Source organism: Aliiroseovarius sp. D2-2 (assembly GCF_055809455.1).
The window spans coordinates 341,755-572,440 of the sequence record NZ_CM147913.1 but is presented as its reverse complement, the minus strand read 5'-3'; the positions used below and the strand labels follow the sequence as shown (position 1 = coordinate 572,440).

Genomic DNA, 230,686 nt, shown 5'->3' with positions numbered 1-230,686 from the left:
CCCAGCGCGGTCAGCGTCTTGCGCTGCTCATCCGCCGGAATGTCCATACCGACCAGAGACTGCACACGGTCGGTGTCCAGCTTGTAGGCGCGGCTTACGTCCGGCACGTCGCCGGCGGTCACAACCTCCGATGCCTCGCCACCGCAGAGATCAAGGATCATCTGGGTCGCAGCCTCAATTGCGGGCGCGTTATAGGCCGGATCGATGCCGCGTTCGTTGCGATAGCGCGCGTCCGAGTTGATCTTCAGCGCGCGGCCTGTTTTGGCGATCTGGATCGTGTCCCAGAACGCGGCCTCAAGGAAGACATTGGTGGTCTCTTCCGTGCAGCCTGTGGGCAAACCGCCCATGATGCCCGCGATGCTCTCGACGCCTTCGCTGTCCGAGATCACGACCATGCCGGGCTCGAACGTGTATTCCTTTTCGTCCAGACCGATCAGGGTCTCGCCCCCTTTGGCGCGATGCACGCGCAGGTTGCCCTTGACCTTGTCGGCATCAAACACGTGCAGCGGGCGGTTCATGTCGTAGGTGAAGAAGTTGGTGATATCGACCAGCGCGGAAATGGGCCGCAAGCCCACAGCCTTCAAACGCGCCTGCAACCACGCGGGGGAGGGTCCGTTCTTCACACCTTTGATCAGACGGCCCATGAAGACGGGCGCATCGTCGCGCGTGTCGTCATCAATGGTCACGTTGATCGGGCTGGGGCCGTTGCCCTGAACCTTGTGGGCTTTTAGAGGCTTCAGCGTGCCAAGACCACGGGCGGCCAAGTCACGCGCAATACCGCGCACGCCCAGCGCATCGGGGCGGTTCGGCGTGATCGCGATCTCGATCACCGGGTCCACCTTGGTCGGATCATTGGCGGCGAGCCAGTCGACGAAACGCTCGCCCACTTCGCCCGAAGGCAGTTCAATGATGCCGTCATGCTCGTCCGACAGCTCCAGCTCGCGCTCGGACGCCATCATGCCGTGGCTTTCGACGCCGCGGATTTTGCCAACCGAGAGCGTCACGTCGATGCCCGGCACATAGTCGCCGGGCTTGGCGAGGACCACAGTGATGCCTTCACGCGCATTGGGCGCACCGCAAACGATCTGCTTTTCGCCCTCGTTGGTGTCGACTGTGCAGACACGCAGACGGTCGGCGTCGGGGTGTTTTTCGGCCGATTTCACCTTGGCGATGGTGAAGGCGCCCAGACGGTCCATGGGGCTGAAGATATCCTCAACCTCGAGCCCCAGATCGGTGCAAGCCTCGGCGATGTCTTCGACGCTCGCGTCGGTGTCGAGGTGGTCTTTCAGCCAGGAGATGGTGAATTTCATAGTTTTTCCTCTGGAGACGTTACGAGAGGTGTCTCAAAACTCGGTTTTAGCTCAGTTGTCGCAAACGTATCTTTTCGCATCTCGGTTAGCACATTGAGTGCATTGGCATAGGTTTGCTTAACTGCTTCTCGCCTGAAGTCGGAAAAATCTGGGTGCGCAAATGCATCAACCAAATTCTCAATCAACAAGCCACATTCACTGACCACTGCATCAGGTGCAGTAGTATAAAGTTCGAAATACCTCTTACGAAGCTGAAGGATCGCTTTTCTTGCTTCTTCAGGTTCATCGAATGTTAGATGGAAGATCACATCTTCTATATCTGAGGCGAACCTGCGGTAAATGACCCTGCGTTCCAGACGAAGTTCGTTCTTCCGATCAAGTTGTTTCTGCCAACGATACACCAGTGCACCACCGATCAAACCAATGACGGGTACAATTAGTGCAATCCAGTTGGCGATACTCACCTACTCAGCCCCCCACGCATGGTCGGCACGTCGAGCGAGCTGAAGCCATAGTGGCGCAGCCAGCGCAGGTCTGAATCAAAGAACGCACGCAGGTCGGGGATGCCGTATTTCAGCATGGCCAGACGGTCGATGCCCAGACCGAAGGCAAAGCCTTGCCATTCGTCCGGGTTCACGCCCGCCGATTTCAGCACGTGCGGGTGCACCATGCCAGAGCCCAAGATTTCCATCCAGTCGTCGCCCTCGCCCAGCCTCAAAGTGCCGCCTTCCCATGAACAGCGAATGTCGACTTCAGCCGACGGTTCGGTGAAGGGGAAGTGCGAGGCGCGGAAGCGCAGTTCGATTTCGTCGATTTCAAAGAAGGCGCGGCAGAATTCTTCCAGCGTCCATTTCAGGTTCGCCATCGAGATGTCTTTGTCGATCGCCAGCCCCTCGACCTGATGGAACATCGGGGTGTGGGTCTGGTCGTAATCTGATCGATAGACGCGGCCCGGTGCGATCACGCGGATCGGCGCGCCGGTCTTCTCCATCGCGCGGATTTGCACGGGCGAGGTGTGGGTGCGCAGCACGTGCGGCGGGCGGTCGTCGCTGTCGTCGCGGTGCATATAGAACGTGTCGAATTCCTGCCGCGCGGGGTGGTGCGGCGGGATGTTCAGGGCGTCGAAGTTGTACCAATCGCTTTCAACCTGCGGACCTTCCGCGACCGAGAAACCCATGTCGCCGAAGATGGCCGAGATCTCCTCGGTCACTTGGCTGATCGGATGAATGGTGCCTTGGCGCGCAGGGCGGCCCGGCAGGGTGACGTCCAGCCATTCGGTGCGCAGACGTTCGTCCAGCGCGGCATCAGCCAGCCCGGATTTCTTGGCCGCGATGGCCGAGTTAATCTCGTCCTTCAGGGCGTTCAGCGCAGGCCCGGCAACTTGGCGTTCCTCGGGCGTCATTTTGCCCAGCTCGCGCATCTTCAGGGCCACTTCGCCCTTTTTGCCGACCGCTTGCAAGCGGATATCTTCCAGTGCTGCTTCGTCAGCAGCCCCACCGATTGCGTCCAGATATTTTGTTCTGAGCTCGTCCATCTCGGTCCCTTTACTTCGCACCGTTTCCAGCTAGCGAATACAGGGCAAAATGGCAAGCGGGCGCAGGGTGTCAGAGGGCGTTCAATTCGTGAAGGCGGCTTTCAAGAAACGCTGCTTGTTCGGGTGCTTGGGACAGGGCAATGGCCGCGCGATAGCTAACGGCAGCCTCTTCATGGCGCCCTAAGCGGGCCAAAAGATCCGCGCGACACGCGTGAAACGGCTGATACCGGGCGAGTTTGTCTTCGTCTTCGATGGATGCCAGCAGTTGCAAACCAGCTTCGGGGCTGTCCGCATAAGACAAGGCCACGGCTTGATTGATCCGAAGGATGGGATTGGGGTGGCGTTGGTAGAGCACGTCATACAGCGCCACGATCTGCGCCCAATCGGTGTCCGTGAAAGTTGCGGCTTCCGCATGCACCGCACTGATCGCGGCTTGAAGCGCATATGGCCCAGCCGGTCCTTGGGTCAACGCGGATTTGGTCAGTGCAAGCCCTTCGGCGATCCGCCCGCGATCCCAACGCGCGCGGTTCTGGGCGTCCAGCGGTACAAAGCTTCCGTCCTCGCCCCGCCGTGTCAGGCGGCGACTGTCAGACAGCAACATGAGGGCAAGCAACCCTTTTGCCTCGGCATGGTCGGGAAGAAGCGTGGTCAGGATACGGCCAAGCCGGATGGCTTCCTGAACCAGTTCTTCGCGCATAAGCTGCCCAGACGAGGCGTGGCAGCCTTCGGTAAAGATCAGATAGATCACCCGCAGCACAGCATCGGTACGTTCGTGCAGGTCGTCAGGTTCAGGCAGTTTGAACGCGATCCCCGCATCGGCGAGTTTCTTTTTAGCGCGGGTCAAGCGGGCAGCCATGGCGTCTGTTTTGTCCAGAAACGCATTGGCAATCTCGGCGGTGGTCAACCCGCCCAGCGCCCGCAATGTCAGAGCCACGCGGGACTTTTCTTCAAGCGCCGGGTGGCAGCAGGTGTAAATCAACTCTAGTCGGTGGTCAGGGATTACCATGTCGCGATCATCCGGGTCGTCGCGGTGCTGTTCCAGCCGCAAAGCCAGCTCATCCGAGGTCCGTTTGGCGGTTTCGCCCCGACGTAGCCGGTCCAGTGCTTTGCGGCGGGCCACAGTGATCAGCCAAGCATCTGGGTTGCGCGGCGCGCCTTTGCGCGGCCAAACTTCTAACGCCGAGACAACCGCATCCTGCAAGCTGTCTTCGGCCAGTGCGTAGTTGCCAGTTGTGGACACCAGCGATGAAAGAATGCGCCCCCAATCTTCGCGGATCAATCGCGTGATAAGCGTTTGGGCTTCGATCGGAGGCAACATTGTCAGTCGAAGATCATCACGGGGCGTACTTCAACTCGACCGTATTTGGCGTCCGGGATTTTGGCCGCATAGTGCAGCGCCTCATCCAGATCTTTGCAGTCCAGAATGTAGTACCCACCAAGCTGTTCCTTGGTTTCCGCAAAGGGTCCGTCGACCAGTTCGGTCTTGCCATCGCGTACGGATACGGTGGTCGAAGTCGCAATAGGCTCAAGCGCATTGCCCCCTACCATCTTGCCAGCATCCTCAACTTCTTTTGTGAAATCCACATAGGACTGCATGTAGGGACCGAAATCATCCGTTCCCGGCTGCGGGCCATTGTCTTCGGCATTATAAATCAAACACATGTATTGCATTGGTTTTCCTTTCATCTGTTGGGAAAGGTCTATGCCTTTCTGTGTACCAGACGTTTGGGAATGGGCAAAATCGACATCTGATTGCCAAATTAGTTTACGCCAATGCCCAATCAGCTGATTTTCTTTTTGGATAGAACCAGAAACGTCATCATTCCCAGCGGCGGAATGGACTTTTTCTGATCGACCTCCAGCGAGGGTTCGCCAAGCACTGTTTCAATCTCAAAATCTGAGTGCCAACCAATCACATTGGCAAGAGGTGCCGTAACTTTTTCGATCGCAGCCAATACACCTTCTGTGCGTGCGAAATGGTTGGTGATGACCACTTTTCCACCGGGTTTAAGCACGCGTGCAATCTCGGACATGACCTGTTCCGGGTCGGGGACGACAGACAGAACATGCATGGCGGCGACTGTATCGAAGCTTCCGTCCGGAAAATCGAGCGCGCGCGCATCCATCTGCCGAAGGGATGTCACGTGATCCAAACCCAAACGTTGCACCTTGCTTTGCGCTTTGGCCAACATCTCGTCGCTGAAATCTATGCCTGTGACCTGCAATTCGGATTTATAGTGCTGTAGCGAAAGCCCAGTGCCGACGCCAACTTCAAGCACGGATCCAGTTAGGCTGTTGATAAATTCAACTGCGCAGCGCCTGCCGGCATTGGTAATGCTGCCAAAGGTTTTGTCATAAATAGGTGCCCAACGGGCGTAGGAGGATCGAACAGCTTCGATTTCCAACTTACTTCTCCTTCTAATGCTTTGGATTGCGTTTGGCCGACCAATTACCAAATAAACTCCACAGAACCATTCCAATGTAACCAACACATAACACGACCAAAGTGATCCATGCGTAGGTCAAAACTGCTGCCCCGATGAAGGCAAAGCCAACTAGGGCGAACTTAACATTGCCGCGCGGCACGCGGACCGACTTAAGGGACCAAGTCGGAACGCGGCTGATCATCAACATGCCAACTATGACGGTATTAATGCAGATGAGAAGATCCGGCAGTATCGCCGTATCCGTGAACGCAAACGAAACGGACATCGGCAACAACACCAGCATCCCCGCAGCGGGTGAGGGCACGCCAACAAAGAATGCATCTGGGGTGTTTTCGTCATCGGCTTCCGTTTTACTGCTCACGTTAAACCGGGCCAACCGCATGACGCAGCAAACTGCATAGACCAACACCGAAATCCAAGCGGCGCGCATGTCCTGCAAGGCCCAGAAATAAATGATCAACGGAGGTGCGACGCCAAAATTCAGGAAATCTGCAAGCGAATCCAGTTCAGCGCCCATCTTGCTGTCACTTCTCAGCAAGCGCGCTATGCGGCCGTCGAAGAAGTCCAGAACACAGGCGGCAACGATCAATTGAACTGCCAGCACATAGTTGCCCTGAACTCCAAACCGAATTGCTGAAAGGCCGGCACAAATGGCTGCAACGGTCAGCATGTTCGGGATCAGCTGAACAAGCGCAAAATCGGTGATCGTCTTGTCAGAAGAGGGGGTCATATTACAGCCTGTCTATCCATCATGTGCGGTAGGCAGCTCTGCGATGATCGTTTCGCCAGCCACCATGGTTTGACCTATGCTGACAAGCGGCGGCACCTCTGGGGGCAGGTAAACATCTAACCGAGATCCAAACCGGATCAGGCCGAACCGCTCGCCCGTTTGCATTTTTGCACCGGGTTTGATGAAGCAAACAATGCGACGGGCAACCAAACCAGCGATCTGAACGACTGCTATTTCTTGTCCATCGGGCAATTGAATACGCAGGCTGTTGCGTTCGTTATCCACACTGGCTTTGTCCAGCGACGCGCTTACGAATTTGCCTGGGCGATACGCAATTGCTGTGACCTCGCCTGTGATCGGCGTGCGATTAACGTGGCAATTGAAAACGCTCATAAACACGCTGACGCGGGTAAGCGGTGTATCCGCCATGCCAAGCTCTTTTGGAGGAACGGCTGGCTCGATCAGAGACACGATCCCATCAGCCGGGCTGACGATGAGCCCCGGACGGGTTGGAGTTGCGCGTTTCGGGTCACGGAAAAAGTAGTAGCACCAGATTGTGAGCCCCACACCGATCCATCCCAAAAAGGGCAAGATCAGAAATAGAACGAACGTAATCGCAGCAAAAATCGCGACAAACTTTATGCCTTCGCGGTGCATCGGCTTAATGAACGTACCAAGTAAGTGCATCTTCACCTTCCCTCGCGGCAATTAAGAGCCACTCTCAATAAGGTGGTTGAGACAGAGTGCAAGGGCAATCTCTGAAACTGGTAGCTATCCGCGTCGTCATAGGCGGGTCTTATAGGCCATCTTGCCAAACCTCTTTCTGAACAGAAGAGGAAACGCCAAACAAAAAAGCCGCAAGGTTTCCCCTGCGGCTTTCGAATACTTGCTGTTGCCAGGCTTACGCAGCCAGAGCAGCCTGCGCTTTTTCAACGATCGCGCCGAATGCGGCAGGCTCGTGAACGGCCAGATCGGCCAGAACCTTACGGTCCACTTCAACACCAGCCAGGTTCAGGCCGTTGATGAAGCGCGAGTATGTCAGGCTTTCGTCATGAGAACGAACCGCAGCGTTGATACGCTGGATCCACAGCGCACGGAACTGACGCTTGCGGTTCTTGCGGTCGCGGGTTGCATATTGGTTTGCCTTGTCGACGGCTTGACGCGCTACCTTGAAGGTATTCTTGCGGCGGCCATAATAGCCTTTAGCGGCCTTGACGACTTTTTTGTGACGGGCGTGGGTTGTGGTTCCACCTTTAACGCGGGACATATCAGTATCTCCTCTTAGCGGTCGTAGGGCATGTAGCCCTTGACGATCTTAGCGTCGGGGGCGGACAGAGCGGCTGTACCGCGTGCGTTGCGGATGAATTTCTTCGTCCGTTTGATCATTCCGTGCTGTTTACCAGCCTGGGCTCCCATGACCTTACCGGTCGCGGTAACCTTAAAGCGCTTCTTGGCGCTTGATTTGGTCTTCATCTTGGGCATTTTCGTCTCCAATCAAAGGTTACGTTTATGCACGGTGGGCATGCCACATTAGCCCACACGCACATGAAGTTGGCCGTATAGGGCCAGAATGCGCGACTCGCAAGCGTTTTTTGCCTTCTGAAATCAGTGCTGACTAGGCCTGAAAATATGCCATCCAGCGTGTAACGACGGTGTCGACGAGATGAGGAATGGATTCGATACTGTAAGCGTTCGGTTTGGCCCCTACAGCGATGGCGAGCAATCCGCCTCCGATCAGAAGCATAATCGCAGGAACACGGGGTGCGTCACCCCTGCTTAGCGCACCGAAAATAGCGGGCACCGACAGCACCAGAATTATCAGCCCGACAACAAAAAAGGTGTCATAAGTCACGATTTCGCCTCCACCAAAAGTACCAACTTGATACTCAGTGCATCAAGTATAGCTCATTTAGTTCACGTTGCGTAGATCAGACTTTCATCACACGGTGCTACACGCAGAATGTTTGTTGTGCCGGGCACGTTGAAGGGCACACCCGCCGTCACAACGATCTGGTCGGTCTCTTCGGCAATACCCGAGCTTCTGGCCGCACGGGCGGCAGACACCACGGCGGCCTTGAACCGCTCAACCACAGAGGCCGTAACAAAACAGTTGGTGCCCCAGGACAGGCAAAGACGACGTGCGGTGCCGCGCAATGGCGTCAGCGCGATGATTGGAACTCGCGGGCGTTCGCGCGCCGTCAAAAGGGCCGTGGTTCCGGATTGCGTAAAGCAGCAAATCGCCTTGATGTCCGTGGTTTCTGCAATCTCGCGCGCGGCCGCTACAATCGCATCATTAATGCCACTGCGTGTTGCCACACGAGATGCTTCGACTTGCTCGTGATAAGTGGCGTCATTTTCGACTTCGATGGCCACCGCATTCATCGTGGTAACCGCCTCTACCGGATATTGCCCCGCAGCGCTTTCCGCGGACAGCATAACGGCGTCAGTTCCATCATAGATCGCGTTTGCAACGTCAGAAACCTCGGCCCGCGTCGGCATTGGGCTTTCAATCATGCTTTCCAGCATCTGTGTTGCGACGATCACTGGCTTGCCTGCTCTGCGGCAGGAATTGATCAGGCGCTTCTGGATCGGTGGGACTGCGTGAACGGGCAGTTCAACACCAAGATCCCCTCGCGCAACCATGATACCGTCCGAGACTTTCAGAATCTCATCAAAGGCATCTACGGCCGCAGGTTTTTCGATTTTTGAAAGAACCGCCGCCCGGCCCTGCGCCAGCTCGCGCGCTTCTTCAACATCTTCGGCCCTTTGAACAAAACTTAGCGCAAGCCAATCCACACCAAGTTGACAGGCAAACTCAAGATCCGCGCGGTCCTTGTCCGAAAGCGCCGCCAGCGGCAACACAACATCAGGGACGTTCACACCCTTTCGGTCTGAAATGGTTCCGCCCACTTCGACCAAACACTCGGCGAAATCTGGCCCGCATTCTTTCACGCGCAACCGCAGTTTTCCGTCGTTGACCAACAAGGTAGATCCAGCTTCCAGCGCTGCAAAAATCTCGGGGTGCGGTAGGCAGACACGATGACCTTCGCCGGGAGTTTCATCCAGATCAAAGCGGAAGTCCTGACCTTCTTCGATATCAGCTGCGCCAGCTGCAAAAACACCACAGCGCAATTTAGGACCCTGAAGATCCGCCAAAATCGCGATTGGGCGATCCAGATCTTTTTCCACCTGCCGAACCAGAGCATGACGTGTGCGCTGTTCATCATGGGTGCCGTGGGACATATTCATCCGAAATACATCTGCGCCAGCCTCGAACAGCGCTCTGATCATATCATAGTCGTTCGACGAGGGTCCAAGGGTTGCGACGATCTTGACATTACGATGGCGTCTCACGGCGCACCTCTCTTTCATTTGGTCTTACGTGGGGTCGGATGACCTATGCAGCAAAATGTTAGCGCTGACAACTGGCGCTTGCCTTCAACCTCCCTTAAAGGAGAACTGAAACAGAAAAACAACGCCAAGATGACATACACACCTTTTCACATTTATGGCCAAGACAGGCCCGCACGCTGGTTGATCACATGCGATCATGCCGCCAACACTGTTCCTTCTTGCGTAGGCGACGGTGATCTGGGCATTGCGCCCGATGATATGAACCGACACATCGCCTATGACGTTGGCGCTGCTGCAGTCACCACTCATTTAGCCGAGCTGCTGGATGCCCCCGCGATCCTGACCAACTTCTCGCGTTTGGTGATCGATCCGAACCGTGGTGAAGACGACCCTACATTGCTGATGCGCCTTTATGACGGGACAATCATCCCGGCAAACCGGTACGCCGACAAAGCGGAAAAGGCGCGCCGACTAAACGCTTTCCACCGCCCCTACCACGATGCGCTTGCCGAACTTGCGGCCCGCCAGGAGAATACCGTGATCGTTGCGATGCATTCCTATACGCCGCAACTGAATGGTCGCGACCCGCGCCCGTGGCACATCGCGATCCTGCACGAAAAAGACAGCCGCATCGCGACGCCGTTGATCGAACGGCTTGAGCAAGAAGCCGACCTGTGTGTTGGCGAGAACGAGCCTTATGGCGGCCATTTGGATGGCGATTCAATCGACCGTCACGCCGTCGTGCAGAAACGCCCGAACGTTCTGATCGAAATCCGCAATGACCTGATCGAGACCGAAGACCAACAGCGCGAATGGGCGGAACGACTGGCCCCAATTCTGACCGAAGTACTGGCAAAAAGCGGGCTCTAAAGGCGCCGTTTGGGCAGTGTTTCCACAGCGCCCGTTCCTTGCCTCACGGGGCGTTGATCCCCATATATATAGTAGGTTTCAATGAAAGGAGACCCGCTATGACCATTGATCAACTGACAACGTTCTTTGGCTGGATGTCTGTATTAAATATCGTGTTTCTGCTTGTGGCCACCATTGGGATAGTTGTCCTACGCCCCGTGGCCATCAAATTGCATTCGTCGCTGTTTCCGCTCAGCGAAGACGCACTGAACAGCGCGTATTTCAACTATCTTGCCAACTTGAAGATACTGACCCTTGTTTTCTGCGTGGCCCCATGGATTGCGTTGAAATTGATGTAACTCGTATCGCGCCCGGTTGACCTTGCCGGGCGCAACCGTTCCAATGCGCCAAACCGCCATTCAACCGGAGCCCATCATGGATGACCAAACCCGTATCGAGATCGAAGCCGCCGCCTTTCGCCGTTTGCAAAAGCACCTGATGGAAGACCGCACTGATGCTCAGAACATCGACATGATGAACCTTGCGGGTTTTTGCCGAAACTGCCTGTCGCGTTGGTATCAGGAAGCCGCCAACGAACGGGGCATTGAAATGACCAAAGACGAAGGCCGCGAGGCGTTCTATGGCATGACCATGGCCGAATGGAAGGCGAACCATCAGACCGACGCCAGCCCGGAAAAGCAGGCAGAGTTCGAGGTGGCATTTAAAGAGAACGTGACAGACAAGCCGTAAGCGTTCCGAATGCTCAAAGATAGTCGAGGTTGAAACAAAGTGGCCGATTCCGAGATGCGTTTGCCGCTCTGGCTAAAGGCAGAGTTGAAGCAGATCATGGCATCGCTTGTCGATGAAGACTACGAAGGTCTGGTCGCGCAGACGAAGGGCATTCGTCTTCCTGCCGATGAAATGAGGCGTGCCATCTCCGAGTACGGGAGGCGCTTAGTCCTTCCTCCGGAAAATCATTATTCAAGCTCTACTTTTGGAGAAATTATAGTTGGCGAACTGTCATTCTGGGTAGATCTCCCTTTTTACACTGAGGAAGAAGGAAGGTCCGATCTCGAAGTGCGTCTTACGATTTATGAGCGGCGCGGCCCCAATGGTCGGTGCCTTTTCGAAATAGACGGCATTCTCGTTCCATAGCGATCCTTACAACGAGTTCTTAGACCTTCCACACCAGTTTCGTCGCATCGATAATGGCAGAACCCTCGGTTAAAAAAACCAACCCGCAATAGCTCTATCGCCTTTCTTCCCTCCAAGTGGTATGCTGCACCGCAGAAAAAGCATTTGGAGGCTTATCTCATGGGCGGTCGGATCATCTGTGTGGCGCAACAAAAGGGTGGCGCGGGCAAAACAACGCTCGTGTCCAACTTGGCAATCGCATTTTTGGCCGAGGGGAAAAGCGTGGCCCTTTTGGACACGGACCCCCAAGGCAGCCTTGGTAAGTGGCTGGATATTCGCGAAGAAATGCTGGGCGAGGATGAAAACCTCCGGTTCTCGACGGCGACCGCCTATGGGATTTCGCGTGCCATACGGGGTCTCGCCAAAGAGGCCGACGTCATTCTGATCGACACGCCCCCGAAAGCCGACAGCGATGTGCGCTGGGTCCTCGGTGAGTCGGACCTGGTGCTGGTCCCCGTCTCCGCCAGCAAGGCCGATGTCTGGGCAACCAATGATATTCTGGACTTGGCGGATCGGGCTGGGAAACCAACGAATGTTGTCATGAACCGCACACGCAACGGTACGCGCGTTGGTGAACAAGTGGCCGAGTCGGTAGCCGAGCTTGGGGCAAACCCGTTGCAGTCATCATTGTCGAACAGGGTGATCTATGCCGAAGCACTGGGACGCGGTCTGGGTGTGATTGAGGCAAAAAGAAGTGGTCCCGCTGCAGACGAAGTGCGTGCGCTCGCTGGCGAAGTGGCTACTGTTCTGAAACTGGAATACAATCCCTCGCGTCAACTGGCTTAAGGCCGCGAATTTTCAATAAAAAAGGGGCCGCATGCGCACCTTCTGCTTATTGGTGTAAGCACTACATCAGGGCATAAAGTGAACGCCGGCTTGGCCTCAAGCTCGTGAAGATGACGTCGATTACGCCACAGCAGACGCCGCAAGCAAGGATCGTGAATAATCGTGCTTGGCTGTGCCGTGTCGCAGGTCGTCGGTCTCCATAACCTCAACAATCTCTCCGTCTTTCATGACGGCAAGCCGGTCGCACATGTGTCCGATCACGGGCAAATCATGCGAAACCATCAAGTAGGTCAATTTATGCTCGTCGCGCAGGTCGGTCAGCAGGTTCAGGATTTCGGCCTGCACAGATACGTCCAGTGCCGAGGTCGGTTCATCCAGAAGCAAGATATCCGGCTCGCCTGCCAGCGCGCGCGCTACGGCCACCCTCTGCCGCTGCCCACCCGATATTTGGTGAGGATAACGAAAGCGGAACTTGCTTCCCAGCCCCACGTCATCCAGCAGTCTGACGACCCGTGCGTCGATGTCTTTGAAGCCATGAAGGTGAAGCGTTTCGCTGAGGACTTGATCCACCGTGTGTCGCGGGTGAAGCGAGGCATAGGGATCTTGAAAAACCATCTGCACGGTTTTGTAGAATGCGCGGTCCCGCGTTGCGCCCTCCAACCGCGTGCCTTCCACGGTGATTTCACCAGACCATGTGGGGGCCAATCCGGTGATCGCCCGAAGGATGGTCGATTTCCCCGACCCGCTTTCGCCAACCAGGCCAAAGCTTTCACCAATGCCCACGTCAAAACTGGCGGCTTTGACCGCATCCACGCGGTCGCGATCAATCCCAAACCAAACGTTCAGGTCCTTGATGGTCAAAGCAGTCATCAGCTTCCCCCCACGCTTTCACTTTCGGCCCAAGCGTCATCGCGCTTAAGGACTTCAAGGTGCTTCTTCGGCTGGTCCAATCGCGGCAATGAGTTCAAAAGCCCTTGGGTATAGGGGTGCTTTGCTTCGTGCAGCTTATCTGCGTCACAGACCTCGACGATGCGACCTGCATACATGATTAGAACGCGGTCACAGAACTCGGACACAAGGTTCAAATCGTGGCTGATAAAGATCAGGCCCATGCCTCGCTCTTTCACCAGCCCGTCCATGATATCCAACACTTGTCGTTGAACCGAAACATCCAATGCCGAGGTCGGCTCATCTGCAATCAAAATCTGCGGGTCCGGGATCAACATCATCGCAATCATGATGCGCTGCCCCATGCCGCCCGACATCTCGTGCGGGTAAGCGCGCATGACGCGCTCGGGATCACGGATCGACACGGCTTCCAACATGGCGATGGCTTTTGCGCGGGCCTGTGCCTTCGATGTGTTGTTGTGCAGCAGATAGGCTTCCATGATCTGATCGCCGATGGTCATCACAGGATTCAACGAAAACTTCGGATCCTGCATGACCATGGATATCTTCTGACCACGTACTTTGCGCATTTCGGGTTCAGACAGGTCCAAAAGGTTTTGCCCTTCAAGGCGGATGGCGTCCGCCTCGACCATTCCGGGCTTTCGGATCAGGCGCAGGATGGCGCGGCCCGTCATCGACTTTCCTGATCCACTTTCCCCGACGATGCCCAGCCGTTCGCGTTCCAATTTGAAGGACACACCGCGCACTGCATCAAAGATGCCCTGACGAGTTGGGAACCGCACCCAAAGGTTTTCGACTTCAAGCAAGCTCATTGACTTCCATCCTTCGGATCAAGCACATCGCGGAGCCCATCCCCCAAGAGGTTGAAGGCTAAAGACACAGTAAAGATGGCAAGCCCCGGCACGGTCGCGACCCACCAGTGATCAAGAATGAAACGGCGACCTTCTGAAATCATCGCGCCCCATTCCGGGCTGGGGGGTTGAGCGCCAAGTCCAAGGAAGCCCAAGCCTGCGGCCGCAAGAATGATCCCCGCCATGTCCAGCGTGACCCGCACGATCAGGGACGAGATGCACAAGGGCCAGATGTGTTTTGTGATGATGCGCAAGGCACCTGCGCCTTGCAGGCGTATCGCGCTGATATAGTCTGCAGATCGGATCGTCAGCGTTTCCGCCCGTGCAATCCTTGCATAAGGCGGCCATGCTGTAAGTGAGATCGCCAGTACAGCATTCTCGATCCCAGCACCAAGCGCTGCGACAAAGGCCAGAGCCAAGACAAGGCGCGGGAAGGCCAGAAAGATGTCGGTGATGCGCATTAAGATCGTATCGGTCCAACCGCCCACATATCCGGCGACTGTGCCCACCAACAGCCCCGCAACGGGCGCGATCAGCGCCACAAGCGCCACGATGTAAAGCGTAATGCGTGATCCATAGATTAGACGGCTAAGGATATCGCGGCCCAGGCTGTCCGTGCCCAGAAGGTGACCGTCTGAGCCCAGTGGCTGCAATCGGTTGCTAAGGCTTTGTTCAAACGGATCATGCGGGGACAGGAACGGGGCCAGTAAAGCCACCAGCAAAAGCACCAGCAAGATGCCCAGCCCAAACATGGCCATTGAGTTCGCCCTGAGTGTCAGCCACCCCTGATACAGGTTTGCCAACCGTGCATGACGGCGCGACGTCGGCGCGTCAGTTACAAGCCATTCGCGCCAGCTTTGATGTTGAGAAGTCACGTCGCTCATTTCGACCTCGGATCAAATATACGATACAGAAGGTCGGACAGGATATTGAGGCAGATAAAGATCAGCCCAACTACAACTGTGCCACCCAAAACGGCGTTCATATCAGCGCTAAGAAGCGCGGTGGTAATGTAGCTGCCGATACCCGGCCACGAGAAGATGATCTCGGTCAGAACGGACCCTTCCAGTAGGTTGGCATAGCTCAGCGCAATGACGGTGATCAGCTGCACGCGGATATTCTTAAACGCATGGCGCCAGATCACGGCACGCTCGGACAGTCCTTTGACCCGAGCCGTGGTGACATACTCCGCCGACAGCTGTTCCAGCATGAAGGATCGGGTCATCCGGCTGATGTACGCCAGCGAGTAATAGCCGAGCAAAGCAGCGGGAAGCACGATATGCGAAAAGGCGTTTCGGAACACCGACCATTCGCCTGCAATGGCGCTGTCCAGCAAGATCATCCCTGTGCGCGTCGGCACGATATCTTGATAGAAGATGTCCAGCCGTCCGGGCCCTCCGACCCAGCCAAGCACGCCGTAGAAGACCAAAAGTCCCATCAGGCCAAGCCAGAAGATCGGCATGGAGTAGCCAACCAACGCCACAACCCGCGCGATCTGGTCGATCCAAGACCCGCGATTGACGGCAGCAACAACGCCCAGCGGCACACCAAGCACGATGCCAATGATGACGCCAAGTGAGGCAAGTTCCATCGTTGCCGGGAAGACCCGCGCGATGTCTTCAGACACAGGCCGGGCGTTCAACAGTGACATTCCGAAGTCACCGTGCACTACGTCCCAGAGGTAGTAAAAGAATTGAACAATCAAAGGCTTGTCCAGGCCAAGCTGTTCGTAAACAGCGTCATATGTGGATTGCGACGCGCGTTCGCCGACGATTGCCAGAACCGGATCAATTGGCATGACCCGCCCGATCACAAACGTCACGAACAACAGCCCAAGCATCGTCACTGCGATTGACCCAAGCGTCAGGAGAGTCCCCTTGATCCAGGGGTAGAGAGGCGCACGGCGGCGCCTCTCTTCGTTGGTATCACTAACCGCCATTTATTTGGTGATCGGCCAGTAGGAAACTGCAGTGGTCGCACCACCCAGATTCACGTTCTGAACATTGTCGCGCATCGCAGCCTGTTCGATCTTCTGGAACATCACAGCAAACGGTGACATATCGCGGAATTCAGACTGAATGTCGCTATACATCTGCTGACGCATATCGCGATCGTTTTCGACAACAGCGGCGGCAACCTTGTCGGTCAACCCGCCCGTGTCCCAGCCATTACGCCATGCCAGAAGTCCAGTGGCATTCGCTTCGTCCGAGTTGTCGGGATTATACGCAAACGTGCCTGCATTGGTGTGCGGGTCAGGATAGTCCGGGCCCCAAGCGCCAATATAGACGTCCAGATTGCGTGAACGATATTCACCCAGGATTTGCTTTGCAGTCCCCACGGTGATGTTCAGCTTGATCCCAACCTGTGCCAGAGCGTTCTGGTAAGTCTGAGCAATCTCGATCCGCTCTTGTGCTTCACGCACACCTGCGGTCAGTTCAAGACCCTCAGGCACACCAGCTTCAGCCAGAAGAGCCTTTGCTTTCTCGACATTCAGGCTGAATGGATTTTCATCCACAGCGCCCAGGAAAGTACGCGGCAGGAAGTTCTGGTGGATGGTGTATTGACCATTCAGGAAGCTGTTTTGCATCCCCTCGTAGTCCACCAGATACTTCATCGCCTGACGAACTTGCGGCTTTGAAAGCTCAGGATGTTTTTGATTGAACGACAGATACATCAAACGGCCACGCAGTTCGTCATGGATGACCACGCCGTCCGCGTCGCGCGCACCAGCAACGTCTTCTGGGTTCAGGTTACGAGCCATATCGATGTCACCACGTTCAAGCAATAGGCGCTGCGAGGCGCTTTCCTGCACATGGCGTACGATCACACGCTCCATCGTCGGCGCACCCAAATAGAAGTCCGGGTTCGACTGAAGCGTTACGCTTTCATTTGGCTTCCAGCTGACCAGTTTGTAGGCACCGGAACCGGCTGAATTGGTTTTCAGCCACGTGTTGCCCATGTCTCCGTCAGCTTCGTTTTCCATGACGGTTTTCATGTCGACGATGCCACCAATCGTGGAGGTCAGGCAGTTCAACACAAACGACGTCGCATAGGGCTGATCGGTTTTGATGGTGACGGTGTTGCCGTCAGCAACAATGGTTTCACCGATGTTCTCAGCCGTAAAACCGAACTGGGTCAGGATAAAGGACGGTGTTTTGTCCAAAACCACTGCGCGGCGCAGCGAAAACTCGACATCTGCAGCGGTCACTGGATTGCCGGAATGGAACATCAGACCCTCACGGATCGTGAACGTGATCATCGTTCCGTCATCAGACACCGTCCAGCTTTCCGCGATCTCGGGCTGATAGCCAGCATCCAGATTGGCCGGATCAAAGTTGACCAGCTTTTGATAGATGTTGCGGCTGACGTCCGATCCAGCAAATTCGAAGCTTTCAGCCGGATCCAAGGTGGTGATATCGTCAATCCGGTTTGCAATCACCAGCATATTGGCCGGCGTTTCAGCAAATGCCGCCGGCACCGAAGTGACGGCCAGGGCAAGCCCAATGGCTGCACCGGACATAAATCGTGTTAGGGAGTTCATTGAATAACCTCTCTGTTAACGTTGGATCTGGTCCGCATTGCCGTCATGACCCCCAGGTCAGTTCCAGCACACGTAACCAGTTTTCGTGGCACAGTTTTTTGATGAGTTCCTCACCAAACCCGTGCTCTCTCATTGCCTGTCTGAGTTTTGGAAGGGCCGACACTTCGGTCAACTCCTTCGGTACGACTGCTCCGTCGTAATCAGAGCCAAGTCCGACCCTGTCTTCTCCTAAAATACCAATCAGATGATCCAGATGGCTAAGCATCTGCGTGATCGGTACATCAGCTAGCATTTTGCCGTCTTTTCGCAAAAATGCCACTGCAAAGTTCAACCCAACCATGCCGTCGCTTTCCGCAATCGCGCGCAACTGGTCGTCGGTCAGGTTACGTGAATGTGGTGTGATCGCGTGCGCATTAGAATGCGTCGCGACCAATGGCGCCTCGGAATGGCGTACCACATCCCAGAAACCAGCTTCATTCAGATGCGAAGAATCCACCATGATCTTCAGCATGTTGCACCGCTTGATCAATGCAAGACCGTGGTCGGTTAACCCAGCGCCTATGTCCGGGGACGACGGGAACCGAAACGGCACACCGTTTCCATAGATGGTGGGGCGGCTCCAGACCGGACCAATGGAGCGCAAGCCAGCTGCATGAAGAACGTCAAGCATGTGCAGATCGGCATCAATCGCTTCAGCACCTTCCATATGCATGATCGCCGCCATCTTTCCTTCGGCAAAGGCTGCGCGCATATCTGCCACGCTGCGGCAAATCTTCAACGCGTCTAGACGCTCAAGCTCCAATAAAATGGCGATCTGAGACGTCACAACGGGCAGTGCATCGCTGCATTCTATCGCCTCGGGCAACTCCAGATCGTAGCTGTCTTTGGTCATCTCTTGGATCTTTCAGATCCAGATCCGTGGGGGACGGTACGAAGACCGCAAAGAACCCGCCGCCAAATCCACCGATCTTACTTCTGGGCAAATCAATTGCTCCGCTTCGCCCTTCAACAAACGAGGTTGCCTGCCCCATCCCGCCTGCGCGGTAGAGTTTCAGCAAGACATCATTGTGACCATCAAAGACCAATGGAGCTGCAGCAGACACGATTTTTTCTCCCAAGTTGAGGTAACTGTAGCAAAGAATATGGTATTGTCTTATGAAATAGCTATGCGTTTTTATCATACTCCTATTCGTGGAATACCTACTTATGAGTAAGTCAAAAACCCATCATTCAATCTCGGAATACAACGCTTTACGGGCTGTTATGCTGGCTGGTACGACAACCGGAGCAGCCCGCCAGCTTGGGATATCTCAATCAGCCATCAGCCGTTCGATCGCGAACCTTGAAGGCAAGCTTGGGCAAGTATTGTTTGATCGGGAATCAGGGCGACTGGCCCCTACACAGGCTGCCGTCCGTCTAAATCGAAGGCTTGATCCGCTTTTCGAAGCGCTCAGTCGCATTGATGGGCCGACAGAGCCAATACGCGAGAATCTACGTCTCATCGCACCACCAACCTATGCGCACCGTTTTCTGATCTCTTCGATCAGCAGTTTTCTGAAAATGAACCCGGAGTTTCATGTCAACTTTGAGGTCAACACTTCCGAAGAGGTCACCCGCGGAGTCATCGAGGATCGATTTGACCTGGGCGTGATCGGTGTCGAAATTAAGCGGGCCGAGTTGCAGCTTCTGCCATACCGAAAGTCATCAGCCGTGTGCGTGCTGTCGCCTGATCATCCACTGGCAACGCGGAAAGAAATCCTGCCCGAGGATCTGCATGGCGAAGACATGGTTGCCCTGTCCTATCGACACGAGCGTCGTGGACAACTGGAACGTCTTTTGCATCAAGCCCGCGCCGAGCCGAATGTCGTGGCCGAGGTTTCCACCTCTTTCGCAGCGGCAGATATGGCGAAGGAAAAGCTGGGACTGGCTGTGATCAACCCATTCCCGCTTTATCATTATCGTGCAGATGACCTTGCGTTTGTCCCATTCCGATCGCCCATCCGGTATCACAGCTATTTTGTGACATCGAGCACCCGCCCCATTCCACGGACTGCGCGAGTTTTCATGAGACACCTGCGCCTACACACGCCCAACGACCCATTCTCGCAGAAAGCGTAGGGTTTCTTACGACACCGTGCCACATGGGTCTTGCGCATAGGTGACAGAGTTTCACCGGCGACCGTACGACTTCAAAGCAAACCTGAAATCCAGATCCATAACGGCCATAAGAAAGTGGTATTATTCTCCGCCTCTTAGGTCGACGCTGTGAAATACCTTCTATTTCTTCTCAAACACGATAATCGCTTCGCCGATGTGAACACCGTAGCGCGATACGTAAGCGCGATTCAGCACCCGATCATCATTAAGCAACCACATCCAATCGTCAAAATCGACGCGCATCGTTCCCTTTCGAACTGGCAAATCGATGCGATAGGTCCAGTTGAACGTATCCCCGTTTTCACGACCCGTCGCTGTTCCCAAGACACCGGGTGCCGTCCCTGTCCAAGTGTCCTTACCGGTCTTTTCAAGCGTCCAGATACGTTGTTCTGTTTCACCGTCATCATAGGTGAAATCTTCGACCAGCGTCAGAAAGCGACCGTCCCATGTTCCCGAGATTTGGACATTGAACCGTCGTTGGACTGTACCAAATCGGTCTTGAAACTGACCATGAGCGACGGTGTTGCCCTCAAAGAATTCCTCAAGGTTAAACGAACGCTTGGAAAGAACTTCGTCATCCAGATCCGGGGTCCCGAAGCAGGCAGACAGCGTGAGCATTGCCAATAGAGCGAGTGTCATTTTCATGGGTCTGTTTCCTCTGTTCGTGGCTCGATTAAACGAGCGGTTTGGCGATGGTCAAATTCTGAAGCTGTGTCTTTATAAAGCGTGTCCCGGCTGACCCGCGTGTCTTCGCAAAACGAAGCCAAGGGCCAACGCCGCAATTCCGAAAGCAGACAGCACTATGGCCGGCCAGTTTTCGGTTGGAAGATTTGCGGCGATCACCCCGGAAAGAGCCCACATGATTGCTGCTGGATAAGCCCACTCAGCTGGCCTGCGCGACTGGACTGAAAGAGCAACCAGCAAGACGATTACCAGCATGAACAATGCCGCTGTTTGGGCGGTCAGAACCCCGTATCCGCTTATGACAACGCCCGCGCCGACCCCGGTCGCTGCCGTCAACCAGCCAGCATAAAGCGCCACTGGACGGACTTGCCAGACGCGGGCATCGTCCCCAGCACGCAGCATTGCGACGATTGCAAATACGGCCATTGCTAAGATCATGATCGTTGCCAAGATCGGCGCAACGTTCGCCGCAGCGATCCAGAAAATACCAAGGCCAAGGCTTACCAACAACGGCAAACGCATCTTCTGCCATTGGCGGTCACGCGGTGCGTTGAACCACCCCCAAAGCGCGCCTGCGATCAGCCAGATGTAGATCACGCCCCAAATGCTGAAGGCCCAGCCTGCGGGTTGAACCGGCCAGAAGTCCAAAACCACTGGAAATTGTTCTGGCCTGTATCCTGCAAAGTCGCGGGTCAGAAATGGGGACAGCATGAAGGCCACCGTTGCAAACACAACTGCGATCGCGAGTATGGGAATGTTTCTTGTCATGCCGCCAGATCCTTCTTGTTTGGGTGAACCGCGGTTACTGCTGCGCAGCATGGTCTGGGCGCATCGTGGCAATCAGTTCAGCGACCTTGATGCCGAACTTACGCATCTCGGATTTGTTCATGATCACGCCATTCTCAGTCAGGTAAAGCCAGTCGGTAACAGACAGTGTGTGGCCCCCTGCCTCTTCGGGAAGCACGATTTTATATTCCATCTTGATGGTTGACCCCGAGACTGTGCCACGCGCCTCACCGATTAGGTCGTCGGCCGTGGCAGTGAATGTGTTGCCTTCACCCAGTTTCAAGAACCATTTGCGGCTTTGCTGTTTGCCGTTGGAATAGGTGAACTCCTCGCTCAGCGTTCCGGTATCACCGTCCCATTCACCAACCATTTTGGCGACGAAGCTGTTGGTCATTTTGCCCGTCGGTCCATAGATCAGCCCTTCGGACAGGATCGGGCCGGACAAGTGCGTTTTCAGCACGAAGGCGGGATTGGTGCTTGCGTAATCCTCGGGGCTTTGCGCGCGGAAGCTTAGAAGCAGGGATTTGGCAACCATCGCTAAAAGTACCAGCAAGGGAAGGATGGTAAGAAGTTTCATGTGGTTCGACCCTCAGAGGGGAGCGCAAGGACAAGGGCCATTGCGCCAAGTTTCAGGATGCAGGGAATAACAGCGTAAGAGACGTTCAAAGTGGTCAGTGCATGGGCACTGTTGGGCGCGCCGGGCGCGAACCCGCTTCGCTCAAGCAAGGGCAGGACAAGGAAGGCGGCCAGCGCAAGGCCGAGCTTGCCAGCGAAAGACCAGATACCAAAAGCCAGCGACGGCTCAAGCCCCGCCCGGTTAAGCGCGACCGAGAACATGGCGGGCAGGATCACCATATCTGCGCCCAGCGCCGCCCCCGAAGCGATGCAAACCATCGCAAAGCCAACTAGGTTTCCGGGCGCCAGAAACGCCGCGCCGGCAAAGCCGAGGATGGCAAGCGGCATGGCAATCAGAAGGGTCAGTTTTGGCCCAAAACGATGGCTTGTCCGTGTCCAGATTGGAAGGCTCAGGCCAGCGCTCAAGAAAAACAGGATCAGTAAGGGGCCGGCTTGGCCCGGCAATTGCAGTCGGTCTTCGACGAAGAACAGAAACAGGGTGGACGTGATGGCGACAGGCAAGCTGTTGACCAATGCCAGCACCAAAAGTCGCATCGCGCCGGATTGGCTGAGACCAGAAAGCGACAAGGGTTCGCCCGGGATCGGTTGACGCTGCCAGATAGGGAATGAGATGGCGGCACAGGCCACTGCAAGCGCGCCCAGAAACAGCCCAAACGCCGGATAACCCTGCGCGCTTGCGCCCATTGCCACAAAGATCGTCGGCACGATGGACGCGACCACGACACCGGTGAGCATCCCCCCTTCGCGGAAGGCGGCCATGGTCATCAAATCGCGCGGCGCTGGAGATGCCGCAAGTGTCGCACTGCGGGCGTAAAGCAGGATCATGCCCAGGCTGTAGGACGAGAATAGCAGTACAAGGATTGCGATGATCTGGGCGACAACGTTCGGACCGGAGTTCAGCGCAAACAGCAAAGGAAAGCCGATTGCCAACCCAAGGGCCGCCGTGATCGCGAAAGTGCTTTGTGCCCGTGGCCAGCGGTCGATCGCCCAACCGATCAGCGGATCCTGCACAAGATCAACAAGCCGGATCACCAAAAGAATGGTGCCAACAGCGCCCAATCCAATTCCCAAATTCAACGACGCGAAACGGGGCAGATGGATGTAAAGCGGAATGCCCGCCGCAGCCAGCATCAAAGCATAGAGACTGACGCGCGGGTACAGCATCACTCGCCTTTCAGTTTGCGGGTAAAGGATTTCGAACGGGTGTTCTCGCCCAGAAAAATGCCCATGAAACGGGACTTAATTTTTGGGTGCGAGAGCGTACAGGTGGGTTTGCCATTCAGCCAGAATGCAATCTTGTTCTGCCCCTTTGACACCGCCGTATAGCGATCACCTTTGCGCACATCGTCAAAGCAGGTGCTCAGCTGATCACGGACCGGTAAATCCGACCCCAAGCGCGCAAGCTCGCGCATTGTGCTTTCAACCAGATCAAACTCTGTAAGGTTGCGCATGTATTGCAGTTCAAGCCCAAAATCCTTGCTCCAATCCAAAGGTGCGCCGGATTGGGTAAACAGCCGCGCTTTGTAGAGCGGGAACCCCACGAACCGGAACGTCGCAGCGCCTCGCAGCTCGGCATCTGGCAACACGGCCTCAACCGTATTCGCCTGCGCGCTGATTGGTGTCAAAAGCAACCAGAGAAGGGCGATGCATCTACGCATGGGCGAGCTCCACTTGGACCACATTGGTGTGACCCACGGCGAAAGATGCCGCGCAAATCTCAAGGTAATACTGCCAATTGCGAAAGAAACCCTCGTTGTATCCCATCTCGGCAATCCGGCGTTTCTGGGCGCTCAGGCGTTCGGCCCAGATCCGGCAGGTTTGGGCATAGTCCCGACCAAAATCGAAGCTGTCGCGCACTGCAAAACCGGCGGCGTTGGCTTGGCTCGCGATCACGCTGTCGGACAACAGCATGCCGCCGGGAAAGACATATTGGCGGATGTAGTCGGACGACGTCTTGTAGGTTTCAAAGAAACTGTCTTTGACGGTGATTGCCTGCAACAGCACGCGCCCACCTTCGGCAAGATTGCGTTTTAGTGTCTGGAAGTAGCTGGGCCAGTAGCGCGCGCCGACGGCCTCGATCATCTCGATCGAGACGATGTTGTCATATTGCCCGTTGATGTCGCGATAGTCCCGCAGCTGAATGTCAGCGCGCCCGTCAAGGCGGCATTCCGCATAGCTGTGCTGATTGCGCGAGATCGTGACGCCTGTCACATCCCGGCCTTCCTGACTGGCATGTTCTGCGAAGCCACCCCAGCCGCACCCAATCTCCAAGACCCGGACACCGTCTCCAAGCCGCGACAAGGCGCGGTCATTCTTACGGGTCTGCGCACGCGCCAGATCAGTGTCACCATCATCAAATAGACCGGACGAGTAGGTCATACCGTCATCCAGCCAGAGCGCGTAGAATTCGTTTCCAACGTCATAATGGGACCGGATGTTCTTGCGTGATCCACGGCGCGAGTTCGCGCGCATCACCGTATCAACCAATCGAAACTTCGCCTTGTGAAACGGGCTGGCCTGATCATAGGCACCAAGGTGGTCACGGTTGTTCATCGCCAAGGCCATCAGGCCTTCAACGGACGGTGTGTCCCACATCCCTTGCACATAGGTTTCCCCCAGCCCGACCTGCCCATGTGCTGCCATGGCTGACACAGCCGCCCAATCACGAATGACCATTTCCGCTTCGGGACCAGACGTTCCGAAGTGATAGCGTTCACCCTCGGGCGTGCGCAGGGTCAGTTGACCGTCACGCAGACGCTCGCATGTCGATAGGAAGTTCGACTTCAGGGCTTTGTTCGTGAAACGCATAATCCATTCCTTTGAATTGGTGACTGTTGGTAAGCTTGCGGACGATGCGCATTGCGCTGGCGATGCCATCTTCGTGGAAACCGTGCCGGTTCCATGCACCGGCGAACCACGTGTGGTTTTGCCCCTGCATCTGACGGATAACCTGCTGGGCCTTCAGGGCAGCTTTGTCGAACACCGGATGTTGAAACTGCACCTCGTCATAGATCGCATCCGTAGGGATGGGCTTAGAGGGGTTCAAAGTGACGAAAAGCGGATCGCTTTCAGGGATGGCCTGAAGCTTGTTCATCCAATAGGTGACGCCGATGTCACCGTCTTGCGACCGATAGGACCAACTTGACCAAGCGGCCTTGCGACGCGGCATCTGCCCGGTGTCGCAATGAAGCACAGCCTTGTTGGGCTGATAGCGGATGTTTCCAAGGGCAGCGGCCTCAGCTTCGGTGGCGTTTTCGCCAAGGATCTTCAAAGTTTGATCAGAATGGCATGCAAGGATCAGCTCGTCGAACGTAGCCAGTTCCGCGTCGCCGGTATGGATGTGAACGCCAAAATCGTCGCGCTGCACATGCTTAACAGGAGTGCTCGTGCGAATATCACATCCACGCGCGACCAAAGCAGCCTCTAGCCTGCGGACATATTCGATGCTGCCGCCTTTGACGGTCCACCACTGGTGCTCGCCTGCACCTGCCAAAAGCGCGTGGTTGCGAAAGAACTGCACCAGCGATTTCGCCGGGAACTGGTCCACTTCAGCGACGGGCGTCGACCAGATCGCGCCACACATCGGCATCAAATAGTTGTCGCGAAACCACTTCCCCAATCCCAGCTCGTCCACCAGCTCGCCGATGTTTTTGTCGTCGTCTTTGGCAGCGGCCTCGGCGTGTTTTCCAAACCGAACGATATCGGCGATCATCTTTATGAATTGCGGGCGCAGCAGGTTGCCTTTTTGCGCCGTAATGGCGCCTAGGGTGTTCAGGCCATATTCCAGTTGGCCGTCATTGATGCTGGCACCAAAGCTCATTTCGCTTTTGATCACCGGCACGTCGAGGTCGCGAAACAGCCGTGTCAGGTAAGGATAGGTGACATAGTTGAAAACGATAAAGCCCGTATCGACCGGTTGGTCGCCGTTCTTGCCTGCCATCACCGTGCGCGCATGCCCGCCCAAACGCGGAGCAGCTTCGAACAGGGTGACATCGTGAAAGGGTGCCAAATAATACGCGGCAGAAAGGCCCGAAATGCCGCCGCCAACAATGGCGATCCGTTTGCGGGGGCCTTGGGTTTGATCGTACATGCTGTCCTCGCCTCAGGGGTGGTATGAGTGGATTACGTAAGGCCTTGGCATCTGGATCATTTTTGTTTGGAAAAACTTTCCACTAAAGTGATCCAAACACCCATCGCGCGCGTAGAAACCATATGATGCTGGAACATATTCAGGCCCAAACCCACCACGCGCGCCGTGGCGCGCTGAAAAATGCGTTCACCTATGGCGTGGATTATGTGCTGACCGACCTTGGCCCGGTTAATCCGCGCCTGATTTCTCGCAATCGTTTCAACCTCTGGTCCGTTTGGGATCACCGACATGGTGGCGTGCGCGACGACGGTCGCGGTGTGGAATGGTTTCGATCCATTCTGGAAGAACGCGGGCTGTCGACGGAAAACGCACAGCTTCTACTGCTTACACAACCCAGCTTCTTATGGTTCCACTTCAACCCGGTCAGTTTCTGGATTGCCCTTGTGGACGGCACACCACGTGCCTTTGTGGCCGAGGTCAACAGCACCTTTGGACAGCGACATTGCTATTTCTGTGCGCGTGACGGGTTCGCGCCGATCCGGAAAGGCGACACTTTGGTTGCTCAGAAGCTTATGCATGTCTCGCCCTTCCAGAAGATCGAAGGTCACTACGCGTTTAATTTCGGCATGACTGACGACGCGATCGACATTCGCATTTCATTCAAGAACGGCGATCACGGCGTATTGGCGACGCTATCCGGCGACCGCCGCCCCGCAACCAGTGGGTCACTGGCATGGGCTGCGATCCGCAGACCGATGGGCGCGGCCAGAGTTCTGGCGTTGATCCATTGGCAGGCCGTGATCCTTTACTTCAAACGCGCACCATTTCTGAAGAAACAGCGCCCACCGGAACAGCTTGTCAGCGATGGGCAGGATCTGCGCGGTGCCGAAGAATGACGCATTTTCCAGGCAAAACCTATTGGCTCATCGGGGCCAGTGAAGGCTTGGGGCGCGCTCTTGCGCAACGTCTGGATGAAGAAGGCGCGCACGTGATCCTGTCCGCGCGCAATGCTGAGAGGCTCGAGCAACTCTATGGCGCGTTAAAGAATGCCCAGGTGGTGCCGTTAGACGTCACCGACACCGATGCTGTTCGTACCGCCGCCGCTTCTATCGGCCCGTTGGATGGCGTGATCTACAACGCTGGCGCCTATGAGCCCATGCGCGCAACCGAATGGGACAGCAAAGCCGCACTTAGGATGAGCGACGTCAATTTCACCGGCGCGCTGCGCGTGCTGGGCGAAGTTGTGCCGGGCTTTGTTAAAAATGGGCAGGGAGATATCACGCTGGTTGGTTCTCTGGCCGGATATCGCGGACTGCCCGCTGCAATCGGATATGGAGCCAGCAAAGCTGCACTTGTCAGTTTGGCCGAGACCATGCGCTTTGACCTCAAAGGAACCGGCGTGACAGTGCGTCTGGTCAATCCCGGTTTCATCAAGACCCGCCTTACCGAGAAGAACAGCTTTCGCATGCCGATGCTTATGACGCCCGAGGCCGCTGCGGAACGTGTGCTATCAGCGATGAAGAAACGCCGGTTCCGAACAGATTTCCCGGCACCCTTTTCATGGGCAATGCGCTGCTTAGAGTATTTGCCAGACATCCTCGTCTATCGCGGCAAATAAGAGCCACATCTGTACTCCGACCGCATCCAATTCACCTTCCAGAACAAAAAAAGGCCGACGCACCTGAGACTAAATGCGTCGACCCTTGGGGGAATTGCCCCGGCTTTGGGGCCGAAGCGGGGGGATTAGTGACAGGCAGGGCGTGTGCCGGGTAGAAGCACTTTGTCGATCACATGGATCACGCCGTTATCGGCTTTGATGTCCGCAATCACTACGTTCGCCATCTCGCCGGTACCATCAGCGATCATCACGCCATCAGAACCCGCCGTGATACACAGACGTTCGCTGGCAAGGATCGGCTTGAAGTAGTTTGAGCCTGCGGGGATCATGCCAGCCATCAGCTTGCGATCATCCACATGGTAAAGCAGCACATTGGTCAGCTGACCTTTGTTTTCCGGTTTCAGCAGCGTTTCAACTGTGCCTTCTGGCAGAGCAGCAAAGGCATCGTTGACAGGGGCGTACACTGTGAACGGACCCGGACCCGACAAGGTCTCGGCCAGTCCAGCGGCCGTCACAGCGGCGACAAGGGTCGAGAAGCGGTCATCAGCAGCGGCGATTTCAACGATGTTGTCAGCGTGGGCGGCGACTGCGGAAAGGCTAAGTGCGGCAGCGGCGAAGGCGGTTTTGAATTTCGATTTCATTGTAGGAACTCCATGTCGGTGAGCGGGCGTCGCCCGGTTTTATTTCGTGTTCGTATAAGGGTTACGCAGCAGCACTTTCGTTGGATGACTTCCTCACGAATTCGTGATCTAACCACTTGATAATAAAAAATAAACCACCGGAAATCCGATGGTTTATCTAAGTATTACGATGCGGAGAATATCAGATCCGGAACAGCGGCTGTAGTAGCCTCGGCATCAGCGCACTGAAGCGTAATCGCGCGTCCGTTGCAGCAAGACAGATACATGCGTCACCCGGATCAGCCACCGGCGTATGTTCCAGCGTTTCATCGGCAATCTCAATATCGCCCACGCCGAAACGGCCGGTTTCATCGCTAAAGCTGCCTTGCAAGACAAGCGTCATCTCTAACCCGTTGTGGCTGTGATCCGGAACGGCTTGGCCCGACGGGATGTAGAGAAGCCTGACCGAGCCATGCGCGTCGGCCGTAAGGATATCCTGCCGAACGCCCATGCCCAGTTTCTTCCACTTGGGCGCGCGGCCTTGCATGACTTCCATAACCGGTCCCGGATAGATACCATTCCGATCGTAGACCGGTTCGGGCGTAAACGGGGCGTCCAGTTGTGCAAGGATGCTGTCCTTAAGCGAAGACGACACTGCAACAGCATTGGTATCTTCCAATACGGCCCCACCGACAGCCTGATGCGCCTCAAGCGCCACGCGGCACTGCGCACACAGCGACACATGGCTGGCAACGGCAATTGCAAACGCATGCGGAAGCGTGCCTGCTGCATAAGCCGCCAACATGGCGTCGGGGATGTGATGGTTTATGGCACTCATTGTTTGAGGTCCTTCAACTCGTGTCTCAAACGTTCCAGCCCCAGCCGGATACGTGACTTAATGGTTCCGAGTGGTAGTCCTGTCTGGGCGCTGATCTCTTGATGTGTCAGCTCGCCCAAATAGGCTTTCTCGATGATCTCTCGCTGTTCTGGCTTCAGATTGGCGAGGGCTTGTTTCAGCTGTCCGGCCTCTTGTTCAAGGCCAAGTATCTGGCTGGCGTCCGGTTCCATGCTCGGCTCTTCTTTTAGCTCTTCCGGCATCGGCCGGTTTTCCTTGCGCACGATATCGATCTGGCGATTGCGGGCGATCTGATAAATCCAGGCAGAGACCTGCGCGCGGTGCGGATCGAACATGGATGCTTTGCGCCAGATGGTCAGCATCACGTCCTGAACAATCTCTTCAGCCTGATGGGCTGACGCCCCTGAACGAATAATGAAACCCTTCAGGCGCGGTGCAAAATGGTCGAACAAAGCAGCAAATGCGGTGCGATCACGGTTGTCCCGAACGGCCAGCATCCACTTGGTCTGTTGTGAATAATCGGTTTTGCTTTGCGACACAGGCTCTCTTTCGTGGCAAGGCATCACGCGGACGCTTTTTGCGCTGCTCGGGTTATCTAAGGTCTGTGTCAACATATCTTAGTTACGCAGACCTGTGAAATTTGGATCACAATTTCACGGTAAGCTTTCACGAATTTCTCGTAAATACTTAATTCAGGGTGCTTTTTTGCCTGCGGGGTTTTGATCTAGTAATACATTCGCCAGCCCGTAAGACTTGGATGCGACACGCTTGACAAACATCGGGCGATGTCCATCGTTTCCGAGAGCACAATAAAGCATCGAAGCTTTGACCGCGCGTTAGATGCAATGGCGATCAGATTCCGCCGCCAACCTGCGCACTGCACTTGAGGAGCAATAAACAGTGACGAAACCGCAAGCGGACTTCGATCTGATTGTTGCGGGCGCTGGCATGGTGGGCATGTCAGCTGCGCTTTATGCCCAGATGGATGGGTTGAAGGTCGCTGTTTGCGATCCGAATCCACCGGGATCGGGAACAACCTACGGGTCCGCCTGCACCATCGCCACCTATGCCTGCATTCCGGTCAACAGCCCGTCGATATTTGCATCTCTGCCTCAACTGCTGACCAGCAAAGACAGCCCGTTAAGCTTTAACCTTCTGCATGGACTAAAGAACCCGCGTTGGATGCTGTCATTTCTGAACAACTGCCGCGCCTCGAGGGTTCGACATATCTCCGAAGCCTTAGGGCAGTTCTTGTCCTATGCAGATGCCGGCCTTGATCCCCTGATATCCGCGGCCGGTGCCGATGACCTTATCGTCAATAATGACTGTCTTTATGTCTGGTCGACCCGCGCCGGGTACGAAGGTGCACGTGAAAGCAATGCCATGCGCCGCGAACAGGGCGTAGATTTTGACGAGCTTTCCCCAGACGCAGTTCGTGCGATGGAGCCCAACCTGAAACAGCCCATCTATCGCGGGCTGCATTTCAAGGGCGCGCGTCATCTGACCAACCCGCAAGAGCTTGTGGCCCGCATGATGCGCCGGTTCGAAGCATTGGGTGGCACGTATCTTCCCACGAGACTCGACCGCTGCAAACCGGATGAGAGTGGTGTGACGGCATGGCTGAGTGATGGAACTGAGCTACGTGGTCGATACTTCACGCTCACCGCAGGCGCGCGGTCCCGGCAGATAAAAGGCACCGGTGCGGAGCCGTTGCCACTGGGAACTGAACGTGGCTATCACATCCTATATCGAGATCACGCAGAGCTTGTGTCTCGGCCCGTTGGCTGGGCCGAAGCCGGGTTCTATGCCACCCCAATGGCGCAAGGATTGCGCATTGCTGGTACGGTCGAGATCAATGAAATCGACGCGCCCTTCAACCACGGCCGCATTGATTACCTGACACGAAAATCCCATGAAATGTTTGGCGATCTACACTCACCCGATGACACGTGGTTAGGGCATCGGCCAACCCTGCCAGATGCGCTGCCAGTGATCGGTGCCTCCCCGTCATCAAAGCGAATGATATACGCATTTGGCCACCAACATATCGGCCTAACGCTTGGCGGGGTGACTGGGAAGATCGTGACAGATCTGGTTCAGAAAAGAACGCCACACTGTGACATCGACAGTTTTACGCCACAGAGATTCATGTGACGCGGTCCAAAGAAACCAACAGGTTGATTTTTCTTATGACAGCAGTCAGGTCATAGGCATGCGTGCGATTTACTTGATCTCATTGGTGGCGGTTACGCTTTTAGCTGCAGGGCTTCACTGGGCTTCGTTTAGCTACTTCAAATCGCAGGAAATCGCGAAAGCGGAAGCTCGATTGTCGCTTTATCGCAGCACCCTTGAAAGCGAACTGCGCCACTTTGCTCACCTGCCGTTTCTTTTGTCTCTTGATCCTATGGTGGTCAGCGCGCTTTCTGATGGATCCGTCAGCGCCTTGGACAAAAGGCTGGCACGTTTCGCACATAGCGCGGGTCTCGATGCGATTTACTTGATGAACAGCGACGGGCTGACCATTGCTGCGTCAAATGCGCAAAGTCCACGAAGCTTCAAAGGCCAGAACTACTCTTATCGGCCATACTTCCAGGCCGCCCAAAGGGGCGAGCTGGGCGAGTTCTACGGGATCGGCGCGACAACAGGAATTCCGGGGTATTTTTATGCGATGGCTGTGCGCCAGCCGCAGTCGGATGCCACAGGGGTTGTAGCAATTAAGATCGATTTGTCACGGCTGCAAGAAGACTGGCAGGCCTCGGGCGAGAAGATCATATTGGCCAATGCAGACGGGGTGGTTCTGTTGGCGTCAGAGCCGAGCTGGCGTTACAAAACGCTCGCTCGGCTTACGGCGCCTCAGCGCGACAACATCATGCAATCACGCCAGTTCGGGGCCGAACAGCTTGCTTCTTTGGACTGGTCGCCAAGCATTCTGCGGCAAACTGCCAGAATTGGCGAAGAAGACCTTCTGTATCTGAGCACTGCTGATTTGCCAAATGGCTGGTCGCTGCATTTCTTTGTTCCAGATGATCCGGCTGCAACGCGGGCCTGGCTTGCGACAGGAACCTTCTTAGCGCTTGTTTTGTTGGGCTTTAGTGCTTGGCAAGTCAGTCGCCTGCGCCGGGTGCGAACGGCGCTTTTCGCATCAGAGCGCGAAGAGGCGGAGCTGCGTTTGGCCAACGAGCGTTTGGCCGTAGAGATTGACGAACGACGTGCAGCAGAGCGGACATTGCAAAAGACTCAGACCGAACTGGAGCGCGCAGGCCGGCTTGCAGCGCTCGGGCAGCTTGCCTCGTCCGTCACGCATGAACTGGGTCAGCCCATTGCAGCCATGCGAAACCAGCTTGCGGCATCGGAAATGACCGAGGGACCAACAACCCTGAACGAAAAGATGCAGGGCTTGGTCGCACGAATGGAAAGCATCACGCGGCAATTGAAATTCTTCTCTCGCAAGGGTCGCGACAGTTTTGAGGTGTTTGACCTGAAGGATGCAGCGCAAGACGCCCTAACCTTGTTAGAATCGAGCATTCAGGCCCGCGATGCTTGGATTGATGTGCAGGCGCCAGAGCACGCGTTGACGCTTTGCGCCAACAAGTTGCGCATCGAGCAGGTGATGACGAATATCGTGCGCAATGCGCTCGATGCAGTGGAAGAACAGGACGAAAAGATCGTTACGATCACGATGGGCGACACGCCGGATACTGTCTGGTTCAAGGTTGCGGATACCGGGCACGGACTGGGGGATCATTCCCTTGACGACCTACGCGAGCCCTTTACGACGACACGCGAAAGCGGCGAAGGTATGGGATTGGGGCTAACAATCTCGGCAGGGATTGTGTCTGATCACAACGGGTCAATCACCGCGAAAGACCGGCCCGATGGCGGCGCAACGTTCTGCGTAAACCTTCCCAAGAACGAGGCAGAGACATGACCAGTTTCCGAGTGTTGATCATTGATGATGACAGGTTGATGCGGAATTCTTTGGTCGATCTGATCGAAGCTTCGGGCTGGATCGCCAAACCCTTGGCCCGTGCCACGGATGCGGCCAGATGGATTGCGCAGTTTCAGCCAGATGTCATTCTGTCTGATGTACGCATGCCGGGCATGACGGGGCTGGATCTATTGAAAAGCCTCGACACGGCCCCCCCTATTGTTCTGATATCTGCCCATGGCGACATCCCGACCGCCGTCGAGGCGATGAACCATGGTGCCTACAGCTTTGTTGAAAAACCCTATGACCCAAAGCGATTGCTGCTAATCCTGTCGCATGCGGCGGAGCAGTTTCAAATGCGCCAAAGCAACGCGCGTCTCAAAGAACGCTTGCATCAGCTGTCTGGATTGGACCGCGTGCTTTTGGGTCAAACGCCCGAGATGCGGCGGCTACGGGATGCGATTGCGATGGTTGCCCTAAGCAATACATCCGTATTGGTTCAGGGCGAGACAGGCACAGGAAAAGACCTTGTCGCAAGGGCCATCCATGATTTGTCATCGCGATGTGATGCTCCGTTCATCGCGATTAATGCGGCGCAGATCAGTGCCGAGAACTTACCGAAACTGGCCCGCAGCGCTGCGGGTGGCACTTTGTTTCTGGACGAAATCTGTGCCTGTCCCCCAGATCTTCAACCGGTGCTTCTAAGACTGGCGGATGCAGGAGAGATTCTGGATGCCGCACAAGGCACCCCAGAGAAACTAGACCTACGCATTATCGCAGCCACAAACGAAGACCCGGAAGAAGCGGTTGGCCAAGGGCGCTTGCGGCAAGATCTTATGTTTCGGTTGAACGGTTTTGCCCTGCATCTTCCCCCACTTCGGGCGCGGCCCGACGATGTCGCTTTGTTGGCTGTTCGTTTCCTTCATGATTTCGCCTCGCTGTACGAGGTTCCAACACCTGATTTGACGGATGCGGATACATCGGCACTGATCGCGCACAATTGGCCCGGCAATGTGCGCGAGCTGCGACAGGTGGCTGAACGGTGCGTGATGATGGCCAAGCAGGGTCTTGGGACAATGCGGGAAGCGCTTTCAGGGGCAGCGCTTGATCCGGCGGATCGTCCCGGATTGCGCGAAGCCGTTGCGGCGTTCGAGCGTCAGATGATCAGCAAAGCCATCCAACAGCACGCTGGCCGTATGGATGATACCGCCACAGAATTGGGCATTGGGCGGCGCACCTTGAACGAAAAAATCGTCAAACTGGGTCTCGATAAAGACGCGCTTTTATAGCTCTGCGGAAATCCGCAGGGCTGCCGCTTATGCCCCGGCACTTTTCTTCATACGCTTTTGTCTTCAGATGCTGTTTACTCGCTCCATAATGAATTCTGGGAGGAAATCAGACATGAAGAAGTATCTGAACGGAGCCGTTGTCGCCACCATTGCTGCAACCTTTGCAGGTCAGGCGCTGGCCACAGAATGGAACGTTTCCCTTTGGGGCAAACGCCGCGCATTCACAGAGCACGTCGAAAAGCTGGCCGAACTGGTGTCAGAAAAGACAGGGGGCGATTTCACGCTGAACCTGTCTTATGGCGGCCTTAGCAAGAACCGTGAAAATCTGGACGGAATCTCGATCGGCGCATTTGAGATGGCACAATTCTGCGCGGGTTATCACCGCGACAAAAACCCATCGATCACTGTACTTGAACTGCCCTTCTTGGGCGTAAGCTCGCTTGAGCAAGAGGTGGCCCTGTCGATGGCGGTCTATCAACACCCCGCCACCATTGCCGATCTTGCACGTTGGAATGCGACGCCGCTGATGCCATCGCCCTTGCCGCAGTACAATATCGTTGGCGGCGGTGACGCTCCTGCATCGCTGGGTGATTTCGCTGGGTTAAGCGTTCGGGCCACCGGCGGCATCGGCAAAGCGATGGAAACCGTCGGGGCTGTACCGACGTCAATGTCCGCATCAGAAGTCCGTCAGGCCATGGACAGCGGTGTTGTAAAAGCTGTGGCTTTCGCGCCCCATGCCCACATGTCCTATGGGACCATCGAGAATGCGACCTGGTGGACGGCGAACCTGAACCCCGGCACGGTGAACTGCCCGGTTGTGGTCAACACAGATGCGTTGGCTGATCTAAGCGACGAACATCGCAACGCCCTTTTGGGGTCGATTGACGAGTTTATGGATCACTACCTGGCCAACTACAATGGCGCGACAATGGATGCTTGGGGCCCTGCCCTTGAAGAACGCGGCATCGAGGTTGTTACGTTCTCGGACGGTGAAATCGCAGCCTTCAAAGAAGCCGCCGCAGCCCCCGCAGCCGCGGCTTGGATTGAACAGAACACTGCTGCAGGCCTGCCTGCACAGGAACTGTATGATCTTGTCACCGGCATGATCGCAGACGGTCAATAATCTGCAGATCCCTTAAGCCCGCGCCGGACTTGGCGCGGGCTTATTCCTTTCTTCAACACACGAGGCATCCATGGCGACTGCATCTCTTGTGCTGTCTGACAACAGCATCCTCAGCAAAACTGATCGTGCTTTTCTGCGTATCGAACGCGCCTTTTGTTTGATCAGCGGGCTGGCTGTTTTTTCGCTGATGATCCTTGCCGTGGTTTCGGTTGGTGGGCGCAACGCGCTGAATGCACCATTGCCGGGCTATGTCGACTGGATTGAACAAGCCATGCCACTGATTGCCTTCATGGGGGTATCATTCGTGATGCGTGAAGGTGGGCATATCCGCATGGACATGGTCGTGGGCCGGTTAAAAGGGCGCACGCTGTTTACCGTTGAGTTGATCACGACATTGGCCGTTTTAGCTTTGATGATTTTGATGCTCTGGGGGTCTTGGGCGCATTTCCAACGCAGTTTTGATTTCGCCGCCCCTATGTGGAGCCGAGACAGCTCGATGGACATTGCATTGCCAATCTGGCCCGCCAAGCTGATGGCCCCCTTGGCATTCGGCATTCTGTGTGTGCGGTTGTGCCTTCAAGTTTGGGCCTATCTTCACGCCATTCTGACCGGGAACCCCATCGCAATCCCCTTACCAGCTGATGCCGCCACGCAGGCGCAGATGGAAGCCAACCAACTTGAAGAGCAGAACTGATGGAACCTATCGACATTGGACTTTGGGTCACCGGTGGCCTTTTGGTGCTGGTCTTCCTTGGGATGCGCGTGGCTTTTGCGGCGGCTCTTGCTGGGATGATTGGGCTTATCTGGATCTTCTGGGCCAAGAAGGACTATGGGCTGGATGATTTCGGATGGGCGTTGGGCGTTGCCGTCAAAACCGCAGGTCAGGTGCCGCACTCCAAGGTTTCCAGTCAGGCCCTGTCCCTGATCCCGACCTTCATCCTAATCGGATACCTTGCCTATTACGCCGGCCTTACCAAAGCACTGTTCGAAGCCGCGAAACGCTGGATAGCATGGGTGCCCGGGGGGCTTGCCGTGTCGACGGTTTTTGCAACGGCCGGATTCGCGGCTGTTTCGGGTGCATCGGTCGCTACTTCGGCAGTATTTGCACGCATCGCCATCCCTGAAATGCTCAAGATCGGATACGATAAGAAATTCGCCGCTGGTGTCGTGGCAGCAGGTGGCACGTTAGCCTCCCTGATTCCTCCATCTGCAATCCTTGTGATTTACGCCATCATCGTCGAACAGGATGTCGGCAAATTGCTTCTGGCAGGATTTATCCCCGGAGCGTTTTCGGCACTGATTTACGCTCTGCTGATCATAGGGATGGCGCTTACGATTAAAGGGTTTGGCCCACCAGTGACCGGGTATACTTGGAAAGAGCGCTTGGTCTCGCTTCCACCTGCCTTGCCCATTGTTTTCGTGGTCATCACAATCATCTGCTTTGTCTACAACCCGTTCGGAGGCGAGGCATGGGGTACGCCGACCGAAGGCGGCGCAATCGGGGCTTTCGTTGTCTTCCTAATCGCGCTCTACCACGGCATGCGCTGGACGCAGCTGAAAGAAGCCCTGTTGGAAACCGCCAAGCTGAGCGTCATGATTTTCACCATCATCTGGGGCGTTCTGGTCTACGTGCGCTTTTTGGGATTTGCGGATCTGCCCAGCGCATTCTCGGATTGGATCACGTCGCTGACCATGTCCCCCATGCTGATCCTTGTCTGCATCTTGCTGGCCTATGCGGTGCTTGGGATGTTCATGGATGCCATCGGAATGCTGCTGCTGACACTTCCCGTTGTTTATCCGGCTGTGATGGCCCTGAATGGTGGTGAGTTTGTCAGCGCCGCGGACAGCACATTTGGCATGTCTGGACCAATGTGTGCGATCTGGTTTGGCATCCTTGTCGTGAAGATGGCCGAATTCTGTCTGATCACCCCACCCATCGGCCTGAATTGCTTTGTGGTTGCAGGTGTAAGGGACGATCTAAGCGTGCAAGATGTGTTCAAGGGCGTGACGCCTTTCTTCATCGCAGACGCCATTACAATCGCGCTTTTGGTAGCGTTCCCGGCCATCGTACTTTGGCTGCCCAGCCTGGCGTGACTTAACCAAATATAAACCCGCCACGCGGCACAGGACCGCGTGGCGGGTTATAGATCAAACTGACTCTTTGCCCTAGAACATAGACGCCTCAGGAAGAAGTGCGTCGGGCAGGTTTTGGTAACATACGGGCCGCAGGAAGCGACGGATCGACAAGGTGCCGACGGATGTCGCCCCGAAGTTGGTGGAGGCCGGATAGGGCCCGCCATGGACCATGGTGTCACTGACCTCGACCCCGGTTGGGTAACCGTTGGTCAGGATACGCCCTGCCTTACGCTCCAACACGGGCATCAGAGTTTTGGCGTCTGCGATGTCTTCATCATCCATGAACATCGTGCAGGTCAGTTGCCCCTGAAGACTGCGGGCGACCTCTTGCATCTGCGCAAGGTCATCGGCCAGAACAATTAGTCCCAGCGGGCCAAAGACCTCTTCCCCTAGTGCTTCATTGGCCAGCCAATCCGACGCTGTGGTCTGATAGAGATAAGGCGTGGCGTTACGCATGTCGCACATTGATGTCAGAAGTTCCTGCACACCCGGGGCGCCTGCAACACGGGATTGCCCGTCGCGATAGGCGGACGCGATCCCATCGGTCAGCATGGTTTGGGCACCCGTGGCTTCAAGCGCGGCAGTGGCTGCTTTCGTGAAGGCTTCGGCCTGATCCTTGCGGATCATCACAATGCCGGGATTGGTGCAAAATTGCCCTGCCCCCATGGTCAGCGACCCGGCCCAACCCGCACCAATCTCTGCCCCACGCGACGTTGCCGCATTCGACAGGATGAACATCGGGTTGACCGAACCAAGCTCTCCAAAGAAAGGGATGGGTTCGGGACGCTGCGCACACAGATCAAACAAAGCACGCCCGCCACCAAGGGATCCGGTGAACCCGACCGCCTTGATCAACGGGTGCTGCACAAGCGCTTGGCCCACGTCACGTTTACCGCCCTGAACCAGCGAGAAGACGCCGGGATGCAGGTTGCAACTGGCAATGGCAGCATGGATCGCCTCGGCCACGATTTCAGCCGTGCCGGGGTGAGCCGAGTGGCCTTTGACAACAACCGGGCAACCTGCGGCAAGCGCGGCGGCTGTGTCGCCCCCGGCAGTGGAAAAGGCCAACGGGAAGTTTGAGGCGCCGAAGACGGCCACAGGGCCAATCGGACGTTGGATCATCTTCAGGTCTGGCCGTGGTAGAGGCGCGCGATCTGGCAAAGCGTCGTCGTGACGGCGATCAAGGTAATCACCCGCCAGAATATGCGACGCAAACAAGCGCAACTGGCCGGTTGTGCGCCCGCGTTCGCCCTGCAAGCGGGCTTCGGGCAAGCCGGATTCCTGTGTGCCGATCTCGGTGATGGCGTCGGCGCGGGCTTCGATTTCGTCTGCGATGGCATTCAGAAACGCAGCGCGGTCTTCGCGGCTGGAATAGCCAAAGGACCAAAACGCGTCCTCGGCGGCCTGTACGGCGGCATCTACATGTGCCGGGGTGCCTACCGAAAACGGGCGGGCGGGCCCATGTGCGGGTTCCGATGTGAAGCTTGCATCGCCTGCGACCCAAGCGCCCGCAATAAGGTGTTTTCCGTGAGTGGTGGTTGTCATGTCAGGGCATCCCAGTTGTTTACCAATTCGCAGGCTATATCAAAGGCGGTGCAGGTAGAACCCGCATCACCGCAGTCCTGCCCGACAACGTCGAAAACTTTGCTGTAAGCGAGTAAAGAGGGAGGACCGTCTTGCATTGCAGCGCCCTGTTAGAACGAACGAATACTTGCCCCTATCCGGGGCTATGACACACCAAAACTACTACATTTTAAGCCCAATCTTGCGCCCTTCGTAGAATGCGAATGGAGCCTGACGAGGAGCAACGCAATCGCCAACCTGATGAAACTCCAACCCTGCGTCGCGCAGATCGTCGGCCACCATCGTGAATGCATTGTTCGTCGTGGCGAACACCAGTGTATCTGCGGGCACAAGTTGGCTTTCGCCACTTAGCAACGACCTTACAGTGGCACCGTTTGCGCCCCAGCTGTCGATCACAGCTTCCGGATGAAAGCGTACCCCCAACCCTGTTAGGACTTGGCGGGCACGGTGATCTGCAGTGGTACGGGCCAGTTCTTTGCCCACCACCGCATCTGGCGTGACGATGGTTACGTCGTGTCCTTTTTCTGCAAGATGCCAAGCTGTGCCCACCCCCCGCCAATTGCCGCCTTCGTCCAAAAGCACCACGCGTATGCCTATCGGTACTTCACGACGCAGAACTTCTTCGACCGACGCGACATTTCCGTGTTCCAGCCCCGGCAGTTCCTTCATTTCAGGACAAAACCTTTGCCATCCTGTGTTCGCAGGTAAAGACCCAGTGGCAACCACCACCTGATCTGCAGCAAACGCTGATATGTCATCCGCATCCATGAAGTGATTAAGCCGCACATCGACACCCAGTTGATCAAGCTGCCGTTCGTACCAGTCCAGAAGCTCTAGCGATCTGGCCGCGACGGGGTTGCAGTCCAGCCAGTCGAAATTGCCCGCCGATGTGCGGCGCGGCCTCGCTGATGGTGACCGTATGACCACGTTCAGCCGCGACCCTGGCAGCTTCCAAACCAGCCGGTCCCGCCCCGATCACCAAAACCTTTTTCGGATGGGCCGAGGGCTCAAACGGTTCGCCGCCCCATTCCCATTCGCGGCCGGCTGATGGATTGATAAGGCACGAAATCCAATAGTCGCGGGACCGGCGCCCCCAACACATCTGATTGCACGAAATGCAGCCGCGAACATCTGCCTCACGATCCTCGCTCATCTTACGAGCCAGATGTGGATCCGCGATCTGACCACGCACGATCGACACCAGATCTGCCTGACCCGCCCGCAGCACGTCACGTGCATTGTCCGGCGTTCTGATCTGGCTTTCAGATTGTACGCGTGCTGTCTTGAGCTGTGCCTTGAGCTGAGTTGTGACGTCGACGCTCAGCTTCTCGCCATACACAAAACTGGGCATCACTTTATCAAATTCCAGATAGCTTCCAGACCCGCAGGTCACATAATCAAGCTGGCCCGTCGCATCATGCGCTTTTGCGATGTCCACAAGCTGCTCAACCGACAAGGCAACCGGTTCGCTGGGGGCTGTACTGACAGACAGGCCAATAATGAAATCCTCGCCACAGGCATCCCGAATGCCGTCTTGAATGCGCAATCCGAACCTAAGCCGGTTTTCCAGTGATCCCCCCCACCGGTCCGTCCGCGTGTTTGAGGTTGGCCGCCAGAATTGTTCGATCAGCGAATGGTACGCGGCCCAAATCTCGACCCCATCAAACCCTGCTTTCTGACAGCGTTCTGCTGCCCGAATGAAACCCGCGATGCATTCCTCGATCTCCGCGTCCGTTAAGGCATGACTGCCATCACTGTCATGGTAGCTGGGCTGCCCTGAGGGCGATACGTTTGGCGCATAGGACAGGTCCGCGTCGCCATGCTGCCCGATGTGATAAAGCTGCTGAAGGATGACCGCGCCTTCTGCTTTGCATACCTCGGTGAGGCGCCGAAAGCCGGGAATGACATCATCGTCATCAACCCGAAAATTTCCCCGAGTCAAAACGGCGGATTGGTCGATCGGCATAGGCTCGACCACAATCATGCCTGCGCCACCGCGTGCGCGTTCTAAATAGTAATTCAGATGCTGCTCTGCCGGCAGACCCAATCGGGACATGTTCGTCGTGTGTGCACCAAATACGATGCGATTGCGCAAGGTGCGGTGGCGTAACACCAACGGCTCTAGCACGGGATCGTTCATCTTGGTCCTCCCAATCAGTCGCAGATCACGGGGGCTACCGATCAATGTGATCAGTTTCTGCGTGGTGGCTGAACTGTCAACGCATGATAAACGGGTCCGGGATTGGATCATCGCTGGTGCGCAGCCAGACGGTCTTGATCGTCGTGTAATCAAGCACGGCCTGAAGCCCGCCTTCGCGACCATGACCAGACAGACCATAGCCACCAAATGGTGCGATTGGACTGACTGCGCGGTAGGTGTTCACCCAGACAATACCCGAACGAATAGCTTTGATCATGCGATGCGCGCGCGTCAGGTTTTGCGTAAAGACACCGGCGGCCAAACCGAATTCTGTATCGTTGGCCATTTCGATGGCCTCTGCTTCACCCTCGAAGCTGAGGACGGATAGAACCGGCCCAAAGAATTCATTGGTTAGACAAGGGGCATCCGGTGCATCGGAACAGTCAAGAATTGTTGGCGGGAAATAAAACCCGTCACCTTCGATCGCGGCACCACCAGTCAGCAGCTTCGCACCAGCGTCCAACGACCGTGCAATCAGATCTTGTGCCGTTTCACGCTGACGCATCGTGCAAAGCGGCCCAACTTCAGTCGCCATGTCATTGGGCGTGCCGATCACAATTGCTTCGGCCTTCGCCTTCAGGCAGGCCAGAAATTCGTCTTTGATCGACGCTTGAACTAACAAGCGTGATCCGGCCACACAGCTTTGCCCAGTCGCGGCAAATATGCCCGACACCTGCGCATTTGCAGCACTGTCGATATCCGCATCGTCAAAGACGATGAAGGGGGATTTGCCGCCAAGCTCAAGTGACGTCGTGGCAAGGTTCTCTGCCGAGTTCCGTACGATATGGCGCGCAGTTTCCGCCCCACCTGTGAACGCCACATGATCAACAAGCGGATGGCGGGTCAGAGCGGCTCCGGCGTCGGGCCCACCCGTGATGACGTTCAAGACACCCCTGGGGAACCCAACTTGATCAAAGATCTTGGCAAACTCCAGCATAGGCGCAGGGCCATCTTCAGATGCTTTCAACACCACCGTGCAACCCGCCGCCAAGGCTGGCGCGATTTTTACAGCTGACAGAAATAACTGAGAGTTCCACGGCACGACCGCCGCAACGACGCCAACCGGTTCGCGCCGCAACCATACTTCCATATCCGGTTTGTCGATCGGCAGATGCGCGCCTTCGATCTTATCCGCCAGTCCCGCGAAATAGCGAAAATACTCGGCGACATAAGCGATCTGCGCACTGGTTTCCCGGATGATCTTGCCGGTGTCACGGGTTTCGATTTCGGCCAGCCGTCCAGCATTCTCGGCCACTAGCTCCGCAAGTGTCGAAAGCAGTTTGCCCCGCGCCGTTGCTGTCATTCCTGCCCATTCAGGAGAAAGGAACGCATCGCGCGCCGCATGGACAGCAGCATTCACATCATCTTCGTTTGCACTTGCCATCAGCGCCCAAGCCTGCCCAGTGGCCGGGTCAAGGCTTTCAAACTGCGTTGCGCCATTCGAAAACTGGCCGCCAATATAGTGCTGAAAGACCTGCATCTTACCCCCCATGCCCCTGCCCAAATGCTGGCATAACTTCATTGATAAACCGCTCAAGCGACGCCTTCTTGCGGTCAAAAGTCATAGAGCTGTCGATCCAGAACGAATACTCATCATACCCTAAAGCTTCGTATTTCTTTAGACGTTTGATGACCGTTTCTGGTGTGCCAATCACCAAATCACGTTCCATTGCCTCTGGCGAATAGAAGGGATGTGCGGCAATCTCGTCCTCAGAAAGTGGGTCGATTAAGCCTTGCGATATATCGCGCTTGTTCATGAACCAAGCACCGAAGTAGCAGTAAAACCGGTTCAGCTCCTCTGCGCCAAGCTTGGCGTCCTTATCGCTATCGGCAACATAGGTGTGCTGAAGAAGCATGATCTTTGGACGAGGCTGCTTCGAAAACTTTTCACAGGCATCGTTGAATTTCTGCATCAGGCTTTCCACCTCGGCCTCGCCGTTCCAAAGCGGGGTCACCTGCACGTTACATCCGTTCGAGACGGCAAATTCGTGACTGTTCGGATCGCGCGCAGCAATCCAGATCGGGGGTCCGTCTTCCTGCATCGGCTGCGGGGCTGATGTGGTGCTTGGGAACTGGAAGAACTCTCCACTATGGGCGTAGTCACCTTTCCAAAGCTGCTTCACAGCAGGAACCAATTCGCGCATCCGCTGTCCCGCTTCCCACGCGTCCATTCCTGGCATCAAGCGTTCATATTCGAACGAATACGCACCACGAGCGATCCCAATATCAAGGCGACCATTCGTAATAAGGTCGGTCATCGCCGCCTCACCCGCCAACCGGATTGGGTGCCAGAACGGAGCCACTACGGTTCCGGTCCCAAGGCGCACATTTTTTGTGTGATTTGCGACGTCGACAAGGTTCAGAAATGGGTTGGGTGCAATGGTGAAATTCATCCCATGATGTTCACCCGTCCAGATGGCATGCATGCCGCCCTCGTCAGCGATTTTGCAAAGCTCGATGAACTCATCATACAACTGCTTCTGATCTTGATCGGGCGATATGCGTTCCATATGCGCGAAAAGAGAGAACTTCATGTCTTACACCTCTGTTGTCAGCGGACGCACTTTGCCGCTTATCTGATTGCCATAATACACCCCGAAGTTTCCCATATGGTTTTCCCGCGCGAACCGATCCAACATCGTGCAGATCACCGGATCCGCAACGCTCATCAGAGTGGTTTCTCCAAGGTCGGTAAACTTACCCTTGGCACTGGCCGGTCCGCTGGCTTGGCAAAGGAACGAGATATGTTGCGTTTCGCGCGCTTCATCTTCGTAGACCGAATAGACAAATCCGGGCTCGGCCTCGACGCCGACATCCGAAATCAGACGCTTTAGCGTTCCAGTTGCACCGCCGCGGCCCAGTTTGCTTTCGGGAAGGGTCAGTCTTCCGTCCTCATTGCCCAATAACAGCACTTTGCCATCATATTCGATCAAAGCGGATATCATTAGGTCGGCGCTGTTCGTGACGGCCTCGGCCTCGGCGGCAGGGGTGACATAGGCCCCACGGGCGTATCCAAGGCCGGGGTGTGTTGTTGTATCAAAGGCCTCCACCTTACCGACTAGGATCAGGTGATCCCCGGCATCAACCCGATTGAACATCGAGCAGTCGAACCAAGCTGAAACACCCGAAAAGATGGGGGATCCATGTGGTCCAACTGTCCAATCAACCGTGGCAAAGCGGTCCTCAACCGGGCTTGCGAAAGTATTGGAAACCTTCATTTGATCTTCGGCCAACACATTAACTGCAAAGCCTTCGGCTTCGTTAAACGCAGCGAAGTTACGAGAACTGTTGGCAAGGCAAACCAGCACCAATGGCGGATCGAGCGAAACCGAGGTGAACGAATTCGCGGTAAAGCCAAGTGGCTGCCCAGACTTGTCATTCGTGGTCACAACCGTGACCCCGGTCATGAAAGTCCCAAAGGCATTGCGCAGGGCGCGCGGGTCGATCTCAGACATTTCGATCTCCTACGGTTGGGGCTTTGAGCCAATCGGACAAGGCATTGTTCACAAGCGCGGGTGCGGTCAAGTTTACCATATGCCTGTGCCCCTTGATCACCACTGACCGACCATTTTCAGCTTCTTTGGCCATGGCATTGGCCATTGCAGGGGTCGAATTCTGATCCCCATCACCCGTCAGCGCCAGCATGGGGCACGTGATATCGCCCATGCGATCTGCATAGGTCGCATCACCGCGTGCAAAGGCATTGTAGGCTGTCGCGTATCCATCCAGATCAACATCTGACAGCCACTTCGACACCTGAGCACGCGCGGCTTGGTCGTCCGCGCTTTGCCCAAACCAACGGGATAAGGGCGTTTCCAAATCAAACCCACCGCAACGGATTTCTTCAGTACGCGAGATTACTGCGGCACGCGCCTTATCAGAGCGGAGATAAACTCCGTTTAGCAATGCCACACGGGTCACGAGTTCAGGATGTGTTATCGCAAGTCCGCTTGCGATCAGCGCACCCATCGAATGCCCCGCAAGGGCAACCGGGCCGATGTCCAGCGCATGTAAGGTGGCCCTTAACCAGTCCACAAATTCGGGCAACTGCGCGTCTTTGGAAAGGGGATCGCTGCCGCCATGTCCGGGCATGTCTACTGCTACAACGTGATGCGTGCGCGACAGATGCTCGATCTGTGGGCTCCAAGCTGCGGATTGCATGCCGACGCCATGAACCAAAACCACAGGTTCGCCCGACCCTGCGGTCAGCGCCGTGACTTCACCGTAAGGCTTAGACAGCTGCAGGGTTGTCGACATCATGACCCAATTCCTTCAGATCCTCGATAGCGATCTCCGATCCGGTGATGAGGGCGCCCCCCGATTGACGCGCCCAGCGCGATGACGATCTCATCAGGTGCAGGGGCGTCGGCGATCTGCGTTTGGATGGTCAGGTAATGACTTCGACGCCCAGCATCATGTTTGTCCATCAAAGGAATTTGCAGCGACGCATTTGCCGGGCCGCGTGTGTTGGTGAAAGACAGATAGGATTTTGCGCCCACGGCCTCGCGGTAGGAGTTACCGAACTGCAACGTGTGGATCAGGGCCGAGCCGTGCTCAACTTCCCCGTTCACACCAACAATGGCCGACTTCCCATACCCTTCGACCTTGTCCCCGCCACCGGCGGCATCAAGGACCATACCTGTTAGCAACTGACCCAATCCCGGCGCACAATCAAGGATCGCAGGCTTTAGGTTTTCGACAAAGCCCTGCCCGGCCCACGGACTTCGGATCACAGCGATTGCGGCAATCATGGTCAGCGGCGTTTCTGCGGCTTTCCCACCTTCGATCAGATTGTTTTCTACGTGCAAAAGGGTTTTGCGGATTTCTGCGGGCATGATGCACCTCGTAGCGACTCAGTTGCCGTATCATGGTATACCATAATCTTGTATGTCAATAATTCCTTGCCCACGAACCGCGTGACTGGTATCCATCCGTCATGAACAAACCCGTACTTTCAAAGATATCTCAACCCCCCGCGACATTGCGCGATATGGTTCAAGACCGCATGCGGGATGCGATCATTGAGGGGCATTTCAAGCCCGGCGAACGACTGGTTGAACGTCCGCTTTGTGAACAATTGGGGGTCAGCCGCACCGTTATCCGCGAGACCATTCGCTATCTGGAAGCCGAAGGTCTGGTCGAAATACTTCCGGGTCGTGGTCCGATCGTCGCGGAAATGACGTGGGACGATGCCAAGCAGATTTACGAAATCCGACGCATGCTTGAAACAGCAGCAGCGCGCACCTGCGCCCTGCGCATCACGCCTGATCGCAAGAAAGCACTCAAGGCCGCCTTGCAGCAACTTGAACGGGCTTTCGATGATCCCGTTCCCGGAAGCCTTATTCGTGCCACTGCTGACTTCTACTCAGAGATTTTTGACGGCGCTGGGCAGCACATAGCCTGGACCATCGTACAGCGCCTGAATGGTCGGATCAGCAGATTGCGCATGCTGACACTGGCGACATCCGATCGCGCACAGCCCGGTTTAAAACACATGCAAGCGATTTGCGCGGCCATTGTCTCGGGCGATTCTGACGCAGCTGAAATAGCTGTGCAGAACCATTTGAATGACACCACAGCAATCGCCGAACGCCTTTTGGCCGAGGAAGATTTGTAACGATGCCCAAAGCTTACTGGATTGCCAATGTGACGGTTACCGATCCCGACGCCTATCAGGGATATCAGGCCGTCGCACCAGAAGCCTTTGCACGATTTGGTGCACGTTTTCTGGCACGCGGAGCAGCAGAAACGCTTGAGGGCACAGACTGGCAACGCCGTGTCATCATCGAATTCGACAGCATCGATACAGCGCGCGCTTGTTACCAATCTGAAGAATACCGGGCCGCCCGTGCCAAAAGGGCCGGAGCATGCGACGCAGACATCGCCCTTATCGAAGCATTGGAAGACTAAGGAGCTGCCAAATGGAGAAAACCAACCCAAACCTGTTTGAGGTCGGACTAGACCGCCGCAAATCCACACTTGGCGCGGAGTATGTCGACAAGAATCTGGAAGCCGCTGACGAGTTTAACCGTGGTTTTCAAGAAGCCATGACCGAGTGGTGTTGGGGGTTTGGCTGGGGGGATGATGCCCTTGATGCAAAGACACGTTCCCTGATGAACCTCAGCATGATCGGCGCGCTTGGCAAAATGCATGAATGGGAACTTCACTTGAACGGCGCCATCACCAACGGCTGCACAATGGAAGAAATCCGTGCGGCCATTCATGTGATCGCGATCTACTGTGGTGTCCCGCAAGGGGTGGAGTGTTTCCGCATCGCCCGCAAAGTGCTTGAGGAGCGCGGCTTGCTGTCAGAAAGCTCGGCGTAGCTACCTACGGCAAATCTCAAGGCAGGCACGAAGCCCGTGTTGTCCTGTTTCAAAGTAAAGACGCCCGCCATGCTGTTCGGCGACGGTGGCAACAATGGTCAGCCCCAGACCAAACCCGTCAATCGCACGTGTGTTATCCCCGCGCTTAAAGGGGGCAACAACCGCTTCGATGTCTTCGGCAGACATTCCCGATCCTTCATCCTCAACAACAATCGTGGCATGCTCTGGTGTCGCGGTTAGCTGGACCGAAGCACGTCGTCCGTATTTCAAAGCATTGTCGATCAGGTTCGAAATCGCTCGTTTCAACGATACTGGGCGCGCCATGACCAGAATACGTTGTTCATCCGGCAGCGCTGCCAAACCAGACGTTGTAGCAAAGACGGATCGCCCCCCTTCAACGCTGGGGTTTTGCGGCGACACAAGCGATACCGGGCGTTCCATGTCCTGATAGTCAGCCACCAACGCATCGACCAATGACGTGAACGACAGCTTGCGCGGTGTCTCTTCGTTCAGTTCCGCCCGCGTATATGTCAGCACGCTCTCGATCATCTCGGTCATACTGTCGATGTCAGCTTCAAGCTTTTCGCGCAGGTCCGTTTCCTTGATCAGGGCTGTGCGCAAGCGAAGACGCGTCGCGGGTGTGCCCAAATCATGGCTGACCCCAGACAGAACCATTGCGCGCTTGGACAGCTGCGCGCGTTCCTGTTCAAGGTGGGCATTCACCGCCAACACCGTCTGTCGCAGTTCGGCCGGACCATGAACTTCATAGCTGTCTGGACCACCAAGCCGTCCACGTTCCCGCAGCGCGTTGGCAAACCGGTCGAAATGCGCAGATGTGTCCAAAACCATGGTCGACAGAATAGCGACAGCAATCAACGTCAACAAAACAGCAGCAAGCCGCAGGTCAGACGGCGCGGCATCACAGCCCCAGATGGATTGCCCATCGATACGCACCCACGGCTGAACACCCATGCGGGCAAACAAAACCGGATCAGCGCAATAGGTCGCCAGAAGACGCGTTACATTTCCAAACTTCTCCGCTGCTGTTTGGCCTTCATTCGACACCAATTCGGACACGGCATACTGAAGCTTGCCCGAAACAATGCCGACATTTAGCGACGATCCTGAAACGGGGTCACGACCTGCTCCGATAATCGAGATGTTGGTTACAATTGCAGGCCTGGGAATACCTTGAACCCGGGAAAACTCACCTCGCGTTGCCAATACTGCCTCGTCGTTTGACAGCTTCGACACGTACACCCCAAGGGGCGGTTCTGCTCCGACGCGCAAGGATTCATACAGTGAAACACCGGTGACATAGCTTCGGGTCAGATGGTCTTGCCAAGCCTTGGTTGACGAAAACCAAAGCCAGCCTGCACCAAATGCAGCGGTAAAGCAGCCAAGGATCAACAACAGCCCAAGCGTTCGGATTTGCAACCCTCGGCTCATGCGCTGCCTTCTACATCTACATCTGTTGCGAAAACATACCCGATGCCGCGTTCAGTGCGCAAAAGCTCGGGCTGTTTCGGATCACTTTCAATCTTCCCGCGCAGCCGTCCGACCAGAACGTCGATGGCGCGACCGGACGCCTCTGCGCCCTGCCCCTCGCCGGTAACATCCAGTGACGTGGCGATCTCTTCCCGTGTCAAAGGGATATGCGGGTTGGCCAGAAAAACCTTCAGCAACGCCGTTTCCTTACGCGACAGAGCAACTTGAAATCCCTGGGGCGACGTCACTTCATCAAGTTTGGCGTCATATGTCCAACCTGCAAATCGAAACGTCGATACGCTTCGACGATACACCAACGACGCACTTCGCTTGGCGCGGGATAGAACTGCACGCACGCGTGCCAAAAGCAATTCCGGATTGAAGGGTTTCGCAATATAGTCGTCAGCCCCCACCTGATACCCTGCCATGCGGTGATGGTCTGCAGACAAAGCCGAGACAAGGATAATGGGTACATCTTGTTCGTCACGCAGGCGCGCGCAAATCTCGACACCGTTTTCATCGCCCAGCATCACATCAAGCAAGATCAGGTCGACCCGCCCGTTTGTTAACTGCTCCATGATCGCGCTTTCGCTATCGCAGGGAAGAGCGATGTAGCCGTTTTGGCGCAGATACTGGGTCATCATGCCCCGTGTATCTACGTCATCATCGACGACCAGAAGTCGTGGAATCGCCATGTCCGTATTCCTCCCTCGGGACCATGAAACCAAATTCACTGTCCGCTTGTCTGTAACAGCGTGCAACAAAATCAAGGCTTGCGTAACATCAAGTAACAAATTGGTCGAAATTCTACCCGCGAAACCCGTTATTGGCTGCAACAACCATTGCGCAAAGCAGGGTAAGATCGTCAGGCTTGGGACAGCGTCACCTGATGTTTGGTGACCAAAGGGAGGAAATTCTAATGAAAAAATCCGTATTTACGGCCGTTTCGGCTATTACACTGACCTGTGCTCTGCCGCTGATGGCCGAGCCGCAGGCAGAAGTTCTGCACTGGTGGACATCTGGCGGCGAAGCCAAGTCTGTTGCTGTGCTGCAGGGCGAGTTCGCCGACAATGGCGGAACTTGGACCGACATGCCTGTTGCTGGCGGTGGCGGTGACGCTGCGATGACCGCACTGCGTGCTCGCGTACTGTCTGGCAACGCACCGACAGCTGTTCAGCTGAAAGGCCCGGCCATTCAGGAATGGTACGAAGAAGGCGTTCTGGCTGACATCTCGGCAGTTGCACAAGCTGAAGGCTGGGCAGACGTTCTGCCGGCATCAATCGCTGGTCACATGATGTGCGAAGGCGCATGGTGTGCGGCTCCGGTCAACGTGCACCGCATCGACTGGATCTGGGGCAATGCTGACGTGCTCAGTGCCAACGGCATCGAAATGCCAACCACTTGGGACGAATTCAACGCCGCCGCTGACAAGCTGGCTGCTGCTGGCGTAACGCCGCTGGCACATGGTGGTCAGGCATGGCAGGATGCGACTGTGTTCGAAGCTGTCGCACTGGGCATGCTGGGCGCTGAAGGCTTTAAGAAAGCCTTTGTTGATCTAGACATGGACACGCTGAAGTCCGACAAAATGGTCGCTGTCTTTGACCAGATGCGAAAAATGCGCGGCTATGTCGACGACAACTTCTCGGGTCGTGACTGGAACCTTGCCACTGCAATGGTCATGAACGGCGAAGCCGCCTTCCAGATCATGGGTGACTGGGCCAAAGGTGAGTTCCTTGCCGCTGGCAAAGTGCCGGGCGAAGACTTCTTGTGTGCATCAGTGCCGGGCGATGGCTTCCTGTACAACGTTGACAGCTTTGCCATGTTCAATGTGGACGGTGACGACAAGAAAGCCGGACAAGAACTTCTGTCCAAGTTGATCGTCGGCAAAAACTTCCAGAAAGTGTTCAACCTGAACAAAGGTTCGATCCCTGCACGTGTTGACGTTGCTCTGGACGAATTTGACAGCTGCGCGCATCTGTCCTCCAAGGACATGAACGAAAGCTCGGAAAATGGCTCGCTTCTGCCTAGCTATGCCCACGGTATGGCGCTGCGTGGTGCTCAGTCGGGTGCAATCACCGATGTGGTGACCGCACACTTCAACTCGGACATGTCATCGGCTGATGCTGTGAACCAGTTGGCCAACGCTGTCGCCAACTCCATGTAAATCTCCCTGGCCTCGCGTCTGACCTTCAGGTGCGGGGCCTCCTTTTATTCAGGGGTCGTTACAATGACCGAATGGCTTGAACGTCATATCCCCAAGATGGTGCTGGCACCCTCTTTCATCGCCATCCTCGTTTTCGTTTACGGCTTCATTGCCTGGACAGCTTGGGTATCGCTGACCCGCTCGCGGCTTTTGCCAAAATACGAAGTTGAGGGACTCATCCAGTATGAGCGCCTGTTTGCATCGCCTCGGTTTGATACCGCGATGACGAACCTGTTCATCTTCGGCTCTTTGTTCATCGTGATCTCAATGGTTCTTGGCCTGCTGATCGCCATTCTGCTGGATCAAAAAATCCGCACTGAAGGCGTGTTGCGCACGATCTACCTTTACCCGATGGCGCTGTCGATGATCGTCACCGGTACCGCGTGGAAGTGGATCATGAACCCCGGACTGGGCATTGAAAAAATGGTCCGCGACTGGGGGTTTGAAAACTTCTCGTTCGATTGGGTGATTGACCCTGACATGGCGATCTACGCTGTTGTTATCGCAGGTGTCTGGCAGGCGTCAGGCTTTGTCATGGCGCTGTTCCTTGCCGGTCTACGCAGCGTAGACGGAGAGATCATCAAGGCCGCACAGGTCGATGGCATCCCCAGCTGGCGCATCTATTCCGCGATCATCATTCCGTCGATGGCCCCGATCTTCTTGTCAGCCTTCATCGTGCTGGCCCACCTCGCCATTAAAAGCTTCGACCTTGTCATCGCTTTGACCGGAGGCGGCCCCGGTTATGCCACCGACCTGCCCGCGACATACATGTACGCAATGGCGTTCTCACGCGGTGATATCGGACAAGCGGCAAGCTCTGCCATGGTGATGATGGCCGTCGTCTTCGCGATCATCGTTCCTTATCTTTACTCAGAACTAAGGGTGAAACATGACTGATATCTCGCTTTCCCCCGCCCACAGCCCATCGCGCAATTGGGGCCGTATCGCCCTGCGCTGGTTGCTGTTCACACTTCTTGGCATCTTTGCGCTGTTCTACCTGATGCCGCTTTTCGTGATGGTTACGACGTCGCTGAAAAGCCTTGAGGAAATTCGTACCGGAAGCCTTGTGGCGCTCCCACGCGAAGTCACTTTTGATGCATGGCGCACGGCTTGGTCCGGTGCCTGTACCGGCATCCAGTGTGAGGGTCTTCGCCCTTACTTCTGGAACTCGGTCATCCTTGCGATCCCAGCCGTTGCGATTTCATCCTTTCTTGGAGCGCTCAATGGTTACGTGATTGCGCAGTGGAAGTTCAAGGGTGCCAACCTGATCTTCTCGCTGATGCTGTTTGGTTGCTTCATCCCCTTCCAGGTGGTGCTGCTTCCGATGGCACGCATGCTGGGACTGATGGGCATCGCAGGTACCATTCCGGGGTTGATCTTTGTGCACGTGATTTACGGCATCGGGTTCACCACGCTGTTCTTCCGCAACTACTATGTGTCGATCCCGCAAGAGCTGGTGAAAGCCGCCAAAGTGGACGGTGCTGGGTTCTTCCGGATTTTCTGGTCGATCTTCCTGCCTCTGTCGCTTCCGATCATCGTTGTGACCGTCATTTGGCAGTTCACGCAGATCTGGAACGACTTCCTGTTCGGCGTGTCCTTCAGTCAGGCTGGGACGCAACCGGTCACCGTTGCACTGAACAATATCGTCAACTCAACCACTGGCGTGAAGGAATACAACGTGGACATGGCTGCAGCGATCATCGCCGCCCTTCCCACGCTCCTTGTCTATGTCGTCGCTGGCAAATACTTCATCCGCGGTCTGACCGCTGGATCCGTGAAAGGCTAAACCCATGGCTCCTATTCTGGATATCAAAAACCTCTACAAAAACTATGGGTCCGTCGAGAATCCTTAAAGACATCAACGTCGCGATTGAACCGGGGGATTTCCTGGTGCTGGTTGGACCCTCGGGTTGCGGTAAGTCCACACTGCTGAACTGCATCGCAGGGCTTGAGCCGATCACCGATGGCACGGTCGCCATTGGTGGGCGCGACATGACCCATGTCAGCCCCAAAGATCGCGACATCGCAATGGTGTTCCAGTCTTACGCGCTTTATCCGACCATGTCGGTGGCCAAGAACATCACCTTCGGCATGAAAGTGCGCGGTGTGGACGCGGCAACGCAGGAACAGAAGCTTCAGGAAGTGGCAGCGCAGTTGCAGATCGAACCGCTTTTGCAGCGTCGCCCCGGCCAACTTTCGGGCGGCCAGCGGCAACGAGTGGCCATGGGACGGGCGCTTGTTCGTGATCCCAAGCTGTTCCTGTTCGACGAACCCCTGTCCAACCTCGATGCGAAGTTGCGGGTTGAGATGCGGACCGAGATCAAGAAGCTGCACCAGAACCTGAACGCCACCATGGTCTATGTGACCCATGACCAGATCGAGGCGATGACCCTTGCCACCAAGATCGTCGTCCTGAAGGGCGGCGTGGTGCAGCAGATCGGTTCACCCGCCGAGATCTATAACCGCCCTGAGAACTTGTTCGTGGCGGACTTCATGGGAAGCCCGGCGATGAACTTGATCCCTGCACGGGCCATGGCCAACGGCAAAGGCACCAAGATCGAGATTGAACGCGCAGGTGCCGCCCCGTTGGTGCTGACAGATACACATGCCAAGAACTTGCCTGAAGACGTGATCTTGGGCCTGCGCCCTGAAGACATCGCCGAAGCGGGCTTCCGTGCAGGCGAAGACGTGCAGGAAGCCGATTGCATGGTCGAAATGGTCGAACCTGCGGGTGCTGATACCTATGTGGTGTCTCATCTAGGGGGCAAGCAAGTCACTGCCCGCTTGCACGCAGAAACCAGTGCCAAGTCGGGCGAAAACCTCTCCTTGGCGTTTGATCTTAGTAAGGTGTCATACTTCGCACCGGAAAGCGGTGAACGGCTGAACTAATCATATCGCGCCGGGATCAGGTCTTGTGCAACACACGACCAATCACCGGCGCGATCATGACGACCAGTACGATCCGAAGCACGTGATGCGTGACCACATAAGCAAGGTCAGAGCCGGCAATGATGGCGATCACCACCATCTCGGCCTGACCACCCGGCAGGAAGGCCAAAAGCGCGTCCAGCGAGGGCGCAAGCCCTAGCCCAGCCACCAATGCAAAGAACAAAAGCGATATGGTGCCAAGCAGCACTGAATAAGCGAGGCCTGCGAAGACACTTTCGCGGACCTCTCTTCGCGTGATCCGAACATATTTTACACCCACAGCGATGCCGATGAAAAACTGCGCAGCCTGAATGATCTCGGCAGGTGGTCGGGTATGGATCAAGCCCGTCAAAGACAGACCGGCAGTCAGGATCATCGGGCCTAATATGGATGCGCCGAACAGTCCTACCCGCTCAAAAAACTTCCAGCCAACAAGTCCGGCGATGATCATCAGCGCTATCTGAGTGGGCGCAATTTCGGTCATGGGCTGGCCTGGTGCAACATTCAGATCCAAGTTCCAAACCATCTGCATTGCAAAGGGCACACAGCTGACCAAAACAACAATTCGGGTCGCATGAATTAGCGACAGTGTCCGCGGATCGCCCCCAGCTTCTTCCCCAAAGATAAGCATATCCTGCAGCCCACCCGGCATCGCGCTGTACCAAGCGGTCACCGGATCAAGTTTGAAGACAAAACGCAGAAATGGATAACCAATCGCCGCAACAGTCGCGATGAACAACGGCACGATCAGCAAGGATTCAGCGATTTCTGGCATGCGCCACAAAAGCTCTGGCGTGATGGACGCGCCTACGGCAACGCCCAGAAATGTACGCATGAAAATGCCAAACTGCCCTGCCCCTTGAAGAGAGACCCCAGACAGCGCCGCAATCAGGCAGGCAAACATCGGACCCAGCAGGAACGGCAAAGGCAGCCCAAGGACATAGAACCCCAGACTGCCGATAGCCGCGATTAAAAATGTTAGAGCACGATCCATCTTAGGCTCGGGTATATGTGATTAATCCCCATCTGCGACACCCTTTGCACGAAGACGGGCGCGGCGCGCACGGAAACTGGGCAGGAAGACCAGAATGGCCGCGATGACCAGCAGGCCCAACGTCATAGGTCGTTCCCAAATAAACCCGATGCCATCATACAGCTGCATTGAGCGCGAGAAGTTGTCTTCCAGCATGCCGCCCAGAATGAACCCGATCAGAAGTGGCGCCAGCGGATAGTCTGCAAATCGCAGTGCAGTGGCCGCGACACCAAAGCCCACCAAAAGCAGCAATTCGGTTGCGTTGTTTTGGCCGATATAAGCCCCCATCAACGTGAAGAAGAGGATGAATGGGATAAGGTAATTCCGCGGGATCGACAGCACTTTGGCGATGTACGGGATCAGGGGTAGGTTCAGGACCAACAGAACCAGATTGCCGATGAACATCGACATGATAACAGCCCAGAAAATCTGCGGCTCATCAAGCATCAATCGTGGACCGGGCGTTACATTAAGCGCAATCAAAGCACCCAACAAAATCGCGGTCGTTCCCGAACCGGGAATGCCCAATGTCAAAAGCGGGACAAAAGACCCGGTGCAAGCCGCGTTGTTCGCGGTTTCAGGCGCCGCAAGCCCCTTGATCGAACCCTTGCCGAACTCTTCTTGCTCTTCCTTCGTGGCCAGGTTTCGTTCGACAGCGTAGCCCAAGAAGCTGGCAATCGTAGCGCCTGCGCCGGGCAGGACGCCAATGAAAAATCCTTGCAGCGATTGACGTCCGATCACTGGTGCAATGGCCTTTGCTTCGGCCCTTGTGATGCGAAGATCTTTGATCTCGCCATCTTGGCTGTCCTGCGTTGTTTTAGGTTTCAGCACCAGGAACAGTGCCTCGGGCAAAGCGAACATGGCCATCGCAAGAGTGATAAAACCAAAACCTGATTGAAGGTCCATGATCCCCATTGTGAAGCGCGGCATGTTGAACAATGCACCTTCACCCACGGTGGCCATGATCAATCCCAACAAGGTCATGATAAGGGCCTTGGCGACCTGTCCCGTACCCGCAAACGCAGCGATCGCCGACAGGCCAACAACCATCAGCGCGAAGTATTCAGCAGAATGGAACAACAGCGCGACCGAGGACAGGGCCGGTGCAAAAACCATGAGAAGAAGAGCACCGATACTACCCCCCGCGAAACTTGCAATTGCAGCAATGGTCAGGGCCTTCCCTGCCTTGCCCTGCTTCGCCATAGGATAGCCGTCAAAGCTTGATGCAACCGTTCCGGCGACCCCCGGTGCGTTCAAAAGAATGGACGAGGTCGACCCACCAAAAATGGCACCGTAGTAAACACCAGCCAACAAGATCAGTGCCGCCGATGGATCACCCATCGAGATTGCGATCGGGATCATGATTGCGATGATCGACATGGGACCAAGCCCCGGCAGCATCCCAATAAATGTGCCGATCAGACAACCGCCGATCACCATCAACAGGTTTTGAATGGAAAAGGCCGTTTGCAGGCCAATCAGAAGTCCTTCAAGCATGGGATCAGCCTCCTACAAAGCCGGGCAATGGGCGCAGGTAGATGCCCAGAACTTGCTGCACCAAATACCAAACGACCAGCGTGGCAAACAGCGCGACCGGGATCATGATGACCCATTTGCGTTCACCCAGAATGAACGATCCTAAGATCAGAAAAGCAGCGGTGGAAAAGATGAACCCAAGGGGGCGTAGGCAAAGCGCGTAAGCAACCATCAACGCCAAAAGCAGTAAGGCTTGCCCCAGCTTGTATTCGCCAAGCCGACGATAGTCGATTTCAGCCTCTTTCTGTTCAGACTTTTCAATCCCTGACAGGATGAACAAAGATGTCAAAAGGCCCAAAACGGAAAGAACCTTTGGGAAGGTGCTGGGCCAGATCGGGTTGCGTTTCATGAAGGGCGCAAGCGCTCCATCCATCGTGAACCAAGCGGCGTATCCATAAGCCAGGCATACTCCGACAAGTATCAGCGCGATCCAACGATCAAGTGCCATCATCCCCTCCGAATTCAGTAGAAATGTGGGCAGAGCGCGTGACGCTCTGCCCGATCAAGTAAGGCTTACAGGAAGCCCAGCTTTTTCATCAGATCACCAATGACCTGCTCTTGCTCTTCCAAGAAAGCTTTGAAGTCATCGCCCGAGTTGTGGATGTTGACCCAACCGTTGCGTCCGCGCACTTCTTCCCATTCCGGGGTGGCGTACATTTCAGCAAGGGCTTTTTGGTACATAGCCAATTTGTCTTCAGGCAGACCCGGTGCTGCGAAGAACCCGCGCCAGTTCACAAAGCTGGTATCAATGCCCTGTTCTTTCATGGTCATGGCATCAGCGGCAGCCGGCACACGTTCGTCCGACGTCACGCCGATGATCTTCACTTCGCCTGCATTCGCCAGATCAACCGCTTCCGAGAAACCGGTCGACAGGGCTGCAATCTCGCCCGACAGAAGGGCTGCCATTGCTTTGCCGCCCGCGTCATAGGGAATGTATTTCACGCCCAATGCATCCTTGCCTGCGGCTTCGAATGTCATGGCTGCAACCAAGTGGTCCATACCGCCGGGAACCGATCCGCCGCCGATCGCCGTGGCGCTGGGGTCAGCGTCATAGGCCGCCATAAGATCTTCCATCGAGTTGATGGGGCTGTCTTTGCCGACAACAATCGCAGCGTAGTCACCGATGGTGCCAGCAACCAGCGTCAGGTCGCGGAAGTTATGCGGGAACACACCGGTCAGCGAGCGGATCACGATGGGGGTCGAGTTCACCATCAATGTGCCGTGGTTGCTGTCAGCGTTTTCGATCAGAAAGCCGATAGCCTTGCCGCCACCGCCACCTGACATGTTCTCGTAAGATGCAGTGCCTGCGATACCAGCCTTCGTCAGCGCCTCGCCGGTGCCACGGGCCGTTCCATCCCAACCGCCACCAGCACCGCCGGGGATCAGAAAGTGAATGCTATCGACTACTTTGTGTCCGTCCGCCATCGCGGGTGATGCAAATGCCATCGCGGCCAAAGCGGTCGCCATAAGGGCACGGCGGCCCAGTGAAAATGTCGTCATGATTTCCTCCCAATTTGACAACTGTCCGAAAGGCGGCTCAGTTAACCGAGGTAACCACAACAACCTGACACGGACCTGTCACGGCTGTCGCGAAATGAACAAGACCCATGAAATTCCTTTTGATCGAAGACAACATAGAACTGGCAAACGCGGTCTGCGCCCGCATGCAAATTGACGGCCATGTCGTTGATCATGCTGCATGTTTTCAGGATGCAATTGCGTTTGCGGACACTGAAGACTATGACCTGATATTACTGGATATTATGCTGCCCGATGGTGATGGCCGTACCTTTCTGAAACACCACCGCGCCCGGCAGAAAGACACACCTGTGATTGTACTGACTGCCCGGTCGCAGGTGTCGGACAGAATCAGCATTCTGGATCTTGGGGCGGATGACTACGTGACGAAACCCTTCGATCATGAGGAGCTTCAGGCCCGTTGCCGTGCCGTTCTGCGTCGCAAAGCGGGCACGACGCAAAGCACCATTCAGCTGGGAAATGCAACGTTCGATCCTGTGGCAGGTAGTTTGGCGATTGATGGCAAGCCGATCACGCTGCGCAACCGTGAACTTCGATTGCTTGAGTTGTTGATCAATGCGCCGGGGCAAATCTTTCCCAAGCACAAATTGTTCGACCGGTTGTTTGCGTATGACGAAGACGTCTCGGAAAACGCGATCGAGGTTTATATTGGCCGACTGCGCAAACATTTAGAGACCTCGGATTCTGCGTATCACAACGCTGCGTGGATTAGGGTATCGGTTGGACCATGGTTGAGGGGGTCAACGTCACCGGATCGTTACGGAACCGCTTGGCGGTCAGCCTGATTGGCGGCGCGGCCGTTCTGACAATCCTATTGTTTGTCGTCGTTCGTGCATATGCCGCCCAGATCGCGCAACAGGGGCAAGATAGCATCCTTGCTGCCTCGGTCAGTTCCATTCTGGATGCGGCCATTTTGCGCGATGGGGCTGTTGAAGTTGACTTCCCCTACGCGTCATTTTCGATGCTCAGTACAGACGCTGACGACCGAGTTTTTTATGCGATATATCAGGATGATAAGCTCTTGTCCGGGTATGAGGACCTTCCACACATCACCGATGGCAACATGGCGCGAACCCTGCATCACACCGCGAGTTATGACGGCGTCGCAATCCGATCCGCTACGGATGCCCGGACATTGGTCGGGGCGAATACACGAACGGTCATTTCGGTCACGGTCGCCCAAACACAAGACGCCTTGCAGGTCACCCTCGCCGACATCTCGCGCAATGTGGCTTTGTACGGCACTGGGTTCTTTTTGCTGTCTGTCCTTCTGTCCTTCTGGGCAACGGCCACAACCATTAATCCACTTAAACGCCTGACAAGTTCTGTAACCAAGCGCGGCCCGAAAGATCTAAGCCCAGTTGCCAGCCCAGTCCCGATTGAAATGGCATCGCTGGTCGCATCGCTTAATCACTTGATGGGGCGGTTGGACACATCCCTACACCAGTCAGAAGATTTCATCGCAGAAGCCGCGCATCGTGTCCGCACCCCTTTGGCGACGGTCCGTTCACATGCCGAAGCGACGCTTCAACGTGTGGATCGGGATGAAAACCGAAAGGCCATGCGGGCGATGATCCGCGCCATTGACGAAAGTTCGCGCGCGGCTGGGCAGCTGTTGGATCACGCCATGACCACCTTCCGTGCTGATCATCTGGAACGCACAAGCATCGATCTGGTCGAACTTTCGAATGAGCTGGTTATGCGCCTGTCCCCTGTGGCTGAAATGAAGGATATCCATCTGAAGATATTTGCGGACGAGCCGGTGATTGTCGAAGGCGACAGTATCCTTTTGCAAAATGGCATCCGCAATTTGATCGACAATGCTTTGAAATACTCGCCAGCGGAAAGCGAAATTGCCATCCACGTCACATCAGCTCCACGACCGTCCATTCAAATCCGAGATCAGGGACCAGGCTTCCCATTGGAAGGGATCGAGGATTTGCTGACCCGCTTTTCACGCGGGGACAATGTGAAGGGCATTATCGGCTCGGGTCTTGGGTTGACCATCGCGCAAGACGTGGCCACCGCCCATGGCGGAAAGATCAGCTTGGAAAACCAACCCGGAGGCGGCGCATGCGTTACATTCTCGCTTTAATCCTGTTCCTCCTACCTTGTGTCGCGATGGCGCAGGAATGGGAAGACCAGCAGCTTTTCCAAGGGGAAATTCCTGCCGAAACACTGCGCGTTCTGTCCAGCACCGACACCGCCTTTTTTGCCCCGATCGTAGAGCAATTTCTGGCCCAAAATCCGGAGTGGTCAATTGAGTATCTGGTGACCTCAACCGCTCAGATCGACCAGCTTTTGCGTGAAACCCCCGACCGTTTCGACATCGTGATTTCCAGCGCCATGGACCTGCAATTGAAACTGGTGAATGACGGGTTTGCGCGTGCATTGCCCGGCATCACCCACCCGAATTGGGCGCAATGGCGCGGGCGCTTGTTTGCATTCACCACAGAGCCCGCGACCATCGTCGTCAACAAGGCCGCATTCGAAGGAAAACCAATACCCCAAACGCGGCAAGACTTAATTCTGGCGCTGCGGCAGGAGCCTGATCTTTTCCGGGGAAGAATTGGCACCTATGACGTACGTCAGTCCGGGCTTGGCTATCTTTTCGCCACACAAGATGCGCGGGCTTCGGAAACCTTCTGGCGCCTGACCGAGATCATGGGAAGCCTTGATGCCCAACTTTACTGCTGTTCTGGGGAAATGATCGACGACGTGGCCTCGGGCAAACTTCTTGTGGCTTACAATGTTCTGGGCAGCTACGCCGCGACACGCCAGTTGAACGACGATAGGTTCGAGATCATCCTGCCTTCAGATTTTCCGACCATGATGATGCGCACGGGGTTTGTGTCCAAACACACGCAGCACCCAGACGTGGCCGAGGCATTCATTCAAAACATGATCGACATTCAAACCAGCGACGCCGGTGCAGGTTCATCCCGCTTGCCGCCGCTCTACCAGACATCAGAGACCGCCAGCCCATCGGTTATTGTGCTTGAGCCAGCCTTGATGACCTACTTGGACAAGCTAAAGCGCCAGACCTTTGTAGAAGAATGGATGAATGCGGTAATTCAATAGGCCAAGAATGGGCTGAACCGCTTGCTCTGCCCTGTCAGTTCTGAATAATAGCGCTAACATTTTCCGGTTATGCCGAAAAACCGCAGTCACAAAGAGTGCCAAATGACAGATCAAAGCATCAGGGCACTTCGCCAATTCGCTAAGCAGATATTTCAGAAATCCGTCGAAACCGCGGATTCAGCGCTTGCGATGAAAAACGCGCTGTCTGACGCCCCTTTCCCGGCGCTCGCACTTGACGGGAAGTTCATTGTTATCGGCATCGGCAAAGCAGCCCCTGCCATGATGCGCGAAGCACTGGATCAAATCTCTGACCCAAACACCGCTCTTTGCATCACGCATTCGGAAAATACCGAGTCCGCCGGGGGTGCTGCCTTGATGTACGGTGCGCATCCCGTGCCAGACGAAACGAGTTTGTCTGCGGGTCAGGCGATTGCTGATCTTCTTGCCACGGCTGGCTCAGCTGACCGTGTCATTGCTCTGATTTCAGGTGGTGGTTCGGCGTTAATGGCTTTGCCGGCGACCGGCATCTCGATCTCTGACAAGGCAAAGGTCAGTGCACTACTGCTAGCCGCCGGGATCGACATCAATCAGATGAACCTTGTCCGCCAACAGTTAAGTGAACTGAAAGGCGGAGGCTTTCTGCGCTATGCCGACCCCGCTCCGGTCTCGGCCTACATACTGTCCGATGTAATTGGCGATGACCTTCGCGCGATTGCAAGCGGGCCAACAGTTTCCCCAATCGGAACCCGAAAAGATGCACGTGAGATTTGCGAGTTGGCTGGAATTTGGAGCGAGCTACCATCATCAGTGCAAGATCACCTGTCGCGGCCAGAAGCTGCCACTCAGCCCCCAGAACCCAGTGAAAACCACCTGATCGGTTCAAACCGCCAAAGCCTGCAAGCAGCCCAACAAGCCGCCGCAGCCTATGGTTCTGTTCATGTCGTTTCGGACCATCTGACTGGGGACGTTAAAACCGCCGCCACCCTTCTTCTTGACGCGGCCGAAGCCGTACCATCCGGTGCCGTCACAGCGCTGTTGGCTGGCGGCGAGACGACTGTGCAGCTTACCGGATCGGGGAAGGGCGGCCGCAATCAAGAGCTTGCGCTTCATGTGGCAATGGGTGCCGAGAAACGTGGACTACCGGGCGATTGGGTCTTCCTAAGCGGAGGCACGGACGGGCGCGATGGTCCGACAGACGCAGCGGGCGGAGTTGTTGACGCATCCAGCCTTCAAAGAATGAGAACCGCAGGGGTAAGCCCCACGGCGCTGTTAGATAACAATGACAGTTATTCCGCCCTTTCCGCATCCGATGATCTGTTGATGACTGGGGCCACAGGCACCAATGTTGCGGACATCCAGTGCTTTCTGATTTCAAAACCCTGACCCGATAGGACTCCTGATGATTTTTTGTTGTGGTGAAGCCTTGATCGATATGTTGCCAGCCAATATGGAAGGCGGAAAATCAGCCTTTGATCCGCATCCCGGCGGAGCAATATTTAACACCTCGATCGCCTTGGGTCGGCTGGGGATTCCGGTGGGTTTGGTCGCTGGAATCTCATCCGACATGTTCGGGCAGATGCTGCACGATGAAGTCAAGGCCAGCGGTGTCGACACAGGGTATCTTGCGCAGGTAGACCGCCCCACGACCTTGGCCTTTGTCCAACTTGTTGATGGCCACGCACGATATGCGTTTTATGATGAAAACACAGCGGGGCGTTTGCTGGCATCCGACGAGCTATCGCCATTACCGAAGGATGCACAGGCGATGTTCTTTGGGGGTATCTCGCTTGCCGCTGAGCCCTGCGCTGACACCTTTGCAAGTATGATAAAGGATGCTCCAACTGACTGTGTGGTCATGATGGATCCCAACATCCGTGCAGATTTCATAGAGAATGAAGTGACATATCGTGCGCGTCTGAAGCAGACGATGGCGCGGGCAGATATCGTCAAGCTTTCAGACGAGGATTTGGATTGGTTAGTTCAAAGCGATGCACCCTTTCCAAAGAAAGCAGCGCTGCTTCAAAAAGACGGCCCCGGCATCGTTGTTGTGACCAAGGGGTCCGAGGGTGCCGAAGCTTTCTTGCCAAATGGCCAGAGCGTCTGCGCACCCGCTGATAAGGCAAGCGTCGTGGATACGGTCGGCGCTGGGGACACGTTCAACGCAGGGCTTTTGGCACAGCTTTATAACGATGATCTGCTGACCCGATCGGCCCTTGCCAACATTACAGGCCCCCAATTGGAACGCGCCCTAATCATGGCCGCGAAAGTGGCCGCAATCACAGTGTCGCGCGCAGGGGCCAATCCCCCTTGGGCACACGAGCTGTAACGTTACCTAACCCTGACCCAGGAAATCCGTAATCTCAGCACCGACTTCTTGTCTTTGCGTATACATCAGAAGATGGCCAGCGGGATAAACATGCAGCTTTGAATTCGGCAGCATATTCGACAGAAGGATTTGATTAGCAATCGGGATCAGCCCATCGAATTGCCCAGCAATCACCAATGCGGGCTGCTTGAGGTTCCGCAACCACGGCAAGCTGGTCCAACTGCACATTGCGCGCACCTGCGCGAAGTAACCTTCGGGGCTGGGACGGATCGCGTGTTTCGAATACTCGCGGAAATCAGCCGGAGCGAAAAGGGCTTCGCCGCCATACATCAACGGGCCAATGAAGTTGCCATAGGCCTTGCTGGTGAAGCGCAGCGGGAACATGATCTCGGACAGGGCTATGGGTGTCCCCCACCAGCTGCCGACACCGCCAGCTGAACAGATTGCCAGCACCAGCTTGGACACACGATCGGGTACGGTATGGGCTATCTGCTGTGCAAGCGCACCCCCCCATGAAATACCGAGTATGTCGAACGCTTTGATGCCGATTTGATCCAGAACCCGTAGCGTGAATTCTGCATAATCCGGGATCGACGAGATATCGTCGATCATATGCGACCGGCCCGTTCCGGGCATGTCGATCGCAATCAGGCAGCGGTCGTTGGTTTCGTCCAGCAAGGGCAACAGCACCTCGATGGACTGGGCAAGGCCGTTGCACACCAGAAGCGGCGGCAGGTCCGAATTCACGACGCGGTGGAGGTAACGGATCTTCGCACCATCCACCTCGATCATATGAAACTCGGATTGGTCGATGGTGTCGATCACCTCTTGCACGCCCATTAACGCTCGCCCTCATGCACATACGTACCGGGCGCATCAGCCAAACGCTTGTACTTTCGGTTGCCCAAAGTTTTCGCAGGCGCGCCGCGCTCGGCTGGGTTATTTTTGTCCAGCCATTCCAACCAATGTGGCCACCAACTGCCATCGGTCAAATCGGCACTTTCATGCCAGCTTTCCGCACTAGAGCTGTCCTTGCCATCCGCCCAGAACTTACGACGAGTCTTGGCTGGGTGGTTGATCACCGTGCCGGACACATGGCCACCTGTGGTCAGTACGAATTCGGTCGGGCCGGATACAAGATCAGTCGCAGTGAACGATGTCTTCCACGGCACGATATGGTCGCCGTCCGCCGCTAGGAAATAGCACGGCACGTCAATGTTGCGCGTATCGACTGGTGTTCCGCAGATGGTCAGCGCGCCCGGCTCTTTCAGCTTGTTCGCCATGTACATTTCTTCGACAAAATAGCTGTACCATTTGGCAGGCAGGTTCTGCGTATCCGCATTCCAATAAAGCACATCAAAGGGCGCTGGTGATTTACCCATCAGGTAGTTCGAGACCACAAAGCCCCAGATGCTTTCGTTCACATGCAGCATTGCCATCGCATTTGCGATGTCGCGGCCCGGTGCGACCTTCTCGGACTTCAGACGTTGGTTATAAGCTTCAACTTGTGGTTCGTCGATGAACACCTTGATTTGCCCTGAATCTGAGAAATCGATCATCGTCGACAGGAAGGTCGCCGTCCCCAACTTGGATTTCAAGTCGTCTGGCATGACGGCCAATGCCGCAGTCAACATGGTTCCGCCGTTGCACCAACCCATGATGTCGACAGCGTCAGATTTCGAGACCTCGGTGGTCACGCGCAATGCCTCGAATATGCCGTCCGAAACATATTCATCCCAACCCAAATCGCCCATTTCAGGGCTCGGGTTTCGCCAAGCAACCAGGTAAACGCTCTGCCCTTGTTCAAGCAGATAGCGGATCATGGATTTCTTTTCGTTCAGATCAAAGATGTAGAACTTGTTCACACAGGGCGGCACGATCAGGATCGGCGCCTTGCGGGTCTTTGCGGCCATCGGTTTGTACTGGATCAGCTCGATCAGGTCATTGCGATAGATGACAGAGCCCGGTGTGGTGGCCAAGTTCTTGCCAACCTCGAACGCCTCTTCGTCAGTGGTGCTGATATAGCCCTTTTCCAGATCCGCCAGCATATTCTGGTAACCGTCAATCAGGCTTTGACCACCCGTTTCCTGCGCCAGTTTCTGGGCCTCGGGGTTGGTCGCAAGGAAGTTCGACGGCGACAAGTTATCCGCCGCGATCCGCGCATAAAAACTGAGCTTTTGCTGCTCGTGATCCGACAGGCCAGCCGTATCTGCCATGTCCACCATCGCCTTTGCTGTCAGCTCATAGGAATGGCGCAGCAGCGGGAAGAAGCCTTCGTTCCATGTATCGCCGCGAAAACGATTGTCTTTAGAGGGATCAATAGCCTCACCTGCTTTCACAGCGGTGGTCATCCAAAGCTTTGCCATATCCTGTTGATAGGACATCCAAGTTTCGGCCCAAACACCCATTGGGTTCGACCCTGGTTTCCCCATCTCTTCAAGCATCTTGAAAAAGTCTTTGGACATACTGAGCCCTTCCTGATTCCGGTCAATCGCGCTGCATTATCTGGCCGAAATGCTTCACGAGTTTTTCAACGCCGATCTTTAGGTCAGTTTTCAGCGGCTTCACGTGCTAAATTCAACTTTCCCTGAATTTTATCGTCTCTTTCGGGAACCATTGACGCCAGACCTTCGATCAAGCCCGAGATTTGGGCCGCCGGCACCTTATCTTCAATTTGGGACAGCATAAGGCCACCATAGACTTCCCACATCTGTGCCCGTAGGGCTTTGCCAGAATCTGTGATCCGCAATACTCGCCCGCGTCGGTCGCTGGGAGCTGGGCATTGCGTGACCAGCCCGCCATCGACCATACGCTTAATCGTGCGAGATAAGTTCGGTTGATCGAACAGGGATTGGCGCTCCAACTCGTTTTGGCGCATCCCTTCGATTTCACGCTCTAGCGCCCACAGAATATCATACCACGCAGCAGACGGTAACCGGGCGCGTTTCAGTTCAGCCTCGAAAGTCTGCGTGACCCTTTTGTGGGCAATGTTTAGCAGCACCCAAATCGCGGTGGTCTGTTCATTTGGCTTTTTGTCCATCTCACATTCCCGTTACCGGAGCGACTGCCGGCTTCCCCTACGCACTCACTTTAGATACATGCACATGCATCTATTAATTCATCCCTCGTTGCCATGCAACATGACAAAGGAGCCGACACAATGAAACCATTTCTAACCGCCGCCGCCTTCGGACTAGGCCTTGCTGCCGCAGGAACCGCCACCGCCGAGATCTATAAGTTTGACCCCGGCCACACCGAAATCCGCTTTTACTACAACCATGCTGGGCTGTCGGAACAGTCGGGCCAATGGAAAGTAATCGGCGGCGAAGTTGATTTCGACCCTGCAAATGTTGCAGCCACGAAAGTCACTGTGACAGTAGACCCGGCCAGCATCGACACTGGCGTCGGCCCGCTGGACGATCACCTGAAAAGCGCGGATTTCTTTGACGTTGAGAATTTCCCCGAGATCACGTTCACCTCAACCGGGGTCGAGCAGACATCGGACAGCATGATCACGCTGGTGGGTGATCTGACGATCAAGGACAACACCAAGCCAATCACCATGAACTTCACGCTGAACCATAACGGCCCGCACCCGCTGGGCGAATTCTTCGACTTTTACCAAGGCGATTGGATTGGCGTTCAGGGGACCGGTGACATGCTGCGTTCGGACTATGGTGTTGGTATGTTTGCACCTGTGACGTCAGACGAAGTGCGCCTGGAAATCTCGGCCGAGATGCGCGCTGGCGGCTGGGAATAAACCATGCGGTTGACGAACACGCCTGACAGTTGGGGGGCGCTCGCGCGCCTCCTGCACTGGGCGATTGCCGGGATCATTCTGTACTTGATAGGGCTGGGCGTCTGGATGACCCAGTTTGTCACGGATGCCTTGGTGCAGTTCCCGCTGGTGCAGACCCACAAAAGCTGGGGATTCGTCGTGTTCGCGCTGGCCTTGGTCCGCGTGGCTTGGCGTTTGCTGAACAGGGCGGCCCCCGCGCTGCCCGACCACATGCACCCACTGGAAAAGCTGGGCGCGAAACTGGGGCATCTGGGGCTTTATGCACTGATGTTCATCATGCCGCTGTCTGGGTGGTTGATGGCCTCGGCCTCGCCTCTGCAGGATCGGTTCGGCGTGAAGAACAAAGTGTTCAACTGGTTCGAGATGTACGACCCATTTGTGCCGGGCAGCGAAGCACTGGCGACCTTCTTCGCACAGGTGCATTTTTATTCCGCCCTTGCGCTTGGGGCCTTACTTGCAGGCCACGCAGCAGCGGCGCTTTGGCACCACGTCCACCACAAGGACGAGGTTTTAAGGCGCATGACCTGGGGCAAATGATCCCCGAGACATGAAAAGGCCCGGCGAATTGCCGGGCCTTTCCTTCTTCAAGCAGAAGAATGATCAGTTGCTATCATTCCCGATCGAGTTCGGATCGAATACATTTCCAAAACCGGAATTGTTTGACGATCCTTCAGCACCTTCATCCTCCGTTGCGCCATCTTCTTCGTTCTGCAGCGTGTTCGGTGCGAACACCCCGCCGAAGCCCGAGTTGTTCGACGGTTTAGGTGCCGTTTCGGCTGCCCCACCTTCAGCACCTTCTTTCGCTGCTTTCTCGGCTGCATCCTTGGCACGACGGTCACGCAGTTCTTGAATGCGCTTCTCGGTTTCAAGACGCTTTTGTTCCTGAATACCGGCGACGCATTGCGCAGGACTGTAGGTCATTGCCGAGGCGATCACAGATACCGTTCCGATCAGTAGCACGACCAGCGCGATGGCTGCTGGGTTGCGACTGATCAGGCCGGGGACCTCGATCTTGCCAGCCAACTCGCCCACTGTGGCATCCTTACGCGCATCTGCGATCATCGCTTTACGCTTGATGTTCGCCTCGTTCACTAATGCAAAGAACACTGTCAGCGCTACGATCATAAAGGCCAAGGCCGAGATCGCCGGAGTGATCCCGTAACGTACTTTCTGGGCCAGCTCGATCGTCAGCGTTGGATATTCACCAAAGGTGAAGGTGGTGGTGTTGTAGTTCTCGAACGAGGCGAGGAACGCCAACACACCTGCCGACAGGATCGCAGGCATCATGAAGGGCATCAGCACCTTGCGGAACGCTTGTGCGTGAGTTGCGCCAAGGTCCAACGCCGCCTCGGTCAACGCCATGTCATAGCGTTGAAGGCGCGCCACCAAGACCAGCATGCAGTAGCTGGCGATGAAGGTGGACTGACCGATGATGGTCAGGAACAACCCATTCGACAGGAAACTATCTGCACCCAGACCCAGCATCCGGTTGATCCGGTCCCAGAACACCAGCGTCGAGATACCAATCACAACGCCGGGGATCAGGATTGGGGCGATGATGATCGTGTAGTAGGTCGCCCGCAACTTCGGCCAGATCTGCGTAAGCATAAGTGCCCCTGCAAGACCCATCGAAACCGACATGACCACCGTTCCCATCCCAACAAGGACCGAGTTCTTGATCCCGTTTAGGATGCGTTCGTCCCGAAACAGCGCTCCGAACCACTCGAATGTCAGGCATTCCCACGGCGTTGCCCGCGGAAAGCTGGGCGAGTTGAACGCCGTGATCGACATGATCACGAGGGGGCCAAGCAGGTAGGCGAAGAAAATGCCCAGATAGATTCCAGATGGATACGCGAATGATTTTATCAGAGGTCATTTGCCGATATCCCCCATGTTCACTTTGAACACACGCATCAGAGCAAGCACCAGAAGGATACAGGTGACAAGCAGAACGATCGCGTAGGCCGCGCCTTGTGGCCAATCAGAGTTGTCGTTGAACTGCTGATAGATCAGCTGGGTAAACCAAAGCGATGATGGACCTCCTAGGTACTTGGGGTGCGGCCAGCGCACCGGCAGACAGCATGAACACCATCGTACAGCCCGAGCTGATGCCCGGTTTGGCGTATGGAATCACAACCCGCTTATGGATGCGCCACCATGGTGCACCAAGATCACGCGCAGCCTCGATCTGGTTGTGATCAAGGCTTTCGATCACGTTGTAGATCGGGAAGATCATCAGAAGGATATAGGCGTATCCCAGACCCGCATAGAGCGCGATATCATTGCGGATGAAGTCAAAGGGCGTGTCGAATATCCCAGACCCCACAAGCAGCGTGTTTATGACCCCGCTTTCACCAAAGATGATCCGAAGCGCAAAGGCGCGCAGGATTTCGTTGATCCAGTAAGGGATGATCAGCATCAGCGCAAAAACGCGGATGTGGTTGCCCTTTGTCTGGCCCAGATAGTAGGCAATTGGATAGCACAGGATCAGGTTAAACAGCGTCACAAAGACGGCCGCCACCAACGTACGGAAGAACACTTTCAGGTCCACCGCATTGTAATCCTGCGACCCGCCTTCGGGGCCAAAAATCAGGTACTTATAGTTCTCGAGTGTATAGATATCCTTCGGCCCACCAATTTCGGGTGGGGGAAGGTTAGGACGGAACGAGAAGTCGAGCATCGACAGCTGCGGAAGGATGATCAGGCCAACGGTCCAAAAAAGGACCAGACCCAACATCAGGGATCCCATCAGCGTGCCGTTCCGGTTGAAGAATTCCTTCAGGAAACTTGGCATCGCGTCTCTCCCTATTCCGCAGCCAATTCGCCGGCGGGGACGGCAACGGCGTTGTCGACCTCGTATTCCAGCGTCATGTCTTGGCCCGAGTGATCCTCGAACGACTGACCGTGGTTGGGGATTGCGACCTTCAGCTCTTTACCGCCGTCGCCTTCCATGAAGATGTTGAAGGTGTTGCCCTCGAATTCTTCGTGGTTGACCTTTGCAGTAACGAAGTGGTCGCCTTGCGTGCCGGTCGGGGCCAGCGAAAGTGCTTCGGGACGAATGAACATCATCGCCTCGTCACCTACCTTCATCGTCCCTTGATTGGCGGTCGAGATGCGTGACAGCAGATCACCCGAGCGGTTGGTTCGGATCAGAGCATGGCTGTCCTTGACCTCCAACACCTTGCCGCGAAAGACGTTGTTTTCGCCCACGAAGCTGGCTGCAAATGCGGTCGCCGGATCGTTATAGATGGTCTTGCCGTCTGCGATCTGGTCAATCACACCCGCGCGCATCACAGCGATATCGTCCGACATAGTCAGCGCTTCGCCTTGGTCGTGCGTGATGTAGATGAACGTAATGCCAACGCGCTTCTGAATCTCACGAAGCTCGGTGCGCATGTGCTGACGCAGTTTTAGGTCGAGCGCCGAAAGCGGTTCGTCCAAAAGAAGCACATCGGGTTCAGCGCAAAGCGCACGGGCAATTGCCACACGCTGACGTTGACCGCCTGATAATTCGCTTGGCAGCTTGTCGCCCTGATCAGACAGGGCAATCATATCCAAAAGCTCGTCCGCGCGTTTGCGACGCTCCTTGGCGGATGCACCCGCGATTTCCATCGAGAATGTGATGTTCTCCCAGACTTTCATCAGGGGAAACAGCGCAAGGTTCTGGAAGATCAGCGCAGTGGGGCGTTTGTTCGGCCCAATCCCGCGCATGTTGTTGCCACCGATCAGCACGTTGCCTTCGCTGGGCTCTAGAAAGCCCGACACAGCGCGCAGGATTGTGGTCTTGCCACACCCCGATGGTCCCAGGAACGAGAAGAAATCGCCCCCCTTGATGTGCACATTTGCGTCGCGCACCGCGACGAAATCTCCAAAGCGGATCCAGAGGTTCTCAAGATCTACGCCTACTCCGGCACTCATATGGTCTCTCCCCATGAACGGGCCGTTCACGCGCTGAGATCAGGCGTGCGACCGTGTTTCCAGACGTTTCAGTCAGGTTGGTGACGCGCCCCCGCCCAGTGACGGAGGCGCGCAATTTTCAAGTCGCTTAAGCGCTCTTGAATTTGTTTACGAACTCGGTGCGCACGTCCGCGTACCAAGGTGCTTCAGCAGGCCAAGGGTTTAGGTTGGCAAGGCTGTCACCTGGATAGGCTTCCGAGAAGTTCTTCTTGTAGGTGTCGCCCGAATGGGTGTCAGCACCCAGCACAGGAGAGTTATAGCCGTGGCTGTCAATCGCCACACCAGCAGGCTGCTGACGGTAGGCGTATTCGACGAAGGCATAGACTTGCTCTTCATTCGCGGCACCGATCGGCATCGACATACCATCAACCCATGCCATCGCGCCTTCGACGGGTGCTTGATAGTGCACCGGCTCGCCTGCGGATTTCAGGGCCAGCGGCGGGCCGTCCCATGTCTGGCCAACGACAACACCTTCGTTCAGAAGACCGTTCTTCTGGGTGTCGGCATCGTTCCAGATCAGCTTGATGCGCGACTTACGAGCGACACACCAATCAGTGATCTGACCCCAGACTTTACGCATGGTGTCTTCGTCGTTGTATGCAGCCCAGACAGAACCCGGCTCCATTTCGCCCGATGCTTCCATGTAAAGACCAGCACCCAGCATCATCGAGTGTGCACGGCCCATGGTTTTGCCAGCGTTTTCTTCGGACCAAACGTCGCCATAGCTGGGCGCATCGCCCGATGGCAGCCATTTGTCAGTGCGGTATGCGATACCTTCGGTACCCCAGATATGCGGCAGCCAGTGCGCACCGCTGTCACCGAAGTTCCATGCATCGGTACCGATTTTGGCCATTGCTGGGTTTACGGCGTCGATGTTCACTTTTGCCAAATCGAACGGCTTCAGAAGCTCAAGCGGCTCCCACTGCAGCGAACGGTTGTTGGTGGGCGAAACGATGTCAAAGCCCTGACCTTTGGTCGCTTTCATCTTGTTGATGATTTCTTCGTTCGACCCGATACCGGTGTAGTTCACCTTGATGCCAGTCTCGCCTTCGAAACCTGCAATGAACTCAGGTGGCAGGTAGTCCGACCACATCAGGATATTGAGTTCACCCGACGAAGCCAGTGCGTTCTTCACGTAAAGTGGTGTCGCCAATGCGGCCGCACCCATCGTGGTTGCGCCTTTCAGCACAGAACGACGACTGAACTTGTTCTCTGTTGTCATTGTATTCTCCCATTGGTTTTTAGTCTTTTTGTCTTGCGACAGTTTTTTTCATTATCTGGCCCATCAATAGCGCCAGTTCCACCGCTTGTTCGGTCCAGATTTAAATCCTCGCCAGATACGTCAACTTTTTAAGGCCGACTTTGGAGATGGATAATGAGCCTGAGTCGGATTATTCCCGTTTTGTAACAAGCTCATGAGCGTTCGGACAAAATCGCCCTCACGATGATAGGCATTCACGATTTCAGCCTGAACGACTCCTTGACCACCACGGAAGTGAACGACCTGAAAGGGGTTCGTGTCAACAACTTAAGCCAGTTAGAACTTGATTTCATGTTAGATCGAAAGGCCGATCATTGCGACGCCCCCTTTCATTCGGATGGCCGCCAACAAGCGGCGATGCTAACCCAAGCTTGCGGGGGCAGCACTTCACCCAGGAAAAGCAAAGCCCACAAGGAAACCAATGCCGGCACAAACCCACGCGCGAAAGGGAATATGATGCAAAGGTCTCCGTGCTTGTTGGCCTGACCCAGCCTATAAAAAGGCCATGTTTATCACTGTGTACGCGATCAGATATGGCCAGCTTTCAGCAGCGGGCAATGGCAACACGGCCATCATAACCAACACCGGGATCACAAGTTCCAGCACCACCAAACCCGGTGTGGATGTCCGATCACCTGCCATCTAACAATAGTGTTTCATGTCGCATGCAATAGCGCCTCCGACAGGATGATCAGGACGATGCCCGTGGTCATTGGCTCAAATCACATCTTCAAACAGTTGGCGTAAGTTTTCGCGTGTCAGCTCGACCGGGTTGCCGCCACAGCTGGGATCCTTGATCGCACCTTCGACAAGCGCATCCATCTGGTCTAACGACACGCCCATCTGAGACAGATTGCGCGGGATTTCGAAGCTGTCATTGAAGTCCTGTACGAACTTTTGGAAGCTTTTGAAGCCGCCCTCGATCCCCAGATAGCCTGCTGCACGGTCAAACCGATCCGCGATCTCACCCGCGTTGAACTCCAGTACTGCGGGCATACAGACCGCATTCGTAGTCCCGTGGTGAGTGTTGAAGATCGCGCCGACCGGATGCGACAGCGCATGGATGGCACCAAGCCCCTTCTGGAACGCGGTCGCGCCCATGGCGGCGGCAGACATCAAATGCGCCCGGGCTTCAAGATCAGTTCCATCTGCGTAGGCGCGCGGCAGATAGTCAATGACCAGCCGCATCCCTTCCAGCGCGATACCCTGTGACATCGGGTGATAATGTGGGCTGCTGAACGCCTCGACACAGTGGGCAAAGGCATCCAGCCCGGTGCCTGCTGTGATAAACTTGGGCATGCCCACAGTCAGCTCGGGATCAGCAATCACCACCGCAGGCAAAACCTTCGGGTGGAAGATGATCTTCTTCTCATGCGTGACTGAATTTGTGATGATCGACGCGCGTCCAACTTCGGATCCGGTGCCCGCTGTGGTTGGCACAGCGATGATGGGAGCGATCCCATCAGGATCCGCACGCGTCCACCAGTCGCCAACGTCTTCGAAATCCCAAATCGGACGGGTTTGCCCAGACATGAAGGCGACCATCTTACCAAGGTCCAAACCGGACCCACCACCGAAGGCGATCACGCCGTCATGCCCGCCTTCGTTAAAGGCTTCTACTCCGGCGGTCAGATTTAGCTCTGACGGGTTCGGATCAACCTCGCTGTATATCCCGCGACCCAAACCGGCGGCTTCCATGATGTCCAGCGTCGCCTTCGTGATCGGCAAATCGGCAAGGCCCTTGTCCGTCACAAGCAGCGGGCGTTTCATACCCGCTTGCGCACAAGCCTCGGGCAGTTCCTTGATGCGGCCAGCGCCGAACTTCATAGCGGTCGGGTAAGACCAGTTTCCAACAAGGTTCATGATGTCACCTTCTTCAAATGGTAGGATTTTGGGCGCGTTAGATTGTGGAAGCCGATGACAGACAAGCCACCCCCACGCCCAGTGTTTTTACAGCCAGTCCAGCACAAGCCGGGATCAAGATAGTCGGCACGGTTCATGAAAACTGTCCCCGTTTCGACCTGATCACCCACACGGGCGGCACGATCCACATCGCTGGTCCAGAGGCTAGCGGTCAAACCGAACTCGCTGTCATTCATCAGGGCAATGGCTTCTTCATCTGACGAGACCTTCATGATCCCAACAACCGGACCAAAGCTTTCGTCGCGCATCACGCGCATATCGTGGGTGACATTGGTCAGAATCTGAGGCGTCAGATATGCGCCGCCATTATCCTCGGCGAATGTGTCGATATGCGCCACAGCCCCATCAGCCATCGCCTCGGAAATCTGGGCGCGCACTTCGTCTGCAAACCGAACATTGGCCATGGGACCAAGTGTGGTTTCCGGATCCAAAGGATTGCCCAGCTTGTAGCCCTTCACGATCTCGACCGCCTTCGCGACGAAGTCGTCAAATAAGCTTTCATGGACGTATATCCGTTCGATCCCACAGCAGCATTGCCCAGCGTTGAACATTGCCCCGTCGATCAGAGTGTCGACCGCCGCCTCCAGATCGGCATCGTCCATGACATAGCCCGGATCTTTGCCGCCAAGTTCCGTCCCGACGCCAGTGAAGGTGCCTGCCGCTGCGCGCTCCATCGCCTGACCACCACCAACGGATCCGGTGAAATTCACAAAATCAAACGCGTTGCCCGCAATCAGATCATTGGTCACATCATGGGATAGGAACACGTTCTGGAACGCATCTGCGGGAACGCCCGCTGCGGCAAAAGCCGCCGCCATACGTTCGCCCACCAGCAGTGTCTGCGTTGCGTGTTTCAGTACAACTGCGTTCCCGGCAATCAGCGCAGGGGCGACAGTGTTGATGGCCGTCATGTAAGGATAGTTCCAAGGGGCAACCACAAACACCACACCATGCGGCACGCGTTTGATGTAGCGCTTGAACGTCGCGTCCTCACCCACTTCGATATCCGCAAGGCTGTCTGCTGCGATTGACGCCATGTGGCTGGCGCGTTCGTTGAACCCGCCAAATTCGCCGCCATAGCGCACCGGGCGACCCATCATATGAGCCAGCTCTGGCACAATTTCATCATTCATTGCGCCCACAGCAGCAACGCCCGCCATCACCAGATCAACGCGTTCCTGCAACGGACGCGCCGCCCAGTCTGCTTGCGCCGCCCGAGAACGCGCAACCACAGCCTGCGCGGCTTCCAACGACAGAACCTCACGCTCTGCAAAGACCGATCCATCAATCGGCGAGATACATTTCAACATCTGGCCCATGCCATGTCTCCATCTTCCAAGGGATCACGTCCCTATTTCTTTTCTCAGATATTCTGGGGAAAGCCCCGTTATGCCCGTTCAAACCCGCGCGCGATTTCCCAATCAGTCACAACGCGATCAAACTCTTCAATCTCGACTTCCGCAGCGCGCGTGTAGTGATCCACCACATCATCGCCCATCGCGGCCCGTAGCATCTTTGATCCGTGCAACGCATCACGCGCTTCACGTAGGTTGCCCGGTATCATGCCAGTTTCCCCCTGATAAACATCACCCGTTGACGGTGCCTGAAGCTCAAGCCCCTCTTCAATGCCAGCAATACCAGCCGCTAGCATTCCCGCTATGGCCAGATAGGGGTTCATGTCCGAGCCAGGGATGCGGCACTCAACGCGCACGGCTTTGGTGCCGTCTCCACACAGCCGGAAACCTGCTGTGCGGTTGTCCACGGACCAAATGATCCGCGTGGGCGCAAAGGTGCCTTTCATGAAGCGTTTGTAGCTGTTGATGTAGGGCGCCATGAACGCCGTATAGTCGGGCGCGTATTTCAACAGACCCGCCATGTAGTTCTTCATCAGGGCTGACATGCCCAGCGCATCGTCGGGGTCAAAGAACACGTTTGCACCGTCTTTCCACAGCGACTGATGCACGTGGCTAGAGGACCCAACTTTGTCCTGATGCCACTTGGGCAGGAAGGTCGCAGCATGACCTTGCTGCCACGCGATTTCCTTCACCGCATGTTTGGCAATCGAATGATACTCGGCATTGTCCATCGCCGGGGCGTATTTGATATTCAGTTCTTCCTGACCAGCCTCGGCTTCACCCTTCGAGTTCTCGATCGGAAGCCCAGCGTTCCACAGATGATTGCGGATCGGCCGCATCACGTGCTCTTCCTTGGTGGTCTGCAGGATGTGATAATCTTCGTTATAGCCCGAGATCGGAGTCAAATCGCGAAACCCGCCTTTGCTGATCTCGTCAAAGCTTTTCTCGAAAAGGAAAAACTCCAGCTCGGTCGCGGTCATAGCGTCAAAGCCCATCTCGGATAGACGCGCCACCTGACGTTTCAGAATCGCGCGGGGCGAATGGGGCACGTCTTCATGCGTGTGGTGATCCAGCACGTCACACAGAACCATGGCCGTGCCTTCAAGCCACGGCACCGGGCGCAGGGTCGCAAGGTCCGGCTTCATCACATAGTCGCCATACCCGTTTTCCCACGAAGTCGAGGCATAGCCTTCCGGCGTTCCCATCTCGAGATCAGTGGCCAAAAGATAGTTACAGCAATGCGTTTCTTCATAAGCGCCCGCCACAAAGTGACCTGCGTGAAACCGCTTACCCATCAATCGGCCCTGCATGTCGACCAGACATACCAAAACCGTATCAATGCTGCCCTGTGCCACTTGGGCCTTTAGATCATCGAATGTCATATCTGCCTCTTTCAAGAATGTGTGGGGCAAGGATGTCCCTGCCCCACAAAACACCATTAGCCATAGCGGTACGGGCGTCCAGCTTTCTGCATGTCGGAATTGTACTTGCGGAAGATTTCAACCACTTTCGCCTTGGTCGGGCTTTCGGCTGCGATCTCGTCCCAGAATTTGACGGCAGCTTCTTCGACCTGTGCCCATTCCTCGTCCGGGATGGTGGTCAGCTTCATTTTGTCGCCGTTGACGCGCAGGCTGGCTTCGCCACCCCAATACCACCACTGGCGATAATAATGGGACTGATCACAGCAAACACGGAACAGCGTTTGCAGATCTTCCGGCAGCTCGTTCCAGCGATCCAAATTGGTGAAGAACGACCCGGCCCATGCGCCCGAGATGTTGTTGGTCAGGAAGTAGTCAGTCACGTCAGCCCACCCAACGGTGTAGTCTTCCGTGATACCTGACCACGCGACGCCATCCAGTTCGCCGGTTTGCATGGCGACCTCGATATCTTCCCAAGGCAGCGTCACAGGAACGACGCCGAACTGGCTTAGGAAACGACCAGCTGTCGGGAAGGTGAACACGCGTTTGCCCTTCAGATCCTCAAGCGAATTGATCGGTTCCTTGGTGGCAAAGTGGCACGGGTCCCATGACCCGGCGCTGACATGTTTGATGCCTACGGCCGAGTATTCTTCGTCCCAAATTTCGTTCAGGCCATACTGGTTGAACAGCACAGGCACATCCAGAGAATAACGGGACGCGAAGGGGAAATAGCCGCCAAACACGGTGACATCGGTGGGCGACGCCATCGAGTCATCGTCCGACTGAACCGCGTCAATCGTGCCTTTCTGCATGGCGCGGAACAGCTCTCCGGTTGGGACAAGTTGATCGGCGTAGAACAGCTCAATCTGCATGCGGTCGCCTGCGATCTTGTTGAACATCTCGATCGCCGGATCGATTACGTGGGCCGCCAGCGCGGGGCCCGCATAGGTCTGCATCCGCCATTTGATCGTGCTTTGTGCAAGCGCGGGTGTCGCCAGTGGGGCGGCCGCCATGCCAACCCCGGCGGTAGTTAAGAACTTACGTCTTGTCGTCATTTCTTCTCTCCTAGTTGGTTGAATTTATTATTGTTATTTTCCGTACACATAATTGGGCAGCCAAAGAGCGATTTGGGGGAAGATCATGATGATTGCCAAAGCCAACACCATGATAAGGACGAATGGCACAATCGAACGATAGATATCCCCCAGCCCAATTTCTGGTGGTGCCATGGCCCTCATGAGAAACAGGTTATAGCCAAAGGGCGGCGTCATATACGCGATCTGGGTGGTGATGGTGTAGAGCACCCCATACCAGATCAGGTCGAAACCCAGCACTTTAACCAAGGGCACGTAAAGCGGTGCCACGATGACCAGCATCGCGGTGTCATCCAGAAACGTACCCATAATAATAAAGCTAAGCTGCATCAGGATCAAAATAACCCAGGGATCCAGCCCCAGCTGATCCGTAAACAGGTTGTCGATGGCCTTCACTGCACCCAGCCCATCGAACACGGCACCAAAGCCTAGTGCTGCCAAAATGATCCACATAAACATGCAAGAAATCAGCAGGGTCTGCTTGGTGCAGGTCTCGAATGTTTTCCAAGTCATGCGACGCTTGGCGACAGAGGCGAACAAAGCTGTCAGCGCACCAATGGCCGAGCTTTCGACCAAAGAGGTCCAGCCGTTTACGAAGGGGACCATCATCGCAGCGAAGATCGCCAACGGAAGAACTCCTGCCCCAAGCAAGCGGATCTTTTCGGCGCGCGACACTTCATGAGTATCTTTCATCGCAGGTCCTAGATGCGGTTGGAATTTACAGCGTAGCCAGATGTAGATGATAAAAAGCGTGGCCATCATCAATCCCGGCATCACACCAGCAAGCCACAGTTGGCCCACCGGTTGGCGTGCAATCATTGCGTACAGAACCAAGACGACCGACGGTGGCACAAGAATACCCAAACTGGACCCAGCCTGAATAACCCCCGTGACCATGATCTTGTCGTAGCCCCGACGTAAAAGTTCCGGCAGCGCAATCGTCGCGCCAATGGCCATGCCTGCGACGCTTAGCCCGTTCATGGCGGACACTAGAACCATCAGACCAATGGTGCCGATGGCAAGGCCACCGTCCACCGGGCCCATCCAAACATGGAACATGCGGTAAAGGTCATCCGCCAGGCGGCTCTCGCTAAGGACATAGCCCATGAAGATGAACATCGGCAGGGTCAGAAGCGGATACCATTTCATCAGCTTCATCGCGGCCGAGAACGGAATGTCCTGTCCGCCCACGCCCCATAGCGAAAGCGCAGCAATCGCGCCTACGGCTCCAATCGCTCCGAACACGCGCTGGCCTGTGAACAGCATCAGCATCATCGCTGCGAACATGAAAATGGCGATATATTCTTGGCTCATGCGCGTGTCACACCGATCTCGTTGCCCTTGATGCGGGCGATGTCTTTGAACAGTTCTGATATGGCCTGAAGCAGCATCAGGAAGAAGCCGACGACCATGATGGATTTGATGGGCCAGGCATAAGGTCGCCATGCGGTGGATGAACGTTCCAGCCGGCCAATTTCTTCACTTCCGGTGATTAATCCCCAGAAATAGGAAAACGGCGCGTCCCCCCAATACCCCAGAGAATAGGCGGTCGATCCGACGCCACCCCAGATCAATACACCCAGATAGATCAGCAGGAAGAACACCGTGAATGCGTCGAACCACGCCTTCTTGCGGTCATTCCAATTGTGATAAAACAGGTCCATCCGAACATTCGATCCCATCTGGAGCGAGTACGGACCACCCATGATGTAATATGTCACCATTGCGAACTGCGCCATTTCCAGCGTCCACATTGACGGCACGAAAAACGTCTTCGAGATCGAGGACCACAAGAGAATCCCCATCATCACGAACAAGCCCCACATCATCACACGACCGATGCGATAGTTGATGGCGTCGACGACATGCACATAGCCGGAAATGAAGCGTATCAACTGGCGCTCCCTTCACCCAAAGCAGCTTTCGCCGTGGCTATCCAACCCGCAAGTTTGCGCGCCATTTCTGTCTGCTGCTCGGGTGTTTCGATCAGGTCATTTCGCACCTCGATCATCACGTTGGGCAAGCCACGTGGAACAGCTTGGACATTTAGTGTGTGCGCAACCCCATCCACTGCCGCATAGGGCTCATTCAGCTGAACATTAAGCTCTAGATCTTGCAGGGACCGTCTTCATCATAGCGCGCGCCATACGGTCGTCATCGCCATGCAGAATGCCAACTTGCACCTCGCGTTTCTGACCGCGATAGGTTGGTGTAAAACTGTGCATGGTGACCATCAATCCAAGGCTGGGCTGGTGCTTGGTGATCTGATCGGAAAGCATTTCCGAGAATGGCTGATAGACATTGCGCACCCGCGCATCCCGATCTGCATCGGAAATACCCGTATTCGCTGGTATGTCGAAAATTTCACTGCGCTCGGGGATGGAATCCATAGCTTCGGGCGGGCGGTTGCAGTCATAAACAAGCCGCGAGATTCCACCGTAGACCAGAACAGCCGACATGCGATCAGCCATAGCTTGCGCGACGGGAAGAGCGCCGGGATCCCAAGCGATATGGCGTGTCAGCATTTCTTCGTCCAACCCTAGGTTTGCCAGATGAGCAGGCACATTGTTTGACGCGTGTTCGCACACGACGATCACTTTGGGCGCATCGCCCATCAGATCCACATGCACTGCTGGACCAAACTCAGAGATCAGCTTTCTCGATTCCATTTGTTAAAAGTTCCACAGCCTGCCTTGCTGTGTCAATATTTTTCCGTAACAATTCCAGCACCCTTGATTTATATGTAGGATTCTTGACAGAGTGGTGAAACTCAGAACAAAGGAAGTCCCCCGTGCGTGTCACCGACCAGCTTCTAAAACATCGCGATGACATGACCCCGTCCGAGCGCCAGCTTATGAATGTGCTGCTGGACGACTATCCCCTGTCCGGGCTCGGCAGCATCACCGAGCTTGCCAGCAAGGCCTCGGTTTCAACAACAACCGTTGCGCGCCTTTTGCAGAAAACCGGGTTTAACGGTTATCCACAGTTTCAAGCTGCTCTTCGGCGTGAGTTAAAAGAAATGATCTCGGACCCCGTGGCAAAACGGGATGTGTGGAAAACGGATCTGCCAGAAGAACACACGCTGAATCGGTATTCGCGGCAAGCGCTTGAGAACCAAAAACGCAGTTTGGACGAGGTGGATTCCAGAAGAGTTCGACGCCTTGTGCAAATTGCTTTGCGATCCAAACCGACGGATATTTATCACCGGGGGTCGGATTACGGGCACGCTTGCACAGTATCTGTATTTGCACCTTCAAATGATCCGCCCTGATGTGCGGCTTCTACCCTTCTCAGCGTCTTGGACGCACGAGCTTTTGGACATCCGAAAAGGAGATGTGTTGATCGCCTTGGACGTTCGCCGATACGAGAACACGACCCTTGTCATTGGCCAGCTTTGCCACGAACGCGAGGCAGAAATTGTGCTGTTTACAGACCAATGGCGATCCCCGATCCATCGACTGGCGCGCCATACCTTCAGCGCACGTATCGCTGCCCCATCTGCATGGGATTCCATGGCGGCCCTGTTGGTGCTTTTGGAATGCGTTGTGGCCGAGGTGCAGGAACGCCTTTGGGACGACGTGAAACAGCGCACCGATGCCTTGGAAGAGGCATTTGATCGCACAAAACTTTTCCGAAAGTTCGGACAAAGCGGTGGCGGAAGCTCTGGCTAAACTTGGTTAGCCTGCCATGTTCGGCAGACAGTATTTCACTCACTCATTTTCTAGTGTTGCCCATCCCAGCCCAATGCCAGCGTACGCATGGCGACCGTGTAGATTTTGAGAATGACCCGCATTGTGATAGAATAGCCCTTCAAGTCTTCTAAATTTAATTGCAAAATCTTATTTGGGCCGCGTGTGCGAATGTCCGAAACTGATACTAAATTTGTTGGTGAAATGGGGGTCCGTGCAGATTGGATTGATCTGCGGGATCAAGATTATGTGCCGAATTTGGCAATCCTGAAACGCTCTCTTTCCTTAGATCCGCATCTGCTGACGCTGCCTGATGAAGAAGGTTTACGTCACCCGACCTTTTCGGTTCGCAATCAAGGCAACTCAGGTCGGTGCGTAGGGTATGCTCTAGCAAATCTGATCGACATCCAACGGCATTTGCAACACGTCAATGGTGGCGACCCCAACGGAACCGCACCATCGCAAACCGAAGATATCACCAGCGCCGATATGCTTTATCGCATGGCTCATTTCCATGATCGGTATCCAGCTCTTGAGGCGATGAAGGCGGATGATCGGGAAGGCATTCTGACCCTGCGCTCTGCAATCAAAGGTTTCTATCACCATGGAGCTTGCCTTGACTGGCCCTTCGCTACCACACCGCCCGACGCCACAAGGTGGCAAAGCGATAGTTACCTGGGGGACGGGCCGGATATCGGCCGGCGTTTCACCAGCGTGGAACAAGCGCGCAATGCCCGCGACATTGGGTTGGGCGCTTACTTCCGGTTGGCGTCTGTCCTGAACCATTTCCACGCCGCCTTGAATGATGCGCAGGCCGTTTTGGTCAGTGCAAATGTGCATGATGGTTGGCTTCAGGCCGTTCCCAACAAAAACGGAGTGATCACTTGGCCACCGTCCAAGGGCAAAATGGGAACGCATGCTTTCGTTTTGACGGGGTATGACGAACACGGTTTTCACGTCTTGAATTCATGGGGGCCGGAATGGGGCGGCTATAAAGGGCAAGCCGGGATCGGGTTATGGAACTACGACGACTGGGCCCGCAATGTCATTGATGGCTGGGTGCTGCGCCTTGGGGTCCCAGCACCCGCAGCCTTTGGCGCATCGGTCGGAGAGAAAGGCAGCAAAGGCGTCGTTGGAAAGATCAGGTCAGGGTCCACACCATGTTTCGAACTGGTTGGACACTACATGCATCTGGATGACGGTTATCATGTTTCATCCGGATCCTATCCGTCCTTTAGTGATGGCTGGTCACGTACCCAGGAACATCTAGCACCCAAGCTCGACCCACAAGCTGACCCTTCTGACCCCGATAAGTACCGTGGTATTTTGTTGTGGATCCCCGGCAGTCTTGAGGGGATAAAGCCAGCTTTCTCTGCAGCTGTTGCGCGTAAGAATGCCATCAAGGCCTTGGGGCTTTACCCCTACACGATCTTTTGGTGCAACAGCTTCGTCGAGAAATCGCTAGAGGTACTAGAAAGCCTGTTCGACAGCTGCATGTCGCAAGCAGGTGAGACCGCAGAACATCTGGACGAACTGATTGAGAACCGCGTGCGCGGGGTCGGGCGCGCCTTCTGGCGTGATATCGAGATGAGCGCCATGCGCGCGCTCAAAGGCACGGGTGAGCTGCCTTTCGAGCGTCATCTTGACCGCAGCTATTCAGTCACGGGTGTCGTTGGGGATTTCCTGCACAGCTTGCTCGACCTGAAAGAAGAGACGGGGTGTGAGCTGCATATCGTAGCTGAAGGCGCTGGCGCATTAATGGTGCACGAAATGCTGTCTTTGCTCAAACCCGACATGCCTCCGCCTTTCTCTCAGCCTGGTGTCGACTTTCGCGAAACTTGGTTTGATACGATGCATCTGGCGCACCCGGCCATTGGATTGCCGCGCGCGCAGAATGTCCTGCTGCCAAGGATTGCCAAAATGAACGGCCCATTGGACGGCAAGCGACGGCGCAAGACAACGTCTCGCAAACCGGTTGTGCAGTCGCTGTTAACAGCTGCCGAAAAGGTCCCAGCGCGTATCTATGTTCCAACTGAAGATCTGGAAGAGCGGGTTTGCTTCGGCGGGTATGGCAAATCAGTGCTTCATTTGGTGTCGAATGCGTTCGAGGACCGGTACCCTCTTCCTCGTGGCACGGATGCCCCCGACGCGGGCGCCTATCTGAAGGCGCGGCCTTTCTTGGGCATGGCAAGCTTGGCAGAAAACGATGCGGCCGTATCCAGTGGGGCGGTTTTCCGGCTGAACCGAATTCTTGACCAGAAACATGATCTTGAGCGCATTCAGCAATCCACGCTGAACGACGATCAAACCATCACCAACAGTATTTTCGAGTGCATCAAAGGATTTCAGAAACGTGTGACCTGACAAAGGAGAAGACCAATGGCCAAAATCTCAGTTGAGCAATTGATGTCCAAACTGGCAGACCCTGACGTGACCGAAAAGGAGCTGGCGCAGTACTTTGTGCTGGATGACGATCAATCCGGTGCCTTTGACCCGCATTTCAAGCTGAACCCCTCCACGGTCAAAATCCCGCGTGGCGAAGACGCGGCCCAGCGAACAGCGGCCGCAATGAATTCGGCCAACTGGTTTGCGCGGCTTTCACGTAAAGGCAAGTTTCACGAAAAGATACGGCAGGGATATGACGGTCCAATCATCGTGTCCGAAGGTGACAGCTGGTTTCAGTTTCCATTGCTGCTGAAGGACACGATCGACCACCTGATGAAGCCCTATGCCATCTATTCTTTGGGGGCTGCGGGGGATCTTCTGAAGCGGATGGCGGATAAACGCGAATACATCAAATCCCTGCGTGAACAGAACGGTGAGATTCTGCTTCTGTCCGGGGGTGGCAATGACCTTGTGGCTGGCGGCGCGCTTGCCTCGCATCTAGAAGAATTTGACCCGGTCCTGAAGCCTGCTGACTATCTTTTGCCTTCGTTCCAAGCACTTTTGGACGACGCGTTGCGCCATTATGGCCGGATGTTCCGGGACGTAGAACAGCACTTCCCGCAGGTCAGCGTGCTTTGCCACGGTTACGACTACCCAGTGCCAAACAAGGACCGTTGGCTTGGCAAGCCGATGGAGGAGCGTGGCATCAACGACAAAGGTCTGCAAAAAGCCATCGCTGCCGAAATGATGGATCAGTTCAATCGGCGGCTAAGGCGTCTGGCCCGTTCGGTTCCCAACGCGACTTATATCGATTGCCGCGGTGTCGTTGGCGATGACCGCTGGCATGATGGCTTGCACCCGACAGATGAAGGCTACCGCGACGTTGCGAAGAAGTTCGAGGCCGAAATCAAGAAAGTCGCGGGACAGGATACCTCAGCCCCGGTGGTGGGTGGCCCCTTTGGCAGTGCCTCCGAAATTGCCAGCTCACTTTCTGCGCCGACTACAATAGCCGGGGGGGCTCCCAAAGGGCTCTCCTTGCACGTCGGTCTGAATACGGTTGATCCCAACCACTATGACGGCTGGGACGGCAAGCTGACCGCATGTGAAGCAGATGCGTTGGATATGGAGGCCTTAGCCCAAGCCGAGGGATTTGAAACCACGCAGCTTTTGACCACCGACGCGACCCGTCAAAACGTGGTGGACCGAGTCGAGCGTGCCGCGAAAGAGCTGAAGGCCGGTGACATGTTCCTGTTCACTGTGTCTGGCCATGGCGGGCGCGTGCCTGATTTCAATCAGGACGAAGACCATGATGGCGACGAGAAGATGGACGAGACCTTGTGTCTTTTCGACTTTCAGATTGCCGATGACGAGCTTTACATGCTCTGGACCAAATTCCGCGCGGGCGTGCGGGTTCTGCTTGTGCCCGACACCTGCCATTCAGGTTCGATGGCACGGTTCGGACCAACTGCTCCGGCGACATTGTTTGGCCGTCCCATGGCAGTGAATCCAAACGTGCGGGCGATGCCCTTGCACATCGAAGATCGTGTGTGGCGCGCAAATGAAGCGGCCTATCGCGAGGCGTCGAAATCCTACAGCGCCTTGAAAGAAAGCGTAATGACTGCGCCGCTTTCCAGTCCCATCCAAGCGTCAGTTCTGAACCTTGGCGCCTGCAAGGATACGCAGTTCGCCATGGACGGGCCCAGCAACGGTGCCTTCACCGGTGCGCTATTGAAAGTATGGGACAATGGCAACTTCAATGGCGACTACTATACGTTCCGTACGGCAATTGATGATGAGATCAACAGTGACAGCCAGAACCCTCAGTTGTTTGAGCCATTGTTGAAGGACCCACACTTCGTCACGGATCGACCCTTCACCTTGTTGCGTGGAGGCGATGGAGAAAGGGCTTCTCATACGGCACCCGGCTCACCAGCCAATGAAACAGGCGGCGGACAATCCCGTGTCAGTGCCGAAGACGAGGAAGGTGATGAGCTTGACCAAATCCCAGACAGTGACGTGCGCGCCATTTTGGATGCGAAGGCACGCGGTGCAGGGTTTCGCAACAGCACTGCTGCGCTACGCTGGTCAGATTATGCAGATTTCGATGCCTTTATTCGGTCGCTCGGACTAAGGAACTTCTCGACCGACGAGTTTCTTATCCTCGGCGGTGGGCACAGCACGCCCGGCGGTTCATGTCACGGCAAGAACCGATATCCGCCGCGCAACCTCTGGACCAATATCGCGAAGACCGCGCAGGCGATTGACCATTTGCGGGATCGCTTGGGAAAACCGATTGCCATCACCAACGCGTATCGGGGGCCCGCCTATAACAAATGTATCGGAGGGGCTAAGGCCAGCCAGCACATGGCGTTTCGGGCGCTGGATTTCAAAGTCTCAGGCATGGCCGCACCCGAGGTCGCGACAGCCCTTCGCTGGCTGCGTGACAAGGAAGGTTTCTTCAATGGCGGGATTGGGCGCTACAACAGCTTCACCCATATCGACACGCGCGGCACAAATGCCACGTGGCCGCCGGCGTTTCGCGACAGCCGGCTTCCGAACACGTCCCCGCTTTTGCCGCATGTTCCCGGCGCACCGCAAAAGCCAGATCGGCCTCAGACATCCCGCATCCCAGACGCGATACCCAATCTGGCCGACCGGATTGCGATGCTGATTTCCACCATTCTGGCCAAGCCCCGATCAGCACCGGGAAGTACCGCCCGGTCAGCTTTTGCAGAACCGACCATGCGATCCGGCGATGCGTTTGATCCGACTGCAACCATGGCCACATCGCAGCAAGCCCTTCAGTCCGCAGTGAACGCATCCAGCGTGATCTCGTTTGTCGAAAACCTCACGCCGCAACAGAAAGAAGATGTGCTTTTGTCCACGCTGTTTGCCCAGCGCGCCGCAGATGCTGCCTTTGACCCGGTGAAAGAGCGTGATGCGTGGTTTGCCAAATATATGGAACTGCTCAGCATACTTGGATGGAGCCGCGAAGCCGCCCCGTTCGAGGCAAGCCAAAAGATGAAAGGCAATGGCAGTTTTGATCAGGTGATTTTATCCACGCTTGCACAGGTCGCCACCGGCAATCAGTTCCGCATCGTGCAAAGTGCGATCGAGGCGCTGCGCGGGCTGACCCAAGATGATGGCAAGATAAAGCTGTTCGACTTCGAAACCTCGTCTTCGACCGGCGGCAACTTTCAGGTCGGCAGCGCCGAAGCCTCGGGTGAAATCATCAGCATGGCGCTGGGCGCATTCAACTTCACCTTCAAGGATCGCAAGCAGAACGTGTTGTTCGTGTCCTGGGGCAAGAACGAGCTCGACTACTGGTTATCTGCTCAGAAACTATCGCTCAGTCCCAGCATCTATACCGATGTACGCAGCATTGTCCGCGACAAGCTTGCCGACACGCGCAAGACGCTGATTGCCGATATTGAACTGGGTTGAACGGAGAACGCCATGACGCGCGCGAAGGATATATCTAAGCTGCAAATTGATCCTTTTTTTTTGCTGATCATGCTGCTTCCTGTGGTCGTCTTGATCGCCGCCGAGTATTTGCTTGGCACGTTTGGGGACACCACGGTCCATTTGGAAGGGCTTGAATTGAAGGCCCAATCCCGGCTGATCGAACTTAGCGCGCGTTACCGCTTTCTTGCATCGCTCTTCTTTTTCATCGGGGCGACCATATCCGTGACTGCCATTTTCACCTTTGAGCTTTTCTCGCGACATACGCGTCGATCGATCCTGACAACGCTTCTGGGCATCGTGGCTGTCATCGCGGTCTCACTAAGCTTTTCGACCTTTGAACCCGACTGGATGCCCGCCGGGTTTGATAGCCATACATTGCTTGGTGAGAACCTGTATTTTGAAGTGATGCTAAGCGCCAGTTTGCCGGGCTGTGAAGCAGGTGGAAGTCTGCCAGATAATTGCGACAAGCAAGGCGCTTTCTACGCAATGGAATACCTGCTGGACCGAGCGAATTTGTTTACCTCGCTGTCCGCTGGGGCGGTCATAGCGGGCATGGTCCTTGCGCTATCCCGACCTTCTGGGTTGGGGGCATCACCTCATCCAGACCTTGAAAAAGAAGCGGGGATTTTGAAATCCGCACAGGAAAGCACGCAACGCTATTTGTACTGCTCAGGAATGCTGCTGACCACCGGCATGGTGTTGATGATCTCCTGGATGGGATGGCCCGGCGATGCGATCTTGGACAAAGACATGCGAGAGGCGCATGAACAACTCGTCGGCTCTTTGTCGATCTATCGGGGCGTCACCTATTCCATTTTGATCTTGTCCTACTACCTTCCAGTCAGCCTCTTTCTGAAAGTGCGCATTGATGCCTTTCATGATGCTGTGAAAGCATCAGGCACGCCAGATCTTGCGGAAGATGTTGCTGGCTTCGACATCCAACGTATCGCGACTTTGGACGCGCTAAAGGCCATCATCGCAATCGTGTCTCCGATCCTGACAGGAGCAATCGGATCGTTCGGAAGCTTGTCTGGTTTTGGTGGATAAATGTACTGGCTTGGCGGCTAACTTCAGCAGCTGTGCTTTACCATTTTTTGTGGAACATCCGAGCCATAGATCTAACGAATAGAGAGTTTACGCGAGGTCGTCGTATTTCTTCTGGATTTTCGTATCCAAAATTCATTATGCTTTTTTTACCACTCGCGGACATCCGACTTTTTTTCAAATAATCATCTATGAATCAGGACATTTCAATCAATGGAACGCTCGCTCTTACGGTAAAGTTTCGTAAGGTCCCCGAAAGGGTTTCTGGCGCCTTTGTCCGCTTGAGCAAGAATTCAATCCATCTAAGAGAATGCGCTGTGTCCCGCACCCCTGCGGCACGGCAACACGATTCATATGGCGATCAACTGAAAGAAAGTGCCAAGCGCATGCTAAATGCGAGTCTGCGCGTCGATGTTTACTTCGATGCCCTTGGCTTAGAATCCGGTCGTTGCCCATGCGAATTCCGCGCAATAAATGGGCGCGACCGGACTGACGGTCTTTTCTGGTGATAAGTTGCGTTGTAAACTGCACGTCCCTCAACAGTTTCAGGCCTAATTCCTTATGAACATAGTCGACAGCCACACCGGCGGAGAGCCAACGCGGGTCATTCTGGATGGTGGCCCAAACCTTGGACATGGTCCTTTGTCGGAACGTGCGCAGCGCTTGGCCGAAGAACACGAAGATTTTTACTTGTCGGTCATGCTTGAACCGCGCGGACAGCCAGCCATGGTTGGCGCGTTGTTGGTCGAACCCGTGGATCAAAGCTGCGTGACAGGAGTGATTTATTTCGACGCGGGCGCTGTTATCGGGATGTGTGGTCACGGCACAATTGGGCTTGCCGTGACGCTTCATCATTTGGGGCGTATCGGACTTGGCCGACACCGCATTGAAACCCCTGTGGGGGTGGTCGAGGTTGATCTGTCCGACGCCAATACCGTGACGGTCACAAATATCGAAAGCCGCCGCGTTCAGGCAGGTGTCACGATTGATGTACCCGACCTTGGTCCGGTGACTGGCGATGTTGCTTATGGCGGCAACTGGTTTTTCATCCTTGATCCTGCGCCCCTTCCAGTCGATCCCGGAAGCATCCGCGCCCTGACGGATGCAGCCATTGCGATCCGCGAAACGGCGAATGCAAACAAGATAGGCGGCGAGAACGGAGAACCGATTGACCATGTGATCTTTCAGGACACATCACCAAATTCCGGCATGCACAGCCGCAACTTCGTGCTTTGCCCAGATGACGCCTATGACCGCTCCCCTTGCGGGACGGGAAGCTCGGCGCGATTGGCGTGCTTGATTGCAGACGGGCGGATTGAGTATGGGGAAGAGATTGCGCAGGAAAGCGTTATTGGTAGCCCGTACCGCCTGTCGTGCACCGCTGGTCCGAATGGTGGCGTGATCCCAACCATCACGGGTCAGGCCTATATAATGGCAGAAAGCCGATTGATTTTTGATGCGGACGATCCCTTCAAGAATGGTATCAGAACCTGAATGCCAACGCAGTTTTTGAAGGTCAAAGATGTCTGACGAAATCACAATCATTGGCGCTGGCATTGTTGGCATCAGCATCGGGCTTGAACTTGCGCGCCGCGGCCAGAAAGTGCGTGTGCTGGATCGCAAGGGCGTCGCAAGCGAGACGTCGCAAGGGAATGCAGGCGCATTCGCGTTTCAGGAAATTGTTCCCTTAGCCACGCCGGGTATCATGATGAAAGCGCCGAAGTGGTTGATGGACCCGTTGGGCCCACTTTCGATCCCGCCCGCCTATGCGCTTAAGATTGCGCCTTGGATGCTGCGGTTTTGGCGCTCCAGCTGGCCAGATCGCTACAAATCCTCAATGCTGGCACAAGCGGATCTGATGCACTTGTCTAAGGCTGCATTTGAGAGGCAAGTGGCTCAGATCAAGGGCGAACACCTGATCCTGCGGGATGGGCAACTGGCCCTTTACGAAAGCGAAAAAGAGTATCGTGACACGCTTCCCGGATGGAAGCGGCGGCAGGAACACGGGTTCAACGGAAACCACCTAACAAACCCCGACATGATCGCGGAATATCAACCGGGGTTGGACACGCGCTTTACCCACGCGGTTTTCACTCCGGATTGGTTGAATACGATCGATCCAAAGCTTTGGACGGAAACCCTTGCGCAGTCCTTTTGTGACCATGGGGGGCGAATTCAGGTCGCCTCGGTCAAAAAACTTTTGCCGTCTGAGGCTGGAATACGGATCGAAGCTTCAGATGGCGTGATCGAAACGTCAAGGCTGATCGTTGCGGCAGGCGCATGGTCACATCACCTTGCGCAGTACTTCGGTGATCGTATCCCGCTGGAGACCGAGCGTGGTTACAACACAACCTTACCACCCGGTGCGTTCGATCTGCGCACCCACCTAACCTTCAGCGGACACGGCTTTGTCGCATCGAAAATCGGGGGTGGCGTCAGGGTGGGTGGCGCAGTCGAACTTGGAGGCCTAAAGCGGCCACCCAATTTCAAGCGTGCTGAAATCCTGTTGCGGAAAGCGCAGGAGTTTTTACCCGGCTTACGGACGGAAGGCGGCACACAATGGATGGGATATCGCCCGTCATTGCCCGACAGTTTGCCGGTTATCGGAGCTTCCCCGAACGATCCGCGTGTAATATATGCATTCGGCCACGGACATCTTGGACTAACGCAATCCGCCGGCACGGCAGAACTGGTTGCTGATCTCGCGTTGGGGGCCTCGCCTTCTCTGCCGCTTGACCCGTTTTCGCCAAACCGTTTCTGAATGCGGGACCTGCGCTGCTATCGTTACAAAACGATCACGCAGGCGTGCTTCAAACGGTGCTTCCATTTTGCGCGCAACACCCCATATCCTGCTGGTAGCTGAAGGAGACCAACATGCGTTATCAAAAAACTCAAGATGCCATTGATCGTCTGACCCCGGAAGAATTTCGGGTCACCCAACAGGACGGCACGGAACGGGCATATTCGGGCAAGTATGATAAGCACTATGAACAGGGCATCTATGTCGATGTGGTAACAGGCGAGCCCCTGTTCGCCTCGGCATCCAAGTTTAATTCTGGCTGCGGTTGGCCTGCCTTTTCGACTCCAATTGAAACAGCACACGTGACAGAACATCGCGACAGCACATTTGGAATGGAACGGGTCGAAGTACGATCCAAACACGGTGACAGCCATTTGGGTCACGTCTTCCCGGATGGCCCGCGTGAGATGGGTGGCCTGCGATATTGCATTAATTCCGCCTCGTTGCGGTTTGTACCAAAAGACCGGATGGAGGCCGAAGGCTATGGCGACTATCTTGACCTTGTGGAGGAAAACACATGACTGAACGCGCAATTCTGGCCGGGGGCTGTTTCTGGGGCATGCAGGATTTGATCCGCAAGTTGCCTGGCGTGACGGATACGCGGGTTGGGTATACGGGCGGCGATGTTCCGAATGCCACCTATCGCAATCACGGCACCCATGCGGAAGGGATCGAGATCGTGTTTGAGCCCGATCAAATTAGCTATCGCAAGATCTTGGAGTTCTTCTTTCAAATCCACGATCCGAGCACGGCAAACCGTCAGGGCAATGATATGGGGACAAGCTATCGCTCCGGTATCTACTATCTGTCCGATACGCAAAAACAGACCGCTCTGGACACTATCGCGGATGTGGACGCCAGCGGGCTGTGGCCCGGCAAAGTCGTGACCGAATTGAAGCCCGCCGGAGATTTCTGGGAGGCTGAGACCGAGCATCAAGATTATCTGGAGCGCTTGCCAAATGGGTATACCTGCCACTTCGTCCGTCCCGATTGGGTTTTGCCCAAACGTGATGCGGCTGAATAGGCCATCAACCGTATGACCAAATCACAGCCCCAGTTCGACAACAGTTATGCCCGAGAGCTTGAGGGCTTCTATGTGTTGGTGCAAGGCGCGCAAGTGCCTGCACCACATGTCCTTCGTCTGAACCGCCCACTGGCGGATGAGCTTGGACTTGATCCCGATCACCTTTCGACGCCCGAAGGGGCGCAAGAACTGACCGGGATGCGGACACCTGACGGGGGCACCTCGATCGCGATGGCCTATGCTGGGCATCAATTTGGTGGGTTCTCTGCGCAACTTGGTGATGGGCGCGCATTGCTGATCGGTGAAGTGATTGACCGAAACGGTCACCGCCGGGACGTCCACCTGAAAGGGTCCGGCAAAACCCCATTTTCGCGCGGCGGGGATGGCAAAGCCGTGCTGGGGCCAGTGCTACGCGAATACCTTATGGGCGAAGCGATGCACGCCCTTGGCATTCCAACCACGCGGGCATTGGCTGCATCGACCACAGGGGAAACTGTGCTTCGTCAAGATGGCCCGGAACAAGGCGCTGTTTTGGCACGCGTGGCGTCTTCACATCTGCGGGTTGGCACGTTCCAATTTTTCGCATCGCGTGGGGATCACGCCCGTGTTCGCAAGCTGGCCGACTATGCCATTGCCCGCCACTATCCTAATGCGGCCGACGCAGACTCCCCCTACCTTGAGCTTTTCCGGCTAGTCCAGGAACGTCAGGCAAAGCTGATCGCACAATGGGTTCACGTTGGTTTTGTTCATGGCGTGATGAACACCGACAACATGACGATCTCGGGCGAAACAATCGACTATGGCCCTTGCGCCTTTGTCGATGCCTACAGCCCTGACGCGGTGTTTTCGTCAATTGACCGGCAAGGGCGCTATGCGTTCGGGAACCAGCCCAATCTGGCACATTGGAACTTGGCGCGGCTCGCCGAAACCTTGGTTGCTTTGGTGAACCCTGATGATCAAGAGGGTGCTATCAGCCAGCTGACCCAAGCGCTGGATGAGTTCCCCGATCTGTATCAACAATACTGGTTGGATGGGATGCGCCGGAAACTTGGACTTATGTCAGAACATGATGATGATCTTGATCTGGCGAACGATCTGCACAGTCTGATGCAGGCCAACGAAAGCGACTACACCCAGACTTTCCGCGCCCTGTCATCGGTCGCAATAGGCGAGACGTCAAAGCTGCAGGGAGTTCTGCCGACAACTGATAGCTCAGTTTCAGACTGGATTAGTCGATACCAACTTCGCTTGGCTAAGGATGAAGTCTCTGATCGAACGCGCACGCAGATGATGGACGACGTCAATCCAATCTACATCCCACGCAATCACAAAGTCGAAGAAGCCCTAAGCGCTGCTGCTAAGGGGGATATGGCCCCGTTTGATCGTTTGCTTGAGGTGCTAAGCGCGCCTTACGAACTACAACCGGACGCCGACGCCTATGCCTTGCCTGCCCCGGACGGGTTTGGGCCGTACACAACGTTCTGTGGTACTTAGATGGATTTGAGCCTCGGGATCGTCAACGGGAAATGACGACCCCGAGCACTTACATGGACGCTCCACTTCGTCCATGACTTATGCTTTGAACAACCCTCAACAACCACCCCCGGTTGAGACACTTGCAAAGCACAAACTAAAGCGTTTCGGTATAAACTTGAGGCACTTGATTGTGCCGAAACGCTTTGCATCCATACAGCGCGATCAAGAAGCTTCGGTCGCGGGAAAACGCGTCACGCTCCGGTGCAATTTCCGGTGACGTGACGAAGTGAAACGTAGTGTTTCCCCGCGACGAAGCATTCCAACCAATCCAAAGAAAATGAACCCGACCTGAATCAGGAAAGCACCCAGGTTGAACGCATCAATCAGACTGGCCAGCACAAGCACCGCTGCCACTATTTTGGACAGCGAATACCCAGCGCCATTGCCGCATGTGTACCCACATTGAACCATTGCGAACCCACCCACATAGATGGCTGATCCAATCACCCCTCCGGCCTGGAGAAGCCATGGGTATCCCGCAAAAATTTCGAGAATATCTGGCAACTTAAAAACCTCTTCATATCAATATAGATGAGATTAAGAGGTGGCCGGCCCGTCGTCATACCCAAGTTGGGGTAAAATGCATTAGCCCAGATGTTTTTCAGCCTCGTCCAGCACATCTTTCCAGTGGCGGAAGAACACAAGTTGCCCGGCATCGTCATAAAGACGGAAATCAATCCAGTCATAGTCCGCACGAAACTCGTCCAAAGTGGCAAGAGGCACCTGTGATCTTGTGCCCCGTTCATGAAGATGACTGGCAGTCGACCTTTCTGAGCTTGAACCCTAAAGGACCAATCGGTTTGCTGCTCTCCCATCACCATGCGCGAAAACGCCTCATGAGATGAGTGGTTATCAGTCAACGCAGTCTCTGACCCAGTGACCATAGCTTCGAAAACCTCAGGCGTTTCAAAGGTTTCTACATCCGCAGGATTGTTGCCATAGACAGCATGGATAAACCCGCGTTTGCCGATTTTTCGTGCAAGATAGAACCCGGCCTTCACCATAAAGGGCAACAGGTGTGGCGTATATCGCGCGCCCGCCAGGATGAAGCGGTGCCACTTCTCCATGCGCTCGTATTGCACGCGCTTGGTCATTGGCAGAACACCTGCGCAGGCAATGATCGCCGTCAGCTCTACCTCGTCATGTTCGGCCAATGAAAACGCATAATGGCTGTCTGAACCAAGCGAAATCACAGGGCAACGTTGAACGCCCTCAGCGCTTAGAATTTGAAGCGTGTCTCGGGTTGCGGCTTCGTCATAGTCGACTGATGCAGGCACCATGTCAGACTGTCCATATCCAGCACGAACCGGGACAATCACACGTATTCCACGGGCTTGGGCTTCTGCCTCGGCCGAAGCTGGCCACCGAACCAACCCATAGTCCAAGGGTAGGAACAGAACGGGCTTTCCTGCCGGATCCCCCAAGATCAGATAGTCCAACCGGCGCCCATCCGGCGTGATCAACGTCTGAAACGGGCGTTCTTCAAGCGTGGCATACCCACGGCTGACAATGCGCGGCCCCGGATTTGCTTTGATCGTCAGGTTTGACATGTCCATTACCGAAAGAGCCAAGCGCACCAGCTCGATCTGGCTTTTCGTTTCGGTCTTGGAAAGAATGGATTTGATCTGTGCGCGCACCGTATCAACTGAACGTCCGCGTTGTTCGGCAATCTCTTTGACCGAACAGCATTCGACCAAGCTTTGTACAACGCTTGCTTCTGCGCCCGTCAGATCAAAGGCACGTTTCAGAATGTCCTCAAACCCGTCCGGGCAACTGACTTCAGAGGACGCGGCAAGAACATATGCACCACGGTCCCCGACGTGGACCTCTTGCAAGCGCACGACGACAAAATGTCCTTTCTCGCGTGAACGCAAACGCAGGACGGCGGTGTTTTCGCTTTCATCGGTGACCAGTATGCGGGCGGCAACCCGGATGCTTTCCACATCCTCTGGGTTCACGCGCATCTTTGCGATGTCATCGCCCAGCACCAAGCCCAGCACCTGTTCGGCAGCGCCGTTCACCGCAGCGATCTTGCCCTTCTGATCCAACAGAAAGGCCGCAACTTTATCGAAAGGCGCAATGGCAGCATTCAATTGGTCTTGCGTGCTGGATTGGTCTAACCGATCCAGGAACGCGCCAGCACGGTCGAAATGGCTTGAAATCGTGTGATCGTCGAGCAGCCGAGGCGCGGATAAATCCACGCCTTCGCGTAGCGGTTTCAGGGCTGACTCCCAAAGATCCAGAAGCGTTTCATATCGTGATGGATCAAGTGCCACATCATAAAGACGCTCAATCGCTTCGTCGCGGGTTTTTCCTGTCAGGCCATCATCACCGCCCGACATTGGATGTGCGGGTTCAGTCATGGCAAAACAATCATCTATAGCGCAAAATAGCGCTGGGTTCGCATAAGACTATGTTAGCAACGGGTGAAGTGTCCGCCAAGGGTCGAAGCCTTACGGGATTCCCGACTGAAACAGCCCTTGACGCGTTAATTACACGCAAGTGATGAATGGCGTCGCGCCCTACAAACCATCACGAGAAATCAGCGCTGCGCCATCAATTGGGCGACGTCCAACATCCGGTGCGAAAAACCCCATTCGTTGTCATACCATCCAAACACCCTAAGCAAGCCGCCCTCTGACACGGAGGTTTCGGGGCCGGAAATCACAAGGCTTTCAGGCCGCATGCGCAGATCAGACGACACAAGGGGTTCATCTGTCCAGCCAAGGACTTGACCCGTGGCCCCCTTGTGCAGAAGGTCGCGTGCTTGGGCTTCACTGACCTCAGAGCTCAAGCGCACGGTCAGATCGATACAGGAAACCGAGGCTGTGGGCACACGGATTGCGCGGGCTTCGATCTTGCCTGCAAGCAGGGGCAAGACGTCCCCAACCAGCTTGTGGGCGCTGGTTGTTGTCGGCACCATCGACAGCGCCGCGGCACGGGACCGCGCTGCATTTGCGCGTGGCTTGTCCACAGTGGGTTGGCTGCCGGTATAGCAATGAACCGTCGTCATATGCCCACCAATCACGCCCAACTTGTCGTCCAGAAACTTCAACAAAGGAGCCAGCGCGTTGGTTGTGCACGATGCGTTCGACACGATCCGATGCCCCGCCAACTGATCTTCGTTTGCCCCCAGCACAACGGTCACATCCGCCTCGGACGACGGGCCAGATATCAGAACATTAAGGGCGCCAGCAGCAAGCCCACGCTCTGCGACCGCGCGTTTGCCGGCCATGCCCGTGCATTCCAGCACAACATCCACATCCGAAAGATCCATCGTGCTGATGTCGGAACGGTCGTAAAATGGAATTGACTGTCCATTGATCACAAGGACCTGATCACCAACCGAAACCTCACCCGGAAACGGGCCAAATACGCTGTCATACTTGAACAGGTAGGCACAGGTATCCAAGCTTTCGATATCGTTGATGAACGCAACTTCGAACGGGCCGAAGTCTGCGGCCAAGATGCGCAGGATCGACCGACCAATGCGGCCAAAACCGTTTAATCCAATGCGGATTTTCTGTGCCATGACGTGTCCTTCGCGCGCATATGTTACCCCCACAGAAGGGGATATGCGTGCTTGGTTCAAGGGTTAGTTTTGAGATTTTGATCAAATTTTGTGTGATCAGAGTTTCCCAAGCGGCATGTGTCGGTTCACGTCCTTATAAAGAAGGTACCGGAACGGACCGGGTCCGCCAGCATAACAAGCTTGCGGGCAAAAGGCGCGAAGCCACATGTAATCGCCTGCTTCAACCTCGACCCAATCTTGGTTCAATCGATAGACCGCCTTGCCTTCAAGAACATAAAGCCCGTGCTCCATCACATGGGTTTCGGCAAACGGGATGACCCCGCCGGGCTGGAACGTCACGATGTTCACATGCATATCGTGACGCAGGTCGGAAGGATCGACAAAACGCGTCGTGGCCCAAGCGCCATCTGTTCCGGGCATAGGGATCGGATCATGATCGACGTCACTGGTGACAAATGGCTCGGGCGCGTCCACCCCATCGACGGGTTGGTATGCTTTGCGGATCCAGTGAAAGCTCGCCGCTGCACCTGAGGTGTTCGTCAAAGTCCAAGGGCAACCAGCCGGTAGGAATGCGTAGCCGCCCGTGACCAACTTGTGTTCAATACCATCGATCGAAAGGGATACCTCCCCCTCGACCACGAACAACACGGCCTGGGCTTGCGGGTTATCTTCGGGTCGGGTGCTACCACCGCCCGGCGCGACCTCGGCAATATAATGTGAAAATGTTTCAGCGAACCCTGAAAGTGGGCGCGCCAACACCCAAAACCGCGCGTCAGACCAGTGCGGCAAAGCCGATGTCGTGATATCTGACAAAGTACCCTTAGGAATGACCGCATAGGCATCCGTGAATACAGCACGATCCGTTAGCAGCTGCGTTTGAGGGGGCAGCCCCCCCTCGGGTACGTAATAGGTCGGTTTCGTCATTCGGGCCTCCAGAGAACGCCCTATTCAATCGCAAGACGCTGGAACCTCCAAGCTATTTCGTGTCGAACCTATGACGATTGCTCACGTTTTCGTTTGGCGGATGGACGTTGGATGCAGATTTGGTCCAGATATCAACCGAACACCGCGACAGATCGGTGAAGGGAAAGGATTGCGTCATGTTAGACGCTTACGCACGCAAACTGATCGACCCGCCGTTGAACATGGCTGGACGTGGCTTGGCACGGGTTGGTGTTGGGGCCAACTCTGTCACGCTTGCTGGATTGATGGTTGGGATCGCTGCGGCCGTCGCAATTGCGATGGGGTATTTTACTTTGGGGTTGATCCTAATCCTTCTATCGCGCCTTGCCGACGGGCTGGACGGGGCCGTAGCACGAGCTTCGCAAAAGACCGCTTTCGGCGGCTACTTAGACATCGCGTCTGATTTCTTTTTCTACGGCGCAATCCCCTTCGGCTTTATCCTTTTTGACCCTTCCACCAATGGCATCGCAGGGGCGTTCTTGCTTCTTAGCTTTTACGTGAATGGGGCCAGCTTTTTGGGCTACGCCATCCTTGCCGCCAAAAAAGGGATGGAGACTCGCGCCCAAGGGGTGAAGTCGCTTTATTACTCAAACGGGCTGCTAGAGGGGACCGAAACCATCGTGTTTTTCGTCCTTCTCTGCCTTGCCCCCCGTTTCTTTATGCCGCTCGCGTGGGCCTTCGGCATTCTTTGCTTCGCCACTGCCATCCTGCGTGTCTACGGCGCGCATCAGGCATTTGGCCAACCCTCATCCGACCAACAGGAGACTGAATGAAACACCTTGCTTTTGCCGCCAGCTTGCTGGCAACGACCATGTTGCCGCTTGCCAGTGTCGCAGACCCCAACCCGTCCGATTGGGACGCTGTTTTAGAAGACGCTAAAGGCCAGACCGTTTATTGGAACGCTTGGGGCGGCTCACCCACCACCAATGCGTTCATCGAATGGGCAGGGGATCAGATCGAAACCCGCTACGGCGTGACGTTGGAGCACGTGAAACTGACTGACACGGCCGATGCCGTGACCCGCGTGCTGTCCGAAAAGCAGGCCGGTCAAGATGATGACGGCGCGATCGACATGATCTGGATTAACGGCGCCAACTTCGCCTCGATGAAAGAGGCTGGATTGCTGTTTGGTCCCTTCGCGGAACAACTGCCCAACTGGCAATACGTGGACGCCGAGGGCAAAACTGTGCGCACTGACTTCACGGTTCCCGTCGAAGGGTTTGAGGCACCATGGGCAATGGCGCAGGTCGTGTTCATGTATGACACGGCGGACATCCCCGCCCCGCTGCCATCGGCCGCCGCGATTCTTGAATGGTCCAAGGCCCATCCCGGCCGCTTCACCTATCCGCAGCCGCCAGATTTTCTGGGGAGCACCTTCCTGAAACAAATGCTGGTTGAACTGGCCGAGGATACCTCTGCCCTTGCAGCCCCTGTGTCGGATGACAGCTATGAGACCGTCACAGCACCTTTGTGGAACTTCCTTGAAGAGCTAACTCCCACGCTCTGGCGCGAAGGTCGTGCCTATCCGGCCAATGGCCCGCGTCAAATCCAGCTGATGAATGATGGTGAGGTCGATCTGGCGATCAGTTTCTCACCTTCCGAAGCGTCGACTGCCATCGCCAACTTTGAGCTGCCCGACACCGTGCGCACCTTCGTTTTGGACAAAGGCACCATCGGCAACGCCTCTTTCGTGGCGATCCCCTATAACTCGGGTTCGAAAGCCGGTGCGATGGTTCTGGCCGATTTCCTGATGTCGCCCGAGGCACAGGCAAATGCCCAAGACCCCAATGTGCTGGGCTATGGCACGGTTCTGAACATGGCTGCTCTGTCCGATGACGACCGCGCGCGCTTCGATGCGCTCGATCTTGGTATCGCGACCCTGACACCCGCCCAACTTGGCGCGGTGCAGGACGAACCGCATCCCAGCTGGATGACCCGCATCTCGGATGACTGGCAATCCCGCTACGGCGTTCAATAACAGACTTGCCCCGCGCATCATGTGCGGGGCAAATTCGTCCCTGATATGGTCCGTTTCCCTTCCCTCCCTCTGTTCCCGGCGCTGACAGTCCTTGTGCTGCTAGGGCCACTTGTTGCTGGGTTGTGGGGAACAATCCTGCCCGCATTTGGGCACCTGCCCGCCGCAGGACAATCCGGGGCCCATCTTGATGCATTCCGTACACTGTTTGACTGGCCCGGCATTGGTCCGGCGATCCGACTGTCGCTGGTCACAGGGATCTTGGCAGCGGTACTGTCGCTGGCGATCACGGCGCTGATCCTTGCAGGATGGGCCGGGACGCGCGGGTTTCGCCTTCTCGAACGCCTGCTGTCGCCCTTTCTGTCTGTCCCTCATGCCGCCGCAGCCTTCGGACTGGCTTTTTTGATCGCCCCATCCGGCTGGATTGCACGGCTGTTTTCACCATGGCTCACGGGGTGGGATCGACCGCCGGACCTTCTGATTCTGAACGACCCATGGGGGCTGTCCTTGGTCGCGGGCATGGTGATGAAAGAGGTGCCATTCCTCCTTCTCATGTCCATCGCAGCCCTAGGCCAGATCGACGGATCACGCCGCATGGCACTGAGCCAGAGCATGGGTTACGGTCGTATCTCGGCTTGGATGTTCGCGATCTTCCCGGCAGTTTATGCCCGCATCCGGCTACCGGTGCTGGTGGTGCTGACATGGTCCATGTCGGTGGTCGATGTAGCAGTGATCCTTGGACCATCCACACCCCCAACCCTATCCGTGCAAATCGTGCGTTGGATGTCGGACCCAGACATCGCGTTCCGCCTGCAAGCCGCTGCCGCTGCGTTGCTGCAACTGACGTTGGTGATAGGCGCGGTCGGTCTGTGGTTCCTTGGTGAAAAGCTGGTCGCCCGCCTGGCCTGTGGTCGGATCGAGGCTGGCCGTCGCGGCCACCATGACCTGCCCCTACGTGTCATCGGCTTCACCCTTGGCACCGCCACATCGCTTGCCCTGATCTTCGGGCTGCTGGGCCTAATCGTCTGGTCCTTTGCTGGCTTCTGGACTTTCCCCGACATTCTGCCCGACCAATTCACCATGCGCAGTTGGATGCGCTATCGCGCGGGCAGTTTGGACGCCCTTGGTGAAACCGCCCTGATCGCCGCCCTCGCCGTTGGAATCGGCATGCTTCTAACCGTCGGCTGTCTTGAAACCGAAGAACGCCGCGACCTGCGCCTGACCGGGCGTGGCATGTGGCTGATCTATCTGCCTCTGATCGTCCCGCAAACTGCCTTCCTACCGGGGCTTCAGACCCTGTTTCTGAATTTCGGGTTGGATATGGGCCGCGCGCCCGTCGCCTTCGCCCATCTGGTCTTTGTCCTACCTTATCTGCGCCTATCGCTTGAAGGTCCGTGGAAGGCTTGGGACCGCCGCCAAGCGACTGTTGCCGCCGCCCTTGGCGCGAGCCCAAACCGCGTTCTCTGGCGCATTCGTCTACCCATGCTGCTGGCGCCACTGCTGACCGCCATTGCAGTCGGCGTCGCAGTCTCAGTCGGGCAATACTTGCCCACGTTGCTGATCGGTGGCGGGCGGCTTGAGACGCTGACGACCGAGGCCGTCGCGCTCGCTTCTGGCGGGGACCGCCGTGCGATTGGGGTCTTCGGCCTGATGCAGACCGCCGCAGCACTGGTGCCCTTTGCGCTGGCCTTGGCACTGCCCGCCCTGATATGGCGCAATCGAAAGGGGCTAAGGCATGGCTGAAGGGCTGCATCTGGATAAGGTGGAAATCAAGCAATCAGGCGCGCGCCTGATTGCCATCGACACCCATGTCGCCCCCGGCGAAGTATTGACCATCATGGGCCCGTCAGGTGTGGGCAAATCCACGCTTTTGTCTGCGATCATTGGCACGCTGGCCGACAGTTTCGCGTGCTCTGGCCGTATCCGCTTGAACGGACGCGATCTGACGCCACTGCCGCCGGACGAACGCTGTGTCGGCATCCTGTTTCAAGACGCTCTTCTGTTTCCGCATTTAAATGTCGGTGCAAACCTTGCCTTCGGGCTGGCGCCCGGTGGCTCGCGATCCGAACGGCGGGGCAAAATCGACGCCGCCCTTGCAGAAGTTGGCCTGGAAGGCTTCGCTGACCGCGATCCGGCCACCCTTTCAGGCGGTCAGCGGGCACGGGTCGCTTTGATGCGCATGCTTCTGTCCGACCCTCACGCACTGCTGTTGGACGAACCATTTTCTGGTCTGGACGCAGAGCTTCGTGGGCAGGTTCGCCGATTGGTCTTTGACCACGCCAAAGCGCGGGCCTTGCCGGTGCTGCTTGTGACCCATGATCGGGAAGATGCCGAGGCTGCCGGTGGTCCGGTTATTACACTTGGTAAGGGCTAAAGGCGCACCAGCGCCCGGTTCTCTAACCGATACCCTGTGGGCGCGATCTCGGCGCGGAATTCCGGGTCATGGCTGACCAGCAGGATGGCTTGATCCAGCCCCTTCAGGATCTCGACCAGACGCGCATAATTGTCAGGATCCAGAGCATTGGTTGGCTCATCAAGGATCAGCACTTCAGGCTCCATTGCCAGCACCGTTGCAAGCGTCACCAGACGTTTCTCGCCCCCGGACAGCTTGTGGGTCACCCGGTCGCGCAGATGCATTAATCCAAGCCGCCCCAACACGTCATCCACGATGGCCAAGGCTTCATCCTTGGACTTGCCTAGGTTGAGCGGACCAAAGGCAACGTCCTCTGCCACTGTGGGGCAAAAAAGCTGATCATCCGCATCTTGAAACACAAAGCCGATGCGACGGCGCAGCTCGTGAAAATCTGCTTCTTCGGTGCGCGGTTTTCCGAACGCCATGATCACCCCTTGGGTCGGTACCAGCAGACCCATGATGATCTTCAAAAGCGTGGATTTGCCTGCGCCGTTTGGACCGACAAGCGACAGCCGATCGCCTGCCTCTAGCCGCATTGACGCGCCTTCAAGAACAGGGTCCAGCGTCGGGTAGGCAAAGTGGATGTCCGTCAGCTCAATAAGCGGCATAAGTAACCTCGGCCCAGACAAGGGCGGCCAGCGCGACGCTTAGCGCCACGGCGAACAGCAGGTCCGTGCGGGTCAGCCGGAACTCTTCCAGCAGAACGATGCGCCCCGAGAACCCCCGGCATTTCATAGCTGCCAAAATACGCTCGGACCGCTCGATCGCACGCACAAGCATCATCCCTACCAAATAGCCATAGCTGCGATAGGTGTGCCAATTGGTGCCGGGCCGAAACCCGCGCAATTTCATCGAGGTGCGAAGGCGCAAATACTCTTCCCTGAGGACGTCGATATAGCGGATGGTGAACATCATCAGATGCACCAGCCGTTCCGGTGTTTTCAGGGCGAAAAGCGCATGTCCCATGGTGACAGGCTCCATCGATCCGACCAGCGTCATAACAGCCAGAATGACGGCATTTGCAGTCAGCGCAATCTCGGTCGCGCGCCACAGACCTTCCCACGTGGCGTCAAAACCCCAAAGGGTGAAGATCGGCGTGCCCGGCATTGTGAAGGGCAAAAGCACCAGCGTGAAGATGATGAACCCGTCCATCATCGCCATGCGTTTCAGCGTCTTGTGGAACGGAAGGCCCGAGATCCCCAGAAGCCACATGGACAGAATAAGTGCACCGGAAAGCACGCGCAGATCGTCCAACGCAACGACAGTGATCGCATAGATCACGGTCATCACAATTCGCATCCGGGGATCAAGCGACGACACCGCCGCGCGAAGGGCCCCGAAGCCGGTTAGCGGCTTGTCGTCAGAGGTGAGGACATAAGTCACTTACCACCCTCCATTTTGCGTCGTGCGGCGATGTAGAAACCCAAGCCGAACAGGCCGACAATATAGCCGATCCCACCAAGAATGGACTGGAAGTTGGTTTCGGTTTTCAACGCGGTGATTTCCTGCCGGATCGGTCGCAGCTCGTTGCGAAGCATCGTTGCAATCTGCGCGCGGGTTTCATCCGACAACCCTGCAGACGCCGCAGGCATGGAGGAAGGGTCCCCAGCCAAAACCGACGCCCCGGCCGAAGCATCAGCCGCCGCCTGCCCCATCAACTGCGCCACTTCTGCACCCGGCATCGTTGCCTCAGCCACATGCCCCGCACCAAGGTCGGATCGGAAGATATGCGTGATCGGTTGGGTCGGCGTGTAGATGAAGAAACCATCTCCATCGGTCTTCGCTTCACCCAGCTTGTTGCCAGCTTCATCAAAGACCTCAACCAGTTTGTCGACAGCCATGGAACCGTCGGACATGCCGATCTCGCCTTCGATATCGCTACCTGATGGAAAGACGCTGGCGATGATGTTGTGAGCCAGTGCGGGCAAGGGGGCGATAAGCGCTGCGATCAGTATCAAAACACGGATCATGCCAAGCTCCCCTTCGCGCCTATGAACAGTTCTGGTTTCACGCGCCGCGCCAGATAGATGGCCGCGCCGGACAAAAGAGCCTCGATCACGATGACCGGGATGTGGGCAAGGAAGACAAGCTTGGCGGCGGGAATGAATTCATCGCCAGACAGTCCCAGCGAAAATGCGACGGCAAGCGTGGTCATCGCGATAGCAAAGCCGCCCCCAATGCCGCCCCAAATGGCGCCTTGCATCGGGGTTCCCCGCGCGACAAGACGTCCAAAGATCAGGCCAGCCAACACGGCAGGACCCGCGATATTGATCGCATTCACGCCCAACACGGTCAGTCCTCCGAAGCCGAAGAACACGGCCTGCAAAAGCAGCCCGACAAACAGCGCCGGGAACGCGGCCCAGCCAAGCACCAACCCCGCCAATCCGTTCAGGATCAGATGGACCGAGCTTGGGCCAATGGGCACGTGGATCAGCGACGCCACAAAGAAGCTGGCAGACAAGACGCCTGCCGCTGGAATACGTTCCAACGGCAGTTTGCGTAGGCCAATGGAGATACCACCCACGGCAAGCGCAGCACCGGCGATGAGCACGGGGTTAGACAGAGCGCCGTCTACGATATGCATGACGGCCCCCTCACTTCAGATCCTCAGCTCGAACCCAGATCACAGCGTCTTGGGACAGCTCTTTGCCTTCATGTTCCTTCGCGGGACCGGACCCAAGGGCCGCAAAGCCCCAATAGCCTGCCTTGGGGATGCCAAAGGTGAAGATCCCATTCTGGTCAGAGATGGCAACAATCGTGCCACCAGCCATAGGTTGGGCGGTCGGGTTCGTGGTCGAGAATGCCTTTAGATCAGGCTCGGCCGCCATGTATTCAATCTCAATCTCGGCCCCCGGAACGGGCTTGCCGTCGGACAGCACCACACCCGAAAACGTCGAACCAGTGACCACGTTGTATGGCTTGTTCAACGGCAGGATTTCCGTCGGTAGACCCACCGGCTGATCCCAATCCGTGGGCAGCGTGTTGCGGTTCAGGACGACCTTGGTGATCTGCTGGATGAAGATGTCCTCGCTTTCCTCATAGTAAGGCGCAGGCACCGTCACGACCACATAGTCGCCCGAGCGCTTAACGGGAACCGAAGCGGTATAAGCGGCGGCCTCGTTCGTAGCACCTTTGAAGGTCGCCGGTATAAGCCGATCCGACAGATCAACCTTTTCGCCGTTATGGACCATGAAGAATTCCACAGGCTGGCCCATGTCCATCACATGGCCGTTCTCAAACGGATGCCAGAAGACCAGCCCCATAGGCACGTCGCCGGGTCGGTCAATCAGCGTTTCTTCGGTGTAGTTCAATTGGAAATGCGCTGACGCTGCAGCGGGTAGGAAAGCGGCCAGAGTAGCGGCCAGTAGACAAGTTTTCATGTCGTCCTCTTTGGGTACACAGACGGATGCCTGCATTAAAGAAGGAACAACGGGGATAATGGCTCGGATGGTCTGGTGACCGCCGGGCCAGACGCTCACCCCGGCGTCCGGTTAGGTTGGGCTAATGCCCAGCGTCCGGCAGGTCTCCTGACTCGCGGGTCTTAGCTTGGCTGGCCTTCCCGGGCGTGGCCCAGTGGCATATTCAGCTTCGCTCGCCGCTCACAGTTGCGGGGGCAGTCACGGTTTTGGCGCCTAATGGCTACACCTCACCGTATTCCCTATTACTACCGCGGTGCTTCTGCACACACGGAACCGATCGCTAGATTTGAATGTCAGATGAGAAGGGTGCGAGTCAAGCAATTGCACCTGCGCAAATGGGTCGCAGACAGACGTCAGCACGTCGCGAATTTCGCCAACATGCTGAAATTGTAGCATTTAATTTCAAAAAAATTATCAGCTGCCGCGATAGGTCGAATACCCATAGGGGCTGAGCAGAAGCGGCACGTGATAATGCGCAGCCTCGGCCATACCGAAGCGCAAAGGCACTTGATCCAGAAACAAGGGCTCCGCCCCATTTTGTCCTGACGCGCGCAGATAGTCGCCCGCATGAAACACCAGCTCATATGTGCCAAGCTCGAACTCGCCCGCGGGCAATATTTGCTCATCCGTGCGGCCATCATCATTGGTTACAAGCGATCGCACCAAAGCACGCGTCTCGCCTTCGATCCGGTAAAGGTCGATCTGCAAGCCTTCGGCGGGGCATCCCTTTGCCGTATCCAGTACATGGGTGGTGAGATATCCAGACATTCGCGCCTCCGGTAAATTGTCGTTAGGCCAGTATGGAGTGGTGCAAAGGGTTGGGCTAGTGGTTTTTGGCGAGTGTGAAACAATAACCCTGAGAATTGCGAAGTCGGCTTTGCGGACTTTGTTGCCGTTCTCGCTTGAAGGATCAATGTCCGCTCAACTAACGGCCACACCCGCTGAAGACATTTGCTTCTCAGCGCTTTCCGTCGGTGCGGTTGAGAGAGTTCCGTCCTTCACAACAGTGACGCCATAGCCTCGGTTTCTGGCAGCCAGCGCTGTCTTTTGCACGCAGTAATTGAGGTCCAAACCGGCGAGATGCAGTTTGCCAACGTCAAGGCGCTCCAATAGGGTATCGAGTTCGCCGGTTTCAAACGCGTCCTGTACGCGCTTTACAATGACATGATCAGGGAGTGACAAGAATAGCTCTGCAAGTTCTGTCCCGTAACTGCCTTCGACTGCCTGCCCTTTCATGGTCAGGCGCGCCACTACCTTCGTGGAAGGGATCGACCATTCCTGACAGACGGCAATAACAGGATGGTTTTGGGCTCGCGCGGCTTCTACTTCCTCAAGGATCTTTGCTGCAGCAAACTCTTTTGCAGCATCCGAGTAAGGGCCGCGTTCCCAGAATACTGACTGTAGGTCAATCAACAGAAGAGCCGATCCAGTGCGGTCCGGTATCGTTTCTCCGGCACTTACCGAACCGATACGCCTTACTCCGTTGCCGAGCCAGATTAAGGGGAGGAGGATTGCAGCGCCCAAGACATAACCGAAAGTCATGCTCTTTCTCCTGCCTGGTTTTTCAAGCTGTCCACCACTGCACGGACGACTTCAAGCGCTGTAGAAATTTCTTCACTGCTTAGGCTCGCACCAACCTCCTCCATCAGCTTCATTTCCTTTGATAAAATCTCTTCGATGAGGGTTTGACCGTGATCGGTCAACGCTAGAAAAGGCGAGCGTTTGTGGCGTGGGTTTGCGCGTTGCTCAACGAAACCGGAAGCCAGCGTTTCGTTGCACATGACTTGGACGTATTGTCGTTTGATTTCGAGCCGTGCCGCGATTTCAGGGACGGTCTGCTCTCCGTATCTGTGCAGTATTTCCAATACCGCGCGCATCCGAACTGTAAGGGTGGTTCCGACCAAACCAGCTTCAACGCTGGCTTCTGCGGCCTGCATTAATGGGCGTGACATCCAAACGAGTCGATGAAGGTGTTCTGCTTTCATATTGTCAATATACTTGTCATATTGACAAGTGCAATGTCAATCTCTCACAGCAGCGGACATTGAAACAGACTGCAGCATCGGTTAGTAGGGCTCAATGCCGCCATTCATTGTTCATCCAACCTTCGCACAAGTTTCTGTTTGGCGAAACTCACCCTCATTCATCTGAGGGACCACGCCATCGGGTCCGATTTCGTCACAAGAACGCGTTTATCCTTTGCCCCCTAAACTGATTCCTCGTGACCCCTCTGTCCTTTCGCTTATAACTGTTAGAACCAAACAGGTCGCAAAGAGGTCAACGTGAGAAGATACACCCGTGATATGCGCGGCTACGGCCCCAATCCACCGCACCCGCAATGGCCGGGCAACGCCAAGGTCGCTGTTCAGTTTGTGCTGAACTACGAAGAAGGTGGCGAGAATTGCGTGCTGCATGGCGATGCTGCCTCCGAGGCGTTCTTGTCCGACATTCCCGGTGCCGCTCAGTGGCAGGGACAGCGCCATTGGAACATGGAATCGATTTACGAATACGGCGCACGGGCCGGGTTTTGGCGTCTGCATCGACTGTTTACCGGCGCGGGCATTCCGCTGACCATTTACGGCGTCGCAACCGCCCTTGCCCGCAGCCCCGATCAGGTGGCCGCGATGAAGTCCGCTGGATGGGAGATCGCCTCGCACGGCCTGAAGTGGGTCGAACACAAAGACATGGCCGAGGTGGACGAACGCGCCGCTATCGCCGAAGCCATCCGCCTGCACACCGAAGTCGTGGGCGAGCCTCCGCGTGGCTGGTACACCGGGCGCTGTTCCTCCAACACTGTGCGGCTGGTCACAGAACAGGGCGGCTTTGACTACATCTCGGACACCTATGACGACGACCTGCCCTATTGGGCCGAAATAGGATCACATGACCAGCTGATCATCCCCTACACACTCGAAGCCAACGACATGCGCTTCGCCACCGCCCCTGGTTGGGTCACAGGCGACGATTTCGGTCGTTACCTGATCGACGCATTCGATACACTTTACGCCGAAGGAGAGGCCGGACAGCCCGCGATGATGACTGTCGGGCTGCATTGCCGTCTTGTGGGACGTCCCGGCAAGATCGCAGGCCTTAAACGCTTCATAGAGCACGTACAGGCCCATGAAAGCGTTTGGTGTCCCCGCAGGGTCGAGGTGGCCCAGCATTGGGCCGCCACGCATCCCCCTGCCCGCTTTGAGCGCCCCAGCCAGATGGATCAGGCACGCTTCGTCGATCTGTACGGCAGCATCTTCGAACATTCGCCTTGGGTCGCTGAACGTGCCTTTGATCTGGAACTCGGTCCCGCCCACGACAGCGCGGCTGGCGTTCACAGCGCGCTTTGTCGTGCCTTCCGAAATGGGTCCGAGGGCGAGCGTCTGGACGTCCTGAAAGCGCACCCTGATCTTGCGGGCAAACTGGCCTCGGCCGGCAAACTGACGGCGGAAAGCACGTCAGAACAAGCCGGTGCTGGCCTTGATCTGCTAACCGATGAGGAACGCGCCGTCTTTACCCAGTTGAACACCGACTATGTGGCTCAACACGGTTTCCCCTTCATCATCGCGGTGCGGGACCACGACAAAGCATCAATCATGGCAGCCTTCCACCGCCGGATCGGCAACGACCGTGAGACTGAGTTTGCGGAAGCCTGCCGCCAGGTCGAACGCATCGCCGAGTTCCGCCTTGCGGACGTGTTGCCATGACCGAGATCACCGCTTCCCCGTTGACCGCCGAGGCCTTCGCGCCATTCGGTGATGTGCTTGAGCTGGCAGACCGTGAAAGCCTGACAATTAATGCCGGGATGTGCCAACGGCATCACGATCTGGCCCACTTGGAATTCGGTGAGGGTCGTGCTGGGATCAGCTTGTTTGATGGAAAGGCACGCGGCTTTCCCTATGCGCTGGATCTTGTTGAACGTCACCCGCTGGGATCACAGGCGTTCATTCCCATGAACGGCGTGCCCTTGCTGGTGACTGTTTGCCAAGACGAGGACGGGGTACCCGGTACCCCACAAGCCTTTGTAATGCGACCAGATCAGGCCATCAATCTGCACAAAGGCACTTGGCACGGGGTCTTGGCCCCCATTGCCGCACAAGGTCTTTATGCAGTGGTCGACCGGATCGGAGATGGAGCGAACCTTGAAGAGTTCTGCTTTGCCGAACCGGTCACCATTCATCCACCAGTGGCGTGATCAGTAGAAGGTTATATCGTCGACAAGACCCATTTTATTGGACACATCTTCGATGATCAGCTTGTCGCCTCCACCCAGATCAATGTGAACATCACCATTGGTAACCGTGGCTTTATTTCTCATCAGCTGCCAAACGCTCATGCCCGTTGGAACGTCGTCCTGATCAATGAAGATCCGGTCATTTTGATTGTCATTGAAATCCGTAATGCGATCAACGCCGTCATCATAGTAGAAACGATCATTGTCGTTTCCGCCGGTCAGCCGATCATTGCCTTGGCCTCCATACAAGCGATCAGAGCCGTTCCCGCCCATCAGCCGGTCATTGCCTTCATCACCATACAGCCGGTCCCAGCCTTGACGTCCGACTAGCGTGTCATCACCATCGTTGCCATAAAGCCTGTTGCCGATATTGTTGCCCTTGATCGAGTCGCTGGCAGAGCCGCCATAGACACCTTCGACGCTGAAAAAGGTATCACCATACGCGGCTCTATAACCTGTGTTCGCTAAAAGGTTCACTGTCACTGCGGTCGTTTCGACAGAATAGTCTGCATAGTCTGTTCCAGACCCGCCTTCCAGCCTGTCACGGCCATTCCCGCCTACCAAAGTGTCGTTGCCTGACCCGCCGATCAGTCTGTCATTGCCGTTGTTCCCAACCAGAGTGTTGTCGACCCAATTGCCGTATATAACGTCGTCGCCAGATCCGCCGTGCGCGTTTTCAATCGTGGTTCCAGCTGCCACAATCAGATTGCCCTTATAACCCAAGACATCTGATATCTTTTGCTGCCGCAGGTCGATCTTCTGACGGTATCCGCTACTGGAAAAATCAAATGTATCTTCACCACCGCTGTCAAAAACGGTCATCGCGACACCCACAGAGCTTCCGGCAAGCGATGTAAATTCCGATGCAGGCCCCTGAGCGTTCGAACCATAGCCCCAGACAGTGTTGCCATCGTTCACGTCAGTCGGCGTGCCATACAAACGTTGGATTGCCAAAATATCAGCCACCATTGGTGTAAGAACATAAGCCCCAGTAGCATTAATATATGGATTTCCAGTTTGGCTGAAGTAAGACATGACCGACATTTGCCAACTGTCATTGGTGTAATGCGCGTCTGCGTAAAAGTTGCCTGACCCATTATAGTCGCCAGCGTGTCCCAACCCCAACGCGTGCCCGATTTCATGCACATAGGTCTGATGGGAATAGCTGTGCAGGTCGTATTCATCGCCGGAATACCAGTTTGGATTAACATTTACCGTCGACTTGGTGATGGTTCCGCCACTTACGCTTGAACGGTTGAAAGCGCCAGCTTCATTATCCTTAAAAAGGATGTCTCCGCCGGTCCCGGCGATCTCGACAAAGTTAATTCCAGTCACGGCGCTCCAGGTTTCCAACGCCTTCTCAACGAACCATTCACCTGCCGCTTCTAGCCCAACAAGGGAATAGGTGAGCGTCCCACCGGCCGACACATCGAATTTTCGCGACGACCCACCCCAAAAACCGTGGGTCAGATAGTTGGCAACCTGGCTGGTAGAGTATGTTGGCAGAGACGCTGCGACCCCTCCAGCCCCGGCGCCAGCGCCAATAGAGCCGGTTTCACCATCGTCTACATGATATAAGTTACCGCATTTGACGCACATATTGACCTCTCAACAATAAGTTGTGTGTTTCAAAGCAAATATTAACTTTCATCACAAGTTCAAAGTTATGCATCAGCGACTTTGTGCGGGCAGCGCAACGCTTTGCCCACGCATTGGCGTTATATCGCTAGGTGTCGATCAACCATGCGCTGGACCATGGGTGCAAAATGCCAGTAATCAGGCGTCTCCATCCCTACGCGCTTGCCAGCTTCGTCCAGATAGCGAACGGCAATGATCTGTTTCAGGTTTGGGTTCTTTTCGAATGCGGCAACTTCCTCTGCGTTCATCGGACCGCCCTGAAGCTCTAAAGTGTGCACAGAGGCCGCGCTGAGACGGTCAAAGTATGACGGCTTGGTTGCACAAAGATAGCGTTTTGCCGCCACGTGATACCTCACACAATCTGTGATGACGCTTGGGAAGAACTGCTCCAACACCTCGGCACCGGCGTCTTCGTGATGACGGTCCTCAGTGTCGTCCGGGTGATATGTTCCGAACTCGGACGTGAAATGCCCGATGTCGTGCAAAAGGGCACCCACGATGATCTCTTTGCTTTGACCGTTCTGCTCGGCGATGGTGGCGCCTTGAAGCATGTGTTCGGCCATGGTCACATCTTCACCCAGGTATTCCTCATCACCACGACGGTCGAAAATACCTCCGATGAACGCGACGATATTGTCCGGGGTTAGCGCCTCGACTTTCGGCTTCATTCGGCGGCCTCCTGATTAAGCGACCGCGACAGGGCTGCGTAGGTAGAGCGCATCCCGTCCTTGTCAGAATAGCAGCCCTGAAGCCAGCGCGTGCCTTCACCGGAATACCCCTTGCGCGCATGCAGTACGCGTGTGTTGTCGACAACAAAGCCCTCTCCGGGCTCGAGCCGGAAGGTAACTTCCATCGCAGGGTCGTCGATGATCTCGCCCAAACGACGATAGGCGGCATAGTAGTCTGGCATTTGGTCAAAGGGCACGTCTGTCACTGCCGCCAAAGAGCGGTTGTTGAAACGTACGCCGATGATCTCGCCATCCGGGGCAAGTTCGATCATTGGGCGGCGTGATTGCAGACAGACACCTTCTTCACCGGCATATTCGAACCGCGCGCAGTGATCGGCAAGGATGTCGAACGCGGCTGGGTCTTCTTCGCGTAAGCAGCGCGCAGCGGCAAAGCCGTCCACGACCATATTCTCGCCGCCTGCGGCCGAGCTTTCCAAGCAATAGAGCACCTGAACCGAAGGCACCGGATCACGGTAGGGGTTGTCCGTATGCGCCTGAAGCCCAAGCCCCGTGAAGGCAAGGTTTGTTGGGTTCACCTCGGTCCGCACTTCGAAATGGCGGCCATAGTTGGTCTCACGCACATAACCAAACAGATCCACTACTTTGAATAGCGCACCATCCTCGACCGGTCCGTTCACGACCTTGCCGAACCCATAGCGCGTGACCTGCGCCAGCCACGCGGCGAGTGCGCTCGGATCGGTGGACAGCTGCGAGAAGTCTCCAAGCGGCACATGACCCATCAGACCAGAATCCCATGTCTCGACGCCTTCGCCAAGCCAACCGCGTTCCGATGGAACGGGGCGGTCATACGCGTTTTCGATCAGCCAGCTCGTATCATAGGTGATGGCCTTACCTTCCGGCGCGAAGTTAATGGTTATTTGGCCGCCACTGACTGAGGCGTTGGTCATATGCGTGTCGGCAGGCAGTTCGCCCAACGACAGTAAGCGTTGACCATTGCCAGACGCGCGGGTCTCGGGATCCCAGGAATTGTCGCGCAGCCACATGGCGTGAAAGCGAAATGTACCGTTGGGGGAAGTTAGGGTCAGAACCTGTCCCGATGGGTCGAGCTGGGTGGTAATCATGCGTGTGACTCCTGTGACGCGTTGATCCTGTGATGATTTTCCAGCCAAGCCGTGATAAGGACAACCAAGATAAATGACATCTGAGACACCGAAAAACTTATGGATAATCCTCTTTCAAATCTGCCATTGGACTGGGTTCACGCCTTCGAAGCCGCCGGACGGCTGGGCAGTTTTACCGCAGCCGCGAAAGAAACAGGGCTGACACAGGCTGCGATTAGCCAGCGGATTGGGCATTTGGAAACCCGACTGGGTGTCACCCTGTTTATCCGCAAGCCGCGCGGCGTTGTCTTATCGGTCGAGGGAGAGGCTTGGCTTCCCTATGTCTCAAACGCACTGGGAACGCTTCGGCATAGCTCAGAAGAGCTGTTTGGCATTCGGCGCAAACGGCTAACTATCTGGAGCAGCACATCCGTTCTTGAGCACTGGATCGCACCGCGTTTGCCAGATCTTACACTTGGGGCTGAAGTACAGCTTTCGTTTAAAACGGTACTGCTTGCATCAGAAGATGGGCCAAATCTGCACGGCGTTCGCTTACGTTATGGCAACGGTGATTGGAACAGCGTGTATCGCGCACGTCTTTTCGATGAATTTCTGACCCCGGTCGCTGCGCCTTCGCTTGTCGGCGGGATAGGCCATGATGACTGGCAAACCCTTCCACGCATCGGTCTGTCCGGACCACGCGCGGGCTGGCATGATTGGGCCGCTCTTACAGGTGATGCCCCAACCCCTATGCCCTACCTGCGTTTTGATACATTCACAGCCGCCCTTGCCGCTGCCAAGGCAGGTGCTGGTGTTCTTCTGGCATCGGTCCCGCTGATTGCGCCCGCAATCGATCAAGGGCAGTTAATTCGACTGTCCCCGACCGATCTTCCATCTGAGAATTCATACTGGATGGTCGCGGAACGGGGCGATGTTACAAAGCACCAATGGAATGGTCTGGTTTCTGCCCTATGTGCCTAAGTTGATCATATTCAACGGACGCATTTTCAACAGGTAGAACTACGACTTCTGCATTTTCTTGAGGTATTCTCTGTTGCGTCCCGGTAAAAGGCCCGTCAAACACCGGCAAACTCTAGGGCCTTGGAAAGGGCGCATGGACAGTCAGATGAAACCAGCACGGATCGAATTCAACGCCGTCACCTTCGCAGTGGCCGAGCGGCAGATTCTTTCCGACATGTCGGTTGATTTGACGGCAAGACGTGTTGGCATCATCGGGCGCAATGGGTCGGGCAAAACAAGCTTCGCCCGGCTTCTGTCTGGTTTGGTTAAGCCCGGTGAAGGTTCAGTACGCATAGAAGGATTAGACCCGGCCAAAGACCGCCGTGCGGCGCTGTCGCTGGTGGGCATCCTGTTTCAGAACCCTGATCACCAAATCATTTTTCCCACAGTGGTCGAAGAACTAACCTTTGGTCTGCGCCAGCTTGGCCTTGAGGACCCAGAAGGCGCCGCGCGCATTCAATTGGAAAAGTTCGGGAAAGCGCATTGGGCCTATAGTCATGTGCATGGCCTCTCGCAGGGGCAGAAGCAACTGGTCTGCCTTATGGCGGTTCTTGCCATGGCGCCACGCATTCTAGTGCTGGATGAACCCTTTGCGGGTTTGGATATTCCCACACGCATGCAGCTTGGCCGCTATCTGGACCGCTATGACGGAACTTTGGTGCACGTCACCCATGATCCCGCTGATCTAGCAGACTATGATCACGTGATTTGGATCGAAGCCGGGAAGCTGGTTCAGCAAGGCGCACCGGGCCAAGTGTTGCCCGCGTTTACGACACAGATGAAACAGCAGGGGGAAAGCGATGATATCTCTGACCTCTCCGATTGAGACGCGTGCCCACGGTTGGCCCGCTGGGTTAAAGCTCGGGCTGTTGTGCGTTGCCACGATTGTGCTGTTCAAAGCTGAAAGCGTCGCCTTCCACCTGACCGCTTTTGCAGGATTACTAGCTGCCTATGCGCTGCCCGGAACAGTCTTCCTGAAAGCCGGGCTTCGTGCCTTAAAACTTCTATGGCCCTTCGTCGCTTTGGTTGCGCTGTATCACATCGTGACGCGCACATCAGTCGAAGGGATCGTGATTATCCTGCGCATGCTGACCGCTGTGGGTCTGGCCAATCTGGTTACCATGACGACACGGCTGTCAGACATGATCGCGGTTGTGCGTTGGCTGGCGACGCCCTTTCGTGCCCTAGGGCTGCGTACCGAATACCTTGAGACCGCGATCGCGCTGGTCATCCGGTTTACGCCTGTGCTGATAGGCAAAGGCACTCACCTGACCGAGGCTTGGCGCGCCCGGTCTGCCCGCCGTCCCGGCTGGCGCATAATTCTGCCGTTCACAGTTCTTGCGTTGGATGACGCAGACCACATTGCCGATGCGCTGCGTGCGCGCGGTGGCTTCGATGCCATGAAGGAGAATACCTAGATGGAAAGAAATGTAGTTTTGATCGCCCTTTTTGCGGCCCTGATCGCCGCGCTGGGATTGATCCCCAAAATCGCACTTCCGTTTGGTGTGCCGATCACCGCGCAAAGCCTTGGCATCATGCTGTGCGGCACTGTGCTGGGTTCGAAGCGTGGCGCGCTGGCCGTGCTATTGTTCCTTTTGCTGGTTGCCATTGGCTTGCCACTTCTGGCAGGCGGTCGCGGTGGTTTAGGTGTTTTCGCAAGCCCCACAGTTGGGTTCCTCATCGGCTTTCCGATTGCTGCCTTCGTCACCGGCCTGATTACTGAAAATTGGAGCGCAGGGCCGCTTTGGCTTGGTGCCGGTGTGGCGTCTGTCGTCGGTGGCATTGTCGTGCTTTATGCCTTTGGTATCCCGGGCATGGCTTTCATGTTGGACAAAACACTGGTTGAAGCCACGGGGCTTATCACCGCCTTCATTCCCGGCGACGTGATCAAGGCTGCCTTGGCAGGCATGCTGACAGCGGCGCTGGCCAAGGCCCGTCCAGCAAGCGTGTTGTCACGCGCCTAAGACAACAAAAAGCGGCCAGAAATGGTCGCGCGCGAGCCGCGGTTGCACCACAGCGACCGCGGCTTTTTCATTGTCAGTGGGTCGGGCCAGTTTTCGACAAATCTCGATCCAGAGCAAGTTCTGCTAGACCCACCGAATTTCCATACCCTATCAATTCAAAGATAAGAGCAGGAGAATCGCCATGACCGCCAAGAAAAACGTGCTGTTCATCATCATTGACCAGCTTCGTGCGGATTGCTTGCATGGGGCATTGGCCAATCACGTAGACCTGCCCAACCTGCGCGCGCTGATGGGTGATAGCGTCACGTTCAAGCGGCATTTTTCGGTTGTGAACCCCTGTGGGCCGTCGCGCGCGTCAATCCTGACGGGTCAGTATTCGATGAACCACCGCTCGGTTCGGAATGGCACGCCCCTGCGCCACGACACGCCGACGCTTCCCAGCGAAATGCGCAAGGCCGGGTATCTGCCAATGCTGTTTGGCTATACCGACACGTCGTTTGATCCGCGCGTTCATGCGCCTGAAGACCCGGTGATGCAGACCTATGAAAGCCCGATGGCTGGGTTTGTCGAGCAGGTCGAAATGCGGCTTGAGATGTCTTACCCGTGGCGATCATACCTGATGGGCAAAGGGCATCACTGGAACAACTACTGGCAGCTTTACATCCCCGGCGGGGATGGGTTGGCCCTGAATGCACCTGCCGTTTACGCGGCTGAAGACAGCGACACTGCTTTTCTGACCGATCAGTTTTTGGAACGGATGCCCGCATACGCCGACCAAAGCTGGTTTGCTCATTTGACCTATATCCGCCCGCACCCGCCGTTGGTCGCGCCCGCGCCCTATAACGACATGTACGATCCTACAACGTTGCCCGAACCTGCCCGCGTTGGAACACGAGACGACGAGGCTGCGGTTCACCCTTTCTTTGGTCCAGCGATCACGAAAGAAAAGGCCGCAAATTTCGTGCTTGGCGCAATGGCCGATGACAGTGACGAGACACTGCAAGCCCTGCGCGCGGTCTATCTTGGACTGGCGACCGAGGTTGATCACCATATCGGGCGCGTGGTGGCGTTTCTGAAAGAAAGCGGACAGTGGGATGACACTCTGTTGGTGGTCACCGCTGACCATGGCGAGATGCTGGGTGACCATCACGCATGGGGCAAGCACTCGGTCTATGACGCGGCCTATCACACGCCATTGATCATCCGGGCACCGGGTTGCAAGGCAGGCCATGTGGTGGACGATCCAACAGAAAGCATCGACCTGACGCCAACGATCCTGAGTTGGGTGGGACAAGAGATCCCTAACGCGATGGATGGACGATCGCTTTTGCCTTTCTTGTCTGGCGATACGCCCGAGGGCTGGAGGGATTATTCGTTCTCGGAACTGGATTTCGGTGACCCGATTTCACCCACGATCTGGCAACAGGAACTGGGCACGGATGCAAGCACGTCCTGCGTGAGCATCTTACGTGATAGCCGTTTCACTCTTGTTGAATTTGCAGCTGATTTGCCTCCGCTTCTGTTCGATCACGAAGGTCAGGGCGAGCTAGAGGACGTTGCTGGCAACCCTAAATTTGCCACCGATCTTGCGCGTCTCACGCGACAAATGTTGCGCCACCGGATGCGCAACATGGATCACACGCTGTCCTATGACATGATCACCAATAACGGGCCTAAGCGTGCGCAACGCTACCCGGAAAACGACGCCAGCGCATAATCCGCCACGTCTTTCAGGCTGCGTGCTCTTTCCTTTGGTTCCACACCAAGCCTTTCCATCGGAAGGCCCGCGCGGTTCAGCCAGATCGTGTGATAGCCAAACCAAGTGGCCCCACACACGTCCCAGCAATTGGATGATACGAACAGGATGTCTTCGGCGGGAAGGCCGAATGCATCTGGACCCATTTGATAGGCCTCGGGTGCCGTTTTGAACTTCCCGACCGTATCGACAGACAGGACATGATCTAGAAGCCCATCAAGTTTGGCGGCCTTCAAGGCGCTGTCGATCATCGCCTGCGTTCCGTTGGACAGGATGGCCATAGGCACGCACGCCGCCTTCAGCCGGGTCAGCTGCGCAAGGTTCTCATCAAAGGCCGTGAGTTCTTCATAGGCACCCATCAGTGCCGCACGCATGTCAGGCGTCAGATCGACCTCATGCAGTGCACAGGCATAGTCCAGACCGTCGCCAGTGATCTGCCAGAAATCGGCATACTGATCGCACATCGTGCGCAGCCGGGTGTATTCAATCTGCTTATCGCGCCAAGTCGTGGCGATTGCCGCGCCTTTTCCGGGGAAGAACTGCTCAGCCAGCGCGCCAACTGAATAGACATCCAGCAGGGTTCCGTAAGCGTCGAAGGCGATGGCTTTGATGGGCATGTGGTGATCCTTTCCGTTCGCCACTTCAGCCTAGGGGCAGATGGGTCGTTCAGGAAAGGGAAAACGGGCGCGTCAGTATTCTTACCAACGCGCCCGTCTGAATAGTTAGTCGATGACGCGGACCGCGCCTTTGGCAGCAGAAGACGCCAGCATCGCATAGGCTTTCAACGCCTTCGACACTTTGCGTTTGCGTGGCGCAACAGGCTTCCAGCCCATTTCGTCCTGCGCCTTACGACGCGCGGCCATTTCTTCGTCAGATACAGCCAAGTTGATCGTGCGGTTTGGAATGTCGATCTCGATCTTGTCGCCTTGTTGGACAAGCCCAATCGCACCACCTTCCGCCGCTTCCGGCGAAACGTGACCGATCGACAGACCAGATGTACCACCCGAGAAACGACCATCTGTCAAAAGCGCACAGGCTTTGCCCAGACCCTTCGATTTCAGGTAGCTGGTCGGATACAGCATTTCCTGCATGCCCGGCCCACCGCGTGGACCTTCGTAGCGGATGACGACCACGTCGCCTTCTTTCACTTTGCCCGTCAGAATATCGCTGACCGCTGCATCTTGGCTTTCGCAGACATGCGCGGTGCCGGTGAACTGCAAGATCGACGCATCAACGCCTGCTGTTTTCACAATGCAACCATCAAGCGCGATGTTTCCGAACAGAACGGCAAGGCCACCGTCCTGACTGAACGCATGTTCCTTGGATCGGATCACGCCGCCTTCACGGTCAGTGTCGAGTTCCTTATACCGGTTCTCGGTCGAGAACGCCTGCGTGGTGCGCACTCCACCCGGGGCGGCCTTAAACAGGCTTTCAGCTTCAGGGTTGTTGGCAACCTTGATGTCCCACTTGGCAATCGCCTCGCCCATGGTTGCGGTATGCACAGTCGAACAATCGTTATGCAAAAGCCCAGCGCGGCTGAGTTCGCCAAGGATCGAGAAGATGCCACCCGCGCGGTGCACGTCTTCCATATGAACGTTCGCGATATTTGGCGCGACCTTACACAGACAGGGTACCTTGCGGCTTAACTGATCCATGTGGGTCATGTTGAAATCAACCTCGCCCTCATGGGCGATGGCCAACAGGTGCAGAACGGTGTTGGTTGACCCACCCATCGCGATGTCCAGCGACATAGCGTTTTCAAAGGCCTTGAAGGTCGCAATCTCGCGCGGCAGAAGGCCTTTTTCTTCGTCCTGATAGTGGCGCTTGGTGATATCTACAATCTTGCGACCAGCCTCAAGGAACAGGTGCTTGCGATCCGCATGAGTTGCCAAAGTCGAGCCATTGCCCGGCAGGGCCAGGCCCAGTGCCTCGGCCAGACAGTTCATCGAGTTGGCGGTAAACATACCCGAGCACGACCCGCAGGTCGGGCAGGCATTCTCTTCGATATGCTGAACCTGCTCATCGGTCAGATCTTCGCTGGCGGCTGCAACCATCGCATCGACCAGATCGATTTTGGTCATGTCCAGATCGGCAATGTCGATCTTGCCTGCTTCCATCGGACCACCCGACACAAAAATTACCGGAATGTTCAGGCGCATCGCAGCCATCAACATACCGGGCGTGATCTTATCGCAGTTCGAGATACAGACCATGGCATCCGCACAATGTGCGTTAACCATGTATTCCACGCTGTCTGCGATCACTTCGCGCGATGGCAGGGAATACAACATCCCGTCGTGACCCATGGCGATCCCATCATCCACGGCGATGGTGTTGAATTCCTTGGCGACGCCGCCGGCGGCCTCGACCTCACGCGCAACCATTTGGCCCAGATCTTTCAGGTGAACGTGGCCCGGAACGAACTGCGTAAAGCTGTTCACGATTGCGATGATCGGTTTTCCAAAGTCGCTGTCGGTCATGCCGGTCGCGCGCCAAAGGCCACGGGCACCGGCCATATTGCGGCCATGGGTCGAAGTTCTGGAACGGTAAGCAGGCATGCGGTCCCCACCTTTATCTTGGGTTTTCTGTCTGGCAGCGATTATCACTCTGCGGGCTTCGAAACCAGTCTTGATTAAGAAACAACGCGCAAGCAAGGCCGAGATACCCAAAAAGTTGAAGTTGGAACTTTACGTGCCTCTTTGCTTGGCGCGCACTGCGCAGAGGGTTAGGATCGGGTTGATCCGTTTTGATAAAGGTATTTTTCAATGAAAAAACGTAAGGTTCTGGTCACCGGCTCGGCTGGGTTCATCGGCTACCACCTTTCCAAGTTGCTGCTTGCCGAAGGGTTCCGTGTCCACGGCTTCGACGGGATGACCGATTACTACGATGTGACGCTGAAACAGCGCCGCCATCAGATGCTGCTACAAAACGAAAGCTTCACGGCGACCGAAGGGATGCTGGAAGACCAAGCGTTGTTCGATGAAATGGCGGATGAATTTGCACCCGACATCATTGTGCACCTCGCCGCGCAGGCAGGTGTGCGTTACAGCCTTGAAAACCCGCGCGCCTATATCGAATCAAACGTTGTCGGCACGTTCAACGTCATGGAGGCCGCCCGCCGTCATGAGGTCGATCACCTTCTCATGGCCTCGACCAGTTCGGTCTATGGCGCAAACGAAGAAATGCCGTTCACCGAGACCGAAAAAGCAGACAACCAGCTGACCATCTATGCTGCCACGAAAAAGGCAAACGAAAGCATGGGGCACAGCTATGCCCATCTTTGGAACATCCCAACCACGATGTTCCGGTTCTTCACGGTCTATGGCCCATGGGGCCGCCCCGATATGGCGCTGTTCAAGTTCACCAAAGGGATCGTCGAAGGCACGCCCATCGACATTTACAACAATGGCGACATGTTCCGCGACTTCACCTATGTCGAAGATCTGGTGCGCGGCATCCGCCTGTTGATTGATACGACCCCCATTCGCCCCGAAAGCCCGGACGACATCGAGGAAGGCGATAGCCTGTCCCCCGCCGCGCCCTATCGTGTGGTCAATGTCGGAAACTCTGACAAGGTGCGCCTGTTGGACTTTGTGGAAGCCATCGAAGACGCGCTGGGGAAGAAAGCCGAACGCAATTACATGGAGATGCAGATGGGTGACGTGCCTGCAACATGGGCAGACGCCACATTGCTACAGCGTCTCACCGGCTACCGACCGGCCACGGATTTCCGCGATGGAGTGAACAACTTCGTGGATTGGTACCGAGATTACTACAAAGTTTGATCGACGGCACAAACAGTCAAAACCCGCCCTTTTTGGGCGGGTTCTTGTTACTCTTCGATCGGAATCGGAGCAAGCTGCAGAAGTGGTATCGCTACCCCCGGTTCGACGCCCACAATGGCCAGAAGTGTATCCTGATCCGGCACAGGTGGCGTACCTGGTATCAGCGGAGACCAGATACGAAGCTGGCGTTGCGCCCGCCCTGCGGCCACCAAGTCAACCTTTAGGCCATGCTGCGGCGCTTGAAGTGCATTCGAGGCCTTATCCGGAAAATCATCCTCCGCAAGCAGCGATGCCATCGCGAAACGCGCGCCACTTCGGTCTTCCCAGCCTGCCCGTTGAAAGGTTTTCGCATCAGCAGTGCTGTTGCCAATACATACCGCAAACTGATTTGCATCTGCCATCATGGTTTCGGGGCAGGCGATTGTTATGCGAAGGGTCATAGTGTTACTCCCATTCTGGTCGCCATCCATTGTTCTAGAAGCTCGATCTGCTCAAGCGTTGGCTGGGGACGTGTGCTGTCCCAAACCTGAACCCCATACAGGCGATACACCCCTGGGATGCTTCCAGACACTTCGGCCAGACCAATTCTTAGAGGTTGAGCATCGACCTGCTCGCTCATAAGTTTTTGCGACCGCTGTGTAACTTTGACACCATCCATCCTGATCGTGGCTCCACCTGCGTAGGATTGAAGCGTTGCAATGCGTATCTGGTGGCCACCCCAAATACTGTTTGCGACCAAATTGCTGGCGTTCACCCCCTCTTGCACCAACCGGCTGTAGAACTGCAGCCGATCTAGACTTGGGTAGGATCCCAAAGACATACCGTTCGCACTATTTTTGCTGATCTCAGCGAAGTTGACGCGAGCCGTACCAACATTGGTCAGCAACTGATAACCAATCACCATTGTCATAGGATTTCCGATACGGAGCTGGGATGCGGTAATCATGTTGTCGTCAATACCATCCATCTCAACCCAGTGGTGGGTCCCATCAGTACGATAGCTTGGGCGCGCGGCGCTGACCGACTGGCTAAGATCCAATGCATTGCTCGACAAATCCCGCCACAATCCAACGGCCTGATTGTCTGCCGTCACAGCGCTGCTGCCTGCGTCGTCCTGAAACAGCTTTGTCGTGTCAGACGGATCAAACATTGCAGAAGGTGAAAGCTGCAAGGGTGAAAACGGTACCACCGGCGCGGCCCCTGACTTTCGAAGGGCCACAGCCGGAATCTCAAATCCCAGCGCCATCATTAGGTCAACACAAATGCATGGATGCCAGTCGCAGTCGTGCCGGTCGACATGATCTTTCGCACCCCGACAGGAAGGATGGAGTTATCCGCGACCACAACCGAACGTGCAGCCCCAGCGACACTTTCGAACGCAACCACACCACCGACTTCGACATAAAGGGAAACGGCGATATTGGGCAATTCGCTAAGATCGGATGGCAGAACGGGTTCCATGTCGGTCGCTGGTCCACGAAGGGACGGCGAACGGCTTTCGAAGGGATTGGACATAGCAAGCTCCTGACAAGTTCACACGCAATCAGGCACCCAAAAAAATTTGACGCCATACGTGATGGGATATCGAGCTTTCTAAGAAGAGAGGTTGAAGAAGGCTTAACCGGACCGAACGCTGCGCTACGACGCGCTAAGCGAACGAGGCAACACCCCAGCTTCAAGAGGTGATAACTTCAGCTCTGACAATTGCTGCCACAGGTTGTTCAGCGTGCCTTTGCTGTTCTTAGGGTCACGGTAAATGCGGATCTTCAAGATCTGTTGACAGGCGGTCATCCACAACTGTCAGCAATCCTTCCTCGATTTCTGTCTGGCATAGGCTTAGGGGCAACCAACCCATGCCGAACCCTTCAAGAATCATCGCTTTCACGCTGTTGGCCAGCGCATTCTGGTTCACAACGAACACTTTGCGTGGACTGATGATCTGTTCGACGACAAACTCCTGTACGGATCGCAAAGCAGAAACCGCACCATATGACAAAAGTGGAATCGCCTCTTTCGCATCTTCACGGAAGGTGAATTCTGCCCCTCCGCCCGGCTTACACCGGGACACCTGCACAAAACGATCATGCGCCAGCGTCATGTGTTCAAAGTTGGCCACCTCCAGCGGTCCAAGATAGTCCATTGAGGGATGCCAATAGGTCAAAAACGCATCGCAATATCTTTGCTGCAACGCGCTGACAAACTGATCCGCCGCCCACGAGGTCGAGTTCAGATCGGATTCCATCCCACCTACTGTCACCAATGGCGCAATCAGTTGTTTGTAATGCGTCATATAAAGCGACTGCGAGGCCGCGAAGCGAATGACGTTTTCTTTGGCAGCGTCGATGGTCTGACAACGCTCGATGGTTTCTTCGTAGGTGCGCAACATAATGCGCGCCTGAGACAGGAACACATCCCCCGCCGGCGTCAACGTCAGCGGTAGGGTTTCACGATTGATCAACCGGACACCGATATCGTTCTCAAGGGCGCGGATACGGCGTGAAAAAGCTGGCTGGCTGACATTACGTTCTTCGGCTGCGCGCGAGAAATTTCTGCACGCAACCAACGCTTCGAAGTCTTTCAACCAAACTACATCCAACGGATCATTCCGACCTAGAGGCCAGGCGCATCCGCATCCAATCGCCCTTCTTCAAGGGCATGACAAGCAACTGTGCTGCCGTCTGGCTGGTGAATGGCGCGTGGCTTTTCACTTATGCATCTGTCATTCGCGAACGCACAGCGGCTTTGGAAGGGACAGCCTTGCGGCAAATTGATCGGCGTCGGTATCTCGCCTTTCAGGCGGATATGGTTCGGTCGACCATCCTTCAGCTGCGGCACAGCGGACAGCAAGGCCTTAGTATAGGGATGTTTAGGATTCGAAAACAGGGTTGCTGTATCGGCGACTTCGCAAACCGTCCCAAGATACAGAACCGCAACCCGCGTACCGAAATGTTCAACCACGCTTAGATCGTGGGTAATGAACAGATATGTCAGCCCGCGACTTTCCTTCGCTTCCAGCATCAGGTTCAAAACCTGCGCCTGAATAGACACGTCCAACGCGCTGATCGGCTCATCCGCAATGATGAATTCCGGGTCAACGGTCAGCGCGCGCGCAATGGCGATACGTTGACGCTGGCCACCGGAAAACTCGTGCGGATAACGTTTCGTCCAACTGGGATCGACACCTACGGACATCATCACTTCTGTCACCTTGTCGCGCACCTCGGCTGCCGAGAAACGCGGATTGTGGTGCCGCACAGGCTCTTCCAGCGCTTGTAAAATGGTCATGCGAGGGTTCAGCGACGCATACGGGTTCTGAAAGATCATCTGGATCTTCTTGCGCAAGGGCTGCATCTCGCCACGTGAAAGATCGTCGACACGCTGTCCGTCATAGTGGATCTCGCCGGCGCTTGGGGTCAAAAGCCCCGCCACCAACCGCGCTACGGTCGACTTGCCACAGCCACTTTCGCCAACGACGCACAGGGCCTCACCGCGATTCACATCCAGCGTGACATTGTTTACCGCATGAACTGAACGAGTTTCGCGCGTGATCCGTCCGCCCTTGATCTTCACAGTCTCTAGAAAGCCCTGATCCAGATCGAACCGTTTCTCAAGTCCTTTGATCTCAAGAAGGGGGGATTGTACTGCCATATCCTTCATACTTTGGCCTCCCGACGGGCGTCATTCGATTGCAGGCGCTGGACTTCGTGGCAGGCAACCTCGACCTCGCCAAAATGCGAAATCTCGGGAATACGCGTACGGCACAAGTCCGTTGCATATTCACAGCGAGGGTTGAACGGACATCCTTGCGGGATATTTGTCAGCGGCGGCATATTGCCTGGGATCTGCTTCAACCTATGCCCCGGCAACGTCTGCTGCGGAAGCGCATTGATCAGGCCTTGAGTGTAGGGATGCTGAGGATCATTGATGATCTCGCGCGTGCGCCCGGCCTCGATGATGCGACCTGCATACATGACCAAAGTGCGTTCGGTCATCTGACTGACCACACCAAGGTCATGCGTAATTAGGATCAGACCGACTTGGTTGGACTGACATAGCTCCAACAGCAGTTCCATGATGTCCGCTTGAATGGTCACATCCAGCGCCGTGGTCGGTTCATCCGCGATAATCAACTGGGAATCCAGCAGAAGCGCGATTGCAATGATGATCCGCTGACGCATCCCGCCCGAAAGCTCGTGCGGGTATTGATCCAAGCGCTCTTCCGGTGACGGAATGTAGACCTCGCGCAGCTTCACAATTGAGATTTGGCGCGCTTCTTCGCGCGACAGCTTTCGGTGCGCCATCAGCGTTTCGATCATCTGCTGTCCGATGGTCAGAACCGGATTCAATGTCACCATTGGATCCTGAAAAATCATCGCCATTCGGTTACCACGCATATTGCGAAGTTGTTTGTCATTCATGCCGACAACATCTTCGCCTTCGAACATGATCTCGCCATGGTCGATATAACCCGGACGGCTAAGCAGGTTCATCAAAGCGAAGCCGGTGATGGATTTACCTGCACCGCTTTCACCAACGATGCCAAGGCGTTCGCCCTTAGCAAGGTCAAACGAAATGCCATTCAGGGCAGTAACCGTGTTTTCGCGCATCGCAAATTTAACGGTCAGGTCACGGACGGAAAGTAGGCTCATCTCGTCACCCCTTGTAAAGTTTCGGATTCAGGACGTCGCGCATCCAGTCACCCAGCAAATTGATAACAAGGACCAACACCACAAGTACAATTCCGGGAATGGCAGTGATCCACCAGCTGCCCGAGAAGATGTAGTCAAAGCCCGATGAAATAAGCGACCCAAGCGATGGTTGGCTGGGCGGCATGCCAAGTCCAAGGAAGCTTAACGACGCCTCAGAGATAATGGCGTTGGCCACCTGTACGGTTGAAATCACGAAGATCGGCGAAAGCGAGTTCGGCAAGATGTGGCGCACCATGATCCGTCCCGGACCGAAGCCCAGCACGCGGGCACTGTCCACGTATTCTTTCTTTTTCTCTGCCAGAACGGTCGCACGAACTGTCCGCGCATATTGCGGCCACTCTGCCACGCCGATCACGGCGATCAGGAAGTAAACCGCGTATCGGTTGAAGGTCTCGGACCCAAACATAGCCTGCGTGATCGCCAAAAAGATAATCGCAACCATCAAGGTCGAAAAGCTTAGCTGAATATCAGCCAGACGCATCAGAAGGCTGTCGACCCGTCCGCCTACATAGCCTGCGATCAGACCAATGGAAATCCCAAGGAAGGCTTGCAAAGCCACGGCGCAGATACCGATCAAAAGCGACAGACGCGTGCCGTAGAGGATCGTCGACCACAGGTCACGACCCTGATCGTCTGTACCCAAAGCGAAATCAGGCAACGCCCCTGAAACCCAGAACGGAGGATACTCTGAGTTCATGATGTCGATGGACCCCGGATCATACGGATCAAAGGGTGCGATCAACGGCGCGAAGAAAGCAGCCCCCGCGATAAGTAGGAAGATCACCATGCTGACAATCGCCACCGGGTTTTTGCGGAAGCTGTAACCCATGTTCGAGTTCCAGACCTTAGACCAACGCGACGGTTCGGTGCGGGGGTTCACGGTTTCAGTGCTCATGCGCCCATCCTCGCGATGTTCACGGTCGGGTTCACCAGGCCGTAGATCAGGTCAACAACTGTGTTGGTGACGACGAAGATAAAGCCCACGACGATAAGGTAGGCCACAATCAAAGGCGTATCGACGCGGTTAACAGCCTCAAGGAACATGAAGCCCATGCCGGGCCATTGGAACACTGTCTCGGTCAGGATGGTGTAGGCCACCATGGTTCCGATTTGCACGCCACCGACGGTGATAACAGGCAAAAGCGTATTTTTCAGCGCGTGTAGGAAATAGATACGGCGCGGGCTGATGCCCTTAGCCTTGGCGTATTTCACATACTCCGATTGAAGAACTTCCATCATCTCCGAGCGGATCAATCGCACAAAAAGTGGCAGCATGATCGACGCAAGGGCGAATGAAGGTAGAATGATATGCATCCAGCCATCTGCTGTTGCAAAGTTGGTTTCCCAATATCCGAAGACAGGCACAGTGTCACCACGCCCATAGGATGGGAACCAGCCATATTCGACTGAGAATACATAGATCATCATAATCGCAGTCAGGAAAACTGGGATTGAGATCCCAATAATCGACAACCCCATGATCAAGCGGCTTAGGATCGAATCCGGCTTAATGGCTGTATAGACACCAAGCGGTACGGAAAGCCCGACAATGATAAGGGTTGCACCCAGCACAAGCTCTAGCGTGGCGGGCAGTTTCTTTAGGATCACGTCCAGCGCTGGTTCCTTGAAGAAATAGGATGTGCCCAGATCGCCCTGAAGCGCGTTGCCCGCAAAGCGCAGGTACTGAGTCATGAAGCTATCGTTCAGCCCCAATTCGTCCCGCAATTGCTGGCGCGTTTCTTCAGATACAGATTGTCCGACCAGCTCGCGTAGAGGGTCGCCCAGATTTCCCTGGATGGCAAAGCCGATCACCGAGATGACAAACATCACTGCAATCGCCTGGAATACTCGCTTTACGAGATAGGCAAACATCGTATTGACCTTTGTAGACGTGTCTTATTTTGCGCGCTGCCTGATGTCAGGTGGCTGGCTGGTCTGCAAGACCAATGCGATCCGTGCGTGCAAGTAAATAAATCCGGGCCGACACTAGGTAGCCGGCCCGGGGAGGATCCCATTACTTGACGACAAGGTCGCCGAAGTAGGGGAAGTTCAATGCGTTGACGATGTCAGCCGAGTTCATGTTCGACTTCGATCCCCAAGCAAGGTTCTGCCAGTGCAGCGGGATGAACGCAGCTTCTTCGTACAGGATACCTTCCAGCTTCTTCAGCTGATCGGCACGCTTGGCCATATCGGTTTCGCTGTTCGACGCATTCATCAGATCATCCGCCATCGAGTTACAGTAAGCACCCGAGTTGTACTGACCGTTACCGGTTGCTTCATCCGGACAAGCCGACAGGAACTGGTGGAAGTTTGCAAAATCTTCGGTATCTGCGTGCCAGCCAATCATCATCATGTCAGCCGCACGTTCATCAAACGCGGGCCAGTATTGCGCTTTCGGCATGGTTTGCAGGTCAACCTTGATATTGATCTGTGCCAGCATCGACGCAACAGCTTGTGCGATCTTGTCGTCGTTCACATACCGGTTGTTTGGCGCCATCATGGTGATCGAGAAGCCATCGGCATAACCAGCTTCAGCCATCAAAGCTTTCGCTTTTTCAAGATCGAAACGCGGTGCCAGAGCCGGATCCGTGACCCAGATAACCAGCCGGCGATGCTTGTCCACCCACGGTACCAAAGCCACGCATGATGCGATCAACGATACCTGCGTTGTTCACAGCATAGTCGATTGCCAGACGCACTTTCGGGTCTTTCAGGGCTTCGACGCGGTTCTGGTTCATCTGGAAGGTGATGATACGCGTACCAGGCATCGTGATCAGGTCAACACCGTCAGCGTCGCCTACACGTTTAAGATCGGTCGGCGGTACCGGTGCGATGAAGTCAACATCACCCGACAGAAGCGCGGCCACACGGGTCGGGTCTTCTTTAATCGGTGTCAGGATGATCTTGTCGACATTACCTGCGGTTTCAGTGTCCCAGTAACCGTCGAAACGATCAAAGACCACTTTCACACCTTGTTCACGCTCGGATACAACGAACGGGCCTGTGCCCGAGATGTTGCGCGATGCAAAGCTGTCACCGTGCTTAACGATTTCCGACTTGTCTTTGCCGTCATCGGTGGTGCCGGTGTAATACGCGCTGTCCATCGGGAAGATGTACGTCGCAGTATGCAGCACAAGCGGATAAGGCTCGGACGTTTTCAGGTCGAATGTCATGTCGTCAACGATTTCAACATCGGTGAACTGAGCGAAAATGCCTTTAAAGTCATCACTGGCTTTCAGACGATCGAAAGTCCAGTCAACGTCTTTTGCGGTCAGCATGTTGCCTGAATGGAATTTTACACCGCTCTTCAGCTTGAAGCGCATGGTGGTGTCGTCAATCTGTTCCCAGCTTTCAGCCAGACGGGCTTCGAACTGCAGATCTTTGGTCCAGCGGACCAGCGGGTCAAAGACCATATGCGACAGCTGAAGCGTACCGCCAGACAGCTGCTCATGTGGGTCCATCGAGACCGGGTCGGCGTCATAAGCTACGCGTACGGTGGTTTCGGCATAAGCTGCCGATGCCAACGTCGCCACTGCGGCGGCCGCCGCAAGGCTACGGACAATCTTTGTCATGGATTTACTCCCCTGTTGGTTGTGTCCGAAACGCTAGTCTCAGGTCCTCAGGGGCGCAAATGCCTATATCGTATGAGGTATGCAAAGGGCGCATGACGCCCTTGCAGGCAACATCGGCTCCACCCTAGAAATGGTGGAACCGATTGTAATCTATCAGAAATCTAAATTCTCTACAGACAAGGCATTCTGCTGAATAAACTCACGACGGGGTTCAACCACGTCACCCATAAGCTTGGTAAAGAGGTCATCCGCTTCGGCCAGATCGTCGACCTTAACCTGCAACAACGTGCGCGCTTCGTGGTCCAAGGTCGTTTCCCAAAGCTGATCCGGGTTCATTTCGCCCAGACCTTTGTATCGCTGCAATGTCAGACCTTTTTCGCCCTCAGCCAGAACAGCCTGCAACAGGTCGATCGGCCCTTGGATCAGGATCTCACGCTCTTTGCGCGACAAATGCGAGCTGTCACGATAGATATCACGGGTTTCTTTTGAAACCTCTGACAAACGCCGCGCTTCGCCTGAGAACGAAGCACCGCACCGTCCAGTGTGCGAATCTCCTCAACGCCGCGCAGTACGCGGGCAAGGCGAATACCGTGATCTTGCGTGATCCGGCCCTGCCAGCCGCGTTCATATTCAACGGCAACTTTATCCAAACGCGCCGCCACATCATCTGCTACACGCTGCAAATCTGAATCCGCACGACCCGGATCAAATGCGCCAGCAAGGGCGGCTTGCTCCAGAATGTTGCGTGGGTAATGCGTCGGAAAGGCATCCAGAATACGCTTGAAATTTCGCGCACCATCAACGATCCGCGTCAGATCAGCACCCGCAATTTCTTCGCCATTGGTCAGACGCAGCACAGTCCCGTCGATCCCCTGATTAATCAGGTAATCCTCAAGACCTGCCTGATCTTTCACATAGACCTCGGATTTGCCGCGCGCCACTTTGTAAAGCGGGGGTTGCGCAATATAAAGATACCCGCCCTCGATCAGCTCTGGCATCTGACGGAAGAAGAATGTCAGCAAGCAAAGTCCGAATATGCGCACCATCCACGTCCGCATCTGTCATGATGATGACTTTGTGATAGCGCAACTTTTCGATGTTGAATTCATCCCGACCAATGCCGGTGCCCAATGCGGTGATCAGCGTACCGATCTCTTGGCTGGACAGCATGCGATCAAACCGGGCTCGCTCGACGTTCAGGATCTTACCGCGCAGCGGTAGGACCGCCTGATCATGGCGCGAACGCCCTTGCTTCGCGGAACCACCAGCCGAGTCACCCTCGACAAGGAATATTTCACGTTTGGCAGGATCTTTTTCCTGACAATCTGCCAACTTCCCAGGCAGCGATGCCACGTCCAACGACGACTTCTTACGCGTCATTTCACGCGCCTTACGTGCCGCTTCACGGGCCAGTGCAGCTTCGACAATCTTGCCGGCGATCATGCGCGCAATTTGAGGGTTCTCGTCAAACCACTCCTGCAGCTTTTCGTTCATCAGGCCTTCGACCGCTGGACGTACTTCCGACGACACCAGCTTGTCTTTGGTCTGAGAGCTGAACTTCGGATCCGGCACTTTCACAGACAGAACACAGGTCAATCCTTCACGTGCATCGTCGCCCGTGAAGTTCACCTTTTCCTTCTTCGCAAGACCGGAGGAGTTGGCATAAAGGTTCAATGTCCGCGTTAACGCACCCCGGAATCCAGCCAAATGCGCGCCGCCGTCGCGTTGCGGAATGTTGTTGGTAAAGGGCAGCACATTTTCGTGGTAGCCATCATTCCACCACATCGCAACCTCAACTCCGATCCCGTCTTTTTCACCGGTGACAAAAATCGGCTCTTCCATCAAAGGAGTCTTGGAGCGATCGAGGTACTTTACGAATTCTTTAACGCCGCCTTCATAGTGCAATTCTGAACGCAGATTTTCGATGGGGCGTTCATCCTCGATAACGATGCGCACACCTGAGTTCAGGAAACTCAGTTCGCGCAGGCGGTTCTCAAGCGTTTTGAACTGGTAATCGAGGTTCGAAAACGTATCGGTCGACGCCATAAAGCGCACTTCGGTCCCGGTACGATCGCCACACTCGCCGACAACTTCCAAATGTTTCGCGGTCTCGCCGCGCTCAAAGCGGGCAACATGTTCCTTACCATTGCGCCAAATGCGAAGCTCCAGCCAATCTGACAAGGCGTTCACAACAGAAACGCCCACACCGTGCAGACCGCCCGACACCTTATAGGAATTGCTGTCGAACTTACCGCCAGCGTGCAGCTGGGTCATGATGACCTCAGCCGCAGAAACGCCTTCTTCGGGGTGAGTGTCCACAGGAATACCACGGCCATTGTCTGACACGGAAACCGAGCTGTCAGCGTAAATCGTGACGGTCACAGCATCTGCGTGACCGGCCAAAACCTCGTCGATGCCGTTGTCCACGACCTCGTAAACCATGTGATGCAGGCCCGACCCGTCATCGGTATCACCGATATACATACCTGGGCGCTTTCGCACTGCTTCCAAGCCTTTGAGAACCTTAATGGATTCAGCGCCATATTCGGCACTGCTCTGCGCGTCATCAGCCATGTGGGACTTCCTGTTATTCGTTCCCGAAAATATAGTGTTTTACGAGAGGATTGTCACGCCGAACACACAATATTTAGCGGTTTTCGCGCGATGTTTTTCCTGAAGCGTATCAAGACTAACTTGACCAGCGGATCTGACTCGAAACTCCCGCTATATTGAGGGGACGCATTAGATGAAAAGGATCGCGATGCCGACCAGTACCAACAGCGCTCCGGCAGCGTAGTTCATCCTCTTCAAAGCGTGCTCAGAAGACAGCAAGGCACGTGCGCGATCCACGAAAAACGCCAGTATCAGGTTTCCCACCAACGGCACGACGAATGACGCCAATGCAATCGCCAGAATGTCAGGTCCCGTGAGTGCTGCCAGATCGAAGAAGCCCGGCAAGACCCCCATATAGAAAAGGATGGCTTTGGGGTTGGACAGGATGACGATCAAACCAGCTACAAAACCCGCCAACATGCCTGGTCGCGTCAAACGGCTGTCGCCAGTCACTTTATGCCCGGCTGACCGAATTATGGTCACGCCCAGCCACAAAAAAAATAGCGCGGCGACGATGCGAAGAGCGAACATGCCGCCCTCAACACTCGACGCCAACCAACCCATGCCCAGCGCTGCCAGAACGGACCAAAAGATGTCACCTACAGCGACACCTAACGTCAACGGCCACGCCTGCCTGAAACCACCGGCCAGCACACGTGCGACCAATGCCACCCATACGGGCCCCGGCGTTAAGAAGAGAATGAACAAGCCAAAGATGTAGAACCCAAGCTCAGATGCCGTGATGGTCATTTCAGATGACCATCCTCATCCAGCTCCCAATATGGGTTCATTGCGTATTCCCAGACATGGCCATCAGGATCTGCGAAGTAGCCCGAATACCCACCCCAGAAGATCTTCTCGGGCCGCGTTACAACCGTGCCACCAGCGGCAATCGCAGCGTCAAAGGCTACGTCCACATCCGCCTCGGTTGGAAAGTTCTGGCCCAGTGTCATGGCACCCGTACCAAGCGCCTCAACCGGGCGCTTCATATCCTCGGCCAGCCCTTCGAGCGTATAGAACCCGAATTTCATGCCGTTCATGTCGTAGAAAGCTACCTTGTCCAGCACGCTGGATGGCTCCCAGCCGATGGCATTGTAAAACGCAACCGCCCGCTCCAAATCCTTTACGCCCAAAGTGATTAGCGTCACACGATTGGTTTTCATGGCTGCACCTCATGCACTTCTGAAATTCCGTTGGTATCTTTGACTTCAAAATGAGCGGCACGTGCGCCCAATTCTTCAAATAGCTCCGGACCAGTGCCCGTCATAAATGCCTGTGCCCCCAGCGCACAGATCTCATCATAAAGCGCGGCACGGCGGCTTGAGTCCAAATGGGCAGCAACTTCGTCCAGCAGAAAGATGGGCGGCGCACCAAAATCGCGCGCCAAGGCCCGCCCGTTGGCAAGGATCAGCGACACCAGAAGTGCCTTCTGTTCACCCGTAGAACAATCACGCGCAGCCACACCCTTCGCCGCATAAACAGCCGCCAGATCAGACCGATGCGGCCCCACAAGCGTACGCCCTGCCAGCAAATCACGGGGACGGCTTTCCGCAAATGACTCTGCCAAGGCGTCCTGCTCTTCAGGCAGAACTGCACCTTCTGGCTAAATCAAAGAAAGCTCTGCTGCGGGAAAGGCGGTTTCGGCCTCGGCCTGAGCCTCTAACAGCTGCTCTACCGCCCGCTTCCTGTTGGCTATGATTGCAACACCGGCCTGCGCCATTTGCGTTTCCAAAGCCGCATACCAGTGCCCGTCCCGCTGCCCGTCCTTCAAAAGCCGATTGCGTTCTCGCATGGCCTTTTCATAAGTCAGGACCGCATCTGCGTGACCCGGCTCGAAGCTCATGGTCATGCGATCCAGAAAACGCCGACGCCCCTCAGCACCTTCAACCCACAACCGATCCATAACCGGCACAAGCCACACAATGCGCGCGATGCGCCCCAAAACCACTTGTGCGGCGGCCCGGCCTTATCGTCAATTCGAACTTGTCGGGACGCGCCTGCTTCAAGCCACGTCTCAACCTCGTGCGTTTGATGCAGACTTTGCAGCACAGCCGAGATTTTCCAACCGACAGCCTCGGGTTTACGGATCATTTCATCCAACGCAGCACGTCGCAGTCCGCGCCCCGGCGAGAGCATCGAAATAGCCTCAAGAATGTTTGTCTTACCGGCCCCGTTCTGCCCATGCAGCACAACAGGCCGCCCATCCAATGACAGGCGTACAAGTTTGTGGCTGCGAAAATGGCTGAGTGTCAGCTCGCGAAGGGCGAGTGTCATCGCGCCCTCCCTTTTAGCGTTTCAATGCGTGACAGGTCACACACGCATGGGCATGACGACGTAAACGGCGCTGGTGTCATTGCCTTCACGCATCAAAGTCGGATCGCCTGACGAATTGAACATGAAGACCGCGTTTTCACGATCAACTTGGCTGGCAATCTCCAACAAGTATTTCGCGTTGAACCCAATCTCCAACCGCTCGTCGTTGTAAGCCACCCACGGCCAGCTCTTCCTCGGCGGCGCCAGCATCGGGTGCGTTCACCGACAGAATTAGACGATCTTCGTCCAACTGCAACTTCACGGCGCGCGAACGCTCGCTCGAAACCGTGGCAACACGATCCACAGCTTGTGCAAATTGGGTCGCATCGACTTCCAGCTTACGGGTGTTGCCCGAAGGAATGACGCGCGTGTAGTCGGGGAAGGTTCCGTCGATCACTTTCGACGTCAACGTGATTGCTGGCGTTGCAAAGCGAGTCTTTGGTTTCCGAAACCGATACGGCAATTTCTGCTTCATCATCGTCCAGAAGCTTGCGCAGCTCGCCCACAGTTTTGCGCGGAACAATCACACCGGGCATATCTTCAGCACCAGAAGGCAGATCCGCATCAATACGCGCCAGACGGTGACCATCCGTGGCCACACACCGCAAAACCTTACCACCATCCAATTCTGAAACGTGCATGTAGACGCCGTTCAGATAGTAACGTGTTTCTTCGGTTGAGATCGCAAATTTGGATTTATCGAACAGATCGAACAGACGACGCAGAACCGGTGCAGGAGCAGCAAAATTCGCCGAGTATTCGGAACTTGCCATGACCGGGAAGTCTTCTTTCGGCAACGTGGCAAGCGAAAAGCTGGATCGGCCAGCTTCGACACTCAAGCGCCCAGTCGCACCATCGTCGGTCAGTTGGACAAGAGCACCATCCGGCAGCTTGCGCACAATCTCGTGCAGGGTCACAGCAGAAACTGTGGTGGCACCTGCGCGTTCAACCATGGCGTCGGTCTTATCGACAACTTCGATATCCAGATTCTGTGGCACGGAAGGAAACGCTGTTGCCTTCGGCTTCGATCAGCACATTTGCAAGGATTGGAATGGTGTTCCGGCGTTCAACAACTGATTGCGCCTGTGCCACGGCCTTTAGAAGCGCGCCGCGTTCGATACTGATCTTCATGTCCCACTCCTGACAGATACCGGGGCGGAGACCATATCAGGTTCACCGCCCGGCTCAATTCTTTTATCGGAATGTCCGCTTCTTTCGTGGGCGGGTCAAGGCTTTAAGCCCCCTAAAACTGCCAATTCAGGGTTGCATCATGCCTCAAGTGCGCGACGCAGCAATTCCAGATCTTCTGCGATCTGATCGTCAATGACCTTCAGCTCGTCGATCCGCTTCACACCATGCATGACCGTTGTGTGGTCACGCCCGCCGAAACGGCGACCAATTTCTGGCAGCGACCGCGACGTCATATGCTTGGCCAGATACATCGCCACCTGACGCGGACGGGCAATCGTGCGCACACGCTTGGGACCAATCCAGATCTGACAGACGGATGTTGTAATGCTCGGACACTTTGCGCTGGATTTCTTCGACCGTGACCTTGCGATCCGAGGCCCGAAGGATATCGCCCAAGCAGTCCTGAGCCAGTTCCAGTGTGATTTCGCGACCGACCAATGAGGCAAAGGCGAACAGACGCATAAGAGCGCCTTCTAGAACGCGCACATTTGTCGAAATCCGGTGTGCGAGATACTCCAACACACCATCCGCAATCACCAACCCCTTGTACTGTTCACGGTAGGAGGTGACCTTGTTTTGCAGCACGCCCAGTCGCAGCTCATAGTCGGTCGGGTGTAGATCAACGACCAACCCACATTGCAGGCGGCTTTTGATCCGATCTTCAAGATCCTTGATTTCCCCTGGCGCGCGATCGGCCGAGATGATGATCTGCTTGTTCTGGTCCACAAGGGCGTTGAACGTGTGGAAGAACTCTTCCTGCGTGCTGTCTTTTCCGGCGATGAACTGAACATCGTCCACCATCAGAACATCAACCGAACGGAAAATCTGTTTGAAGTCGATCATCTGCTTTTCACGGATCGCTTGTACGAAACGGTACATGAACTGTTCTGCCGACAGATAAACCACACGCAGGTCGGGCTGACGGGTCTTCATCTCATGCGCGATAGCGTGCATCAGGTGGGTTTTGCCCAGACCAACGCCGCCATAAAGAAACAGAGGGTTAAACGTAACCGGACCACCTTCTGCCACACGACGGGCAGCCGCATGGGCCAATTCGTTCGGCTTGCCAACAACAAAACTATCAAACGTAAAACGCTTATCCAACGGCGCGCCGGGCAGCTCACCTTGGTCTGGCTTGGCAGCGCTTGCAGTGGGTGCGGTCGCCGCTTCGCCTTGCTGTGCAACAGGGCGGGGCTTTGCTTTCTCGGGTACTGTGAATTCAAGACGCGCAACCTTGACGCCTTCGCTGTTCATATGGCGCATAATTTGATCGCCAAAGCTTTGATTAACCCAGTTGCCAAAGAAGTTAGTCGGAACCAGAAAGCGCGCAATACCGCCATCCAATTCAGCAAATTCCAAGGGTTCGATCCAGCTGGTGTAATTATTCTGTCCCACCGCTTTTTGCAGCTTGTTGCGGACCTTGCCCCATTCTTCGTTCGTCATTTTACCTCGACCCAGCGTTTTATAGTTTCAGACTGTTCGGCGACAGTCTTTCACAGGCACTAATATCCAATTCACATGGCGCACGTGCAGCGCACCCTTCCATCGCGACGCACCTGACACGCAGCCCGCAGTAGGCTTGCTTACCTTGAACGCCGCGCCAATGAGGATGCTCCACCACATGACAACCCATGCTGGCGAAGTGTCCTTTTGGACGTTCGGAACCTGACTGTTTGCTCAACCGCCTTTGCAGGCAAAGCGGCTTGATGCATGTCACCGAACCGCCTTCAATCAAGCGGGTGACACGCATTGGAATTCGACCCCCCAAAGAATCAAATCCTAATGTGGCAAAAGGGGTTTTCCCCTTATAGTTCGTGGGTTTAGCCCACGTTTGTCTGATAGTCCCAAGTCGGCGAAGTGAATCGCTGAGGGCAAGCTAGCAATCCGTCTGCGATGCGCGCAACAGAACTTCACACTTGACTCAGAGTTTAGTGAAACGAATCCCGTAAGCCGTCTGCAAAATCAAAATTCTCGGCTGACTTAGCAAAAAGAGCGTGCCCATTTGGACACGCTCTTTTTTTGTTTTCGATCGCAGTTTAGTCGCGAAACTGAATCAGCCCAGAGCCTTCACACGAGCTGACAGACGCGAGACTTTACGCGATGCGGTGTTCTTGTGGTAAACGCCTTTGGTAACGCCGCGCATCAGCTCGGGCTGGGCAGCTTTCAAAGCAGCAGCGGCAGCGTCTTTGTCACCCGACTCAAGCGCTTCTTCAACGGCGCGAAGATAGGTACGGATGCGCGAACGGCGGGCTTTGTTTACGGCGAAACGACGCTCGTTCTGACGGGCGCGTTTTTTAGCTTGGGGCGAATTTGCCATGTGTCTGATCCCTCTTTCGGGTGTGTTACGTTGTCTAAGCTGCGCGTGCAGCACCCGACCGGGTTCAGAACCGGTGATTCTGGCCTAAGCGGGCCTCACGCGCATGGATGGGCTGCCATCTACGGCATTTGCGCCGTAAAGGGAAGCCCAAATTGATTTACTTGTCGCGGAACTGTGGTTCGCGTTTCTCGGCGAAGGCAGCCATGCCTTCTTTTTGATCTTCCGTCGCGAAAAGCGAATGGAACAAGCGGCGCTCGAACAAAATGCCTTCGGTCAGGGGCAGCTGCTCAGCACGGTTTACAGCTTCTTTGATCGCCATGACGGTAATCATCGATTTCTCGGCAATCTTGGTTGCAGCAGACATGGCTTCGTCCATCAGCTTCTTGGCAGGCACCACGCGGCTTACCAGCCCCGAACGTTCTGCCTCTTCGGCGTCCATGAAGCGACCCGTCAGGTTCATGTCCATCGACTTTGCGCGCCCAACCAGTTTGGTCAAACGTTGCGAGCCGCCCATACCGGCCATCACGCCCAAGTTAACTTCGGGCTGCCCGAATTTCGCCGTGTCAGATGCAATGATGAAATCGCACATCATAGCCAATTCGCACCCGCCGCCCAGCGCGTAGCCAGACACGGCTGCGATGATCGGCTTGCGAATGCGCATGATCGCATCTTCTTCCGGGGTGAACAGATCACTGGTGAACACGTCGACAAAGCTTTTCTCGGCCATCATCTTGATGTCGGCGCCAGCGGCAAACGCTTTTTCGGATACCGGTGATCACGATGCAACGCACTTTGTCATTGGCCTGCGCATCCGCCAATGCTTCACCAAGCTCAGCAAGAAGCTCCAAGTTCAAGGCATTCAACGCGTCAGGCCGGTTTAGTTTAACCAGAGTAACGTGATCTTCGGTTTCGACGATGATGTTTTTATAGGCCATGGTTCCCCTGCCTTTGTCGCGAGTGGTTGGAGCGGAGTCCTAGCACGCCGGTCCGGTGGATCAAGCTATCTTTGGCATTGCGCACAATAGAAAGTCGAGCGTCCAGACTGCACGATTCGCCGGATTTCGCCCTCGCAGCCCGAATTGACGCAACGTTCCCCCTCGCGCCCGTAAACACGGAAACTGTGTTGAAAATAACCAAGATCGCCATCAGCTTGACGATAATCCTTTAACGAAGAACCGCCGCTTTCGATCGCCTCGGACAGCACGTCACGAATGATCGGAACCAGACCGGCAATTCGATCCTCAGAAATGCGTCCCGCCTTGCGCGTTGGGTGGATTCCGGCCCGGAATAGCACTTCGCAAACGTAAATGTTGCCCAACCCGGCGATGATTCCCTGATCCAGAAGGGCCGTTTTGATAGGCATGTTCTTTCCCTCAAACGCTTTAATCAGATACTCGGCATCAAACCGATTTCCCAACGGCTCTGGCCCCAGAACACGGATCAGCTTGTGATCTTCAAGCTCCGGCGTGGCGCATAGGTCCATCGCCCCAAACCGTCTGGGATCGTTGAACGTCACTCGTGCGCCATTCTCAAGATCGAACACGACGTGATCGTGTTTTTCGGGCGCAGGGTGATCATGATGCAGCTTCCCCAACTTGTGGCCCGAGATCAGAATGCGCCCAGACATGCCCAAGTGAATGATCAAGGTCTCGTTGCTATCCAAGTCCAACAGTAGGTATTTCGATCGCCTTCCCAATCTATCGACGCGCGCACCGGTTAGCCTTTCAGCCATTCGTTCAGGAAACGGCCAGCGCAGCCCATCACGTCGTGTTTCAGCCTGCACAATGCGCGCACCTTCCATCACAGGTAACAATCCGCGACGTACTGTCTCGACTTCAGGTAATTCGGGCATGTTGAAAGCCTCTCCATTGTGCGTCCCTTACTGTCGCGATATGAGGGATCAACCGCAAGAAGCGAGTATGCCCAATGAGCACGTCAGACAACCGCACCACGCATTTCGGGTTTAAGACCGTGGATGAAGACGACAAGGCCGGAATGGTCCACGGCGTCTTTACCAATGTGGCATCGAAATATGACATCATGAACGACGTCATGTCCGTGGGCATCCACCGCGTTTGGAAAGATGCGATGATGGATTGGCTGACCCCGCGCGACGGGCAGCGTCTGTTGGATGTTGCTGGTGGCACTGGCGATATCTCATTCCGGTTTTTGGGTCGCGCCCCGGGGGCTGAAGCCGTCGTTCTGGATATGACCGAAAGCATGCTGGTCGAAGGCCGCAAACGCGCCGAGGCCTCGCACCTTGCTAACCATCTGGACTGGGTCGTTGGCGACGCTATGGCGCTTCCCTTTGAAGACAACAGCTTTGATCGCTACACAATCAGCTTCGGCATTCGCAACGTGACCCGCATTCCGGATGCTCTGAAAGAAGCCTTCCGTGTGCTGAAGCCCGGGGGTCGCCTGATGGTGCTGGAATTCAGTCAGCTGCCTGATGACGGCATGCAGAAGCTTTATGATCTCTATTCCTTCAACGTCATTCCCAAGATGGGGCAGCTCATTGCGGGCGATGCGGACAGCTATCAGTATCTGGTCGAATCGATCCGAAAATTCCCTGATCAAGACACGTTTGCCCAAATGATCAGCGATGCCGGGTTTGAAAATGTGAAATATCGCAACCTGTCGCTGGGTATCGCAGCGCTGCATTCCGGGTGGAAAATCTAAGATGCGTGGACCCCACAATATTTGGCGTCTGATCCGGACAGGAGCGACCTTTCAACGAACCGGTGCGATGGGCGTGGTTCTGGATGCCCTGAATGCTCCGCCTGCTTTGCGCATCGCCGCACGGGTGATCGGTTTTCCGTTTGCTTGGTTGGGTAAGAAGGGTGACACGTCGCTGCCGCCCGTAACACGCGCGATCACCGCGTTAGGACCGGCATATATTAAGTTTGGACAGTATCCTTTCGACACGTCCTGACGTTGTTGGACCAGAGCTTTCTGATCAACTGCAATACCTGCAAGACAAGCTTCCTCCGTTCGAACAGGCAATCGCCCGGCGGATGGTTGAAAAAGAGCTTAGCATCTCGATCGATCAGACATTCTCGGAGTTTTCTGAGCCGGTTGCAGCCGCTTCAATCGCTCAGGTCCATAAGGCCCGTCTGGCCGAAACCGGAGAAGCAGTGGCCGTCAAGGTTCTGCGCCCCGGTATTGAACGCGCTTTCCGTACTGACATTGACGCCTTCCATTTTTCAGCCCGCGTGATCGAATGGCTGTTGCCATCCACGCGCCGCCTGCGCCCCACAGATGTGGTGGAGCATTTCGAAAGCGTCGTGATGGGAGAGCTGGATTTGCGCTTGGAAAGCGCATCAGCCAGCGAGTTTGCTGAAAACACAGCGCGGGACGAAGGCTTTGTCGTTCCCGAGGTGAACTGGGGTCTATCCGGCCGCACCGTAATGACCCTTGGTTGGGGCGAGGGTATTGCCGCAAACAACCTTGATGCCATCCGCGCATCCGGGCTGGATATGCATCGGCTAGGCGAACGCGTGCTGCAGCTTTTTCTCTCGCATGCCCTTCGTGACGGGCTGTTTCACGGGGATATGCATCAGGGCAACCTGAAATTTGCACCTAACGGGGACATCATCGCCCTGGATTTTGGGATCATGGGACGTATCGACGAATACACCCGCCGTGTCTACGCCGAGATCCTATATGGCTTCATCACCCGTAACTATCGTCGCGTGGCCGAAGTGCATTTCGAAGCTGGCTACGTGCCTGCCGACCGTGACGTCGAAGAATTCGCACGCGCGCTGCGCGCAGTGGGTGAGCCGATTTTCGGCATGAACGCCACTCAAATCTCGATGGGCCGCCTTTTGGCGTATCTGTTTGAGGTGACCGAAAAATTCGGCATGGAAACGCGAACCGAGCTTATCTTGCTTCAGCGCACGATGGTTGTGGTCGAAGGGGTCGCTCGATCGCTAAGCCCGGACATCAACATCTGGCAAGTGGCCCGTCCGGTGGTCGAAAGCTACATCTCGAACTCAATCGGGCCGAAAGCCCTGCTGCAAGATCTGGTTCACACGGCACGGGTCCTGGCCCGCTTCGGCCCGCGTTTACCAGAATTGGCCGAGGCTGCATTGATCCGCCAATCCGAGGTGCCCGTGGAAAGTGACCGGGCACGGCCAATACGCGCGATGAGCTATGTCGCACTAGGGAGTGGAATTGCACTTGCGGCGGTCTGGATTTCAACCCTGCTCTAGGGCGCGGCGCTCTAGTTCTGCAACTTCACGATAGGCGGCGTCACCATGCGACGCTTTCCAATCGCAGTAACAAGCCATGCGCCAATGAAATAGTGGCGCAAGAACCCTGTAGCGCTCCACCCCGACTGCATCACCACCAGATGTCACATACGCTGCCAGAAAGCAGCTTTGCTGCTCATCCGTCAGCGGTTGATTCCCGTATAGAACTTGCATTGCTGGCGACAAGAAAACTGCGATATCCGCAGCTGGATCGCCCACCACCGGACATTGCCAGTCGATCAGTCGCAAGCCATCAGCAGTCGCAACAATGTTTCCCGGGACAATATCGCCATGTAAAAACCTTCTGGTTGGATCTGGCAAAGAGCCATCAATCGCCGGTGGGGTCGTCAGCGCAACCCCTGCGGCGTGCGACATGGCCCGTGTTTCAGCGATCAGCGACACTGGGGACGTCATCATTTCGGGCAACCCAGATGGCGCTTCAAGACCATGAAGACGCGCCATCAACGCAGCTACATCTTCAACTTCGCCGGTCCACGGCCCGCCATCTAGATGTTGGTAAAGGACGCTCGCCCCCAGCGCGCTGTCCAGAAAAGCCACAAGTTTCGGGGCGATATCCTCACCTTCCAGATGCCTCAAAACCAACGCTTCGCGTGCGCCTTCGTTGGCAAAAAGCGGAGTGGCCGCGGTGCCGTCAAAAAGCTTGCATACAAGGTCATACGGCATGTCATCCGACACAACGTGCCATACTGGATTGCTACGTCCACCCAATAGCCGCGACCACTTGGCGTTCTGCGGCACATGCCCTTCATCCTGCCAAATCAGGGAAAGCGCTTGTTGCAGCGCAATGTCATCATGCCGAAGGGACAGGTCGGTTATGTTACTCTCGTGCGGCCTCATGCAGGGTGTATAACCCGTGCTGCGCGCGACGAAAACTCATTCGGCGGCCTCACGCAATGCAGAAACGGCATCAGCGGTCACGCGTTCACCGCTTTCCAACACCAACCACAATTGCCCACCATCGTTTTGCGTTTCGACAATGCGCCCATAGCTTTCCACGGGATCTGTTGAAAGGTGCAACCCGTTGCTGCGGCTTGTCAGCTCGAACGAATAGACGCCATTGGGAAAGCTATTTCCGTATTCATCTACTCCGTCCCACTCCATAGGATCTGTGGAAATCGGAACTGATTTGCTTTCAACAATCAATCCTTCGGCGTTTTTGACCACAAGAATGGCTTCATCTGCCGCGGCGACAGGGTTCGGAGACAAGGTTATTGGCGAGCCATCAAACTGAACCGGGGCAGCCACGCGGGCCTCTTTTCCTACCCAATCAGCGATATCCGACATGCCCATCAGACCAAGCTGAACACCCATGTTTTTCAACAGGTCATTGGTGCGCACCTGTTGTTCAACTCCTGAGAATGTCGCCAGTTGCACGGCATAGTCAGAGGATTCGATAGGGTTAAGCGGATCTTGGTTTTCCATCTGTGCTGTCAGCATCACCAGAAACGTCTCAAAATCGGAAGACACCAAAGGACCGTCCGACGCTGAGGCCTGAGCATAATCCGCTGGTGCCGCTGTCAGCGCGGCGGGCATTGCCGTTGGGTTCACGTTCATAGTTGGCTCCTTATATTCGGATATCGACGCCTAAAGCCCCGTCACCCTGAACCACAATTGGAACAGCGCCATCCGGAGCTGGCGAAGAACTGGATTTCTGGGAACTGCGATCGTTTTGCGGCGTGCCTTCATCCGAAGAGGTGTCGGACCCATCACCAGATGTCTGCTGCTGGAAGGTAAAACTGACATCCGAGACGCCAAATGCCTTCATGTCTTGCGCCAGTTGATCAATGTGTCGCCGCATAAGATCTAGGGTATCAGGCCGCTCGAAACTTAAAGTTACATGCATACTGGACCCGTCAGATTGGAACGACATTCGAAGTCGCCCAAGCTCCTCGGGGCTTAGCGTCAACTCTACTGGGCGATCAGGATTTTGACGCAGCACCTCTGCAATCTGCACCGAAATACCACGGGGAAGGTCTGGAATGCGCGGGTTCAAAGCTGCTTTGGAATCGTTTGGACCCGTTGATATCTGCTCCACCACCCTCAACGATGCCTCTTCCTGGATGTCACTGTCGGCGAACACGTCCAAGGGTTGCGCCAAGGAAAAAGCGGCCTTTGGGTGTTCGGGAGTCGTCTCGGGCATCCGCGCTTCTGCCGTCATGCTTGGCCCGGCAGCACCAAGTGCCGTCGTGGATGGCTGTGTGTTAGTTTCGTATTCCATGCCTCCAGCTTCCGGCTTGGCATTTCTTGTCGAACGATTCTGCAAGTCCGTCACGGCCGTGTTTGCAGGCATTGGCCGAGCGCCTTCTGCATTGCGCGCAACTGGTTCCGCCTGAGCATTTTGCACGATGTCAGAGGCTTGGACCGGAACTTGTGCTCTTACCCCACCCTTTTCAGCTGGAATCGGGACATTCTCGGTACGTGGTCGCGCCAACTCGACTTTGGGAACAGATTCTGGGGGCTGCGCACGCGATACCGTTTCCGTTTGGTTGCTCATGATTCCGGTCATCCGCCCCGACTCAGGTCGAGGCTGCGTATCGCGAACAGGTGTTTGTTGTGCCTCCTGCTTTCCTTCGCCAACGATCGGTTCAGCCTTAACAAATGAACCAGCTTCTTTCACCTCTGAGCGTACCAAGTCCTTCGATTCATTCACTAGGTCTTGAGTTGGAATTGTTGGTGCCGCTGACATAACAGATCTCTGCGCTTTCGATGTGTCAGCACCCGCATTGGAAGCCGGGAGTTCATTTGAAACCCCGCGAGTTTCGGTTTGGAATTGCGGTACGGTTTGAGAAGGAACCGCTTCCTTGGATATTTTCGATATTTCCGATGGAAAACTTCCCTTCGCGTCGCGACGCTCATCTATCGCACGTACGCTTCCCAGCACGGTAGCTTCTGCACCATTCCAGCCTTCACGCTCTGGTACAAAGCCTTCTAAGATTTTGTCTGACCCCCCTTCAAACTGAATGCCACGATTGGTTGGATCAACGTCGTTCAAATCCAACGCAGTCAACCCAGCCTTTACGTCCGTTGTGGCTTGCATCGCAGACGCAAAAAACACCGTATCAAAGGGCGCAACAGCTTCTATCGGCACGGCACTCAGATCCGGAACTGGTGCGGGCTGAGTGTCATTTTCTTTGGTGCCCAAGGAAAGGGATGGATTTAGAGCAAATTGCATTCTTACTTTCGGGTTTTCTACCGCCGTTGGGAAAAGAATTGCAGAAGGGAATTACCAAATCTTTACCGCTGATCTGGATACTCTGAAAAACTGTCACCAATTTGAAAGGTCAGAGTAATGGAGCCAGTCCTTGGAACTCCTTCCCCCGCATCGCCGCATAGTGGGCTGCAAAAATCAGACACGGATCAAGCGCTTTGGGACGCCGCAAAAGAGCTGGAAGCGAGCTTCCTGTCAGAGATGCTTAAAGCCGCGGGCGTCGGCGAAACGCCCAGCAGCTTTGGTGGTGGAATTGGTGAAGATCAGTTCGCCTCTTTCCTTCGGCAGGAACAGGCAATGGGCATGGTGAATAGCGGTGGAATCGGCTTGGCCCAATCCCTTTTCGAAGCACTGAAGGAGCAATCGAATGACGCAATTTAATACCCTAATCAAATTATTAGAGGACGAACGCCAACTTCTTCAGAACGGTGATCTGAAGGCTCTGCCAGCCCTGTCCGAAGCGAAAGGCGACGCTATCCAAAATTTGGATCGAATGAGCCTTAGCCCAGCACAATTGGAACAACTTCAGTCGCAGACCGCACGAAACCAAAGATTGTTGGCTGCGGCGGCAAACGGAATCCGAGCCGCACAGAAACGGATCGAGGGGATTCGCAATCCGGGCCAAGGGATCAGAACCTATTCGCGAACCGGACAATCAAAAAGCATTGCCCGCACCTCAACCAACTTCGAAAAGCGCGCCTGACCTTCCAAGTTTAGTTCAACTTGTAGGCATCATGGCCTCGCGGATTCAGTTTTCATTTAGGGTTTTCATCGCAGGTTTGTCACGCATCCAAACGGATGGCGCAACCGATCCAGTCGGTTTGCAAATGTCAGAAGGCAAACGTTCCCTCAACCAGATTGGGGGTCATGAAATCAGGCGCAAAGCGCCCTAGACTGAAGGAAATATGATGTCCAGCATTCTGACCAACAACAGCGCAATGGTCGCGCTGCAAACGCTGAAATCTATCAACTCAAACCTTGCGAACACTCAGGCTGAAATCTCGACGGGTAAGGCCGTTGGCTCGGCCAAGGACAACGCTGCGGTTTGGGCAATTTCGAAAGTCATGGAGGCCGATGTTAAGGGCTTCAAAGGCATTTCGGAAAGCCTGTCTCTGGGCGAAAGTACCGTCGCAGTTGCGCGGCAAGCATCGGAAACCGTCACCGATCTTCTGACCGAGATCAAAGGCAAGATTGTTGCCGCTCAAGAAGACAACGTAGATCGCGCCAAGATCCAAACCGACATCGTTGCTTTGCGCGACCAGATCACATCGGTGGTTGGGGCCGCACAGTTCAATGGCTTGAACCTCGTTGATGGCTCGCAGTCAGGCACCAACTCAAATGGTAGTGTTGGCGTCGACGTGCTGTCATCGCTTGATCGCAAGGCGGATGGTTCTGTTGTAACTAGCTCGATTGGCGTAGATGCTCAGAACCTGTCGCTTACAGCGGGCACTGATCTTGCTGCCGCGGCTGCATCAGTTGGTACGGATGCTGGTACCGCTGGCATGATTGATGCCAATGACGGCGGCACAAACGATTCGATCACATTGAACACCTTTGCCTTTCTGGATTCTGCGGGGGGGGCGACCGCAACTGAAGCGGTCCTTCCAAACGCCGCTGGCGTCGACACTGCGGTAAACACCGGTCTTGTTGTTGGCGACCAACTGTCCCTAACCGTAGGTACAGTTCAAGGCAGCTATGTCGTCAAAGAAGGCGACACAGCAGAATCGCTTGTGGCTGGAATGAAAAACGCCATGGTCGCTGCCGGACTTGATAGCGGTTCGCTGACCATGGACATCGACACCAACGCGGGACAATTGGTCATCACCAATGAAACCAACTCCGACGTTGCCTTCTCGTTCGAGGCAACACGTGGTTCGGGCGGACTATCCGGGCTTGGGACGGTTGACGTATCCACCTCTGCCGGGGCAGATGCCGCGCTTGGTTCGATCGAAAACATGATCCAGACATCAATTGATGCCTCGGCTTCGTTCGGCTCGGTTGAAGGCCGGATCGAGATTCAGTCCGACTTCGTAGGAAAACTGTCTGATTCGCTTAAATCTGGCATCGGCGCTTTGGTTGACGCTGATATGGAAGCAGCATCGGCGAAACTGCAGGCGTTGCAGGTTCAGCAACAGCTGGGCACTCAGGCTCTGTCGATCGCCAATCAGGCGCCGCAGAATGTCCTGTCGCTGTTCCGCTAATGGCATCTGGGGGCGCCAAAATGGCGCCCCCAACCTTTGACCCAATAGAAATCGTTACCGGAAGGAATAACCGTGAACGCAATCAGAATGGCCAAAACGGCCTATGCCGCATCATCCCGTACTCCTCTGCAAACCAATCGCGGCACAGAATACGAATTGTTCGCCCAAATCACCCACCATCTGGATCAGCACTCAAACGAAAGCACTTTCAATTTCGCAAAACTGGCACAAGCTCTCCACGACAATCGCAAACTCTGGACGCTGCTTGCCGCCGATGTTGCCGACGAAATGAACGGCCTGCCGGCCGAGCTTCGTGCCCGCATTTTTTATCTGGCCGAGTTTACGGCCGACCATACCCGCCAGGTTCTAAGCGATGGGGCGGACGCATCAGTATTGGTAGACATTAACACCGCCATTATGCGCGGTCTGCGTCAGACAGGAGTGGCAGCATGAGCGGTTTGGTCTTAAAACTCAGCCCGAAAGAACGCGTCTTAATCAACGGCGCTGTGATCGAAAACGGTGATCGAAGATCTCGCCTTTCGATCGTAACACCGAACGCAAACATCTTGCGTCTAAAAGATGCCATTCATCCGGAAGAGGTGAACACACCCGTTCGTCGGGTCTGTTACATTGCTCAGCTTATCTTGTCAGGTGATGCCGAAAACGATGAAGGGAAGCTACAACTGTTACGCGGGATCGAACAGCTGAGCCAAGTCCTGACGGATGCCGACAGCCGTGCGATCCTTGATGCAGCCACAAGCGCAGTTCTGGATGACCAGTTCTATCAATCACTCAAACATCTTCGAACACTTTTGCCGCGTGAAGAACGCCTGTTGTCGGCGCGTTTCGCATGAGCTTTCAGCCGGTCATATCGTTCGGTGGTGCGGCCGGCTGGGCATTCTTACAACGCACGAAAGAAGCCCAGCAGCATGCATTTGAAAACGGCGCTGTTGTGCAGCGCGATGTGCAGTATTTTGAAGAAAATATTGGGAACATCACAACAGCAGAACAACTGGTCGGTGATCGCCGCATGCTGTCCGTGGCCCTTGGTGCTTTCGGCTTAAGCGACGACATAAACAACACCTACTTCATTCGAAAAGTGCTTGAGGACGGGACGCTTGATACTGACGCTCTGGCAAACAAGTTATCCGACAAACGCTATTTCGAGATGGCAAAGGAATTCGGTTTCGGGGATTACAACATTCCACGCACTCAAATCTCTGACTTTGGTGCCCGTACGGTTGAAGCTTACAAGGAACGACAGTTCGAAATCGCAGTAGGGAACCAAAACCAAGATATGCGGTTGGCCATGGGTCTTGAGCGTGACCTTGGAAACATCATCGACAAATCCACGACGGATGCCGGTAAGTGGTATTCAGTGATGGGCAATCCGCCACTACGGCAAGTCTTTGAAACGGCCTTAGGCCTGCCCAAGTCTTTTGGTACCATCGACATCGATCAGCAGCTTGAAGTCTTTCAGGAAAAATCCGAACGTTACTTCGGCTCCTCATCGGTCGATCAGTTTGCGGACCCCGCTAAACTGGAGGAGCTTACCCGACTGTTTCTTGCGCGATCACAAATCGCAAGCGGTACGGCAGCTCTCAGCTCTAACTCGATTGCCCTGACATTGCTGCAAAACGTCTAATCGACGGGTTTATCCTTTCTCGTTTTCCAGACATTGTGCCAACCGCGCAAAACTTGTGTGCGCATCGATAACTTCTGGCGCGGAAAGATACTCCTCAATCTTCGGCCAAGCCGCGACTGCATGATCCAGCGCGACATCAGACCCCGATGTATACAACCCCGCCTGAATCATCATTTCTGACCGGTCATACAGCCCTAGAATCTGGCGCCCTTTCGATATCAACTTGTTCTCATCTTCCGATGCGGCTTCGGGCAGGGCTCTTGAAACGGATCGCAGGATATCGATGGCGGGAAAACGACCACGTTCCGCGATTTTCCGATCAAGAACCACATGCCCATCAAGAACACCACGCAGGATGTCGGCCACGGGCTCTTCCATATCTGACCCCGCCACCAGGACCGAAAAGACAGCGGTAATATCCCCGGTCTGCCCAACGCCGGGTCCCGCGCGTTCACATAGAGACGTGATCTGTTGTGTCGTGGATGGTGGAAACCCACGCAAGTTTCCCACTTCTCCCGACGCCAAAGCAATTTCCCGATGCGCTTCAGCAAATCGGGTAATGCTGTCTGCCAGGAACAGAACCTCACGTCCGAGATCGCGAAAGTGCTCGGCCACGGACATAGCCATCCACGCGCATCTTCGGCGCATCATCGGCGACTGATCCGAAGTTGCTGCGACAACCACGGCTCGTTTCATGCCTTCTTTTCCAAGAACCCGTTCGACAAACTCCCGAACTTCACGGCCACGCTCACCGATAAGCGCGATCACAACAACATCCGCATGCACCCCGCGTGCCAGTTTCGCCAGAAGGGTTGATTTACCCACCCCGGACCCGGCAAACAGACCGATGCGCTGACCGCTTACGATCGGAAGAAACGTGTTGAAAACAGTCATACCGGTCTCAAGCCGTGCGCCAAGCGGGCGGCGTGCCGTTGGATTGGGCGCTTTGCTTTTTAACGCGCGGGCATCCGGGCCGCTCAAAATAGGTGTCCCATCAAGGCTTTGCCCCAGCGGATCGACAACCCGACCGATCCAACTGTCATCAGGGGCAACGCTGGTTCCGCCAAGCAGCACAACCTCGTCCCCGATCTGAAGCCCGGCGCTATCGCCATCTGGGAGTACAGATATATGCTCTTCGTTCAGGCCCAGAACTTCACCCATCCGATGTTCGCTTGTTGCGGGTCTGATCTGCACCAGATCTGCTTGCGCGGCGACTTTGGTTAACCCTTCAACCTCAACCACTCCTTGCCGAATACGTTTTACCCGGCCGACATGGCGGACAACCTGCAATGACGTGACCGAAGCCGAAACCTGTTCAAACCCAACACTGTGCACCGGCATACTCCTAAAGTTTTGTCTGAAACTGTTTATAAAGGAATCAGGGTTAAGCCTTGGTTGAAGCCAATCGAGGGAGAAGCCCCGATGTTTGATAAACTGAGTATCTTTGCCAAGGCGAATGACCTTGCGCTCCATGCTGCGGCCCGGCAGTCCGTCATCGCACAGAATGTTGCGAATGCGGATACGCCCGGCTATCGCGCCCGTGATATCCCCTCGTTTGCCGAGACGTATGAGCCTTCACAAAATGAGCAAATGCGTGCCACGCGCAGCGACCACATTGATGCAAACCTAACAACAACGGCCAGCACAGATGCGGACACCGTTTACCGTGCGGGTGCGATGTCGCCCAATGGGAACTCGGTTTCGTTGGAGACCGAGATGATGATGGCTGCTGAAGCCAAGCGTGATCATGATCTGGCTCTGGCCGTCTATAAATCAACGTTGGGCATTGTGCGAAGCTCATTGGGGCGGAGGTAACGGGCAATGAGTGATCTTAGAAATTCAGTTGCAGCTGCTGCTTCGGGCATGAAAAGTCAGGCCAATCGCCTGCGTCATGTCTCTGAAAACATCGCCAACGCGGACACTCCCGGGTATCGCCGGAAAATTGTAAGCTTTCAGGCCGCACTTGAAGGCGGTCGTGCTAATGGGTTGGTTGAAACAGGGCGGGTTCAACTGGACCGGACAACGCTTCCCAGCGTCTATGACCCATCCCATCCACTTGCCGATGAAAGCGGGCATTATCAGGGATCAAATGTGGACCTGATAATCGAAATTGCAGACGCCCGCGAAGCGCAGCGCAGCTACGAAGCCAACTTAAAAATGTTCGACCAGTCGCGCCAGATGTCGCGCGGCCTGTTGGACCTGCTGCGTCGATAGGAGGATAAGACATGGATATTCGCGCAACACTCGCCTCGCAGCAATATGCGGCCTCGCGTCAAGCGGCTCAACCATCGCCGGCAGATGAACAAAAAGTGAACGGCTTTGCGGGGGTGGCACTGGACTTCGCCCAAACGCTTCAATCAAGCGAACAGACGGCCATGGCCGCCCTGTCGGGGGACGCAGATCCTCATGCGTTGGTCCAAGCATTAGCCCAGACAGAACTGGCTGTCGAAACAGCAGTGACCGTGCGTGACAAAGTCGTCGAGGCCTATCAGGAAATTCTAAGGATGCCGGTCTGATGATGGATGAGATCATATTCTACGACACTTTACGCGCGGGCCTTTGGAACGCCGTCCTGATCTCGCTTCCGATCTTGTCGGTGGCGTTGATCGCAGGCCTGATCGTCGGTCTGTTCCAAGCCCTGACGTCAATTCAAGAGATGACCCTGACCTTCGTTCCCAAGCTGGTTGCAATCCTGGTCGTTTTTTGGGGCAGCATGGGTTTCATGACCGAAACACTGGTTGGCTTTTTCCAACTGCGCGTCATTCCATTGATCGCAGGGGGATGACATGGACAATATCGGCTACACATCCCTGACCCGGCAATCTGGTTTGATGCGCGAAATGCAGAGCATCGCCAACAATATCGCCAACTCCTCAACCACGGGGTTTCGGCGTGAAGGTGTTGTTTTTTCTGAGTATATTCATGCTCTTGAAAAACAGGACCCCTCGCTTTCCATGGCCACGGCCAACGCGCGGGCCTTGAACCTTGAACAAGGTGCGTTGACCCAGACCGGTGGCACATTCGACTTTGCAATTGAAGGCGATGGGTTCTTTCTTCTGGACGGCCCGACGGGTCAATTTCTAACCCGCGCTGGCGTTTTCACCCCTTCGGCTGAAGGCGAGCTTGTGACACCCGATGGGTATCGCCTGCCTGGATGGTGGCGGGTCGCCCGTTTTCATCCCGCCTGATGCTAATTCTGTTTCGCTTTCTGCTGACGGCACACTGTCCGCTGATGGGCGGGCGCTGGCTTTGATCGGTTTGTATTCACCGCTGGATCAAACAGATCTTCAACACCGCGATGGCGTGCGTTTCGAAGCCCCAGGAGGGGTTCAGCCCGCATTGACCGACGCAACGATCATTCAAGGCTTTGTCGAAGGATCAAACGTCGATCCCATCGCCGAAATCGCACGCATGATCGAGGTTCAGCGCAGTTATGAGCTGGGTCAGAAGTTCATGGAGAAAGAGGATGAACGCATCCGCTCGGTCACAAAAACGGTTATCGGATAAGAGGAGCCCCCAATGCGCGCACTGAACATTGCAGCAACCGGAATGTTGGCCCAGCAAATGCGGGTCGAAACGATTTCGAACAACCTCGCGAATATGTCGACGACGGGTTACAACACCCGTCGGGCAGAGTTTGCGGACCTTCATTACCAACAGGCCACGCGGGCAGGCACGATCAATGCCTCAGACGGAACTGTTCTTCCCACAGGTGTTCAGCTCGGACTGGGCGTGCGCCCCGCCTCGGTCACCATGATGGTACAACAAGGCACATTGGCACAAACCGGTGGTGATCTGGACCTTGCTATCGAAGGGCGGGGCTATCTTGAAGTTACCCTGCCTTCGGGCGCATCTGCTTTCACCCGTGACGGCGGACTTAAGCTTTCTGGGGACGGTTTGATCGTCACCTCGGATGGCTATCCGGTTGCCCCGGAAGTCACCATTCCAAGCGATGCGCGCCAGATTTCGATCAATGCTGACGGTGAGGTCTATGCCTATTTCGACAATACGGTCGAACCCGAACTTATGGGGGCTTTCACGCTGGCAAGCTTCACCAATGACAAGGGGCTTGAGGCGATCGGATCTAACCTGTTTCGGGAAACTCCCGCCTCTGGCCCCGCATTTGTCGGTGCGCCGGGTAAAGATGGCCGCGGCACCCTCAGACAAGGGTATCTGGAAAACAGCTCTGTCGATGCTGTGCGAGAGATCACAGAGCTGATCGCAGCACAGCGCGGCTACGAGTTAAATTCGAAAGTCATAACCGCAGCCGACCAAATGCTGGCTGCAACGACACAGGTGCGCTGATGAGATACCTGTTTCTTCTGGTCCTGACGCTTAGTTCCGCTCCTTGCTTGGCTGAAACTGTCATTGCAGCGGGGAATATCCGCCCTGGCACGATCGTAACTGCGCAAGATGTAAAACTGAGCTCAGCAGAACTTGCTGGGGGCTTCCAGTTTGTCACGGATGTCATCGGTCAAGAAGCCCGCACTGTGCTTTATGCCGGTCGGCCAGTCTTGCCAAATGACATTGGCCCGCCTGCGATTATCGACCGAAACCAGATCGTAACGCTGGTTTATTTGGCGGGCCAGATGACCATTCTTACCGAAGGGCGCAGCCTTGGCCGCGCTGCAATTGGCGATCGCGTCAGGGTCATGAATCTGGCCTCGCGCACAACAGTTACTGGGTCGGTGACATCCACCGGCGACGTCATCGTTTCGAACACACTCAATCACGTACGATAAGGAAATCCCATGCGTTCTATCTTGCCTCTCATCGCAATTTCTTTGCTTTTTGCTGCCTGTTCACGCGTGGAAAACATCGGTAAGGCACCAGAGCTGAACCCCGTTGAAATGAGCGCTGAACACCAAGCTATGAACGCTTCGGCATTGCCGCTTAACATCCCACCACAAGGATCGGTTGACCGATCATCGTTGTGGAGCGGTGGACGGCAATCCCTTTTGGGTGATCGGCGCGCGCAACAAGCCGGTGACATTCTGACGGTTGTGATTGAGATCAATGACAGGGCCGAGTTCTCCAACACCTCAGCCCGCGCTCGTGGCGCGTCCGAGGAAATGGGCGTGCCCAATCTGTTTGGTTTGCCGCAATCCATCGACAAGGACCTTCCCGAAGGCGCATCGCTTGGGAAAGCAGTTGGACTGTCATCCAGCAGTTCGTTTAACGGAAACGGTTCCGTAAAGCGCAACGAAAAGCTGGAGCTGCGCGTGGCTGCAACAGTTTTGGGAACGTTGCCAAATGGCGTTCTACAGATCCAAGGCACGCAAGAAGTTCGAGTGAACTTCGAGTTGCGCGAGCTTCTGGTCACAGGGTTTGTGCGTCCCGAAGATATCTCGCGTCAGAACGAAATCCCATATGACAAGATCGCATCCGCGCGCATTTCCTATGGTGGTCGCGGCCAGATCAGCGATGTGCAGCAACCGCGTTATGGACAGCAAGCCGCCGATATCATCCTGCCGTTTTAAGGAGGCCTCTCATGGGTAAACTTATACCTATCATACTCGCGTTAATTGGGCTCGGGGTTGGCGCTGGCGCAGGCATGATGCTTCAGCCCGAACCCGAAACAGTCCTGATGGATCCATGCGGAGACACAAAAGCCGCGAAAGCCGAACCCGAAAAAGGGGTAGAAGAAGAGGCTACAGACACTGAATTTGTGAAAATCAACAATCAGTTCGTTGTGCCGGTTGTGGCAGATGGCAACATATCTGCCCTCGTTGTTATGTCCCTGAACATCGAAGTTGATCTGGGCAGCCGGGAAGCCGTGTACAAACGTGAACCCAAATTGCGGGATGAATTTCTTCAGGTTATGTTCAACCACGCAAACACTGGTGGCTTTGATGGGATGTTCACAAAATCCAGCCGAATGGATCCATTGCGATCAGCCCTGCTTGAGGTGGCCCGATCCATTCTGGGACCCCGAGTGAAAGATGTGCTGGTCACCAACATCATCCGGCAGGACACATAGGTTCTCGTAACTCAGATAACGAGTTCGATTTATATATCTGAAATGCTTCAACCCTTTGAATGAAATTGCTAGGCTGCATGAAAAGAGGGAACTGTATGCAGCTTAGATCCGTGGACGTGTCGAAAACAGCGTCAGCTACCACAATCATATTCGAAGCCTTAAAGCAGGCTATTGTGGAAGGTGAGCTGGAAGACGGCACACCATTGCGTCAAGATGAGATTGCCAAGATGTTCAGTACATCTCGCATTCCGGTCCGTGAGGCCATCTTGAAGCTTGAAGAACACGGGCTTGTCACATCACGAAGATATAAAGGTGCTGTGGTCTCATCGCTTACTCACGATGAGTTGCGCGAGATATTTGATTTCCGCGTTCTTTTGGAGCCTCATGTTATTGCAAAAGCAGTACCAAAGATGAGCCCTGAAATCCTTCACACTGCGCGCGGGTATTGCGAGGCTTTGGCTGCATCCAATGATTCTTCGGAATGGGGGGATCTTAATCGCAAGTTTCACGCGACACATTATGCGGCCAGCGGATTGAGCTATCACTTGGCTGCCATCGACGGTGCGTTAAACCGCATCGACCGTTATCTGCGGGCACGGATCATGCTTGATGATGGAATGATCCGTGCAAATAGTGATCACCTGTTGATACAGGAAGCCTGTGAAGAGGGTGACGCGGATCGTGCCGCGGAACTGACCTTAATCCACATCGAACAAGCGCGCGATAATTTGATGACCTATCTTACATAGATGGGCATAAACGATTGCTAACCGGCTCGGCCTTATCCGCTTTGTAGAATTCTGGTGGTGACCGACCCAAGCCCGTCGATCCGGGCCTCACAAGTATCGCCGGGCTTAAGCGGACCAACACCTTCGGGCGTGCCGGTGAAGATCAGATTCTCCAGCACTTAGTTCAACCAAGCTGGATAGGTAAGAAATCACATCCGCAACGGGCCAAATCAGATCCGAGATATCCGAGCTTTGTCGTGCTTCGCCGTTCACCTCCAACGAAATGCCACCTTGTGTAAAATGCCCGACGGTCTGTGCGGGATGCAAGGCACCGCATGGGGCTGACCGATCAAATCCTTTTGCCATATCCCAAGGCCGCCCAGCAGCTTTGGCTTCTGCCTGAACATCCCGCCGGGTCAAATCATTTCCAACCGCGTATCCCCAGACGTGATCCAGCGCTTCATCGACCGCGATATTCGCCCCGCCTGTTCCAATCGCGACAACCAATTCGACCTCGTGATGCAAGTTCGATGTGCCAGGCGGGAAAGGGATACTCGCCCCATCAGGCACCAATGCATCTGCTGGTTTTGAGAAGAAAAAAGGCAGTTCCCGCTCTGGATTCGACCCCATCTCGCGGGCATGTGCCGCATAGTTCTGTCCCACGCAAAATATCCTGCGCACGGGAAATTTCTGGTCAGATCCCGCAATTGGCAGGAACGGTTGGGCGGGAGCGGGAATGGTCCAAGTCATTTCAGGAACACCTTGCCCTTCATTGTATCTGCAATCGGGGCACCCAGCAGCGATAGAACCGTGGGGGCCAATTGGGTCTGACACAGAATATCACTGTCATCAGCGACATTTGCATCCCCAAAGTAGTAAAGCGCTACATCCTGTTGCACATCCTCGTGGCCGCCATGGTGACCGCGATCCGTCTGCCCGTGATCGGCCGTGACAATCACGTCGTAGCCTTGATCCCGCCAGCGCTTAACGAACGGGGCCAGTTGTTCATCCATCTTGAAACAAGCATCGTCCATCTCGGCGCAATCATGGCCAAAGCGATGCCCCATGCTGTCTAATGTGCAGGTATGAAGGATGCCGTAATTGATGCCTTTCCGCTCGCACAGCATGGTGAGGGTTCCGAACAAATCAACATCGGCGGGCGTGCATTGATTGATCAGCCCATAGCCCGTCATCGTATGAAACCGACCATGATTGATCGAGCTGCTCTCTGGCTCGTCATATTCAAGGTCGCGCACAACGTCGAAAGGCGCGCGGTTGAAGAACTCCGACCAGAAGGAATGGGTGACGGCACCAGTTACACCACCGGCCTTACGAACCTGACTAAAGATATCATCGTGAGGCAACCGGAACACATCGTGATTTCCGGTACAGCCATGCTCTTGCGGGGTCACACCTGTGTGGATGGAGGCATAGCAGCTGGCCGAAGTGGACGGCAGCACCGCACGCATCTTCAGAAGCTTGGCATCACCTGACTGCACCCAACCTTCCAAGTTGCCAAATAGCCTTCGCCAATTGCGGTGCGGCACCCCATCAATGATGAGAAGCAGAAGTTTTCTGTCCATGTCCATGTCTTTCTGGTTTGCACGCGAACTGACCTAAACTTGGCCTGTAAGTTCACATTTTTATGCAACATATGCGCCAACACAATGTCGGATTCGGTCCTGTTTGGTGGCGAACACCGGGGACATAGATTGGAGGCCCCCGGTGCATTTTAAAATTCTGCGGTCAGTTGCCTGCGCTCTCCATTTTGCGGTTCGAGACAACCTCCTCCAGCCATCCCAAGCGCATTTCCGGCACTGAGCTAAGCAATAGGTCGGTATAGTCATCGAAAGGAGGCGCCAGCACTTCAGCCTTCGGGCCATAGCGCACGACACGACCCTGATACATCACCACAATGCTGTCAGCGATTGCTTTGACCGTCGCAATGTCGTGCGTGATGAAAAGATACGCCACATTCTCGATCTTCTGAAGATTCTCCAGAAGCTTCAAAATGTCATCGGCAACCAAAGGGTCCAAAGCCGAGGTAACTTCATCGCAGATGATGACCTTGGGTTTCGCGGCCAGCGCACGGGCGATACAGACACGCTGTTTTTGCCCACCAGAAAGCTCGGCCGGATAACGATCCATGAAGGCTTCGCCCAGTTCGATCTCATCCAGAAGCTCGATGATCCGCTTCTTCTTTTCAGCGCCTTTTATACCGAAATAGAACTCAAGCGGGCGTCCGATAATCGTACCAACAGTTTGGCGCGGGTTCATCGCCACGTCCGCCATCTGATAGATCATCTGAAGCTCGCGCAGATCATCGCGTGATCGGCCTTCCAGATCGCTGGACAAGTCACGTCCATCAAAGATGATTTTGCCATCGCGCGGCGGCAAAAGCCCCGTGATCACGCGCGCAGTGGTCGATTTTCCCGATCCACTTTCCCCCACAACGGCCAATGTCTGACCAGGATGAAGTTCCATCGTGACATTGTGCAGAACGTCGAAATTCGTGCCCTTATAGCGAGCCGTTACATTCTCGACGGTCAAAATCGGATTGTCGGTTGGAGGTTGTCCCTCGTGCTGGGTCGATCGCACGGACACAAGGTCACGCGTATAGTCTTCCTTGGGATGGTTGATGATCTGATCAGTGGTGCCATGTTCAACCATGTCACCCATTTTCAGCACCATGATCTCGTCCGAGACCTGCGCGACCACAGCAAGGTCATGCGTGATATAAAGCGCTGCAACGCCAGTATCCCGAATGGCCTCCTTGATGGCCATCAAAACGTCGATTTGCGTGGTCACATCCAGCGCCGTAGTGGGTTCGTCGAACACCACCAGATCCGGTTCAGGACAAAGCGCCAAGGCAGTCATGCAGCGCTGAAGCTGACCACCGGATACTTGGTGCGGATAGCGATCCCCGATATTTTCGGGGTCAGGCAAACCAAGCTTGGTGAACAGTTCAATAGCACGCGCTTCAGCATCTTTTTTCGAGTATTTGCCCGCGTGCAAAGATGCCTCGATCACTTGCTCCATGATCTTCTTTGCGGGGTTAAAGCTGGCCGCTGCGGACTGACTGACATAGGTCACTTCGGTCCCGCGAAGCTTGCGCAAGTCAGAAAGGCTGGTGCCAAGAATTTCGCGACCGTTGACCCAGACTTTGCCGCCTGTGATCTCGACCCCTCCCCGGCCATAGGCCATCGAGGCCAGACCGATCGTGGATTTTCCAGCCCCCAATTCCCCGATCAGACCAAGCACTTTGCCCTTTTCAAGCTCAAAGGACACGCCGTGCACGATTTCGATATCGCGGGGTTTTTCGCCGGGCGGATAAATCCGCGCGCCGATTTTCAGATCTTCGACCTTCAGAAGTGTATCGCTCATCCGCGGCCTCCTTTCAGGCTGGTGGTGCGGTTCAGCACCCAGTCGGCTACAAGGTTCACGGAAATGGCCAAGGTTGCGATGGCCACGGCTGGCACAAGCGCAGCCGGTATGCCGTACACAATGCCATCTTTGTTTTCCTTCACGATGCCACCCCAGTCAGCGTTTGGCGGTTGCACGCCAAGGCCCAGGAACGACAGCGTCGAGACAAACAACACCGCAAAGATGAAGCGCAGACCCATCTCGGCCACCAAAGGCGACAACGCGTTAGGCAGGATTTCACGGAAGATGATCCAGCCGCGTCTCTCGCCCCGCAATTTCGCGGCTTCGACATAGTCCATGACATTGATGTCAACGGCGACAGCACGCGCCAGACGATAGACCCGTGTAGAATCCAACAGACCCATCACAAGGATCAGGATCGGCAAGGTCACCGGCATGACTGACAACACTACAAGGGCGAAGATCAGTGTGGGAATCGACATGATCAAATCGACGAAACGGCTCATGACTTGATCAACCCATCCGCCAATCACAGCTGCGGTCAGACCCAGAATGGACCCGGTCACAAAGCTTAGGATGGTGGCAGCAGTGGCGATGAAGATCGTCGTACGACCGCCATAGATCATACGGGTCAGCAAGTCGCGTCCGATATTGTCGGTGCCAAGCCAGTGTTCAGCTGACGAAGGTTCCCATACATCGCCGACGATTTCAGTCATTGAATAGGGCGCAATCAACGGGGCGAAAATCGCTATGAAGAAATAGAGCCCGGTGAAGAACAGGCCAATTAAGGCCGCAGGGGGTATTCTTATCATTTCGGGTGCCTCAGCCTTGGGTTGGCCAGGATCGACACGATATCAGCAATCATGTTGAGCCCGATGTAAACGGCGGCAAAGATCAGGCCACAGGCCTGCACCACTGGCACGTCGCGTTTCGACACATGGTCAACCAAATACTGGCCCATGCCCGGGTAGACGAAGACAACTTCAACCACGACAACGCCCACAACCAGATAGGCAAGGTTCAGCATAACCACGTTGACCACCGGCGCGACGGCATTCGGAAATGCGTGGCGATAGATCACTTGGAAGCTGGTCAGCCCCTTAAGTTCAGCAGTTTCGATATAGGCTGATTGCATCACGTTCAGGATGGCAGCACGCGTCATGCGCATCATATGCGCCAGCACCACCATCGTCAGAACTGCGACCGGCAAAGCAATCGCATTCAGCTTCTCGCCGAAGGACATTGAATCATAGACCGTTGCCACAGTGGGCGCCCATCCCAGCTTCACGCCGACATAGAACATCAGCACGTAACCAATCAGGAATTCCGGCACCGAGATTGACGCCAGCGTTACTGCAGAAATCAGCTTGTCGGGCCAACGCTCACGATAGCGCACCGCCAGAAGACCAAGGAAAATGGCCAAGGGTACAGCCACGACGGCGGCCCAGAATGCTAGGAATAGAGTGTTCTTAAGACGACCACCAAGGGATTTGGTAATGTCTTGCCCGTTGGTCAGGGCTGTGCCCAGATCGCCTTGAAGGGCGTTGCCAAGCCAGCTGAAATATCGGCTGAGTGCGGGTTCATTCAGACCAAGTTCCTTGCGCAGATTGGCAAGGGCTTCAGGCGTTGCGGATTGACCAAGAATGGATTGAGCGACGTCCCCGGGTAGGATCTGCGTGCCTGCGAAAATCAGGACCGACGCGGCGAATAGCAACAGGATGCCCAGCGCTAAACGCTGGGCAACAAGTTTTAGGACCGGATGCATGGCGTGGCCTTACGCAAGCCACACACGCGAGCTGGCGAAGTTCGCCATCAGTTCCCCGTTGGGATCTGGCTCGAAGCCGGCAACCTTATCGCTGACCGCATCAATGAAGTCATTGAACATCGGGCAGATCAGGCCACCTTCGTCACGGACAATGTTGCCCATTTCACTATACAGCGCCTTGCGTTTCGCCGGATCAAGCTCGGCTTTCGCCTGCCCCAGCAACTCGTCAAACTTCGGGTTGTTGAAGCGCGTGTCGTTCCAGTCTGCAGTCGACAGATACGCGGTCGAATACATCTGGTCCTGAACCGGACGGCCACCCCAGTAGGATGCACAGAACGGCTGTTTGTTCCAAACTTCCGACCAGTAGCCGTCATTCGGCTCGCGCTTGATTTCCAGAGGAATACCAGCAGCTGCAGCGCTTTGCTGGAACAGCTGGGCTGCATCAACCGCACCCGGGAACGCAGTGTCAGCGACGCGCAGGATGATCGGGCTGCCATCGTGGCCGGACGCTTTATAGTGCTCGGCCGCTTTGTCAGGATCATAGGCACGCTGCGGAATGGAATCGTCAAACAGCGGGTAAGACGAATTGATCGGCATGTCATTGCCAACACCACCATAGCCGCGCAGGATCTTCTCAACCATTTCTTCGCGGTTGATTGCGTATTTCAGCGCAAGACGCAGGTCTTTGTTGTCAAACGGCGCAGTGTTCGTGTGCATGATGAAAACATAGTGGCCGCGACCCGATACGTTTTTCACCGAAAGACCAGGCGCACGATCCAGAAGACCGGCCACTTTAGGATCAACACCGTTAGCCATATGAACCTGACCCGACTGCAGCGCTGCCATACGGGCAGTTGCGTCATTGATGATCAGAATCTCGGATTCGTCCACGTGGCCGATGCTGTCATCCCAGTGGTTGGCGAACTTCTTGAAACCGTGGCGAATTCCAGGCTCGTTCACTGCAACAGTGTACGGTCCAGTGCCGATACCAGCATTGGGATCATCCATGCCGCCATCAGGCTGAATGACAAGGTGATAGTCGGCCAACAGATACGGCAGGTCAGCATTGGGCGTGTCCAAAGTCACGGACAAGGTATTTCCGCTGACTTTCATCGATTCGATGCCTTTGACGATACCCAGAGCACCCGATTTCGATTCTTCGTTCGAATGACGCTCGATGGTTTTCATCGCATCTTCGGCGGTCAGGGTTTTGCCGTTGTGGAATTCGACACCCTGACGAATATTAAAGTGCCAAGTTTTCGCATCAGGAGAGCTGTCGACGCTTTCGGCAAGACGGAAATCGATTTCGCCGGTTGGCGATGCGACAACCAGTGTGTCCCCCCAATGACGCAGAACGCCTTGGTTCGCTTGCGATGCAACAAGACCCGGATCAAGCGTATCGGTGCTGGCACCACCGTTCATACCAATCTTGAGCATTCCACCTTTCTTCGGCCCTTCGGCCATAGCAGCAGTGGACAGCATTGCAGTTGCGGCAGCGGATGATACGCCCAGCGCAGATGCGCGTCCCATGAAATCACGGCGTGACATCTTGCTTTGCGCAACGCGTTTGGACAGAAATTCGAGTTCTTTTGACATTGATTGCTCCCTGAGTGGTCGGCGGCACACGATGGAACGCCGTATTTTTATTGGTTCCGGCTGATAGAGTTGCCCAGATGCCACCACATCGCAAGGGCTGATACCGACTTGGCATCATATGTTTACGACACCAACGTCGCAAAACCCTGTCAGATTTCATCTTGGGCACGCAAAACCGAAGCGCTGGCGCAACAGAGAAAAGGCCGGGAAAACCCGGCCTTTTCAGATCGCTTAGGTATTGGATCAGAAGTTCAGGGATATATCCCGGTGATACGCAGTACATGATGCCATGGCCAACGCTTGATCGCGCGTAAAGCGTTCCTGAAGACGAACACCTAAAGTGCCTTTGATTCCATCGACGTAAGCCTCAAGATCAGCACGCAGATTCGTATCTGCCGTCGCACGCCAGCCTTGCTGCGCCTTGTAAGCCTCGACCGCCTTGTCATATTCAGCGATTGCTTTTTCGCGATCTGGGGTCTTGGATTTCAGCGCTTTGCGTGCCTTGCTTAGTGCCTTTTTGACGTCATCTGCCCCTTCGATTTTACCAAAGGATTTTGACAGCTCGTTAACCAGACCTTCGGCTTCAGCCTCCGGCGTCGTCATGATGGTGGCGCGCATGTCACCAAGTGGTTGTTCCATCGCGGCAAAGGCTTCATTTGCATCAAGAACGGCCAACACTGCTTGCGGTGCCTCATAAGCTCCATCAGCTGCACGACGATACTTGTTGCGCGCGCCGTTTTCAGACTTGGTCAGTGTCAGGAACTGCTTGTTCGCATCAGCCCATGTTTCAGGAATATCGGCCTGTAGATGCTCGATCTCGGCCTCAAGGACAGCCACTTCCGCCTCAAGGGCTGACTTCGCAGCTGCTTGGCTTTCATCGCGCATACGGCTGATTTGCGTTGAGTGCTCGTCAATCTCTTCCTGTGCGCGCCGAACCTGTTTTTCGATCCCACGCACAAATCTCAGCTGAGGACGGTATACATCTGCGGCAGCCTCTACTTCTGCGGCAGATGCAAACGCTTGCTCAAGTTCCGCGATCGCAGAGTCCGCCTGATCGAACCCATCCGTCAGGTCGCCAGCAAGGCTTTTGGGAAGAACAGACAGGTCCATCCCACGCGCCGTCGCAATGGCGTCTCGTGTCGCCGAATTCTGCGCAAGCCTCTGACCGACATAGTCTTCAAGACACAGCTGCAGCTTCGGGTTACGCGGCGGAGGGCTGCTTTCCGACAAGAAGCTTACGCGGTTGGGCAAGTAGTTCACCAAAGGCGGATACAGACCAACGATCACAAGCGCTGCAATCTGAAGCGAGATGAAGGCAATGACGCCTTTGTACATCTGCACCGTCTTCACAATCGCCGGGGCCACGCCACGCAAATAGAACAGCGCAAAGCCGAAGGGTGGTGTCAGGAAGCTGGTCTGAATGTTCAGACCAATCATCACACCCAACCAAACAGCGGTGATGTTTGCCTCTGGGTCGGCCAAAAGAATTGGTGCAACGATTGGTACAACAACAACCGCGATCTCGATGAAGTCCAAGAAGAACCCCAGAATGAAGATCACCAGCATGACGATGAAGAATTGCATCCAGAACCCGCCGGGCAGGCTAAGCAAGAATTCTTTCACAAGCTCTTCGCCACCGAATGCGCGGAAGGCGGCGGTCAGCATGGCTGCACCCAACAGGATGATGAACACCAAAGACGTGGTCTTGGCAGTTTCCAACATGACGCCAGTCAGTGTGTCTTCGATATTCAGAACACGCCAACATGACCAAACCAACGCCACCAAAAGCATAATGGTGCCTGCAGCGCCCAGTGCGATACCAAGCTTGTCAGTGCCGTTGTCGATCGACTTAACATTCATTTCGAAGTTCATCAGCGCAAAGGACAAGACAGCAAGGGCAGAAATGGCCAAGAGCGCCGGATAGTAAAGCGACTTACCACCTTTTGGTAGCCGATAGCCCGCCATGATCATGGCCCCTGCGGCACCGATTGCTCCAGCTTGGTTTACCGTCGCGATACCAGCAATGATCGAACCAAGAACAAGGAAGATCAACGCCAATGGCGGCACGAGGGTCAGCATCACATTTCTTAGAAAGGCTGAATCGTATTTGCCTTCGTAAGGAACTGCCGGGGCATTCTTCGGACGCAAGATCGCGTAGAACAGAATGTACGCCATATAGAGGCCAACCAGCAGCATTCCCGGAATGAATGCGCCCAAGAACATCTCGCCGGCCGAGGTCGATGCAACATCGAACACCGACGGCATGGACAGCTCGCCCGTGGCCTCTTTGTGCAACGCTTTACGCGCGGTCGAGGCTTGGTCCGTCGCTGATGCCAACTGGTCTGCCAGAATGATCAGCACGATCGAAGGCGGAATGATCTGCCCCAACGTGCCCGAGGCGGCAATCGTACCGGTCGCCAAGGATGGCGAATAGTTGTTGCGCAGCATCGCGGGCAGGGAAATCAGACCCATGGCGACAACCGTAGCCCCAACGATACCGGTGGTGGCCGCAAGCAATGCGCCCACGAAGACAACCGAAATGCCCAAGCCACCCGGTACAGGGCCGAACAGTTGCGCCATTGTCACCAATAGGTCTTCTGCAATTTTTGATCGTTGCAGCATGATGCCCATGAAGATGAAAAGTGGGATGGCGATCAGCGTATCCCTCTCGACCTCCCAATAGACCCCTCGAAGGTTGGTGACCCCGGCGGACAGCCATTGGTTCGGCCCGCCCGAATGGAAATAAGCATCTGTCGAGCCTGCGAAGATATAGCCCGCACCTGCGGCAAGCCCGATGGTGATGATGGCTGCACCAGGAAGCGCAAAAGCCACGGGATAGCCGGACCCAAGAGCCGCAGCCATGATCAGAATTAGAAGGGCTAGGAAGTAAAATTCCATCTGTCGTGTCCTTAGTGCGCCGCCGGGGCGATATCTCGGTGTCCGGGCTCGTCGCGCTTGTCCGCGACGGCCTCAAGGAAATAGCTGACGAATTGGATCAGCATGGTGATGGCAAACACGCCCAAGAAGGCAGCCATCTGGTATTTGATGAACATACCAACACCACCAGCTTGGCTGATTTCGAAGTTGACGATGGGGCTGTTGATGATCGCAGTCTTGCCATTAAAGCCTACCGCCATGATCACCCAGACAGTGCTCATGCCCAGTACGATGGAGCCAAATGCGTTCACAAAACCGCGGGTCGTTCGCCCAAATCCGGCATAAAGAACATCGACGCGCACGTGGCCTTCTTCAAACAGTGTAAAGGCCGAGGCGAACAGGAAAAGCGCAGCATACCAATAGCGGACAAGGTCACCCATCAGCGCTTGTTCGTAGCTAAAGACGAAGCGCGACAGGACAATCAAAAGCTCGGCTGCGACAATCATCAGCGCCAGCCATGTGAAACCCAGTGTTCGTGTGAACGCCGCAATAACAAATCCCGCCACGATCAGCGGCATATGGATATAGGGCCCGACCCAGCGAGCTTTATTGAACAGCTTTGTTGTGTCTTCGCTGAACATGCTGGCCAATATGCCTTCGACGCGCATGAAGGCGATGGCGCTGTCAGCAATACCGACCAGTAGAACCGACCAGAACATAGCCCGGATCAGGTAGACATTGAACCGGTGGATCTTCATGGCGTCCCACCGCAGAGACGTTGCTTTGCTGCTGATCACATAAAAGGCCGCAACGCCAATACAGGCAACATAGACAGCTACGTTTATCCAGCTTGCGGACGTTGCACCGCCCTGAAAGATCGGCTTGGCTCCGGGCATTCCAAAACCCACAACCAGCGCATTGTTCACCAGAAACGCAAACAGAAAACCAAGCATACCCCAAGCAAACAAACGCGGCACAATCGCCGGGTCACCAGTGCGTGGAATATCGGAAAAATCGGTAGCCATAAGTTCCCCCGAAGTCGTTTAGCGCCAGTTGTCCGATTGTTCAGAACATACGCGCCTTGCAAAAGAGCGGGACCGAAGCCCCGCTCTGATTGATTGTATTAAGACCTGAGTTTAGCCCAGACCCAGCACGCGGTTACGCTGGTTCACGTAGCCAACTTCGAACTGAGCCATCATGTTGCCCATTTCGCGCAGTTTGGCTTGGAAGTCGTCGTTGATACGTGCGGCCAGCTCTGAGTGGTCGCGCGTTTCTTCGAACACTTCTTCCGCAGCTTCACCGAAGCTGTCCCAGACGTCGTCGTTGAACGAACGAACTTGTACGCCTTGCTCGTCTACGAGCTTGGTAAGGTACTCACCGTTCTTCGCGATGGTTTCATCGTGGGCATAAGCGTGCTCTTCAACACAAGCAGCTTCGATCACGGCTTTTTCGTAGTCGGACAGGCTGCCCCACCAAGCTGCGTTCATGCCGAAGGCAAGACCGCCACCTGGCTCGTGCATACCAGCGGTGTAGTAGAACTTGGCCGCTTCGTAGAACTTCATGAAGTAGTCGTTGTACGGACCAACCCATTCGGTCGCATCAATCGAACCCGAAACAAGGTTTTCATAGATCTGCGAACCCGGCAGCGACACAGTCGACGCGCCCAGTTTCGACAGAACCTGACCACCAAGGCCCGGCATACGCATTTTCAGACCCTTAAGGTCGTCTGCGCTTTCGATCTCTTTGTTGAACCAGCCACCGGCTTGTGTACCGGTCGAGCCACAAGCGAAAGCCTTCAGGCCAAATTCGCCCGAAACCTCGTCCCACAGCTCTTGACCGCCACCGAAGCGGAATCCAAGCGTTCCATTCCGGGGTCGACATGCCGAACGGCACCGAGGTGAAGTAGGCAAAGCCCGGGTGCTTACCGGTCCAGTAGTAATCCGCAGCGATATACGCCTGTGCGTTGCCCGAAGCGACTTCGTCAAACGAATCAAAGGCACCAACACGTTCGCCTGCTGCGAAGTATTCAACATTCAGCGCACCGTCCGACAGCTGGCCAATCCGCGCAGCCAGACGCTGAGCCGAAATGCCCAGGCCCGGGAAGTCCCGCGGCCAGGTCGATACGATGGTCAGGGTCTTGCCACCTTGGGAAAGTGCGGGTGTTGCAAGTGCTGTTGCACCGGCGCCCAGCGCGGCACCCTTCAAAAACTTACGGCGTTCCATGTTGGAAATTCCTCCTCCGAGTTCTTCTTATTTAATTCTTCTGAGACGCACAGGATAACCAATGGCCCGCCTGCGCTGCCCCGCCAATTACTACGCAGCTGAAATGATATTTCAATTGGAATCTGCTCAACTGGTAAAATAATCTTACCAATTATGCCATCAGACATTCTCTATCTACCTGTCAGGTCTAAAGAACTGCAGGAAATTGGATATCTCATCCCAGAACAAGCACGACTAGTTTTATGTGGATCAATTTTCGTTTGCAACGCGCCTTTTGACGCGTCCTAAGTTTAAGTCGCCTGCCTGAAAGTACATTTAGATAACGCAACAGTGGACAGCCTTAGTCAGCTCTATGCAGCACATCTGCTGGCAACCGTTTGATTTGGCTCCCGCCCATTTTCCTTCGACGCGATACTCTGCGATTTCCTCCACTTCGTGGTCTTGACGCCCAGAAGCGCATGAAATATGTCCTATTTTCACTGCGCGGGCGTTGTGTAGTGGTAAGACCTTAGCCTTCCAAGCTAATGACGCGGGTTCGATTCCCGCCGCCCGCTCCAAACCTTCCCACCATTTTCGAATTTGCTGCCCTCAGGGGCTGGATTTTGCGTGTATTGCCGATATGGTAGCGCAAACAATTTCTGGGGACGCTCGTGAAACGATCGCGCATAAACACCATCATGGCAGACGCGGACGAGCTGATCCGCCAGCATGGATTTACCTTGCCCCCGTTTGCGTACTGGTCGCCGGATGATTTCATGGCGCGCAAGGATGACGCCCAGCATCTGATCAACGCGCGTTGTGGTTGGGACATCACCGATTACGGAGATGGGCGCTTTGACAAGATGGGCTTGTTTCTATTCACCCTGCGCAACGGGCGACTGGATGATCTGAAGCGCGGAACTGGCATGTGCTATGCAGAAAAGCTTCTGATCTCGCGTCAGGATCAGCTCAGCCCCATGCACACCCATGTGATCAAGGCTGAAGACATCATTAATCGCGGTGGCGCTACCTTGGTGGTCGAGCTTTTCGGATCGGATGATGATGGTCGTTTTGCTGAAGACAAAGGTGGCACGGTGTTTTGCGATGGCATCCGACGCGACTTTGAACCGGGTGAAAAGCTGAAGTTTGCACCTGGGGAAAGCGTGACCTTGATGCCCGGTGACTGGCACGCTTTCTGGGGTGAAGGGGGCGATGTCCTGATCGGAGAGGTGTCCACCGTCAACGATGACGAAACCGACAACATTTTCCGCGAGCCCATTGGCCGCTTTGCCGAGATCGAAGAAGACGAAGACCCTACCCATCTGTTGGTCAGCGATTATTCCAAGTGGTTGGGGCACGCCTAAACGGCTTAAGCCCTGATATCAGGGCCAATCTTCACCGTCTCCGCCATCTTTGAGCCACAGTAAGGTCCGAATATCGAACCGTGACAATTTGCGGCTGTCTTGCTATTTGCGAAGCAGTTCTAGTCCGGGAGTCCATTCGTGAAGATTACTAAAACCGCCCTGCCCGGAGTGCTGTTGTTGGAACCCGCCCGATTTGGCGACGATCGCGGCTTTTTCTCGGAAAGCTGGAACCGCCAGCGTATGGCCGAGAACGGGATCGACATTGATTTCGTGCAAGACAACCACTCCATGTCCCAACAAGTGGGAACTGTCCGTGGGCTACATTTCCAATCCCCCCCTCATGCACAGGCCAAACTTGTGCGGTGCGGGCGCGGGGCATTGTTCGATGTGGCAGTGGACATCCGCAAGGGCAGCCCGACCTATGGGCAGTGGGTGGGCTATGAGCTGAGCTTTGACAATGGTCGCCAACTTTTGGTGCCCGAGGGCTTCCTGCACGGATTCATCACGCGCACCCCGGATACGGAAATTGTCTACAAATGCTCGGACTATTATGCACCCGATTGCGATGGGGCCGTACGCTGGGACAGCTGTGGCATTGATTGGGGCTTTGACGGTACACCGCATCTGTCACCCAAAGATCAGATCGCCCCGGCATTGGCCGAATTTGACAGCCCTTTCACGTGGGAGGCCGCGGCATGAAAATCCTAGTCACTGGTGGTGCCGGCTTCATTGGATCGGCGGTTGTAAGACTGGCGGTAGCGCGTGGACACCAAGTCGTAAACTTGGATGCGCTGACCTACGCCGGGCGGTTGGAGAACGTGGCAAGCGTGTCAGACAGCCCGAACTACAGCTTTGAACAGGCAGACATCCGTGACCGCGCCGCGCTGGACCGGATATTTGCTGCACACAAGCCCGACGCTGTGATGCATCTGGCTGCCGAAAGCCATGTTGACCGCTCGATCGACGGGCCGGGGGATTTCATCGAAACCAACATCACCGGCACCTATAATATGCTCGAGGCTGCCCGCGCCCATTGGGTGCGCGAAGGTCGGCCAGACGAGTTCCGCTTCCATCATATCTCGACCGACGAGGTGTATGGGTCGCTTGGGGACGAAGGTATGTTCACTGAGCAGACACCCTATGACCCCAGATCGCCTTATTCGGCATCCAAGGCCAGTTCGGACCATCTGGTTCGTGCGTGGTTTCACACCTATGGGCTGCCGGTTGTGCTGACCAATTGCTCGAACAACTATGGCCCCTATCACTTCCCGGAAAAGCTGATCTCCAAGGTCATTCTGAACGCCCTTCAGGGCAAGGAAATTCCCGTCTATGGGCAGGGCCTGAACGTACGCGATTGGCTGTATGTTGAAGACCACGCCGACGCGCTGCTTTTGGCTGTCACGAAAGGCACGCCCGGCGAAAGCTACAATGTGGGCGGCGAGAACGAGCGCCGCAATATTGATCTGGTCAACACAATCTGCACCCTTCTGGATGAACTGCGTCCGGGCACTGCGCCTTATGCCGATCTGATCCGTTACGTCGAAGACCGCCCCGGCCATGACGCCCGTTATGCAATTGATCCGACTTTCATCGGCGAAACACTGGGCTGGCGGCCTTCTGTCACTGTCGAAGAAGGCCTGCGCAAAACCGTTCAGTGGTATCTGGACAATCAAACTTGGTGGGAGCCACTTCTGAACACCGACGGTGTTGGAACCCGCGTAGGGGTCGGCGCATGACGGTTTTGGTCTTTGGCAGAACCGGGCAAGTAGCTCTTGAACTTCAGGCGCGCACTGATGATGCCATCTTTCTGGGGCGCGATCAGGCAGACCTGACGGATGCCGAAGCCTGCGCCCAACTGATCCATCAACACGCGCCCAGCGCAGTGATCAACGCGGCCGCATACACCGCCGTGGACCGCGCCGAAGAAGACGAGGCAACCGCCCTTTCCGTCAACGGCACCGCCCCCGGCGCCATGGCACTTGCTTGCGCCAAGCTGGGTGTTCCCTTTGTCCATATCTCAACCGACTATGTCTTTGCTGGGGATGGTGATGCGCCGTGGACACCGACAGATCCTGTGAACCCGCCCAACGCTTATGGCCGCACCAAGTTGGCAGGTGAAAACAACGTACGCGATGCGGGCGGTGCTTATGCCATCCTGCGGACCTCGTGGGTGGTATCAGCACATGGCAACAACTTCGTGAAAACCATGCTGCGCCTTGGGGCCGGGCGGGACAAACTGACCATCGTGGCCGACCAAATCGGTGGGCCGACACCCGCGGGTGCCATTGCAGACGCCTGCCTGTCCATCGCGGATCAGTTGCGCAGCCGACCGGAGCTTACGGGCACCTATCATTTCTCAGGCGCACCTGACACCAGCTGGGCCGATTTTGCGCGCGCAATTTTTGACCAAGCTGGGATTGACTGTGATGTCGAGGATATTCCAACCTCTTCCTACCCCACACCGGCAACACGCCCCCTGAATTCTCGGCTGGATTGCAGCACGACCCAGCAAAGCTTTAGCATAGAGCGCCCCGACTGGCGCGAAGGGCTGACCACGATCCTCACCCAACTTGGAGCACGCACATGACATCCTCGACCACGGGTTCGACCACAGGGCGCAAAGGGATCATTCTGGCAGGCGGCTCTGGCACGCGGCTTTATCCGATCACGATTGGCATTTCGAAGCAGCTTTTGCCGATCTATGACAAGCCAATGATCTATTATCCGCTTTCGGTCCTGATGCTGGCTGGCATCCGCGAGATTGCGATGATCACCACCCCTCAGGATCAAGAGCAGTTCAAACGCACGCTTGGTGACGGCAGCCAATGGGGTGTTTCGCTGACCTATATCGTCCAGCCCTCACCCGATGGTCTGGCGCAAGCTTATCTGCTGGCCGAGGATTTTCTGGACGGTGCGTCGTCGGCCATGGTGTTGGGTGACAACATCTTTTTTGGCCACGGACTGCCCGATCTTCTGGGCGAAGCGGATCAGCGCGCTGAAGGCGGCACCGTGTTTGGCTATCACGTTGCCGACCCCGAACGTTACGGCGTGGTCAGTTTTGACGACAATGGCGTGGCGCAACAGATCATCGAAAAACCCGCCATACCACCATCGCGCTACGCGGTGACGGGGCTGTATTTTCTGGATGGGGACGCCCCCCGACTGGCGCGCGAAGTCCAGCCCTCGGACCGGGGCGAGCTTGAGATCACCACCTTGCTTGAGATCTACCTGAACGCCGGCAAGCTGGATGTGCAACGCATGGGCCGCGGTTATGCATGGTTAGACACCGGCACCCATGCCAGCCTTCTGGATGCTGGAAATTTTGTGCGTACACTTGAACAGCGTCAGGGACTACAAACCGGTTGCTTGGACGAGATTGCGTTTCTTTCAGGCTGGATCACCGCAGATCAGCTGTCAGAGCGTGCTGAAACGTTCGAGAAGAATGAATACGGCACTTACCTGAAGGGGCTTTTAAGCTAACCCTATGCCCCAACGCACCTTAATCACCTCCGCCCGCAACGAAGGGCCTTATCTGGTCGAATGGATTGCGTGGCACCGGATGATCGGCTTCGATCAGATCATCATCTTCGACGAACCTTCGCAGGACCAAACGACTCCTCTTTTGGATGCCTTGGCCAAGGCAGGCGTGATCAAGCGCGTCGATAATGCTGACCCAGATGCTGCGATGGATCATGCAACCCGTGCGCTGAACAAGGCCATAAACCTTCCAGAAGTGCAGGGCGCTGACTGGGCTATGGTGCTGGATGTGGATGAGTTTCTGATGATCCACACCGGTGATGGCAGCTTGGGCGCACTGTTTGATGCGACACCTGACGCCCAAGCGATCAGCCCCTGTTGGCGCTTTTTCGGGGATAGCAATCTGACCGCCTTCACAGATGCGCCGGTCACCATGCAGTTTACCTACGCCGCCTCTGATGCTGCCCTTCAAGACAATCCACATCCCGGTTTGAAAACTCTGTTTCGGCCCGCGGTGGCCGATCAGTTAAAACCCCACCGGCCAATCTTTCGCGAAGATCTCCAAACCGATCCTAACTTCATCTGGGTGAACGGGTCCGGTGATCGCTTTGACACCTCCTTGCAGCAAAAAGGATGGCGGGCACCTGCCGGTCAGGATGGCCGCGATCTTTGCGAGGTGCATCACTACAAAATCCGCAGCACGGAAAGCTTCGTCATGCAGTCGCTTGGCACCACCCTGCCCGGCAGTGACACCCAGACCTATGACCCCAGCGCGTATGCCCGGTTCAACTGCAATGAACAGCATCGGCCGGTGATGCTGCCTTTCACCACCAGATTGGCAGCTCAGATAGAAACGCTTATGGCTCTGCCCAGTGTTCGCGATGCCCATCATGCATGCGTCACGACCCATACCAACGCCATTTCCACAATGTATTCGGGCCTAGATCGCGAGACCCCGAAAGACGCAGCCCTGTTGGTATTGCTGTCACCGGCCCTTGATCAAGCCGAGGAATTCGCCCCCGAGGACACCGTCGCCGTCAAACAGACTGACGCCGCCCCACGATGGTTGGCTGATTTTCGGCGCAGCAAACACCGCAAAGGGTTCTATCAATCCCAGCCTAAGTGCGCGCTGCAATTCTCGGATCGCAATTCTGACGTTTTGATCGTTTCGTTTGATAACCTGTCCAACGTCAATGACCCGGCACTTTCGCGCGAGACTTGGGGCTATCCCTTCTATCGCGACGAAGGTTGGTCCCATCTGGGTGTGCTTGCGTTCGAACGCTACTGGTATCGCGATAATGATCTATTTGATGCGTTCGAGAAGCTGGCCAAAGACGGGTTCTTTAAGGGCTACAAAAATGTCGTGCTGACCGGAACGTCTATGGGCGCCTATGCTGCCACGGCTTTGGCCGATCTGGTACCCGACTGCACGGTTTTGGCGTTTTCTCCGCAATCCACCCTGCATGAAAAGCTGGTTCCCTGGGAAGAACGCTTTAACTCGGGCAGAAAACAGGACTGGTCCGGCCGCTATGCCGACGCAACCCGCCATTGCAGCAAAGCTGACCAGGTCTTTGTGGTGTATGACCCATATTTTGAACCCGACGCGAAACACGCTGCAAGGTATACCGGCACGAATATCCGCTTTCTGAAAAGCTGGTATTCATCGCATAAGTCAGCGCTGTTTTTGCGCCGCGCAAAAATATTGAAACAGATCATGCGCGATGCGGTGGCTGGGAAACTAACACCTGCACGCTATTACGCCCTCTATCGAACTCGCCGCGACTTGCCTTGGTTCTTAAATGGTCTGGCGGACCGATTAAATGATCAAGGCCGGGATCAGCTTGCATTGCGGCTTGCGGGATGGCTATCTGATCACTACCACACCGCCATTGCGCACAAGGTAAAGCAGCGGCACCCTTCAGGCAAAACGGATAAAACAAACAAATGACCCTTAGCGCCCCCTCGCTGGCTGACAGCATCGCCGATAAGATTGATGTACTGGACAACGCACTTGTGGTGCCTCCGCCCAAGGGTGATGCAAACCGGTCAGTTCAGAAATCAGGTGTGTTGGATGCTGACGGCAATTTCGTGGCCAACAGCATCACGTGGCGCAACACCAATCAGGTCAACTTGGAACCCCCGATGCCCGCTGCGGAAGATATCACCGAGATGTCGGGGCACTATATGTTCGCTGGCCCCTTGTTCGGTCACTTTGGGCATTTTCTGGTGGAGAGTATCTGCCGCTTGTGGGCCGTGGATCAGCTACGTGATCAAATTGATGGCGTGGTCTGGGTTCCCAAATTTCAAAACCGTCCGCAGCATGTTTTGAGCGTCTTTAAACCGCTGACTGAAATGCTGGGCGTTGATGTTCCGCTGTTCAATATTGAAGATCCCACCCGGATCGAGAAGCTTTACGTGCCGCAGCAGGGTTTCGGCATGTTCGACATGATCGAAGGCGCACCCGAGTTTCGGGATTTTGTCAGCCGTATCAGCGATCATACGCCCGCCCCTAAGGGGGCCGAAAAGATCTATATCTCGCGCTCGCAACTGCCACCTCAGCGTGGCAGCATTTTGGGCGAGAAAATTCTGGAAGAGAAGCTTGAGGCCGAAGGCTATGTTCCATTCCACCCGCAAAAGCACAATTTCGAAGAACAGATCGAAGCTTACCGGGCTGCACGCTATATCGTATCAACCGATTGTTCGCCTTTGCACCTTGCCGCTTTGGTTGGTGATGCCGATCAGAAAGTGGCTTGCATTGCGCGCCGCGCCGGCAATCTGGACGAATATTTTGCCCGCCAGCTGAAAGCATTTCAGGGCATTGATACGACCACTGTCAGTGCACTTCTACGAAATTGGATTCCGGAATCTGACAACCGCCCTAGCCGCGTGTCTTTTGGTGAAGTAGATTTCACTGTGATGTATGAGCGCCTGAAGCAAGGCGGCTTCATCGAAGAATCGACCCCGTGGGAACACCTGAACGATGCTCAAGTAAAAGAGGCTTTGGCCGAATTGGAAGTCTCGCAAAAGCAGGCCTTCAAACCCTTTGAGAAACGTTAATCATTCACCTTTAAACAGTACATCATTGTACAGGAGCAGCGCACAGTGACCGATCCCCTTTCAGAATTTGCGATCCTGCACGGCACGGACAAGTTCGGCTATCACGATTACACACCGAACTATTTCAAGCTTCTGGCCCATTTGCGAGACAAGCCAGTGAAGATCCTGGAAATTGGGGTCGGAGGATATGCGGATGATGATCGTGGCGGGCAATCTTTGCGCATGTGGCGTGATTTCTTCGAAAATGGGGAAGTGACCGGGATCGACATTCAGAAAAAGACGATGGACCTTGGACCACGGGTCAAAATCCTGCAAGGCAGTCAGATTGATCCGGATTTTCTGAAAGACCTCGTGGACGAACGTGGCCCGTTCGATATCATCGTTGATGACGGATCACATCGGAACGAACACATTGTCGAAAGCTATCACATTCTGTTCCCCACTCTTAAATCCGGTGGGGTCTACATTGCTGAAGATGTGCAAACCTCGTTCCATCCGCGGTTTGGTGGGTCTTTGACGCTGGACGAACCCAACAGCGTTGGTTTCTTTGGCACTTTGTTGCAAAAGCTGAACACCAAAAGTGATGACCCGCTAATCCGCGACGTGGCAGGGATCGAACGGTTTCACAATATCATCGCCCTACATAAGCGCGACAAAGACGGCTCTGATCGAGATGTATTTACCTCTTCCCTCTTTGACCGATTCAATGGGAAGAACCCCAAGCTTATAATGCACGGTCGGGATGATGTTGATCTGGCGGCGCTTACAAAGGTTACCGGCTCTGTCGCAACATCCAAAAAGGATAGCACTGCTGACATTGCGGTTTGGACACTTTCAGACGACGCACCTTTCGATACTGACGTGCTGGAAACGCGCCTAAGTGATATGGGCGACAATAGCGTTCTGGTCGTACGCAGTGACGATCCCGCAAAAGAATTCACCCCGGATGGTGCGGTGATGGCCTATGCCAAACACCGCTTCACGATGGTCGATCATGTTGAGATTATCGTGCATTTTCCCAAGGCCGAAATCGACGCATTGGCCCCCATGATCTTTTCGATCGAACGCACAAGTGACGCGATACTGTTCCACAAATCACCAAACGCTTACCCATCTAACTTCGCCTATGACGCCGAGAACCCACAAGCATCGGCGGCGTTGGATCAAATGGAAGCGGTGCTTGAACAGGCGACTGAAGAAGGTGGTCTGGTTCAATACGCAGAAATTCTGACCCGCCAACGTTCGCGCGAGGCCGCAGCGGGGATCCTGTCGCGACTAGAAAAACTTGGGGCAACCTCACGCGAATTCTACCTGATGGCTGGTGCACTGGCCCAACGCGAACGTCGCCTGGACGATGCGGAACAGTTCTTCTCGACAGCCTTGGCTAAGTTCAAAGACGACCCACAGTTCAGCGTCATGCTAGCAGGCGTAAATATCGGCAAAAGGCAGCTGGACGAAGCAGAAAATATCCTACGTAGGGCATACGAAGTCTCGCCACGAGCTCGCGCCGTAATTGCCCAACTGACCAAAGTCTTGGCGCTTCGTGGGAATAATGCCGAAGCCATCGAACTCGCGCGCGAAGCGGTCAATTTGTTTCCCAAACCCGCACGGCCGGCAAGGCTCGCCCTGCTGGGACAGCTTTTGCGCCTGGAGAACCGCCCCGATGAAGCTCGTGCTGCTGTCGAAAAGGCGCTCGAACTGGTACCAGACAATCCCGAAGCCTTGATCGAACTTGCAGAGCAGGAACTGGTGGCCAATGATCCGAAAAGCGCCCGGCACATTGCTGAGCGAGTTCAGGCAATCAACCCAAAAAGCCCGCATCTTGCGTCACTTCTAAAACGCATTCCAGATTAATAAACTTCGAGGTTTTTGACGTCTTCTACCCCATATGCCTTTTTCCTTAAGCTCTTGAGGTGTACAAACTTCTTAGCATTGTACAAATCTCGAGTGACCAGATGACCGATAACCCCTTAGAGTCCATCTCTGGCGCGCAGGCCTTTAAGCGCATTCGACGCAACAAATTGCGGCGCTACCCCTCGCCCGAGAGGGATGGGGATCGGCTGTATCCGTTGGCGTCCCCAGCGGCCAGTCCGACGTTCAGTATCAAGCCCGACGACACAATCTTCACCATCGGTTCTTGCTTCGCGCGGAATGTAGAAAGTGCACTTATCGACAACGGTTTGGCTGTCACCAGCCGTGAACTGGATCTTGGGCCAATAGGGGAGAGCCTTGGATTTGCAGCAAACTTCTACAACAAATACTCAATTCACTCGATCCTGAACGAAATCCGTTGGGCGCTCGAACCGGAAACCTTTCCGGGAGAGGACATCATCTATTCGGTAAACGAGGGTGAGGAATACGCGGACCTACAGCTGGGTATGTCGCGTTTGAAATACCCGTTGGATGAGATCATGGGCTTCCGACAGCGTTTTACCGAGGTCATGGGGCGCGTCCAGGATGCGGATGTTATCATTATCACGCTTGGCTATGTGGAAACATGGTATGACAACAAACTTGGCATATACCTGAACGTTTCCCCGCCGCAGCCTATGGTTAATGCAGACCCTGAACGGTTCGAATTTCGTGTGTTGAGCTTTCAGGATGTCTTGGGTGGGTTGGAAGAAATTCACGCCCTTCTGACAAAGCACCGCACCAAGCCTCTTAAGATGCTGCTGACAGTTTCGCCAGTACCGCTTCTATCGACCTTCCGCGACATGGATGTTCTGGTTGCCAACGCCTATTCCAAATCCGTTCAACGCGCCGCATTGGAACACTTCGTGCTGAACCGCGAAGGCGTGGACTATTTCCCATCCTATGAGTTCGTTACTTTGTCAAACCCGACGGTCGCATGGTCGCGTGGAGATTATCGTCACGTGTCTGCGGATCTGGTCGCTCGGATCATGGCGGACGTGGTGCGAAGTTACATCGAAAGTCCCGCGGGACAACAAGCAGAAGATACACTTGAAGCATTGCTGGCGTCGGCCCGAATGCTGGACAAGTTGGAAGACAGCGATGGCATGTTCGAGCTTTTCGAGGCGAACAAACAGGTTTTCTTCACCAGTCCCGAAGCCTTGGCTTTGTTCGGAAAACGCTATGTCCAATCGCGTGACTTTGAGAAGGCTTTTGAGTGTTTCGAAAACGCCTGCAAGCTTGAACCCGCGACGCCGAATTACCTAGAGCGTTTGATAACCCTATGTCGTCCCTTGCGGTCGCCGGATGCTGCCAAAAACCTGCTTAAGGAACACGCGCACCGTTTTCCGGATCGAAGAGAGTTCCGCGACCGGATCAACTGGTTTTAGACATCTAAGGAACGTATCTGCTGTAACTTAGTGGCCGTCGGCCGCATCAGTCTTCAATTTTGCGGGCCTCATCAACCAGCATCACAGGAATGCCACCGCGGATCGGGAAAGCCAGATTGGCGGCTTTGGACAACAGCTCTTGCTTCTCTGCGTCATAGCTTAAGGGGGCTTGTGTCAGAGGACAGACCAAAGCTTCGATCATGCGACGGTCGAATTTTGTTTCAGATGGCTCGTTCATTGCACTTTCACCTCGCCTGCGCCTTTGCGTAACGCAAATTCCATAAGCGTTACAAGGGTTTCACGCCGTGTTTGCAAGGACGGCGCTTCAAGCAAAGCTTGTTTGTCCTCAGCGGCAAACGGGCAAAGCATGGACAGGGCGTTGATCAGCAGTTCATCTTCCGCAAATTCAAGGCTTTCCCAATCGGTCTGGAGTTCCTGCAAGTTGAAGTAGCGGGTCAGAAGGCTCAGGAAAACCTCGCGATTCAGCCCGCTATCATGCTCGGACTTACCAAGATCTCTGTGGAAACTATCCCAGCCCATCTGCGCCTTCAGATACGGCGTAAATCCGGTTTCAATTTGCCCTAACCGAAAGCGCGACACCCCGATAAGCGTGACCATATAGCGCCCATCATCGGTTTCCGTGAAAGACGTGATCCGCCCAGCACATCCAATGCTGTGAAGCCTCGTATCCTCGCCGCATTCCTCGCCTATGGGCTGGATCATTCCGATCAAACGCTCGGGTGATTTTAGCGCGTCGTCGACCATCGCAAGGTAACGCGGTTCGAACACATGCAACGGAAGCCGGCCGCGGGGCAAAAGCAGCGCGCCCGGCAAAGGAAAGATCGGAAGTGTATCCGGCAGGTCAGCAGATGAGATCATGATCCCAGTCTAGCGCGACTTTCCCATTCACACAAAGATCATCGACGAAAGCTTGCGCCGACCCGTCAGCGCGATGGGATCGCTTAGCATCCAACGCGTCGAAAATTGTGAAAAGCTGGGTCTTCGCAGCGGCGTCATTCCATTCACGATCCCGGCGGAACAGTTCAAGCAATTCATCGACGGCACCTTGAGCGTTGCCATCAGCATTCAATGCGATGGCCAGATCAAAACGAGACTGGTGGTCGTCAGGGTTTGCGTCCACTGCGGTCCGAAGCTCGGCCAAGGGCCCAGCGCTTTCGGCTTGTCGGGCAAGCTCGATCTGTGCACGCACGGCTTCCAGTTCAGGTGCATCTGCGATCTCGGCAGGGACGCCGTTCAGCGTGGCTTCAGCCTCGTCCGCCTGACCTTCGGCCAGATGACAACGTACGAGACCAGCAAAGGCTGGCGCAGAATTCGGGTCTTCTTCCAAAATCGCAGCAAAAGTTTGTGCGGCATCCTGCACTTCGCCTGCATCCAACATCTCTTCCGCGGCGACAATTGCGTCAGCCAGACCGCCATCGCCAGCAAGAGCAGCCACTTTTTCAACAAAGGCTTTGATCTCGGACGGCGGAACAGCGCCCTGGAACCCATCAACAGGTTGTCCTTGCCAGAAGGCATAGACGGTCGGGATCGATTGGACCTGTAGTTGGCCAGCAATCATCTGGTTTTCATCCACGTTCACTTTAGCCATGCGGACTTTACCACCGGCTTCGGTCACGGCTGCTTCCAAAGCGGGGCCAAGCGTTTTGCACGGGCCGCACCAAGGCGCCCAGAAATCAACGATGATCGGAACCTCTTGCGACGCCTCAATCACGTCCTGCATGAAGGTCGCTTCGCCCACATCTTTGATCAGTTCCACGCCCTCAGGCGCGCCGCCCAGTTCGATTTCCATGGCTTTGGCTCCGTTAAATTCCACCGGGACTATATGACCCCTGCGTGCCCAGATTTAAAGGTCGAAACTTGCAAAGACTGGCGCGTGGTCGGACGGTTTCTCCCACCCGCGCGCATCTCGCATGACGCGCGATCCGTGGCCTGCATTGGAAATATCCGACGTTGACCAGACATGATCAAGACGTCGCCCCTTGTTGGCAACATCCCAATCGCGCGCGCGATAAGACCACCAACTGTATAGCTGCCCATCGGGAATATCTTGCCGCGTGATGTCGACCCAACCGGCCGCATCCTGAACTTCGGCCAGCGCTTCAACCTCGACCGGGGTGTGGCTGACCACTTTCAGAAGTTTCTTGTGGGACCAAACGTCATCTTCGCGTGGGGCGATGTTCAGGTCGCCCACAAGAATGGATTTCTTCGGCCTATTTTTGAAGAAGTGATCACGCATGTCAGTGAGGTAATCGAGCTTCTGGCCGAATTTCTCGTTCACTTCTCGATCCGCCACATCGCCGCCCGCGGGGACATAGAAATTGTGTACCGTCACACCGTTTTCCAGCTGCCCAGCGATATGGCGCGCATGGCCAAGATCGGCGAAATCAAAGCTTTCGGTTTCGACCATCGGAATACGCGACAGGATCGCAACGCCGTTATAGCCCTTCTGCCCGCGCGCAACCATGTGGGTGTAGCCAAGCGCTGCGAAGCCCTCCAGCGGGATCTTTTCGACCGGGCTTTTGCATTCCTGAAGGCACAGCACATCGGGTGCTTCCTCTTCCAAAAGCTTCAGTACAATCGGTTCGCGCAAACGGACCGAGTTGATGTTCCAGGTGGCAAGAGTGAAGCTCATGATGTCCTCCGGTTTCGCGCATTTGATGCGACCCTACACCCAGAAACATATGGTGAACAGGGGCGAGTTTGATCCCGCCCCCATTTCATCAGGCATAAGACACAACTTCCCATTCCACACCATCATGGTCGTCGAAATAGAAACGCTTTCCCGGTTCGTAATCCCCGTGGTTATGCGGCTTGAACCCAGCGGCTTTCGCGCGCGCCTCGACCGCGTCAATGTCGTCCACAACGACGCCCACATGGTTCAGCCCAGCGCGGGTCGTATAGGAATGCTGGGGGTCTTTCATCGCCATTTTGGGCGTGTATAGAGCCACATAGCTGCCCTCATCCCCCACATGGGCGGTGTAGCCACCGGACATCGCATCACCTTCCCAGCGGATCTTCCAGTCAAACACCGCGCCCAACCATGCGGCGGTCGCTTTGGGGTCGCTTACAGTCACATTCACATGTTCTAGAATTGCCATTTTGGCCTCCTTGATTTCATTTGCGACTCAGTTGATAATTCCTAAAGTTAACTTTAGCTCAAGCTTTTTCTTTCGGAGGTTTCACATGGAACGCAGAAACGAGATTTCCATCGGGACCTTGGCCACACGCACCGGGCTGGCTGTGTCCGCGATCCGTTATTACGAAACCCAAGGCCTGGTCACTCCCGAACGTAACGCAGGCGGACAAAGACGGTTTTTGCGGTCAGACATCCGCCGTCTTAGCTTCGTGATGATCGCGCAGAAGTTCGGCTTCACGCTGGATCGCATCCGCGAGGTGATGACCCGCCTGCCCCAAAGCCGCACACCGACCGCCAAAGACTGGACCGAGATCTCACAAGACTTCCGCGCGGAACTGGACGAACAGATCGAGGCTCTAACCCGCCTGCGTGACAAGCTGGACGGCTGCATCGGCTGCGGCTGCCTGTCGCTGGACCGCTGCGCACTTTACAATCCGGATGACGTGGCGGCGGATAAAGGTGCAGGGCCGCGGTACCTGATGGGGGATCAAGCCACACGCCCGGAAGACTAGGCTCTGTTTGGCCTATAACTCGTCCCTTGATCTGGCTTAAGGCAGCAAGGTCGCCATTCCTTCACATTGTGATGAAGGAGGCCAAACATGTCAGATCACGGACACAGCCCACAGGAAATCGCTGAACGTATTGGCGCGCCCGCAGGGAAAGGCGTGCTGCGCGATGCGGTCTATGGGGCCATTGACGGGTCGGTTACAACCTTTGCCATTGTGGCAGGTGTTGCCGGGGCTGGCCTATCGCCCTTTATCATCGTCATCTTGGGATTGGCCAACGTGCTGGCGGACGGGTTTTCGATGGCGGCGGCGGCCTATTCCGGCACCAAGGCGCAGCAGGACAATTACCGCCGCATCCGAAAAATAGAAGAGGAACACATCCGAGCATATCCGAAGGGGGAATGGCTGGAAGTGCTTGAAATCCTTTCCAAAAAGGGGCTGAGCGACCGGATTTTGGACGAAGCAACGGACGCCGTCACGAAAGACAAAGAGCGTTGGATCAACATGATGATGGAGGGCGAATACGGTCTGGGCGGAATTGACCCGCACCCATTGCCAGCAGCGCTAACCACGTTCTTTTCATTCCTCGTCGCCGGAATGATCCCCCTGCTGCCCTTTATCCTCAAACTCGACAGCGCCTTCACCATCTCTGCATGGATGACAATGGCCAGCTTCTTCGCCATCGGCGCCCTGAAAAGCCGCTGGTCACTCAGCCCATGGTGGCGGTCGGCACTTGAAACAACGCTGATCGGAGGGGCTGCGGCGGCGTTGGCCTATGGTGTTGGGACGTTGTTTAATATGTGAGGGAGTGCGTATGACTGTGTGCCCAAAAGCGAGACGCATTAGAAGACAATTCGCCAAAGGAAGGCAAACCGGGTACTCGAACCTAAGAAATCAGCAAACAACTCAAATTGCTCAGGGCACTACGCATCATCAAAGGCTAACAAAAAACTGAATAATAACTGCATTTGCGAGATCGACAAAGAAGGCTGAGACCAGTGGCAGCACGATAAAGGCCAATGGCGCTGGGCCATAGCGTTTCGTGACAGACGACATATTGGCGATAGCCGTTGGCGTAGCACCCAGTGTGAAACCGGCGAAACCTGCACTCAGGACGGCCCCTTGATATGTACTGCCCATCAGCCGGAAGAAGACAATCAGAATGAAGGCAACTGTCATGACAACTTGAAGCACAAGAACGAACAGGATGGGTCCACCAAGTTCCGCGAGTGTCCACAGCTGGAGACTCATCAGTGACATCGCCAGGAAAACTGACAGACAGTAATCTGAGATGATAGCGAGTGATTTTGTCCGTGCGGGCCATGTGATTTTTGGAAGCAAGTATGGGATCGAGTTGGACATCGCGATACCGACAAGCAAACAAGGGACAAAGAGCGGGAGTTTTACTCCGGCCTCGATGATTCCAAGATGCAAAATGTAGCCGATCAAGATAGCGACGTGAACAGCGAGCATGCCCCGCATCAGGCTGATATGGTTGATAAGATCGTCCGGGTTTTCTTGATCATCAAACTCCAGACCAACAATCGGTTCTTCTGTTTGGTCACTCTGCAAGTTGTTCCTGTCAATCAGACGCTTTGCAATTGGACCGCCCAAGATTGCTGCTAAAATCAAGCCCAGCGTGGCCGAAGCCACGCCCATTTCAGGAGCCGCTGTGAAACCTGTGAGGTCCTCAATCTGAGGGCCCCATGCGATGGCGGTGCCGTGTCCGCCGATCAGCGAAGCAGAGCCGACAAGAACAGACGTTGCTGACGGTAAGCCAAAAACCGTAACACCGATAAGGCCCACGAGATTTTGCAAGATCATGAACGCTAAGGTCAGCGCCAAGAGCAAGGCTAGCAGGCGCCCTCCGCGAAACAAGTCAGATATCTGTGCATTCAAACCAATTGTGGCAAAGAACACGACGAGCAAGTAGTCGCGTACTTCCAAATCAAAGGTAATTTGCTGGCCTGTTGTCGCGAAAAACACCCAAGTCAGCAGAGCAACGGCTAGCCCCCCGGAAACAGGTTCCGGGATGTTGTAGTCGCCCAAAAGGGCAACTTTTCGTGTCAAAAAAGACCCAAGGAAAAACACAACGAATCCAAGTGTGACTGCAATGAACGCCGGAACTTCAATTTCCATCTAACTATCCGTTTTCAGCGGGCTTAACTTTGAAGAACAGCACATATAGCGTCGGCACGATGATCAACGTTAGGATCGTCGCAAACGTCAGACCGCAGATGATGACCACTGCCAGTGATTGGAAAAAGGGGTCCCACAGTAATGGAATAACACCAAGCACAGTGGTCAATACACCCAGCGATACTGGCCTTACCCGGCTGACGGCTGCATCGGTCACGGCTAACAGACGAGCCTTCCCGTTCGCGATCTGAGTATCGGTTTCATCAATCAACACAATCGCATTTTTAATGAGCATCCCAGTCAAAGCCAAAATGCCCAAGATGGCCATGAACTCCATTGCTGTTTGGCTGGCAACCAACCCCCAGACCACACCGATGATCGCCAACGGTACGGTGAGCCAGATAATCACTGGCTGGCGGACGGCATTGAACAACAGCAACACTACAATGATCATCGCGCCAAATCCCATGGGCATGGTCGCGGCTAATCCAGCATTTGCTTCAGTAGAGTTACCAAACTCACCTTTCCATTCAAATCCGTAGCCTGGCGGCAGCTCTATTGCTTCGATCGGTGCGCGCACGGCAGCAAACAAGTCGCCTGAAAGAACCCCTGGCGCATTGTCAGCTTGCGTGGTGATCGCAAGTGCCCGGTTGATCCGGCGCAAGTTTCCGGATTCGAAAACAAGCTGAAAATCATCCACGACCTGAGTGATTGGGATGTAACGCCCTGTCGCGGCACTGAAAACCTGCACTTGCTGCAATGAATCTACATCCATTCGATCGGCTTCAAACGGTCGCATGATGATGTTACGCAGCTCATCTCCTTCGCGGAATACGCCGATATTGGTTCCCGTCAAGTGAGCATAAAACGCATTAGAAATCTCACCCTGTGTCAGGCCAAGCCTGCGCGCGTTTTCAGTGTTGATGATCGGGCGAATTACTTTCTTCTGCTCGCGCCAGTCATTTTTGATAGCAATGGCGCCCGCATCGGCGAGGATTTCTTCCGCCTGCGCAGAAAGTTCTCGTAGAACTTCGGGGTCATTTCCGAAGAAACGCGCCTCGACCTTCGATCCGCCACCTGGTCCAAGAACAAATTTCCAAACCTTTGAACGCGACGCAGGATAGGTTTCTTCAATGTATTCCTGAATTGGTTGCTGCAGACCCGCAATCTGCGTGTAGTCCTCAACATCGACCAAAATCTGCCCGTAACTCGGGTTTCCGCTCTCAGCCTCATAAATCAGCATAAAGCGCGTGTGGCCACTGCCCGCCACAGTGTTGGTGCCTGTCACGCCGTCTAGCCCGCGCACATGTTCAGCGATATCCAACAGATCCTCTTCCGTCTGAGAGATGTCGGTGCCCGCAGGCAAGAAGTAGTCCACCACAAACTGCGCACGGGTCGAAGCTGGGAAGAACCCTGCGGGAACCAACGAAAACCCGATGATTGCGCTGGCGAAAAGAGCCAAAACGCCGACAACCGTCAGGTATTTGAACCGAATTGCAAGATTGAGGATACTGCGATAACCACCCAAAATGGCACCCTCGGGTTTTTCATCGGCGGTGCCCTCTTTCAGCAACAATGTGCAAAAATAGGGGGTAAGCCAGATTGCCACGAGCCAAGAAAACATCAGGGCAATCATGATTGTGTAAAACAGGCTGCCTGCATATTCACCCGTTGAATCCGGTGACAGACCGATGGGCGAAAAAGCCAGAAAGCCCACAATGGTCCCCCCCAAAAGGGGCCATTTTGTTTGGTTGACCACGGCAATGGATGCCGCGGCTGGGTTCTCGCCTTTTTGCACACGCACCAAGGTTCCTTCGACCACAACGATGGCATTGTCGACCAGCATACCCAGGGCAATGATCAGTGCGCCCAACGAGATCCGTTGCATATCGAGCCCGTAAAGATACATGCCAAACAGCGTGCCCGCGATGGTCACAAGCAGGATGCCACCCATCAGGATGCCAGATCGCAAGCCCATGAAAATTAATAGCGTTCCCACAACAATCGCGAGGGCGAGCACAACATTCATCACGAAATCACTAACCGAGGCTTTTACGCTGACGGATTGGTCCGAGATGGATTGAAGTTCAATGCCAATTGGACGTTCTGAAATCAACTCTTCCAGCCTTTGATGAACCGCCTCGCCCATGTTGACGACATTGCCACCAATAACGTTTGAAATGCCGATGCCAATCGCCTGTTGTCCGTCGAGGAAGAGCAAGCTTCGTGCTGGTTCCTGCAGCCCTCGGCTAACCGTTGCAATGTCGAACAGTCGGAAGGATGCGCCAGATGTCGGGTTGGAGATTACCAAGTTTTCGATGGCATCAAGCGAGCCAAACGCCCCTTCTGGGCGAATTTCGATACGCGTCGAGCCGCCAAGTACGGTACCTCCAGGAGTCACGAGGTTCTGACCCTCCAAAACACTTCCGATCTGGGATGGCGACAGACCAAGCTCAATTAGGCGGGCGGGTGAATACTCGACATAGATGACCTCGTCCTGCACACCGCTGAGGATGACCTTTGACACACCATCCACCAGCACCAATTCGCGCTGTAACTGCTTGGCATACTCATAAAGCTCTGTGATCGAAAAACCGTCTCCTGTCACACCGAAATAGAGGGCGTAAACATCACCAAAATCATCATAGACTTGGCTTTTCAAAGCATTTGGCGGCAGTGTGGATTGAATGTCGTCTATCTTGGCACGCATCTGCGCGAAACGCTGGTAAAGGTCCGGATAAGTTTTAGCAGAAGCAATGGTGAATTCGACGGACACTTCGCTAAGGCCCGGCGACGACAAGGATTACTGATTTCCTTGACGCCTTGAAGTTGCTGAAGCGCATTCTCAATAACATCCGTAACTTCAGTCGCAACTTCTTCTGAGCTGCCGCCAGGGTATGGCGTGATAATCTGCGCCTGCCGAATGATGAATTCAGGGTCTTCAAAACGCGGAAGATTGACGTATGCAAAATAACCAGCGACGAGAATAAGGATCGTAGCAAGCGCTGAAATCAGGCGCTTTTCGATCGCAAACTTTGCGAGATCCATGACTTAGCCCCCAATCTTAGTGACTGGTCGGATTTGCATCCCTTCGCGAATTTTGGTCACCCCAGCTGTTACAACTGTGTCACCCGCTGACACGCCGTCTGTGACGATGACGTTGTCCCCGCTGACCTTTCCTAAGATCACAGAACTCTTTGAAACCGTATCTCCCTCACCGACGATCCACACAAATGGCGATCCGTCCGTCTCAGCACCAACTGCACTGAGCGGGATCGTTAAACTCGCGGTGGCTGAATTAGAGATGGCAACAATGACGGTGCCAACCATTCCTGGCAAAACGGCTGCGTCTTCAGGTACGGAAACACTAACGCGTCCACGATAAGTTTGCGTTGCGGCGTCGGCTTGGGTTGAGAACTCGACCAATTGAGCGTCCAACGCGTTGCCGGACACGGAATCAAGTGTCACTGTCGACTTGGGATTAGAACGCGCGAAACGAACAACATCCTGGCCGGGCACATCAAACGCGAGGTGCACCGTTTCAAGACGTTGCAGTAGGACAATATCCTGACCAGCTTGGATATTGGTGAAATTCTCTATGTCACGGCGCGCCACTATTCCGTCAAAGGGTGCCCGCAGAGTAGCATCCGCCAGATTGTCATTTGCTGTTTTAATTTGCGTCTCAAGCCCGCGCAACGCAGCCTCCGCAGCCTCAATGTCTTCTTTGCGCCCGCCTGAGCGCGCAATTGTTAACTCCTCGAGTTTGGCGCGCAGCTCAGCTTCTGAAATGCGCAACGCGGTTTCGTCCGCTTCTAGCTGCGCCGAGGCAACAAGGTCTTTTTCAAACAGCGTCCGGGTGCGATCTGCTTGCTCACGAGCTTGATCCACTTGCGCCTCAACAGCATCAATTCCAGCTTCAAGTGCCACGATCTCTTCTGCGCGCGCACCAGACCGCAAGGCGTTAAGTTGCGACAGAGCTTGGTCGCGTTGGCTTTCAAGTTGCGCAATTTGCGTTTCAAAATCACGAGGGTCAAGTTTGGCGATCACATCACCTTCTTCGACATTCGTGGAGGCTTTGACTGGCAGTTCAATAACCCGCCCAGATACACGAAATGACAATGCCGCTTCTGCCGAGGGCTGCACAATCGCCGGGTAACGTCGCTCGAACACCGCTTCACTGGACTGTACTATCGCCACCTTTGCAGGGCGAACAGCTTGTTCTTGTGCTGACGCATTGCTTGTGAAGACAGCAGCGCAAACCGCAAGAGTAATGGCACGAAAATAACGGTCCATAGGGCCCCCTAGTATACTCGGATAATTTTGGTCAGAATGCCTTACAAAGAGTTGCAAGTAAACGAGAGGATTTGAGATGGGGCTTATTGAGCAATTGCTGCTGGGGACTTTGCTTTTGGGGCTGTGTGCCCTAGTCCATGTTGCAATTCTCACACTAGGTATTCCATTACTAATTCACATGGCAGCAAAGCTAAGAACACGTCCCGCCTTTGTTTCCACGGCGGTTTTGACACTTCTTGGATTTGGTATAATCGTTTTTGCACACTCAATAGAGATTTGGCTTTGGGCAGGCGCTCTATTGTGGTTAGGCGCTTTATCTAACATCGAGGTCGCTTTGTACTTTTCCATGGTTACTTATACCACGTTGGGTTACGGCGATATTGTTCCTGCCGAAGGAGTACGCCTATTCGCATCTCTTGCCGCGGTGACAGGGCTATTGACCTTCGGGTTGAGCACCGCATTTCTTGTAGGTCTTTTCGGTCGGACATTACCCCCGATCAACAAAGCTTGAATTGAGTAGTTGTACCGGCTCTCGGAAAACAAAAAAGGGCAGACCTGCTCCAGTTCGCATGACCGGTTTTACAACATAAAGATTGATCATTGTGGTTTCCGCTTGAAGGAGGGTCAGCACCTTCCCTTACACGAACATGGCGACTGGTTTGAATTCCGTGAAATGCAGCCATTCGCGACAACAACTCGATGACGGCTTTGTCCGCAAAGCGGACAAAAAAGCCGGGCCACAAAGGCCCGGCCAGTCTTACAGGGAGGATGTGCCCTTGTACGTTTTGCGGATCAGATGTGATCAGTAACGCTGTCTCTCGCTTCGCTCGAACGCGCAACTAATCACTTAATCTATTTGTCCGCAGAAACGCACTCCTCGGGCACGGGAGGAACTCTAAGCGTTCAGGCGATATCCGCCGCTTTCTGTCACCAAAAGCCGCGCGTTCGAGGGATCGGGCTCGATCTTTTGGCGCAGGCGATAGATGTGGGTTTCCAGCGTGTGGGTCGTGACGCCGGCGTTATAGCCCCAGACCTCGTGCAGCAGCACATCGCGGGCCACGACGCCATCGTTTGAGCGATAGAGGAACTTCAGAATGTTTGTCTCTTTCTCGGTCAGGCGGACCTTGCGGTCATCATCGGTCACCAGCATCTTTACGGACGGCTTGAACGTATACGGCCCAAGCTGGAAGACGGCGTCCTCGGATTGCTCGTGTTGGCGCAGCTGGGCGCGGATGCGGGCCAGAAGAACCGGGAATTTAAAGGGCTTTGACACATAATCATTGGCACCCGCGTCCAGACCCAGAATGGTGTCCGCGTCGGTGTCATGGCCCGTTAGCATCAGGATCGGGCATTTCACGCCCTGTTTACGCATCACGCGGCACAGCTCGCGCCCATCAGTATCAGGCAGGCCCACATCAAGGATCACAAGGTCATAGATCGCTTCCTTGGACTTCACGATCGCCTCTGATCCGTTTCCGGCTTCGAATACATCGAAGTCTTCGGTCATCAGCAGTTGTTCGGCCAACGCGTCGCGCAGGTCCTCGTCGTCATCTACCAGCAAAATCTTTTTCAACGTGGACATGGCGCCCTCCTCTGTCGTGTTGCTGATAGATTTGTGGGTGCGCACGCAAATGACAAGATATGCAACAAAACTCTCACGGCCTCGTGTCAATTCGCCGGGAAATGTTTCATATCATGTCAATCCGTCTTATCTAAGGCGGGAAAGGACGCCCATGACGCTTGCCCCCGATCAGACAGAGCTTCTTGCCCGCGCCCGTGCCGATTTGCGCATGGGGGTGCCGGTTGTCCTGCATTTGGATGGCCGCTGGATACTGGCTGCGGCGGCTGAAACGTTGTCGGCGGGGCGACTAGATGACTTGCGCGATCTGGGCGACGCCGTTCTGGCGATCACACCACGCCGGGCTGAAACGTTAAAAGCACGGGCCTATTCTGATCGTGTCGCACGGATCGAGCTTCCAAAGGATGCGGACACGGGGTGGATCGCCTCCGTCGCAGACCCGGCAGATGATCTGTCGACCCCTATGAAAGGCCCATTTCGAACCTGCCGTGGCGGGGATGACGCGTTAGAAGCACACGCCATCGCCCTTTGTAAAACTGCTCGGCTTTTGCCATCGGCTTTGGTGGTCGAAACCGCAAATGCCAAGGACCTTGCCCAGCAACATGGGCTGACACTGGTACATTTGGATCAAAACACCGTACGTGATTTGCACCTTGCCCCAGTGGTCCATGCGCGTCTGCCCCTGCACGTCAGCGATGCAGGGCGCCTGCACATTTTCCGCCCGGAAGATGGCAGTGAAGAACATTACGCGGTGGAGATTGGCCGCCCCGACCGCGACAAACCGGTGTTGGCGCGCCTGCATTCTGCCTGTTTCACTGGGGACGTGCTGGGCAGTTTGAAATGCGATTGTGGGCCTCAGTTGAACACCGCACTGGCCGCTATGGGGGCCGAGGGCAACGGCGTGCTGCTTTACCTCAACCAAGAAGGTCGCGGCATCGGGCTGGCCAACAAGATGCGTGCCTATTCCCTTCAAGATCAAGGCTTTGACACGGTCGAGGCCAACCATCGTCTAGGCTTCGAAGATGATGAACGCGATTTCCGCATCGGCGCCGAAATCCTGAAATCCCTTGGTTTTCGTCAAGTGCGTTTGATGACCAACAACCCGCGCAAAGTAGCGATGATGGAATCAACCGGCATCAACGTCACCGAACGCGTGCCCTTGAAAGTTGGGGAAGGCGTTCACAACACGGATTACCTTGCCACAAAGGCCGCCAAATCCGGGCATATCCTGTGACACCGCGCCGTTATGACATGGTTGTAACGCGCTGGGGTGCACGCTTCATGGGGCGGCGGTTCCCAGTGTCGATCGGGCGCGGTGGCATGACAGATAACAAACATGAAGGCGACGGAGCCACACCGCGCGGCGTTTGGCGGCTGGTTGGCGGAAGCTTTCGCGCGGATCGCCGCGCCCACCCTGATACCCTTTTTCACCTTAGTTCCATTGGCCCCACAGATATCTGGTCAGATGATCCCGGCGACCCGGCTTATAATCACGGGCTGCGTGCTTCTGGTTATTCGCGCAGTCATGAAAAAATGCGCATGACGGCCCCGCTTTATGACGTGGTTCTGTTCAGTGACTGGAATTACCCAGATGCGATGCCCGGAAAAGGTTCGGCAATTTTCGTGCACCAATGGCGCAAACCGCGTCACCCTACGGCGGGGTGTCTGGGTTTTGCGCCCAATGATCTTCGTTGGATTATGGAGCGCTGGACCATGCAGAGCCGGATTTTCGTCCGTTAGTTATTCGCCATAGTCCCGTTCGCCAAAGATCGCAGAACCGACCCGCACATAGGTCGCCCCCTGCGCAATGGCACGTTCAAAATCGCCGCTCATCCCCATGGAGAGACCTTCCAGCCCATGCTGCTTAGCCAGCTTGGCCAAAAGGGCGAAGTGCAGGCTGGGTTCTTCGTCCGCCGGAGGGATGCACATCAGTCCTTCGACGGGTAAATTCAGCTCGCGGCAGAGGCCGACAAGTTCAGAGAGTTCACCGGGCATCACACCCGCCTTCTGGTCTTCTTCACCGGTGTTCACCTGAATGAACAGACGCGGGCAGCGACCTTCTTCTTCAGCGATGCGGGCGATTGTACGGGCAAGCTTTGGTCGGTCAACCGAATGGATCACATCAAACAAGCCAATAGCCTGCCGGGCCTTATTGGTCTGAAGTGGGCCGATCAGGTGAAGCTCGACATTAGAAAACTGATCTTTCAGATCCGGCCACTTTCCAGCCGCTTCCTGAACCTTGTTTTCGCCGAAAATGCGATAACCTTCTTCCAACACCGCTACCACACGCTCCAGCGGCTGCACTTTCGATACAGCGATCAATTGTGCCGATCCTGGTACGCGACCCATACGGGCCTCTTCCTTGGCGATGCGGTCCTGAATGTCTGAAAGTGCCATGGGTCATCCTGTCATTTGTCTGAAACAGGTGTCCCAAAAGAAAAGAGCGGGCGCAAGGCCCGCTCTTCCCATACCAAATAATCCGTTAGGATTAGAAGGTCATGATGATGCCCATGTCAGCAACGGTTACACCGTCAAGCTCACCTACACCGGCGTTAAGCGAAGCGCCACCGCCCAGGTCGTAAGCTACGCCCAGACCCCATGCGTCACCCGATACGCCAGCAACGTCAACTTCCGAGTAAGCAGCCGAAACGGTTGCTGCGCCCATGGTGTAACCAGCGTGGATACCGTACGAGGTGATGTCGTTGTCGTCGTTACGCGAGTACAGAGCATTCAACGAGAAGTCAGCGATATCAGCGCCGGCTTTCACGTGGATGGTGCTCGACGCGTCGATGATACCCCAGTCGTCGTAACCCAGACCGAAGTTGTAGTCACCCATTGAGTAGGTGGCTGCAACCGAAGTAATCTCGGTGCCGTTGAAGTCGTGCGAGATTGCGATACCGAAATCACCAAAGGTGCCTTCGTACATCATGTTGCCCGAGTCGGCCAAGTCAACCAGAAGCTCAGCAACGTTGTCGGTGCCGATGCCGCCGTAACCGATGTCCGACAGACCCAGTTTTGCGTCAACAGCCGAACCAACGGAACCAGCCGAGAACTTGCCGAAGCCGCCTTCGACGTAAGCCGACGAACTGTCAACTGCGCCACCGGCTGTACCAGTGGTGATGTCGAAGTCTGCGCCGAAGCTCAGGCCGCCATCAGTTTCACCAGTCATCGAGACCGACAGAGTCAGGTAGTGGTCCAGCTGCCAATCATCAGCACCTGTCACAGGCGCCACAGTAGCACGATCGTCAATAAAGCGAAGACCAATACCAGCTTCACCAGAGAAGCTGATTTCAGCGGCAGCGACGCCAGCAGTTGCGACCAGTGCGGTCGAAGCGAAGAGAATCTTTTTCATTTTCGTTTTCCCTCATATTTCAAGAGTTGGCCTCAATTCAGGGGAATCCGAATTGAGTATGCTTGGGTAATTCCATCTTTCCGGCGGTCATTGCAAGCGGGCTGAAACGTTGAAAACCGTTTGCGGGTGGCATTGGTGCTTCTATGCCACAGTTTCTTTCCCGCATCTGGCGAAAACCCACAATATCAAGAGATTCTTCCAAAAATCGGGTGTTTCACAACATTTGGGAAAACGCTTGCCCGCCCGCAGGTGCTTATATACTAACAAGAAGAATTTTCAGCATATGGGGCTGTTTCATGGGCATCCTTAGAACTTCCGCTTTCGGTCTGTCGTTAATTGCCATCCTTGGTCTGTCTGCCTGTGGCGGCAGCCGTGGGTCAGCCGGATCGGGCAATATTTTTGGCGGAGGCTCAAACGCCCAGCAACAAAGTGGTGGTGTGCAACACACCCCACAAGCTGAAGAACCGCGTGAGACGATCTGGGATTTGTTCAAGAACGTGGACGATCCTAACACCACTGTCGAAGTGAACCGTTATATCTGGAACGCCTCACTGGACGTTCTAAGCTTTATGCCTGTTCAAGCGGCTGATCCGTTCTCGGGCATTATAGTGTTCGGATTTGGTCGTCCGCCGGGTGGTGGCAGCGCCTATAAGGCCACTGTATATGTACGTGACCCTGCCTTGGACGCGCGTTCGCTGTCTGTTGCGCTTTATTCGCGTAGCGGCCCCGCCAGCGCCGAGGCTGTCCGCAAGATCGAAGATGCGATCCTGACACGGGCACGCCAGCTTCGAATTCGTGACGGCAAGCTCTGAGCTTCTCGTACATGCATCGTCCCGCGATAAGGCCAAAGGCCCTAGACCCGGATCGACCAGACTTATAAGACATGCGCCGGGCCACTCGCCCGGCGTTTTCACATCAAGGACCTGACGAATGTCGCGATACACTGCCGCCGATATCGAACCGAAATGGCAAGAAGCTTGGGACGAGGCTGGGATTTTCACCGCCAAACGCGATGAGACCAAGCCCAAATACTATGTGCTTGAGATGTTTCCCTACCCGTCTGGCCGTATCCATATGGGTCACGTGCGCAACTACACGATGGGCGATGTGATCTCACGCTACAAAGCATCCTGTGGGTTTTCGGTGCTCCACCCGATGGGTTGGGATGCGTTCGGTATGCCCGCCGAAAACGCTGCGATGGCAACCGGAGGCCACCCAAAAGACTATACCTACGGCAACATCGCGACCATGAAAGGTCAGATGAAGCCTCTGGGCCTGTCGATTGACTGGTCGCGTGAATTTGCCACATGTGACCCCGAATACTACGGCCAACAGCAGTCCATGTTCATCGACTTCATGGAACGTGGGCTGGTTTACCGCAAGAACGCCACAGTAAACTGGGACCCGGTTGATATGACCGTTCTGGCCAATGAACAGGTGATCGACGGCTGCGGCTGGCGCTCGGGTGCTCCGGTGGAACGTCGCGACTTGACACAATGGTTCTTTAAAATCTCAGATTACTCGGGCGAATTGCTGGATGCGCTGGACGGTTTGGACAACTGGCCCGAGAAAGTGCGCACCATGCAAGCCAACTGGATTGGCAAATCGCAAGGTCTGCAATTCTCGTTCGAACGCACGGATGGAGACGACGGGATCGAGGTGTACACCACGCGCCCGGACACTCTGATGGGCGCATCTTTCGTTGGCATCTCGCCCGATCATCCGATTTCCAAGGCGCTTGAGGCTGAAAACCCCGAAATTGCCGCCAAGATCGCAGACATGCGTAAGGGTGGTACAACAGCAGAAGCCATCGAAACCGCCGAGAAGCTGGGCTATGACACCGGCATCCGCGTAAAACACCCGCTGAACCCGGATTGGGAGCTGCCCGTCTGGATCGCCAACTTCATTCTGATGGATTACGGCACCGGCGCGATTTTCGCCTGTCCGGCGCATGACCAGCGCGATTTGGACTTCTGTCGCAAATACGATTTGCCCGTTGTCGACACGTTCTTGGCTCTGGAAGATCCTTCGCCCGTTAAAAACGAAGCTTTCGTGCCGCCGAAGACCGAGTCTGTGAAATGGGTAAACCACTTCGCCGGTCTGGATGAGGCTACCGGAGAAGAAGCCGTCGCCGCGACCATTGCATTTGTCGAAAATGCTGGCTGGGGCACAGGTGTCACCAACTATCGACTGCGCGACTGGGGCTTAAGCCGCCAGCGCTATTGGGGTTGCCCGATTCCCGTCGTGCATTGCGACGATTGTGGCGTGGTGCCCGAGAAGAAAGAGAACTTGCCAGTCAAACTGCCCGAGGATGTCACTTTTGACGTGCCCGGCAACCCGCTGGACCGCCACCCGACTTGGCGCGACTGTGCTTGCCCGTCTTGCGGCAAGCCTGCGAAGCGCGAAACCGACACGATGGACACATTCGTCGATTCGTCTTGGTATTACGCGCGCTTCACTTCGCCGGGTGCCGCCACGCCGACCGATTTGGCGGAAGCCTCCTATTGGATGAATGTCGACCAGTATATTGGCGGCATCGAACACGCGATCCTTCACTTGCTGTACTCACGCTTCTTTGCGCGCGCGATGAACATCTGTGATCATCTGCCCGAAAAAGCGCGCGAGCCGTTCAATGCGCTGTTCACGCAAGGCATGGTGACACACGCGATCTATAAGAACGCGGAAAGGACCGATGAACACGGCCGCGCGATCTATCACTACCCGGAAGAGGTCGAAGACCGCGACGGCGTGACCGTTGTGGCTGCCACCGGTGAAAAAGTGACCGTCATTCCTTCGGCGAAGATGTCGAAATCGAAAAACAATGTGGTCGATCCGGTGAACATCATCGACGCCTTCGGCGCAGACACTGCCCGTTGGTTTGTTCTCAGCGATTCGCCCCCCGAACGGGACGTGGAATGGACAGCTTCGGGTGCAGAAGCTGCGGCCAAGCACCTAAGCCGCGTTCATGCGACCGCCGTGAAGATCGCCGATATGGATGACGCGGACGGCAATGACGCAGAATTGCTGCGCGCGATGCACAAAGCCATCCACGATGTGACCATGGGCATTGAAAGCTTCGGCTTCAACGCCGCCATCGCCAAGCTTTATGCCTTCCAGAACGCTATTGCTAAGTCGAAAGCCGGTGGAAAGACACAGAAGCTGGCCATGCGGACCATGGCACAGCTGATGTCCCCCATGACGCCACACCTTTCCGAAGAGGTCTGGACAATGTCGGGCGGTGAAGGGCTGGTGGCGCAGGCTGCATGGCCCAAAGCAGACGAAGCCATGTTGGTCGAAGACACAGTGACCATGCCGATCCAGATCAACGGCAAACGCCGTGCGGAAATCAGCGTGCCCAAGGACATGGACAAAGCCGAGGTTGAAAAACTTGCGCTGGCCGAGGATGCTGTCGTCAGGGCGCTTGATGGAAAAGCCCCGAAAAAAGTCATCGTTGTTCCGGGACGTATTGTGAATGTCGTCGTCTAATCGCCGCCTCTTCCTGATCTCTGCCATAGCCGGGCTGGCTCTGGCCGGTTGCGGGTTCACGCCCGTGCATGGTCCGGGGGGATCGGCCGAAGGCTTGCGCGGTGCGGTGACAGTGACCGCTCCGAACGATGCCAACAGCTATGAATTCGTGAAACGGATGGAAGAACGGCTGGGCCGCAACCTGTCTGCGCCCTATCGGTTGGATTACTCAATCACCACCAAGTCCGAAGGTGTTGGTGTCACGCCGCGACAAGAGATCAGCCGCAACCAGGTTCTGGGTGTAATCGAATTCGCTGTAACCTCGATCGCAACGGGTGAGGTCGTGGATCGCGGGACGGTCACAAACTTCACATCCTATTCGACGGAAGGGTCCACAGTGTCGACGGCCTCTGTCGAACGCGACGCAAACCGGCGCTTGATGGTGCTTCTGGCTGATCAGATCACCACGCGCTTTATTGCAACCTTTTCGGGTTGGGGCGAATGAAGCTACCCCCGCGTGACGCGAGCAGCTATTTCGCCAAACCCGACCCCAAACGGATGGGTATTCTGATATTTGGGGCAGACGCCATGCGCGTGGCGTTGAAACGGCAAGAGCTGATTGCAAATCTAATTGGACCAGAGGGCGAAGACGAAATGCGTCTGACACGCATTCCCGCCGCTGAGTTGCGCAAAGACCCTGCCCTTTTGTCTGACGCGATCAAGGCGCAAGGGTTCTTTCCCGGTCCCCGCGTGGCATTTGTCGAAGATGTCACAGACGCGCTGGCCAAGATCATCACCCCGGCAATTGCAGATTGGCAGGACGGCGACGCGCAGGTTGTGGTGACGGCTGGATCGCTGACCGCACGATCCGCGTTGCGCAAACTGTTCGAAGGCCACCCCAACGCTTTTGCCGCAGGTATCTATGACGACCCCCCATCACGGGAAGACATTGAAGCCGACCTGAAGCGCGCGGGCATTCAGCAGGTCAGTCCAGAGGCCATGACAGACCTTGTTGGGTTGTCGCGCGATCTGGACCCCGGCGATTTCCGGCAAACTGTGGAAAAGCTGGGCCTTTACAAACTTTCCGACCAAACACCGGTAACCCCAGATGATGTATCGGCCGTTGCACCTGCTTCGACCGAGGCTGCATTGGATGACCTTCTGCACGTTGTGGCCGAAGGGAAATCAGGCGAAATAGGCCCTATTCTTGCGAAATTGCAGGCACAGGGCGTCGCGGCCGTGGGGCTTTGCATTGGGGCAACCAGACATTTCCGCGCGCTTCATGCGGCCAGCTCTGATCCGGCGGGACCTGGGCAAGGCATCAACCGTTTGCGCCCTCCGGTCCATTTCAAATCACGTGATCGGATGGTCCGGCAGGCCCAGAAATGGGGGTTGGGACGGTTAGAGCAAGCCTTGGAAGTGCTGATCGACACGGACCTGAAGCTGCGTTCAGCTCAGAAAGCCCCGCAGATGGCGTTGATGGAACGCACTTTGATCCGATTGGCGATGCTTGGCGGCAAACGCTAGCCCGCATTAGCCCAGTTTGCTGCCGCGCGCCCCGCGTGACGCCCTGTGGCAAAACAGGTGGTCAAAAGATATCCACCAGTCGGGGCTTCCCAATCCAGCATTTCCCCGCACGCAAAGATGCCGGGCAGAGATTTAATCATCAACCCCTCATCAAGCGCGTCAAAGGACACTCCACCCGCGGTCGAAATCGCCTCGTCCATCGGTCGCGGTCCAGTGTGTGCAACGGGAAGCGTTTTGATCAATCTGGCGAGTTTTCCCGGGTCCGTTGGAAGGGGACGCGCGAATTCTTGCAATAGAGCGATCTTCACCGGATCAAGCTTCAGCGTCTTTCGCAGGTGGTTCGACAGGCTTGCTTTACCGCGCGGCCGGGACAAGCGGTCTGATACGTCCTGCAAGCTTCGGTTCGGGACCAGATCTAGGGTCAGCGCCGCACCTTCGCGCATCTCGCGGCTTACGGAATAGATTGCTGATCCCTCTAACCCGCGGGATGAGACGACAAACTCACCCAAAACCGATTGGGTCCCTGCCATAACTCGTATGGTTTTCACCGGCTGGCCGAAATGGCGAGACATGTGGTCGCTCCAATCCACAATGAATCCCATATTGGCAGGCTTGAAAGGCGCGATCGATACGCCGTTTTCTGCAAGAATAGAGACCCATCTGCCATCAGACCCTAAACGCGACCAACTGGCCCCGCCCAGCGCCAAGACCGTAACATCAGGTGCTAACTGCTTAGGCCCGTCAGGCGTGTCGAACTGCATCGCATTGCCTGCGATGCCAACCCACCGCCAGTTTCGGTGAAGCTTGACGCCAAGCTTGTCCAGCCGTTCAAGCCACGCGCGCAGTAAGGGCGAAGCCTTCATAGCCTTGGGAAACACCCGTCCAGAGGACCCTGTGAAAACCTCTTGCCCTAAGCCCAGCGCCCATTCTTGCACAGCCTCGGGTCCGAAATCCGAGACGATCTTCTTAAGCTCTTCTGAGCCGTGAATTTGATCCAAGAACGGCGAAATAGGCTCTGATTTTGTAAGATTCAGTCCCGACTTTCCTGCCATCAGGAACTTACGTGCGGGTGATGGTTTGGCATCAGCCACGATAACCGACAGACCGGCCTGCGCCAGCTTTTCGGCGGCCATCAATCCTGCAGGGCCAGCCCCGATGACAAGCGCAGTTTTCACGAGGTTTTCGATCCGTCGCCCAACATCTCGACCACGCGATGCGGATAGGGGATTTCAACCTTGTTCGCTTTCAATGTCTTCCAGATTTGCATCATCACGCGTGGCGTGAATTTGTTGCGGCCATCATCAATGCCGTTCACCCAGAACTCCAAAGCGAAATCGACACCGCTGTCCCCGAAGGCGCGCAATTCGCAGTCCGGCATATGCTCTTTCGTGTCAGTTAGAACGAAGTCCAATTCGGCAACGGCCTTTTCGATCAAAGCAGGCACAGCTTCGATGTCCGCCTTGTAGCTGACCGAAAACGGCGCTTCGTACCGATTGGCACTGCCGGCATCTGAGTAATTCACCACACGTGTGGTGATGAAATGCTCGTTCGGGACAACAATCCAGCGGCCGTCAAACGTCTCTAATATAGCGGCACGGGCCGTCATTTTGACAATTGTGCCAGCTTCACCGCCATCCAGTTCAACGTAATCGCCAACTGTTGCCTGGCCTTCCAAAAGAAGGATGACCCCCGAAATGAAGTTCGAGGCGATCTGCTGCAACCCAAAGCCCAACCCGACGCCAATCGCACCACCAAGAACGGCCAGCGACGTCAGGTTGATGCCCATGATGTTCATTAAGACAAGGAACGCGACGCCGAAGATGCTAATCTCGGCAGCTTTCACAGCCAGTTCGCGCGTGGCTGGGCGCATTTCTTCCTGCTTCTTGATAGCCTGAGCAGTTTGATTATTTGACCAGCGGCCCAGCCAGAAAATCACCCCCCCTACAACGGCAAAGCGGATCGCAAACAGAAGGGAGAAGCTCATATTGCCCAGTGGCACAACTGTCTCGTCCAGTTTCGCAACCACCAGATCCAAAAGGCCAACCGCATACAGCGCGGCCATAGGGATCAGAATGTATTTACCCAGAAGCTTCAGGAAAGAATCACTGATGATCTTGTGAACAAAGGCGCGCACCGCAAGGAATAGGAAGACCCGTTTGCCGAAGGCGATGACCGCACCGGACCCGAAGATCGATCGCGTGACCTGTTCACCCAGCGCGGTATAGGCCCAAGCCAAAAGCGGCATCGTCAATGGCAGGAAGATCAGCGCAAAAAGGCGAGTTTTTGCAATCGGGTGGTTCTGATCCCCTTTGGGGGTCAGGATGCGTGTCAGGAAAGGCTCAAGCTTTTTATCGGTCAACCGCGCAGCAAGATAAGCGACGATCAGAATACCGAACTGAGACCACGCGGCTGGGGATAATAGCCACCCTTCGGCGATATCCCATCCCTGGTTGAAATAGCCCAACGCCGTATCCACGATCTGAGGTCGATTTTCCATCTGCTTTTCCTTGCCTTCACGCAAACCCTGATGAAACGTTTAGAGATGGATAGCGGTTTAGCCTCAAAGGGCAAGCATTCCTTGGGAGTTTGAGCGTAGTTTGGACGGGAAATATCGCGTGTTCTGACGCAAAAACTTGCGACCGGACAGCAGCTCGACGCCAATTTCTGGCTGGATTAGAGCCTGTTTATGGAACCATACGTTTCATAGCGGCCACATGATCTGCGCTTTGGGTGCGCGCATGATCTGCTAGCTCAATTGCAGCGCCCATCAGATCCTCTGGCTCAACAACCCGATCAATCAAACCCCAGCTCAATGCCTCGTCCGTCAGGATTTTCTGGCCAGCCATGAGGATCATCTTAGCCCGCGCCGGCCCCACAAGCGCAGTCATGCGCGCGGGGTCTGATGATTGGGGCAGATAACCCAGCTTCATCACAGGATAGAAAAACTTGGCGCTTGGAGCTGCTATGCGCAAATCACAAGCCAAGGCCATGCCAAACGCGCCGCCTGCAAGCGTACCATTCAAGGCTGCAATTGTCAGACACGGTGCGGCGGCGATAGCCCCGGACAGACGCTCCCACACATCATCCGTGGCCAACCCTGCCTTCGCTTCGTCCAAGTCGGCGCCGGCAGAAAACACTTTGCCCGCGCCAGTCAGGATCAGCACGCGCGCGTCACCCGCAGCGTCCTGCGCGATCTGCGCCAGCTCTAACAACATCGCCTTTGTAAGCGAGTTCGCCTTGTCCGGTCGGTTGATTGTCACCGTCCAGACACCGTTTTCTTTAGTAACGTTAATCATCCGAATACGTTCGCCCGTTTTCTGATTTCCACATCTCGAAGCGAGATTCTTGCCCAAGAAACTCGTCGGCATCTTCCGAACACATCCACAGAAGGGCGCGCGCGGGCCATTCGGCCGGAATGTGATCGTCCCAATTCAGTTGTGCCACGGCATTGATGCCAGAAGTCTTGATCTCGCGCTGCATTTGGGTCGCCACTGTGCCAGGTGACAGGCCAATAGCGCGAATGCCCTTGCCTGCGGTTTCAAGGTGAAGCGCTTCATTGAACATGTGCACGCCTGCCTTCGACGTACAATAATGTGCCCAGCCCTCTAATGGTCGATGCGCAGCCCCTGAACTGATGGTCAGGATCGATCCCCCACCTTGTTCGATCATGTAAGGAAGGGCAGCTCTTGCGCCGTAATAGACACCTTTTAGGTTCACATCGATCACATGGCCCCAGCCTTCCGGGTCCGAAGTTTCCAGTGGCCCGATCGGCTCAATCACACCAGCATTGTTGATCAGCACATCCACGGTGCCAAAGCGCCCATGGGCCATGTCGACCGCAGCTTTAACTTGGCTCCAATTTGATACGTCACACGTCACGGCAAGTGCGCGTTCTCCGATTGATTCCGCTATCGCCTGAATTTGGCCTGCGCTACGGGCCGTCAGCACCACATTTGCACCAGCTTGCGCAAAGATGTGCGCGGCGGCTTCTCCGATCCCGCGGCTGGCACCGGTAATCAGTACGGTTTTTCCTGTCATATCATGCATATGGAGCCCTCCCTGCCTGTAATGCTAGCGCAGCATCACCACAGAAGCCAGAGACACATCTTGCGAGCGCGAGGTGCAGAGGTTACCTGAAAGGCACGTAATGGAAAGGACGCCTCATGCGCGCATCGCTTAACAGCTTGACCCAACAGCTTTTGGACGCCGCCCGAAAAGCGGGGGCCGATCAGGCTGATGCCTTGGCCGTCGATGGTACCTCGGTTTCGATCGATGTCTTGAACGGCAAGCTGGAACATGCGGAACGGTCCGAAGGTGTTGATATTGGGCTGCGCGTGATGCTGGGTCAGCGTCAGGCCTGCGTGTCGGCATCAGACGTGTCAGAGGCAACGATTGAAGCCATGGCCGAGCGTGCCGTGGCAATGGCCAAGGAAGCGCCCGAAGATTCCCATATCGCGCAGGCTGATCCTGCCGATCTGGCAACGGACTGGGATCTGGACGCACTGGAAATGGCGGATCCGAGCGCCGAGCCTGACCCTACCGCGCTGGAACGTGACGCGTTAGAGGCCGAAGCCGCCGCATTGGCTGTCGATGGCGTATCGCAGGTCAGCAGTTCTTCGGCGGGATATGGGCGGCACCAATTCCACTTGGCGTGCTCGAATGGATTTTCCGGTGGCTATGGCCGCACCAACCGGGCAATTTCGACAGTTGCCATCACCGGCGAAGGTGCAACGATGGAACGTGACTACGCCGGCGAAATGCGCATCTTTCAGGCCGATCTGCCCAGCGCGGAAGAGATCGGAACCAAAGCGGGCAATCGTACCGTGGAACGGTTGGGCGCAAGAAAGCCGCCCACTGGTGCATATCCGGTACTTTATGACGAGCGTATTTCTTCATCGCTTATCAGCCACCTACTCTCCGCCTCAAACGGCGCGATGATTGCGCGCGGCTCATCTTGGCTGCTGAATGCGCTGGGCGAACAGGTGTTGCCGGACGGGATCGACCTGATCGAAGACCCGCACCGCAAACGTATTTCCGGCTCGCGCCCATTCGACGGCGAAGGGCTGGCCACTACGACCCGAAAGATCGTCGACAATGGGCAGCTGACCGGCTGGACGATGGACATTTCTACAGCCCACCAGTTGGGCATGAAAAGCACTGCAAGTGCGTCGCGCGGAACATCCTCTCCGCCCTCACCCTCAATCTCAAATGTGGCTCTAACTCAGGGCGATTTGACCAAGGAAGATTTGATCGCACAGATGGGTACCGGGCTTCTGGTGACCTCGATGATCGGTTCGACGATCAACCCAAACACCGGCGACTATTCCCGTGGCGCATCTGGTTTCTGGATCGAAAACGGAGAGATCGCCTATCCGGTCAATGAGTGCACCATCGCGGGGAATTTACGCGATATGCTGAAGCGTATCACGCCCGCCAATGATGCCGAAGCGCATCTAAGCCGGATGATCCCAAGCTTGCTGGTCGAAGGGATGACCCTTGCCGGTGACTGATGATCTGTCCCTTCTGATCGACGCGGCACAAAACGCGGGCAAGATCGCATCGGGCTTCTTTCACGGATCCGCTGAACGCTGGGATAAACCCGGTGGCCAAGGCCCCGTGACCGAAGCTGATCTGGCAGTGGATCGCATGTTGCGCGCCGAGCTGACAAGCTCGCGCCCCGGCTATGGATGGCTTTCGGAAGAGACCGAAGATACCCCCGCGCGGCTTGAGGCCGAGCAGGTTTTCATTGTCGATCCAATCGACGGAACACGGTCTTTCATCGAAGGTTCGACCACTTGGGCACATTCACTGGCCATTGCCCGAAACGGTATCGTGGAAGCGGCCGTGGTATATCTGCCCGAACGCGGCAAGCTCTATGCGGCGGCAAGGGGGCAAGGTGCAACGCTAAATGGCGACGCTTTGACCGTCAGCCCCAAAACGGACGTTGAGGGCGCTACAGTGCTGGCGTCGAAACCCAATTTCGATCCTACTTTCTGGCGAAACCGAGACGTTCCCCCGGTTGAACGCGTGTTCCGAAGCTCCTTGGCTTACCGGCTTTCACTGGTGGGCGAGGGTCGGTTTGACGCCATGATGACCCTGCGCCCCACATGGGAATGGGACGTCGCCGCTGGGTCACTTATTGTCGAAGAAGCAGGCGGTAAAGTGACCGATCAAGCCAAAGGGTTTGCACGGTTCAATAACCCGCATCCGCAGTTGCACGGCATGGTGGCAGGCACCCCACCGGTCCAAGATGCTCTGGTCACAAGGTTAGCGGAAACGTTAGCCTAACAATCCAGTGAAAAAAGGGCATTGCCAAGCGTCCACCTATCGCTAACATATGATAAATCTCATATGTTTAAGGATGCCTTCGTGACAGACACCCGTACCCCCCCGAACCGCCGCCCCCTGACCCTCCGTGACGTTTCTGAAGCCTCGGGCGTCAGCGAAATGACGGTCAGCCGGGTGTTGCGCAATCGCGGGGATGTCAGTCAGGCAACGCGCGATCGCGTATTAGAAGCCTCGAAAGAACTGGGTTATGTCCCCAACAAGATCGCAGGTGCGCTAGCCTCGCAACGGGTGAACCTTGTGGCCGTGGTCATCCCATCTCTGTCAAACATGGTTTTCCCTGAAGTCATGATGGGCATCAACGAGGTGCTGGACGAAACGCCTTTGCAGCCCGTCTTCGGGGTTACAAACTACGATCCCGTGCGCGAAGAGAAAGTGCTGTATGAAATGCTCTCCTGGCGTCCGTCTGGTGTGATCATCGCCGGACTGGAGCACTCGGACGCTGCGAAGGCGATGCTAAAGGCCGCTGGTATTCCCGTGGTCGAGATCATGGATACGGATGGCGATGCAATTGACGCCTGCGTGGGCATTTCGCACCGTCGCGCCGGACGCAAGATGGCCAAAGCGATCTTGAAAGCCGGGTACAAGAACATCGGCTTTCTTGGCACTAAGATGCCGCTGGATCACCGCGCCCGTAAACGGTTCGAGGGCTTCACGGAAGTCTTGGCCAAGGAAGGGATCGAGATTGCAGATCGCGAGTTCTATGAAGGCGGGTCCGCTTTGGCCAAAGGGCGCGAAATGACCGAAGCCATGCTAGAACGCACTCCCGAACTGGATTTCCTGTACTATTCCAACGACATGATCGGCGCGGGCGGGCTTCTCTACTGTCTCGACAAAGGGATTGCCGTGCCGGGTCAAGTTGGCTTGGCGGGCTTCAATGGCGTGGAACTGTTGGATGGGTTGCCGCGCAAGCTGGCCACCATGGATGCCTGCCGAAAAGAGATCGGCCGCGCGGCAGCAAAGATCGTAGCAGATCGCAGCACTGAAAGCGGCGATACCGGAGGCGGCGAGCGCATCGAGCTTTCCCCCAAGATCGAAGCTGGCCAGACCCTAAAACGCCGCTGAACCTTTCTGGACAAGCCCGCATGGCTTGCCTATTCCCTGCATAGAAGGCCCCGTGGCTCAACTGGATAGAGCAGCCCCCTCCTAAGGGGCAGGTTGCAGGTTCGAATCCTGCCGGGGTCACCAACACCTGTCTAAGCACTTGATTCTACTTCATTTATTAGTTGAATTGGAACTTGTATCGAGGAAGTAGGGCGTTTTTGTTCTATTTACCTGCCGCTGAGCGACTTTCTCTTGTTGAGACTGCTAATGTATCGCTCAATCTCCGACAAACACTCGTGACCAGTCCACGCTCCAATCTGGGCAGATGCTCTGCGCGCTTCAGCAAGCGCTCTGGTGCGGCTTTTCCTAAGGCTGAGGGCTAGCTCATGGATCCCCGCAGCCTTCGTTCTAGAAGCAAACCACTGGCCTGCAGCTTTCACACTCCGAGACGTCCCAAAGGCTGCTGTGATCCAAATAATGTGTTTTCCTGAATCCCATCCAGTCAATATTCTAAGATAACCTACAAGAGCAGTGTTGCAGATTTCGCAAAATCTAAACTTTTTTGCATAGCCGCAATAACTGGCCGTATTTTTAACCATTTATTAACTATTATACTGGGCAAGCGAGCGACCCAATAACTCGAGACGCTGGGTGATTACAGGTTATTGGCAACCAAAACGATCTACAGGAATGGCGAGAAGTGATGGGTAGGGGTGGAAAAGGCTTTAATCCAGTTGGCTGGATTTGGGTTCTCAATTGTATCTTGGGTGGCGTCGTCGATCGATTTTTAAGGGCGGCTGCAACAGCGATCGCTCTAATTTTATTGACCAATCCAGCACTGGCTGGGAACTTCACAATTTCCTCAAGTAGTAGCACGGGAGCCAGCGGCACCGTAACTGACAATGGTGTGTCCGGATCCTTCACTTTTACACGCACAGCTGCAACCAGTTATGGCAATGTGATTTTTACCGGTGGCGCCAGCGGACTACAGGCCGCAAATCAAAGCCAAATAAGTATTGCGCCAGATTCGTTCAACTTTTCGTTCAATGTTACACCACCAGCGGGCTATTCGGCTCGCATCTCGGTTTTGCAAGCGCCCTATTCAGGTGGCGGAAGCAGTGAAGCATCAGACCGGACGCTAACTTGGGCCGGTGGAGGAAACGCAGTCGTATCTGATCCAAGCTCATATACTGGAAATGACAACGGACAGGTAGATTTTCCTCCTTACAATGCAGCAAATGCGTCCTGCACTAACTTAGGTCTAGAGAACCAGATTGAAGGCTATGCTACCGGCGATACGCTCAGTTCGGGTGCCACGTTTATCTCTTACAGAGTACACAATTCACGCGCGGCTTGGAACATCACGCTGCCAGAAGGTGTTAATAGCCTAGGCATTGCAAACGCCACGAGGCAGTTCACGCAGTACCCCGGTCTTACGCCCACCGCAGGCTGTGATCCAGCGACAATTGCGGGTAGGGAGTATGAATCTACCGGTGAATGGATTTCGGTTAACGTCGAGTTTGTGTTGTGGAGCACCATCGATGCGATCGACGACACACCAGCAGCCGTAGATGGTGCCGCTGGCGGAACCATTCCCAACGTTGTGGCCAATGACACGCTGGATGGCGTGGCCAACCCGACCATCGGCACCGATGTCACCGTCAACGAGACGGGTACAGCGCAGGACGGGACGACAATCCTTGGCCTGGATGTCACGCCAGCCGATGGCGGCATCACATTAAACCCAGCCAATGGGGAAGTGGTGGTCGCCCCGGGCACAACTGCAGGTACTTATGTCTATACCTATGAGATTTGTGAGGTACTCAACCCCACAAACTGCGCAACAGCTGAGGTTGAACTGATTGTTTTAGGCCCGGACGTGGACTTGGTCAAAGAGATCGAAGAAGATCTCACCGCCATTCTGGAAGAAGATCTGGCCAATACACTGACACAGCAAAGCCGCCAGATTAGTAGTTATTCAGCTGATGCCGTTGATCGCCTTCAGAGCAGATCTCATGATGGCTGTCTGGCCGCGGTAAATGCACGCCTTAAGACAGAAAACATCCTGTTCGATGCGGACAAGGCCCTCATCAAACAGCAAAGCCACCGTGTCCTCGATGAACTCGCGACAATCCTGATGAGCTGTCCCGGCAGTGCATTCGAGATCGCTGGTCACACCGACAGCGATGCTTCTGATACCTATAACATCGACCTTAGCCAACGCCGCGTCGTGACTGTACGCCAAGCACTTGCGCAGCGTGGAGTGGACACAGCTGGTTACATCGCCCGCGGTTATGGCGAAAGCCAACCCATCGCAAGCAATGCCACTGCAGCCGGTAAGGCACGCAACCGGCGCGTTGAGTTCCGACCGATTGAAGGAGACGATTATCACGGGCCTTGTAATGACAGTTTCAGCCTGCAGCGCACACTTGATGCTCGGGCCGACGACACTGGCATGACCGTCAACGGGCAGTTTGTTAGGGATCAACATGATTGTAGAACTGACCACCGTGAAGTGTTCGAAGGCTCGCTTAGCTATCTGGATACAGAAACTGGTCAGACACAAAGTGCGATCAACCTGTCCTATCGTCGGGAAAAATATCGCGGTAGCGACAGTGTCTTTGGCTACTTCATTGGGCTTTACAGTACGCAATCTGACGTAACGCGTCTTGCAGACGGCGATATACGCGGTTTGGGCATCAATGCTGGCATCTACGGAGCGAAGCGTCTTACGAGTGAGCTGTTCGTTGACTACTATCTGGGGGCAGCGGCCGGGCGCCATACCTTCGACCTCGCCTTTGACCGCAGTATCGGTACGATTAATGCGACTGGTAACTACGATTACTTTGCTGGCTTTGCTGGTGCGGCCCTTTCGGGACGGGTTGAGCTTGGTGAAACCACTCTGAAACCCCGTGTTGGTTTCGACTATATCTACTCGCCAGGAGCCGACGTCGAAGTGATCGCCGAGTTGGGCGCTCTAACACAGGTTGGCAATCTCGAGCTTGATGCGATCTCGGGTGGCCGGGTTTTTGCTGAAATTCGCGCCGATCATCCCCTCCAAAATGGCGCTGCCAATTTTTGGATCAACCCGCGTGTCGCTTGTTACCAGTCTCTCGGCGGGCTTGATGGAGTTTGCGGAATTGGCGGCTCTATTGGTGTCGAAAGTACGGACCAAGACAGTGACCTTACTTATGCCGTCAAGATCGACGGAGAGTGGGGCAAAGGTTACTCAAGCGGATCGATCACCGGCAGCGTCAGCCGTCGGCTAGACGTTGGTACCATCAGCGGCAACGCAACGATGAACTCAACAGGTACGCCAACACTTGGTGGGAAATACGAAATCCAGTTCTAGTTGTTCCGACAAGAACGGAAAAAGAGAAGGCAGGGCCAAAATGGTCCTGCCTTTTTTGTCTACCGTGGGGAAGGGCATTGCGGCGCCAAGGTTCGCTTTGCGTTTCCCGTATGTTTGCCAGCTCTAAGGTGAGCCAAAAAGCTAGACGCAAGATGACAGTTCCGGCCTCAAGCCGTTTCCATCTCTCTAGTTTGCAATACTGGTTTTGCCTGAGTTCAGTGGCCCATCAGCGCATAGGCGATACCGGCCGCACCGACGAGAACAAGGCTGAGTGCCCAGACGACGTCGAGGTTGAACCAAGTCTTGGACAAAAACTTCAGCCCCAGCCAGTGATAGATAATCAGTGCAATGACGCCGCCGGCCAGAGTCATCGAGGCGGTATGAACCAAAGCAACCAAGAAGGCCGTTGTGACGTTGCTTCCCATAAGAGATTGGGCCGCTATGTGGCCGGTTTCATCCGCACCTACCGCGCAGATACCCAAAAAGATGGGCACCAACATCAGGCCCGCACCATGCGCCATGGCGGCCAAAAACGACCATAACGCTAGGCGCGCCGGATGAATGCGCGCGAGAATCTTTGGATGTCGGCGGTTGATCAGCAGGTAAATTCCCATTGCAATGACCAGCAACCCTGCGCCGACCCGAATTTGCGTTTCCCATTCAACGAGGAAGATCATCAAGGAAAACGGCAGCAAGATCCCGATCATTGCCAGAAAATGCCCTAGAGCCAACATCGCCAACGCTTTGGGCATGGCGCTATGTTTGCGCTCCATAAGGGCCGCTGACACCGCAAGAGGCCAACCCATACCCGGATTTATCCCGTGATAGAGGCCAGAAAAAATGACAGCCCACCAAAGGGCTGTCACGGTTGTCATTTCCCCGATCATTTAGACAGACGGATAGCAGAAGCTGTCTGTTGAACAATCGCCACCTTCCAGCCTGATCTGGTGACTGCGTAGGCCTTTGGGGAAGTTGATGTAGAAGTCCTTGTTCAGGGTAAGTCCCCCGTTCTCGCCAACATCAGCCATCACCATCTGCCCGCCTTCGTCATCGGGATAGAACTGGTCATCCCATGTCGAATACAGCGAGTTCGTCCAATAAACACGCTTGCCGTCACGGCTGATCTCGACCATCTGCGGACCATAGGCAAAGTCCTTGCCGTTGGTGTGCTTTTCGCTTTTCGCAATGCCCCCAAGCTCGACTTTTCCGGCCAGCACCGGGTTCATCGGGTCACTCACGTCATACTGATGCATTTCGCCAAGACCCCAGCACGCGACATAAAGGTATTTGTCGTCCAAGCTCAGGTCGATATCCGTTACAAGCGGTGGCACGGCTTCAAAGCCCTGCAAAAGTGGCGGCAGGTTTTCCGGCTTTTCAGGGCGCGGATCAATGGTGATCGTTTTCTTGGACTGCCAAACGCCATCGTCATCACGCCACCACGTGAAGATCGCCCCCTGCAGGTTTGTTGTGTCGACAACCACACCACAGAATCCATAAGCCTTGGTCGGATCATGAGCCGGTCGAATTTCCAGTGCCATCTGGTAGTTTTCACCAAAGTCCATTGTCTGGATGTTCTTGCGCGCGCGCAGATTCCAGAAGTGGATCGAATGGCCGTATTTGTTGCTCAGCAAATCTTCCGGTACGACGCCGTTCTCAAACTGCGGCGGCAGGCCCCATTCAGAACTCACCATGTAATCCTGCGGCAGGTTCCACCAGAAGTCATAGTGCTTGTCTTGCTTGCCGCGGTCCATCTCATACCGGCCGATGATCTCGAAGGTTTCGCAATCCATGATAAAGATACCGGGAGGGCCGTCGGTCCCGTCTTCGCCACCGCCGCCAAGGCAAGAAACATAGATGCCTTCTGGGCCGCAGTGGATCGTATGCGGGCGCGAATAGCCGGTCTTTGCAAACAGTTCTTCGGGTTCGATAGTCTTATAAATCTTAGCCTTCAGCGGCTCTTTCACGTCGATGATGTAAATGCGTGAAGAGCGAATGCCCGGAACGATCAGATAGCGGCGTTCCAAGAAGGCATGTCCTGACAGGGGCGATAACGACGACGAACATGCGTTCCAGCCGAAGTGGTGAAATTCGTCGCCCTTGTTGGGAACGATCACCTGATGCACGATCTCGCCATAAGTGTCAGAGCCGGGCTTTAAATCCACCACAGCGATGCCGTCAGACTGCGAGCCATCGGGGCTTAGCATCACCGTGAAAGCATAGTTCTCGACAGGGGCTTCCATCGCCAGCTTGGGCGAGGCGTGAAATGTCGGGTCTGGTCTAAGATTCATTTTTCTCTCCTTGTTGTTTTTTCAGCCCCTTTCCGAGGTCATATATTTGGGCCAAATTGGCCAAGAAGTGACTTTAGTAATCACACGTCTGAAACGTTGCAGAGCTGGATCGCACCACTGATCCTTTCCGAAAGCGCGATCAGTTTTTCTCCGATCTCCATCCTGTATTCAGTGCCAAACCTGCGAATGGGTCCAACCGCACCAATGCTGAACGTAGCGCCGATGTTGCCAATCGAAACAGGTGCCGCAACGCTTGCGATTCCCACGTCGATCTCCTGATCACAATCCGCAAACCCCCGCGTGGCGATAGTTTCGAATTCTCGGCGCAAATCGGCCTCGGTGGTCTTTGTGTGTTCGGTGTAGGCCTTCAAGCTGCCCGTCAGGATGTCGTCGCGAAACGCGGGCTCAGCAAATGCAGCAATCGCCTTGGAGCAAGAACAGGCGTGCATGGGTCGAATGCCAAGGCCCGGGTGGATAAAGGCCCGCGCCGGATCATCCGGTGTTTCGATGTGGATGATTTCAACTTTGCTGTCTCGGAACCGCGCCAAAAAGACCGTTTCGTTAAACTTGGTCGCGGCGGCCCGCATCAATGGCGCGGCGCACCGGCGCACATCCACATCCGACTTGCCCAGCAAGGCAATCCGGATCATGCGCTCTCCGATAACGTACCTGCCGTCACCCGACGGCTCATCAACAAGTTTCTGTTCAACAAGGGATTGGATCAGCCGATAACATGTTGGCTTAGGCAAGTCCGTTGCGCGCTGCACTTCAGCGACAGAAACTGGCCGCCCGGCGACCGCGATAATCTCAAGTAAGCTGATCAATCGATCAAGATGCATGTTGACGAAAACTCTCATTTGGTGAAACTATTTCTCAATTAATGAGAATCTTTTGCTCCAAGGCAAGCTTTTTTGGGAGAAGAATAATGCGCACCCGTGCTGCTGTTGCCGTAGAGGCTGGCAAACCACTTGAAATAATGGAAGTGAACCTTGAGGGCCCGCGTGCCGGCGAGGTGCTTGTTGAAATCAAGGCCACCGGCCTGTGCCACACCGACGAATTCACCCGATCCGGAGATGACCCCGAGGGGATCTTCCCGGCCATTCTGGGCCACGAAGGCGCAGGCGTCGTGATTGAGGTGGGCGAAGGTGTGACCTCGCTTGAGGTCGGCGATCACGTGATCCCGCTTTACACGCCCGAGTGCCGTGAGTGCGACTATTGCCTGAACCCAAAAACCAACCTCTGCCAGTCGATCCGGTCCACGCAAGGGGCCGGGCTATTGCCAGATGGCTCGACCCGTTTTTCGATGCTGGATGGCACTCCGATCCACCATTACATGGGCTGCTCGACCTTCGCCAACCACACCGTTGTGCCCGAGATCGCACTGGCCAAAGTCCGCAAGGACGCTCCGTTTGATAAGATCTGCTACATCGGTTGCGGCGTCACCACGGGCATTGGCGCTGTGATCAACACCGCCAAAGTCGAAATCGGGTCGACCGCCGTCGTGTTCGGTCTGGGCGGCATTGGCCTGAACGTGATCCAAGGCCTGCGTATGGCAGGTGCGGATCAGATCGTTGGCGTCGACCTGAATGACAGCAAAGAAGAAATGGGCCGCCACTTTGGCATGACCGATTTCGTAAACCCATCGAAGGTGGATGGCGATATCGTTGCCCATTTGGTCGAGCTAACGGGCGGTGGTGCGGATTACAGCTTTGATGCTACGGGCAATGTGAACGTGATGCGTACCGCGCTGGAATGCGCCCACAAAGGCTGGGGGGAATCGATCATCATCGGTGTCGCACCTGCAGGGGCCGAGATCTCAACCCGCCCCTTCCAGCTGGTCACCGGCCGCGTCTGGCGTGGCACGGCATTTGGTGGGGCTTCGGGCCGAACCGACGTGCCCAAGATCGTCGACTGGTACATGGATGGAAAAATTGAGATCGACCCGATGATCACTCACAAGCTGAGCCTTGATCAAATCAACGAAGGGTTTGATCTGATGCACAAAGGTGAAAGCATCCGCGCCGTGGTCGAGTTCTGATCTTTGAGATAGGGTTGCAGCTGAAACTGACCATTCTTGATATGAATGCGTAGCCAATCGGCCTCCTCCACCTCAAAATATGTTTTGGTGAGACGACCGTTCTAGCTCACACCCATGCCATCGCCACGCCAAACACTGGCGCAGTGATTTGGGTTTGTCCGGTTAGAACTTGGCCACAATGTTCAGGAATGCCCCTTCATCATTGAAGGTCATATCCGTCAGATCATCGCTGAAGCTGCCGAAGTTGTAGCCAACCCCGATCTTCGCGTTGTCGCCAAGGTGTCTGTATACCGCTCCAAGGAAGCTGGTTTCCGAGACCCCTGCCTGCTTGGCCTCCAAATGACGCATCTCAAACAACATGTCCCAGTTGTGCACCACGTGATGGCGCGCATTGAGAACGGCAAGGCCCGCGTCGTTTTGTTGAAACGCGACACCCTCGCTGGGCGAGGACAGAGATTTGCGCAGGCCAACTTTACCACCAACAGTCCATTTCGGTGACAGGTCATACTCAACGTCAAAGGACAAGATGTGGCTTTCCTGACGGGAGCCGCGCTCGCTGGTATTGTCAACAAACTGGCCCACTAAATCGTGGAAGTAGCGATACTGGAACAGCATGTTCAGGCGATCGTGTTCGATCGGTCGGAAAGCATAACCAAGCACCGCGTCGGTGTAGATTCCGTTGTCCAGCGTTGGATCGGCGCTTTCAACATTCGTGTGGTCGACCGAAAAGACGAACCGGCGACCCTCATCAATCTTGTAGCCACCCGAGGCCGCCAAACGCCACGCATCCGCATCCCGGATCGTACCCGTGGTAATACCACGATCCCGACGATACTCCAATTTAGCGGTAAGGCTCAAAGTCTCGCCATCGTCGTACCGGGCACCGATGGAAAACGCGTTGCGTTCGTAGTCTCCGTTGATTTCATCATCAATACGACCCATTTCAAACCCGCCCGAGAAGGTCAGGTAATCGTCATAGTCGTATTCGACGCCATAGGCGCTGACCAGCGACCGATGCGCACCAAAGATGTCATAGGTGTTTTCGCCGTATATCTTGAGGTCATCGCTCACCTGCCTCTTGCCACCTAGCACGAACCGACCACTGTCTGATCCGCTGAGCGTCACGCTTGATAGTTCGTCGCGTCCGGGTTCAAGCCGATACCCGAAATAGGCGCTGTCATAGCCGTCATTTTGGTAATTGAAGATCAGGTCAGCCCCGACACCATCCGTGCCGTCAGACAATTCACCCTCAACGGTCCAGTTCCTCGCAAACCGATATTTGGCACCTGCTCCGTAGCGGTCATTCCGCTTCAACCCACCGGATCGGGTCAGCGTGTGCTGTCCGAAGGCATAAAGCGTCAGGTCATCGCTTTGTTTGTAAGTCAAACGGACGGCCGCATCGGTTCGGCTGCCGGTTTCGTCCGCGTCGCCGCCGGGTGTAACTTTGTCCAGTTGCTCAACGCCGAAGTCCAGCGTCACACGATCTGTTGCCTTGAACGACACCTCGGCCCCAAGCTCTGTCAGTTCCTTGCCGGCGCTGTCGCTATAGTCATCTGCATAAAGGCGGAAGGCCAACCGCTTGGTCGGCTCGGCTTCAAGGGTTACACCCCAAAGCTCTTCATCATTGGCGATCTGATAATCCAGCGTCGAAAAGCCTGCGCCACGCTTTTCATAGTAGCCTGTCACGCGACCGGGCATGGCAAGTCCAAGATCGGCAAACTCTGCTTGCCCCTTCGTGCGCCACGCCTCGCCGGTGCCATCTGTTAGGCCAGCCGTTGTAGTGGTGGTGACGATCAAACCGCCATCTGAACTGATCGACGATCCAAAGCCCGGACCTTCTGTCTCGGCGTATTCAAGCTCGACGAAGCTTTCTTCACCAAATTGAAAGCGCACATCCGCACCGACTGCGGTTTGATCTGCGATGTCAGTTTGCTCGACCATACCGGTGACGCCGAAGCGAAGGCTGTCTGTGGCCCAAGCCTCGACTCGGCCACCATATGACAGTCCATCCAGATCCGCACCCGGCGTGTATTCATATTGCACGGCAAGGCGCACAGTCTGATCGCCACTTGGTCCGGAAATCAAATCATCGCTGCCGCCAAATGAGGATAGGGGCGTTACAAGAGTCAAAACACCTTGGCTGTAATTAATCTCGTAGTCCTGACCAGGCACAAGTTGCCGGGTCGAGATCAGGCGCCCGGTGCGCTTATCGCGCAGCTCGACCGAGATCGTTTCGGACCCCAGCATCAAATCATCACGCGTTAAGAAATAGATCGATCCACCGGTTCCATCGAAATACTCGCGACCCGGAAGGCGATCCGGGCTTGCGGCGTAAACCTCGGCCGTAACGCGGCTTTCGCCAAGCTGAGTTTGCTGCGGGGACCGATACAATGCCTGGGCACCATACAACGTACGCTCGTTGCGCAGGTAGGTGCTGTTCTCAATCTCGCTTTTGTAGTTGCCCCACAAAACGTGGCTGCCGTCGCGTTCGGCACGCAGGTAAATCTTACCGTCCGAAGGCGCGCCATCAATCAGCGTACTGTCATCCCCGTAGGTCGGATAGGCATCTTCCAGCGTCATACGGCGCAGGCGCGCTTGCGGGTCTTTTTCGTCCAAATCTTTGAACAGGTTTTTGAATTCGTCTTCACCCGTGTCGATGCGCGCGGTCAGATCCCAGCCATTGGCGGTCTTGCCGGTAATGTATCCCGCAACACGCCCGTATCCATAGTCGCGTTCAAACGGGCCGCCAGCGGCATCTGCGCCACCTTGGAACTTGCGTCCAAAGGTCAGATCAATTTGCGCGGTTCCAAACCACTCGGCTTGTGGGATCGAAGATCTGGCGCTCTAGATACCCAACTCGCGTTCCCGGCGCAGACACCCCAACCGCGTGATCACCCGGCGGCAGAATACGTTGAATGACAAAGTTGCCAGAACGGTCCGCAACAACGCTTTCATTCAAGGTTCTAACAGTGCCACCCGGTGCAACATTCGATCCGCTGACCGTCACAGCACCGCCCCGCACGGGAATGCGGCGACGCCCTGTTGTATCAACACCTGCCTCGGCTTTGTCCGATGTGCCCGCATTGCTTCGCGACGAAATCGCGGAAGGAACGGTTTCATCATAACGGCCAAACCGGTCATAGACGCGGTGCGCGATCACGATCCCCTCGCCCTCGGGCATGGTGAATCTGAGCCTCGCCATTCGGTGCGATGGGAACCACCTTCACGGTGCGCGCACCACCAAGTGCCCCTGTTTCGATTATCCGCAGTTCACCACGTGTGACAAAAGCCGGATAGTTCAGCTCGCTGCGCACATGAACAGCTTCACCGGCTTTAGGAGAGCCCGTGTTAAGCACGACCAAGGCCAACCGCGGCGATACGCCCAACCCGTCGAACTTCACCTGAAGCTGGGCATCGGCCAACTGCTGATCAACCTGACGAACAGCCTCGTACAGTGACGGATCACCTGCATACGGTTCGTCATTGATGGTGATGCTGAAGCCTTCTTCTGCGTGGGCAGCACCCGTCAGCGCAAGCGCTGAAACGCTGCAGGCCAAGGTCAGTTTTACAAACTGGTTCGTCATCTTTTCCCTCACCGCACTCATTGCTTACGCACCACGTTCGATTGGACATCCAACCGGTACTTGTTGTGCCAATGGCGCTTGATCACTTTTTCAACCGCACGCAATCTGGCGCGGCCGTTTGCAGGGGTCTCTCCTGCACTAAGAACATACGTCAGCTCGATCGCGGTTTCTTTAGAGGCGATCTGACCGATCAACCCGCGCAATGCGCGATCCAGGGCCGCGCTAGGATTTGCCGAACCTGATGCGAATGCAGCTGCGTTAAGGTCGATGTCCACAATGCTCGTCAGTGCTGCACCGAAGTTCAGCTTTGCGATTTTACCGGGGGTCAGGCGGATCACGCGCGGGTTCTCGGTTGTGACCCGATAGCCCGTCGGAAGCGAACGCGTATCCAGCTTCAGTTGGAAGTTTGACCCGATCGTGCGCGGCAATGCTGCACATGGGACCGAGAAACGACCATGTTCATCCGTTATGATGATCGTGCCATTGGGCGAGACAAGGCGTACCTCTGGCAGGCCCGGCTCTGTCCGGTTTGGACGTTCAACGCTGGGTGCCAGTTTGCCTTTTGCGCCGTCATAGATGTCATCATTGATAATCGATTCCGGCAATGTGCCTGGCCCATCTTGATAACCGTTTTTATTACGGTCATCGAAGACTTTACCGATCACGTCAGAGCAATCGAAGACGTGCTCGGGTTGGATTTCAACATCCGCCGTGGCGATGTTTGACAGAAGGTCACCAGAAGCATTCTGCGCCCAAGTCTGGTTGGTCAGCGTGCCAAACGATCCACGCGATACAACACGCGCTGCGAACGTTATCGTCACGGTTTCGTCACGCCCGATGGTCCGTACCCAGGTCAGCCTGCGGCCTGAAACCTTGGGTTCCGTTACAGTACCGTTCAGACGAGCGCTGCCCGGCGTGTAAAGAAGCCCGGCAGGCAACAAGTCGACCAAACGCGTATCCGGATAGGTGCCACCTGTCTGGTTCTCAAACGTCAGGGTGAAATTCACCGTCTCGCCATAAACTGCAGTGTCACGATCAGCCGTCTTCGTCGCGACCAGTGGGTTATCGACGGTGCAATCACGCAACGGGATGTTGTTGTTCAGGACCAGTGGATCCCCGGGTTCAATATCAAACGAGATGTAATACGGGTTGGCGCCGGGCGTGAAGTCGACAAGGGATTCACCGCTTGAATCTGCAGACGACCCGATAAGTGCGGGGTTGGTTGGTAGCAGCGACGTCATATCCAAAGTGCCCGACGGCAAATGCGTCGTCGACGGATTACCGTAGGGAGGATAGCTGACAGCGAGCGTGTAGGTGCCCGGCGAGGTGACATGGAATTGATAGAAACCATCATCTCCACCGCTGACCACATTGATCGGGCCATTGGAGCCTACGCCGGTTTGCGTAAATCCATTGCCTGAGATCGTCACCAGACCGCCACGCAAGATGACCCCGGTTTCTTCGCAATAGAAATACCCGGTCGGGTCAAAGTCCTCGTAGTCAGGGATGCCATCGCCATCGATATCGCTTGGCGTCAGCGGACCCAGACCCGGTGTCGGGGTCGGCAGTTGCGTCGATGTTGCTTCAGCCGTATTGGGCGCGGTCGGGAAACCATCAGCTGTTGAATAGACAAGCGTGATGGTGATCGTTCCGACCTCGAACGGGTCAAGCGTCGGGTCGCCGGACAAAAGGTCTGTGTCCGTTACGCCGTCAAAGGTGGTGCTGGCCGACCCGGTTGTGAACCCAGTCGCTGTGATCGTCACCGGATAGTCCGGGTGCAACGTCGCAGGGACAAGGAACGCCGCCAGATCATCCTCGACCTGAATACCTGATTGGGTAATATTGCCGGTGTTGGTGACCGTAATGGTGAAGGTCGAACGCTCAACCGTGTGGAACAGACGTTCCGGAGCGCTGGCGGACTTGGTCACGTCAAAGGTCGGCATGGCAGCAATCGGCGTCACAGTTGGATCACCAGCCCCGACACCATCATCATCTGACAAATCGGACACGCTGCCACCAAGCGGTGTCGACGCGTTCGCGGTAACCGAGTTGATGATGCCACCTGCGTTCACATCGTCCTGCGTCAGAACATGCGACAGGGTGTAGGTGGCCGTTTCATTCGGGGCCAACGAGCCTGCGGGCGACGCCGGGGTACCATCGTTGCCGACAAAGACAGGCGACGGGCTGCGTGGATTGCTTCCGTCTATCGCGGTCAGTTGGTCAGTCAGAGAGATGCCGCTGAGCGTGACATTGCCGCTGTTGAGAACAGTAATCTCATATTCGACCGTTTCACCCGCACGATTGCCAGCGGACAATTCACGTTTGATGACTTCCATCTCTGGGCTCGGTGGAATGAGCATCTCAGTTGGGTCATCGGTCGTATTACCGTCCAACGGGTCATCGTCTGCAGACAAATCGCTGATCGGTGTGTTGTCGGGTGACAAACCGGTGACAACGGCGCTGTTGCGTAGTCCACCAGAATCGACATCTGCCTGGGTCAGCGTGTGCGTAACGCGCCACGTGGCGACATCCGCCGGAGACAGAGTTGCCGGAACCGAGAACGGAACAGCGGTTGCTGGAACTGGCGTTCCATCAGCGCGGGACAGGTTATCACTGGCGCTTAGGCCGGTCAGATCCTGGTTGCCGGTATTGGTTGCGGTGATTTCGAACACCACCTGATCACCGGCAACTGCGCCGGGTGTCAGAACGCTTTTGATCACGGTCAGCTGCGGATCAACCGCCACATTGAAGATCGAAGGATCATCCGTCGTGTTGCCGTCGCCATCATCGCCATCATCCGACACATCCGAGGTCGCGCCGCTGCCTGCGGGCCCATCGGCTGTGACCGTAACCTGGTTGCTAAGACCGGCATGGTTCAGGTCGATCTGGCGCAGGGTGACGCTGGCCGTGTAGGTCCAGGTTTCGCCGACATCCAGTTCTCCGTCTCCATCGGTGTCGCTGGCCGGATCAAGGGCAAAGGGCGCATCAAGCGACGCTGCAGCCCCAAGCAGGGTTTGCATGACGTCGGTGATGCCGATGTTGAACAGTGTCACGTTGCCGGTGTTTTCGATCGACAAAGAGTAATCAACCACACCACCGGGAACTGAAGGTCCGCCCAACACCACTTTCGTAGCCTCTAGCGCAGGATTGCGCACTGGACCCGGAGTGGTCAGCGAAACCGTGTCACCGATCACCGTGTTGAACGGGTCCGTGGCCGAGGAGGACGCGTTGTTCACAACCTCACCCACATCGACCATGTCCTGAGTGACTGGGATCGAGAAACTACAGCTTGTGTTGGTGTCGCCCGGAGCGATGGATGCGATTGTGCATATCAGACCGCCGCCCATTGGGTCGTCTACGGTCACGTTCGACAGGGTCACGTTACCCGTGTTCTCGACCGGAAGCTGATAGCTGATCGCGCTGCCAACAGCCCCGAATGGGGACGGGGTCGCGATCTTGGTCAGTTCCATGCTGGGCAACGGTGCTGGCATGGTTACGTCAAGCGTTTCGAAGTCAGTGACAGCCCCACCTTGTGGGTCGGTCGATGTGACATCAGCCCGGTTTGACACGATGCCCGTGTCTACATCTGTCTGCGTGACAGTGTAGTCGCCAGTACATTGAAGCGTATCGCCGCGATCAAGTTGCGCCACGCTACAGGTGAAGCCCGGCAGAAGCGGATCGGTAATATCCACATTAAAGAGCGTCTGGTTACCAGTGTTTTCCGCCGTCAGAGTATAGGTCAGGATCTGACCAACTGTGGTGACTGGAAGGGTCGCTGCGGCCTTGCTTAGTTCGATACCCGGTTGGGTATCGGCTGGCACGGTCACACTGTCTGGCGCGCTGACAACGGGCGTATCACCGGGTCCAAAGACAGTTTCTGCATAGGCTTCGTTGAAGACTTCGCCATTATCCAGATCGGCCTGCGTTACAGAATAAAGCGCGAAGCATGTTGCGGTTTCTCCGGCGCGGAAATCTGGAATCTGCGGGCGGGTTTGGCGTCCAGCAGTTTATCGGCCCAAGAATACTGTCTTGAACGGTGATCGGGTCAATCAGCGTGCGCGTGCCATCATTTGCGACGGTAAAGTCAAAGCGAATGCTGTCCCCTACTTCCGAGAAGTCCGCACCCGAGGTCGCAACTTTCGCGATCGACAAGGCCGATACACCCGCATCCGGAATGGTTTCGGTCGTTTGCGGCGACGTTGTGGTGCTGGAGCTGCCTGTAGCAAGGTTCGTTACAGTGCCAAGATCAACATCTGTGGCGGTAACAGTATAAGTGGCGGTACAGACCAGCTCGTCGCCCGGTGCAAGTTCATCGCCCGGCGGTACCGGGCAAGAAATGTCAGCCGGCGCAATCAGGTTATCCGTTACTGTGAACGGCCCTACCTGTGTCGTGTTGCCAGAATTGGTCAGCGTATAAGTGTAGCTTGCAACCGCGTCTGTGAAAAAATCCACTGCGGTCATCGGGTCCGCTTCCTTCAGCAATGTCAGAGCATCGTCCTGAACGGCTGAAATGGTGGCGTCATCCGCAGGCGATACGGTTGTACCGCTTGTCGCTGTGGCCGAGTTGGTCAGCGAACCTGCATCAATGTCGGCCTGCGTGATCGCGTAACTGCCAGTACACGTCAGGCTAGCGGCGGGCAGCAACCCACCTGTGGGCAACGGATCACAGGTCACACTGCCTCCTGCCCCAGTGATCAGTGGATCGTCGACCGTGACAGGATCTGTCAGCGTGACGTTACCATCATTCGTAACCGTGAACTCATAGTCGATAACTTGCCCGACTGTGTCGAACGATGCCGGTGCCGTTGCGGCCAATGCTTTGTCGATCAACAAAGCTGGCGTAGCTGCGATCAGAACTTCTGTTGGGTCGTCGGTGGTGTTGCCATCACCGTCGTCACCATCATCCGTTACGTCCGTCACCGGCACGCCCCCAGCAGAGCCTGTCACCGTCGCAGAGTTCTGCACACCGCCAGCGTCAATATCTGCCTGAACCAGCGTATAGCGCACTTCGTATGTGGCCACTTCACTCGGCAACAATGTACCTGCGACCGAACCAAGGCTCGAGCCGGTGAACACGGCTGCGGAAGGGGTCAACGGCGTGCCATCATTGCGTGTCAGCGTATCCGATTGGATGCCTGTGCTGCTAAGCGTTACGTTGCCCGTGTTGGTCACTGTGATCTCGAAAACCAGCTCGCTGCCAACAACACCTGTGCCCGAGGCCAATGTCTTTACACCTTCAACCGCAGGGGTTGGGGGGATGGAAAGAACCGTCGGGTTGTTGTCGCCATTGGCGGGGTTGCCATCATCAGATGCATCCGACACCAGCGCGCCAGATGGCGACAAGGTGTTGGCTACGGCTTGGTTGCTGACGCCACCCGCATCCACATCTTGTTGTGTCAGCGTATGGGTGAAGCTGTAGGTCCATGTCTCTCCGACCTCAAGGACACCAGCGTCACCAGCGTCGCCGCTGACATATTGCGGGGCCGCGGCGGTAATGGTTGACCCGTCCAAACGTTGGAACGTGTCATTCAGCGTGACCGAAGTCAGGTCTTGGTTGCCGGTGTTTTCAACTGTGATGGTGAAGTTCAGAACCTCACCTGCAACAGCTGGCGAAGACAGCCCGCTAATGTCGAGTGTTTTCAGAGCCGTCACATCTGGGACGCCCGCTTCGACTGACACGGTTTCGCTGTCGGTACCCGTGATGTTTGGCAAACCATTTGGTGGCGTTGCCGTCACGGTCGCAGTGTTGGACAGGGTGACCTGCTGGTCGATGTCGTCTTGGGTAACTGTGTAACTTGCGGTGAACAACACGCTGTCACCGGGGGCAAGGCTGTCCCAGCTTCCATTTGCGCCGCCATCGGTACTGTCGCCAAGCGGGGCGACATCTGTGTCGATCGCTTCGCCTCCAACCGCAAGCGGACCTGTGCCCGCCGCGCTGGTATGTTGGTCATCCACCGTCAGGTTGGTCAGCGTCACAGTGCCGTTGTTGGTGACCGTATAGCTGTAGGTGATCACATCATCCACAGCAGCGTTCGCGGTGGTCGAAGCTTGCTTAGCCACGGTTACCGATGGTGTCTGAACGGCCGGTAGCGTGACGCTATCCGTCTCGGGTCCCGGCGTGGTCGGCAACGGCACCTCGGTCGAGGACACGCTGGCCACGTTGGTCAGGCTTCCCGCATCCAGATCAGCCTGCGTAACCGAATAATTGCCGGTACAGGTGATCGAGGCACCCGGCAACAACTCACCACCAGGCAAGGCTGGGCAGCTGACGCTGGCAATCTTGTCATCCACAACGGTGGGCGCTGCTGTCAGAGTGATATTGCCAGAGTTGGTCACCAGATAGCTGTAAGGCACAGTCTGCCCAACCGTCGCGATCTGCGTGGTGGTTGTGCTTTTTGCCATGGTGAAAGCCGGCGCATGGTCTGGACCCTGAACGAAGACATCATCGCTGGCGTTGATCGGCGTCGCATCCGGTGTTGCGTCCGTAGCGGTCGCGCGTGCGATGTTTGTGAAGCCTCCGAACACGGGGCCTGTGCCGTTCACCGCATCAACATCTGCCTGCGTGACCGTATAGGTAAAGGTACACAGCGACAGCGCCTGGCCAATGTTCAGCGTTCCGACGTTACAGCTGGTTGGCGTGACGGGCAGATCATCTGTGATGACCACATTCTCGATGGTCACGTTGCCGGTATTGCGCGCAAGGACCGAGAACGTCACCGTGTCACCAGCCTGCGTGAACACGGGCGTGCCCGGCGCTACGGCAGGCGTGATGGTCTTCTCAAGTTCAAGGCTTGGCGTATTGTTTTCCAAAGGCACGGTGACCTGACCGTCAATCGTCACGGTGGCTCCGGTTGGATCGCTACCCGCAACATTGGCCACGTTGACAAGGCTTTGCGCGTCGATGTCATCTTGCGTGACAGTATAGGTGCCGACACATTCAATGGTCTCGGTCGGGGCAAGGGTTACCGGTCCCGTGACTGTTGTAGCGTTGTGCGTACAAACCATAGCTGGCAAATCAGGGTCCGTGACCGTCGCGTTGCTGATGGTCTGATTGCCGTCATTTTCCGCAGTAATGGTGAAGACGATATCGTCTCCGACCGCTGCTGGGTTGTTGCCAGTTGTGATGACTTTGCTGATCGCAAGCGATGAATCTGCATCCGCCGGTACGGTCTTGGACACATTGCCGGACAACACGAGGGTTTCGTTGGCTGTGCCCGGCGCAAAGGTGGTCGAGCCCGACGCGTTGTTGATGACTTCGCCCGCATCAAGGTCAGCCTGTGTGACCGCGTATTGAGCCGTACAAGTGGCCGACTGGCCCACGCTGAAAATACCATCTACAGACGCATCGTGACAAATGATCGGGCTCGCAATGCGGTCATCATTGATGACGATATCTTCAGACAGGCCTACGCCGCTGCCGCTGACATCTGAATCGTTTGTGACGGTGTAGGTATAGGTGATCAGCTCGCCCACGTTCGAGAATGTGACGTTGCTTGGGACACTATCCTTGACCACGTTGATCGATGGGGTCGCCGACACCGGATACAAAGCTCCGTCAGGCGGTGAAGTGACAGTGTTGCCATCATATGTGCCGCTGGCAGTCGCAACGTTCGTCGCGGTACCAAGCGCAATATCGCCAGCATTCAAGCTGTAGGTGCCTGTACAGGTCACAGTCGATGTCGGCGCAAGAACACCACCAGGTAGTGGGTCACAGGTTATACCCGTCGCCTTATTGTCAGAGATCGTGATGGGGCCGTCGATGGTGACGTTACCCGAGTTGGTGACAACAAACTCGTATGTCAGAATCGTGTTCTCGTCAAAAATGTCAGGGACAGCCGACTGAACATCCTTGGCCACGGTCAGCGCAGGCGCGGTCGAGGCGTTGATAGTCAGAGTATCGCTTACCGGCGGAACCGGGGTTCCATTCTGCGACGTGATACCAGACGCGATGTTGGTGACCGAGCCCGCATCCAAATCAGTTTGATCCGCGGTCCAGATATGCTCGCAGCTAATGCTTGCCCCTGGTGCCAGCGGGCCGGTGCCACAAGCTAGGCCGTTCCCAATTTGGTCATCGTCCACGGTGAACGGACCGTCCAAGGTGGTGTTACCATCATTGGTGATGGTGAATTCATAGGTGAGCTGGTCACCTACCGCCGCAAAGGTCAAAGCCGATGTCGAGGCCAGAGCCTTTTCAAACAGAATTGCCGGCGTTTGGTCAGCAAGAACCGTCTCGGTCGAAGGGCCATCCGTCGCAGTGACCGAAGTTGGATCGCCCGGGTTCACTGGTACAACGGGCTGTGTGACGCTGGCCGTCGCAGAGTTCGCAACCTGTCCGGCGTCCAAATCCGCCTGCTCGATCGTGTAGCTGCCGGTACAGGTGATGCTCGCCAAAGGCAGGATCGCCCCGGTAGGGCACGACACTGGGCCGGTACCTTGCGCGGCAATCAACGGGTCATTGATGGTCACAGGTGCGGTAATCGAAACGTTCCCCGTGTTGGTCACTAGGAACTCGTAATTCAGCACCTGCCCAACCGTATCGAACGGGTCAGGGCTGCCAGCCGCCAGTGATTTGGCCACTGTGATCGATGGCGTTGCGCCAACATAAACTTCAGTCGCGTCGTCGGTGGTGTTTCCGTCCCCGTCATCGCCATCATCAGATGTGTCCGAGACAGTTCCACCCCTTGGTGTGTCGGCGTCCACAGTTGCGGTGTTTTCGATGCCGCCAGCGTTGATATCGTCCTGCGTCAGTGTGTAGGTCGCTTGATAAACCCAAGTCTCGCCCACATCGAGCGTACCGGTCACGCCCGCATCGCCAGACGTTGGCGTTGCCGGAACTGTCAATGTCAGAACGGTACCATCGCGTCGCGTTAGCGTGTCGTTCACGCTGATATTCGTCAGCGCCGTGTTGCCCGCATTTGCAACATTGATCGAAAAGACGACCTGATTGCCCACGACAACGGGCGAAGCGAAGCCAGAAGTGTCTGCTGTCTTTACAACATCAAGCGCCGGAGCAGCGGTATAACCCGTGGTCGCTGAGCTTGGCGTGACTGGCGCAAGCGTACCGGATGCAGGCGAAGCCGTTGCATCTGCTGTGTTTGCCACAGCCGTTGTTGGATTTGCCGCCGAGGTCAACGCCGTCACATCCGCCGCCACAAGCGTATAGGTCGCGGTGAAGGTCGCGCTTTCGCCGGGGGCCAGCGTTGTGCTGTCCGTCGTAGTCCAGGAAAGATCGGCACCCGCGTGGGCGTTTCCGTCAAATATGGGTCCGGTATCGATCGGCGCCGCGCTCAACAAGTTCACGTTGCCATCATTGGTCAGCACAACTTGATAATCGATCGTGTCACCCGCCGCAGGCGGGTTGGACAGGTTGGTGGCTGGAACGGTTTTTGCAACGCTCAATTCTGGCGCAGGAGCATATCCGGTGGTCGCCGAGCTTGGCGTGACCGCTGCAAGTGTACCCGCTACCGGTGTAGCGGTCGCAGAAGCAGTATTGGCAACTGCGGTTGTCGGATCCGTCGCCGCAGCAAGAGCTGCAACATCTGCCGCAACCAAAATATAGTTGGCCGTGAAGACCTCGGTCTCGCCCGGTTTGATGATGCCATCGCCGACGGTCTGCCAGAACAGTATCCGCGCCAGCATGTGGCGCCCCGTCAAATGTTGGTCCGGTATCCACAGGCGTTAAGCCCGTGATGTCCACATTGCCGGTGTTTGTGAATTCAACTTCATAGCTGATCACATCAAGCGGCGCGGGCGGGTCTGAGAAACTGGTGGACGCCACGGATTTTGCAAATATCATCGAAGGCGCGGCAGTATATCCCGTCGTATCTGTGCTGGGGGTGATCGGAGGCAAACTGCCCGTCGCGGGTGTGCCGCTTGCCGTCGCGCTGTTGGCAATGGCGCTTGTAGGATCAGATGACGCGGTCAATTCTGCGATGTCTGCTGCAACCATAGTGTAGGTGGCTGTGAAGGTAGCGGTGTCGCCCGGCGAAAGCGTTGTGCTGTCAGATGTAGCCCAGACAAGGTCCGTGCCTGCATGGGCGCTGCCATTGATGGTAGGACCAGTATCGACCGGTGCGACACCGTTGATATTAACGTTGCCCGTGTTCTCGAGAATGACTTGATACTCGATCGTGTCGCCCGCAGCTGGGGGCGTCGAAAGGTTGGTTGCCGTCACCGATTTGGCTACCGACATATCCGGTGCCGCCGTATAGCCGGTCGTGGCCGCGCTGGACGTCACAGGCGGCAGAGTGAGTGATCCCGGCGGTGTCGCGGTACCTGTCGCGCTGTTTGCAATCGCTGTAGACGTATCGCTCGAAGCTAACAAAGCCACCACGTCCGCAGCAACTAACGTGTAGGTCGCTGTAAAGGTCTCGCTGTTGCCCCCGTCAATTGAGGTGCTCCCAGTTGTCGTCCAGACCAAATCCGAGCCAGCATGGGGACTGCCATCAAACGTTGGCCCCGTGTCGACCGGGCTTGCTGAAGTCAACGGGATAGTCCCCGTGTTTGACAGAACAACCTGATAGTCGATGGTGTCGCCAACTGCGGGAGGGGAAGACAAATTGGTCGCTGGGACCGATTTTACAACACTCAAACCAACGGTCCCGGTAACGGTTATCGAAACCTGTTCGTCGGTGGTCAGTGTCTCGCTTGAGGTGAAGAACGTGTCATTGCCGACGACTGTGAGGGAGCCGGTTAGTGTCGTGGCGCCAAGCGGCAATGTGGCATCCCCAGCCGTAAATGTGCGGACGGCGGTGTTAACCGTCGATGTCCCGCCGTATTTTGCCGAATAGTTTCCACCAAGCTCGGGCGTTAGGGTCTGACCGTGGTTGTTCGTCTCGGATTGAAACAGGAAGTCTTCCGTGGCTTCGTTTGAGGCCACGTAGCAAACGTAAACCGTTTCGCCGTAGGCAAATGTCGCATTGTCTAGCTGATCAGAACAGGTCGCGTTGCTGCTGACCCACATGTCATACGTCACTGATCCAAAGTCCATGTCGACGCAGGCCTCGGTAACCGTACCTACGTCTTGCGCATATACATCCTCGACTTGAAGACCCCATGGTGCGCCAATGGGTTCATCGCCCACGATATTGGAAAGAAAGTTGGTTGAGATGCCTTCGGAATTATAAGTGCGCGGGTTTCCTGTCAGCGCAGGTGTCCCTGTCAAAACCGGGAAATTTGGCAGGTAAGGCTGTGGGTGTACGCCTTCTCTCGACCGATTATTTACCCCGCCGCCCCTGTTACAGTAGTCGTTTTCAGACGAAACTGACAAATCGCGGCCAGGCGATGTATCTGTAAACGTGAGATCGAAATCCGCTCTTGAACAACGTGATGCCCCTTCGCCATACCG

General features: G+C 55.5%; 209 protein-coding genes, 2 tRNA genes, 14 pseudogenes and 1 riboswitch (2 of these 226 running past the window's edge). Of the genes and pseudogenes, 94 read left to right on the top strand and 131 right to left on the bottom strand.

The features are described from left to right. The 12 genes from pheT to pyk form a co-directional block, all read right to left on the bottom strand. Positions 1–1,310: the 5' portion of a phenylalanine--tRNA ligase subunit beta gene (gene pheT, locus AC0L6A_RS02810; protein ID WP_473292056.1), read on the bottom strand. 1,087 nt of this gene lie to the left of the window's left edge; only the first 1,310 of its 2,397 coding nucleotides appear in the window; it begins with the start codon at positions 1,308–1,310; its stop codon lies off the left edge, out of view. Then, on the bottom strand, positions 1,307–1,774 hold the full coding sequence (locus tag AC0L6A_RS02805; RefSeq protein WP_473292054.1) for a hypothetical protein: 468 nt from the start codon (positions 1,772–1,774) through the stop codon (positions 1,307–1,309). The genes pheT and AC0L6A_RS02805 overlap by 4 nt, the downstream gene beginning before the upstream one ends. After that, positions 1,771–2,844 carry a phenylalanine--tRNA ligase subunit alpha gene (pheS, locus tag AC0L6A_RS02800; RefSeq protein WP_473293358.1) on the bottom strand — a complete coding sequence of 358 codons (1,074 nt, stop codon included), beginning with the start codon at positions 2,842–2,844 and terminating at the stop codon, positions 1,771–1,773. Before pheS ends, AC0L6A_RS02805 begins: the two co-directional genes overlap by 4 nt. 70 nt (positions 2,845–2,914) lie before the next feature. Continuing rightward, positions 2,915–4,162: an RNA polymerase sigma factor gene (locus AC0L6A_RS02795; RefSeq protein ID WP_473292053.1), complete on the bottom strand. Its 1,248-nt coding sequence runs from the start codon at positions 4,160–4,162 to the stop codon at positions 2,915–2,917. Between the two features lie 2 nt (positions 4,163–4,164). After that, positions 4,165–4,506: a YciI family protein gene (locus AC0L6A_RS02790; protein WP_473292051.1), complete on the bottom strand. Its 342-nt coding sequence runs from the start codon at positions 4,504–4,506 to the stop codon at positions 4,165–4,167. Positions 4,507–4,625: 119 nt separating this feature from the next. Beyond that, positions 4,626–5,249, bottom strand: coding sequence for a class I SAM-dependent methyltransferase (locus AC0L6A_RS02785; protein WP_473292050.1), 624 nt, complete (start codon positions 5,247–5,249; stop codon positions 4,626–4,628). Between the two features lie 13 nt (positions 5,250–5,262). Then, positions 5,263–6,021, bottom strand: a complete 759-nt coding sequence (gene pssA / locus AC0L6A_RS02780; RefSeq protein WP_473292049.1) for a CDP-diacylglycerol--serine O-phosphatidyltransferase — start codon at positions 6,019–6,021, stop codon at positions 5,263–5,265. Positions 6,022–6,033: 12 nt separating this feature from the next. After that, on the bottom strand, positions 6,034–6,708 hold the full coding sequence (locus AC0L6A_RS02775) for a phosphatidylserine decarboxylase (RefSeq protein WP_473292048.1): 675 nt from the start codon (positions 6,706–6,708) through the stop codon (positions 6,034–6,036). A 214-nt stretch (positions 6,709–6,922) separates the two neighbouring features. After that, on the bottom strand, positions 6,923–7,288 hold the full coding sequence (rplT, locus tag AC0L6A_RS02770) for a 50S ribosomal protein L20 (protein ID WP_473292047.1): 366 nt from the start codon (positions 7,286–7,288) through the stop codon (positions 6,923–6,925). Between the two features lie 14 nt (positions 7,289–7,302). Then, positions 7,303–7,503, bottom strand: a complete 201-nt coding sequence (rpmI, locus tag AC0L6A_RS02765; protein WP_246929037.1) for a 50S ribosomal protein L35 — start codon at positions 7,501–7,503, stop codon at positions 7,303–7,305. Positions 7,504–7,636: 133 nt separating this feature from the next. Then, positions 7,637–7,873, bottom strand: a complete 237-nt coding sequence (locus AC0L6A_RS02760; protein WP_473292046.1) for a hypothetical protein — start codon at positions 7,871–7,873, stop codon at positions 7,637–7,639. A gap of 62 nt (positions 7,874–7,935) precedes the next feature. Then, a complete protein-coding gene (gene pyk, locus AC0L6A_RS02755; protein ID WP_473292045.1) occupies positions 7,936–9,375 on the bottom strand; it encodes a pyruvate kinase in 1,440 nt (479 codons plus the stop codon). Between the two features lie 129 nt (positions 9,376–9,504). Here pyk and AC0L6A_RS02750 point away from each other — a divergent pair, with 129 nt between their 5' ends. From AC0L6A_RS02750 to parA, 5 genes are all read left to right on the top strand, one after another. After that, a complete protein-coding gene (locus tag AC0L6A_RS02750) occupies positions 9,505–10,245 on the top strand; it encodes an N-formylglutamate amidohydrolase (protein ID WP_473292043.1) in 741 nt (246 codons plus the stop codon). A gap of 98 nt (positions 10,246–10,343) precedes the next feature. Further along, the gene (locus AC0L6A_RS02745) at positions 10,344–10,583 is read left to right on the top strand and encodes a DUF6868 family protein (protein ID WP_473292041.1); all 240 of its coding nucleotides are present in this window, start codon (positions 10,344–10,346) and stop codon (positions 10,581–10,583) included. 76 nt (positions 10,584–10,659) lie between these two features. Beyond that, positions 10,660–10,974 (top strand): DUF1244 domain-containing protein, encoded by a 315-nt coding sequence (locus AC0L6A_RS02740; RefSeq protein ID WP_473292040.1) that lies wholly within the window; start codon positions 10,660–10,662, stop codon positions 10,972–10,974. Between the two features lie 39 nt (positions 10,975–11,013). Then, the gene (locus AC0L6A_RS02735) at positions 11,014–11,379 is read left to right on the top strand and encodes a DUF7668 domain-containing protein (protein WP_473292039.1); all 366 of its coding nucleotides are present in this window, start codon (positions 11,014–11,016) and stop codon (positions 11,377–11,379) included. Between the two features lie 159 nt (positions 11,380–11,538). Next, positions 11,539–12,204, top strand: a complete 666-nt coding sequence (gene parA / locus AC0L6A_RS02730) for a ParA family partition ATPase (RefSeq protein ID WP_473292037.1) — start codon at positions 11,539–11,541, stop codon at positions 12,202–12,204. Positions 12,205–12,324: 120 nt separating this feature from the next. Here the strand turns inward: parA and AC0L6A_RS02725 are convergent, their stop codons facing one another. From AC0L6A_RS02725 to AC0L6A_RS02700, 6 genes and pseudogenes are all read right to left on the bottom strand, one after another. Further along, positions 12,325–13,074: an ABC transporter ATP-binding protein gene (locus tag AC0L6A_RS02725; RefSeq protein WP_473292036.1), complete on the bottom strand. Its 750-nt coding sequence runs from the start codon at positions 13,072–13,074 to the stop codon at positions 12,325–12,327. Beyond that, positions 13,074–13,925, bottom strand: a complete 852-nt coding sequence (locus AC0L6A_RS02720; RefSeq protein WP_473292035.1) for an ABC transporter ATP-binding protein — start codon at positions 13,923–13,925, stop codon at positions 13,074–13,076. Before AC0L6A_RS02720 ends, AC0L6A_RS02725 begins: the two co-directional genes overlap by 1 nt. Then, positions 13,922–14,848 (bottom strand): nickel transporter permease, encoded by a 927-nt coding sequence (gene nikC, locus AC0L6A_RS02715; RefSeq protein WP_473292034.1) that lies wholly within the window; start codon positions 14,846–14,848, stop codon positions 13,922–13,924. The genes AC0L6A_RS02720 and nikC overlap by 4 nt, the downstream gene beginning before the upstream one ends. Further along, positions 14,845–15,903: an ABC transporter permease gene (locus AC0L6A_RS02710; RefSeq protein WP_473292032.1), complete on the bottom strand. Its 1,059-nt coding sequence runs from the start codon at positions 15,901–15,903 to the stop codon at positions 14,845–14,847. Before AC0L6A_RS02710 ends, nikC begins: the two co-directional genes overlap by 4 nt. Beyond that, positions 15,904–17,505, bottom strand: a complete 1,602-nt coding sequence (locus AC0L6A_RS02705) for an ABC transporter substrate-binding protein (protein WP_473292031.1) — start codon at positions 17,503–17,505, stop codon at positions 15,904–15,906. It lies immediately after the preceding gene. Positions 17,506–17,548: 43 nt separating this feature from the next. Next, positions 17,549–18,536 (bottom strand): annotated as a pseudogene (locus AC0L6A_RS02700) (dipeptidase). A gap of 175 nt (positions 18,537–18,711) precedes the next feature. Between AC0L6A_RS02700 and AC0L6A_RS02695 the strand changes: the two are divergent. After that, positions 18,712–19,623, top strand: a complete 912-nt coding sequence (locus tag AC0L6A_RS02695) for a LysR family transcriptional regulator (protein ID WP_473292030.1) — start codon at positions 18,712–18,714, stop codon at positions 19,621–19,623. A gap of 159 nt (positions 19,624–19,782) precedes the next feature. On the opposite strand, the gene AC0L6A_RS02690 is transcribed toward AC0L6A_RS02695, so the two are convergent. From AC0L6A_RS02690 to AC0L6A_RS02660, 7 genes are all read right to left on the bottom strand, one after another. Beyond that, on the bottom strand, positions 19,783–20,301 hold the full coding sequence (locus AC0L6A_RS02690; RefSeq protein ID WP_473293357.1) for a DUF3833 domain-containing protein: 519 nt from the start codon (positions 20,299–20,301) through the stop codon (positions 19,783–19,785). 78 nt (positions 20,302–20,379) lie between these two features. Beyond that, on the bottom strand, positions 20,380–21,114 hold the full coding sequence (locus AC0L6A_RS02685) for a hypothetical protein (RefSeq protein ID WP_473292029.1): 735 nt from the start codon (positions 21,112–21,114) through the stop codon (positions 20,380–20,382). 34 nt (positions 21,115–21,148) lie between these two features. Beyond that, positions 21,149–21,709, bottom strand: coding sequence for a DUF3833 domain-containing protein (locus tag AC0L6A_RS02680; RefSeq protein WP_473292028.1), 561 nt, complete (start codon positions 21,707–21,709; stop codon positions 21,149–21,151). Then, on the bottom strand, positions 21,706–22,932 hold the full coding sequence (locus tag AC0L6A_RS02675) for an MFS transporter (RefSeq protein WP_473292027.1): 1,227 nt from the start codon (positions 22,930–22,932) through the stop codon (positions 21,706–21,708). Before AC0L6A_RS02675 ends, AC0L6A_RS02680 begins: the two co-directional genes overlap by 4 nt. Next, positions 22,932–23,426: a chalcone isomerase family protein gene (locus AC0L6A_RS02670; RefSeq protein ID WP_473292026.1), complete on the bottom strand. Its 495-nt coding sequence runs from the start codon at positions 23,424–23,426 to the stop codon at positions 22,932–22,934. Before AC0L6A_RS02670 ends, AC0L6A_RS02675 begins: the two co-directional genes overlap by 1 nt. Then, the gene (locus AC0L6A_RS02665) at positions 23,419–24,576 is read right to left on the bottom strand and encodes a class I SAM-dependent methyltransferase (RefSeq protein ID WP_473292025.1); all 1,158 of its coding nucleotides are present in this window, start codon (positions 24,574–24,576) and stop codon (positions 23,419–23,421) included. The genes AC0L6A_RS02670 and AC0L6A_RS02665 overlap by 8 nt, the downstream gene beginning before the upstream one ends. Further along, positions 24,515–25,858, bottom strand: a complete 1,344-nt coding sequence (locus AC0L6A_RS02660) for an NAD(P)/FAD-dependent oxidoreductase (protein WP_473292023.1) — start codon at positions 25,856–25,858, stop codon at positions 24,515–24,517. Before AC0L6A_RS02660 ends, AC0L6A_RS02665 begins: the two co-directional genes overlap by 62 nt. Before the next feature lie 122 nt (positions 25,859–25,980). Between AC0L6A_RS02660 and AC0L6A_RS02655 the strand changes: the two genes are divergently transcribed. Both AC0L6A_RS02655 and AC0L6A_RS02650 read left to right on the top strand, forming a co-directional pair. Next, a complete protein-coding gene (locus AC0L6A_RS02655; RefSeq protein WP_473292022.1) occupies positions 25,981–26,754 on the top strand; it encodes a DUF1365 domain-containing protein in 774 nt (257 codons plus the stop codon). Continuing rightward, entirely contained in the window at positions 26,751–27,476 is a 726-nt protein-coding gene (locus tag AC0L6A_RS02650) for an SDR family NAD(P)-dependent oxidoreductase (RefSeq protein ID WP_473292021.1), read from the top strand. The genes AC0L6A_RS02655 and AC0L6A_RS02650 overlap by 4 nt, the downstream gene beginning before the upstream one ends. Positions 27,477–27,601: 125 nt before the next feature. Here the strand turns inward: AC0L6A_RS02650 and AC0L6A_RS02645 are convergent, their stop codons facing one another. The 3 genes from AC0L6A_RS02645 to AC0L6A_RS02635 all read right to left on the bottom strand — a co-directional run bounded on the left by AC0L6A_RS02645 (position 27,602) and on the right by AC0L6A_RS02635 (position 29,515). Then, on the bottom strand, positions 27,602–28,117 hold the full coding sequence (locus AC0L6A_RS02645; protein WP_473292020.1) for a fasciclin domain-containing protein: 516 nt from the start codon (positions 28,115–28,117) through the stop codon (positions 27,602–27,604). A 181-nt stretch (positions 28,118–28,298) separates the two neighbouring features. Beyond that, entirely contained in the window at positions 28,299–28,934 is a 636-nt protein-coding gene (locus AC0L6A_RS02640; protein WP_473292019.1) for a ChrR family anti-sigma-E factor, read from the bottom strand. Next, a complete protein-coding gene (locus AC0L6A_RS02635; RefSeq protein ID WP_473292018.1) occupies positions 28,931–29,515 on the bottom strand; it encodes a sigma-70 family RNA polymerase sigma factor in 585 nt (194 codons plus the stop codon). The genes AC0L6A_RS02640 and AC0L6A_RS02635 overlap by 4 nt, the downstream gene beginning before the upstream one ends. Before the next feature lie 337 nt (positions 29,516–29,852). Here AC0L6A_RS02635 and AC0L6A_RS02630 point away from each other — a divergent pair, with 337 nt between their 5' ends. The 6 genes from AC0L6A_RS02630 (at position 29,853) to AC0L6A_RS02605 (ending at position 37,386) form a co-directional block, all read left to right on the top strand. Continuing rightward, the gene (locus AC0L6A_RS02630) at positions 29,853–31,106 is read left to right on the top strand and encodes an NAD(P)/FAD-dependent oxidoreductase (RefSeq protein WP_473292016.1); all 1,254 of its coding nucleotides are present in this window, start codon (positions 29,853–29,855) and stop codon (positions 31,104–31,106) included. A gap of 205 nt (positions 31,107–31,311) precedes the next feature. Next, complete coding sequence (locus tag AC0L6A_RS02625; RefSeq protein ID WP_473293355.1) at positions 31,312–32,880, top strand: sensor histidine kinase; 1,569 nt, start codon at positions 31,312–31,314, stop codon at positions 32,878–32,880. Further along, positions 32,877–34,169, top strand: coding sequence for a sigma-54-dependent transcriptional regulator (locus AC0L6A_RS02620; RefSeq protein ID WP_473292015.1), 1,293 nt, complete (start codon positions 32,877–32,879; stop codon positions 34,167–34,169). Before AC0L6A_RS02625 ends, AC0L6A_RS02620 begins: the two co-directional genes overlap by 4 nt. Positions 34,170–34,281: 112 nt before the next feature. Next, on the top strand, positions 34,282–35,292 hold the full coding sequence (locus tag AC0L6A_RS02615) for a type 2 periplasmic-binding domain-containing protein (protein WP_473292013.1): 1,011 nt from the start codon (positions 34,282–34,284) through the stop codon (positions 35,290–35,292). A gap of 70 nt (positions 35,293–35,362) precedes the next feature. Beyond that, positions 35,363–35,986, top strand: a complete 624-nt coding sequence (locus AC0L6A_RS02610; protein ID WP_473292011.1) for a TRAP transporter small permease subunit — start codon at positions 35,363–35,365, stop codon at positions 35,984–35,986. Further along, on the top strand, positions 35,986–37,386 hold the full coding sequence (locus AC0L6A_RS02605; protein ID WP_246927870.1) for a TRAP transporter large permease: 1,401 nt from the start codon (positions 35,986–35,988) through the stop codon (positions 37,384–37,386). The genes AC0L6A_RS02610 and AC0L6A_RS02605 overlap by 1 nt, the downstream gene beginning before the upstream one ends. Positions 37,387–37,458: 72 nt before the next feature. Here AC0L6A_RS02605 and AC0L6A_RS02600 read toward each other — a convergent pair whose 3' ends face one another. The 8 genes and pseudogenes from AC0L6A_RS02600 to AC0L6A_RS02565 form a co-directional block, all read right to left on the bottom strand. Further along, a complete protein-coding gene (locus AC0L6A_RS02600; RefSeq protein WP_473292010.1) occupies positions 37,459–38,973 on the bottom strand; it encodes an aldehyde dehydrogenase (NADP(+)) in 1,515 nt (504 codons plus the stop codon). Between the two features lie 201 nt (positions 38,974–39,174). After that, the gene (locus tag AC0L6A_RS02595; protein ID WP_473293354.1) at positions 39,175–39,780 is read right to left on the bottom strand and encodes an FAD-dependent oxidoreductase; all 606 of its coding nucleotides are present in this window, start codon (positions 39,778–39,780) and stop codon (positions 39,175–39,177) included. A gap of 34 nt (positions 39,781–39,814) precedes the next feature. Beyond that, positions 39,815–41,152 carry an oxidoreductase gene (locus AC0L6A_RS02590; protein WP_473292008.1) on the bottom strand — a complete coding sequence of 446 codons (1,338 nt, stop codon included), beginning with the start codon at positions 41,150–41,152 and terminating at the stop codon, positions 39,815–39,817. A 76-nt stretch (positions 41,153–41,228) separates the two neighbouring features. Continuing rightward, on the bottom strand, positions 41,229–42,692 hold the full coding sequence (locus AC0L6A_RS02585) for an aldehyde dehydrogenase (protein ID WP_473292007.1): 1,464 nt from the start codon (positions 42,690–42,692) through the stop codon (positions 41,229–41,231). Position 42,693: 1 nt separating this feature from the next. Next, positions 42,694–43,746, bottom strand: a complete 1,053-nt coding sequence (locus AC0L6A_RS02580) for an LLM class flavin-dependent oxidoreductase (protein WP_473292005.1) — start codon at positions 43,744–43,746, stop codon at positions 42,694–42,696. A gap of 3 nt (positions 43,747–43,749) precedes the next feature. After that, the gene (locus AC0L6A_RS02575) at positions 43,750–44,667 is read right to left on the bottom strand and encodes a flavin reductase family protein (RefSeq protein WP_473292004.1); all 918 of its coding nucleotides are present in this window, start codon (positions 44,665–44,667) and stop codon (positions 43,750–43,752) included. After that, positions 44,660–45,472, bottom strand: a complete 813-nt coding sequence (locus AC0L6A_RS02570) for an alpha/beta fold hydrolase (RefSeq protein WP_473292003.1) — start codon at positions 45,470–45,472, stop codon at positions 44,660–44,662. The genes AC0L6A_RS02575 and AC0L6A_RS02570 overlap by 8 nt, the downstream gene beginning before the upstream one ends. After that, positions 45,444–46,047: pseudogene (locus AC0L6A_RS02565) on the bottom strand (amino acid synthesis family protein). The gene AC0L6A_RS02570 and the pseudogene AC0L6A_RS02565 overlap by 29 nt, the downstream one beginning before the upstream one ends. Before the next feature lie 101 nt (positions 46,048–46,148). Between AC0L6A_RS02565 and AC0L6A_RS02560 the strand changes: the two are divergent. The 3 genes from AC0L6A_RS02560 to AC0L6A_RS02550 are packed head-to-tail and all read left to right on the top strand — an operon-like array spanning position 46,149 to position 47,538. Further along, a complete protein-coding gene (locus AC0L6A_RS02560) occupies positions 46,149–46,829 on the top strand; it encodes a GntR family transcriptional regulator (protein WP_473292002.1) in 681 nt (226 codons plus the stop codon). A 2-nt stretch (positions 46,830–46,831) separates the two neighbouring features. After that, entirely contained in the window at positions 46,832–47,122 is a 291-nt protein-coding gene (locus tag AC0L6A_RS02555) for a DUF1330 domain-containing protein (RefSeq protein ID WP_473292000.1), read from the top strand. 11 nt (positions 47,123–47,133) lie between these two features. Beyond that, positions 47,134–47,538, top strand: a complete 405-nt coding sequence (locus AC0L6A_RS02550; protein WP_473291999.1) for a carboxymuconolactone decarboxylase family protein — start codon at positions 47,134–47,136, stop codon at positions 47,536–47,538. Here AC0L6A_RS02550 and AC0L6A_RS02545 read toward each other — a convergent pair whose 3' ends face one another. Together AC0L6A_RS02545 and AC0L6A_RS02540 are read right to left on the bottom strand one after the other, a co-directional pair. Next, a complete protein-coding gene (locus AC0L6A_RS02545) occupies positions 47,539–48,987 on the bottom strand; it encodes a sensor histidine kinase (protein ID WP_473291998.1) in 1,449 nt (482 codons plus the stop codon). Further along, positions 48,984–49,721 (bottom strand): response regulator transcription factor, encoded by a 738-nt coding sequence (locus AC0L6A_RS02540; protein WP_473291997.1) that lies wholly within the window; start codon positions 49,719–49,721, stop codon positions 48,984–48,986. Before AC0L6A_RS02540 ends, AC0L6A_RS02545 begins: the two co-directional genes overlap by 4 nt. 224 nt (positions 49,722–49,945) lie before the next feature. Between AC0L6A_RS02540 and AC0L6A_RS02535 the strand changes: the two genes are divergently transcribed. The 4 genes and pseudogenes from AC0L6A_RS02535 (at position 49,946) to AC0L6A_RS02520 (ending at position 54,118) form a co-directional block, all read left to right on the top strand. Then, positions 49,946–51,190 carry an ABC transporter substrate-binding protein gene (locus AC0L6A_RS02535; protein WP_473291996.1) on the top strand — a complete coding sequence of 415 codons (1,245 nt, stop codon included), beginning with the start codon at positions 49,946–49,948 and terminating at the stop codon, positions 51,188–51,190. 63 nt (positions 51,191–51,253) lie between these two features. After that, entirely contained in the window at positions 51,254–52,126 is an 873-nt protein-coding gene (locus AC0L6A_RS02530) for a carbohydrate ABC transporter permease (protein ID WP_473291995.1), read from the top strand. Next, positions 52,119–53,015: a carbohydrate ABC transporter permease gene (locus tag AC0L6A_RS02525; RefSeq protein ID WP_473291994.1), complete on the top strand. Its 897-nt coding sequence runs from the start codon at positions 52,119–52,121 to the stop codon at positions 53,013–53,015. Before AC0L6A_RS02530 ends, AC0L6A_RS02525 begins: the two co-directional genes overlap by 8 nt. 4 nt (positions 53,016–53,019) lie before the next feature. After that, positions 53,020–54,118, top strand: a pseudogene (locus tag AC0L6A_RS02520) (ABC transporter ATP-binding protein). 16 nt (positions 54,119–54,134) lie between these two features. Here the strand turns inward: AC0L6A_RS02520 and AC0L6A_RS02515 are convergent. The 4 genes from AC0L6A_RS02515 to AC0L6A_RS02500 form a co-directional block, all read right to left on the bottom strand. Further along, positions 54,135–55,151 (bottom strand): AbrB family transcriptional regulator, encoded by a 1,017-nt coding sequence (locus AC0L6A_RS02515; protein WP_473291993.1) that lies wholly within the window; start codon positions 55,149–55,151, stop codon positions 54,135–54,137. A gap of 21 nt (positions 55,152–55,172) precedes the next feature. Next, on the bottom strand, positions 55,173–56,687 hold the full coding sequence (locus AC0L6A_RS02510) for a tripartite tricarboxylate transporter permease (RefSeq protein ID WP_246927848.1): 1,515 nt from the start codon (positions 56,685–56,687) through the stop codon (positions 55,173–55,175). Between the two features lie 4 nt (positions 56,688–56,691). Beyond that, positions 56,692–57,174, bottom strand: coding sequence for a tripartite tricarboxylate transporter TctB family protein (locus tag AC0L6A_RS02505; RefSeq protein WP_473293353.1), 483 nt, complete (start codon positions 57,172–57,174; stop codon positions 56,692–56,694). 65 nt (positions 57,175–57,239) lie between these two features. Continuing rightward, the gene (locus AC0L6A_RS02500) at positions 57,240–58,226 is read right to left on the bottom strand and encodes a tripartite tricarboxylate transporter substrate binding protein (protein WP_473291992.1); all 987 of its coding nucleotides are present in this window, start codon (positions 58,224–58,226) and stop codon (positions 57,240–57,242) included. Between the two features lie 107 nt (positions 58,227–58,333). Here AC0L6A_RS02500 and AC0L6A_RS02495 point away from each other — a divergent pair. From AC0L6A_RS02495 to AC0L6A_RS02475, 5 genes and pseudogenes are all read left to right on the top strand, one after another. Next, a pseudogene (locus AC0L6A_RS02495) lies at positions 58,334–59,000 on the top strand (response regulator transcription factor). Beyond that, positions 58,993–60,360 (top strand): sensor histidine kinase, encoded by a 1,368-nt coding sequence (locus tag AC0L6A_RS02490; protein ID WP_473291991.1) that lies wholly within the window; start codon positions 58,993–58,995, stop codon positions 60,358–60,360. The pseudogene AC0L6A_RS02495 and the gene AC0L6A_RS02490 overlap by 8 nt, the downstream one beginning before the upstream one ends. Continuing rightward, positions 60,339–61,346 (top strand): ABC transporter substrate-binding protein, encoded by a 1,008-nt coding sequence (locus AC0L6A_RS02485; RefSeq protein ID WP_473291990.1) that lies wholly within the window; start codon positions 60,339–60,341, stop codon positions 61,344–61,346. The genes AC0L6A_RS02490 and AC0L6A_RS02485 overlap by 22 nt, the downstream gene beginning before the upstream one ends. Before the next feature lie 102 nt (positions 61,347–61,448). Then, positions 61,449–62,729, top strand: coding sequence for a glycerate kinase type-2 family protein (locus tag AC0L6A_RS02480; RefSeq protein ID WP_473291988.1), 1,281 nt, complete (start codon positions 61,449–61,451; stop codon positions 62,727–62,729). A gap of 16 nt (positions 62,730–62,745) precedes the next feature. After that, positions 62,746–63,672, top strand: coding sequence for a carbohydrate kinase family protein (locus tag AC0L6A_RS02475; protein ID WP_473291987.1), 927 nt, complete (start codon positions 62,746–62,748; stop codon positions 63,670–63,672). A gap of 6 nt (positions 63,673–63,678) precedes the next feature. Here the strand turns inward: AC0L6A_RS02475 and AC0L6A_RS02470 are convergent, their stop codons facing one another. The 3 genes from AC0L6A_RS02470 to AC0L6A_RS02460 form a co-directional block, all read right to left on the bottom strand. Beyond that, positions 63,679–64,512 carry an alpha/beta fold hydrolase gene (locus AC0L6A_RS02470; RefSeq protein ID WP_473291986.1) on the bottom strand — a complete coding sequence of 278 codons (834 nt, stop codon included), beginning with the start codon at positions 64,510–64,512 and terminating at the stop codon, positions 63,679–63,681. After that, a complete protein-coding gene (locus AC0L6A_RS02465; RefSeq protein ID WP_473291985.1) occupies positions 64,512–66,137 on the bottom strand; it encodes a PHA/PHB synthase family protein in 1,626 nt (541 codons plus the stop codon). The genes AC0L6A_RS02470 and AC0L6A_RS02465 overlap by 1 nt, the downstream gene beginning before the upstream one ends. Positions 66,138–66,220: 83 nt before the next feature. Next, the gene (locus AC0L6A_RS02460; protein WP_473291984.1) at positions 66,221–66,712 is read right to left on the bottom strand and encodes a MarR family winged helix-turn-helix transcriptional regulator; all 492 of its coding nucleotides are present in this window, start codon (positions 66,710–66,712) and stop codon (positions 66,221–66,223) included. 120 nt (positions 66,713–66,832) lie between these two features. On the opposite strand from AC0L6A_RS02460, the gene AC0L6A_RS02455 reads away from it, so the two are divergent. Beyond that, positions 66,833–67,432 carry a YceI family protein gene (locus AC0L6A_RS02455; RefSeq protein ID WP_473291983.1) on the top strand — a complete coding sequence of 200 codons (600 nt, stop codon included), beginning with the start codon at positions 66,833–66,835 and terminating at the stop codon, positions 67,430–67,432. Between the two features lie 3 nt (positions 67,433–67,435). Beyond that, on the top strand, positions 67,436–68,008 hold the full coding sequence (locus AC0L6A_RS02450; protein ID WP_473291981.1) for a cytochrome b: 573 nt from the start codon (positions 67,436–67,438) through the stop codon (positions 68,006–68,008). 63 nt (positions 68,009–68,071) lie between these two features. Here the strand turns inward: AC0L6A_RS02450 and AC0L6A_RS02445 are convergent. The 4 genes and pseudogenes from AC0L6A_RS02445 to AC0L6A_RS02430 all read right to left on the bottom strand — a co-directional run bounded on the left by AC0L6A_RS02445 (position 68,072) and on the right by AC0L6A_RS02430 (position 72,650). Beyond that, positions 68,072–69,347, bottom strand: a pseudogene (locus tag AC0L6A_RS02445) (ABC transporter permease). A 105-nt stretch (positions 69,348–69,452) separates the two neighbouring features. Continuing rightward, positions 69,453–70,265, bottom strand: coding sequence for an ABC transporter permease (locus tag AC0L6A_RS02440; protein ID WP_473291980.1), 813 nt, complete (start codon positions 70,263–70,265; stop codon positions 69,453–69,455). Between the two features lie 11 nt (positions 70,266–70,276). Beyond that, positions 70,277–71,389: an ABC transporter ATP-binding protein gene (locus tag AC0L6A_RS02435; RefSeq protein ID WP_473291978.1), complete on the bottom strand. Its 1,113-nt coding sequence runs from the start codon at positions 71,387–71,389 to the stop codon at positions 70,277–70,279. A 127-nt stretch (positions 71,390–71,516) separates the two neighbouring features. Next, a complete protein-coding gene (locus tag AC0L6A_RS02430) occupies positions 71,517–72,650 on the bottom strand; it encodes an extracellular solute-binding protein (protein WP_473291977.1) in 1,134 nt (377 codons plus the stop codon). A gap of 544 nt (positions 72,651–73,194) precedes the next feature. On the opposite strand from AC0L6A_RS02430, the gene AC0L6A_RS02425 reads away from it, so the two are divergent. After that, positions 73,195–73,335: a hypothetical protein gene (locus tag AC0L6A_RS02425; RefSeq protein ID WP_473291975.1), complete on the top strand. Its 141-nt coding sequence runs from the start codon at positions 73,195–73,197 to the stop codon at positions 73,333–73,335. Between the two features lie 71 nt (positions 73,336–73,406). Here the strand turns inward: AC0L6A_RS02425 and AC0L6A_RS02420 are convergent, their stop codons facing one another. From AC0L6A_RS02420 to AC0L6A_RS02390, 7 genes are all read right to left on the bottom strand, one after another. Then, entirely contained in the window at positions 73,407–74,552 is a 1,146-nt protein-coding gene (locus tag AC0L6A_RS02420) for an iron-containing alcohol dehydrogenase (RefSeq protein WP_473291974.1), read from the bottom strand. Then, positions 74,549–75,931: an aldehyde dehydrogenase family protein gene (locus AC0L6A_RS02415; protein WP_473291973.1), complete on the bottom strand. Its 1,383-nt coding sequence runs from the start codon at positions 75,929–75,931 to the stop codon at positions 74,549–74,551. Before AC0L6A_RS02415 ends, AC0L6A_RS02420 begins: the two co-directional genes overlap by 4 nt. 68 nt (positions 75,932–75,999) lie before the next feature. Beyond that, positions 76,000–77,349: a glutamine synthetase family protein gene (locus tag AC0L6A_RS02410; protein ID WP_473291972.1), complete on the bottom strand. Its 1,350-nt coding sequence runs from the start codon at positions 77,347–77,349 to the stop codon at positions 76,000–76,002. Positions 77,350–77,405: 56 nt separating this feature from the next. Continuing rightward, entirely contained in the window at positions 77,406–78,440 is a 1,035-nt protein-coding gene (locus AC0L6A_RS02405) for a TRAP transporter substrate-binding protein (RefSeq protein ID WP_473291971.1), read from the bottom strand. A gap of 33 nt (positions 78,441–78,473) precedes the next feature. Next, on the bottom strand, positions 78,474–79,793 hold the full coding sequence (locus tag AC0L6A_RS02400) for a TRAP transporter large permease (protein ID WP_473291970.1): 1,320 nt from the start codon (positions 79,791–79,793) through the stop codon (positions 78,474–78,476). Beyond that, positions 79,790–80,308: a TRAP transporter small permease subunit gene (locus AC0L6A_RS02395; RefSeq protein WP_473293351.1), complete on the bottom strand. Its 519-nt coding sequence runs from the start codon at positions 80,306–80,308 to the stop codon at positions 79,790–79,792. Before AC0L6A_RS02395 ends, AC0L6A_RS02400 begins: the two co-directional genes overlap by 4 nt. Before the next feature lie 270 nt (positions 80,309–80,578). Then, positions 80,579–81,148 carry an N-formylglutamate amidohydrolase gene (locus tag AC0L6A_RS02390; RefSeq protein WP_473291968.1) on the bottom strand — a complete coding sequence of 190 codons (570 nt, stop codon included), beginning with the start codon at positions 81,146–81,148 and terminating at the stop codon, positions 80,579–80,581. A 122-nt stretch (positions 81,149–81,270) separates the two neighbouring features. On the opposite strand from AC0L6A_RS02390, the gene AC0L6A_RS02385 reads away from it, so the two are divergent. The 10 genes from AC0L6A_RS02385 (at position 81,271) to AC0L6A_RS02340 (ending at position 94,380) form a co-directional block, all read left to right on the top strand. Next, complete coding sequence (locus tag AC0L6A_RS02385) at positions 81,271–81,750, top strand: MurR/RpiR family transcriptional regulator (protein WP_473291967.1); 480 nt, start codon at positions 81,271–81,273, stop codon at positions 81,748–81,750. After that, on the top strand, positions 81,641–82,150 hold the full coding sequence (locus AC0L6A_RS02380) for a MurR/RpiR family transcriptional regulator (protein ID WP_473291966.1): 510 nt from the start codon (positions 81,641–81,643) through the stop codon (positions 82,148–82,150). Before AC0L6A_RS02385 ends, AC0L6A_RS02380 begins: the two co-directional genes overlap by 110 nt. Positions 82,151–82,339: 189 nt before the next feature. After that, positions 82,340–84,532: a hypothetical protein gene (locus AC0L6A_RS02375; RefSeq protein WP_473291964.1), complete on the top strand. Its 2,193-nt coding sequence runs from the start codon at positions 82,340–82,342 to the stop codon at positions 84,530–84,532. Positions 84,533–84,547: 15 nt separating this feature from the next. Continuing rightward, positions 84,548–87,997 (top strand): D-Ala-D-Ala carboxypeptidase family metallohydrolase, encoded by a 3,450-nt coding sequence (locus AC0L6A_RS02370; RefSeq protein ID WP_473291963.1) that lies wholly within the window; start codon positions 84,548–84,550, stop codon positions 87,995–87,997. 12 nt (positions 87,998–88,009) lie between these two features. Next, on the top strand, positions 88,010–89,065 hold the full coding sequence (locus AC0L6A_RS02365; protein ID WP_473291962.1) for a hypothetical protein: 1,056 nt from the start codon (positions 88,010–88,012) through the stop codon (positions 89,063–89,065). Positions 89,066–89,623: 558 nt separating this feature from the next. Then, complete coding sequence (locus AC0L6A_RS02360; protein ID WP_473291960.1) at positions 89,624–90,556, top strand: 4-hydroxyproline epimerase; 933 nt, start codon at positions 89,624–89,626, stop codon at positions 90,554–90,556. Positions 90,557–90,584: 28 nt separating this feature from the next. Beyond that, the gene (locus AC0L6A_RS02355; RefSeq protein WP_473291958.1) at positions 90,585–91,823 is read left to right on the top strand and encodes an NAD(P)/FAD-dependent oxidoreductase; all 1,239 of its coding nucleotides are present in this window, start codon (positions 90,585–90,587) and stop codon (positions 91,821–91,823) included. A gap of 113 nt (positions 91,824–91,936) precedes the next feature. After that, on the top strand, positions 91,937–92,383 hold the full coding sequence (msrB, locus tag AC0L6A_RS02350) for a peptide-methionine (R)-S-oxide reductase MsrB (RefSeq protein WP_473291956.1): 447 nt from the start codon (positions 91,937–91,939) through the stop codon (positions 92,381–92,383). After that, positions 92,380–92,886: a peptide-methionine (S)-S-oxide reductase MsrA gene (gene msrA / locus AC0L6A_RS02345; protein ID WP_473291954.1), complete on the top strand. Its 507-nt coding sequence runs from the start codon at positions 92,380–92,382 to the stop codon at positions 92,884–92,886. Before msrB ends, msrA begins: the two co-directional genes overlap by 4 nt. A gap of 12 nt (positions 92,887–92,898) precedes the next feature. After that, a complete protein-coding gene (locus AC0L6A_RS02340) occupies positions 92,899–94,380 on the top strand; it encodes a protein adenylyltransferase SelO (RefSeq protein ID WP_473291953.1) in 1,482 nt (493 codons plus the stop codon). Between the two features lie 204 nt (positions 94,381–94,584). Here AC0L6A_RS02340 and AC0L6A_RS02335 read toward each other — a convergent pair whose 3' ends face one another. The 4 genes from AC0L6A_RS02335 to AC0L6A_RS02320 all read right to left on the bottom strand — a co-directional run bounded on the left by AC0L6A_RS02335 (position 94,585) and on the right by AC0L6A_RS02320 (position 98,878). Continuing rightward, on the bottom strand, positions 94,585–94,869 hold the full coding sequence (locus AC0L6A_RS02335) for a CBU_0592 family membrane protein (RefSeq protein WP_473291952.1): 285 nt from the start codon (positions 94,867–94,869) through the stop codon (positions 94,585–94,587). Further along, positions 94,866–96,785, bottom strand: coding sequence for a bifunctional helix-turn-helix transcriptional regulator/alpha/beta hydrolase (locus AC0L6A_RS02330; RefSeq protein ID WP_473291951.1), 1,920 nt, complete (start codon positions 96,783–96,785; stop codon positions 94,866–94,868). The genes AC0L6A_RS02335 and AC0L6A_RS02330 overlap by 4 nt, the downstream gene beginning before the upstream one ends. Positions 96,786–96,964: 179 nt before the next feature. Beyond that, entirely contained in the window at positions 96,965–97,954 is a 990-nt protein-coding gene (locus tag AC0L6A_RS02325; protein WP_473291950.1) for a type I glyceraldehyde-3-phosphate dehydrogenase, read from the bottom strand. A gap of 96 nt (positions 97,955–98,050) precedes the next feature. After that, positions 98,051–98,878, bottom strand: a complete 828-nt coding sequence (locus AC0L6A_RS02320) for a bifunctional allantoicase/(S)-ureidoglycine aminohydrolase (RefSeq protein WP_473291949.1) — start codon at positions 98,876–98,878, stop codon at positions 98,051–98,053. A gap of 176 nt (positions 98,879–99,054) precedes the next feature. Between AC0L6A_RS02320 and AC0L6A_RS02315 the strand changes: the two genes are divergently transcribed. The 4 genes from AC0L6A_RS02315 to AC0L6A_RS02300 are packed head-to-tail and all read left to right on the top strand — an operon-like array spanning position 99,055 to position 103,266. Then, positions 99,055–99,690 (top strand): CDP-alcohol phosphatidyltransferase family protein, encoded by a 636-nt coding sequence (locus AC0L6A_RS02315; RefSeq protein ID WP_473291947.1) that lies wholly within the window; start codon positions 99,055–99,057, stop codon positions 99,688–99,690. Then, positions 99,687–100,895 (top strand): ABC transporter substrate-binding protein, encoded by a 1,209-nt coding sequence (locus tag AC0L6A_RS02310; protein WP_473291945.1) that lies wholly within the window; start codon positions 99,687–99,689, stop codon positions 100,893–100,895. The genes AC0L6A_RS02315 and AC0L6A_RS02310 overlap by 4 nt, the downstream gene beginning before the upstream one ends. A gap of 45 nt (positions 100,896–100,940) precedes the next feature. Continuing rightward, on the top strand, positions 100,941–102,635 hold the full coding sequence (locus tag AC0L6A_RS02305) for an ABC transporter permease (protein WP_473291944.1): 1,695 nt from the start codon (positions 100,941–100,943) through the stop codon (positions 102,633–102,635). Next, positions 102,628–103,266, top strand: a complete 639-nt coding sequence (locus AC0L6A_RS02300; protein WP_473291942.1) for an ATP-binding cassette domain-containing protein — start codon at positions 102,628–102,630, stop codon at positions 103,264–103,266. The genes AC0L6A_RS02305 and AC0L6A_RS02300 overlap by 8 nt, the downstream gene beginning before the upstream one ends. On the opposite strand, the gene AC0L6A_RS02295 is transcribed toward AC0L6A_RS02300, so the two are convergent. The 8 genes from AC0L6A_RS02295 to AC0L6A_RS02260 all read right to left on the bottom strand — a co-directional run bounded on the left by AC0L6A_RS02295 (position 103,263) and on the right by AC0L6A_RS02260 (position 108,709). Next, complete coding sequence (locus AC0L6A_RS02295) at positions 103,263–103,913, bottom strand: energy-coupling factor ABC transporter ATP-binding protein (RefSeq protein WP_473291941.1); 651 nt, start codon at positions 103,911–103,913, stop codon at positions 103,263–103,265. The two genes, AC0L6A_RS02300 and AC0L6A_RS02295, sit on opposite strands and share 4 nt — an antisense overlap. After that, complete coding sequence (gene cbiQ / locus AC0L6A_RS02290) at positions 103,900–104,688, bottom strand: cobalt ECF transporter T component CbiQ (RefSeq protein WP_473291940.1); 789 nt, start codon at positions 104,686–104,688, stop codon at positions 103,900–103,902. The genes AC0L6A_RS02295 and cbiQ overlap by 14 nt, the downstream gene beginning before the upstream one ends. Further along, positions 104,685–105,275, bottom strand: coding sequence for a cobalt ABC transporter permease (locus AC0L6A_RS02285; RefSeq protein ID WP_473291938.1), 591 nt, complete (start codon positions 105,273–105,275; stop codon positions 104,685–104,687). Before AC0L6A_RS02285 ends, cbiQ begins: the two co-directional genes overlap by 4 nt. After that, positions 105,272–105,889 (bottom strand): cobalt transporter CbiM, encoded by a 618-nt coding sequence (gene cbiM / locus AC0L6A_RS02280; protein ID WP_473291937.1) that lies wholly within the window; start codon positions 105,887–105,889, stop codon positions 105,272–105,274. Before cbiM ends, AC0L6A_RS02285 begins: the two co-directional genes overlap by 4 nt. 10 nt (positions 105,890–105,899) lie before the next feature. After that, positions 105,900–106,685, bottom strand: a complete 786-nt coding sequence (locus AC0L6A_RS02275; protein WP_473291936.1) for a DUF4198 domain-containing protein — start codon at positions 106,683–106,685, stop codon at positions 105,900–105,902. Between the two features lie 120 nt (positions 106,686–106,805). Beyond that, positions 106,806–107,017: riboswitch (cobalamin riboswitch) on the bottom strand. A 121-nt stretch (positions 107,018–107,138) separates the two neighbouring features. After that, a complete protein-coding gene (gene uraH, locus AC0L6A_RS02270; protein ID WP_473291935.1) occupies positions 107,139–107,492 on the bottom strand; it encodes a hydroxyisourate hydrolase in 354 nt (117 codons plus the stop codon). 153 nt (positions 107,493–107,645) lie between these two features. After that, entirely contained in the window at positions 107,646–108,266 is a 621-nt protein-coding gene (locus AC0L6A_RS02265) for a cysteine hydrolase family protein (RefSeq protein ID WP_473291934.1), read from the bottom strand. After that, positions 108,263–108,709: a MarR family winged helix-turn-helix transcriptional regulator gene (locus tag AC0L6A_RS02260; protein WP_473291932.1), complete on the bottom strand. Its 447-nt coding sequence runs from the start codon at positions 108,707–108,709 to the stop codon at positions 108,263–108,265. Before AC0L6A_RS02260 ends, AC0L6A_RS02265 begins: the two co-directional genes overlap by 4 nt. A gap of 297 nt (positions 108,710–109,006) precedes the next feature. On the opposite strand from AC0L6A_RS02260, the gene puuE reads away from it, so the two are divergent. Together puuE and AC0L6A_RS02250 are read left to right on the top strand one after the other, a co-directional pair. Further along, positions 109,007–110,422, top strand: coding sequence for an allantoinase PuuE (puuE, locus tag AC0L6A_RS02255; RefSeq protein ID WP_473291931.1), 1,416 nt, complete (start codon positions 109,007–109,009; stop codon positions 110,420–110,422). Then, positions 110,419–110,910 carry an ureidoglycolate lyase gene (locus AC0L6A_RS02250; protein WP_473291930.1) on the top strand — a complete coding sequence of 164 codons (492 nt, stop codon included), beginning with the start codon at positions 110,419–110,421 and terminating at the stop codon, positions 110,908–110,910. Before puuE ends, AC0L6A_RS02250 begins: the two co-directional genes overlap by 4 nt. On the opposite strand, the gene AC0L6A_RS02245 is transcribed toward AC0L6A_RS02250, so the two are convergent. The 3 genes from AC0L6A_RS02245 to tmpA all read right to left on the bottom strand — a co-directional run bounded on the left by AC0L6A_RS02245 (position 110,911) and on the right by tmpA (position 114,397). Beyond that, positions 110,911–112,548 (bottom strand): M10 family metallopeptidase, encoded by a 1,638-nt coding sequence (locus AC0L6A_RS02245; RefSeq protein WP_473291929.1) that lies wholly within the window; start codon positions 112,546–112,548, stop codon positions 110,911–110,913. Between the two features lie 119 nt (positions 112,549–112,667). Continuing rightward, on the bottom strand, positions 112,668–113,255 hold the full coding sequence (gene tmpB, locus AC0L6A_RS02240; RefSeq protein WP_473291928.1) for a (R)-1-hydroxy-2-trimethylaminoethylphosphonate oxygenase: 588 nt from the start codon (positions 113,253–113,255) through the stop codon (positions 112,668–112,670). Continuing rightward, positions 113,252–114,397: a 2-trimethylaminoethylphosphonate dioxygenase gene (gene tmpA / locus AC0L6A_RS02235; protein ID WP_473291926.1), complete on the bottom strand. Its 1,146-nt coding sequence runs from the start codon at positions 114,395–114,397 to the stop codon at positions 113,252–113,254. Before tmpA ends, tmpB begins: the two co-directional genes overlap by 4 nt. A gap of 99 nt (positions 114,398–114,496) precedes the next feature. Here tmpA and AC0L6A_RS02230 point away from each other — a divergent pair, with 99 nt between their 5' ends. The 5 genes from AC0L6A_RS02230 to AC0L6A_RS02210 all read left to right on the top strand — a co-directional run bounded on the left by AC0L6A_RS02230 (position 114,497) and on the right by AC0L6A_RS02210 (position 119,077). After that, a complete protein-coding gene (locus tag AC0L6A_RS02230) occupies positions 114,497–115,357 on the top strand; it encodes a LysR family transcriptional regulator (protein WP_473291924.1) in 861 nt (286 codons plus the stop codon). Positions 115,358–115,502: 145 nt separating this feature from the next. Continuing rightward, positions 115,503–116,222 carry an energy-coupling factor ABC transporter ATP-binding protein gene (locus tag AC0L6A_RS02225; RefSeq protein WP_473291922.1) on the top strand — a complete coding sequence of 240 codons (720 nt, stop codon included), beginning with the start codon at positions 115,503–115,505 and terminating at the stop codon, positions 116,220–116,222. After that, positions 116,197–116,814 (top strand): energy-coupling factor transporter transmembrane component T family protein, encoded by a 618-nt coding sequence (locus AC0L6A_RS02220; protein ID WP_473291920.1) that lies wholly within the window; start codon positions 116,197–116,199, stop codon positions 116,812–116,814. Before AC0L6A_RS02225 ends, AC0L6A_RS02220 begins: the two co-directional genes overlap by 26 nt. After that, positions 116,815–117,360, top strand: a complete 546-nt coding sequence (locus AC0L6A_RS02215; protein WP_473291919.1) for a biotin transporter BioY — start codon at positions 116,815–116,817, stop codon at positions 117,358–117,360. A gap of 181 nt (positions 117,361–117,541) precedes the next feature. Next, a complete protein-coding gene (locus tag AC0L6A_RS02210; protein ID WP_473291917.1) occupies positions 117,542–119,077 on the top strand; it encodes an alkaline phosphatase family protein in 1,536 nt (511 codons plus the stop codon). Here the strand turns inward: AC0L6A_RS02210 and AC0L6A_RS02205 are convergent. Together AC0L6A_RS02205 and ilvD are read right to left on the bottom strand one after the other, a co-directional pair. Beyond that, positions 119,050–119,733, bottom strand: coding sequence for a haloacid dehalogenase type II (locus AC0L6A_RS02205; protein ID WP_473291916.1), 684 nt, complete (start codon positions 119,731–119,733; stop codon positions 119,050–119,052). The two genes, AC0L6A_RS02210 and AC0L6A_RS02205, sit on opposite strands and share 28 nt — an antisense overlap. 105 nt (positions 119,734–119,838) lie before the next feature. Continuing rightward, positions 119,839–121,674 (bottom strand): dihydroxy-acid dehydratase, encoded by a 1,836-nt coding sequence (gene ilvD / locus AC0L6A_RS02200; RefSeq protein ID WP_473291914.1) that lies wholly within the window; start codon positions 121,672–121,674, stop codon positions 119,839–119,841. Between the two features lie 207 nt (positions 121,675–121,881). Here ilvD and AC0L6A_RS02195 point away from each other — a divergent pair, with 207 nt between their 5' ends. Next, positions 121,882–122,901, top strand: a complete 1,020-nt coding sequence (locus AC0L6A_RS02195; RefSeq protein WP_473291913.1) for an NAD-dependent epimerase/dehydratase family protein — start codon at positions 121,882–121,884, stop codon at positions 122,899–122,901. A gap of 47 nt (positions 122,902–122,948) precedes the next feature. On the opposite strand, the gene AC0L6A_RS02190 is transcribed toward AC0L6A_RS02195, so the two are convergent. The 18 genes and pseudogenes from AC0L6A_RS02190 to mutM all read right to left on the bottom strand — a co-directional run bounded on the left by AC0L6A_RS02190 (position 122,949) and on the right by mutM (position 141,468). Continuing rightward, complete coding sequence (locus AC0L6A_RS02190; RefSeq protein WP_473291911.1) at positions 122,949–123,341, bottom strand: hypothetical protein; 393 nt, start codon at positions 123,339–123,341, stop codon at positions 122,949–122,951. Then, positions 123,338–124,150 (bottom strand): hypothetical protein, encoded by an 813-nt coding sequence (locus tag AC0L6A_RS02185; RefSeq protein WP_473291910.1) that lies wholly within the window; start codon positions 124,148–124,150, stop codon positions 123,338–123,340. The genes AC0L6A_RS02190 and AC0L6A_RS02185 overlap by 4 nt, the downstream gene beginning before the upstream one ends. Next, positions 124,150–124,416 (bottom strand): spike base protein, RCAP_Rcc01079 family, encoded by a 267-nt coding sequence (locus AC0L6A_RS02180; protein ID WP_473291908.1) that lies wholly within the window; start codon positions 124,414–124,416, stop codon positions 124,150–124,152. The genes AC0L6A_RS02185 and AC0L6A_RS02180 overlap by 1 nt, the downstream gene beginning before the upstream one ends. A 232-nt stretch (positions 124,417–124,648) precedes the next feature. Next, positions 124,649–125,497 carry a LysR family transcriptional regulator gene (locus tag AC0L6A_RS02175; protein ID WP_473291907.1) on the bottom strand — a complete coding sequence of 283 codons (849 nt, stop codon included), beginning with the start codon at positions 125,495–125,497 and terminating at the stop codon, positions 124,649–124,651. A 14-nt stretch (positions 125,498–125,511) separates the two neighbouring features. Beyond that, the gene (locus tag AC0L6A_RS02170; protein ID WP_473291906.1) at positions 125,512–126,558 is read right to left on the bottom strand and encodes an ABC transporter ATP-binding protein; all 1,047 of its coding nucleotides are present in this window, start codon (positions 126,556–126,558) and stop codon (positions 125,512–125,514) included. Continuing rightward, entirely contained in the window at positions 126,555–127,550 is a 996-nt protein-coding gene (locus tag AC0L6A_RS02165) for an ABC transporter ATP-binding protein (protein WP_473291905.1), read from the bottom strand. Before AC0L6A_RS02165 ends, AC0L6A_RS02170 begins: the two co-directional genes overlap by 4 nt. A 4-nt stretch (positions 127,551–127,554) precedes the next feature. Further along, positions 127,555–128,505, bottom strand: a complete 951-nt coding sequence (locus tag AC0L6A_RS02160; RefSeq protein WP_473291903.1) for an ABC transporter permease — start codon at positions 128,503–128,505, stop codon at positions 127,555–127,557. Next, positions 128,502–129,482 carry an ABC transporter permease gene (locus AC0L6A_RS02155; protein WP_473291902.1) on the bottom strand — a complete coding sequence of 327 codons (981 nt, stop codon included), beginning with the start codon at positions 129,480–129,482 and terminating at the stop codon, positions 128,502–128,504. The genes AC0L6A_RS02160 and AC0L6A_RS02155 overlap by 4 nt, the downstream gene beginning before the upstream one ends. Positions 129,483–129,624: 142 nt before the next feature. After that, positions 129,625–131,182, bottom strand: a pseudogene (locus AC0L6A_RS02150) (ABC transporter substrate-binding protein). A 153-nt stretch (positions 131,183–131,335) separates the two neighbouring features. Further along, positions 131,336–133,756 (bottom strand): annotated as a pseudogene (gene gyrB, locus AC0L6A_RS02145) (DNA topoisomerase (ATP-hydrolyzing) subunit B). A gap of 168 nt (positions 133,757–133,924) precedes the next feature. Then, complete coding sequence (locus AC0L6A_RS02140; RefSeq protein WP_473291901.1) at positions 133,925–134,545, bottom strand: LysE family translocator; 621 nt, start codon at positions 134,543–134,545, stop codon at positions 133,925–133,927. Beyond that, the gene (locus AC0L6A_RS02135; RefSeq protein ID WP_473291900.1) at positions 134,542–134,958 is read right to left on the bottom strand and encodes a VOC family protein; all 417 of its coding nucleotides are present in this window, start codon (positions 134,956–134,958) and stop codon (positions 134,542–134,544) included. Before AC0L6A_RS02135 ends, AC0L6A_RS02140 begins: the two co-directional genes overlap by 4 nt. Beyond that, positions 134,955–136,069, bottom strand: a pseudogene (gene recF, locus AC0L6A_RS02130) (DNA replication/repair protein RecF). Before recF ends, AC0L6A_RS02135 begins: the two are co-directional and overlap by 4 nt. Before the next feature lie 36 nt (positions 136,070–136,105). Beyond that, positions 136,106–137,239: pseudogene (gene dnaN / locus AC0L6A_RS02125) on the bottom strand (DNA polymerase III subunit beta). A gap of 137 nt (positions 137,240–137,376) precedes the next feature. Beyond that, positions 137,377–138,742: pseudogene (gene dnaA / locus AC0L6A_RS02120) on the bottom strand (chromosomal replication initiator protein DnaA). Positions 138,743–139,352: 610 nt separating this feature from the next. Continuing rightward, positions 139,353–139,616 carry a 30S ribosomal protein S20 gene (gene rpsT / locus AC0L6A_RS02115; RefSeq protein WP_473291899.1) on the bottom strand — a complete coding sequence of 88 codons (264 nt, stop codon included), beginning with the start codon at positions 139,614–139,616 and terminating at the stop codon, positions 139,353–139,355. Positions 139,617–139,773: 157 nt separating this feature from the next. After that, positions 139,774–140,551, bottom strand: a pseudogene (locus AC0L6A_RS02110) (enoyl-CoA hydratase). A gap of 65 nt (positions 140,552–140,616) precedes the next feature. Further along, the gene (gene mutM, locus AC0L6A_RS02105; RefSeq protein WP_473291898.1) at positions 140,617–141,468 is read right to left on the bottom strand and encodes a bifunctional DNA-formamidopyrimidine glycosylase/DNA-(apurinic or apyrimidinic site) lyase; all 852 of its coding nucleotides are present in this window, start codon (positions 141,466–141,468) and stop codon (positions 140,617–140,619) included. A 74-nt stretch (positions 141,469–141,542) separates the two neighbouring features. Between mutM and ubiE the strand changes: the two genes are divergently transcribed. Together ubiE and ubiB are read left to right on the top strand one after the other, a co-directional pair. Beyond that, positions 141,543–142,295, top strand: coding sequence for a bifunctional demethylmenaquinone methyltransferase/2-methoxy-6-polyprenyl-1,4-benzoquinol methylase UbiE (gene ubiE / locus AC0L6A_RS02100; RefSeq protein ID WP_473291897.1), 753 nt, complete (start codon positions 141,543–141,545; stop codon positions 142,293–142,295). 1 nt (position 142,296) lies between these two features. Beyond that, positions 142,297–143,827: pseudogene (gene ubiB / locus AC0L6A_RS02095) on the top strand (2-polyprenylphenol 6-hydroxylase). On the opposite strand, the gene AC0L6A_RS02090 reads toward ubiB, so the two are convergent. From AC0L6A_RS02090 to AC0L6A_RS02080, 3 genes are read right to left on the bottom strand one after another with little or no spacing between them, the layout of a single operon-like run. Next, a complete protein-coding gene (locus AC0L6A_RS02090) occupies positions 143,813–144,724 on the bottom strand; it encodes a phosphotransferase (protein ID WP_473291895.1) in 912 nt (303 codons plus the stop codon). The pseudogene ubiB and the gene AC0L6A_RS02090 overlap by 15 nt on opposite strands. Positions 144,725–144,760: 36 nt before the next feature. Beyond that, positions 144,761–145,441, bottom strand: a complete 681-nt coding sequence (locus AC0L6A_RS02085) for a flagellar hook capping FlgD N-terminal domain-containing protein (RefSeq protein WP_473291894.1) — start codon at positions 145,439–145,441, stop codon at positions 144,761–144,763. 10 nt (positions 145,442–145,451) lie between these two features. Beyond that, positions 145,452–147,059 carry a flagellar hook-length control protein FliK gene (locus AC0L6A_RS02080; protein ID WP_473291892.1) on the bottom strand — a complete coding sequence of 536 codons (1,608 nt, stop codon included), beginning with the start codon at positions 147,057–147,059 and terminating at the stop codon, positions 145,452–145,454. A 117-nt stretch (positions 147,060–147,176) separates the two neighbouring features. Here AC0L6A_RS02080 and AC0L6A_RS02075 point away from each other — a divergent pair, with 117 nt between their 5' ends. The 6 genes from AC0L6A_RS02075 to AC0L6A_RS02050 all read left to right on the top strand — a co-directional run bounded on the left by AC0L6A_RS02075 (position 147,177) and on the right by AC0L6A_RS02050 (position 150,941). Beyond that, positions 147,177–147,476 carry a rod-binding protein gene (locus AC0L6A_RS02075; RefSeq protein WP_473291890.1) on the top strand — a complete coding sequence of 100 codons (300 nt, stop codon included), beginning with the start codon at positions 147,177–147,179 and terminating at the stop codon, positions 147,474–147,476. Then, entirely contained in the window at positions 147,463–147,798 is a 336-nt protein-coding gene (locus AC0L6A_RS02070; RefSeq protein WP_473291889.1) for a hypothetical protein, read from the top strand. The genes AC0L6A_RS02075 and AC0L6A_RS02070 overlap by 14 nt, the downstream gene beginning before the upstream one ends. A gap of 205 nt (positions 147,799–148,003) precedes the next feature. After that, positions 148,004–149,296: a flagellin N-terminal helical domain-containing protein gene (locus AC0L6A_RS02065; protein ID WP_473293350.1), complete on the top strand. Its 1,293-nt coding sequence runs from the start codon at positions 148,004–148,006 to the stop codon at positions 149,294–149,296. Positions 149,297–149,368: 72 nt separating this feature from the next. Beyond that, entirely contained in the window at positions 149,369–149,749 is a 381-nt protein-coding gene (gene flaF / locus AC0L6A_RS02060; protein ID WP_473291888.1) for a flagellar biosynthesis regulator FlaF, read from the top strand. Then, complete coding sequence (flbT, locus tag AC0L6A_RS02055) at positions 149,746–150,150, top strand: flagellar biosynthesis repressor FlbT (RefSeq protein WP_473291886.1); 405 nt, start codon at positions 149,746–149,748, stop codon at positions 150,148–150,150. The genes flaF and flbT overlap by 4 nt, the downstream gene beginning before the upstream one ends. Beyond that, positions 150,147–150,941, top strand: a complete 795-nt coding sequence (locus AC0L6A_RS02050; RefSeq protein WP_473291884.1) for a DUF1217 domain-containing protein — start codon at positions 150,147–150,149, stop codon at positions 150,939–150,941. Before flbT ends, AC0L6A_RS02050 begins: the two co-directional genes overlap by 4 nt. A 9-nt stretch (positions 150,942–150,950) precedes the next feature. Here AC0L6A_RS02050 and AC0L6A_RS02045 read toward each other — a convergent pair whose 3' ends face one another. Then, positions 150,951–152,282 (bottom strand): FliI/YscN family ATPase, encoded by a 1,332-nt coding sequence (locus AC0L6A_RS02045; protein ID WP_473291883.1) that lies wholly within the window; start codon positions 152,280–152,282, stop codon positions 150,951–150,953. Positions 152,283–152,363: 81 nt separating this feature from the next. Here AC0L6A_RS02045 and AC0L6A_RS02040 point away from each other — a divergent pair, with 81 nt between their 5' ends. From AC0L6A_RS02040 to AC0L6A_RS01995, 10 genes and pseudogenes are all read left to right on the top strand, one after another. Beyond that, positions 152,364–152,756 (top strand): FlgB family protein, encoded by a 393-nt coding sequence (locus AC0L6A_RS02040; protein WP_473291881.1) that lies wholly within the window; start codon positions 152,364–152,366, stop codon positions 152,754–152,756. A 6-nt stretch (positions 152,757–152,762) separates the two neighbouring features. Continuing rightward, positions 152,763–153,155, top strand: a complete 393-nt coding sequence (flgC, locus tag AC0L6A_RS02035; protein ID WP_473291879.1) for a flagellar basal body rod protein FlgC — start codon at positions 152,763–152,765, stop codon at positions 153,153–153,155. Positions 153,156–153,166: 11 nt separating this feature from the next. Next, positions 153,167–153,457, top strand: a complete 291-nt coding sequence (fliE, locus tag AC0L6A_RS02030) for a flagellar hook-basal body complex protein FliE (RefSeq protein ID WP_473291878.1) — start codon at positions 153,167–153,169, stop codon at positions 153,455–153,457. Then, the gene (locus AC0L6A_RS02025) at positions 153,457–153,726 is read left to right on the top strand and encodes a flagellar biosynthetic protein FliQ (protein WP_246927724.1); all 270 of its coding nucleotides are present in this window, start codon (positions 153,457–153,459) and stop codon (positions 153,724–153,726) included. The genes fliE and AC0L6A_RS02025 overlap by 1 nt, the downstream gene beginning before the upstream one ends. Before the next feature lies 1 nt (position 153,727). Further along, positions 153,728–154,448, top strand: a pseudogene (locus tag AC0L6A_RS02020) (flagellar hook-basal body complex protein). Between the two features lie 12 nt (positions 154,449–154,460). Further along, positions 154,461–155,246 carry a flagellar basal-body rod protein FlgG gene (flgG, locus tag AC0L6A_RS02015; protein WP_473291876.1) on the top strand — a complete coding sequence of 262 codons (786 nt, stop codon included), beginning with the start codon at positions 154,461–154,463 and terminating at the stop codon, positions 155,244–155,246. Continuing rightward, the gene (gene flgA, locus AC0L6A_RS02010; RefSeq protein ID WP_473291875.1) at positions 155,246–155,683 is read left to right on the top strand and encodes a flagellar basal body P-ring formation chaperone FlgA; all 438 of its coding nucleotides are present in this window, start codon (positions 155,246–155,248) and stop codon (positions 155,681–155,683) included. Before flgG ends, flgA begins: the two co-directional genes overlap by 1 nt. Before the next feature lie 9 nt (positions 155,684–155,692). Then, positions 155,693–156,421, top strand: coding sequence for a flagellar basal body L-ring protein FlgH (gene flgH, locus AC0L6A_RS02005; RefSeq protein ID WP_473291873.1), 729 nt, complete (start codon positions 155,693–155,695; stop codon positions 156,419–156,421). An 11-nt stretch (positions 156,422–156,432) separates the two neighbouring features. Beyond that, positions 156,433–156,921 (top strand): flagellar basal body-associated FliL family protein, encoded by a 489-nt coding sequence (locus AC0L6A_RS02000; protein ID WP_473291872.1) that lies wholly within the window; start codon positions 156,433–156,435, stop codon positions 156,919–156,921. Between the two features lie 95 nt (positions 156,922–157,016). Next, the gene (locus AC0L6A_RS01995) at positions 157,017–157,670 is read left to right on the top strand and encodes a GntR family transcriptional regulator (protein WP_473291870.1); all 654 of its coding nucleotides are present in this window, start codon (positions 157,017–157,019) and stop codon (positions 157,668–157,670) included. A gap of 32 nt (positions 157,671–157,702) precedes the next feature. On the opposite strand, the gene AC0L6A_RS01990 is transcribed toward AC0L6A_RS01995, so the two are convergent. The 11 genes from AC0L6A_RS01990 to AC0L6A_RS01940 all read right to left on the bottom strand — a co-directional run bounded on the left by AC0L6A_RS01990 (position 157,703) and on the right by AC0L6A_RS01940 (position 169,494). After that, positions 157,703–157,828 carry a fumarylacetoacetate hydrolase family protein gene (locus AC0L6A_RS01990; protein WP_473291868.1) on the bottom strand — a complete coding sequence of 42 codons (126 nt, stop codon included), beginning with the start codon at positions 157,826–157,828 and terminating at the stop codon, positions 157,703–157,705. Continuing rightward, on the bottom strand, positions 157,776–158,399 hold the full coding sequence (locus AC0L6A_RS01985; protein ID WP_473291866.1) for a fumarylacetoacetate hydrolase family protein: 624 nt from the start codon (positions 158,397–158,399) through the stop codon (positions 157,776–157,778). Before AC0L6A_RS01985 ends, AC0L6A_RS01990 begins: the two co-directional genes overlap by 53 nt. Next, entirely contained in the window at positions 158,396–159,232 is an 837-nt protein-coding gene (locus AC0L6A_RS01980; RefSeq protein WP_473291864.1) for an alkaline phosphatase family protein, read from the bottom strand. Before AC0L6A_RS01980 ends, AC0L6A_RS01985 begins: the two co-directional genes overlap by 4 nt. A gap of 163 nt (positions 159,233–159,395) precedes the next feature. Next, complete coding sequence (locus AC0L6A_RS01975; RefSeq protein ID WP_473291862.1) at positions 159,396–161,033, bottom strand: ABC transporter ATP-binding protein; 1,638 nt, start codon at positions 161,031–161,033, stop codon at positions 159,396–159,398. After that, positions 161,030–161,845 carry an ABC transporter permease gene (locus AC0L6A_RS01970; RefSeq protein ID WP_246927740.1) on the bottom strand — a complete coding sequence of 272 codons (816 nt, stop codon included), beginning with the start codon at positions 161,843–161,845 and terminating at the stop codon, positions 161,030–161,032. Before AC0L6A_RS01970 ends, AC0L6A_RS01975 begins: the two co-directional genes overlap by 4 nt. Further along, complete coding sequence (locus AC0L6A_RS01965; RefSeq protein WP_473291860.1) at positions 161,842–162,798, bottom strand: ABC transporter permease; 957 nt, start codon at positions 162,796–162,798, stop codon at positions 161,842–161,844. Before AC0L6A_RS01965 ends, AC0L6A_RS01970 begins: the two co-directional genes overlap by 4 nt. A 9-nt stretch (positions 162,799–162,807) precedes the next feature. Then, a complete protein-coding gene (locus AC0L6A_RS01960) occupies positions 162,808–164,394 on the bottom strand; it encodes an ABC transporter substrate-binding protein (RefSeq protein WP_473291859.1) in 1,587 nt (528 codons plus the stop codon). Between the two features lie 243 nt (positions 164,395–164,637). Next, positions 164,638–167,292, bottom strand: coding sequence for a TRAP transporter large permease (locus AC0L6A_RS01955; RefSeq protein WP_473291858.1), 2,655 nt, complete (start codon positions 167,290–167,292; stop codon positions 164,638–164,640). An 11-nt stretch (positions 167,293–167,303) separates the two neighbouring features. Then, positions 167,304–168,296 (bottom strand): TRAP transporter small permease subunit, encoded by a 993-nt coding sequence (locus AC0L6A_RS01950; RefSeq protein WP_473291856.1) that lies wholly within the window; start codon positions 168,294–168,296, stop codon positions 167,304–167,306. A gap of 111 nt (positions 168,297–168,407) precedes the next feature. After that, on the bottom strand, positions 168,408–169,070 hold the full coding sequence (locus AC0L6A_RS01945; RefSeq protein ID WP_473293348.1) for a TRAP transporter substrate-binding protein: 663 nt from the start codon (positions 169,068–169,070) through the stop codon (positions 168,408–168,410). Continuing rightward, on the bottom strand, positions 168,988–169,494 hold the full coding sequence (locus AC0L6A_RS01940; RefSeq protein WP_473291855.1) for a twin-arginine translocation signal domain-containing protein: 507 nt from the start codon (positions 169,492–169,494) through the stop codon (positions 168,988–168,990). The genes AC0L6A_RS01945 and AC0L6A_RS01940 overlap by 83 nt, the downstream gene beginning before the upstream one ends. 483 nt (positions 169,495–169,977) lie before the next feature. Between AC0L6A_RS01940 and AC0L6A_RS01935 the strand changes: the two genes are divergently transcribed. The 10 genes from AC0L6A_RS01935 (at position 169,978) to AC0L6A_RS01890 (ending at position 180,670) form a co-directional block, all read left to right on the top strand. Then, a tRNA-Gly gene (locus AC0L6A_RS01935) sits at positions 169,978–170,051 on the top strand. Between the two features lie 93 nt (positions 170,052–170,144). Further along, entirely contained in the window at positions 170,145–170,837 is a 693-nt protein-coding gene (locus tag AC0L6A_RS01930; protein WP_473291854.1) for a D-lyxose/D-mannose family sugar isomerase, read from the top strand. Between the two features lie 138 nt (positions 170,838–170,975). Further along, positions 170,976–171,536: a dTDP-4-dehydrorhamnose 3,5-epimerase gene (rfbC, locus tag AC0L6A_RS01925; RefSeq protein ID WP_473291852.1), complete on the top strand. Its 561-nt coding sequence runs from the start codon at positions 170,976–170,978 to the stop codon at positions 171,534–171,536. Continuing rightward, positions 171,533–172,573, top strand: a complete 1,041-nt coding sequence (gene rfbB, locus AC0L6A_RS01920; protein WP_473291850.1) for a dTDP-glucose 4,6-dehydratase — start codon at positions 171,533–171,535, stop codon at positions 172,571–172,573. Before rfbC ends, rfbB begins: the two co-directional genes overlap by 4 nt. Further along, on the top strand, positions 172,570–173,424 hold the full coding sequence (gene rfbD / locus AC0L6A_RS01915) for a dTDP-4-dehydrorhamnose reductase (protein WP_473291848.1): 855 nt from the start codon (positions 172,570–172,572) through the stop codon (positions 173,422–173,424). Before rfbB ends, rfbD begins: the two co-directional genes overlap by 4 nt. Continuing rightward, positions 173,421–174,317 (top strand): glucose-1-phosphate thymidylyltransferase RfbA, encoded by an 897-nt coding sequence (gene rfbA / locus AC0L6A_RS01910; RefSeq protein ID WP_473291846.1) that lies wholly within the window; start codon positions 173,421–173,423, stop codon positions 174,315–174,317. Before rfbD ends, rfbA begins: the two co-directional genes overlap by 4 nt. A gap of 4 nt (positions 174,318–174,321) precedes the next feature. Then, on the top strand, positions 174,322–176,262 hold the full coding sequence (locus tag AC0L6A_RS01905; protein ID WP_473291844.1) for a glycosyltransferase family 2 protein: 1,941 nt from the start codon (positions 174,322–174,324) through the stop codon (positions 176,260–176,262). Further along, positions 176,259–177,371 carry a glycosyltransferase 61 family protein gene (locus AC0L6A_RS01900; protein ID WP_473291842.1) on the top strand — a complete coding sequence of 371 codons (1,113 nt, stop codon included), beginning with the start codon at positions 176,259–176,261 and terminating at the stop codon, positions 177,369–177,371. Before AC0L6A_RS01905 ends, AC0L6A_RS01900 begins: the two co-directional genes overlap by 4 nt. Positions 177,372–177,416: 45 nt before the next feature. Further along, positions 177,417–179,225, top strand: coding sequence for a tetratricopeptide repeat protein (locus tag AC0L6A_RS01895; RefSeq protein WP_473291840.1), 1,809 nt, complete (start codon positions 177,417–177,419; stop codon positions 179,223–179,225). A 101-nt stretch (positions 179,226–179,326) separates the two neighbouring features. Then, positions 179,327–180,670: a GSCFA domain-containing protein gene (locus AC0L6A_RS01890; protein WP_473291838.1), complete on the top strand. Its 1,344-nt coding sequence runs from the start codon at positions 179,327–179,329 to the stop codon at positions 180,668–180,670. 46 nt (positions 180,671–180,716) lie between these two features. Here AC0L6A_RS01890 and AC0L6A_RS01885 read toward each other — a convergent pair whose 3' ends face one another. The 5 genes and pseudogenes from AC0L6A_RS01885 to AC0L6A_RS01865 all read right to left on the bottom strand — a co-directional run bounded on the left by AC0L6A_RS01885 (position 180,717) and on the right by AC0L6A_RS01865 (position 183,789). Further along, positions 180,717–180,908, bottom strand: a complete 192-nt coding sequence (locus AC0L6A_RS01885) for a Trm112 family protein (protein ID WP_473291836.1) — start codon at positions 180,906–180,908, stop codon at positions 180,717–180,719. Beyond that, positions 180,905–181,549 carry an LON peptidase substrate-binding domain-containing protein gene (locus AC0L6A_RS01880; RefSeq protein WP_473291835.1) on the bottom strand — a complete coding sequence of 215 codons (645 nt, stop codon included), beginning with the start codon at positions 181,547–181,549 and terminating at the stop codon, positions 180,905–180,907. Before AC0L6A_RS01880 ends, AC0L6A_RS01885 begins: the two co-directional genes overlap by 4 nt. 27 nt (positions 181,550–181,576) lie before the next feature. After that, positions 181,577–182,480 (bottom strand): annotated as a pseudogene (gene trxA, locus AC0L6A_RS01875) (thioredoxin). A 54-nt stretch (positions 182,481–182,534) separates the two neighbouring features. Further along, positions 182,535–183,323, bottom strand: coding sequence for an exodeoxyribonuclease III (locus AC0L6A_RS01870; RefSeq protein WP_473291833.1), 789 nt, complete (start codon positions 183,321–183,323; stop codon positions 182,535–182,537). An 88-nt stretch (positions 183,324–183,411) separates the two neighbouring features. Next, positions 183,412–183,789 carry a VOC family protein gene (locus AC0L6A_RS01865; protein ID WP_473291831.1) on the bottom strand — a complete coding sequence of 126 codons (378 nt, stop codon included), beginning with the start codon at positions 183,787–183,789 and terminating at the stop codon, positions 183,412–183,414. Between the two features lie 85 nt (positions 183,790–183,874). Between AC0L6A_RS01865 and soxR the strand changes: the two genes are divergently transcribed. Together soxR and AC0L6A_RS01855 are read left to right on the top strand one after the other, a co-directional pair. Then, on the top strand, positions 183,875–184,339 hold the full coding sequence (gene soxR, locus AC0L6A_RS01860; protein ID WP_473291830.1) for a redox-sensitive transcriptional activator SoxR: 465 nt from the start codon (positions 183,875–183,877) through the stop codon (positions 184,337–184,339). An 87-nt stretch (positions 184,340–184,426) separates the two neighbouring features. After that, entirely contained in the window at positions 184,427–185,137 is a 711-nt protein-coding gene (locus tag AC0L6A_RS01855) for a VIT1/CCC1 transporter family protein (RefSeq protein WP_473291828.1), read from the top strand. Between the two features lie 129 nt (positions 185,138–185,266). Here AC0L6A_RS01855 and gltS read toward each other — a convergent pair whose 3' ends face one another. The 4 genes from gltS to AC0L6A_RS01835 are packed head-to-tail and all read right to left on the bottom strand — an operon-like array spanning position 185,267 to position 190,765. Beyond that, a complete protein-coding gene (gene gltS, locus AC0L6A_RS01850; RefSeq protein WP_473291826.1) occupies positions 185,267–186,472 on the bottom strand; it encodes a sodium/glutamate symporter in 1,206 nt (401 codons plus the stop codon). A 4-nt stretch (positions 186,473–186,476) separates the two neighbouring features. Further along, the gene (locus tag AC0L6A_RS01845) at positions 186,477–189,248 is read right to left on the bottom strand and encodes an efflux RND transporter permease subunit (RefSeq protein ID WP_473293346.1); all 2,772 of its coding nucleotides are present in this window, start codon (positions 189,246–189,248) and stop codon (positions 186,477–186,479) included. Beyond that, on the bottom strand, positions 189,167–189,520 hold the full coding sequence (locus AC0L6A_RS01840) for an efflux RND transporter permease subunit (RefSeq protein ID WP_473291824.1): 354 nt from the start codon (positions 189,518–189,520) through the stop codon (positions 189,167–189,169). The genes AC0L6A_RS01845 and AC0L6A_RS01840 overlap by 82 nt, the downstream gene beginning before the upstream one ends. A gap of 3 nt (positions 189,521–189,523) precedes the next feature. Then, entirely contained in the window at positions 189,524–190,765 is a 1,242-nt protein-coding gene (locus AC0L6A_RS01835) for an efflux RND transporter periplasmic adaptor subunit (RefSeq protein WP_473291822.1), read from the bottom strand. Between the two features lie 76 nt (positions 190,766–190,841). On the opposite strand from AC0L6A_RS01835, the gene AC0L6A_RS01830 reads away from it, so the two are divergent. After that, positions 190,842–191,276: an ion channel gene (locus AC0L6A_RS01830; RefSeq protein WP_473291821.1), complete on the top strand. Its 435-nt coding sequence runs from the start codon at positions 190,842–190,844 to the stop codon at positions 191,274–191,276. Positions 191,277–191,660: 384 nt separating this feature from the next. On the opposite strand, the gene AC0L6A_RS01825 is transcribed toward AC0L6A_RS01830, so the two are convergent. Next, on the bottom strand, positions 191,661–192,347 hold the full coding sequence (locus tag AC0L6A_RS01825) for a response regulator transcription factor (protein WP_473291819.1): 687 nt from the start codon (positions 192,345–192,347) through the stop codon (positions 191,661–191,663). 151 nt (positions 192,348–192,498) lie between these two features. Here AC0L6A_RS01825 and ribA point away from each other — a divergent pair, with 151 nt between their 5' ends. After that, the gene (gene ribA, locus AC0L6A_RS01820; RefSeq protein ID WP_473291817.1) at positions 192,499–193,578 is read left to right on the top strand and encodes a GTP cyclohydrolase II; all 1,080 of its coding nucleotides are present in this window, start codon (positions 192,499–192,501) and stop codon (positions 193,576–193,578) included. Positions 193,579–193,595: 17 nt separating this feature from the next. Next, positions 193,596–194,084, top strand: a complete 489-nt coding sequence (locus tag AC0L6A_RS01815; protein ID WP_473293344.1) for a L,D-transpeptidase family protein — start codon at positions 193,596–193,598, stop codon at positions 194,082–194,084. Here the strand turns inward: AC0L6A_RS01815 and AC0L6A_RS01810 are convergent, their stop codons facing one another. Continuing rightward, a complete protein-coding gene (locus tag AC0L6A_RS01810; RefSeq protein WP_473291815.1) occupies positions 194,085–194,741 on the bottom strand; it encodes a YggS family pyridoxal phosphate-dependent enzyme in 657 nt (218 codons plus the stop codon). A gap of 91 nt (positions 194,742–194,832) precedes the next feature. Next, positions 194,833–195,696, bottom strand: coding sequence for a porin (locus AC0L6A_RS01805; protein WP_473291813.1), 864 nt, complete (start codon positions 195,694–195,696; stop codon positions 194,833–194,835). 296 nt (positions 195,697–195,992) lie between these two features. Between AC0L6A_RS01805 and AC0L6A_RS01800 the strand changes: the two genes are divergently transcribed. The 4 genes from AC0L6A_RS01800 (at position 195,993) to holA (ending at position 200,688) form a co-directional block, all read left to right on the top strand. Then, positions 195,993–196,508: a DUF3576 domain-containing protein gene (locus AC0L6A_RS01800; RefSeq protein ID WP_473291812.1), complete on the top strand. Its 516-nt coding sequence runs from the start codon at positions 195,993–195,995 to the stop codon at positions 196,506–196,508. 118 nt (positions 196,509–196,626) lie between these two features. Then, on the top strand, positions 196,627–199,182 hold the full coding sequence (leuS, locus tag AC0L6A_RS01795; protein ID WP_473291810.1) for a leucine--tRNA ligase: 2,556 nt from the start codon (positions 196,627–196,629) through the stop codon (positions 199,180–199,182). After that, positions 199,169–199,666, top strand: coding sequence for an LPS assembly lipoprotein LptE (locus AC0L6A_RS01790; RefSeq protein WP_473291809.1), 498 nt, complete (start codon positions 199,169–199,171; stop codon positions 199,664–199,666). Before leuS ends, AC0L6A_RS01790 begins: the two co-directional genes overlap by 14 nt. Next, positions 199,663–200,688 carry a DNA polymerase III subunit delta gene (holA, locus tag AC0L6A_RS01785; RefSeq protein ID WP_473291807.1) on the top strand — a complete coding sequence of 342 codons (1,026 nt, stop codon included), beginning with the start codon at positions 199,663–199,665 and terminating at the stop codon, positions 200,686–200,688. Before AC0L6A_RS01790 ends, holA begins: the two co-directional genes overlap by 4 nt. Here holA and AC0L6A_RS01780 read toward each other — a convergent pair. The 4 genes from AC0L6A_RS01780 to AC0L6A_RS01765 all read right to left on the bottom strand — a co-directional run bounded on the left by AC0L6A_RS01780 (position 200,685) and on the right by AC0L6A_RS01765 (position 204,735). Further along, complete coding sequence (locus AC0L6A_RS01780; protein ID WP_473291806.1) at positions 200,685–201,863, bottom strand: TIGR03862 family flavoprotein; 1,179 nt, start codon at positions 201,861–201,863, stop codon at positions 200,685–200,687. The genes holA and AC0L6A_RS01780 overlap by 4 nt on opposite strands. Next, complete coding sequence (locus AC0L6A_RS01775) at positions 201,860–203,185, bottom strand: mechanosensitive ion channel family protein (RefSeq protein WP_473291805.1); 1,326 nt, start codon at positions 203,183–203,185, stop codon at positions 201,860–201,862. The genes AC0L6A_RS01780 and AC0L6A_RS01775 overlap by 4 nt, the downstream gene beginning before the upstream one ends. Before the next feature lie 187 nt (positions 203,186–203,372). Continuing rightward, positions 203,373–203,984 carry an enoyl-CoA hydratase/isomerase family protein gene (locus AC0L6A_RS01770; protein WP_473291803.1) on the bottom strand — a complete coding sequence of 204 codons (612 nt, stop codon included), beginning with the start codon at positions 203,982–203,984 and terminating at the stop codon, positions 203,373–203,375. Next, positions 203,977–204,735: an SDR family oxidoreductase gene (locus AC0L6A_RS01765; RefSeq protein ID WP_473291802.1), complete on the bottom strand. Its 759-nt coding sequence runs from the start codon at positions 204,733–204,735 to the stop codon at positions 203,977–203,979. The genes AC0L6A_RS01770 and AC0L6A_RS01765 overlap by 8 nt, the downstream gene beginning before the upstream one ends. A gap of 116 nt (positions 204,736–204,851) precedes the next feature. Here AC0L6A_RS01765 and AC0L6A_RS01760 point away from each other — a divergent pair, with 116 nt between their 5' ends. From AC0L6A_RS01760 to AC0L6A_RS01740, 5 genes are all read left to right on the top strand, one after another. Then, entirely contained in the window at positions 204,852–206,198 is a 1,347-nt protein-coding gene (locus tag AC0L6A_RS01760) for a TldD/PmbA family protein (RefSeq protein ID WP_473291800.1), read from the top strand. Continuing rightward, positions 206,185–206,976, top strand: a complete 792-nt coding sequence (locus tag AC0L6A_RS01755) for an inositol monophosphatase family protein (RefSeq protein ID WP_473291798.1) — start codon at positions 206,185–206,187, stop codon at positions 206,974–206,976. The genes AC0L6A_RS01760 and AC0L6A_RS01755 overlap by 14 nt, the downstream gene beginning before the upstream one ends. Before the next feature lie 81 nt (positions 206,977–207,057). Further along, positions 207,058–208,098: a LacI family DNA-binding transcriptional regulator gene (locus tag AC0L6A_RS01750; protein ID WP_473291796.1), complete on the top strand. Its 1,041-nt coding sequence runs from the start codon at positions 207,058–207,060 to the stop codon at positions 208,096–208,098. 46 nt (positions 208,099–208,144) lie between these two features. After that, positions 208,145–208,221: transfer RNA gene (locus tag AC0L6A_RS01745), tRNA-Arg, on the top strand. Between the two features lie 763 nt (positions 208,222–208,984). Further along, the gene (locus AC0L6A_RS01740; protein WP_473291794.1) at positions 208,985–211,429 is read left to right on the top strand and encodes an OmpA family protein; all 2,445 of its coding nucleotides are present in this window, start codon (positions 208,985–208,987) and stop codon (positions 211,427–211,429) included. A gap of 215 nt (positions 211,430–211,644) precedes the next feature. Here the strand turns inward: AC0L6A_RS01740 and AC0L6A_RS01735 are convergent, their stop codons facing one another. The 3 genes from AC0L6A_RS01735 to AC0L6A_RS01725 all read right to left on the bottom strand — a co-directional run bounded on the left by AC0L6A_RS01735 (position 211,645) and on the right by AC0L6A_RS01725 (position 214,574). Continuing rightward, entirely contained in the window at positions 211,645–212,316 is a 672-nt protein-coding gene (locus tag AC0L6A_RS01735; protein WP_473291793.1) for a hypothetical protein, read from the bottom strand. After that, on the bottom strand, positions 212,317–213,717 hold the full coding sequence (locus AC0L6A_RS01730) for a selenium-binding protein SBP56-related protein (protein ID WP_473291791.1): 1,401 nt from the start codon (positions 213,715–213,717) through the stop codon (positions 212,317–212,319). Positions 213,718–213,797: 80 nt separating this feature from the next. Then, complete coding sequence (locus AC0L6A_RS01725) at positions 213,798–214,574, bottom strand: IclR family transcriptional regulator (RefSeq protein ID WP_473291790.1); 777 nt, start codon at positions 214,572–214,574, stop codon at positions 213,798–213,800. Between the two features lie 68 nt (positions 214,575–214,642). Between AC0L6A_RS01725 and AC0L6A_RS01720 the strand changes: the two genes are divergently transcribed. Continuing rightward, positions 214,643–215,755 (top strand): S-(hydroxymethyl)glutathione dehydrogenase/class III alcohol dehydrogenase, encoded by a 1,113-nt coding sequence (locus tag AC0L6A_RS01720; RefSeq protein WP_246927562.1) that lies wholly within the window; start codon positions 214,643–214,645, stop codon positions 215,753–215,755. A 162-nt stretch (positions 215,756–215,917) separates the two neighbouring features. Here the strand turns inward: AC0L6A_RS01720 and AC0L6A_RS01715 are convergent, their stop codons facing one another. From AC0L6A_RS01715 to AC0L6A_RS01690, 6 genes are all read right to left on the bottom strand, one after another. Further along, entirely contained in the window at positions 215,918–218,371 is a 2,454-nt protein-coding gene (locus AC0L6A_RS01715) for a porin family protein (RefSeq protein ID WP_473291789.1), read from the bottom strand. Between the two features lie 175 nt (positions 218,372–218,546). Beyond that, complete coding sequence (locus AC0L6A_RS01710; RefSeq protein ID WP_473291788.1) at positions 218,547–218,936, bottom strand: hypothetical protein; 390 nt, start codon at positions 218,934–218,936, stop codon at positions 218,547–218,549. Then, positions 218,893–219,339: a hypothetical protein gene (locus AC0L6A_RS01705; RefSeq protein ID WP_473291787.1), complete on the bottom strand. Its 447-nt coding sequence runs from the start codon at positions 219,337–219,339 to the stop codon at positions 218,893–218,895. The genes AC0L6A_RS01710 and AC0L6A_RS01705 overlap by 44 nt, the downstream gene beginning before the upstream one ends. A gap of 17 nt (positions 219,340–219,356) precedes the next feature. After that, complete coding sequence (locus AC0L6A_RS01700) at positions 219,357–223,166, bottom strand: DUF7507 domain-containing protein (protein WP_473291785.1); 3,810 nt, start codon at positions 223,164–223,166, stop codon at positions 219,357–219,359. Positions 223,167–223,245: 79 nt separating this feature from the next. Further along, entirely contained in the window at positions 223,246–228,738 is a 5,493-nt protein-coding gene (locus AC0L6A_RS01695) for a beta strand repeat-containing protein (protein WP_473293342.1), read from the bottom strand. Next, positions 228,680–230,686, bottom strand: the 3' portion of a protein-coding gene (locus AC0L6A_RS01690; protein ID WP_473291784.1) for a DUF7507 domain-containing protein. It continues 258 nt past the right edge of the window; only the last 2,007 of its 2,265 coding nucleotides appear in the window; the start codon falls outside the window, past its right edge — the gene reads right to left on this strand; the stop codon is at positions 228,680–228,682. The genes AC0L6A_RS01695 and AC0L6A_RS01690 overlap by 59 nt, the downstream gene beginning before the upstream one ends.

What these genes read in the sequence shown, in the direction of transcription:
- AC0L6A_RS02315 (WP_473291947.1), top strand. Translation starts at nt 99,055, where the DNA reads ATGTTAGACGCTTACGCACGCAAACTGATCGACCCGCCGTTGAACATG.
- tmpA (WP_473291926.1), bottom strand. Translation starts at nt 114,397, where the DNA reads ATGATTACCACCCAGCTCGACCCATCGGGACAGGTTCTGACCCTAACT.
- AC0L6A_RS02215 (WP_473291919.1), top strand. Translation starts at nt 116,815, where the DNA reads ATGGAAAGAAATGTAGTTTTGATCGCCCTTTTTGCGGCCCTGATCGCC.
- gltS (WP_473291826.1), bottom strand. Translation starts at nt 186,472, where the DNA reads ATGGAAATTGAAGTTCCGGCGTTCATTGCAGTCACACTTGGATTCGTT.
- msrA (WP_473291954.1), top strand. Translation starts at nt 92,380, where the DNA reads ATGACTGAACGCGCAATTCTGGCCGGGGGCTGTTTCTGGGGCATGCAG.
- AC0L6A_RS02000 (WP_473291872.1), top strand. Translation starts at nt 156,433, where the DNA reads ATGGGTAAACTTATACCTATCATACTCGCGTTAATTGGGCTCGGGGTT.
- AC0L6A_RS02515 (WP_473291993.1), bottom strand. Translation starts at nt 55,151, where the DNA reads ATGGATCGTGCTCTAACATTTTTAATCGCGGCTATCGGCAGTCTGGGG.
- nikC (WP_473292034.1), bottom strand. Translation starts at nt 14,848, where the DNA reads ATGAGCGACGTGACTTCTCAACATCAAAGCTGGCGCGAATGGCTTGTA.
- AC0L6A_RS02305 (WP_473291944.1), top strand. Translation starts at nt 100,941, where the DNA reads ATGGTCCGTTTCCCTTCCCTCCCTCTGTTCCCGGCGCTGACAGTCCTT.
- AC0L6A_RS02720 (WP_473292035.1), bottom strand. Translation starts at nt 13,925, where the DNA reads ATGAGCTTGCTTGAAGTCGAAAACCTTTGGGTGCGGTTCCCAACTCGT.
- AC0L6A_RS02505 (WP_473293353.1), bottom strand. Translation starts at nt 57,174, where the DNA reads ATGGCACTTGATCGTTGGATCGCGCTGATACTTGTCGGAGTATGCCTG.
- AC0L6A_RS02535 (WP_473291996.1), top strand. Translation starts at nt 49,946, where the DNA reads ATGAAAAAATCCGTATTTACGGCCGTTTCGGCTATTACACTGACCTGT.
- AC0L6A_RS01810 (WP_473291815.1), bottom strand. Translation starts at nt 194,741, where the DNA reads ATGGCACTTTCAGACATTCAGGACCGCATCGCCAAGGAAGAGGCCCGT.
- AC0L6A_RS02295 (WP_473291941.1), bottom strand. Translation starts at nt 103,913, where the DNA reads ATGCCGCTTATTGAGCTGACGGACATCCACTTTGCCTACCCGACGCTG.
- AC0L6A_RS01705 (WP_473291787.1), bottom strand. Translation starts at nt 219,339, where the DNA reads ATGACGAACCAGTTTGTAAAACTGACCTTGGCCTGCAGCGTTTCAGCG.
- AC0L6A_RS01825 (WP_473291819.1), bottom strand. Translation starts at nt 192,347, where the DNA reads ATGTCCACGTTGAAAAAGATTTTGCTGGTAGATGACGACGAGGACCTG.
- AC0L6A_RS02600 (WP_473292010.1), bottom strand. Translation starts at nt 38,973, where the DNA reads ATGACAACCACCACTCACGGAAAACACCTTATTGCGGGCGCTTGGGTC.
- AC0L6A_RS02695 (WP_473292030.1), top strand. Translation starts at nt 18,712, where the DNA reads ATGAGTAAGTCAAAAACCCATCATTCAATCTCGGAATACAACGCTTTA.
- ilvD (WP_473291914.1), bottom strand. Translation starts at nt 121,674, where the DNA reads ATGCCTGCTTACCGTTCCAGAACTTCGACCCATGGCCGCAATATGGCC.
- pheS (WP_473293358.1), bottom strand. Translation starts at nt 2,844, where the DNA reads ATGGACGAGCTCAGAACAAAATATCTGGACGCAATCGGTGGGGCTGCT.
- AC0L6A_RS02480 (WP_473291988.1), top strand. Translation starts at nt 61,449, where the DNA reads ATGACAGATCAAAGCATCAGGGCACTTCGCCAATTCGCTAAGCAGATA.
- AC0L6A_RS02415 (WP_473291973.1), bottom strand. Translation starts at nt 75,931, where the DNA reads ATGGGCCAGATGTTGAAATGTATCTCGCCGATTGATGGATCGGTCTTT.
- AC0L6A_RS02725 (WP_473292036.1), bottom strand. Translation starts at nt 13,074, where the DNA reads ATGACTGCTTTGACCATCAAGGACCTGAACGTTTGGTTTGGGATTGAT.
- AC0L6A_RS02360 (WP_473291960.1), top strand. Translation starts at nt 89,624, where the DNA reads ATGAACATAGTCGACAGCCACACCGGCGGAGAGCCAACGCGGGTCATT.
- flgH (WP_473291873.1), top strand. Translation starts at nt 155,693, where the DNA reads ATGCGTTCTATCTTGCCTCTCATCGCAATTTCTTTGCTTTTTGCTGCC.
- AC0L6A_RS01890 (WP_473291838.1), top strand. Translation starts at nt 179,327, where the DNA reads ATGACCGATAACCCCTTAGAGTCCATCTCTGGCGCGCAGGCCTTTAAG.
- AC0L6A_RS02275 (WP_473291936.1), bottom strand. Translation starts at nt 106,685, where the DNA reads ATGAAAACTTGTCTACTGGCCGCTACTCTGGCCGCTTTCCTACCCGCT.
- AC0L6A_RS02320 (WP_473291949.1), bottom strand. Translation starts at nt 98,878, where the DNA reads ATGACGAAACCGACCTATTACGTACCCGAGGGGGGGCTGCCCCCTCAA.
- AC0L6A_RS02250 (WP_473291930.1), top strand. Translation starts at nt 110,419, where the DNA reads ATGACCGAGATCACCGCTTCCCCGTTGACCGCCGAGGCCTTCGCGCCA.
- AC0L6A_RS02685 (WP_473292029.1), bottom strand. Translation starts at nt 21,114, where the DNA reads ATGACAAGAAACATTCCCATACTCGCGATCGCAGTTGTGTTTGCAACG.
- AC0L6A_RS01885 (WP_473291836.1), bottom strand. Translation starts at nt 180,908, where the DNA reads ATGAACGAGCCATCTGAAACAAAATTCGACCGTCGCATGATCGAAGCT.
- msrB (WP_473291956.1), top strand. Translation starts at nt 91,937, where the DNA reads ATGCGTTATCAAAAAACTCAAGATGCCATTGATCGTCTGACCCCGGAA.
- AC0L6A_RS02430 (WP_473291977.1), bottom strand. Translation starts at nt 72,650, where the DNA reads ATGACAACAGAGAACAAGTTCAGTCGTCGTTCTGTGCTGAAAGGCGCA.
- tmpB (WP_473291928.1), bottom strand. Translation starts at nt 113,255, where the DNA reads ATGAAGCCGAAAGTCGAGGCGCTAACCCCGGACAATATCGTCGCGTTC.
- AC0L6A_RS02650 (WP_473292021.1), top strand. Translation starts at nt 26,751, where the DNA reads ATGACGCATTTTCCAGGCAAAACCTATTGGCTCATCGGGGCCAGTGAA.
- AC0L6A_RS01790 (WP_473291809.1), top strand. Translation starts at nt 199,169, where the DNA reads ATGTCGTCGTCTAATCGCCGCCTCTTCCTGATCTCTGCCATAGCCGGG.
- AC0L6A_RS01770 (WP_473291803.1), bottom strand. Translation starts at nt 203,984, where the DNA reads ATGATTAACGTTACTAAAGAAAACGGTGTCTGGACGGTGACAATCAAC.
- AC0L6A_RS02550 (WP_473291999.1), top strand. Translation starts at nt 47,134, where the DNA reads ATGGAGAAAACCAACCCAAACCTGTTTGAGGTCGGACTAGACCGCCGC.
- AC0L6A_RS02585 (WP_473292007.1), bottom strand. Translation starts at nt 42,692, where the DNA reads ATGCAGGTCTTTCAGCACTATATTGGCGGCCAGTTTTCGAATGGCGCA.
- rfbA (WP_473291846.1), top strand. Translation starts at nt 173,421, where the DNA reads ATGACATCCTCGACCACGGGTTCGACCACAGGGCGCAAAGGGATCATT.
- AC0L6A_RS02355 (WP_473291958.1), top strand. Translation starts at nt 90,585, where the DNA reads ATGTCTGACGAAATCACAATCATTGGCGCTGGCATTGTTGGCATCAGC.
- AC0L6A_RS01880 (WP_473291835.1), bottom strand. Translation starts at nt 181,549, where the DNA reads ATGATCTCATCTGCTGACCTGCCGGATACACTTCCGATCTTTCCTTTG.
- AC0L6A_RS02790 (WP_473292051.1), bottom strand. Translation starts at nt 4,506, where the DNA reads ATGTGTTTGATTTATAATGCCGAAGACAATGGCCCGCAGCCGGGAACG.
- AC0L6A_RS01765 (WP_473291802.1), bottom strand. Translation starts at nt 204,735, where the DNA reads ATGCATGATATGACAGGAAAAACCGTACTGATTACCGGTGCCAGCCGC.
- AC0L6A_RS02485 (WP_473291990.1), top strand. Translation starts at nt 60,339, where the DNA reads ATGCGTTACATTCTCGCTTTAATCCTGTTCCTCCTACCTTGTGTCGCG.
- AC0L6A_RS01710 (WP_473291788.1), bottom strand. Translation starts at nt 218,936, where the DNA reads ATGCCCGAGGGCGAGGGGATCGTGATCGCGCACCGCGTCTATGACCGG.
- AC0L6A_RS02775 (WP_473292048.1), bottom strand. Translation starts at nt 6,708, where the DNA reads ATGCACTTACTTGGTACGTTCATTAAGCCGATGCACCGCGAAGGCATA.
- AC0L6A_RS01840 (WP_473291824.1), bottom strand. Translation starts at nt 189,520, where the DNA reads ATGGATCTCGCAAAGTTTGCGATCGAAAAGCGCCTGATTTCAGCGCTT.
- AC0L6A_RS02285 (WP_473291938.1), bottom strand. Translation starts at nt 105,275, where the DNA reads ATGATCCGTGTTTTGATACTGATCGCAGCGCTTATCGCCCCCTTGCCC.
- AC0L6A_RS02310 (WP_473291945.1), top strand. Translation starts at nt 99,687, where the DNA reads ATGAAACACCTTGCTTTTGCCGCCAGCTTGCTGGCAACGACCATGTTG.
- AC0L6A_RS02065 (WP_473293350.1), top strand. Translation starts at nt 148,004, where the DNA reads ATGTCCAGCATTCTGACCAACAACAGCGCAATGGTCGCGCTGCAAACG.
- AC0L6A_RS02440 (WP_473291980.1), bottom strand. Translation starts at nt 70,265, where the DNA reads ATGCCAAGTTTCCTGAAGGAATTCTTCAACCGGAACGGCACGCTGATG.
- AC0L6A_RS02040 (WP_473291881.1), top strand. Translation starts at nt 152,364, where the DNA reads ATGTTTGATAAACTGAGTATCTTTGCCAAGGCGAATGACCTTGCGCTC.
- AC0L6A_RS02435 (WP_473291978.1), bottom strand. Translation starts at nt 71,389, where the DNA reads ATGAGTGCCGGAGTAGGCGTAGATCTTGAGAACCTCTGGATCCGCTTT.
- AC0L6A_RS02090 (WP_473291895.1), bottom strand. Translation starts at nt 144,724, where the DNA reads ATGAGGCCGCACGAGAGTAACATAACCGACCTGTCCCTTCGGCATGAT.
- AC0L6A_RS01805 (WP_473291813.1), bottom strand. Translation starts at nt 195,696, where the DNA reads ATGAAAAAGATTCTCTTCGCTTCGACCGCACTGGTCGCAACTGCTGGC.
- AC0L6A_RS02390 (WP_473291968.1), bottom strand. Translation starts at nt 81,148, where the DNA reads ATGGAATCGAGAAAGCTGATCTCTGAGTTTGGTCCAGCAGTGCATGTG.
- AC0L6A_RS02475 (WP_473291987.1), top strand. Translation starts at nt 62,746, where the DNA reads ATGATTTTTTGTTGTGGTGAAGCCTTGATCGATATGTTGCCAGCCAAT.
- AC0L6A_RS02050 (WP_473291884.1), top strand. Translation starts at nt 150,147, where the DNA reads ATGAGCTTTCAGCCGGTCATATCGTTCGGTGGTGCGGCCGGCTGGGCA.
- AC0L6A_RS02400 (WP_473291970.1), bottom strand. Translation starts at nt 79,793, where the DNA reads ATGAGCCAAGAATATATCGCCATTTTCATGTTCGCAGCGATGATGCTG.
- soxR (WP_473291830.1), top strand. Translation starts at nt 183,875, where the DNA reads ATGGAACGCAGAAACGAGATTTCCATCGGGACCTTGGCCACACGCACC.
- rfbD (WP_473291848.1), top strand. Translation starts at nt 172,570, where the DNA reads ATGACGGTTTTGGTCTTTGGCAGAACCGGGCAAGTAGCTCTTGAACTT.
- AC0L6A_RS02655 (WP_473292022.1), top strand. Translation starts at nt 25,981, where the DNA reads ATGATGCTGGAACATATTCAGGCCCAAACCCACCACGCGCGCCGTGGC.
- AC0L6A_RS02675 (WP_473292027.1), bottom strand. Translation starts at nt 22,932, where the DNA reads ATGCTGTACCCGCGCGTCAGTCTCTATGCTTTGATGCTGGCTGCGGCG.
- AC0L6A_RS01775 (WP_473291805.1), bottom strand. Translation starts at nt 203,185, where the DNA reads ATGGAAAATCGACCTCAGATCGTGGATACGGCGTTGGGCTATTTCAAC.
- AC0L6A_RS01980 (WP_473291864.1), bottom strand. Translation starts at nt 159,232, where the DNA reads ATGGACAGAAAACTTCTGCTTCTCATCATTGATGGGGTGCCGCACCGC.
- AC0L6A_RS02580 (WP_473292005.1), bottom strand. Translation starts at nt 43,746, where the DNA reads ATGAAGTTCTCTCTTTTCGCGCATATGGAACGCATATCGCCCGATCAA.
- AC0L6A_RS02180 (WP_473291908.1), bottom strand. Translation starts at nt 124,416, where the DNA reads ATGTCCAATCCCTTCGAAAGCCGTTCGCCGTCCCTTCGTGGACCAGCG.
- AC0L6A_RS02500 (WP_473291992.1), bottom strand. Translation starts at nt 58,226, where the DNA reads ATGACGACATTTTCACTGGGCCGCCGTGCCCTTATGGCGACCGCTTTG.
- AC0L6A_RS02185 (WP_473291910.1), bottom strand. Translation starts at nt 124,150, where the DNA reads ATGATGGCGCTGGGATTTGAGATTCCGGCTGTGGCCCTTCGAAAGTCA.
- AC0L6A_RS02750 (WP_473292043.1), top strand. Translation starts at nt 9,505, where the DNA reads ATGACATACACACCTTTTCACATTTATGGCCAAGACAGGCCCGCACGC.
- AC0L6A_RS02645 (WP_473292020.1), bottom strand. Translation starts at nt 28,117, where the DNA reads ATGAAATCGAAATTCAAAACCGCCTTCGCCGCTGCCGCACTTAGCCTT.
- AC0L6A_RS02605 (WP_246927870.1), top strand. Translation starts at nt 35,986, where the DNA reads ATGGAACCTATCGACATTGGACTTTGGGTCACCGGTGGCCTTTTGGTG.
- AC0L6A_RS02590 (WP_473292008.1), bottom strand. Translation starts at nt 41,152, where the DNA reads ATGAACGATCCCGTGCTAGAGCCGTTGGTGTTACGCCACCGCACCTTG.
- AC0L6A_RS02225 (WP_473291922.1), top strand. Translation starts at nt 115,503, where the DNA reads ATGAAACCAGCACGGATCGAATTCAACGCCGTCACCTTCGCAGTGGCC.
- AC0L6A_RS02410 (WP_473291972.1), bottom strand. Translation starts at nt 77,349, where the DNA reads ATGACATTCGATGATCTAAAGGCCCAAGTGGCACAGGGCAGCATTGAT.
- AC0L6A_RS02070 (WP_473291889.1), top strand. Translation starts at nt 147,463, where the DNA reads ATGACGCAATTTAATACCCTAATCAAATTATTAGAGGACGAACGCCAA.
- AC0L6A_RS01815 (WP_473293344.1), top strand. Translation starts at nt 193,596, where the DNA reads ATGGTTGTAACGCGCTGGGGTGCACGCTTCATGGGGCGGCGGTTCCCA.
- AC0L6A_RS02165 (WP_473291905.1), bottom strand. Translation starts at nt 127,550, where the DNA reads ATGAGCCTACTTTCCGTCCGTGACCTGACCGTTAAATTTGCGATGCGC.
- AC0L6A_RS01760 (WP_473291800.1), top strand. Translation starts at nt 204,852, where the DNA reads ATGCGCGCATCGCTTAACAGCTTGACCCAACAGCTTTTGGACGCCGCC.
- AC0L6A_RS02570 (WP_473292003.1), bottom strand. Translation starts at nt 45,472, where the DNA reads ATGATGTCGACAACCCTGCAGCTGTCTAAGCCTTACGGTGAAGTCACG.
- AC0L6A_RS02575 (WP_473292004.1), bottom strand. Translation starts at nt 44,667, where the DNA reads ATGTCTGAGATCGACCCGCGCGCCCTGCGCAATGCCTTTGGGACTTTC.
- AC0L6A_RS01950 (WP_473291856.1), bottom strand. Translation starts at nt 168,296, where the DNA reads ATGGCTACCGATTTTTCCGATATTCCACGCACTGGTGACCCGGCGATT.
- AC0L6A_RS02365 (WP_473291962.1), top strand. Translation starts at nt 88,010, where the DNA reads ATGACGCGCGCGAAGGATATATCTAAGCTGCAAATTGATCCTTTTTTT.
- AC0L6A_RS02640 (WP_473292019.1), bottom strand. Translation starts at nt 28,934, where the DNA reads ATGAGTGCCATAAACCATCACATCCCCGACGCCATGTTGGCGGCTTAT.
- AC0L6A_RS02710 (WP_473292032.1), bottom strand. Translation starts at nt 15,903, where the DNA reads ATGGCGGTTAGTGATACCAACGAAGAGAGGCGCCGCCGTGCGCCTCTC.
- AC0L6A_RS02460 (WP_473291984.1), bottom strand. Translation starts at nt 66,712, where the DNA reads ATGGACAAAAAGCCAAATGAACAGACCACCGCGATTTGGGTGCTGCTA.
- AC0L6A_RS01735 (WP_473291793.1), bottom strand. Translation starts at nt 212,316, where the DNA reads ATGATCGGGGAAATGACAACCGTGACAGCCCTTTGGTGGGCTGTCATT.
- fliE (WP_473291878.1), top strand. Translation starts at nt 153,167, where the DNA reads ATGGATATTCGCGCAACACTCGCCTCGCAGCAATATGCGGCCTCGCGT.
- AC0L6A_RS02220 (WP_473291920.1), top strand. Translation starts at nt 116,197, where the DNA reads ATGATATCTCTGACCTCTCCGATTGAGACGCGTGCCCACGGTTGGCCC.
- AC0L6A_RS02420 (WP_473291974.1), bottom strand. Translation starts at nt 74,552, where the DNA reads ATGAACCTTGTTGGAAACTGGTCTTACCCGACCGCTATGAAGTTCGGC.
- AC0L6A_RS01835 (WP_473291822.1), bottom strand. Translation starts at nt 190,765, where the DNA reads ATGGACCGTTATTTTCGTGCCATTACTCTTGCGGTTTGCGCTGCTGTC.
- AC0L6A_RS01720 (WP_246927562.1), top strand. Translation starts at nt 214,643, where the DNA reads ATGCGCACCCGTGCTGCTGTTGCCGTAGAGGCTGGCAAACCACTTGAA.
- AC0L6A_RS02670 (WP_473292026.1), bottom strand. Translation starts at nt 23,426, where the DNA reads ATGCGTAGATGCATCGCCCTTCTCTGGTTGCTTTTGACACCAATCAGC.
- AC0L6A_RS01730 (WP_473291791.1), bottom strand. Translation starts at nt 213,717, where the DNA reads ATGAATCTTAGACCAGACCCGACATTTCACGCCTCGCCCAAGCTGGCG.
- AC0L6A_RS02045 (WP_473291883.1), bottom strand. Translation starts at nt 152,282, where the DNA reads ATGCCGGTGCACAGTGTTGGGTTTGAACAGGTTTCGGCTTCGGTCACG.
- AC0L6A_RS02510 (WP_246927848.1), bottom strand. Translation starts at nt 56,687, where the DNA reads ATGCTTGAAGGACTTCTGATTGGCCTGCAAACGGCCTTTTCCATTCAA.
- AC0L6A_RS02425 (WP_473291975.1), top strand. Translation starts at nt 73,195, where the DNA reads ATGTTTATCACTGTGTACGCGATCAGATATGGCCAGCTTTCAGCAGCG.
- AC0L6A_RS01995 (WP_473291870.1), top strand. Translation starts at nt 157,017, where the DNA reads ATGCAGCTTAGATCCGTGGACGTGTCGAAAACAGCGTCAGCTACCACA.
- AC0L6A_RS01830 (WP_473291821.1), top strand. Translation starts at nt 190,842, where the DNA reads ATGGGGCTTATTGAGCAATTGCTGCTGGGGACTTTGCTTTTGGGGCTG.
- AC0L6A_RS01800 (WP_473291812.1), top strand. Translation starts at nt 195,993, where the DNA reads ATGGGCATCCTTAGAACTTCCGCTTTCGGTCTGTCGTTAATTGCCATC.
- flgG (WP_473291876.1), top strand. Translation starts at nt 154,461, where the DNA reads ATGCGCGCACTGAACATTGCAGCAACCGGAATGTTGGCCCAGCAAATG.
- AC0L6A_RS02135 (WP_473291900.1), bottom strand. Translation starts at nt 134,958, where the DNA reads ATGAAAACCAATCGTGTGACGCTAATCACTTTGGGCGTAAAGGATTTG.
- AC0L6A_RS02340 (WP_473291953.1), top strand. Translation starts at nt 92,899, where the DNA reads ATGACCAAATCACAGCCCCAGTTCGACAACAGTTATGCCCGAGAGCTT.
- rfbB (WP_473291850.1), top strand. Translation starts at nt 171,533, where the DNA reads ATGAAAATCCTAGTCACTGGTGGTGCCGGCTTCATTGGATCGGCGGTT.
- AC0L6A_RS01985 (WP_473291866.1), bottom strand. Translation starts at nt 158,399, where the DNA reads ATGACTTGGACCATTCCCGCTCCCGCCCAACCGTTCCTGCCAATTGCG.
- AC0L6A_RS02660 (WP_473292023.1), bottom strand. Translation starts at nt 25,858, where the DNA reads ATGTACGATCAAACCCAAGGCCCCCGCAAACGGATCGCCATTGTTGGC.
- AC0L6A_RS02470 (WP_473291986.1), bottom strand. Translation starts at nt 64,512, where the DNA reads ATGGGCGTGCAAGAGGTGATCGACACCATCGACCAATCCGAGTTTCAT.
- AC0L6A_RS01955 (WP_473291858.1), bottom strand. Translation starts at nt 167,292, where the DNA reads ATGGAATTTTACTTCCTAGCCCTTCTAATTCTGATCATGGCTGCGGCT.
- AC0L6A_RS02465 (WP_473291985.1), bottom strand. Translation starts at nt 66,137, where the DNA reads ATGTCCAAAGACTTTTTCAAGATGCTTGAAGAGATGGGGAAACCAGGG.
- AC0L6A_RS02195 (WP_473291913.1), top strand. Translation starts at nt 121,882, where the DNA reads ATGAAAAAACGTAAGGTTCTGGTCACCGGCTCGGCTGGGTTCATCGGC.
- AC0L6A_RS02260 (WP_473291932.1), bottom strand. Translation starts at nt 108,709, where the DNA reads ATGAAAGCAGAACACCTTCATCGACTCGTTTGGATGTCACGCCCATTA.
- AC0L6A_RS02540 (WP_473291997.1), bottom strand. Translation starts at nt 49,721, where the DNA reads ATGGCGATTCCACGACTTCTGGTCGTCGATGATGACGTAGATACACGG.
- AC0L6A_RS02665 (WP_473292025.1), bottom strand. Translation starts at nt 24,576, where the DNA reads ATGCGTTTCACGAACAAAGCCCTGAAGTCGAACTTCCTATCGACATGC.
- rpmI (WP_246929037.1), bottom strand. Translation starts at nt 7,503, where the DNA reads ATGCCCAAGATGAAGACCAAATCAAGCGCCAAGAAGCGCTTTAAGGTT.
- rpsT (WP_473291899.1), bottom strand. Translation starts at nt 139,616, where the DNA reads ATGGCAAATTCGCCCCAAGCTAAAAAACGCGCCCGTCAGAACGAGCGT.
- AC0L6A_RS01870 (WP_473291833.1), bottom strand. Translation starts at nt 183,323, where the DNA reads ATGAGCTTCACTCTTGCCACCTGGAACATCAACTCGGTCCGTTTGCGC.
- AC0L6A_RS02205 (WP_473291916.1), bottom strand. Translation starts at nt 119,733, where the DNA reads ATGCCCATCAAAGCCATCGCCTTCGACGCTTACGGAACCCTGCTGGAT.
- AC0L6A_RS02025 (WP_246927724.1), top strand. Translation starts at nt 153,457, where the DNA reads ATGATGGATGAGATCATATTCTACGACACTTTACGCGCGGGCCTTTGG.
- AC0L6A_RS02230 (WP_473291924.1), top strand. Translation starts at nt 114,497, where the DNA reads ATGGATAATCCTCTTTCAAATCTGCCATTGGACTGGGTTCACGCCTTC.
- AC0L6A_RS02545 (WP_473291998.1), bottom strand. Translation starts at nt 48,987, where the DNA reads ATGAGCCGAGGGTTGCAAATCCGAACGCTTGGGCTGTTGTTGATCCTT.
- AC0L6A_RS01905 (WP_473291844.1), top strand. Translation starts at nt 174,322, where the DNA reads ATGCCCCAACGCACCTTAATCACCTCCGCCCGCAACGAAGGGCCTTAT.
- AC0L6A_RS02455 (WP_473291983.1), top strand. Translation starts at nt 66,833, where the DNA reads ATGAAACCATTTCTAACCGCCGCCGCCTTCGGACTAGGCCTTGCTGCC.
- AC0L6A_RS02265 (WP_473291934.1), bottom strand. Translation starts at nt 108,266, where the DNA reads ATGACTTTCGGTTATGTCTTGGGCGCTGCAATCCTCCTCCCCTTAATC.
- AC0L6A_RS02610 (WP_473292011.1), top strand. Translation starts at nt 35,363, where the DNA reads ATGGCGACTGCATCTCTTGTGCTGTCTGACAACAGCATCCTCAGCAAA.
- AC0L6A_RS02325 (WP_473291950.1), bottom strand. Translation starts at nt 97,954, where the DNA reads ATGGCACAGAAAATCCGCATTGGATTAAACGGTTTTGGCCGCATTGGT.
- AC0L6A_RS01900 (WP_473291842.1), top strand. Translation starts at nt 176,259, where the DNA reads ATGACCCTTAGCGCCCCCTCGCTGGCTGACAGCATCGCCGATAAGATT.
- AC0L6A_RS02530 (WP_473291995.1), top strand. Translation starts at nt 51,254, where the DNA reads ATGACCGAATGGCTTGAACGTCATATCCCCAAGATGGTGCTGGCACCC.
- AC0L6A_RS02375 (WP_473291964.1), top strand. Translation starts at nt 82,340, where the DNA reads ATGTCCGAAACTGATACTAAATTTGTTGGTGAAATGGGGGTCCGTGCA.
- AC0L6A_RS02245 (WP_473291929.1), bottom strand. Translation starts at nt 112,548, where the DNA reads ATGTGCGTCAAATGCGGTAACTTATATCATGTAGACGATGGTGAAACC.
- flgC (WP_473291879.1), top strand. Translation starts at nt 152,763, where the DNA reads ATGAGTGATCTTAGAAATTCAGTTGCAGCTGCTGCTTCGGGCATGAAA.
- AC0L6A_RS02405 (WP_473291971.1), bottom strand. Translation starts at nt 78,440, where the DNA reads ATGACGACAAGACGTAAGTTCTTAACTACCGCCGGGGTTGGCATGGCG.
- AC0L6A_RS02170 (WP_473291906.1), bottom strand. Translation starts at nt 126,558, where the DNA reads ATGAAGGATATGGCAGTACAATCCCCCCTTCTTGAGATCAAAGGACTT.
- AC0L6A_RS02210 (WP_473291917.1), top strand. Translation starts at nt 117,542, where the DNA reads ATGACCGCCAAGAAAAACGTGCTGTTCATCATCATTGACCAGCTTCGT.
- uraH (WP_473291935.1), bottom strand. Translation starts at nt 107,492, where the DNA reads ATGTCTGGATATCTCACCACCCATGTACTGGATACGGCAAAGGGATGC.
- AC0L6A_RS01940 (WP_473291855.1), bottom strand. Translation starts at nt 169,494, where the DNA reads ATGGAACGCCGTAAGTTTTTGAAGGGTGCCGCGCTGGGCGCCGGTGCA.
- AC0L6A_RS01855 (WP_473291828.1), top strand. Translation starts at nt 184,427, where the DNA reads ATGTCAGATCACGGACACAGCCCACAGGAAATCGCTGAACGTATTGGC.
- AC0L6A_RS02525 (WP_473291994.1), top strand. Translation starts at nt 52,119, where the DNA reads ATGACTGATATCTCGCTTTCCCCCGCCCACAGCCCATCGCGCAATTGG.
- AC0L6A_RS02075 (WP_473291890.1), top strand. Translation starts at nt 147,177, where the DNA reads ATGGAGCCAGTCCTTGGAACTCCTTCCCCCGCATCGCCGCATAGTGGG.
- mutM (WP_473291898.1), bottom strand. Translation starts at nt 141,468, where the DNA reads ATGCCCGAATTACCTGAAGTCGAGACAGTACGTCGCGGATTGTTACCT.
- rplT (WP_473292047.1), bottom strand. Translation starts at nt 7,288, where the DNA reads ATGTCCCGCGTTAAAGGTGGAACCACAACCCACGCCCGTCACAAAAAA.
- AC0L6A_RS02155 (WP_473291902.1), bottom strand. Translation starts at nt 129,482, where the DNA reads ATGTTTGCCTATCTCGTAAAGCGAGTATTCCAGGCGATTGCAGTGATG.
- AC0L6A_RS02635 (WP_473292018.1), bottom strand. Translation starts at nt 29,515, where the DNA reads ATGCCTTGCCACGAAAGAGAGCCTGTGTCGCAAAGCAAAACCGATTAT.
- AC0L6A_RS01960 (WP_473291859.1), bottom strand. Translation starts at nt 164,394, where the DNA reads ATGTCAAAAGAACTCGAATTTCTGTCCAAACGCGTTGCGCAAAGCAAG.
- AC0L6A_RS02395 (WP_473293351.1), bottom strand. Translation starts at nt 80,308, where the DNA reads ATGATGTGGGGCTTGTTCGTGATGATGGGGATTCTCTTGTGGTCCTCG.
- AC0L6A_RS02330 (WP_473291951.1), bottom strand. Translation starts at nt 96,785, where the DNA reads ATGACTGAACCCGCACATCCAATGTCGGGCGGTGATGATGGCCTGACA.
- flgA (WP_473291875.1), top strand. Translation starts at nt 155,246, where the DNA reads ATGAGATACCTGTTTCTTCTGGTCCTGACGCTTAGTTCCGCTCCTTGC.
- AC0L6A_RS02190 (WP_473291911.1), bottom strand. Translation starts at nt 123,341, where the DNA reads ATGACCCTTCGCATAACAATCGCCTGCCCCGAAACCATGATGGCAGAT.
- AC0L6A_RS01970 (WP_246927740.1), bottom strand. Translation starts at nt 161,845, where the DNA reads ATGATAAGAATACCCCCTGCGGCCTTAATTGGCCTGTTCTTCACCGGG.
- AC0L6A_RS02740 (WP_473292040.1), top strand. Translation starts at nt 10,660, where the DNA reads ATGGATGACCAAACCCGTATCGAGATCGAAGCCGCCGCCTTTCGCCGT.
- AC0L6A_RS02140 (WP_473291901.1), bottom strand. Translation starts at nt 134,545, where the DNA reads ATGACCATCACGGCATCTGAGCTTGGGTTCTACATCTTTGGCTTGTTC.
- AC0L6A_RS02085 (WP_473291894.1), bottom strand. Translation starts at nt 145,441, where the DNA reads ATGAACGTGAACCCAACGGCAATGCCCGCCGCGCTGACAGCGGCACCA.
- AC0L6A_RS02680 (WP_473292028.1), bottom strand. Translation starts at nt 21,709, where the DNA reads ATGAAACTTCTTACCATCCTTCCCTTGCTGGTACTTTTAGCGATGGTT.
- AC0L6A_RS01965 (WP_473291860.1), bottom strand. Translation starts at nt 162,798, where the DNA reads ATGCATCCGGTCCTAAAACTTGTTGCCCAGCGTTTAGCGCTGGGCATC.
- pssA (WP_473292049.1), bottom strand. Translation starts at nt 6,021, where the DNA reads ATGACCCCCTCTTCTGACAAGACGATCACCGATTTTGCGCTTGTTCAG.
- AC0L6A_RS02490 (WP_473291991.1), top strand. Translation starts at nt 58,993, where the DNA reads ATGGTTGAGGGGGTCAACGTCACCGGATCGTTACGGAACCGCTTGGCG.
- AC0L6A_RS02595 (WP_473293354.1), bottom strand. Translation starts at nt 39,780, where the DNA reads ATGGATGCGGATGACATATCAGCGTTTGCTGCAGATCAGGTGGTGGTT.
- AC0L6A_RS02560 (WP_473292002.1), top strand. Translation starts at nt 46,149, where the DNA reads ATGAACAAACCCGTACTTTCAAAGATATCTCAACCCCCCGCGACATTG.
- cbiM (WP_473291937.1), bottom strand. Translation starts at nt 105,889, where the DNA reads ATGCATATCGTAGACGGCGCTCTGTCTAACCCCGTGCTCATCGCCGGT.
- holA (WP_473291807.1), top strand. Translation starts at nt 199,663, where the DNA reads ATGAAGCTACCCCCGCGTGACGCGAGCAGCTATTTCGCCAAACCCGAC.
- AC0L6A_RS02450 (WP_473291981.1), top strand. Translation starts at nt 67,436, where the DNA reads ATGCGGTTGACGAACACGCCTGACAGTTGGGGGGCGCTCGCGCGCCTC.
- AC0L6A_RS01725 (WP_473291790.1), bottom strand. Translation starts at nt 214,574, where the DNA reads ATGAGAGTTTTCGTCAACATGCATCTTGATCGATTGATCAGCTTACTT.
- leuS (WP_473291810.1), top strand. Translation starts at nt 196,627, where the DNA reads ATGTCGCGATACACTGCCGCCGATATCGAACCGAAATGGCAAGAAGCT.
- ubiE (WP_473291897.1), top strand. Translation starts at nt 141,543, where the DNA reads ATGAGCACGTCAGACAACCGCACCACGCATTTCGGGTTTAAGACCGTG.
- AC0L6A_RS01865 (WP_473291831.1), bottom strand. Translation starts at nt 183,789, where the DNA reads ATGGCAATTCTAGAACATGTGAATGTGACTGTAAGCGACCCCAAAGCG.
- AC0L6A_RS02080 (WP_473291892.1), bottom strand. Translation starts at nt 147,059, where the DNA reads ATGCAATTTGCTCTAAATCCATCCCTTTCCTTGGGCACCAAAGAAAAT.
- AC0L6A_RS02300 (WP_473291942.1), top strand. Translation starts at nt 102,628, where the DNA reads ATGGCTGAAGGGCTGCATCTGGATAAGGTGGAAATCAAGCAATCAGGC.
- ribA (WP_473291817.1), top strand. Translation starts at nt 192,499, where the DNA reads ATGACGCTTGCCCCCGATCAGACAGAGCTTCTTGCCCGCGCCCGTGCC.
- AC0L6A_RS01975 (WP_473291862.1), bottom strand. Translation starts at nt 161,033, where the DNA reads ATGAGCGATACACTTCTGAAGGTCGAAGATCTGAAAATCGGCGCGCGG.
- AC0L6A_RS02745 (WP_473292041.1), top strand. Translation starts at nt 10,344, where the DNA reads ATGACCATTGATCAACTGACAACGTTCTTTGGCTGGATGTCTGTATTA.
- AC0L6A_RS02370 (WP_473291963.1), top strand. Translation starts at nt 84,548, where the DNA reads ATGGCCAAAATCTCAGTTGAGCAATTGATGTCCAAACTGGCAGACCCT.
- AC0L6A_RS02620 (WP_473292015.1), top strand. Translation starts at nt 32,877, where the DNA reads ATGACCAGTTTCCGAGTGTTGATCATTGATGATGACAGGTTGATGCGG.
- AC0L6A_RS02705 (WP_473292031.1), bottom strand. Translation starts at nt 17,505, where the DNA reads ATGAACTCCCTAACACGATTTATGTCCGGTGCAGCCATTGGGCTTGCC.
- parA (WP_473292037.1), top strand. Translation starts at nt 11,539, where the DNA reads ATGGGCGGTCGGATCATCTGTGTGGCGCAACAAAAGGGTGGCGCGGGC.
- AC0L6A_RS02690 (WP_473293357.1), bottom strand. Translation starts at nt 20,301, where the DNA reads ATGACACTCGCTCTATTGGCAATGCTCACGCTGTCTGCCTGCTTCGGG.
- AC0L6A_RS02615 (WP_473292013.1), top strand. Translation starts at nt 34,282, where the DNA reads ATGAAGAAGTATCTGAACGGAGCCGTTGTCGCCACCATTGCTGCAACC.
- flbT (WP_473291886.1), top strand. Translation starts at nt 149,746, where the DNA reads ATGAGCGGTTTGGTCTTAAAACTCAGCCCGAAAGAACGCGTCTTAATC.
- AC0L6A_RS02160 (WP_473291903.1), bottom strand. Translation starts at nt 128,505, where the DNA reads ATGAGCACTGAAACCGTGAACCCCCGCACCGAACCGTCGCGTTGGTCT.
- AC0L6A_RS02795 (WP_473292053.1), bottom strand. Translation starts at nt 4,162, where the DNA reads ATGTTGCCTCCGATCGAAGCCCAAACGCTTATCACGCGATTGATCCGC.
- AC0L6A_RS02555 (WP_473292000.1), top strand. Translation starts at nt 46,832, where the DNA reads ATGCCCAAAGCTTACTGGATTGCCAATGTGACGGTTACCGATCCCGAC.